The organism is Flavobacterium sp. HNIBRBA15423, from assembly GCF_052655965.1.
In genome coordinates this window covers 2,479,874-2,710,559 of record NZ_CP199751.1, presented here as the reverse complement: position 1 = coordinate 2,710,559, position 230,686 = coordinate 2,479,874, and the positions used below count along the sequence as shown (strand labels likewise).

Genomic DNA, 230,686 nt, shown 5'->3' with positions numbered 1-230,686 from the left:
GTGTTGACAGAAACTTTATTTTCAAATTCATCTCTATGATAAAAAGGTTTTACTTTTATACCTTCTAAACTTTCCCAAATTAAGGTATCGTTATAATCGGCTCCTTTAAGTTCGAATTGTATTTTTTGTTTCCATTCTTTTGATGAGATGGGAGCAAATTCTTGAAATAATTTTTGACTTTCCATTAGTTATTTTTTTAATGGTTTAAAAAGTTCCTATAGTTTGTATTAGTCCTGATGGGAGCAAACTACCTTGTAGTGCGGACAGCAGGAAAATGGTTTAAAAAAATCGAGAAAGATTGACTCTTATTACAATTAAAAATCATTTTGTTCTTCTTCTTGTTCTCCTTCAAATTCAATAATATAAATATCTTCGTTTTCACGTTTCATGTAGTATTTTTCGCGAGCATATTTTTCAATTTGATCTGGATTTTTTAATTTTTTTATGCGAATACTATCTTTTCTAATTTCGGTTTGATAGTAATCGATGTTGTCTTCTAATTCTTCAATTTGTTTATTTAAGACTCTATGTTCTATTTGTGAATTATTATCTAAAATAAGCATCCATACTATAAAAAAAGCAGATACAATAACATATCTGTTTCCTAATAATTTAAGAAATTTAAATCGGGTTAATATGGCTTTTATTTTTTTCAATTCGATTTAAATTTAATGAATTCGTTGTTTTATAACAGCTCTTACTACATCTATAGCTACAGTATTATATTTGTCATTTGGTATAATGATGTCTGCAAATGCTTTAGTAGGTTCGATGAATTGTTGGTGCATAGGTTTTAATGTGTTTTGATAGCGATTAAGCACTTCTTCCATGTCTCTACCTCTTTCTGCAATGTCACGTTTAAGTCTTCTTATTAATCGTTCATCTGAATCGGCATGTACAAAGACTTTAATATCGAACATTTCTCGAAGTTCGGGATTTGTTAGTATTAAAATGCCTTCCACAATCATTACTTTTCGAGGATGTGTAATGATTGAATCGTCTGTTCTATCGTGTGTAACAAATGAATATATAGGTTGTTCGATAGTTTTTCCTGCTTTTAAATCTTTTAAATGAGCGACTAATAAATCAAAATCGATTGCTCTAGGGTGATCAAAATTTATCTTTGTGCGTTCTTCATAACTAAGATGATGTGTTTCTTTGTAATATGAGTCTTGTGAGATAATCCCAACTTCAGTTGCAGGTAATTCATTCATGATTTGATGTACTACAGTTGTTTTTCCACTTCCTGTTCCACCTGCTATTCCTATTATTAACATTTTGGTTTATTTTATTCGGCAAATTTAAGTATTTGATTTTAATTATATGTCTATATTTTATGAACTAAAAAAAATATATTTTTTATTTGTAGGTGTCATTTTTAGTGTTATATTTGCATCCGCATTCACGGGGTGTAGCGTAGCCCGGTTATCGCGCCTGCTTTGGGAGCAGGAGGTCGCAGGTTCGAATCCTGCCACCCCGACGAAAAGCCTTTCTTTTAAAGAAAGGCTTTTTTTATTTATAACTTGTCTTGAACAGTTCTATTAAAATTTAAAGAATCAAGCTCGAAATTGTGAAAAATTAGTAAAGTGAAGACATAAAAAAAATCCCTAAACAGTTATTGTTTAGGGATTTTTATTTCGTAGCGAAGACGGGAGTTGAACCCGTGACCTCAGGGTTATGAATCCTGCGCTCTAACCAACTGAGCTACCTCGCCATTATGTTTATTGTGCATCTCTGAATGCGGGTGCAAATATATAATTATTTCTCTTTAGTGCAAATATTTTTTTGTAAAATATTTTTTAAATAAAAATCTATTTTTTTCTTTTTGGTTTTTAAGATTATTCTCTATATATTTCCAAAATAAATTTTTTAAAATGGAAGTTAAGTTAAAATACGAATTAGAATTCCCAATTCATGCCTCGCCTTCTTTATTATATCAATATATCTCAACTCCTTCTGGTTTATCTGAATGGTTTGCAGATAATGTTAATTCTAGAGGTGAACTTTTTACATTCATTTGGGATGATTCGGAAGAAAAAGCTAAATTGATTGCAAAACGTTCTGGAGAACGTGTGAAATTTCGTTGGCTAGATGAAGACGGAAATGATACGGATTATTTTTTTGAGATTAAAATTATGGAAGATGAAATCACAAAAGATGTATCTTTAGTGGTGATTGATTTTTCAGAGGAAGATGAGTTGGAAGAGTCTAAATTGCTTTGGGAAAATCAAGTTTCTGACTTAAAACATGTTTTAGGGTCTGTATAAACTAAATTATAAAGAGTATATTTGTCCCGATTTTTTAATCGGGATTTTTTTTATAGCTATGGTAAATTATAATGGGACTATTCTTGAGAATAGCAGTGTTACTATTGAAGGTAATAGAGGTTTTTTATTTGGAGATAGTGTTTTTGAAACGGTAAAAGTTTTAGACAATAAGGTTTTGTTTTTGGAAGATCATTATTTTCGTTTAATGGCTACTATGCGAATTTTTAGAATGGAAATTCCAATGAATTTTACTATGGAATTTTTTGAAGATCAAATTTTGTTATTAGTAGATTCTTTTCAATCTATTACTAATTCATGTAGAGTTCGTTTTTCTGTTTTTAGAGAAGGTACTGGTTTTTATTTGCCTAAAACTAATGATGTTAGTTATATATTAACCATACTGCCTTTAGAAAATGAGTTGTATTTTATTTCTGAAAGCCCTTATGAAGTAGAACTTTATAAAGATGCATATATTACGAAACAATTATTCTCATCTCTTAAGTCTAATAATAAGATTATCCATATTACAGGGAGTATTTTTGCCTCTGAAAATGGTTTTGATAATTGTCTTCTTTTAAATGATGATAAAAATGTAATTGAGACTTTGCAAGGTAATTTATTCATGCGAATGGGAAATACTTTGATAACTCCTCCTATTACAGATGGTTGTTTGAATGGAATTATGCGTAAGCAAATTTTAAGTTTTGCTAAAAAAATAGATGGTTATGAAGTTGTTGAAAAATCGATATCTCCCTTTGATTTACAAAAAGCAGATGAGTTATTTCTAACCAATGTTATTATTGGTATTCAGCCTATAACAAAATATAGAAAGAAAACATTTGAAGTAAGAGTGGCACAGGAACTACTTATAAAGTTAAATGCTTTTGTTCGCTTTAATTAAGAATAGGATCTGAAGGAGCATTTGAAAATAATACATATTCACCACCTAGTTCGTTTATTTTTTCTTTCCAAAAATGTTGAGAAGACTGTGATAATAATTCGCTTTTTTTGTTGTTAGCTGTAATAATCCAAGAGTTTTCTTTTAATTCATTTTCTAATTGATTGATGGCCCAACCACTATATCCTAGAAAAAAACGGATATTCTTTTTTGAAATATCACCTTTATTGATAAGTGTTTTTGTTGTCTCAAAATCACCACCCCAATAAATTCCATTAGCAATTTCTACACTTCCAGGAATAATAGTTGGAATATTGTGAATAAAGTATAAATTGTCTTGTTCAACTGGACCACCATTATAGACTTTAAAGCTAGCATCAATTTCTGGCACTAAGTCGTTAATCGTGTATCCTAATGGTTTGTTAAGAATAAATCCAACAGATCCTTCATTATTGTGCTCTGCTAATAGTATAACCGAACGATTGAATGAAAAATCTCCTAAAGTAGAAGGTTCTGCTATCAGCAAATGTCCTTTTTTGGGTAAAACTGATATCATGAGCAAATTATTTTAACCTAAAATTATCAAAAAAAGTTTACAAAATCAAATATTTCCGATATAAGTTTTAAAAAAAAATCTCGCTTTTGCGAGATTTTTAATTGTATGTAAAAAAATATTATTTGTTTACTGCTCCATCTAATTCAGCACCAGCTTTGAATTTAACTACATTTTTAGCAGCAATTTTAATAGTTTTACCAGTTTGTGGGTTTCTACCATCTCTAGCTGCTCTTTTAGATACAGACCAAGAACCAAAGCCTACTAATGAAACTCTTCCACCTTTTTTCAAAGTTCCTTCAACGTTGCTTAAAAATGATTCTAAAGCTAATTTAGCAGCTGCTTTTGTAATTCCAGCAGAAGCTGCCATTGCATCGATTAATTCTGACTTGTTCATAATAAAATTGTTTATTAATTTGATTAAACTTAAATTATTTCTACACAAATTTAGTTGTATAACTGAATTGTGCAAGTGTTTGCTAGGATTTTACCCTAAAATGTTAATAAAACATGTGTTTTGTTAATAACCTATGTCGATTTTAATCAAAAATACACTTTCATCAGTGTTTGCAAGGCTTAAAAAGCCATTGCGTTTTCTGAAAATTGTATTCCATTTAATAGTTCACTTGACTCCATTTTTCTTTTGCCAGGAAATTGTAAACTATTTATGTGAAGATATCCGTCATGTGTTGCAATTTTAATCTCTTTTTTTGTGGTTAATATTTGTCCAGGTTTATGGTGATGCGTTTCGTTTTCAAATTTAACATCATATAGCTTTACATTCCATTCGTTTTCATTGTCTTTAATGAAGGTCCAAGCTGCAGGATATGGATTTAATCCTCTAATTAAATTGTAAATTTGATTTCCGTTTTTATTCCAATCTATTTTGCAGTTTTCCTTATTTAATTTATAAGCTGTTTTAATCTCTGAAATTTCTTCTTGTAAGGTTGTTTTTACATTGCCTTCTGAAATCATTTTTAAAGTAGCTATGACAGTTTCGCCTCCAATATGCATTAATCTATCATGTAATTCTCCTACAGTTTCGGAGTTGCTTATTTCTGTTTCTCTATGGAGAATCATAGCACCAGTATCAATCTTATCATCTATGAAAAAAGTTGTTACTCCAGTTTTGGTTTCTCCATTTATAATCGCCCAATTAATTGGTGCAGCTCCTCTGTATTGAGGTAATAAAGAAGCATGTAAATTAAATGTGCCATATTTAGGCATTTTCCAAACAACTTCGGGAAGCATTCTGAAAGCTACTACAACTTGCAAGTTAGCTTTAAGGCTTTTTAATTCAGTTAAAAAATCTTCAGACTTTAAATTAGTTGGCTGTAATAATCGTAAGTTTTTTTCTAATGCAAATTGTTTAACTGCACTCCTATTTATTTTTTGTCCTCTACCAGCTGGTTTGTCTGGAGCGGTTATAACACCAACGATTTCATAGTTGTTATTGTATATTGTGTTGAGAATACCAACGGCAAAGTCTGGTGTTCCCATAAATACGATTCTTAATTTTTCCATTATAATAGATAATATTGATTGTATTGATTAATGGCTATTACATTCTTTTCAAGCAAAGTTTGAATTGCAAAGATAGTTTCTTCTGAACTTATAGCAAGTAGGGTTTCTATTTCTCTAGAATTTAATTTTTTCTGTTGAAGCAACTCTGTAATTTGATTAATTAGCTCTAGATTTGCATTGTTTTTTTGAGAAATACAATAGGAACAGATACCACAATTATTGGTTTCTTTTTCATCGAAATATTGCATTAATAGTTTACTCTTACATGTATCTTTTGAAATGTAATTGATAACACTTTTTAATTGGTTTACTTTTAATTCGTTTTGTTTTTCAAGTAGTTTTGAAATTCGATTGATTGTTAAAGCATCTTCTCTAACTTCGTTAAAAGTAATTCGACTATCATTATTTTGTATTAATAAGGTAATGCAGTTGTTTTTTTCTAATTCTAAAATTGTTTTTAATACTTTCTTTTCATTGGTGCCAACCTTTTTAGCTATTAAAGCAATATTAATTAGGGTTTCTAATTCAAAAATACCAGGATATGTTCTTAATATAGTTGTGATTATGTCTTCTGATTTTGAATTTAGGCTCATATATCGAATTACTTCTTTACTAGGAACAATAAACTGAAGACTTATTTTTTCAGAAAATTCATTTTGAAGTGTAATTATAGCTTGACGGTCTAAATATTGTAAGGCATTAAATGTTTTTAAAATAGGGTAGTTGTATTGAGCGCAAAACTGATTTAGATTAAAATTAAATTGTTCGTTAAACCCTTCTCCATAAGCAATCTGGAAGTAATTGTTTAATTTAATGTAAATTTCTTTTAAGAACACTTTGTCAGGTAATGAAGCTAGAAATTGTTTTTTAGCAATTTCAATATCACCTACGCTTACTAGTAAAACACCAAAAGCCTTTTCATCATTTCTTCCAGCTCTACCTACTTCTTGATAGTAGTTTTCTAGATTTTCTGGAAGTTGCGTGTGAATTACTGTTTTTACATCTGGTTTATCAATTCCCATTCCAAATGCATTAGTGGCAACTATGACTTGAACTTCATTTTGCATCCAAAGTGACATGTTCTTTTCTTTTTCTTTTATGGGTAAACCACCATGAAAATAAGTACTAGTTAGTCCAATTTTTTGAAGTTGATTTGCAATTTCAATACATGATTTTCTATTACGTACATAAATAATACTTGACTGAGGATTTTTTGTAAGTATTTGTTTAAGTTTATAAAATTTGTCTTCAGTTTCAATAACATGGTAAGCCAAATTGGATCGTGTAAAAGATTTTTTAAATAGAACAGGTTGCTCAAGTGCTAAATTTTCAATAATGTCTTTTTGAACCCTAATTGTTGCTGAAGCTGTTAAAGCTAAAAAGGGAACTTTTGGAAAATGAATTTTTAATTGTTTTATCTTTAGATAGGAAGGTCTAAAATCATGCCCCCATTGGCTTACACAATGTGCTTCATCTATTGCTATTAAATTTATAGGTAATTGTTTTAATCTTTCAATTATCCAATCTTGTTGCAATCTTTCAGGTGAAAGATATAAGAATTTATAATTTCCATATTCACAATTGTCTAATAATTCTATAGTATCATTTTGTGAAATGCCACCTAAAAGAGCAATGGCTTTTATGTTTTTATTTTGTAAATTTTGAACTTGATCTTTTATAAGCGCTATCAAAGGAGAAATAACGATACATAATCCTTTCTTTTGCATTCCAGGAATTTGATAACATATCGATTTTCCTCCACTAGTGGGTAATAATGCAAAAGTGTCATTGCCTTTTAAAACAGAATTAATAATTTCTTCTTGAAGGTCTCTAAAAGAGCTGTGTTTCCAATATTTTTGTAGAATTTGTAAAGATTCGGACATTCCTTAATTTAAATTGCTTTGGCTAAATTTACAAAATTATTTAGTAATCTTATCCATTAAGAAAGCAACTCTATTGTCTACAGAATCTTTTGGAACTTCGATTAATTGATAGCCATATTCATTATATGTTTTTTCTAAATGCGTATGAATTAAAACAGCTTCTTCATAAGATTCATAACGCTCTTTATCGCTTATATAAATTTCTTCCCAAGGAGGTAAAACGAAAACCCTAGAATATTTATTTTCAAGACAAGCTTTGTGAAAAGCATCTGGATAAGAATTTCCTACATAATTCATATAAGCAATAACATCTGGCAAACCTCTATCTATAAAAACTATTTCAGTAGATTCTTTTTTTGCTTGTTTATATTGATTAATTCTCCCTTCTAATAATAACTCACTAAAAAGTAAGGGTTGTTCAAGAAACAATTGTTCAATGCCATCATTTTGCGCTTTTTTTATAATTTCTCTAGAAACTTCTGGATAGCAAATATATCCTTTATTAGTAAGAGCATTTATTAAAGTTGTTTTTCCAGAACTAGGTCCACCTATCAAAACTATTATTTCTTTCTCCATTCCATTTAAAAAATAAAAGGCAAAAGTAAGTTTTTTTTAAAAATCTAATCTATAAATTAAATTTATGTTCTTCAAAATATTTATTCTTAACTTAAAAAAGTATATTTGCTACTCTAAAAAAATGAAGATGGATAAGAAAACGGAAGACTTTTACATTCGTTTGAAAGAAGAATTGGCTAATAATTCTAGTTGGCCTTCAGAATATTTATTTAAATTTATTGTTCCTTCAGATGCTACAAAAGTTGAAACAGTTGAAAATGCTTTCAATGAAATGGGAGCGGTTATAAATACAACACAGTCAAAAACAGGAAAGTACACTAGTGTATCTATTAGTGTTCAAATGGAAGATCCACAGAGTGTAATTGATAAATATCAAGAATTAGCTGTTGTGGATGGAATCATATCATTATAATTATGGAAGTAAAAACAGAAGCGGTATCGCAATTAGAGTATAATTCATTACGCGAGCAATTAATTATTCCAGAATATGGAAGACATTTGCAAAAATTAATTGATCAAGTAACAGAAATTAAAGATAGAGAAGAACGAAATAAGGCTGCTAAATATGTTATTTCGGTAATGGGTTCTTTGAATCCCCATTTAAGAGATGTTCCTGATTTTCAACATAAATTATGGGATCAATTGTTTATTATGTCAGATTTTAGATTAGACGTAGATTCTCCATATCCTATTCCTTCAAGAGAAGTCTTAAATCAGCGACCAGAAATTTTAAAATATCCACAGAATTTCCCTAAATATCGTTTTTATGGAAATAATATTACATACATGATAGATGTGGCTATGAAGTGGGAAGAAGGTGATTTGAAAAATGCTTTAATTTTGGTCATTGCTAACCACATGAAAAAATGTTATTTGAGCTGGAATAAAGAAACAGTGGAGGATGAAGTTATTTTTCAACATTTATTAGAATTATCAGACGGGAAAATTAATTTATTTCAATCTAATGAAGAACTTTCTAATTCACATAATTTAATGAAAGTGAATAAGAAGATGTCTAATAAGTCTCAGTTTAATGCTAATAGCAAAAATTCGAATCCAAAAATTCACAAGAAAAAAAATAATTTACCCCCAAAAAATCATAAAAGAAATTAAGTTTCATGGGAACATTCAAAATAGAAGGTGGAAAAGCACTTAAAGGTGAAATTACTCCTCAAGGAGCTAAGAATGAAGCATTACAGGTTTTATGTCCTGTATTATTGACTTCTGAAAAAGTTAGGGTTACAAATATTCCCGATATTATTGATGTTAATAAATTAATTACTCTTTTGGGTAATTTAGGAGTTAAAATCCAAAAGAATGGAGTTGGAGATTATACATTTCAAGCCGATGAGGTTAATGTGGATTATCTTAAAACGGAAGCTTTTAAAAAAGAAGGAGGAAGTTTAAGAGGTTCAATTATGATTGTTGGTCCTTTATTAGCTCGTTTTGGTTGTGGTTATATTCCAAAACCTGGAGGTGATAAAATAGGTCGTCGACGTTTGGATACTCACTTTGAAGGATTTATTAATCTTGGAGCAAAATTTAGATATGAAAGAGAAGACCATTTTTATGGTGTTGAAATAGATGGAAAATTGAAAGGAGCATATATGTTGCTTGATGAAGCCTCAGTTACTGGAACGGCAAATATTGTTATGGCTGCAGTTTTAGCTGAAGGTACAACTACAATTTACAATGCAGCTTGCGAACCATATTTGCAACAGTTGTGTAAAATGTTGAACTCGATGGGCGCTAAAATTAAAGGTATTGGTTCTAATTTGTTAACCATTGAAGGTGTCGAAAAATTAGGAGGTTGCGAGCATAGAATTCTTCCAGATATGATTGAAATAGGGTCTTGGATTGGTCTTGCAGCTATGACAAGAAGTGAAATTACTATCAAAAATGTAAGTTGGGACAATCTAGGTCAAATACCTAATGTATTTAGAAAACTAGGAATTACTTTAGAACGTAAAGGAGACGATATTTATATTCCAGCACATAAAGACGGATATGAAATTAAGACAGATATTGATGGTTCAATTTTAACTGTTGCTGATGCTCCATGGCCAGGATTTACTCCAGATTTGCTAAGTATTGTTTTGGTTGTAGCAACGCAAGCAAAAGGAGATGTGTTAATTCATCAAAAAATGTTTGAAAGTAGATTGTTCTTTGTAGATAAATTAATTGATATGGGTGCCAAAATTATGCTATGTGATCCACATAGAGCTGTAGTTATGGGACATAATTTTCAATCTCAATTAAAAGCAACCACTATGAGTTCTCCAGATATTCGTGCTGGGATTTCATTATTGATTGCTGCTTTAACAGCAAAAGGGTCAAGTACCATTCAAAATATTGAACAAATAGATAGAGGTTATGAAAGAATTGATGAAAGATTGAGAGCTATCGGTGCAAATATTGTAAGAGTATAGAATAAATTCTAAAATATAAAAAAAGCAAATTCCAATTAATATTAATTGGAATTTGCTTTTTTTATTTAAGCCATCCTTTTTTGATTGCATTTTTGGAGTACCAAATTAAAAATAATCCAATAATAGGAATCATAATTGTCATTACTAATTCAAAGCTATTAAATTCGGCTATTTCAAATCGCATAAAAGCATCAATGTTTTGGACGATAATACTTATAAAAGAAATTACAAAAAAGGTATAAGCTATCTTTTTACGAATTAAAAGCGCTATACAACCAATAGTAGCTGCAAAAACAGCAATTGCAAAAGCAGCAGTTGACCAAGCTGGTGTTGCGTCAAGTAAAGCAAGCCTTTCTGGTGTTAATCCACTTCTAACAGAATCTGATTTAAATGCCATAAGAAGGTACTGATTCACACCCATTAAATTCCATAAAAGTGCAATTACACTTATTATCCAAAAGGAAGTTTTTGGTTTTGTCATAGTTAAAATATTTTGGTTAGTTATAGTAAATGTATAAAAAAAATCCAAATTTTCAATTTCTTGATATTTGGATTTTATTGTTTTATTTTAAATTGTAATTAATTCATTATGATTTGTTTAGGATTAAAATGAATTCGTCTTTTTCTTTTAGACTTTAGTTTTTTATATAATTACAATAATAATACTTTATTCATCAAAAACGCAATCCAAACATAATTCCATCACCTTGGAAGCCATTTTGATAAGCTCTTACATAGTCAATTCGTAGAAATCGAAACTTACCAAAACCAATATTGTCAAAACCAACACTAAATTCTTGATAGGGTTTAGTATTAGGAACATTAATTTGGTGAAAACCACCTACTAAATTCCATTGTAATTTATTTAATAACGGAATTTTATTCATAATATAGCCTTTAAAATTGTGTTGTAAATGAGTTTCTAAATAGGCATCATTAGTAGAATTTGTATAATAAGGTAATAAATTAAAGGCATTTAAATAATTTCCTCTAAAATTTACATGAGTTTGATTGCCATTAAAATGTTTGTAATCGATGAAAGAAATATTATCTGCATTAAAGAATTTTCCACCTCTTACATTTGCTGAAAATTCTCCTTTATTACCAAAAGTTTTATCATAATCAATTCGAGCGGCAACAAAATCATAATTATAATTTGAATTTGTTCCACCAAAACCTTTTTCGTAAGCAAAACTTAAAACTGGATATTTGTCGTTTTGAATGTTGATTTTTCCATCTGGTCTTGAAATGTATTTTTGACCAAATCGTATTCTAGTTGATAAATTGGCTTTATAAATACTGTGCTTTTCAAAACCAGAAGTATAATTGTACGGTTGTAAAGGATCGTTTGAAGTGTAAATGTCATCACTTTTTATAATCGAGTGGTCTGTATTGTTAAATAAAGCATGTCTATTTTCATAAGATAATTTACCATTAATAAAAATACCATTTACAAGTTCTTGTCCGTAATTAATTTCAGCAAATTCTTTATTGTATAATTTCATGAAATTGTTCTTAAAGAAAAGAGTGCTTACAGAATTTACAAAATTAGGAATTGGTTCATTGCTATTAAATTGGCTTACAGTACTTCCACCAGTAATGGAAAAATTCGCATAATTTTTATTGTTAAATCGATGATAAAAACGACCTATAACTCTTAATCGATCTTCTGCAAAACCATAGTTAAATGTTGAGTTTATTGAAGTAAATTTGCCTGTTTCCTCATTCCATTTTCTAAAAGAAAAACCACTGTCTAAATTCCAACCTTGAACCGTGTTAAAACTTAAGGATGAAAAATTTAAAACGCCTTGATAACTTAGATTCCAATTTTTATGTGAATTTTTATAAGTATAACCACTTATAATATCAAAGAATTTAAATTTATTTGATTTAGCATCAATAGAATCTAAATAAGTTTTTGATTTTCGAATGGTTTGAATACTATCTTTTTTTGTGTAATTTTTAGATTCTTCTTCAGTAAGAGGAACAGGTCTTGTAGTTTGCCAAAATGAATCTTCTTTTTTATTCGCATTTTCTGCAAAAGTTACTATCTCTTTTCCAAAAGTTTTCTTTTCGAAATTCTTTTTGAATTTGTAATTACTAAATACATGTGTAAATTTCCCTGTAAATTTCATTCCAAAAATTCCAGCATCAAAATCTAGAGACTGAACGTTTTTAACCCATAATTTTTCTTCTGTATTGTAGCTAAAATTTTGAATTAATTTCATGGTTTCAAGAATGGGTTGTTGCATTCTATATCCTTTAATATCTAAATCAATTCCATAAATTGCCCAAGTGTCTTCTACAATATAAATATAACCTTCAAAAACAGGTTCTTTGTCTCTTTTTGGTGTTACATTAATTTTATTAATTAACTGATTTTTATCGTCATAAAAAGTACTCTCTAATTTATACTTATAATAGTTAAAAGCATTGTCTGCAATAGGAGAGACCATGTTAATGCCAAAATTGACATAGTTTTCGTAAAAATCATAATTAGTATTCAATGCAGTGTTATAACTAAAACCGTTATCGTCACCAGCTATTTTAGAAGCAATAATTTCTTCTTTTAAGTTGTTTGGTTTTTCAAATTTTATTTTAGAAACAGTTTCAGACAAATAAATAACACCACTTCTGGTAGAATCTAAGCTTCCTTCCATGTCACCTACGTCGATACCCATGATTTTTTTTGGAATATCTTTTACTCTAAAAATACCTCTCGAATAAAAATCGGCTTCAAATTTATCAGTTTTATCAGCGTTTATTTTCTTATTAGCTATAGCTTTTTTTATAATTTCATTAGCTGGATTAATACCATTTTGAACAATAACTTCGTTTAATTGAAAATCTTCTTCCTGTAAGGTAACATCAAACTCATAAGGAAATTGACTAATATTTAAAATTTGTTTTTGGGTTTTATATCCTAAATATTGAAACAATAAAGAAACGTTTTTTGAAGCGGTGTAGTTTAACTCATATTTTCCATTTTCATTAGTAGTTGTTCCTATATAAGTGTTTTCTACATAAATATTTACATAAGGTAATGGGTTTCCATTTGTATCTTTTACTGTTCCTTTTATTTGCGATAGCATAAAACTAGTGGATAAAAGGAATAATAGCGAAAATATATTCTTCATTGTTTGTTAGGTATTTATTTAATAGACGGTTTTGTAAAGTAAATAGTTGTATGATTTATAAAAAATAATGAACAGCTAATTCATAACTTTTTAATCCAAAACCAATGATTACACCTTTTGCATTTGGTGAAATATAAGATTGGTGTCTAAATTCTTCTCTGGAGAATGTATTAGAAATGTGCACTTCAATAACAGGTGTTGTAATTCCTTTTATGGCATCACCTATACCTATAGAAGTATGTGTGTATGCACCAGCGTTTACTATAATTCCATCATAAGTAAAACCTACTTCATGTATCTTATCAATTAATTCGCCTTCTATATTACTTTGATAGTAGGCAAAAGAGATTTCCGGAAATTTATTTTCTAAAGTTACTAAGTAATCTTCAAAAGTTAAGTTGCCATATATTTCTGGTTCTCGTTTTCCTAGTAGATTAAGGTTTGGTCCATTAAGTATTAATAATTTCATGTAGTATAGATTTTGAGTAAAAATAAAAAAACCATTCGTTAGTTGAATGGTTTTATAAAAAGTTTATGACTTTTTTAAAAGAGAATTCCTGCAGAAAGTTGGAAAACGCTATTCTTTGCTTCAGCATTCTTTGAAATTTCACTAAGGCCAAGTATGTACCTTGCCTGAACAAAAATACTTTCGGTTAATTTTAAACCTAATCCACCATCAACTGCAAAATCAAATGTATTATAATCGTTAAAATCAAATTCATCTTTCTTACTTAATAGAAAGGAAGCTTGCGGACCAATTTCTAAAGAGAGACTTTCGCTCAAATTCAATTTTGCAAGAAGAGGAATGGATAAATAACCTAATTCATTTTTAAACTCACTAATAGCATTTTCATAAGAGGCACCTTGTGTAGAATACAATAATTCTGGTTGCAAGGCAAATGATTTTGTAAGTTTAATTGTGGTAATAATACCTGCATGATAACTAGTTATAGCATCTGTCTTTATAGAAGTATCAGTAAAATTAGCATAATTTAAACCTCCTTTTATCCCTATCTTAAGGGTTTGACTATTACCATTTTGCAAAGCAAATAGTAAAACTATTGTTAAAAAAAGTTTATTTTTCATGTTTTTGTGTGTTTATGAATTTATTTAAAACGTTGATTTTTAGTAAATAACGTTTTTGTTGTTCAAAAAATTGTTAATAAAGACTAGTTTTTTATAAGAATCTTTAAAAAAATAATATAAATTTGTTATAATAACTAAAATTTAATAAAAATGAAAAAATTATTATTCGCTGCAGTTGCAGTATTCGCATTTGGTGCTGCAAACGCACAAGAAGGTGGATTTAAAGCTGGCATACATGCTGGATTGCCAATGGGAGATATCAAAGATGCATATTCTCTTAATTTAGGGTTAGATGTTGCTTATTTATGGAATGTTGGTGAGGGATTTGATGTAGGAGCTACAACAGGTTATTCAACTTATTTAGGTAAAACTGAAACTATAGACTATGGTTTCGGATCTTTAGAGGTTGAATACGAAAACATGAGTTTTATACCAGTAGCTGCAACTGCTCAATATTCATTATCTGAAATGTTATTTATTGGTGCTGATTTAGGCTATGCAATTGGTGTTAGTGAGGATAACGACGGAGGTTTTTTATATCAACCAAAATTTGGTTACCAAGCTGAAAAATTTGAAGCTTATTTAGGTTATAAAGGAATTTCAATGGATGGAGGAACTGCTTCTTCATTAAATGTTGGATTTGCTTACAAATTCTAAATATTTCTTAGAAAAATATTTAAAAATCCCGTAAAAGCAGGATTTTTTGTTTTTGATTATCAATGAGTTATGTTTTTTATGTTTTTTTTAATACTTTTTTTCTTGCTGGAAAATAAATATTATATAAATTCGCATTCTCAAAAATTTAAAATTAATTAAAAAATGAAAAAATTATTATTCGCTGCAGTAGCAGTATTCGCATTTAGCTTTGCTAATGCACAAGAAGAATCTACAGATGGAGGTTTTTCTCAAGGAGATGTTTTTGTTTCAGGATCTGTTGGTTTTGGTTCAGAAAAAACTGGTGATGCTAAATCTAGTGATTTTACTTTTTCTCCAGCTGTTGGTTATTTTGTAACTGAAAACATTGCTGTTGGTGTTAGATTAGATTTAACTTCTGGTAAAGAAGAATTTGGTGGAGGTGCTGAAGATAAAACTAGTTCTTTCGGAGCTGACGTTTTTGGTAGATATTATTTTACTCCTGCTTCTAAGTTTTCATTATTTGGTGAATTAGCAGTTGGTATTGGTTCTACTAAAGAAGAGCCAGCATCAGGAGGTGAATTTAAATCTAAAACTTTTGGTGTTAATGCTGGTGTAGGTGTTAACTATTTCTTATCTAGTAACTGGGCTATTGAAGCTGGTTGGGCTGGATTAGGTTATAATAGTGATGATAATGGAGGTGACGGAGCAGATAAAACTAATTCTTTTGGGTTAAATGTTGATTTATCTTCAATCAATTTTGGATTAGTTTACAAATTCTAATTTGTAATTAATTGATATTTAAAATCCCGCAAAAGCGGGATTTTTTTGTTATAAATACTTTTTTTTTAAAACATAAACTTTCTTTTTGATAAGGAATTTTTATTTAGATTTGCGCTCTAAAATTTAAAATTAATAAAATGAGAAAAGTGTTTTTTGCGATGGTGGTACTTAGTATGTTTAGTACTATTTGTATTGCTCAAGAGAGAAGTAAAGGGGATGTGGAATTAACACCAATAATTGGATATGCAAGTTCTAATTATTATGGAGAAAAGGAATTGAATAATTCTAATCTTTCAAGTGTTTCATTTGGAGTTGATGCAGATTATTTTTTTAATGATAGATGGAGTTTAAGATCAGGATTAATTTACCAAACTATGGGTTCTAAAGTCACTAGTTATTATTCAGAAAAATTAAATTATTTAACTTTACCTATAAATGCAAACTGGCATTTTGGTTCTACTAGAAAATGGAATTTAAATTTTGGTCCAAATTTAGGCTTTTTAATGTCGGCCAAAAGCGAAGATAGAAATGTAAGTAGAGATATAAAAGATGCTGCTAATGGTTTGCAACTTGGTTTGGCTTATGGAATTGGTTATAAAATTGAAGTTAATGAAAAATTCAGTATTTTAATTGACTATCAAGGAATGACAGGTCTTTCAGATGTTCCTAAGGATAGTAATTATACAATTAAAAACGCTTACAGTTCATTTAATGTGGGTGGAGTGTTTAAAATATAGTATTTTTATTAAGTAAAATACCTTTTCCCGAGTTTTAACTCGGGATTTTTTATTTAAAAAGGTTTGTTGTTTAAAAAAATACTTTTATTACTTTTTTGAGATATTTTTTATAGTTTTGCCATAACAAATTTAATAGAAACAAAATGAAAAAAGTATTACTTTCTGTAATAGTATTGTGCGGTTTTACTATTGCTAATGCTCAAGAAGAAGAAATTTTAGTTAACCCAATTCTTTCCAGTAAAGGAGAACATTATTTACCTCAAATGGATGATTGGGCAATCAGTTTTAATGCTGATGGTATTTTTGAATATGTAGGAAATGCATTTAGTGGTTCAACCAGTAGAAATAATGCACCAAAAGTGAGCTATGTTAGAACAAATACATTTGTAGGTAAAATGTTTGTATCGGATAAAAAAGCTTATAGAGTTGTTGCTAATTTAGGTTTTGGTTCGCAAAATAATACTTCTCCTTTGGTAACTGGTCCAGGTGCAGGAACAACAATAGAAACTAAAAATAATGATTTTGCTTTAGCACTAGGAGTAGGAAAAGAATGGAGAAAAGGAAATACACGCTTACAAGGTTTTTATGGAGCAGATGTTTTATTAACAACCGCTTTTAGTAATGAAGAAGCTACTACAACTGATACAGAAACAGGAGATTTTTTAAGTAGTGTTGAAGAAAAGTCTGGTTTAGATTTAGGAGCCGGAATTCAAGGTTTTATAGGAGCTGAATATTTTGTTTTTCCAAAATTTGCTATAGGTGCTCAATATACTTATAGAGTAGGTTTTACTTTGAACGGAGCTTCTGAAACAACAACTAAAACAGGAACAGATGACGCTGTAACGGTAGATGGAGATAAAGGTTTTTCTTTTGCTTTTGGAGATTTAGATGATACAACAAATGTAGGAGTAGGAATTTTTTCTTTAACTTTTACGTTACATTTTTAAAATACATATACATTATTATAAAAATCTCGTTTTTACGAGATTTTTTTTTATAATTAATTTGATACTTTTGGTTTATGGATAAGTGGAAATCATATATTAAAGAATATCAAAATTATTTGAGGTTAGAAAGAGGTTTGTCTGAAAATACAATAGAGAACTATTCTTTTGATATTGAAAAACTTGTTTCATTTCTTTCTGTTCATAAAATTATAGAAAGCCCATTAACCATTTCAGAAGAAACCATTCAGCAATTTATTTATGAGATTTCTTCTAAAGTAAATGCTAGGAGTCAATCTAGAATTATATCTGGTTTAAAAAGTTTTTTTAATTATTTGATATTTGAAGATTATAGAGTAAATACTCCTATGGAATTAATTGAAGTTCCTAAAACAGGAAGAAAACTGCCAGATACACTATCTGTTGAAGAAATAGATAGCCTAATCAATGCAATTGATTTATCTACTTCTGAAGGTGAAAGAAATAGAGCTATATTAGAAACGTTATATAGTTGCGGTTTGAGAGTTTCAGAATTAGTTACCTTAAAAATATCAGATTTGTTTTTTGAAGAAGGTTTTATAAAAATTACTGGAAAAGGGAGTAAACAGCGATTTGTTCCCATTGGTAAAATAACTGAAAAGTATATTTTAATTTATAAAAATCAAATTCGAAATCAAATAAAAGTTCAAAAAGGATTTGAAGATACATTATTTTTAAATAGAAGAGGGAAACAGCTAACTAGAGCTATGATATTTACTATTATTAAAGATTTAGCTTCAAAAATAAATTTAAACAAAGTTATAAGTCCTCACACGTTTAGGCACTCATTTGCTACTCATTTATTAGAAAATGGAGCTGATTTACGTTCTATTCAATTGATGTTAGGACACGAGTCGATAACAACTACAGAAGTCTATATGCATCTAGACCGAAAGTTTTTAGCTGAGGTGTTAAATAATTATCATCCTAGAAAATAATTTTACTAAAGCGTTTAATTTAAAGACCACATGGAATTAATTTCATGTGGTCTTTAAAAATGTATTAAAAAACAAATCCTATTCCAACTTGAAAAACGGAATTTTTAGCATTTGAATTTTTGATGACTTCATTTAAACTATAAGTATATCTTCCTGATATTAAAAAATTATCAATGTTAAATGAAACACCACCAGCAATTGCAGTATCAAAACTATTAACCTCATTGTTTATGGAAGAATTGTTTTCGGTTTTGATTTTCTCATTAATTTTAAATCCAAATTGAGGTCCACCTTCAATAGAGAATATTTTACCAATGTGTATTTTGGCTAGAATTGGTAAATTGATATAATCAATTCGATATTCTTCTTTGTAATTGTTTCCTAAAATGGTTGTGTAGTTGGTTTCAAAACCTTGTCTTGAATATAGTATCTCTGGCTGTAAAGAAAATACTTTTTTTATTAAAGGTATTTCACCAAAAAATCCAATATAATAACTTGTTCTTGGATCTGCACCTTCATTGAAATCTCCTTTAGTAATAGTAGAATAATTCAAACCTCCTTTTATTCCAAATTTTTCAGAATCTCCATTTTGAGCAAAAATACAATTTACTAATAAAAACGTAAAACTGGCTAAAAATACTTTTTTCATATGAATTTAATTTTATGTTTATATTCTAGGAAACGAAAAAATCGTGCCAAAAGTATTTGTGCAAATTGTATTTTTATAAAAAACAAGAGAGCTCTTCTAACTGAAAAGCTCTCTTGTAATTATATATAAAATCTTTTAATTATTTAGCAATGTTTACAGCTCTAGTTTCTCTAATAACTGTAATTTTAACTTGACCTGGATAAGTCATTTCTGTTTGTATTTTTTGTGATATTTCAAACGATAAATTAGAGGCAGATTCATCTGAAACCTTTTCACTTTCTACAATAACACGTAATTCTCTACCAGCTTGAATAGCATAGGCATTTTTCACACCATTGAAGCCAAAAGCAATATCTTCTAAATCTTTTAAACGTTGAATATAAGAATCTAAAACTTGTCTTCTTGCACCTGGTCTTGCACCAGAAATAGCATCACAAACTTGAATGATTGGTGAAATTAAATATTTCATTTCAATTTCATCATGGTGAGCTCCAATTGCATTACATACTTCTTCTTTTTCTCCATATTTCTCAGCCCATTGCATTCCTAAGATGGCATGAGGTAATTCGCTTTCAGTGTCTGGGACTTTTCCAATATCATGAAGTAATCCAGCACGTTTGGCTAATTTTACATTTAAACCTAATTCTGCAGCCATTATTCCACATAAATTAGCTACTTCTCTAGAGTGTTGTAATAAATTTTGTCCGTAAGAAGAACGATATTTCATTCTACCTACAATTTTTATAAGCTCAGGATGTAATCCATGAATTCCTAAATCTATTACTGTTCGTTTACCTACTTCAATAATTTCTTCTTCTATTTGTTTTTGAGTCTTAGCAACTACTTCTTCAATTCTCGCTGGGTGAATACGACCATCTGTAACTAATTTGTGTAATGCTAAGCGAGCGATTTCTCTTCTTACAGGATCAAAACAAGAAAGAATAATAGCTTCAGGAGTATCATCTACAATGATTTCAACACCAGTTGCAGATTCTAAAGCTCTAATATTTCTACCTTCACGACCAATTATTCTACCTTTGACATCATCCGATTCAATATTGAAAACTGATACACAATTTTCAACAGCTTCTTCAGTTCCTACTCGTTGAATAGTGCTAATAATAATTTTCTTAGCTTCTTGTTGGGCTGTTAATTTAGCTTCTTCTATAGTGTCTTGTATGAAAGACATCGCATTAGTTTTTGCCTCAGCTTTTAAGCTTTCTACTAATTGGTTTTTAGCTTCATCTGCGGATAGTCCAGAAATTACTTCAAGTTGTTCTACTTGACTTTTATGTAACTTGTCAATTTCTTGTTGTTTCTTTTCAAGAAATTCAATTTTTGTATCATAATCTGCAATTTTCTTTTCTATATCTTCATTTATTTTTTTAGATTTTGCCAGTTCATTAGAAATTTGAGATTCTTTATCTCTTGTTCTTTTTTCAGCTTCAGCCATTTTTTTATCTCTAGATAAAATGACTTGTTCGTGTTCAGCTTTTAATTCTAAAAATTTCTCTTTAGCTTGAAGGATTTTATCTTTTTTAAGCGATTCAGCTTCAGTTTTAGCATCTTTTAAAATGGAGCCAGCTTCTTTTTTTGCATTTTTAATAAGGTTTGAAACATTGCTTTTTTCGAGAAATTTAGCAATTCCAAATCCTAGGGCAAGACCTGCGATGATTCCAATTATTATACTTAATATGTCCATAGTTTGTTAAATAAATTATATAAAAAAAGCCTACATTAGGGGTTCGTATAAACTCGTATATGACAAGTTTTGAGCTAACTCGTATTTCATGCTTCCCACTTAAGGGCTTGCAATAGTTACGAAGATTCACTCATTTTAATTTGTTAGTGTTGAGTTTATCAAATTATACTAATGTAGGCAGTATCTTTGTTTGTATGTAAGAACGTGTTTTATTTTGTGAGTAAGTCACTCAATTTTTTATCTAAATTCTTCAAGCGATTAAATGATAAATCATAATCTTGAGAGATGTCGAGTTGTTTTTGTTCAGATTGTGATGCAAATTGTAAAGCACACATAGCTAAAACATCTTGTTTGTCTCTCACTGCATAGTTTTGTTCAAATTCTTTAATCATTGTATCGATTTTTTTTGAAGCACTTCTTAATGCTTCTTCCTGAGAATCCTCAATGGTTAGAGGGTAAACACGGTCTGCTATCGATATTTTAATTTTTAATTTTTCATTCATGCTCTCTAATCAGAAAGTTGTGCTATGCAATAATCAATTTCTCGAATTAATGAATTTATTTTGAGTTTCGTTTCTCTTTTATTTTCTTCACTGCCTAATAGTGAATTTACCATCTTCAAATCCTCTACATTATCTTTCAGTTCAGCTATTTCAGCTGTTTGTTGTTCTTGAATTTCTTCAGAAACTTTAATTTTTTCTAATAACTCCTTGTTTTTTTTCTCTAGTTGAACCAGCTTTTGGTTGAGCTTGAAAAATTTAATTTCAAGAGAATCAATTAGTTCAGATAATCCATTCATCAATGATAAAATTCATTTCTATTTCTACAAAATTAGTATTACTATTGGATAATAACAATAGTTTTTGCAAAAAATTATATTTTTATTTGTATTTTTTTTAACAATTTGATTGTTAAGTACTTATAAAATGCATGTTTTTCCTATTTTAATTTATAATATTTTTATTATTTTAGCCTAAATATACTATATGCACATGAGACTCTTTATTATCCTATTTTTTTCTGCTACAATTTTTGGTCAAACTAATTATCCAAATGATTTTATTTCACCTTTATCAATTCCTATAGATGTTTCTGGTTCTTTCGGAGAATTGCGTAGCAATCATTTTCATTCTGGGCTAGATATTAAAACAAATAAGAAAGAAGGCTTAGATGTTTTTGCTGTTGCTGATGGTTATGTTTCTAGAATAAAAATCTCTACTTATGGTTACGGTAAAGCTATTTATATAACGCATCCAAATGGTTATGTTTCAGTATATGGTCATTTAAAAAAAGCAAATGGAGTTATAGAAGAATACATAAGAAAACAACAGTATCTTCAAAAATCTTTTGAAGTTGAAATGTTTCCTAGTTCTAACGAACTACCTGTTAAACAAGGTGATATTATCGCATTTTCGGGAAATTCTGGTGGAAGTGGTGGACCGCATTTGCATTTTGAATTTAGAGATTCTAAAACTGAGAAAACTGTTAATCCATTGCATTTTGGGTTTACTAAATTTGTTTCCGATAAAAGAGAACCTTTTTTGCAAGGAATTGTGGCATATCCAATAGATAGTGTTGTTGTAAATAAATCTCAAAAACCTATAGCAATTTCGTTCAATAAACAAGCAGATGGAAGTTATTTAGCTTCAAAAGTTATTACCAATGGAAAAATAGGTTTTGGTATTAATGCCTATGATTATTGTACTAATCCATATAACAAAAATGGACTATATAAAGTGAATGCTTATTTAAATGGAGTTTTATATTACCAATATGATTTCGAAACATTTTCGTTTGATGAATCACGATATATTAATAATCTAATTGATTATGAGCGTTATAAAGAAATGAATCAAAGAGTGCAGAAATTGTTTCATAATACACCATATCCATTATCTGTTATAAAATATAGTAAAAATAATGGGATTATTAATACGCAACCCAATGCAAGTTATAATTATAAAATTGAAATTTTTGATTTTCATGATAATAAAACAACTATTATAATTCCAATTGAATTTCAAAATCAAACGGCAACAATTTTAAAAAGCGATACTAATAAACCCTATTTGTTACGTTCAAAAGTAGAAAATAATTTTACAAAACAGAATGTTTCTGTTTATATACCAGAAAATTCATTTTATGATGATTTTAAATTTGATTTTGATGTTAAAGAAGGAGTTTTAAGTTTTTCAGAGAAAGATATTCCTATTCATAAAAACATAACAATTACATTCAATAATGTTGAAGGACTTACTAATAATCAACTGGAAAAAACATTTATTGCTTCTGTAGAAGGATACAAAGTATATTACAATAAAACGTATCGAAAAGGGAATACTTTTTCTACTAGAGTGAGAGCTTTAGATAATTATAAATTAGCTCAAGATACAATATCACCTAGAATATATAATGTCAATTTTGTTGAAGGTAGAAATTTGAATAATCAAGAAACACTAAGTGTTTCAATTGCTGATAATTTGTCTGGAATTGATACTTATAATGCATATCTAAATGGGGAATGGATATTAATGGAATACGATTATAAGACTAAAAAGCTAATCCATGCGTTAAGTGATAAGAAGTATGTTCAAGGAAGAAATGATTTTAAAGTTGTTGTAACCGATAATATGCAAAATTCTGCTACCTTTGAATCTCATTTTTTTATGAATAATTAATAGTTAATATAATTGAAAAAACTTATCTTTTTGGTCGTTTTTTGCTTTTTTGAGCAATTTTTACTAGCACAAACTGCAAGAATTAAAGGTGTTATTTTAGATGAATTTAATAATCCTATTGAGAATGTAACTGTTAATGTTGGTGAAAATGGAACAGTAACTAATAAAAATGGGTTTTATTCTTTAGAAGTTCCTGCAAATAAAGAAATTACTATTGTTTTTTCACATGTTTCTTTTAAAAGTGCAACTATAGTTACTACATTAAAAAAAAATGAGGATTTTGAGTTTTATCCCGTTTTAAATGCAAGAGTGACTCAAATTGGTGCTGTAACGGTAACAGGAAATAGTAAAAAAAGAGTTGAAGGAGTTACTTCAATTGATCCAGTAGTAATTAAAAGGATACCAGGAGCTAGTGCTGGTGTTGAAAATGTTTTAAAGACTTTACCTGGAGTTTATTCAAATAATGAATTAAGTACATCTTATGCAGTAAGAGGCGGGAATTATGATGAAAATCTAGTCTATGTAAATGAAATTGAAGTGTATAGACCTTTCTTAATTCGTTCGGGTCAACAAGAAGGATTAAGTTTTACAAATACAAACATGGTAGAAAATGTTGATTTTTCTGCTGGTGGTTTTCAAGCGAAATATGGAGATAAATTATCTTCTGTTTTAGATATTACTTATCGCAATCCCAAGCAATTCGGTGCTAGTTTAGAAGCGAGTCTTATGGGTGGAAGTCTAACTTTTGATGGAGTTTCTAAAAATCAAAAATGGAGTAATATTACTGGTATTCGCTATAGAGATAATAGTTTGTTAGTAAATAGTAAGGAAACGGAAACTAATTTTAGACCGTCTTTTGCAGATATTCAAACTTTAATAAATTTTAATGCATCTACGAAATGGAATTGGAGTTTCTTAGGGAATATTTCTCAAAATAAATACAATTACCAACCATTAAGTCGTCAAACTAATTTTGGAACAATAAGTGATCCAATTGCTTTAGTTGTTTTTTATGAAGGGCAAGAAAAAGATAAATATTTGACTTTATTTGGAGCATTGAAATCGGTTTATCAATATAATGCCAATAATAAACTAAAATTTATTGCTTCAACTTACCATACTCAAGAACAAGAGTATTATGATATTTTAGCCCAATATCGTTTAGGGGAAGTAGATTCAAACATTGGTTCGGAAACTTTTGGAGATGTAGTTTTTTCTAGAGGTATTGGTTCTCAGTTAAATCATGCAAGAAATGATTTAGATGCTTTAATTTTTAATACTGAAGTGAAAGGTTTTCATGAATTAAATGAAAAAACACAAATTGAGTGGGGAATTAAATATACAAGAGAAGATATACGAGATCGAATTGTAGAATGGGAAGTCGTTGATTCGGCTGGTTTTTCTTTACCTGCTCCTATATTAGACTATCAAAACGATCAACCCTATAATCCTTATGTAGGTCCATTGGCACCTTATCAAAATGTAAGAGCTACCAATTATACTACTATTAATCGATTTTCTGGCTATGCACAATGGAATTATAAAGGAAGTTTAGGTTCTAATAAATATTGGTTAAATGTAGGTGTAAGAGGTCACCAATGGCAGGTTTCAGGAAAGAATATTGTTGGAGGAGAAAGTCAGTTTACTTTTTCGCCAAGAGTACAATTTGCAATAAAACCAGATTGGGAAAAGGATATGTTATTTCGTGTGTCTGGAGGAATGTATAACCAACCTCCGTTTTATAGAGAGTTACGGGATTATAATGGAGTTGTTCAACCTAATGTAAAAGCTCAAAAATCATTTCATTTTGTTGTGAGTAACGATTATAGTTTTAAAATGTGGACACGACCTTTTAAATTAGTTAGTGAAGCCTATTACAAGAAAATGTCAGATGTAAATACCTATACTATTGATAATGTAAGAATACGCTACAGAGCAAATAATGAGGCAGAAGCTTATGCTTATGGTTTCGATACTCGATTAAATGGAGAGTTTGTTCCAGGAACAGAATCTTGGTTTAGTTTTGGTTATTTAAAAACTGAAGAAAATCAAAATGATAGAGGTTACATATCAAGACCAACAGATCAACGTTTGAAATTTGGTTTATTGTTTCAAGATTATATGCCTAATATTCCAAATTTTAAAGTTTATCTAAATTTGGTTTATAATACAGGTTTGCCTGGTGGTTCTCCTTCTTATGCAGATCCTTATGATTTTCAATTGCGATTGAAGGATTACAGAAGAGCTGATGTTGGATTTTCTTATGTTTTTAAAGATGAATCTATTAAATCTAATAAAAAATGGTTGAATCCTTTTCAAGAATTTTCTCTAGGTTTAGAAATCTTTAATTTGTTTAATAATCAAAACGCTATTACAAATACTTGGGTAAGAGATGTGTATACTAAATCACAGTATGGAATACCTAACTTTTTAACAACGAGAGTATTTAATGTAAAATTAATGGCACGTTTGTAAATTTAAGACATTTAAAAAATTAGTATATTTGACTATAACTTTTAAAATATGAAAATCATCACATGTTATATATCTTTTTTAACAATTACTCTTTTAGTAAGTTGTAAACAAGAGAAGCAAACTCCTAAAGTAATTTATGAGGAAGCAAAGGAAATAATAGAACCAAAAAAGATTGACACAACTTCTATAAAAATTGCAGATTTGCCCATTCACATGGAAGGAACAAAGTTTCTTATTCATCCAGTTGGTGATATTCGAGTATATGATGATTATAGTAAAGTATATGGTTCCAGTAAAACCAATCAAGTAAGTTATGCCATATCTAATTATAACCGATTTGAAATAACAGGTTATTTTGAGAATTTAAAGTTTCAACATATAGATTCGACTAATGTTAAGCCTTTGACAGAAAATAAAATGCAAATTCAAACAGTTACTTTTTTAAATACAATTGCAGAAAAAAACAAAAAACAAATTTTAGTCTATATTTTAGTAGATTCTGATACTAATAAAGATAGTAAAGTAGATCAAAACGACATTAAATCTTTATATATTAGTAATATTGATGGTTCTAAGTTTACTAAATTATCAGAGCCTTTACAAGAGCTCATCGATTGGAACATTATTGAAGTTCAAAATAGATTGTATTTTAGATGCATTGAAGATATTAATAAAAATGGTGCTTTTGACAAAAATGATAAAGTACATTATTATTTTGTTAATCTTCTTTCGGAAGAATGGAAAGTAGAAGAGTATATGCCTATATAAATTGGATTCTCTATCTTGAGTTGAATATAATAATAGAATGGAAGGAGAAAACAAATAAGAGTACATGAAGAATAAATCGATAACAATTTTAACGAGTCTAGTTTTTTTTATTTTTTTCTCTTGTGGAAGCGAAGAAACCGATGAAGAATTATTAGAAAAAGATAAAGAGTATTTAGAAGAAAGCTTAAAAACAGATAAAATTGCAAAATATAAATTTTTAAAAATTGCCATCCGTTCCTCAGTTCCAATGGAAGACTATCCAAAAGAATTTTTGCCATTTAAAGAAAAACTTACAGATCTTGCTCAAACATTAAATGAAGCTGATAAAGAAGATGTTTCAATTATCGAAATGGCATCTATATATAAAGATTACCTAGATTTAAAAGAAGTAATTGATGAAACAGATGAAGATGTTTTTCCAACACTTCTTGAGGCAATTAAGAATAGTAATTCAGAAGGAAAATTAAATGTTAAAGACTTACTGAAAGGTAATGAAAAGAAAACTGCAGAAACTTATGAGCATGCTTTTTTAGTAGCTCTAGGAGTTTTAAGCAAAGACTTAGGAAAAGAAATTGTTTTTTATGAAACTTCAAAAATACAGCCTGACAGAATTGAGAATGATGAAATAAAAGCAGTTTTTCAATTTTATAGAGGTTTTGTTTTTATGGAAAAAGGGTTGTATTATCTTTCAGAACATGAAACAACTCAAAATATTAATTGGTTAAATAATCATAAGGACATAGAAATAAAATTAGTACAAGCCCTTTTTGGTTGGAAAAACTTTACTAATGAGCAGAATTACTTGGCTTTCCATTCATTAAATCATTTGCTTAGAGGTCTTGATAGACAAGCCATGGAAAGAGAGAAAGATAAAGAAAAAGCGTTAGAAGATTTTGAAGTTTTTCTAGAAGATTTTAATAAACTAGGATTAAATAATGAATTATTCTGGTGTATAGATGCTTATATAAATTGTAAGAGAGAAAATCCAGAAAAAGCTATTTTGGCTTTAACAAATTTAAAAAACAGTACTATTCTCTCAACTAGCGATAAAGAACAAATAGAGAAAACAATTAATTATCTCAAAAATAGAGAATCAGATAAATTAATGAATGGTGTTTATGACAAGGCATTCATTAGTAAAATTGTAGTTTCCTTTGTTTATGATAAGTTATCAAAAATGGATTGGGAAAAAGTTTTTAGAGAAAATAACATCGAAAATGGAAAAGAAATTCTGGTAGCTATTGAAAATTTTAAAGAACTGAATAAAAAGATTCAAGAAATTAAAGACATGAAATATCTTGAAGATAATTCAACTAAATTAAAAGAGGAAGGAAATAAAATTTGGGGTAAGGCTAAGGATTTAATAAAATAAAAGTCTTAAATTAAAATATCGCTTTCTAAATCAGATTTTTCAATTTCAATTTTGTAGCCTAATTTTTTAACCATTTCGACAACCAAGTTTTTATACCAATTTTCACTTTTAGGATGAATATATATTTTTTCAATAAGCTGATTGATGGTAACGTCTATTTTTAAGCCATCATCTATTGAAATTTTAGAATTACTTACATCAGAAATAATGCGAATTTCTCTTTCATATTGAAAACTTTTTCGTTTAAATAAAAAAGGAAAAAAAGTATCTTCAAAAGGAATATATTCCTTCTTATAATCAATATAATTAACTTCTCCTATATATTGCTTGATATGTTTTTCTACTTCTAATGCTTTCTTCAATCGACCAATTGTGGATTGAATTGCCAAACCTTCGTTGTTTTTAGTGAAAATTTGCCACATTACAAAAGATTCATATTCATTAGCATGCCAACTACTAACCATTACTTTCTCACGATGTGATTTGTAATAATCTAAAAATTTAGGATTATTAGCAGCAATTTTTTTAATTTCTTCAAAAGTAGGTTCTGAAAAAGTACCTTCATATTGATCTTCAAATTTATCAGATCTTGACATGAATAATTTTTGAGATAATAACATGTCTAAAAACTTGGATAAATCCAAATACTTCCAAACCACAAGATTATCATTATCTGTTAAATTAATGTCAGGACTATTTACATACATAATTGAAAAATCATTCACTCAAATGTAGTAAATTTTGAACTAGCATTTAGAAGTAATTAATCTGTTTTCGTCCAAATTTCGGTTCTGCCTAATAAAGAAAAACCAATGTAACCTCTTACTTTAAGTTTATTTCCTTCTTTTTTTATATTACAACTATAGGTTTTACCCGATTCTGGGTCATAAATTTTTCCGTTTTCCCAAATGCTATCTTCTGTATTGAATTCAAATCCAGAAATAATTTGCAAACCTATGATAGGGTTTTTTCTTTTACTTTTATCTGGATTGTTTACATCTAATGCTTTTCCACCATCGCGAATTGGATTTTTTAGCCAAATAATTTTTCCGTAATATTTAGAATTGGACTCATAAATCTCAACTTTTGCATTATCATCTCCAGCAGTTAACCAAGTACCAACTATGACATCAGCGGGATTTTTAAACATTCGAAAAGAAGTAATACTTAAACTTAATAGAATTATAACTATAAAATTTAAAAAACCAAGTTTCTTCATAAATACTATTTTATTCAAAAGATTGCATCATTACTAATTTGGCATACATACCATCTTTAGCTAAAAGTTCGGCATGAGTTCCTTGTTCAACGATTTCTCCTTTTTGCATTACTACAATAGTATCAGCTTTTTGAATAGTCGATAATCGATGTGCTATAACAATAGAAGTTCTATTTTGCATCATGTTCTCAAGTGCAACCTGAACTAATTTTTCGCTTTCTGTATCCAAGGCAGATGTAGCTTCATCTAAAATCATGATTGGTGGATTCTTTAACACAGCTCTTGCAATAGATAATCGTTGTTTTTGTCCACCTGATAATTTTCCACCTGCATCACCTATATTGGTTTCAATTCCATCTTCTAAATCTTTTACAAACTCATAAGCATTGGCTATTTTTAAAGCGTCAATGATTTCTTCATCTGTTGCATTTGGTTTACCAATGAGAATGTTATTCTTAATAGTGTCATTAAATAGAATTGAATCTTGCGTAACTAATCCCATTAAACCTCTTAATGAATGAATGTTCCAATCTTTGATGTCTGTTCCATCAATTTTAATGCTACCTTCATTAACATCATAAAAACGTGTCAATAAGTTAGCAATTGTACTTTTTCCTGAGCCAGATTGACCTACTAAGGCAACAGTTTTTCCTTTAGGAACTTCAATAGAGAAGTTTTTTAGGACATTTTCATTACCATATCTGAAATTAATATTTTCAATTGAAACTTTATTTTCAAAAGTATTTTTAACTAAAGCATTTTCTTTAGAATCTATAGTGTTTTCTTGTTCTAACACTTCAAACACACGATCTGCTGCTGCTAGACCATTTTTTACTGCATAAGAAGCTTTTGATATTGCTTTTGCAGGAGTTAAGATATTATAGGCTAATCCCATGAAAGCTAAAAAAACAGTTCCTTCTAGAGCTGGAGAACCATCGGCTAGTTTTTCTACAAGAACCAAACTTCCTCCATACCATAGTAATACTCCAATAGTTATAATTCCCATGACTTCACTTAATGGTCCGGCTAAATTGTTTTTCTTTCCTATTTTATTAGAAAGATGTAACAACCTATTAATCGATTCACGGAATTTATTAATAAAAGTGCCTTCTGCATTATAGCTTTTTACAACCTTTAAACCAGAAAGTGTTTCTTCTACTAATGAAATCATGTATCCACCTTCGTTTTGTGCTCTTAATGATTGTGATTTTAAACTTTTTCCTATTCGAGAAATAATTAATCCAGAAATTGGAATGAAAATGAAAACAAATAGTGTTAATTTCCAACTAAAAGTAAACATCATTATAATAGAAAAAACAATGGTAAGAGGTTCTTTTACTATAAGTTCTAATAGCATAAAAAATGAATTTTGAACTTCACCAACATCACCAAGCATACGTGCCATTACATCTCCTTTTCGTTTTTCTGAGTAAAAGGAAATAGGTAAACTTATGATTTTTTCATACATGACACTTCTTAATTTAGCCATAACACCATTTCGTAAATGCATCATGTGATAGGAAGCTAAATAGCCAGCTAAATTTTTTAATAGAAAGGTTATAATTACAATTGAAACAACTAGTAGTAGAGCTTTTTGTGGAGTTCCACTATCACTAAAACTAGTTACTTTAAAGTACATTAAGTTTTCTAAATAATCCTTTAAATGAATTAAGTCATTGTATTTAGGTTCAGTTGTAACTCTTTTAGTCTTGTCAAATAAAACATTCATCATAGGAATCAATGTTACATAGGAAATAGTACCAAAAAAGGCATACAAGACATTATAAAATATATTCCAAAAAATGTGGTTTTTAAAAGGATTTAAATAAGGCCTAAGTTTGTTAATTATTTTTTTCATTAGTTAAGCTGCATTTCAGCAATAATATTTTTAATTTTTTGATCTAAAAATTCTTCAGTAGTATTATATGCTTCTACAGATGGTAATTCTGTATTAACACTAAAATAAAATTTAATTTTTGGTTCAGTTCCACTAGGTCTTGCACAAATTTTAGTTCCATCTTCTAAATAGTAAATCAATACATTCGATTTTGGTATTTTAATATCATAAGTTTCATTACTCATTAAATCAAGTGCTTTTGAACTTTGGTAATCTTCAATACAAATTACTCTTTGATTATTAATTTCTTTTAAAGGATTTTCACGTAAATCAATCATCATTTGTTTAATCTCATTTGCTCCTTCAATTCCTTTTTTAGTAATAGAAATTAAATATTCTTTATAAAAACCATAATCTAAAGATAGGTTGATTAACTCTTTAAACAATGAACTTCCTGAGGCTTTTGCTTGAGCCGCAATTTCACATACTAATAAGATAGCAGCAACTGCATCTTTATCTCTTACTGCATCACCTACCATATAACCAAAACTTTCTTCACCACCACCTATAAATTGTTGGTTAGGAAAATCTTTTATAAACTTAGCAATCCATTTAAAACCAGTTAAACCTACTTTACATTCAACACCATAAGCAGAAGCTAATTCTAGCATCATTGGAGTTGATACAATAGTTGAGCCAATGAATTCGTTTCCTGTAATCTTGTCAGCCCTTTTCCATTGTTCTAGCAAAAAGGCTGTCATAATAACCATAGTTTGGTTACCATTCAATAGCTTCATCCTTCCATCTAAATCACGAACTGCCACACCTAAACGATCACTATCTGGGTCAGTTCCTACAACAATATCTGCATCTATCTTTTCAGCAAGGGCTAAAGCCATAGTTAAAGCTTCTGGTTCTTCAGGATTTGGCGATTTTACTGTTGGAAAATTACCATCTGGAACAGCTTGCTCAGTAACAATATTTACATCTTTATATCCTGCTTTTTCAAGTACATTTGGTATAGATTTTATTGAAGTTCCATGTAGTGAGGTATAAACAATTTTTAAATTGTCTTTTGTTGTTTGAGATGTGTTAAAGCTAGCGTTTTCAATAGTAGATTGCCAGAAAGCTTCGTCTATTTCTTTATCAATATATTCGATTAGAGATTCATTTGCTTCAAAAAGAATATCGCTATATTGAAGATTTTCAATAATTTCAATAATTTCTCCATCTTGAGGAGGAACTAATTGACCACCATCTTGCCAATATACTTTGTAACCATTATATTCAGGTGGATTATGAGAAGCAGTTAAAACAATTCCTGCATGACAATTTAAATAACGAACTGCAAAAGATAATTCTGGTGTAGGTCTTAATTCTGAAAATAAATATACTTTAATACCATTTGCCGAAAAAACATCTGCTACTATTTTTGCTAATGTATCGCTATTATGACGGCAATCATAGGCAATGGCCACTTTTAATGCTTCACCTACAAAAACTTTCTTTATGTAGTTACATAAACCTTGAGTGTTTTTACCTAAAGTATATTTATTAATTCTATTGGTTCCAATACCCATTATACCACGCATTCCGCCTGTGCCAAATTCTAAATTTTTATAAAAAGAATCTTCTAGCTCTTTGGGAGCGCTCGTCATCATTTTTTCAATTTCTTCTTTCGTTTTTGTGTCAAATGTTGGAGTTAACCATTCATTTACTTTTTCCAGAATTTGTTTGTCTATGTGCATATTGTTTATTTTTTGAAGCTTTTTCCTGTTATTTGCTATATCTTTTATTAGCAAGTCAATTTTGTTCTCAGTAATAAAAGGATGTTGCTTCTATCAGGGCTATTATTCTATTATTTTTGAAATTTTATATCGTTCTTCATTATTTTTAGTTCGTAAAATAATTTCACCTAGAAATCCAGCTAAGAATAATTGCGTTCCTATTATCATTGTAGTTAAAGCAATGTAAAACCATGGATTATTGGTTACTAGGATAGCAGGTTCATGATGGTATAGTTTCCATAATTTCATAAAACCAATACTTCCAGCTGCTAAAAGTCCTATTACAAACATTAAAACGCCTAAAGCACCAAATAAGTGCATAGGACGTTTCCCAAATTTAGATAAAAACCAAATAGTAATCAAGTCTAAAAATCCATTTATAAAGCGACTCATCCCAAACTTTGAATTGCCATATTTTCGAGCTTGATGAATAACTACTTTTTCACCTATTTTACTATAACCTGCATTCTTGGCTAAAACTGGAATATAACGATGCATTTCACCAGAAACTTCAATATTTTTGATGACTTCATTTTTGTAAGCTTTTAAACCACAATTGAAGTCATTTAATTTAACTCCAGAAGTTTTTCGAGCAGCCCAATTGAATAATTTAGAAGGAAAGTTTTTAAAAAGAACCGAATCATATCTTTTTTTCTTCCATCCTGAAATTAAATCATAGTTCTCTTTAATAATTAAATTATAAAGTTCAGGGATTTCATCTGGACTATCTTGTAAATCAGCATCCATAGTAATAATTACATCACCTTGTGCTTTAGCAAAACCAGCATGAAGTGCTTGACTTTTGCCATAATTTTTAAGAAAACGAATGCCTTTTACATTTGAATTTTGATTAGAAAGTTGTTCAATAGTTTGCCAGGAAGCATCTGTACTTCCGTCATCTATAAACAGTATTTCATAAGAAAAGTTATGACTAGTCATAACTTTTACAATCCAATTATGTAATTCTGGTAACGATTCTTGCTCGTTTAATAAGGGAATAACTATGGATAGATTCATTTATAATTGTTCTTTTGGTTTTCTTTTGAAAATGGCAGCTAAAATTAATCCAAATATAGTTGAACCAATTAAACTCCAAGCAACACCTTTTAATTGTTCGGTTATACCAAATTGATTATAATCTTCTAATTTTTCCACCGTTTCTTTTATTGAAGATGTTGGAGCTCCAAATTTTTTCATCATTGAAACAGTATTCTCAATATTTAACTCTTTTACTTGTTGAGCCACTTCTGTATCTATGTAGTTGAAGAAAATGATATTAAATATAAGTCCAATAAAAATACCGATTAATGCAGAGATAAAATAGGTTTTAAATGCATCTTTAAAAGATAGAACATCATTTAATTCTTTTCTCGTGTTAATTAATAAAACACATCCTACTATAAAATAAATTAACAAAAGAAGTAATCCATACCACCATTGTACTAGAAGACTTATGTCTATTGCATAAGGTATAATCATAGATAAAATACCTATTACACCAGAAATAATACCAAATTTAATTCCGTTTTTTTTAATAATTTCGTTCATGGTTTGTTAGTTTTAATAGTTTACAAATATAGAAATAATAAAGTTTCTGTTTATTAGTGTAAAAAAATAAAAAAAAGTTACATGAATGCTTGTGAATTAAAAATTTAGTGTAAATTTGCACTCTCAAAATAAAAGATTATAAACGAAAAGGTTATAAAGTGTTTACACCTTTTTTAATAAAATAAAAAAGCCGCGAAGCAATTTATAATCACAAATAAAAAAGATTTATCAAGATGAAAAAAGGAATTCACCCAGAGAATTACAGATTAGTAGCTTTTAAAGACATGTCTAATGAAGATGTTTTTATTACTAAATCTACAGTAGAAACAAAAGAAACAATTGAACACGAAGGTGTTGAATATCCAGTATTTAAAATGGAGATTTCTAGAACATCTCATCCTTTTTACACAGGTAAATCGAAACTTATCGATACTGCAGGACGTATTGATAAATTCAAAACTAAATATGCTAAATTCGATAAAAAATAATCGATTTTTATCTTTATATAGAAAACCTTCCAAAATGGAAGGTTTTTTTTATGAATATAACTGAAGAACTTGTAAATTTGGCTCGAGTTTTAGAAGTTCGTTTAAACTTTTAAACCTTACATTTTTAAACTTAAATAGAATGAACTATATACTTTTTGATGGAACTGTTCGCAATGCATTGCTACCGTTTACCTTTACTAGACCAGTTGCAGATATTCGCGTAGGTATTTTAACCATTAGAGAAAAATGGGAGAAATATCTAGGATATACAACTACAACTTTGACCGAAGAGTATTTAATGGAAAAGTTTCCAATGGTAGAAATGGAAGAAAATATTATGATTAATGCTTCTTTTTTTCCTAATGAAGTTTTAGTAGAAATGATTACTAACTTAGAATCTAACCAAGCGATTATTTCTGGAGAAGAAATTATTGCTTTTTATTCTCATAATACACAAGAAGAAGTAGATTTTGAAGACTATGAATTGATTGATTATGATGAAGAAGTACTTCGAATAGAGAATACTTGGGATATTTTTGCTAAAAATGATATTGCCATTCGAGAAGATTTTCAGTTACTTACAGAAGACAGACATTCACAGCCTATTCCAAAAAGTGTTAACGTAATTGCTCCTGAAAATATTTTCATTGAGGATGGAGCAAAATTAGAATTTGTAACCTTAAATGCTTCAACAGGTCCAATTTACATTGGTAAAAATGCTGAAATAATGGAAGGTTCTGTAATAAGAGGACCGTTTGCTTTATGTGAAGAAGCGCAAGTAAAGCTGGCAACCAAAATTTATGGAGCTACAACAATTGGTCCACATTGTAAAGTAGGAGGAGAGGTTAATAATTCAGTGCTGTTTGGTTATTCCAATAAAGGACATGATGGATTTTTAGGGAATTCTGTTCTAGGAGAATGGTGTAATATTGGAGCCGATTCTAATACTTCAAATCTAAAAAATAATTATGAAGAAGTACGTTTATGGAGTTATGAAACGGAAGGTTTTGCCAAAACAGGATTACAATTTTGCGGTTTAATGATGGGTGATCATAGTAAATGTGGTATAAATACAATGTTTAATACAGGAACAGTTGTAGGAGTTTCTGCTAATATTTTTGGAAGCGGTTTTCCACGTAATTTTGTTCCTAGTTTTTCTTGGGGTGGAGCAAGTGGATTTACTACTTATTTGACTAAAAAAGCTTTTGAAGTAGCAAAAGTAGTAATGAGTCGTCGTCAGGTAGCATTTACAGAGCAAGAGTCCAAAATATTAGAACATGTTTTTGAAGTAACAAAAAAATATAGAAAAGAGTAAGATATGTTAGGATTGGTTTTAATTTATTGGATAGGTAAATACTTTTATGTTTTAGCCGAAAAATACAATCAAAATAAATGGTTGTATGCCATATTAGGTGTTGTTATTTATTATCTAGGTCAAATTATTTTTGGAGTTATTTTAGCTATTTTTAATGAGTTTTTGGATTTAGGAATTGACTTTGATGATGTTGTAATTAATCTTTTAGGAATTCCAATAGGAGGATTAGCTTGTTATGGTTTTTACAAAATTTTAGAAAACAATTGGAAGAAAATACAATTGCAACCTATTGAAAATATTGATGATATAGGAAAAGATATAGACGAAATTGGGATGTGATTTACATTAGTTATAAAATCAAATTCAAATAATAAAGAGCAAAAGCCATTAGAATTAAAAAACTGATAACACTTATTGCTTCGATAAGTTTTTTCTTTTTATTTCTTTTGTCAAGTTTTGTTTTAATTTCGTGTAATAATTCTGGATTTGTTTTTATATCTTCTTCAAAAGATACTTCATTAAAACCCATAAGTTCTTTCCATTTATTACGATCTTTTTTTAGTAAATTTCTATTGTTTTTTAAAATTCCCGATGGTGAGCCATAATATCCTCCCATAATATTAAATGTTTGCTGATTGAGTTATCTTTTATAAAAACTGATTAAGAACTGCTAATACTATTAAAATAGAACCGACAATACTTACAGTCAGAATCACTTTCTTTCTTAGTATTGCTTTGTTTTCTTCTTGTAGTTTTTGTCTTATTTCAGCTAGTTGTTCTGGTGTAGCTTTGTTAGAATCGAGAAATTCATCTTGACCATTTGATGTGGTATTTACAAATTTTTCTAGCCTTGACGTTTTATTTCGTCTATTATTTTTTAAACTTGTGTTAGCACTCATCATAAAACCTTCACCAGCCATAATTAATTGTATTTTATTAATTATACGTTGTAAAATTTAAAAATGTTACAAAATAAGCTTAAGAATATTTTTTTTTTTGAAATCAGAGGAAACAAAAAAAGAATAGTACTGCTACTATTCTTTTTTATTCTTTTGAAATTTTAAAAAATTATATTTTAATTTTCCCTTCAACCCCATCACTATTGTTTGATTTACTTCTTGTTGCTATTGCGGTTAAAAAATGCAGCATGGACACAAATTTACCTGCTTTGGTATCCCAATAATATACGTCTTTTGGAGCTACTCTAATGATGCTTACGTTTGGGTCATTTTTGCCTTCAAACCATGCATTCGCAAAAACTGACCATTTGTCTTCAATCGTTGCTTTGTCGTCATAAATAAAGGCCTGACCAAATATCGATAAGTATTCGTAATCTCCATTGTTCATGAAATACAATTGTACCGTATTGTCTCGAGCAATTTCCATGTTTTTATTACTTTCTTTACTACTAATAAACCAAAGGTTCCCTTCGTCATCGCATTCTTGAAGACTCATGGGGCTGGCGTTAAAAGGGGGTTTCTTATCTAAGTTGGTAATAAACATACATGTTTTTGCTTTTTCCGATAATTCTTTCAGTTTAGCAACTGCTTCTTTGCTAAATAAATTTTCTTTTGACATTGCTTTTTTTTAATAGTTTTTTATGGTTACAAAGTTCACTATTCTAGAGTTGGTTTAGGTTACACAATTTTATCTAACCTTTATATAATTATAAAAAATAATGTAAATTTGCACACTCAATTTTTTGACAACGATTTCATCAATTGAGTTTACTTATGGAAAACAAAAAAAGAGTTGCCTTTTATACTTTAGGCTGTAAATTAAATTTCTCAGAAACCTCTACGATTGCGAGAAATTTTCAAGAGGAAGGTTTTGAACGTGTTGACTTTGAAGAAGTTGCCGATATGTATGTAATCAACACCTGTTCGGTTACAGAAAATGCAGACAAACAATTTAAGCAAATTGTAAAAAAAGCTTTGAAACTTAATGAGAATGCTTTTGTAGCTGCTGTGGGTTGCTATGCGCAATTAAAACCAGAAGAATTAGCAGCAGTTGATGGAGTAGATTTAGTTTTAGGTGCTACCGAAAAATTCAAAATTACCGATTATATCAACGATTTGTCTAAAAACGATATGGGTGAAGTGCATTCCTGCGAAATTGAAGATGCTGATTTTTATGTTGGGAGTTATTCCATAGGTGATAGAACACGAGCTTTTTTGAAAGTGCAAGACGGCTGTGATTATAAATGCACCTATTGTACAATTCCATTAGCCAGAGGAATTTCCAGAAGTGATACTATGGAAGGTGTTTTGAAAAATGCCCAAGAGATTTCAGCTAAAGGAATTAAAGAAATAGTTTTAACAGGTGTAAATATTGGTGATTATGGAAAAGGAGAATTTGGAAACAAAAAACACGAACATACTTTTTTAGATTTGGTTACCCAATTAGATAAAGTAGAAGGAATTGAACGACTACGAATTTCGTCAATTGAACCTAATTTATTAAAAAATGAAACTATCGAGTTGGTTTCAAAATCAAGAGCTTTTGTACCCCATTTTCATATTCCTTTACAATCAGGAAGTAATGCTATTTTAAAGAAAATGAAACGTCGTTATTTACGAGAACTGTATGTAGATCGCGTGAATAAAATTCGTGAAGTAATGCCTCATGCATGCATTGGTGTAGATGTAATTGTTGGTTTTCCTGGCGAAACGGACGAACATTTTTTAGAAACCTATCATTTCTTGAATGAATTGGATATTTCTTATTTGCACGTTTTTACCTATTCAGAAAGAGATAATACAGAAGCTGCTGAAATGAGTGGAGTAGTACCAAAGAATGTCAGAGCAAAAAGAAGTAAAATGCTACGAGGTTTATCGGTTAAAAAACGTAGAGCTTTTTACGAAAGTCAAATAGGAACCAGTAGAACCGTTTTGTTTGAAAGTGAAAACAAAGAAGGCTATATTCACGGTTTTACCGAAAATTACGTAAAAGTAAAAACACCTTGGAATCCAGAATTAGCAAATACTTTACATGAAATAAAATTATCACGAATTGATGATGATGGAAGTGTGAGATTAGAATTTTTGAACGTTGAAGTATAAAATAGAAAATCCTGAAAAATTAATTTTCAGGATTTTTTCTTATATCATTTTTAGATTTATTTCTTAATATCTAATTTATGTCTTACCAAAGCATTAAAATTCTCAATAGAATCTATGCGAAATTCTAGTTTTTCTAAAATAGATTCAAAAGGAATCAACTGTTTTTCTTGAATTTCTATTTTTTCTTTTAGACTTTTAATGATATCATCTTTTAGGATAATGTTTTCTTTTAAAGTAGCATAGTTTTCCGTTAATTGTAGACTAGCTTCTAGTTTATAAACTTCATTTGGTTCTTTTAAATTGTTTGGAACAGCTTCATAATTAGATAAAAGCATATTACCATTACCAGTAATTAACCAATGAATATTTATTTTAGGGAAATAATTTGCAATATCTAATAAAATTTCAACTGAAGGCTTATTCTTTTCATCTTTCAATCGATTCAATTTACTAGAACTATCATACTTTAAACCATTTAAGGCAAAATCATTTATGTTTTTAAATTCTTGAAATTCAATTACTTGTAATAATCTTTTGAAAAAAGTTTGCATTTTTATTAAAATATGATTGTAAAATAAAAACTTGTTTGTATATTAGCCACATCAAAACGAATGAATAACTACTCAAAAACGAATTGATAGATAAAGCGAATATAGTAAAAAATACTGTATTCTGTGATACTATGAGGTGTAGATAATGATTAAAACTTATAAAAATTAGTAAGTAATTGAATAAGATAAGGTTTCGTTTTAATTTTTTTTTAATAATATTAAATATTTTTTAATCCAAACGTAGCTATCAATCGTATATATTTAGAAAAACAAAATAAAAACTAATTATTAATTATTGCATATGTACACAAACCATGAGATAGGTAAAATTTTGCATAAAGCAGCTACCATAGAGGATTTTTTAAGTATTCAGATTGAAATACTAGAAAACGTAGATAGCTATTTAAAACAATTTACACCAGATTATTTTAACTTCATAGGTGTTTTTTGTACAGAAGCTATTCCAAAGTTGATAGAAAAATTAGTCTATGAGATAGATAAATTAGCCTCTTTTCATTTTCTTACCATGTTATTTTGCGATTTTGAACGATTTTATAAAAACGGAGGAGCACTTTACTTTAAAAATAGTGTTGCTTCTATCGAAGATAAGTTGAAAAATACGGTTAATACCTAGCAATTTAGTTTATTGTAAAGTCATTTTTTATAGGCACTAAGAAAAGGTAATGAAAATAGTATGATAAAACCTTTTGAGAAAGAAATAATTATAAAATACCTTGGCAAACAACCTAGTAAAAAGATCATTCCAATCTTAAATAAAAAAAAGATTTATAATAGTAGAGGAAAATCGTTTTCACCAAAATCGATACAAGATATTATAAATGGTAAAACCGAAAATAGAAGTGTTGAAACACAAATTATAAAGATTATTGAAACCGAAAAACAAATAGAAATTAAAATGGAAGGTTTTAAAAATCAGGTTTTTGGTAAGAGATAAGATATTATTTTTTAATTAAATTTTCATAAACCCAAGCTTTCATAGCTGTTAAAAGAGGAGCTAACGATTTTCCTTTTTCGGTTAAACGATATTCTACTTTTGGAGGAATTACTGGATAAGATTTTCTAACAACTACTCCTAATTGCTCCAAGTCTTTTAATTGTTGCGATAACATTTTCTGACTAATTCCTTTTATGGTTTTGTCTAATTCGTTAAAACGCATCACTTCATTACTTAATAATAACCATATAATTACAGGCTTCCATTTACCACCAATTTGCTCCATGAAAATTGTAATTGGACATTCTTCAGCAATAATATATTTTTCTTCCATTTTTTTTATCTCTATTTCCATAATAACAATTGTATTCCGAGTTAAAAGTCAGTTACTTACCATTTAGTAAGTACTTGTTTCAAAGTTAGTAATAATCTAGTTTTGTTCAAAAATAAATACAAAATGAATAAAATAATTGTTATTACAGGAGGAACAAGCGGAATAGGGTTCGCTTGTGCAAAATATCTAATTGCGAAAAATTATCAAGTAATTATTACAGGTAGAAATGAAGAAAATCTGGAAAAAGCATTAACCGAATTAGGAAAAAATGCCTTCGGATATATTTCTGACACAAGTGTGTTAAAGGACATTGATAATTTGGTAAACCAGATAAAAGAAAATCATGGAACTATTGATGGGTTATTTGTAAATGCAGGAATTTTTAAATCAATTAGTTTTGAAGACACTAATGAGGAATTGTTTGATGAAACCATGAACATTAATTTTAAAGGAGCTTTTTTTACAGTTCAGAAGTTTATTCCAATACTTAAAAACCCTTCAAGCATTGTTTTGAACACCTCTATTGCTGTTTTTAAAGCATTTCCTAATGCAAGTGTTTATTCGGCAAGTAAAGCAGCATTAGAAGCCATTGCAAAAGTACTGAATCTAGAGTTAGCTCAAAAAGGAATCAGAATTAATGTAGTTAGTCCAGGAGTTACACATACACCCATTCAGAAAAAATCAGGAATGACAGACGAAGCCATTGATGGATTATTACAATATTTCGCTGAAACTTCTCCTATTGGAAGAGTGGTTTTACCCGAAGATATAGCTCCAATAGTTGAATTTTTAGTTTCGGATAATTCTTTAGTATTGCGAAATGAGAAAATTGTGGTTGATGGTGGTTCAACGCTTTAGGTTTTTTAAGCTCTCATTTTTATATGAAATGAGAGCTTTTATTTTTTTGAGAATTTATTTTACAATACCATTAAGCAAGCACTTTCATAACCACTTTCTTTACTTTTGAAACCGAACCCGATTTCATGCAAGGTTTATGCAAATCATCTTGAAAAAAGATAGTAAACATACCAGCGCTAATGGTAATAGGAGAACTAGCACACTCATAAAAAGCATAATCATTCTCCTCGTTTTTAGTAACAGGAATTTGATTCGTCAAAGGAACCACACTAATAATTTCTTCACCCGAAACAATATATTGAATATCGATGTATTTAAAGTGACCTTCTAAGTAGCAATCAGCCTCTTCTTTAGTGTCATATTCTTGTACGATTGCAAAAATAGTTTCCTCGTCGATAGCATATTTTCCAGGTTCAATTATATTAAAATCAGTAGTGATTAAGTATTCAAAAGCTTTTGCTAATCTTTCATTTATATTCTTATAGCGACCATAATTTTCAATTTTATCGATTACCATTTTTAACTGTTTATAACGTTATCTTGATTTAGTGTACCAAATATACTTGGTTTTTTTATTAGGAGCACAAAAATAGTTTTTCAGTAGCAAAACACACCTGCTATCCACTATATCTTTTCTTTTTTTAAGAAAAAGAAAAGGATGCCGTTCCTATCAGGGCTGTAAAACATTAATCGAAATTGTAAGTGTTATAAAAAGAAAAAACGCTAAGCGAACTTAGCGTTTTTTTCGTGACCTCGACTGGATTCAAACCAGTAACCTTCTGAGCCGTAATCAGATGCGCTATTCAGTTGCGCCACGAGGCCTATTTGAGGGTGCAAATATAGGTATATTTGATTAATTTGCAAATCAAAAGTGTAAAAATTACAAAAATTAAATGGAAGCTTTTTTAGTGTACTTTAAGGTCTTAGTCTAAACTCTTGATAGTGATATAATAACGATAAGCAAGTAAGGCTTTTTGCCATTTTTTAGCTTTGGTAATATCTAATCGTTGTTTAGTAAAACTAGGTAATATTAGTTTATTTAGTTTGGCTAAAAATTTATACATGAGTTTGTTTTTTTGGCAAATATAGTTAAAAAAACATCCTGCAATTGCAGGATGTTTTTATGTTTGTGTTATTCTTTTTTTGATTGTTCTATTCTTCTTCGTTCTTCTGCTTTTTGTTTTTCTATTTCAGCTCTCATTTTTTGTTTTTGAGCTTCCATTTGACCTTTCATAGCTTCTTTTTGGGCTTCCATTTGATTTTTCATAGCCTCTTTTTGAGCTTCCATTTGGCTTTTCATGGCTTCATTTTGGGCTTTCATTGCCATTTTTTCTGCTTCAATTGCGTCTTTTCTTTTATTAATAATTACTTTTCTTTCGATAATTCGTTCCTTATTCTCTTCACGAATTTCGTTTTCTTTTGGTAGTCTTTGCATTAATTTTTCTTGATAGATTTCCATTTTTCTTTCAAATTCTTCCATTTGTTTTTCAAAAGCTTTCATGTCAGGTTCAAAACCTTCCATCTCCATTTCAAAGCCTTCCATTTCCTTTTCAAACTTCTTTATTTGTGGCTCCATTTTTTTCATTTTCATTTCGAAAACAGCCATCTTTTCTTCAAATTTTTTCATTGCTTTTTTATCGTCAAGATTGGAAGGTAAATCTGGAGCATCTGGAAAATCTGGTGGTGACGGAGCTTCTCTTAAGTTTTCATAGGGATGTGAAGGAGGTGAAGGAGGAGTTGGTGGTTCTGGTAAATCATCAAAAGAATAACTAGTTATACTAACTTCATCTTCATCAGAATCTTCTTCATGATGATAGGCATACGCTTTGTTTTTTTCTTCACTATTTGATAAGGTTTTAAATCCCATACTCTTATTGCCATTTAAATTATTAAGATAAAAAACAATAGGATCTATAGCTTCATCACTATTAATTTGAGATGAACCAGAACTGCCGTTATCATCTTTATACTCTATTTTTAATGCAATAATTTCATTTTTAGCGTTTCTTTTAATTTTTGAAACCTTAACGGAAACATCATATTTCTGCTTAATCATTTCTGTTTCTTCTTTGATGTCTTTATCACTTGTATTTTTATCAATTACAAGTTCAATTCGTTCTCTTGAAGTTTGTTTTTCTATTTTAGATTTGTTTTTTATTTGTGCAATTGTCTCAATTTGAAAAAGAAGAACAAACGCAACTAAGAATGGAACAACTAAGGAATATTTCCAAAGTTTTTTTCTACGGGAAGGATTGGTGTTTAACATAACGATTCGTTTTTTGATTAATGATTGATAAAATTGATTTGTGATTGTTAATTGATGATTGCAAACGACTGCTTTTAGTAGTGTTTTTTGATATACGTATGAATTATTAGTAAGTGTGGCTGTTTTATAATCGGCAATAAATTCTAAGTTTTCAAGCATAGCTTTTCTATAAAACCAGACTATTGGATTAATCCAAAATAATAAACAAAGAAGTTTTCCAATTAAAACATCAAAGGAATGCTTTTGTTGAATATGAACTTTTTCATGAATAAGTATCATATTCAATTCTTCAGCAGTAAAATGTGATTGATTAAAGACCAAATAATTAAAAAAGGAAAAAGGATTCTGACTTTCATTGGTTTCTACCAAAACAATATTATCTGCCTTACTCTTTTTGCCGTTTTTGATTATCTTAAAAAAAGAAATTATTTCAATAGATAGTTTTGCTAAAAAGAAAAAGGAAACGATTGTATAACAGCTAAAAAGCAATTTGTTCCAGTTGAATGGTTCTTTTGTTGGTACTACTTGAAAATTTCTTATTGGATTATAAGTAGCCGTACTTTGAATAATTGGTTCTGGTTCGATCCAAATTACATTGGTAAACGAAATAAGTGGAAAAATAAACGAACTAACAATTCCTAAAAGTAAAAACAATCGGTTACTTTGAAAAAAAGTTTCTTTTCTCAGGAATAAATAATATGCGAAATAGAATACAAGAAGTAAACCATTTACCTTTAAAAAATAGAATAAGACGTTTTCCATTTTATTATTTCTTTTCGATGATTGCTAATATTTCACGAAGCTCTTCTGCTGAAATCTTTTCTTCTTCCGCAAAAAAGGAGACCAAATTTTTATAGGAACTATTAAAATAAGTATCAATAGCCGTATTCATAAACTTTTTACGATAATTTTCTATGGTAATAATTGGGAAATATTGATGTGTTTTACCATAAGCAGTATAACCTACATATCCTTTTTCTTCTAAATTTCTTACAATAGTAGATAAGGTGTTATAATGTGGTTTGTCTTCGGTAATTTCTTCCATAATATCTTTTACGAATGCTTTTTTGAGCTTCCATAAAATTTGCATGATTTCTTCTTCCTTGTTGGTTAATTTTTGCATAATTATAAATTTGTTAGAACAAACCTATAACTATTTTTTTAGTTTTACAACTATTTTTATAGTTATTTAACTATTTATGTAGTTTTTAAAAATAAAAATGCTTTTAAGCGATTAAAAGTGTTTTCTATCAGTTAAAAATAATATATAGTTAATTAAATTGTAGATTTAGAATAAAATAATTTTAAATTCTAATTTTTATGAAAAAAAAATACCTTTTTTTAAGTTTACTAATTGTTACAATCTTTGGATATAGTCAATCAGAAGATTTTGATCCCAATGTTCTGTTAAATCAGAATACTAACCATAGTAATAATGTTAATTTCTCGACTTTAACAACAGAGTTTTTGTATGATATTGGTACCTCTATTGGAGCGCAAGGAAATGCAGGAGTAGTTTTTATTAATAATCAGTTTTGGGTATCTGCATGGGCTTCTAATAATATTCATGTTTTAAGTAATACTGGAGCCTTTATTGAAACATTTCAAGTGGCAGGTTTAACTGGAACTAGATCAATGACAACAGATGGTACAAATGTTTATTGTGGTACATCTAGTACATCTATTTATGTGGTCAATCCTGTTACAAGAACACTTACAAGTACAATTGCTATTACGACTACATCAAATGCAACTGCAAGATTTTGTGCTTATGACGCTTCATTAAATTCAGGAGCAGGTGGTTTTTGGATAGCTAATTTTAACACTGATATTGCATCTGTAAGTATGACAGGTAGTCAGTTATCGGTTATTCCTGCTGCTACACATACATTAACAGGAATGTATGGAGCTGCTGTTGATGGAAGTGGATTATTATATGTTTATCATCAGGCTGGAACTCCTAGTAATGATGTTATTTCAAGTATCAATTTAACTACAGGTTTACCCACTGGAGTTGTATATGATTTTTATACAAATGATGCTGTTCCAGCTGGATCAACAAGTTCATTGGCTGGTGGTTTATTTATTTCAACAGCTGTTGTTCCAGGAGAAACTATTCTTGTAGGAGTGTCACAAGCTACACCTAATAATCTGTTATATGGTTTAAATATAGATTTATTAAGTACACCTAGTATGTCGCTGTCACAGTATAGTTTATTTCCAAATCCTGCTAAAGAATCATTAACTATTAATTCTAAAAATGAAGAAATAAAAAGTATTACAATCTATAATTTACTGGGTCAAGAAATAATGGATAAAAATATAAATGCTTTTTCAGAAAATCTAGATATTTCTAATCTACAGAAAGGAAATTATATAGTTGCAATTAAATCTATTAATTCAATTGAAAATTTTAAGATAGTTAAGGAATAATCTCACTCAATATAGTACTAAGTTAAAGGAGAAAAAATGTATTAATTTTTTCTCCTTTTTTCTGAATTTAATAAATATAATGTAATATAACCTAAAAAAGCTCCTACTAGTCCAAGAGTTCCCATGAAGAACCAATTGAATTGATAACCATATAATTCAATATTTGTCATACCTGCTTTTGCAGAAAAAATATGTGCTAGACTATAACTCATGGTAAAAATAGCCATGTAACGCCCTTCATGTCCTTTAGGAGCACGACTCATAGCAAAGGAATTGGAAAAAGGAAAAGCAAGCATTTCTCCAAAGGTCATAAAAAACATCATAATCCATAGTACAATTTCCCATTGATTAATGAGTAATAAGTACATACATAATCCCATGATGAAAGTTCCAATACTTACAATTTTAACTTTATTGAACTTTTTTCTTTCTATAAAACTTACAATGGGCATTTCCATGAAGAAAATGAGTATTCCATTAAAAGTAAGTAACAAGCCAGTTCGTAATTCGGTTAAATCAAATTGTGCTCTATGATAGATGGGTAATGTAGTAAATAATTGAAAAAAGATAATTCCGTTAATTAAACAAGTTGTTAAAAATATCCAAAAGGGAATGTCTCTAAAAACGGAAGCGGTTAAAATTTCTCCAGGATTTTTTTTGTCTAGGTAAGAGGATTGTTGCTTTTCTTTTACTTTGTACCAGAAAATTAGAATAGCAATAACACAAGTTAGTCCGTCTACCCAAAATAATCCTTTGTAACCAATATTCATAATAATTAATCCACCAAGTGCTGGTCCAGCTGCAAATCCTAAATTAACGGCTAAGCGAACTAAAGTTAGTGCTCTGGTTCTGTTTTCAGGTTTAGCGTATGCAGCTAAGGAAACAAACATGGCAGGTCTAAACATATCAGCAATTGTCATTATTAGAAAAATCGCTACTAATAATCCTTCATAGGAAGTAATATGTTGTAAACCAAAAAACATTAGCCCGCTTGTTAAAAGACTGAAAATCATTACTTTGTAAAATCCTATTTTATCAGATAATTTCCCTCCTAACCAAGAGCCTAACATAGAACCACAACCAAAGCTAACCAAAATCCAACCTACTTGATTTAAACTAAAACCCAAATCTTCTTTTAAATATTTGGATAAAAAAGGTAAAACCATTGTTCCCGCTCTGTTAATAAAGGTAACGAACGTAAGAATCCAAATTTCTCGAGAAAACCCTCTAAAATTATTAATGTAGTTTGAAAAGACTCTTTTTAACATGATTTTGATTGATTTTCAAAGGTACAAAATAGGTTTATGAAAATTATATTACTTAAAATATATATTTTTGCAAAAAAAAGAATCATGTTTAAATATCTGTTTTTTATTTTTTGGATTGGTTTTTCTTTAGCTCAAAAAGAAGAATTACAAGCTGTCTATGATTTTCAAAAGCAAATGAATGCAGAATTTGCCGATTCATTAAAAAGTCCATTAACAGATGAAGATAGAGCACATTTTAAAGCCTTAGATTTTTATCCTATTAATGAAAAATTTATAGTAGAAGCAACTTTTGTTAAGGCTAAAAAAGAAAAACCTTTCAAAATGAAAACGTCAACTGACAGAACACCTATGTATCTAAAATATGGTGTACTTCATTTTGAAATTGAGGGAAATAAATTTGCTTTAAATGTGTACCAAAATATCGAATTATCTAGAAAACCAGGTTTTAAAGATTATCTATTTTTACCGTTTTCAGATTTAACTTGTGGAAAAGAAAGTTATATAGGAGGTCGTTATATAGATATGCGAATTCCAACATCTGATAAAGTGATTATTAATTTTAATAAAGCTTATAATCCTTATTGTGCCTATAATTATAAGTATTCTTGTCCGATAGTTCCATTGGAAAACGATTTGGCAATTGCAATTGAAGCTGGAGTTAAAAAGTTTCATGACTAATGCAATTCATCAATTTACATACACATTCTTATTCAAATAAAGCATCTGTTTTAGAGATCGTTAATCAATATCCTTGGGAATTTAATAATGAAATCTCACGCTATTCCATTGGAATTCATCCTTGGTATATTACTGAAAATCGCTTGGAGTCAGATTTGAAATGTATTGAAGAGAAATTGAAATTAGAAGAATGTTTGGCTTTAGGCGAATGTGGATTAGATAAACGAATTGAAATTCCATTAGAAACTCAAATAAAAGTTTTCAAGAAACAAATAACATTGGTACAAAAAGCAAATAAACCAGTTATTTTGCATTGTGTATCAGCTTATCAAGAAGTAATTGCGATTAAAAAAGAGATGAATATTCAAAATCCAATGGTAATTCATGGGTTTTCTAAAAACGCACAAGTAGCACAATCACTTCTGGATAATGGATTTTATTTGTCATTTGGTAAATATTTATTGCGAAATCCAGAATTAGCAGCAGTTTTTAAAAATGTTCCCAATGATAAGTTTTTCTTAGAAACAGATACAATTGAAGAAAGTATCGAAGAAGTATATGCAAAAGCATCAGCTATAAAAAATATTGAAATCAATGAAATGAAGCAAATCGTACAAATTAATTTCAATTCAATTTTTAAACAACAAATTTAAACTTTATAAAAGTAAAACTTTTAAAATACAAAAGAGAAATGGCAAAGTGGCAAGAAAGAGCAGTATTATTATTTAAAGAAGAAGGAATGAATAAGCTAACCAATGCAAATGTATTGGTCGTAGGATTAGGAGGCGTTGGTAGTTTTGCTGCCGAATTTTTAGCAAGAGCAGGAGTTGGAAACATGACGATTGTTGATGGTGATACAGTAGATATAACAAATGTAAATCGCCAATTACCAGCTTTACATTCTACTGTGGGTCAGCCCAAAGTGAAAGTAGTAGGCGATCGATTATTAGATATTAATCCAGCATTAAGATTAACACGAATTGAAGAGTTTTTATCACCCGAAAGAGCATTCGAATTAGTTACACCAGAATTTGACTATGTATTAGACTGTATTGATAGTGTTACTCCAAAATTAAATTTAATTCTTGCTGCAAAAAGAAAGAAAGTAAAAGTAATAAGTAATATGGGTGCTGGTGGAAAATATGAAGCTAGTAAAGTTACTGTCAGAGATATTAGCAAAACAGAATATTGTCCGTTAGCTAAAAATATGCGCAAGCGATTAAAAGCTGAAGGAATTAATAAAGGAGTAAAAGCAGTTTATTCCACAGAAAGGCCAGATATTACAAGTGTTAAATTAACAGATGGTAAAAATTATAAAAAATCTTTTTATGGAACTAATAGTTGGATGCCAGCCTTGTTTGGTTTACATGCAGCAGAAACAGTTGTGAAGTATTTAATAAAGAAATAAGAAAGGTTGTATGAAATAATTTAGTGGTAATTTGAACTTATTTCAGATTCTATATACAATATAATTTAGAATTTGAAATAAGTTCAAATTGATAAAAAAGTTTTTACTTAAACATGTCCATTCCTGGAATATTTGGCATGTTTTCTTTGGCAACAGCAGCTAGTTCAGTTTCATTAACATTTGTTGCTTTCTCAATTGCTTTGTTTAAAACAGTTACTAAGTAATTTTCAAGCATTTCTTTATCTTGCAATAAGTCATCGCTTATTATTATCGATTTAATTTTTCGATTAGCTGTTAAAGTAACTTCAAGTAAACCATCATTACTTTTTTCGTCAATTAAAACAGTATCTAAACGTTTTTTTGTTTCCTCTACTTTGGCTTGGGTTTCTTTAATTTTGCCCATCATTCCCATAATGTTTCCAAACATAATATTTAATTTTTTTATTAGTACAAAAATACTAAATTAGCTGTTAACTTTTAATGTATAACTTCATGAAAAAAATTTCATCTTTTGTAATGATTTCTATTATTTTTGCCACTTCATGTAAAGATAAAAAGGAAGAAATGAAAGCAGAGATTCAGCCACCTATAGCAAAGATAGTTCCAAATAGTTTAGAAAAACACGGTGATATTCGTATTGATAATTATTTTTGGTTAAACCAAAGAGAAGATAAAGAAGTTACTGATTATTTGAATAAAGAGAATGAATATTATGAGAAAATGACAGCTCATACAAAAGAACTTCAGGATGATTTATTCAAAGAAATGAAAGCGAGAATTAAAGAAGATGATACTTCTGTTCCTTATTTTTATAATGGGTATTACTATATAACTCGTTTTGAAAAAGGGAAAGATTATCCTATTTATGCTCGTAAAAAAGGAAGCTTAGATGCTAAAGAAGAAATAATGTTTGATTGTAATGAATTAGCAAAAGGACAAGCTTATTTTAACTTGAATGGTCTTAGTGTTAGTGAAGATAATAAATGGGTGACCTTTGGGGTGGATTTAGTTTCAAGAAGACAATATATTATTCAAATTAAGAATTTAGAGACTGGAGAAATTCTTCCAGAATTAATTGAAAATACCACAGGAGGAACTACTTGGGCGAGTGATAATAAAACTTTTTTTTATACAAAGAAAGATCCAAAAACCCTTCGTTCAGATATGATTTACAAACACGTTTTGAAAACAGATGTGAAACAAGATGAATTAGTATATCATGAAAAGGATGATACATTTTATTCTTTTGTTTACAAAGAAAAATCTAAAAAATATATTGTAATTGGTTCTACTAGTACATTAACTTCCGAATATCAATTTTTAGAAGCCGATAACCCGAATGGGAAGTTTAGAATATTTCAAAAAAGAACAAGAGGTTTAGAATATAGTATTTCTCATTTTGGAGACAGTTTTTATATTGTTACCAATAAGGATAACGCAACTAACTTCAAATTGATGAAAACAATTGAATCTTCAACAGCAAAGGAAAATTGGGTTGAAGTTATTCCACACAGAGAAGATGTTTTACTAGAAGGAGTTGATATTTTTAAAGATTATTTAGTAGTGGAAGAACGTTCTAATGGTTTAAATAGAATTCAAGTTAGACCTTGGAGTGGAGAAGGAGCTTATTATTTGCCTTTTGAAAGTGAAACTTACACAGCTTATACTACAACAAATCCAGATTTTGATACAAATATACTTAGATATGCATATCAATCAATGACAACACCTTCTTCAGTTATTGATTTCAATATGAAAACCAAAGAGAAAACAGTTTTAAAAGAGCAAGAAGTTTTAGGTGGAAAATTTGATAAGAATAATTACACTGAAGAAAGAATTTGGGCTACTGCTTCAGATGGAACAAAAGTACCCATTTCAATGGTATATAGAAAAGGAATGAAAAAAGATGGTTCAAATCCTTTCTTGTTATACGCTTATGGTTCTTATGGTGCTTCTATGGATCCTTATTTTTCTACAACTCGATTAAGTTTATTAGACAGAGGTTTTATTTATGCAATTGCTCATATTAGAGGAGGAGAAGATTTAGGAAGAAAATGGTATGAAGATGGAAAATTGTTGAAAAAGAAAAATACTTTTACTGATTTTATAGACTGTTCAAAATATGTAATTGCTAAAAAGTATACTTCTTCAAAACATTTATATGCTGAAGGAGGCTCTGCAGGAGGATTATTAATGGGAGCAATTGTAAACATGGCTCCAGAATTATATAATGGTGTTATTGCACAAGTTCCATTTGTTGATGTAGTAACAACTATGTTAGATGATACTATTCCTTTAACAACAGGAGAATATGACGAATGGGGAAATCCTAATGAAAAAGAATACTATGACTATATGAAATCATATTCACCTTATGATAATGTTGTAGCTCAAAATTACCCAAATATGTATGTTTCGACTGGTTTACATGATTCTCAAGTACAGTATTGGGAACCTGCAAAATGGGTTGCTAAATTAAGAGTGACAAAAACAGATAAAAATTTATTATTCTTGCATACTAATATGGATGCTGGGCACGGTGGAGCTTCAGGACGTTTTGAAGCACTTAAAGAAGTGGCTAAAGAATTTAGTTTTTTATTAGATTTAGAGAATATTAAGAAGTAGTTTAAAATTTTTTGTTAAATTTGCAGGGTTTTGGGGTTGTTAAAAAAATGATAATTTACCTCAATATAATTTAGTTTTTATGAGAGAAGAAATAAATGCCTACAACAATGTTTTAGAGTTAATTGGTAATACACCTCTAATTAAATTAAATAGAGTAACTGAAAATATAGAAGGTAATTTTTATGCTAAAGTAGAGGCTTTTAATCCAGGTCATTCCACTAAAGATAGAATTGCTTTGTATATTATTAATGAAGCAGAGCGAAGAGGTATTTTAAAACCAGGTGATACAATTATAGAAACAACTTCTGGTAACACAGGATTTAGTTTAGCTATGGTTAGTATAATTAAAGGATATGATTGTATTTTAGCGGTAAGTTCAAAATCATCTAAAGATAAAATAGACATGCTTCGTACTATGGGAGCAAAAGTTTATGTTTGTCCTGCAAATGTTTCTGCTGATGATAAAAGATCATACTATAGTGTAGCTAAACGATTACACGAAGAAACAAAAGGATCAATTTATATCAATCAATATTTTAATGATTTAAATATTGATGCACATTACAAAACTACTGGTCCTGAAATTTGGGAACAAACAAAAGGACAAATTACACATTTAGTGGCTTGTAGTGGAACTGGAGGTACTATTTCGGGAACAGCTCGTTTCCTTAAAGAAATGAATCCTAATATTAGAGTTCTAGGTGTTGATGCTTATGGTTCTGTATTGAAAAAATATCATGAAACAAAAGAATTTGATGGTGAAGAAATCTATCCTTACAGAATTGAAGGTTTAGGAAAAAATTTAATTCCTACAGCAACTGATTTTGATATGATTGATAAATTTATCAAAGTGACGGATGAAGAAAGTGCTCACACAGCAAGAGAAATCTCAAGAAAAGAAGGTTTGTTTGTAGGTTATACTTCGGGAGCAGCTATGCAAGCAATTAAGCAGTTTGCAGAAGAAGGTGAGTTTACTAAAGATAGTAAAGTAGTAGTAATTTTTCCTGATCACGGTTCAAGATACATGAGTAAAGTATATAGTGATGAATGGATGAGAGAGCAAGGATTTTTTGATAGTGTTAATATTGAAGAAGCTCAAAAAATTGAAATTATAAAATAATTAGATTCTAGAAAATCTATAGCTACAAAAAACTCCAAGATTTTCTTTCTTGGAGTTTTTTTATATTATAAATTCTGTTTATATATTCTGCTAAGACTTTATAATTCCTTCTTTCTTCATTATTTCTAGTGCTTTTTCAGTTTCACTTTGTCCATCATTTAATGAATCTGGAAGTATAATTAATCTCTTTTTTTACTTTTCGTTAGTATCTTCCAATAAAATTTCAAATCTTGAGCGAGTTAAACCTGATTTAGAACTATATTGTCTTTTTCCACATAGTTAAAAACCAGTTTCGGTTTTTAAATGTTTTAGTACTATCCATTTTTTGATAGTAGTGTGTAAAAAAGAGCTAGTTTTTTTTACTATGATGTTTATTATATTTTATTAATGCTAGAATGCCTATTGCAACTATACCAACGAATATATATAAATAATAAACAACATTTTGTTTTTCACCAGAAGCATAAGAATGTAGGCCACTCAAATGAAAATTAACACCAACATAAGTCATTACAATAGAAGCAAAGGCTAAAACACTACTAAAATTATAAAACCATTTTCCTCTTAAACCAGGAACTAGTCTTGAATGAATAACAAATGCATATACAAAAATACTAATTAATGCCCATGTCTCTTTTGGATCCCAACCCCAATATCTTCCCCAACTTTCATTGGCCCATTGACCTCCTAAAAAGTTTCCTATAGTTAACATAACAAGTCCAACAGTAATAGACATTTCATTGATGTAGCTTAATTCTTCAATAGCTAATTTCATTTTTTTAACATTTCTGCTATTCGTGAAAATCATTAAAAACAATGAAATTAAACCAAGAATCATACCTAGAGTAAATGGACCATAACTAGCAACAATTACAGCGACATGTATCATCAACCAATAGGAATTCAGAACGGGTTGCAAATTTCCTATTTCAGGATCCATCCAGCTCCAATGTGCAACCATTAAAAGCATAGAAGCAACAAATGCACCCGCAGCTATTGTAATTGCAGATTTTTTTAATCTTCTATTAGTAAATAATAAGTGCCAAATAGGGTATGGGAAACCTAAAAGTAATGTAAATAGCATTGTAGCCCAAGCTACATAAATCATACTTTCATAAGCATTACTCCAAGGTGCATGACCTGATACATACCAACGAGCAATTAATCCTAATGTATGAAGTATGAAAAAGAAAACTATTAGTACATGAAAGAAATTAACAGTATATCTTACCCATTTAGCCTTAGAAAATAGTTGATAAATAGCGAAACCTAACATAAATACTCCTGCTAACATGTATAAATAAAACAAACGCTTAAAAATATCATATTTGTTATACATGATTTCTGTATTAATCTTTTTATCAGATATCATTACAGATTTACCATATTTTTTTTGGTATTCTTTTAATCCAATTAATAGGGAATTTGCTAATTTATAGTCATTATTTTGACTAGCTTTTGAAACAGCATCTAAATAAAAAGGAATAATATTTTTTACTGTGTCCAATACAGTTTTGGTAGAATCACTAATTTCTAAATAGGATAGCCATTTGTTTCCTTTGTCATTTGGAATGGGGTAAACACGTAAAATTTTACCGCTTAATGCATCATATAGTAAGTTTACTTTCTTATCAACATCAATAAAATCTTTTTGAAAATTATTAGGAACAGCTTCTCTGTAAGCTTCATCTAAAAATGGAGCTAGTTTGTAATTCCCTTTAGTGTCAAAAAAGTCAACTAAGGAAGCGTATTTAGCATCGGATTTTATTCCAGCAATTTTTCTAATACTATCATTACCTCTTTTTAAGTAAATGATAGGAACGGTGTACCAATATTGAGGAAATTGAGTCATAGAAATAAAAGCCTGATCAGCATTCATTCCATTATAAGTTTCACTTTTAGATACTTTTCTTAACAATTCTGAAGAAAAAGTATTAATAGGTTTTGTTCTTCCACCTTGATCCTGGATAACCATTTTCCCAAATTCAGAGGAGTGTTCTTCAGATACTTTATATTTGGAAATAAATTCTATTGCTTTATCTGAATCTACTATCTGATTGTTATGATTATGTTCTTGAGAAAACCCTATGAAAGTGAAAAATAATAAAAATAATGAAAGAAGTGTATTCTTTTTCTCGTTGATTTTATTAATCTTCCTTTTCAAATCACCAAATCTAGTATTTTTGTCAAAAAGGATGGCCATTAATGCAAAATATAATAAGAAATAACCAATATAAGTTATCCATGTTCCCCATTGATCATGATTTACAGACAAATGCGTTCCTTTTTCATCTGGGTCAAATCCAGCTTGAAAAAAACGAAACCCTCTATAGTCTAAAATATTATTCATGTAAATGCTATCTTTAAAAGAATTGTTTTTTTCTGTATCTATTATTTCAATTTTACTTTTAAAAGCAGAATAACTTTTTTCTGTTCCAGGATATTTGTCTGCTATAAAATCATCTAATTTTACGTTAAAAGGTGTTTCATATACTTTACTACCAAAAAATAATGTAAAATCTAAATCACCAATTTTTATCATTTGTGGTGCACCTTGCATTCCTTTTGAGCCTACAAGTGTTACTTTTTCTTTTTTACCTTGACTTTCAATAGAGACAACTATGGCATCAGGAGTTTGTTTGTCTTGATAATCATTATTAGATTTATAAATCATTTTCCCTTTTATAGGCATTTCTGGAAAAACAAATTGATTGCCAGCTATATTATACAAAGAACGAAGTTGTAATGGTTGAACACTATCTTTAGTAACTTTGCCTTGCATTTGGTCAGCCATTCTCATGAAATTGCCTTCAAAAGGAGTCTGAATAGTCATTTTTCCTTCTAAATTAGAGATGTTTATTGCTCCTTTAGTAGGATTATTAAAGGAATATAATACATTATGAATGTTTTGTAAATCTCCTTCTTTTAAAAAATGTTCATGTCTAGAACCATCGCTAGACTCTACCATTTTTAAATATTGAATTCCGTTTTTGTCTGCTTCTATAGTTTCACTAGCATTCATGATGAAACTATCATATTCTATTTTATAAGGAATAGAGTTAAATTCACCTCTTATTGTAAAATCATTAGAAAAGAAAGGTTTTAAAAACCAAGCTATTTTTTCTGGTGCAAAATACCTGCTTTCTTCAAAAGAACGTCTTTTTATTTCTCCTTCATGTTTTCCATCCACAAAGCCATAAACGTATGTTTTGTCAGAAAAAATCTTGTTTTCAGTTTGTCCTTCTTGTATTAACATCATACCTTCATAGCTAATGTATCTAGTAATAAATGCACCAACTATTATAAAAATAAAGGATAAGTGAATCAAAAGAGTTGCCCATTTTTCTCTTTTATATAATTGATAACGTTTTATGTTTCCTATGAAGTTGATAACAAAAAACACCATTATTACTTCAAACCACCAAGCATTATAAACAATGATACGTGCAGTTTCTGTATTATAAGCGTCCTCTATAAAAGTTCCTACCGCCATTGAAGCTGCAAACAAAATGAATAAAACAGCCATTAAACGTGTAGAGAATAAAAAAGAAAATATTTTTTTGTCCATTTTTATTATAGTAATTTTAAACGTTTGCAAAAGTACTTAAAAACACAAACTTTATTGCTATGTTTAACAAGTCTTTGTCAAGTTTTAAGAAATGTTATTAATAAAGCATTTTAATTTCTTTTATATCGTATTCTTTAATAGTGTCATCTTCAAGTTGTAATTGCAATTTACCTGTAGTTGAAACACCTTGAATGATAGCCATAAATCTAGATTTGTCCTTATTTTCAAAAACAGTTGGAATGCCTTTTTTAAATAATAAGGAATGGTATTCTTTCCAAAGAAAATCGTTGCGATCTTTTTTTTTATAGTTTGATTCTAAGGCATTGATAATTGATTTTAATAGAGTTTCTTTATCAAATATTCTGTTTTTTAATTGTGCTAATGAGGAAGCTTTCGGTAGATTTTTAAATGTTTTTTGATTTACATTTAGTCCAATTCCTATAATAGATTGAATTTTCCCATCTGATTTAATGACGTTTTCAACTAATATTCCGCAAATTTTTTTATTTTCTGACAAAATGTCGTTTGGCCATTTAATGTATAAATCAGTTAAATCATAACTTTTAAGTACCTCAATTATGGTAATTGAAACAAGTATATTTATTGCATATAAGCAGTGAGCTGTTTTTTTTGAATGATTTATAAATACACTGAACGTTAGGTTTTTACCATTTTCTGAAGTCCATGTGGCTCCTCTTTGGCCTTTTCCTTTTAATTGATTTTCTGTTACAACAGTAGTAAAATTATCTAGGGTTTGAGTGGCTGACAATTTTTTTAAAAAATTGTTTGTTGAGTCTATGGCATTGAGTTTGATAATATTCATTATACAAAAAATGTAAAGTTTTAATTTTAATCTTATGTTAAGGTTCAAAAATAAAGACAAAAAATGGTAACTTTGCATAAACTTATAAAATTTAAATGGCAAAAAATAATAGTAACGACGATTTAGTAGTAAATATCATTAAAGGAATTGAAGATGTTAAAGGAGCAGATATAGATATCCTAGATCTTAGAGAAATTGATAACACAGTATGCGATTATTTCATTGTTTGTAATGGTAACTCTAATACCCAAGTAGTTGCAATCGCAAATTCCATTCAAAAAGTAGTGTCTAAAGAACTTAAAGAAAAACCTTGGCATATTGAAGGTTTAGAAAATGGTGAATGGGTATTAATGGATTTTGTAAATGTAGTTGTACATGTATTTCAAACACACATTCGCGAGTATTACAATATAGAGAGCCTTTGGGGTGATGCTAAAATAACTTCTATAGAAAGTAAATATTAAAAAAAATTATGTCTGAAAATAAAAATCCAAAATTTAAAGTCAGTCCATGGTTAATTTATGGACTTATTCTTGGAATATTCTTATTGATAAATGTATTTGGTAATGGATTTGATTTTAATAATCCTAAACCAACTACATTGTCTAAATTCTATGAATTTCTAGAATCTAATCAGGTTGATAAAGTTGTTTTTAGCAATACAAAAGCTCAAGTATTTTTGAAAAAAGATGCTTTAGGAAACAAAGAGCATAAAGATGCTAAAAACAACATGTTAGGTAAACTAAATGAAAAAGGACCTCATTATTATTTTGAAATTGGTAACACAGAATTATTTCAAAAAGAATTAATAGAAGCAAAGAAAAAAGGACTTATTAATGATTATGCCAAAGAACCAGAAGGAATTTGGGGTGATATATTGTCATTATTATTACCATTTCTTTTATTAGGTGGTCTATGGATTTTTATGATGCGTAGAATGTCTGGTGGTTCAAGTGGTGGTGGAGGTCAAATTTTTAGTATTGGTAAATCTAAGGCTAAATTATTTGATGAAAAAAATGATGTTAAAGTGACTTTTGAAAATGTTGCTGGATTAGAAGGAGCTAAAGAAGAGATTCAAGAGATTGTAGAATTTTTGAAAACTCCAGAAAAATACACTTCTATTGGAGGTAAAATACCTAAAGGGGCTTTATTAGTAGGTCCTCCAGGAACTGGTAAAACGTTATTAGCAAAAGCTGTTGCTGGTGAAGCAAAAGTTCCTTTCTTCTCATTATCAGGTTCTGATTTTGTTGAAATGTTTGTTGGAGTAGGAGCATCAAGAGTAAGAGATTTATTTAAACAAGCAAAAGAAAAAGCACCAGCAATTATTTTTATTGATGAAATTGATGCAGTAGGAAGAGCTCGTGGAAAAAATAATATGTCTGGTTCAAATGATGAAAGAGAAAACACTTTAAATCAGTTACTGACTGAAATGGACGGTTTTGGTACAAATACCAATGTAATTGTACTTGCTGCAACTAATAGAGCAGACGTATTAGATAAAGCCTTAATGAGAGCTGGACGTTTTGATAGACAAATTTATGTTGATCTTCCAGATATTAGAGAACGTAAAGAAATTTTTGAAGTTCATTTAAAACCAATAAAAAAATCAGAAGAATTAGATACTGAGTTTTTAGCAAAACAAACTCCTGGTTTTTCAGGTGCAGATATTGCTAATGTTTGTAATGAAGCGGCTTTAATTGCAGCTCGAAAAGACAAAAAAGCAGTTGATAAACAAGATTTCTTAGATGCAGTTGATAGAATTGTAGGTGGTTTAGAAAAGAAAAATAAAATTGTTACTCCAGAAGAAAAAAGAGCAATTGCTATTCACGAAGCTGGTCATGCAACAGTAAGTTGGATGCTTGAACATGCTGCTCCTTTAGTTAAAGTAACTATTGTGCCTAGAGGACAAAGTTTAGGTGCTGCTTGGTATCTACCAGAAGAAAGATTGATTGTTCGTCCAGAACAAATGCTAGATGAAATGTGCGCTACCATGGGAGGAAGAGCGGCTGAGAAAGTAATTTTTAATAAGATTTCAACAGGAGCATTAAGCGATTTGGAAAAAGTAACTAAACAAGCACGTGCAATGGTTACTATTTATGGACTAAATGAAAAATTAGGAAATATAACTTATTATGATTCTTCAGGGCAAAATGAATATAACTTCTCAAAACCTTATTCAGAAGAAACAGCTAAAGTTATAGATACTGAAATATCTCTATTAATAGAAGATCAATATAAGAGAGCGATACAATTGTTAGAAGATAATAAAGATAAATTAATTCAGCTTGCTGATATTTTAATTGAAAAAGAAGTTATTTTCAAAGACGATTTAGAGGCTATTTTTGGAAATAGGCCTCATGAAAAAACCATTGAAATTCCTACAGAATAGTTTATTATAAATTACATTTGTACCAATTTTAAAAAAACTTAGTTCTTAAACCTTATAGAACTAAGTTTTTTTTTATCTTTGGTTCGCACAAGTATAAATTACCTACTAAAAATACATGAGTCTTTTTAGAAAAATTTTTGGAAACTCTGGTAACACATCAAAAGGCAATAGAGATGATGAAAAAAGCCCTTATGCACCAGAAGTTAAACTGCCCATTGATGAAATGTTTACTCACCACTTTAAAAAGAACGGTGGGAAGTTTATATATTGTGAAAATTTAAATGAAGTTTCAGAAAATTTCATTAATATTTTGGAAGAAAATGATTGGTTCGAAAGTGAAGTAAATTGTTATGAGTCACAATTATTTCATTTTTTAGATGAAAATAAGTTAGAATATAAGAATAATTCAAAGGAAGCTCAGTTTTATTTTTCCACTTGCGAGAATTTAATTGCAGATGAAGGTTCTATTCTTTTTTCTTCTAATCAATTAAAACACTATAGACCTGGAGATTTACCTACTAATATGATCGTTTTAGCAACAACAAGTCAGATGGTTGCTAATAAAAGTGAAGGTCTACGTCATATAAAAAATAAATATGATAAAGAATACCCAACAAATATTACTACAATAAAATACTTCGAAAAAGTAAAAGAAGAAGATTTTTTACACTACGGTAGTAGTCACAAAAATTTATATTTACTTTTATTAGAAGATCTTTAATATGAATGAAACATTAAAGAGAGCTATTTCAGGTGCTGTTTATATTATTTTATTATTAAGCTGCATATTATATTCTAAAGAGAGTTTGGCTATTCTTTTTGGAGTTTTTTTGGTTATTGCTGTTTTTGAGTTTTGTAAATTAGCCTCACTAAATTATTATGTTACAATTCCAATAGCTATAATTTTATATTATTATTTGTGGGATAAAAATACGGTGAGTGTCAATCTTTGGACAGGAATTTCAGTTTTTTCAACTTTAATAGGTGTAAAACTATTGCTGTATCTTTACAATGTCAGAAAAACCAAATTTAAATTAGCAACTCGTTATATTCTTTTAATTGGATATATTATTTTCCCTTTTATTTTAACAAATTATATTTGCATTGGAAAAGGAAATAGATATAATGAAAAAATATTAATCACTATCTTTATTTCAATATGGACTAATGATACTTTTGCCTATTTGGTAGGTAAAAATTTTGGTAAAAGGAAATTATTTCCAAGTGTTTCTCCGAAAAAGACTATAGAAGGCTTTATCGGAGGTGTATTTTTTACAATTATTTGTAGTATACTTTTGTCCAAGTATTACATTGAAACAAAAAATATATACATTTGGATTATAATTGCTATAATAGTTAGTATTTTTAGTACTCTTGGAGATTTAATAGAATCTAAATTGAAAAGAGTTGCAGAAATAAAAGATTCAGGAAATATTATGCCAGGTCATGGAGGTATTTTAGATCGATTAGATAGTATTATATTTGTAGTACCGTTCATAAATTTGTTTTATTTAATTTTATATTATGTTTCATAAAGAAGGAGCCAAAATTATTTTAATAACACTTGCTATTGTTGTAGCTGTTATTTTCGCATCTGATTTCATATCAATTCAATGGATTAGAATTGGTTTAATTATTTTAGCATTAGTATTTTTAGTACTAATCCTTCAATTTTTCAGAAATCCTAAGAGAGAAGTTGATAATAGTGATAATCATATTTTAGCACCAGTAGATGGTAAAGTAGTTGTTATTGAAGAAGTTTACGAACCAGAATATTTTAATGATAAAAGGCTAATGGTTTCTATTTTTATGTCACCTATAAATGTTCATGTTACTCGTTATCCATTAAACGGAGTTGTAAAATACAGTAAATATCACCCTGGAAAATACTTAGTTGCTTGGCATCCAAAAGCAAGTGAAGAGAATGAACGCACAACAGTTGTGATTAATAATCGTATTTATGGAGAAGTAATGTACAGACAAATTGCTGGAGCTTTAGCTAGAAGAATTATTAATTATGCTAAAGAAGGTATGCGTGCTGTACAAGGTAAAGATGCTGGTTTTATTAAATTTGGTTCTAGAGTAGATATTTATTTACCTCTAGGTACAGAAGTGAATGTAAAATTGGGAGAAAAAGCAATAGGAGCAAAAACAGTTATTTGTAAAAAATAAATGAAGAGTAAAGATTTAGATACTTTATTTGAAGAAGCATTTGATAATGCACAATTGATTCCTCAAGAATCAGTGCCGCAAGATGTCCAATTAGTTTTGTATGGTCTATATAAACAAGCAACTAGTGGGAAAACAAATATTCATGTTCAAAATCCACAAGATTTAATTAATGCCTTTAAATTAAACGCTTGGATTCAAGTAAAGCATCTTAGTATTGATGAAGCTAAACAAAATTACATCACTATTATTAATGAATTGCTGCGAGAACGAAATCTATGAAAAAACTTTACCTTTTTATTTTATTTGTTTTGTTTACTTCTTGTAAGGATGAAAGTAATTTAGTAGAAGTTCAACTTCCTGAACCAGAAGAACCAGTTTCTGTTCTTTATGGTAATCCTAAAGATGTAAAAGTTAACGAAGGTCCTTTTCAATTGATAGTGTTAAACTATCCTTATGATGCTTTAAATCCTGTTGTAGATGGGAAAACAATGGAGCTTCACTACTCTAAACATTATTTAGGCTATACAAATAAATTAAACAAAGAAATTCTAGCAAAAAAAGAATGGCAAGGGAAATCAATTGACGCTATATTGTCAAAAGTTACTGATAGTGAATTGGATTTAAAAAATAATGCAGGAGGTTATTATAACCATTCCCTTTTTTTTGAAATACTTACCCCAAAAGGAGCTAAAAAACCAACAGAAAATTTGTCTAATGCCATAAACACTAATTTTATCTCTTTTTCTATTTTTAAAAATAAATTTATAGCTGAAGCTAATAATCATTTTGGTTCTGGATGGGTTTGGTTACTAGTAACTAAAACAGGAGAATTAAAAGTAGTTACCACAGATAATCAAGATAATCCATTGATGATAAACACTAAAGTTAAAGGAACTCCGATATTAGGAATCGATTTATGGGAACACGCTTATTATTTAGCTTATCAAAATAATAGAAAAGAATATATAGAAAATACTTTTGAAAATATAAATTGGACTATAGTTTCTAAAAAATATGATGATTTATTGCTTTCAAATCCACAATAGTGGATTTTTTTTTAAATGGAAAAATTATTAGATGAAATAATAAAATGTACTCATTGTACTAATTTTTTACCATTAGGACCAAATCCAGTAGTAAGAGCAAGTAAAACAGCTAAAATTCTAATTGTAGGACAAGCACCAGGAACTAAAGTTCATCAAACAGGAATACCTTGGAACGATCCTAGCGGAAATCAACTTAGAAGATGGCTTAATATTTCTAATGAGGTATTCTACGACACTTCAAAAATAGCTATTGTTCCTATGGGATTTTGTTATCCAGGAAAAGGAAAAACGGGAGATTTACCTCCTAGACAGGAATGTGCTCCTCTTTGGCATAAAAAACTATTAGATCAAATGCCAAATATAGAATTGATATTGCTTATAGGTCAATATGCTCAAAAATATTATTTAAAAGAGAAAAATAAAAAAGCATTAACTGAAACTGTTAGCTGCTTTGATGAATATTTACCAAAATATTTTCCATTGCCACATCCTTCACCAAGAAATCGATTTTGGCTTCAAAAAAATAAATGGTTTGAAGAAAGTGTAATTCCTGTTCTTCAAGAAAAAGTTGTCAAAATTCTTTCAAAATAAAAAGCCCAATCTAATGATTGGACTTTTATGTATAAATTGAAAATTATTTTTACTTTTCAAAATCTTTTAGTGTATTGATAATGATTCCTACACAATCTAATAATTGATATTCAGTTATTACTAATGGTGGAGCAAAACGAATAATATTACCATGTGTTGGCTTAGCTAATAAACCATTTTCTGCAAGTTTAATACAAATATTCCAAGCAGTTTCGCTTTCCTCATGGTCATTAATTACAATGGCATTCAATAACCCTTTTCCTCTTACTAAACTTACTATCGAACTAGTGGCAATGTATTTGTCTAATTCAGAACGAAACAATTGTCCTAGAGCTGATGCATTTTCGTCTAACTTCTCATTTTTAACAACTTCCAAAGCTGCAATTGCAACAGCTGCAGCAAGAGGATTTCCTCCAAAAGTAGAACCATGCTGACCAGGCTTAATGACATTCATAACGGCATCCATAGCTAAAACAGCAGAAACTGGATAAACACCACCAGATAATGCTTTTCCTAAAATTAAAATATCAGGTTGCACATTTTCATGATGAACTGCTAACATTTTTCCTGTTCTAGCAACACCAGTTTGGACTTCGTCAGCAATAAATAAAACATTATTTGCTTCACACAATGCTTTTGCTTTTGCTAAGTACCCTTCACTTGGAACAAAAACTCCAGCTTCACCTTGAATTGGTTCCACCAAGAAACCAGCTATGTTTTTTGAAGAGGTAATCGCTTTTTCAAGAGCTTCAATATCATCATAAGGAATTTTTATAAAACCAGCTGTGTAAGGGCCAAAATTTTTACGAGCATTTTCATCATTTGAAAAAGAAATGATAGTAGTAGTTCTTCCATGAAAATTATTTTCACAAACAATTATTTGTGCTTCATTTTCAGGAATTCCTTTTTTCTCATAAGCCCATTTTCTACAAATTTTTAAAGCTGTTTCAACGGCTTCTGCACCTGTATTCATAGGTAAAACTTTATCAAACCCAAAAAAATCGGTTACATATTTTTCATAAACACCTAGTTTGTTATTATAAAAAGCTCTAGATGTCAATGTTAAAGTTTGCGCTTGTTCTATTAGAGCATCAATAATTTTTGGGTGACAATGACCTTGATTTACTGCTGAATATGCAGACAGGAAATCATAATATTTCTTGCCTTCAGCATCCCAAACAAATACTCCTTTTCCTTTACTTAAAACCACAGGTAGTGGATGATAATTGTGTGCACCGAACTTATCTTCTAATGCAATAGCTTCAGCCGAGCTCATTTTTTCTAAAACTGACATGATAAATTTATTAGATTATTAATCTTCAATTCCTACTTTAAAAGGAGAGAAATCATCCATCTTTACAAATGTAGAAATTTTACTTCATTTTAGCTCTATTTATAATACTTTCTCAAAAATATCATGAAAAAAACTCTAAATTATTAAAAAATGGTTGTAAAATAATATTCCTTTTTTTGATTTTAAACTAAAGTAGCTATTGAAGTAATTTTGGTGTTGTACAATTTAGAAATAGGACAATTTTCTTCAGCCTTAGTAACTAGTTTTTGAAAATTTTCATTTGAAATTCCATCAATTTTTGCTTCAACAATTAAATGTGAACCAATGATTGTTCCTTCCACTAAATTAATTTCGCATTTAGTTTGAATTTGTTCGATTGTGTGACCTTCTTCACCTATAAAAGCAGATAACTGCATTGTAAAACAGCCTGCATGAGCAGCAGCAACTAATTCTTCTGGATTGGTACCCACACCGTCTTCAAAACGGGTTTTAAATGAATATTGAGCATTATCTAATGTTTTACTTTGTGTAGAGATTTTTCCGTTTCCAGTTTTAACGTCACCGTTCCAAACTGCTGTTGCATTTCTTTTCATGTTATTTGTTTTTAAATTAATTAGCTTAAAGTTAGCCATACTAAAACAAAAAAAGAAGTAGATTAGATTGTTTTAACTAATTTTTAAATAAATAGTAATTATTATTTAATCTTAGGAACTAGATTCATTATATATTTCTAATAGTTTTGTTACAGTATTCCAATTACGGATTGTTGCAGTTACGTTTAATTTCTTTTCAATATATTTTTGATCAAATTTTGTTTTTCCCGCACCTATGTCATACTTAATAAAAATACGATTAGCATCTATTTGACACTCATCTGGTTTTACCTGACTCATTTTTAAATCATTCATCGCCCCAGAATCTAATGTTTTAGAAATGAAAGCCACGTATAACTTTTTAGTATCACATTCTTTTTCTTTCAAAAATAAACTATTACTAAAACAAGCTTCTAAGTCCTGTTTGCCAATCACAATCACAGGAACTTCATGACCAAAAACTTTAAAAATTTCTTGTTTAATTTGAAACCCTACAGAGGTTCCGTTTTCTTCTTCTGTATTCACAAAAACATTACCAGATTGGATATATGTTTTTACATTTTGAAAGCCAAAATTTTCCAATGCCTTTTTTAAAGCATCCATTTTTATCATATTATGTCCAGAAACGTTAATTCCGCGAAGTAAAGCTAAGTGTGTTTTCATAAGTCATTTGTCATATCTGCATTTATCATTATAAAACCCTAGTAATTCTTCTTCTTATATAAAAATTTTACCCTGTAGGATTTTATATTGAAAGAAAACGATAATTGTTATTAATAAATCCACATAGGGAATATATTTTGGATACAGCTATTATATTAATTCTTTAAAGATATAATTTTCATTATAATCAATCTCAAAAGCTTTCAAAAATTTCAAATATTCTTCTCTAAAAGTTTCTTTTTTATGATGCTCTTCTATATTTCACAGTAAAAACAAACTGTAAGTGAATTTGCGTATAAGTGTTTGCCATTTTTATACCTGACAGGTTTCAAAAACCTGTCAGGTATAAAAACTCACTGCAACAAGTATTTTTGTTACTGCAATTAGAAAAAGAGACTACCTAAAAAAAAGAAACTAAAGAGATTTGCATAATTTATGTAAACTCAAAAAAAAACTTTATAAAAAAGATATTTTTTTCTTAAACTATATCCATAAATCTAATCAATACTTTATTTTTGCGGTATGGGAAGAAAGAGAACAGAACGAATCGTATTCGAAAACGTAAAAATCCTTGATGCAGGTGCAAAAGGTGTGTCGGTAGCAAAAGCTGCAGATGGTAAGGTAATTTTCATACCTAATGTAGTTCCAGGTGATGTGGTAGATATACAAACTACTAAAAAGAAAAAAGCATACTACGAAGGCAAAGCTACAGTAATTCATCAATTTTCTGAAGATAGAGTAGAAGTGGTTTGTGAACATTTCGGTGCTTGTGGTGGTTGCAAATGGCAAAACATGAGCTATGACAAACAATTGTTTTATAAAAATCAGGAAGTTTATAATAATTTAAAAAGAATTGGTAAAATAGAACTGCCCGATTTCGAACCTATTTTAGGTTCCGAAAAACAGTTTTTCTACCGTAATAAAATGGAATTTGGCTTTTCCAATGCACGTTGGATGACAGATGAAGAAGTAAGAAGTGGAAAAGAATTTGAACATAAAAACGCATTAGGGTTTCACATTCCTAGAATGTGGGATAAAATTTTAGATATTGAAAAATGTCACTTACAACAAGATCCTTCCAACGCAATTCGCAACGAAATAAAAGAATTTGCTGTAGCCAATGGTTTAGAATTCTTTAATCCAAGAGCACAAGAAGGATTGTTACGTACCTTAATGATTAGAACTGCTTCAACAGGAGAAATCATGGTGTTGATTCAGTTTTTCAAAGAAGACAAAGCACAAAGAGAACTACTCATGAATTTTTTGGCAGAACGTTTTCCAGAAATCACATCTTTATTATATGTAATCAACGGTAAACCAAATGATACTATTTATGATCAAGATGTGAAGTTGTATAAAGGAAGAGAGTACATCTTAGAAGAAATGGAAGGATTGCATTTTAGCATTAATGCAAAATCATTTTACCAAACTAATTCAGAACAAGCTTATGAATTATATAAAATCACACGTGAATTTGCTGGTTTAACAGGTGAAGAACTAGTGTATGACTTATATACAGGAACAGGGACTATTGCCCAATTTGTTTCTAAAAAAGCAAAAAAAGTAATAGGAGTAGAAGCTGTTCCAGAAGCAATTGCAGATGCTAAAGAGAATGCCAAACGAAATAATATAACTAATTGTGAGTTCTTCGTTGGTGACATGAAAAATGTGTTCAATGACGATTTTATAAGAACACACGGTCATCCAGATGTAATTATTACAGACCCTCCAAGAGATGGAATGCACAAAGATGTGGTGGCTCAAATTTTGAAAATTGCTCCTAATAGAGTAGTTTATGTAAGCTGTAATTCAGCTACACAAGCTCGTGATTTAGCTTTACTAGATGAGATGTACAAAGTAGTGCGTGTAAGACCAGTAGATATGTTTCCGCAAACGCATCATGTAGAAAATGTTGTACTTTTGGAAAAGAAGTAATAAAATTGTTATTCTAAGTATCAAAACAAATGAAAAAATATAGTTTAATAGCTTTAATGGTACTTTTTTCTGTTTCTTTTTGGAACTGTGAAAAAGATGATTTATGTGCAGAAGCAACTCCCACAACACCTAGAGTAGTTATAGAGTTTTATGATACTGCCAACCCTACAACATTGAAGAATGTGACTAATTTAGGGATTATAGCACCAGGTTTTACAGAAGGATTATCTTTTAATGGTGTTAGTGAAATTGTTGCACCATTAAAAACATCTGATGATGTTACAATATTAAATTTTATCCAAAATGGTTCAGATGAAGATGATATGAATGATAATTCTGATCAAATCATATTTAATTATACAAGAAAAGATATTTATATATCTAGAGCTTGTGGTTATAAAACTATTTTTACCTTTAATGATGTAAATGGAGTTGAATTGCAAACAGATACAGATAATTGGATACAAAGTATAACAGTAGAAAATACATCAATTGATAACGAAAATGAAACTCATGTTAAAATATATTTTTAGTCTTACAATTGTTTTCTTTTCGCTACAAGCAAAAGCACAAGATACTATCAAAAAATATCCAGAGCGATATGGACTACGAGTAGGTGTCGATTTACATCGGTTGACAAAATCATTTTACGACGATAACTATAAAGGACTTGAAATTGAAGCAGCCTATCGTTTGACCAAAAAGTTTTATATCGCAGGAGAAATAGGGAATGAAGATAAAACGGTTGATGATGATCGATTTAATTTTACAACTAAAGGAACATATTTTAAGGCAGGTTTCGATTTTAATTCTTACGAAAACTGGCTAGATATGGAAAATATGATTCATATAGGACTTCGATATGGAGTAAGCTCATTTAGTCAGCAATTAAATTCCTATAAAATTTATGATCCTTTAAATTTCTATGGTGAAAATGTAATTTACCCAAATGAGAAATTTAGCGGATTAAACGCTAGTTGGATTGAAGTAGTAGGAGGAGTTAAAGCAAAGTTGTTTCATAATTTTTATTTAGGCTTTTCACTTCGTTTGAATTATTTGGTTTCTGATAAGAAGCCTGATAATTTTGATAACTTATATATACCAGGTTTTAACCGAACGTATGATGGGAAATTTGGAGCTGGATTTAATTATACACTAAGTTATTTTCTGCCTATTTATAAGAAAGATAAAAATAAGATAAAAACAGAAAAGGCAACAAATAACGATTAGATTATTGTTGCCTTTGAAAGCCTTATAGGTTTGGTTTTATAAGCTAAAATGACATTTTACATCAACTGTTTTAGCCACTTTTTTGCTAACTACACTCGGTATTTTTATATCAAAATCTTCAGGTTGAACCGAAAAATTAGTATCAATTTCTATTTTACTTGCAGATTTTTTAATTAATGCAACCGAAGTAATATTTTTAGTTTTTCCATGAATTTCTAAAGTTCCATTTATAGTAAACTTTTGTGGTGCATCTGTTAATTTAGAAGCATCAAAATTTTCTATTTTGCCTTTAAAAATAGCTTTTGGATATTTTCCACTTTCAATATAATTCTCGTTAAAATGCTCTTCCATTAAGGCTACTTTAAAACGAAATCCTTTTACAAGTGCCAAAGCTGCAATTTCTCCAGTTTGTGTGTTTAAAATACATGAAACACCTTTATTGGTAGCTTTAACTTCTTCAAATGAAGGCACAGATGCTTCAAATGTAATTTCTCCAGTTTTTGTAGATTTTTTATCTTGAGAAAATCCTAAAAAGCAGAAAATCAATGTAAGTAATGTGATTGTTTTTTTCATATGTTTTTTTTATTGTTATTCTAATAACCCATCAGTTTGCCATTTAATAATTGCATCTATTGTGGTTTGTGGTAGTCTTGTACCTCCATTTGGCATCATTCCTTGTGCTCCTTGCTCTCTGGAAATACGGCTTAATAATCCTCTGTTTAATACAGCATCTTTTACAAAAGCATAAGTTGTTAAAGACATTGGAGCTCCATTTGAAGGAGTTGTCCCATGACAAACGATGCAATTTGTATCAATTACATTTTTTACATAGTTTGTATATGTAATAGTTTCTTCGTTTGTTACTTCTATTAAATCCGATTCAGAGTCATTGGTACAACTAGTTAAAAGTAGACTTCCTAAAAGGATAGCTATAATTTTTCTTTTCATAGATTTTAATTACTTTAATAATAGTAAAAATAGTTCTTTTATTACAAAAATAGTTTTTTTATTATACAGATAAAAATTTTATTCTATTTTTGTTGGTAACAAAGGATGAATGAAAAAAATAAAGTATGAAAAAAAAGAAATGGATTTTAGTTGTTGTAATTTTAATTGGAATTGCAATTTTTGGATATAATTATTTATATAAAAGTCATAGAGATATTAGTTCAGAAGAAGCTAGTTTTTCTATTACTGTTGCCGTTTTATCTTCTGATTTTAAACAAGATGAGAATGCAGCTAATGCTAAATATTTAGATAAAACAATAAGTGTTTCTGGTGTAGTTACCGAAATTGATTCAATAGCTAATGCGATTATTATTGATGAAGTATTGTCGGCTAGTTTTGAAGTGAAGCCTAATGTTGTTGTTCAAAAAAACGAAAAGATTACAATAAAAGGAAGATTCATTGGTTATGATGAACTTCTAGAAGAACTAAAAATGGACCAAGTAACAATAATTAAATAATTTGCTAAAAAATACCTATGAGAAAAATTATATTCGCTTTTTTGCTGCCTTTATGTATGTATTCCCAAGAGGATGATTTATTTTCTGAAATTGATACCGATTCTACACAAACTGAGGTGACTTCTGCATTTAAATCTTTAAAAATAGTTAACTTAGAATCCACTAAATTAGCTGCAAAAGGAGATTTTTATTTTATTGTAGCACATCGTTTTGGTTCTATAAAAAATGGAATAGATACTTTCTTCGGATTAGATGATGCTAATACTCAAATAAAATTTTTATACGGAGTGAATGAGTGGTTAACTGTTCATGTTTCTAGAAGTGGTTTTCAAAAGTCTTATGAAGGTGCTGTTAAATATAGATTAATGCCACAACAAGACAACGGTTTTCCTGTAACTATTGTTGGGTTCAATAGTATAGTTGTTAACACTGAATTAGATAAAGTTTTGTTGCCAAAATTAAAGTTCAATAATCGATTAAATTACACGACTCAATTATTAATTTCTAGAAAGTTTTCTGATAAATTGTCATTAGAATTAGCTCCAACATATTTTCATGAAAATTATGTGGTAAATGATAATCAAGACAATAGCCAGTTTGCTATAGGAGCAGGTGGAAGATATAAAATTTCTAAAAGAGTTGCTTTAACAATGGATTATGCTGCTCATTTAAATAGAGCTTCAAATGCTTTGGCAAGAAATCCTTTATCTCTAGGGGTTGATATTGAAACTGGAGGACATGTATTTCAATTACATTTTACTAATGCGCAAGCGATGAATGAAACGGGTTATTTAGGAAATGCTTTTGGAGATTGGAGTGATGGTAATATTTATTTTGGATTCAATCTAGTAAGAGTATTCTAATAATAAAATATAGATTGTTATATATCTAAAAGTCCAACTGAAGAAGTTGGACTTTTTTTATTGATTTAAGTAGTCTATTAAAACTGCATCTGCATTTTTGAAGGTAGGTGGTTGTTCAATAATACTAGCTATTTTTTTCTTATTAATTTTCATAGTAACATCTGCTTCAGTTGTAAATAGTAGAACAGAGAAAAAAGGATTTGTAAAGTAGGGTATTAACTCAGATTCTAAATTTTCGATTTCATGAATAGAGACTATTTCATGTTTTTCACCATCATATATTTTTTTAGTGAATGTACATTTTAGTGCATTATCCTCTACAATTAGTTTTACATAAATATTTTGTAGTTCTGGTTTTCCAATTGTTTTTGCTAAAGTTAATTTTGCAAATGTACCGTTTGAAATACTTTCCTGAACTGTTTTGAAAAAAGTAGAATATATTATTTCGTTTGCCATTTTATAAACCTAATTCTGTTTTTACATTTTCATCAAAAATCATATTAAATAGTTGATTTTCTTTGTCTTTATTTAAAAATTTCCATTTGTTTTCAGTTGTCTTATCTGAAACACCTATAAGAGTTGAGCGAAGTTCAATTTTAAACTCATTATTTTCTTTATTGAAAGTTACTTTTTCTGCATCCATAGATTTTTTGAAAATTTCTGTCATAGCTTCAGCATCTTCCATTGGCGTTTTAAACTTCATTAGCATAACATTATCATGATCAATTAAGCAAAAAGTTTGATCGTCAATTTTTTTAATTTCACCAAAAGTAAAATTTGGCTCAACTTCTACTAATTGAATTGAAAACTGTTCGTTATTCATCATTTGTTTGAACATTTCTTTCATCGATTCTTTTGGAATAATGTCAAAAACTTTTGGGTAAGTGGTTGCAAAAATGGCATCATAATCCATTGAAGTACTTGCTTTGTATGATTTTAAGGCTTCTGTTTTTAAACTTTCAATATCTTGTGCAATGCTTGAAAGGGTACAAATGAAGAATAAACTTAAGAATATTACTTTTGATTTCATGTTTTAGATTTTAACAAAGATAAAAAAATCCCCAACTCTTATTAGAATTGAGGATGTAATTTAACTTACTTTTAAAGAATTACTGTGCTAAAATCCATTCACCAGAAGCAATTAAACTTTCTGCTTTTTTAAATTTCATCGTTTCTGTTTTTCCACTCATTACATGTTTAATAGTAACAGAGTCATTACGATTTATTTTTGGAGTTTCTCTCACAATTGTTTCAGTAACTTGAGGACGGTTTTGTGTTTGTTGACCAGCTTCTCTATTTCTTGCAGCTAACTCATCACTATTTAAAACATCTTCTTTACTTTCTGTATAATTTTCTTTTCTTCTTACTTCTTTAGCTTCGCTAATTGTATTAGCATTCTGAGATGGTAAATCGGCTTTGAATAAGAATGAAATTACTTCTTTATTTACTTCATCCATCATTCTTTTGAATAAATTGAACGCTTCAAATTTATAGATAAGCAAAGGATCTTTTTGTTCGTGAACAGCTAATTGAACTGATTGTTTTAATTCATCCATTTTACGTAAATGTTTTTTCCAAGCTTCATCAATGATAGCAAGGGAAACATTTTTTTCAAAATCGGTCAATAAAGATTTTGCTTCTGTCGCATAGGCTTTTTCTAAATTTGTAACAATATTTAGAGATTTTATTCCATCTGTAAAAGGAACTACAATTCTTTCATATTGACCATTATTGTTTTCATAGACATTTTTAATAACTGGAAAAGCTTCTTTTGTATTTCTAGTTGTTTTTTCTGTATAATGCTCTAAAACGGCTTTGTATGTTTGTCCTACAATATCGCGTTCAGGTAATTTAGAAAAATCTGTTGCTGATATAGGAGAACTGATTGAGAAATAACGAATTAATTCAAATTCATAGTTTTTAAAATTTCCAGCTGCCTTATTGTGCTGAACGATAACTTCACAAGTATCGTACATCATGTTTGCAATATCTACTTTTAAACGTTCACCTTCTAAAGCGTGACGACGACGTTTGTAAACTACTTCACGTTGTGCATTCATAACGTCATCATATTCTAATAAACGTTTACGAACACCAAAGTTGTTTTCTTCTACTTTTTTCTGGGCTCTTTCGATAGATTTTGTCATCATAGAATGTTGAATTACTTCACCTTCTTTTAAACCCATTCTATCCATTACCTTAGCAACTCTTTCAGAACCAAATAAACGCATTAAGTTGTCTTCTAGAGAAACATAGAATTGAGAACTACCTACATCTCCTTGACGACCAGCACGACCTCTTAACTGACGGTCAACACGACGAGAATCGTGACGTTCTGTACCTACAATAGCTAAACCACCAGCTTTTTTAACTTCTTCAGATAATTTAATATCGGTTCCACGACCAGCCATATTTGTTGCAATTGTAACTACTCCTGGTTTACCAGCTTCAGCGACAATTTCTGCCTCGCTTTTATGCATTTTGGCATTCAAGACATTATGTGGAATGTTTCTTATTTTTAACATTCGACTTAACAATTCAGAAATTTCTACAGAAGTTGTTCCAATTAATACTGGACGACCAGCTTGTGATAATCCTACAACATCTTCAATTACAGCATTGAATTTTTCACGAACTGTTCTATAAATTAAATCTTCTTTATCTTTTCTTGCAATAGGTCGGTTTGTTGGAATTTCTACAACGTCTAATTTGTAAATTTCCCAAAATTCACCAGCTTCAGTAACAGCAGTTCCTGTCATACCAGCAAGTTTGCTGTACATACGGAAATAATTTTGTAGAGTAACTGTTGCAAAAGTTTGTGTTGCAGCTTCAATTTTTACATTTTCTTTTGCTTCGATTGCTTGGTGAAGACCATCAGAATAACGACGACCATCCATAATACGACCAGTTTGCTCGTCTACAATCATTACTTTATTGTCCATGATTACATATTCTGTATCTTTTTCAAATAAAGTATATGCTTTAAGTAATTGTGTTAATGTGTGAATACGTTCTGATTTAATAGAAAAATCTTTGTACAATTCTTCTCTTTTCTCTGCTTCGTCTTCTTTATCTAAATTTAATTTTTCAATTTTTGCAATTTCAGTACCAATATCTGGTAATACGAAGAAACTTTCGTCTGTATCTTGAGAAAGGAATTTAATTCCATTATCGGTTAACTCAACTTGATTGTTTTTTTCTTCAATAACAAAATATAATGCTTCATCAACTTTAGGCATTTCACGATTGTTATCTGCCATGTATTGATTTTCTGTTTTTTGAAGTAGTTGTTTGATTCCTTCTTCTGATAAAAATTTAATTAAAGCTTTGTTTTTAGGAATAGCTCTGTATGAACGTAGTAATTGAAAACCACCATCTTTTGTATTTCCTTCTTTAATTAATTTTTTAGCTTCTGTAAGGCATTCTGTGGCTAGTTTGCGTTGTAATGAAACTAAATTATCTACTTTAGGCTTTAATTCGTTAAATTCATGACGATCTCCTTGAGGAACTGGTCCAGAAATAATTAAAGGAGTACGAGCATCGTCAATTAAAACTGAATCGACCTCATCTACAATAGCAAAATTGTGTTTTCTTTGTACTAAATCTTCTGGTGAGTGAGCCATATTATCTCTCAAATAATCAAAACCAAATTCGTTATTTGTTCCATAAGTAATATCGGCATTATAAGCTTTTCTTCTAGCTGCTGTGTTAGGTTGGTGATTGTCAATACAATCTACAGTTAAACCGTGAAACTCAAATAAAGGAGCTTTCCAAGTGCTATCTCGTCTAGCTAAATAGTCATTTACAGTTACTAAGTGAACTCCGTTTCCTGTTAAGGCATTTAAATATAAAGGTAAGGTTGCTACTAATGTTTTACCTTCACCTGTTTGCATCTCAGCAATTTTACCTTGATGCAAAACAACTCCACCAATTAGCTGAACATCGTAATGAATCATATCCCAAGTGATGGCCTTTCCGGCAGCATCCCATGAATTTGCCCAATTTGCTGTTTCACCTTCAATAGTTATGTAAGGTTTTGTAGCTGATAATTCTCTATCTTTAGCTGTAGCTGATACAGAAATGGTTGTATTGTCTTTAAAACGTTTTGCAGTTTCTTTTAAAACAGCAAAAGCTTCTGGCAATAATTCGTTTAATATGTTTTCTGAAATGTCATATGCTTCTTTTTCAAGTGCATCAATTTCTAAATAAATATCTTCTCTAGCGTCTATATCTACAGTGTTTTCAGCTTCTAGTTTTAAAGCTTCAATTTTACTGTCTTTTTCAGCACGAGCTGTTTTTATCTTTTCTTTGAATTCGGCTGTTTTAGCTCTCAATTCATCATGAGATAAAGAAGCTAATGCAGATTCAAAAGTTTTTACTTTGTTTACAAGTGGTTGAATGGCTTTTACGTCTTTTTGAGATTTATCTCCCACAAAAGCTTTCAATATAGAATTAATTAAACTCATAATAATTTTTATTCAAAAATTAGGTGTGTAAATTTACAAAAAAAAGCCTCATTTTGAGACTTTTTAGGTGTTGTTATTTTATCTTTTAATACTCATCCTCGTTCCAAAGATAATCCTCGTCAGTTGGATAATCAGGCCAAATTTCTTCCATAGATTCATAGATTTCTCCTTCATCTTCAATAGATTGAAGGTTTTCTACTACTTCTAAAGGAGCACCAGTTCTGATTGCGTAGTCGATAAGTTCGTCTTTAGTAGCAGGCCAAGGCGCATCACTTAAATAAGATGCTAGTTCTAATGTCCAATACATTTTTCTATCGATTTAAATTTATGCAAAAATAATTTTTTAACTTAAAAAATCAAGTTTTTTTTGATTTATTTTTTATTATTTATAAGAACGTGTTATTTTTAGTGCTCAGTGTTCAGTTTTTAGTATTCAGTAACAAGGATTAAATGATGTACTTAATTACGTTAAGTAACTACTGTTTACTGATGACTGAATACTGCAAACTACTTTCTAGGTATCCATTTTACTTCGTCAACCTTTAAATCGTAAGACAACTTTCGTGCCAGTACAAAAAGATAGTCAGAAAGTCGGTTTAGGTACTTAATTACAAATTCATCTATAGGTTCTATGTCATTTAAATGTGTAGCCAAACGCTCAGCTCTACGACAAACGCATCGTGCAATATGACAATATGACACTGTTGTGTGACCACCAGGTAAAACGAAATGTGTCATTTGCGGCAATATTTCTTCCATAGTATCAATTTCTTTTTCAAGATATTCGATATCACTTTCTTCTATTCCTAGTTGTTGTAATCTAGGTTGTCCGTTTTTTAAGGTTTCTTTTTCGGGTGGTGTTGCTAAAATTGCACCTACTGTAAATAAACGATCTTGGATTTCAATTAAAACTGCTTTGTAGTCTTGATGGATATTTTGATCACGAACTAAACCAATATGTGAGTTTAATTCATCTATTGTTCCGTAGCTTTCTATTCTTATGTGGTGTTTGGGTACGCGAGTTCCTCCGAAAAGTGCTGTTGTTCCTTTATCTCCTGTTTTTGTATAAACTTTCATGTAAATTTAGAATTTAGAATTTAGAATTTTGAAAATTCTAATCTTCTGGGTTCTTTTTTTTATTTTTTTGACTGCTAATTTGAAATGGTTTTCTATGGTTTAAATTTTTAGAATTCTTTTTTTGGACTAATCTAAGTGCTATGTATAAAACGACTAAAAGGCCAACTAAGAAAAACATAGATTTTATTTTATAAAGTTCAAATTTACTTAATTAATTCTAATATTGAAGCTACAAATTTTTCAAGAGATTCTGGAGCTAAAGCAAAGTACAAATCAGGTTCAATACATTCTACTTCCATAAGGTGAATTTCATTGTCAATTATAATTCCGTCAACTCGTGCGTAAAGTAAGTTGTCTGGAAAGTGATTTATGATTGCTTGTGCTTGGTTAATTATTTCTTTTGATGGTTGTACTAAAGTGTATTTACCACCAAATTGTACTTGAATTCTAAAATCGTTTTCGGCAGGTTTTTTGTTGACAGAATGAGAGAATTGTTTATTGAAAAAAATAAAGGAAGTTTCTCCTAACGAAGTGATTTCAGGTTTAAATTCTTGAATTAGTAATTCTTTTTCAAGGGCTATTGCACTGTATTTTGAGTGTATGTTTTCTATTTCGGAAGAAGTAAAAACTTGTGTTAAATAGGAGCTAGCAGAAAAAGCAGGTTTAATGACTATTTTTTTCCAATGTTTTGGAATACAGTTTTTTAAATTTAATGCGTTGGTTTTTTCTTGAAAATAGGTTGGAATAATTTTCACTCCTTTTTCTTGTAGCAACTTTAAATAAAATTTGTGTTTATTTTGCTGAATTATCTCTAATGAATTAAGTGTTTTTATGCCTAATTTTTCAATTTGGTCTAACCAAAGATTAAACTTTTCTTCTTTTTTATAATAATCCCAAGTGTTTCTAAATATGAGATAATCATAATTTGTCCAATTGACAGAAGTATCATTCCAAATTTCAGCTTTGGCTTCGATATCATATTTGGCTAATGCGGGAATTAGTAATTGGTCTGATGGTGTTAAATTTGGAAATTTTTCACAAGTCAGTAAAGCAATTTTTGTCATTGATTTTATTTTGTTAACCAAAGATATTGACTTAGTAGCAAAAGAAAAAATGGATTCTTAAATTAGCCCTGATGGGAATGGCATCTTTTCTAAACCGATAGGTTTAGAAAAATAGAATGTACAGCAGGAATAAGGTTTGCTAATAAAGCGCAAGCCATTTGCTCCTTGAGAAATTAAGAAGTAAAGTTTAGAAATTCTTTATTCAAGTTGTCACTTTCAATAATTCCATCTCTAAGACGAATAATTCTATGTGCATAAGCAGCAATGTCTTCTTCGTGAGTAACTAAAATAACGGTATTTCCATTTGCATGAATTTCATTGAAAAGCCCCATGATTTCTAAGGAAGTTTTACTGTCTAAGTTTCCTGTAGGTTCATCGGCAAGGATAATGGCAGGTTTATTTACTAAAGCACGACCTACAGCAACACGTTGACGTTGTCCTCCAGAAAGTTGGTTTGGTTTGTGATCCATTCTGTCGGCAAGACCTACTTGAGTTAATACTTCTGTAGCTCTTTCATTTCTTTCTGATTTTGAGAATCCTGCATAGACCATTGGCAAAGCAACATTGTCTAAAGCTGTAGTTCTTGGCATTAAATTGAACGTTTGGAAAACGAAACCAATTTCTTTGTTACGAATTTCGGCTAGCTCATCATCGTGCATTTGGCTTACTAATTTTCCATTTAAAACATACGTTCCTGAAGTTGGAGTATCCAAACAACCCAAAAGATTCATAAGGGTTGATTTTCCTGATCCTGATGGTCCCATTAAGGCTACATATTCTCCTTTGTTGATAGTTAAATCAATTCCTTTTAGAACATGAATAATTTCATCTCCTAATGGAAAATCTCTTGTAATGCCTTTTATTTGAATGATAGGTTGTGCCATTTCAATTTAGAATTTAGAATTTAGAATTCTGAAAATGTGAATTCTTAACTAACCATAAGTAGAAAAAGAAGGGATTTTGTTACAATTATATTTTAATTTTTTCAAAAAGAAAGGAACTTAGGGTTTTATTTGGGTTTATTATAAAATGTTCTTTCTCTTGTTCTTGTCTAAAAAACACTATTCCCCATTGAAAAGTATCGATGGTGACTTTTACTTTGGGGTGTTTTTTAATGATTTCCCAAGCTTCTTCCATTTCTTTTGACCAATGAATGTCATCAAATAACCAAAGAGTTTCGTTTGTGATGGTTGGTAAAAGGGATTCGAAATATTCTAAAGTCGCTTTTTTTGAATGATTGCCGTCGAAGTAGATGAAGTTGTAAGTTGTAGGTTGTGTGTTGTAGGTTGAAAGGTATTCTGTGAATTCGGCATTTATGAAATTTATGTTGTCTATGTTTATTTTTGAAAGTTCTAACTGATTTTTTGCAATTGCAATTGTATTTGGACAACCTTCTAACGATGTTATTTTTGCTTTTTGATTTCCTAATGATAGTGCAGAAGTGGCTAAACCTAAAGAAGTGCCTATTTCCAAAATGTTTTCAGGCTGAAAATAATTTGTAATTCTAAAAAGTAATTTGGCATTTTTTGGAGAAATTCCTGCTGTTTTAGCTATTTTATTGATTTTCCTTGTATTGGACTTGAAAATTCTTGAACCAGCTCCAAAATCGGTTACTTGGATGGTGTTTTTATTTTCTAAAAGTAATTTTCTGTATTTTTTTAGAATAATATATTCAGGATATTTTGTTTTATTGTAAAAACATTTGGTTACCAAATCATAAATGAATGGAGAATGAATTCCATGTTCATTTTTGGAATGGAAAAGGAATTTTAGGTATGATAATAGAATAGTCACAGTTTTTAGTCGCAGTTTACAGTTTATTGATTGCAGCCAAATTTAGTAGGATTGTTAATCATGTAATTAATTAATCTTCCTATTTCAGTTGATTTATTAATTAAATTGACATAATCTTCTTTTGAAATATAGTTACATTCAACCGCAAAATCCAGCCAAACACTAGTTTCTGAATTTTCAGCATCACTATCAGTTAATTTGCTAATAAAATGATTTACATACCTACGTTTTCTGTATGACTCAGCTATGTTTGCACAAACACTTCTAGATGAACGTCTAATTTGATCAGTTAATGAATATTTTTCTTCATTTGGGAATGATTTTGATAGTTCAAAAACTTCCATAGCTAATTGGAATCCTTTTTGGTAAGCTAATAATTCTTTGTAATCCATAATTACTACTTTACAAACTGTTTACTGAGACTTAAAACTGGGACTTAAAATTACTCCACTTTTGCACTCAATTCAAACCAACGTTCTTCTTTTTGTTCCAATGTTTGAATGATTTTCTGAAGTTCGTTTGCTTTAGCTTCAATTTTATCATCAGCTACTTTTCCATCAGCGAATTCTTTCTCAATTTTAGCTTTTTCAAATTCGAGATCCTTTATTTCACGTTCAATTTTATTGAATTCTTTTTGTTCGTTAAAAGATAAACCAGTTGAGGGTGCGTTTTTTGCTTTCCAATTTACTTTTTCCGTACTCACGCTATTTAATTCTTTTGGCTCTGCCGAATCTTCATAACTTCTAAAATCGGAATAATTTCCTGGAAAATCCTCTACTTTTCCTTCTCCTCTAAAAACAAATAAATGATCTACAATTTTATCCATGAAATATCTATCGTGGCTAACCACTAATAAACAACCTGGAAAATCTAATAGAAAACTTTCTAAGACGTTTAATGTTACAATGTCTAAATCGTTTGTAGGCTCATCAAGAATTAAGAAATTTGGATTTTGGATTAAAACCGTACATAAATACAAACGTTTTAATTCACCACCACTTAATTTTTCTACAAAGTCATATTGTTTTTTAGCATCAAATAAGAATCGTTCTAGTAATTGTGAAGCAGAGATAATTCTTCCTTTGGTTAAAGGAATGTATTCTCCATATTCTTTAATAATATCTATTACCTTTTGATCTGGTTTTGGGTTAATTCCACTTTGTGTGTAATACCCTATTTTTATAGTATCTCCTATGATTACTTTCCCAGAATCTGGAGGCATAGTTTGTGTTAGAATATTTAAAAATGTTGACTTTCCTGTTCCATTTTTACCTATAATTCCTATACGTTCTCCACGTTGAAAAGAATATGAAAACTCATCTAGAATTGTTTTTTCTGGGAATTTCTTAGTAACCTTAACCATTTCTATGATTTTGCTACCCATTCTTTCCATATTAATCTCTAATTCAACTACATTTTCTTTTCTACGACTTTCTGCTTTTTCTTTGATTTTGTAAAAATCATCCTGACGAGATTTTGACTTTGTAGTTCTTGCTTTTGGTTGGCGACGCATCCAAGCCAATTCTTTTACAAATAAGTTTTGAGCTTTGTCAACACTAGCATTTTCAGAGGCTATTCGTTCTTCTTTTTTCTCTAAATAATAGGAATAATTACCTTTATATTGGTATACTTTATTATTGTCTAGTTCTATGATTTCATTACAAACACGTTCTAAGAAAAAACGGTCGTGTGTTACCATGAACAAAGTAATGTTTTCTTTTGCAAAATAATCTTCTAACCATTCAATCATTTCTAAATCTAAGTGATTCGTTGGCTCATCTAAAATCAATAAATCAGGTCGGTTAATTAAGATAATAGCTAATGACAGACGTTTTTTTTGTCCACCAGAAAGATTTTTTACTTTTAGTTTTAAATCTTCTAGTTTTAATTTTGACAAGATTTGTTTGTATTGAGTTTCAAAATCCCAAGCATTATGACGATCCATGTCATCAAAAGCTCTTTGATAAAGTTCTTCGTCTTCTGGATTTTCTAATGCTTTCTCATAGGCTTCAATAACTTTCAACGTATCATTGTCAGAAGCAAAAATACTTTCTTCAATGGTTAATTCGTCTTGTAAATTATTGCTTTGCGATAAAAAAGCCATATTGATTCCTTTTCGAAGTACAATTTGACCAGTGTCTGGTTCATCTGAACCAGTAATCATATTCATGATGGTCGTTTTTCCTGAACCATTTTTAGCAATGAAAGCTATTTTTTGATCTTTATTGATTCCAAAAGAAACGTTGTCAAATAAAACGCGTTCTCCGTAAGCCTTAGATATATTTTCTACTGAAAGGTAATTCATAAAAGTAATGTGTCAATTATTCAATGGGACAATTTGCCAATTGTTTGAAAATGCAAAAGTAGTTTATTATTTTGAGGTAAAAGAATTGGATTTTGGAATTTTCTAGAAGCTTTAGAATTGAGGTTTATTTTTTGTATATTAAATTTCTTGATGATGAGTAAAAATGATGATGAAAGCAAACTTCCCCTATATTATAGTTTTAATAATCTAACGAAAACTATTGAACGACATATTTTTCGGAACAATTAAAAGTATCCTGAAGAATTAACTAAATTGCTTTAATTCTAACTCATAAAAAAAGCTGTCTATTTTTAGACAGCTTTCTCGTTTAATTTTTATTTTAGAACATCAACTTCAATATGGCTTTCGTTAAATATTTTGATAAAAGCTTTAGTGTAGTCTTCTTTTTCTGCTAAATAAGGGTTTTCTATAAATTTCTGAGGATTGACCATCATTAGAGGATACCAAGTACTTTGAATTTGAATTTGGATTTTGTGTCCTTTTTTAAAAGTATGTAAAACGTCTTGTAATCTAAAATTTACTTCGGTAGTTGTATTTGGAGTTAATGCTTCAGGTTTTTCAAAACTATTTCTAAAGCGTACTGGCATAATTTCACTACGAACCATTTGATGATAGTTAGCATAAATTACATCTGGTTTGTCTTTGTTTTCTGGTTCATCTAAAGGATAAATATCAATTAATTTAACAATAAAATCTGCATCTGTTGAAGAAGAAGCAATTTTTAATTTTGCCATAATTTCTCCTGCAAGAGTAATATCTTCAGTTAAATAATCTGTTGTAAAAGTTACTACATCTGGACGACTTAATGCAAAACGTTGATCTTCGCTCATATAATTTCTTGGTGTAAAACCATTAAAATCGGCATAATTTATACTACTTGGAACTGGATTGTTTGGATCACTATAATATTCGCTATAAGCTGTTTTATTTGATTTTTTAGTTTCTAATTTTCCATTCGAACTCAAATAAAAATTAAGTTTGGTTGCTTTTTTTGGAGGCCAATTAGCAAATTCATTCCATTCTTTTTTACCAGTGTCAAACATATAAGCTTCTGGTAAAGCAACTGCGGTTTTTGAATCTCCTTTTAGATAATGATTGAAAAATTTATATTCTATGTTTTTTTGATAAAAAGTAGCAATACTATCTCCAAAATAAATATCATTATGGTAATGTTTTCCAGTTTCTCTTCCCCAAGCACCATGAGAAAAAGGTCCCATTACAATTGTGTTTTTTGCTTTTGGACTTGTCTTTTCAATGGTTTTATAAATGTTTAATGGTCCAGCTAAATCTTCCGCATCAAACCAACCACCAACAGTCATTACAGCATGATTAATTCCTTTTAAATGAGGTAATAAATTTCTTTTTTGCCAAAAATCATCATAATTAGGATGCGAAATAACTTCCTGCATAAAGAAGTTGTCTTTGTAATATTTTTCAGTTGCTTCTTTTACTGTGCCTAATTCATTATAGAAAACCAAACCATCTTTTGAGGTAGGTCGGATATATTGATCCATGTACCAAGCTTTTTCTTCAGCTTTTGTTTTTTGAATCCCAAATACTGGAAATGTTTTAAAATAACTCATTAGAAAAGCTCCGTTATGATGAAAATCATCAAAAAAGAAATCAGAGATAGGAGCTTGTGGTGAAGAAGCGACCAAGGCTGGGTGATTTGCTAATGTTCCAACCGCAGTGTAAAACCCAGGATAAGAAGTTCCGTATTGACCTACTTTACCATTGTTATTCTTAATGTTTTTTATTAACCAATCAATAGTGTCATAAGTGTCAGTACTTTCATCAACTTTGGTTTTATTAAAATGTTCCACTTGAGGAGTCATGTTAGTAAAAACACCTTCGCTCATATATCTTCCTCTAACATCTTGGTAAACGAAAATATATTTATCATTTAATAAAAAAGAATTTGGTCCAAGTGATTTTCTAAAATTATCTTCTCCATAAGGAGCAATACTATAACAAGTACGTTGCATTAAAAAAGGATATTTATTGTCTTTTGAAATGTCTTTTGGGGTATAAATCGCGGTAAATAATTTTACTCCATCTCGCATAGTAATGTATACTTCTTTTTTATCATAATTTTCCTTTATGTTCTCTTGAGAAAATACAGAAAAGGTTAAAAATAAAAGTAGAATTTTTAATATAGTCTTCATTTTTTATAGATTTTTATTTTCACTTCGAAGATATTGAGATTTTTTTAATTATGCTTAAAAGTAAGAAAGAATAGTTTTTTTAAAGTTTGTAAGAATAGTTATATTCGCAGCATGCAATTATCGGTAATTATACTTAATTATAATGTACGCTATTTTTTAGAGCAATGTGTTCTTAGTGTTCAAAAAGCATTAGAAAATATTGATGGTGAGATTATTGTAATTGATAATAATTCATCTGATGCGAGTTGTGAAATGATGAAAACTCGGTTTCCAAATATAAAATTGATTGAAAATACTCAAAATTTGGGTTTCCCCAAAGGAAATAACATAGGTGTTGCCGAAGCAAAAGGAGAATATGTTTGTATTCTCAACCCAGATACAGTAGTGGCAGAAGATACTTTTACTAAAATACTCAACACAGAACATTGGCAACCAAACACTGGAATTATTGGTTGTAAATTAATTGATGGAACTGGAAATTTTCTACCTGAAAGTAAAAGAGGAGTACCAACACCTTGGGTTGCTTTTACAAAGATTTTTGGATTGTATAAGGTTTTTTCTAAAGTAAGTTGGTTTAACCAATATTACGCCCAACATATAACTGAAAATGAATCGGGAAAAGTAGATATTTTGGTTGGTGCTTTTATGATGATGAGAAAAAGTCTTTATTTAGAGGTAGGAGGATTTGATGAAAATTGTTTTATGTATTCTGATGACATTGATTTGAGTTATGAAATACTTCAAAAAGGATTTGATAATTATTATTTTCATGAGACTACAGTAATTCATTATAAAGGAGAAAGTACAGTAAGAGATGGAACTTATATGAAGCGTTTTAGAGAAGCAATGCAATTTTTTTATGAAAAGCATTTTAAAAAATCGTTCTTTTTCGATGTAATGATGAAATTTGGAAGTTTGGTTTTTGCGCTTTTAAAAAAGAATCAACAAAAAGAGATTTTAAGAAAAGTTGATATTTATATAGTGTTTACCAAAAAAAAATTAGAATTGCAATTAGGTAAACCAATAAGCTATATGGCTTCATTAGAGTTGTTTAAACAAATAGATAATAAGAATGTTGAAATTATATTTGACACAGATGATTTCAGTTACCAAGAAATTATTAATTTTATGCAATCAAATAAGAGTCAAAATATTACCTATAAGAATTTTTTTCCTTCTTCAAATTTTATAATTGGAAGTAATAGTTCAAACGATAGAGGAGAAGTTAAATTACTTTAAAATAATACTAAATTCTTGATAAACACATCTTATTTTTATTATTTTTGCAAAACAAATACAGAAAAACAACTTTAGTTTAGAAATATGGCAAAGTTTGAATTGAAATTACCTAAAATGGGAGAAAGTGTTGCTGAAGCAACAGTAACCAACTGGTTGAAGAAAGTTGGAGATAAAATTGAAATGGATGAGGCAGTTCTTGAAATAGCGACAGATAAAGTCGATAGTGAGGTGCCATCTGAAGTTGCAGGAACACTTGTTGAAATATTGTTTAATGTAGATGATGTGGTGCAAGTGGGGCAAACAATTGCCATTATCGAAACTGAAAATGAAGGAGAAGTGAGTTCTCAAGAACAAAATGTATCTGAAACTGTAGCGGCAGTAGAAGAAACGGTTCAAATTGCAAAAGAAACAGTGTCTGCTCCTCAAACTATTGTTGCCGATTATTCGACATCAGAAAAGTTTTTCTCTCCTTTAGTTAAGAATATAGCAGCCGCAGAAGGAATTTCTTTACAAGAATTAGAATCAATAGAGGGTTCAGGTGCAGCAGGTCGAGTTAATAAGGAAGATATATTAAATTATATTAAAAATAGAGGAAATAAACAAGTAATTTCAAGTCAGGTTGCTACTACTCCTAAAGAGGTTGAAAAAACTCCTGTTGCTCAGTCTTCAGTTTCTACTACAGTAGCTCCAGTTTCTGTGAATGGTGGAGATGAAATTGTTGAAATGGATAGAATGCGTAAGTTGATTTCAAAATATATGGTTGAGTCTGTGCAAACTTCTGCTCACGTACAATCATTTATTGAGGTTGATGTTACCAATATTGTAAAATGGAGAGATAAAGTAAAAAATTCTTTTGAAAAAAGAGAAGGTGAAAAATTAACTTTTACCCCAATTTTCATGGAAGTTGTAGCAAAAGCATTAAAAGATTTTCCAGGAATGAATATTTCTGTAGATGGAGATTATATCATAAAAAAGAAAAATATCAATTTAGGTATGGCTGCAGCTTTACCAAATGGAAATTTAATTGTTCCTGTTATTAAAAATGCAGACCAACTGAATTTAGTAGGAATGGCAAAAACGGTTAATGATTTAGCAAATAGAGCAAGAACAGGAAAATTAAAGCCAGATGATACACAAGGAGGAACTTATACAGTTACGAATGTAGGAACTTTTGGTTCAGTTTTTGGTACACCAATTATAAATCAACCACAGGTAGGTATTTTAGCACTTGGAGCAATTAGAAAGGTACCTGCTGTTATTGAAACTCCAGAAGGAGATTTTATAGGAATTCGTCAAAAAATGTTCTTATCACATTCCTATGATCATAGAGTAGTGGATGGAGCTCTTGGAGGTAGCTTTGTAAAAAGAGTAGCCGAATATTTAGAATCTTGGGATATTAATAGAGATATTTAAAAAAAATATTTTATTTACCCGACTAGTTTGAAAAAGCTAGTCGGTTTTTTTATATTTAAATTTTATCTTTGCAAATAAACAAAACAAACAATGGAATTAAAACTTAACAGACCTATCTGTTTTTTTGATCTTGAAACTACAGGGATTGATGTTGCAAGAGATAGAATAGTAGAAATATCAGTATTTAAAGTCTATCCAAATGGAAATAAAGAAAGCAAAACTTGGCTTGTGAATCCTACTATTCCAATTCCTGCTCAAACTACTGCTGTTCACGGCATAACTGATGAGAAAGTTGCAAATGAACCTACTTTTAGCGAATTGGCACCACATGTTTACAATATGATTAAAGATTCAGATTTAGCAGGTTTTAATTCTGACCGATTTGATATTCCTTTGTTAGCAGAAGAAATGTTACGAGCTGGAGTGGATTTTGATATGAAAAATAGAGTTTCTGTAGATATTCAAACGATTTTTCATAAAAAAGAAGAACGTACATTAAGTGCAGCTTACAAGTTTTACTGCAATGAAAGTTTAGAAAATGCCCATAGTGCAGAAGCTGATACCATGGCTACTTATGAAATCTTAAAGGCACAATTAGATAGATATGATGATTTAGAAAATGATATAAAATTATTATCTGAATTTACTACTCGTAAAAAAACGGTTGATTTTGCTGGTTTCATTATTTTAAATAAAGAAGATAAAGAAGTTTTTTCTTTTGGAAAACATAAAGGAGTTTTAGTAGAAGAAGTTTTAGATAAAGAACCAGGTTATTTTAGTTGGCTCCAAAATGCTGATTTTCCTTTGTATACCAAAAAAGTATTAACGGGAATTAAACTAAGAAAATTAAATACGAAATAATAAGGGACTAGTAAATAGTAATCAATTTTTTGCGAATTGCTATTCACTAAAAACTAATAACTAATCAAATGAAAATAATTTGTATAGGTCGTAATTATGCGGACCATATTTCTGAATTAAATAATGATAGACCAACCGAGCCTGTTATTTTTTTAAAACCTGAAACTGCTGTTTTACCCAAAAAAACTCCTTTTTATATTCCAGATTTCAGTAAAGATGTGCATCATGAAGTAGAAATTTTGGTAAAAATATGTAAAGTAGGAAGGTATATTAGTCCGAAATTTGCCTCTAATTATTATGAAGAAATTGGACTAGGAATTGATTTCACAGCAAGAGATTTGCAAAATGAGTTAAAAAATAAAGGGCTACCTTGGGAAAAAGCAAAGGCATTTGACCATTCAGCGATTATTGGTAGCTTTTTACCGAAAAAATCGTTATCATCACTAGAAAATATTAACTTTGAGTTAAGAAGTAATGGAGTTGTTGTTCAAACTGGAAACACTTCATTAATGCTCTGGAAAATTGACGAAATAATTGCTTATGTTTCTCAATTTTTCACTCTAAAAAAAGGTGATATTATTTTTACCGGAACACCTAAAGGTGTCGCTTCTGTAAAAGCAGGAGATGTTTTAGAAGGGTTTATAGAAAATAATCAAGCTTTCAAGATTCAAGTTAAATAAAATAATATGGCATTACAGTACAATTTATCTAAAGTGTATGAGATTTCTGAGAACGATGTAGAGTTTGCACTTCAAATTGTGAATCTTTTTTTGCAGGAAGTACCCGATGAGATAAAATCAATTAAAGTAGGTATTGAAGAAAAAGATTATTCTAGAACTTATGCTGCTGCACATAAGATAAAACCATCACTAGACTTATTAGGAATGGATTTGGCTTATGATGAGAATATTCAGGTTATGACATGGGCAAAATCTGAAGGTAAAAAGAAAGATGTTAAGGAGGTTTATAAATCACTTAAAGATAGAGTGGATTTAGCTATAAAAGAATTGAAAAAAGATTTCAAAATTTAATCCAAATATTTTATGAAAGCTGCAATTGTTACCATTGGTGATGAGATTCTTATTGGCCAAATTGTTGACACAAATTCATCATATATTGCAAAAGTATTAGATAAAATTGGAATTGCTACGTATGAAATGTTCTCTATTTCTGATGATAAACAACATATTCTAAATACACTTTTTCATCTTCAAAATAAAGTTGATGTAGTAATAGTTACTGGTGGTTTAGGACCAACAAAAGATGATATTACGAAAAAAACATTTTGTGATTATTTTGATGATGTGTTGATTGAAGATAATGTGGTTTTAGAGCATGTAAGAGAATTAATTGAGGGTTTTTATAAGAGACCTATCTCGCAAATTAACAAAGAACAAGCCTTGGTTCCTTCAAAAGCAGAAATTCTTTTTAATAAAATGGGAACTGCACCAGGAATGTGGATGAGAAAAGAAAATACAGTTTTTGTTTCTTTGCCAGGTGTTCCTTATGAAATGAAATATCTTATTGAGAATGAAGTAATACCTCGTTTAATTAAGCAATTTAAAAGACCTTATATTGTTCATAAAACTATTATGACTTATGGAAGAGGTGAAAGTTTAATAGCAGAGCAAATAGAAGATTGGGAAGATAATTTACCAAAAAACATAAGATTAGCTTATTTACCTTCTCCTGGAAAAGTTAGGTTAAGACTAACAGCGAGAGGAGAAAGTGAGGATAGTTTATTGGAAGCCCTTGAGGTTCAAATTAAACAACTGTATGAGCTGATTGGTGAAATAATCGTGAGTATAGATGAGGATGAGTCCATTGAAATTGTAGTGGGAAAACTTTTAAAAGAAAAAGGAGTAACATTGTCATTAGCAGAAAGCTGCACAGGAGGCAAGATAGCTGAAACAATAACAACTACTTCGGGTGCTTCATTTTATTTCAAAGGAAGTGTTGTAAGTTATGCTACGGAAGCTAAAATAAATATTTTAGGTATAGACGAGAAATTGATTAATGATTTTTCTGTTGTAAGTGAAGAAGTTGCTCGAAGTATGGCTTTGCAATCTCAGAAAATATTTAAGTCAGATTATGCGATTGCTACAACAGGTAATGCTGGTCCTAGTAAAGGAGATTCTGATGCTGAAATTGGAACAGTTTTTATTGCATTAGCAACTCCTAAAGAGGTTTATTGTGAGCAATTTAATTTTGGACAACCTCGAGAAAAGGTGATTGGGAGAGCGGTAAATAAAGCGTTCGAATTACTTTATAAAGAAATTTTAAAAAATTAATAAAAGATTGTTGTGTAATTGGATTCAATTTTGTTTCTTTGCACCCTGATTTTGAATAACGAAATAAAGAGTATAAATAATGTCAAGAGTTTGTGAACTTACAGGTAAAAGAGCAATGGTAGGGAACAATGTTTCTCACGCTATGAATAAAACTAAGAGAAAATTCTCTGTTAATTTATTTAAAAAGCGTTTCTATATTGCTGAAGAAGATAGATGGGTAACTTTAAAGGTTTCTACATCTGCATTAAAGACAATTAATAAAAATGGTATTGCTGCTGTTCTTAAAAAAGCAAAAGCAGACGGAATGATTAAATAATTCCTAGAATCCTTAATAATATATCAAGATGGCAAAGAAAGGCAATAGAATTCAAGTTATTTTAGAGTGTACAGAGCATAAAGCTTCTGGTGTAGCTGGAACTTCTCGTTACATTACTACTAAAAACAAAAAAAATACTCCAGATAGATTAGAGATTAAAAAATTTAATCCAATCTTGAAAAAAGTAACAGTTCATAAAGAAATTAAATAATATAAGTCATGGCAAAGAAAACCGTAGCAACTTTACAAACTTCTTCAAAGAGATTAACCAAAGCTATTAAAATGGTTAAATCTCCTAAAACAGGTGCTTACACATTCGTAGAAGCAGTTATGGCTCCTGAACTAGTTGATGAATTCTTAAAAAAGAAATAATTCTTTTTTTTCAATTATATAGAAAAGCTACTTTCATTTGAAAGTAGCTTTTTTATTTTTACATTTGCCAATAAATAGTAACTAAAATAATATGAGTTTTTTTAAAAGAATTTTTTCTTCAGAAAAAAAGGAAACTTTAGATAAAGGTTTAGAAAAGACAAAAACAACTTTCTTTTCAAAATTAACTAAAGCCGTTGCAGGAAAATCCAATGTTGATGATGAGGTGTTGGACAATCTTGAAGAAATTTTAGTTTCATCCGATGTTGGTGTAGATACAACTTTAAAAATTATTAAAAGAATTGAAGATAGAGTAGCGGTTGATAAATATCTTGGAACGGATGAATTAAATAAAATTTTAAGAGAAGAAATTGCTGGATTATTAGCGGAGAATAACACAGGAAATGAAACTGAATTTACAATTCCTGAAGGTAAGATGCCTTATGTAATTATGGTTGTTGGTGTTAATGGTGTTGGTAAAACTACTACAATCGGAAAATTAGCAAACCAATTTAAAAAATCGGGATATAGTGTTGTTTTAGGTGCTGCAGATACTTTTAGAGCCGCAGCTATTGATCAATTGCAAATTTGGGCTGACCGTGTTAATGTTCCAATCGTTCGTCAACAAATGGGAAGTGACCCTGCTTCCGTTGCTTTTGATACATTGCAATCAGCTGTAGCTCAAAATGCAGATGTAGTGATAATTGATACAGCAGGTCGTTTACATAATAAAGTAAATTTAATGAATGAGTTGACTAAAGTGAAACGCGTTATGCAAAAAGTGGTTGAAGATGCTCCTCATGATGTTATGTTGGTTTTAGACGGTTCCACAGGTCAAAATGCATTTGAACAAGCTAAACAATTTACAGCAGCTACTGAGGTAACTAGTTTAGCAGTAACTAAATTAGACGGAACTGCAAAAGGCGGTGTAGTTATTGGAATATCAGATCAATTTAAAATTCCAGTAAAGTATATTGGAGTAGGTGAAGGAATTGATGATTTACAAGTCTTTAATAAGTTCGAATTTGTTGATTCTTTTTTTAAGTAATATATGCTAATTCGCATTTTTAAGTTTTTAATAAATGTATCATATATTTGGTATTTTATTATTTCAGTTATTTTAGCTATTGTAGTACATCCTTTTGAAGAATCACATAATAAAATCTTTGTTATTACAAGGCTAATTAGTTTTATTGTTTTTTATTTTTCAATTATCTTATTTAGTTTAAAAATTAGAAGATAGAAAAAAATATTTTTGAGTAAATAAAAATCACAATAAAAAAGGATGGATTTTAAATTTAAGTTCCATCCTTTTTTTATAATTTATATTTTTTAATTAATTACAGCACTAATTTTTTCCCAAAGGACATTATCAAAATCGGATAAGGCAAAATTAGAACCATCAGCCGAATCTCCCATTCTTATGATAACTAGTTTTTTGCTTGGACTAACGTATATTTTTTGGTCATTTTTCCCTAAAGCCATATACATGTCATCAGGACCATTAGGGATTAATTCTCCAGAAAATTGTAATTGAGTTTGTGGTAAATGGTAACTGGATTTCCCATTTAACCACCATAAATAGCCATATGCTAGATTTATTGTTTGTGAAGTAGTTGTTGCGTCATCAAAGAAATTTGTGTTTAAGATTTGTGTTCCATTCCAGTTTCCTTTATTTAAAGCTAATAAACCAAAACGAGCCATACTTCTAGTGGTGCTCCAATAAACGCTTAAATCACCATTTGGAATCCAAGTTCCTGTCATGCCTATAGGTGTTTTTAATTTTGTATTAAAATAAGTATCCCAAGTTTGCCCTGATGCAGCTGCAACCACATCTTGTAATTTTACATAAACATTATGATAAGCCCATCTTGTTCCAGCATCTGCAACATATTGAAGATTAGCTGGTGAAACATCATCTCCTAAACTATCATCTAATCCTGAACTCATGGACAATAAATTTTCACAAGTGATTAAATTTTCTTTTGTTAAAGAAGCACTTGTCCAGCCTGTTCCTAAATAATCTGAAACTTTATCGGTTCTACTTAATAATCCTTCTTGTTCGGCAATTCCTGTTAAGGTTGTTGTTAATGTTTTTCCAGCACTTGCCCAATACCAAGGGCTAGTACTTGTATGACCATTGAAATAATATTCCATGACAATTTTTCCATTTTGAAGTATAATAAAACCTTTAGAGTTTTTTGTCTCTAAATAATTTAATAAGTCTTGGACATTGTTTTGATTCCAACCTAAACTAGCAATAGTTTTTGTCTCCCAAGTAGTTGCATCATTAGGTGGAAAGTACATATTTTCATCAGTGGTAAAGCTTAATTCATTGCCATATGCTGTTCCAATATTATTAGTACTATAAGCACGAATGTAATAAGTAGTGTTTTCAGCTAATCCTGTTAAGTTGGTAGTAAATACTCCTATACCATTTCCATCACTTGTTTTAAAATTTGAGATGGTAGGATTTGAACTGGTATTCCAACAAAAACCCCTGCTAGTAATGGTTGAGCCTCCATTTTGTGCTACATTTCCTTTAATAGTTGCAGTTGTAAATGAGATATTTGTAATTTCGTCAGTAGTAACAATTGGTAGTTCTGTATTAACAATTTCTTCAGAATTACTACAACTATGAACTAACAAGCACAAGGTGAAAAGGAAAATTATTCGTTTCATAAAAAAGCATTTACTTGATTAGACAATAAAAATAGAAAATAGTTTAATTAATCTGTTTGAAATATGTAATTTTATTTCAAATTTTAAGAGATGAAAAAAGTACTATCCTGTTTTATTCTTTTTGTTTTATTTTCTTGTTCTGAAACTATTCAAGAATCAGATTTACAGAATCTTAATGGCATTTGGGAAATTGAGAAAGTAAAATTATCAGATGAAACTGAAAAAGAGTATAAGGTAAATGAAGCAGTTGAGCAGATTCAGTTTGAAAATAAAAAAGGGATTCGTCGAAAAGTGAGATTAGTATATAACGGAAATTTTTTACTCAATAATGTAATTCAGAAATTTACAATAGAAGAAAAGGATAATTCCTTTTATATTTTAAATCACACTGAATTTTCCGATTGGAAAGAAGAGATTAAATTGTTAACCAATGAAAGTTTGATGTTGGAAAACGAACAAGGAATGAAATATTATTACAAAAAAAGAACAGATATAAAAATAGGTAAAGATGGCAAAGAGATTTAATGAAGAAGCTTCAATAAAAGATGTTCTTAAAAACTTTGTTTCTCAAAATAAATTAGAATCAGGAATTGATAAGGTTGAGATAAAAGAAGCATGGACTAGTTTAATGGGAAACGGAGTGGCTAATTACACAGATGCAATTGAATTAAAAAATAAAACTCTTTATGTAAGACTAACTTCTTCTGTTTTAAGAGAAGAACTGTCTTATGGGAAAGAGAAAATTATTAAAATGATTAATGAAGAAATGGGTAAAGAGGTTATAAATAAGTTAATGTTGCTGTAGATTTAAAAAACTTAATACATAAAAAAGAGGAGCTGTTTAATCATTAAACAGCTCCCTTTGCATTTGAATTTAATTAACTACTAATAATAAGTATATCGTCTTACTTTAGAAATGTATTTAGCTAATCTAATAACTTGGTGGCTATAACCATATTCGTTATCGTACCAAACATACATTACTATGTTTTTGCCATCTTCAGATACAATTGTAGCGTTGCTGTCATAAATTGACGGAGCAGAAGTACCAACAATATCAGATGAAACTAATTCGTTGTTTAATGAATATTTTATTTGCTCAACAAGTTTTCCTTCTAAAGCATATTTTTTCATGATATTGTTTAAATCTTCAACAGTAGTTTCTTTGTTAACTTCTAAGTTTAAAACTACTAGAGAACCATTTGGAACTGGAACACGTATAGCATTTGAAGTTAATTTCCCAGTCAAACTAGGTAAAGCTTTTGCAACAGCACTTCCAGCTCCAGTTTCAGTAATTACCATATTTAAAGCTGCAGAACGACCTCTTCTGTATTTTTTATGCATATTATCAACCAAATTTTGGTCATTTGTATAAGCATGAATTGTCTCAATGTGACCTTTAACAACTCCTAAAGTGTCTTCGATTACTTTTAAAATTGGAGTAATTGCATTTGTAGTACAAGAAGCAGCAGAATAAATAGTAACTTCATCTGGGTTAAATTCTTCATGGTTTACACCATAAACAATATTTGGAATACCTTTTCCAGGAGCAGTTAATAAAACTTTATCAACTCCTTTAGAATTTAAATGTCTTTTTAAAGCTTCTTCAGTTGTAAATGCACCAGTATTGTCAATTACTAAAGCATCTTCAATTCCATAAGCTGTATAATCAATTTCTTCGGGAGAATTAGCCGTTATGATATGAACAGTAGTTCCATTTATAAGAAGTGCATTATTTTCAGAATCAGCTTGTACAGAACCTTCAAAGTCACCATGTACAGAGTCATAACGTAATAAAGAAGCTCTTTTTTCAAGCAAAACAGCATCAGTTTTATCTCTAGTAACAATAGCTCTCAGACGTAATTGTTGTCCTTTTCCTATTTTACTCATCATTTCACGAGCTAGTAAACGACCTATTCTACCAAAACCATATAATACAACATCTTTTGGTTTGATTTCTTGGTAATTTTTAGCATTTTTTAATTTGTCTATAACAAATGCTTTAGAATCATTGTACTTATCATCTTCTAAATGATATTCGTAAGTAAGTTTACCAATGTCTATTCTTGAAGGAGGTAAATCTAAACTTTGAATAGCACTCGCAATTTCTACAGAATCAAAAATATTGATTGGTTTTCCTACAAATTGACCAGCATATTCATGAAGATTGATAATGTCGCTAACATTTCTATCAATCAATTGATTTCTAAAAAGGATTAATTCAATTGATTTGTCATACCATAAATCGCTAATGATTTTAATAAATTCGACACAAGCTTTTCGTCTATCGGCTTGGAAAGCAAGCTCTTTTTCGTATAATGTGTTGTTATTCATGAAGTAAAAAATATGAGGGTGTTGTTTAATTTTTTTTGCAAAAGTACTGATTTCAATCGTTTTCGTAAAACATTTTTTAAATAAAAAAGCAGTGTAAAAAAAACATTTTGTTCCTATTTAATTTAAAGTATTTTTGATGCAATTTAATTTACCCCAAAAATGAAACTTAAATTTTCTGCTATTTTCTTTTTATTATGTTTTTTTACTGTTTCTTCTCAAGAAAATCAATCTTCTAAAAAATGGTTACGAATTGGTTTAATTTATGGCTATTCTTCTCAAAATAAAATTATACAACAAGATAGTGATTATAGTTATGAAAGTAATATTTTGAAGATATCTAATCATTTTAATTTAGCTAAAAAAGGAAATCATGTTTGGGAATTATTAGTAGAGCCAAGTTATTATAGATCTAAACATGAAGCCTTAAATTATTGGCATGAATATTTTACTGGAAATGAAAATGGTAATGAACTTCGTACTCAGTTTATGCGTTTAAAATCTATTAATGAATATGTGCTGAATTTAGGAGTTACTTATAGATATTATGTAAATCCTAAACTATCTATATATGCACTTGGAAATGTTGGACCTATGTATATTGATACTGAAACGGAACGTTTAAAAAAAGGATTTGCTTTTAGTGATATATTTGCATTAGGAAGCAATTATAAAATTAATAAAATATCTTTTGATTTAAAATGTATGATTAGACATGTTTCTAATGCTAATTTGCAAATGCCAAATTTTGGTTTTAATGCAGTTGGTTTTGAATTTGGAACCTATTATGAGTTTAATTAAAATAAAAAAGCATCAAATTTTTTTTGATGCTTTTTTTTTAGATTGTTTATATAATTTTAGAAAATCGCTTGTAACAACTGACCATTTTTGGTAATAATTCTATATTGCGATTTAGGATTCTTTTTGCTTTTTAAATATCGAGTAATTTTCTCAGTATCATCCATTTTTATTCCATCCACACTTAAAATAATGCTTCCTTCAAGAGTTTCTGCATATTCAATTATTTCTGGATTTTTTACCGATTTTATTTTTACACCATAATCAATATTATATTGTTTTTTCTCACTTTCGGTAATGTCTTCATATTCAACTCCTTTAAATTCATAAATTAACAATTCTCTTTTGGTTAATTTTACTGGGACAATTTTTTCATCACCATCTCTCAAAACAGTAACATTTACAGTTTCTTCTGGTCTTTTTGTATTAATATAAGAGGCTAAATCAGAAAAACGATTTATTTTCTTAGTATCTAATTTTATAATAATATCACCTGCTTTAATACCTGCTTTTTCTGCTCCGGATTTTTTAGTAACACTGTTTACATAGAAACCTTGTGTTTCATTTAGATTATGCTTTTCGGCAACTACACTATTCAGTTCTGATCCTTCAATACCTAGAACGCCTCTTTGTACATTACCAAATTGCATCAAATCTTCAATAATTTTTCTAGTAATATTTGATGGAACTGCAAAGGAATAACCTGCATAACTTCCAGTAGGTGAGGAAATCATAGTGTTAATTCCAATTAGCTCTCCACGTGTATTTACTAATGCACCACCACTATTTCCAGGATTAACGGCTGCATCTGTTTGTATAAAAGATTGTAATCCTTCATTACTTAAATCTCTTGCTTTTGCCGAAATAATTCCAGCAGTTACAGTAGAAGTTAAATTGTATGGATTACCAACAGCTAAAACCCACTCACCAACTTTTGTGTTTTCAGAATCTCCAAAAACGATGTAAGGTAATTTTTCATCTGTGTCAATTTTTATTAAGGCAATATCCATACTAGAATCTGTACCAATTAATTTTGCCTTATAACTTCTATTGTTGTTTAAAGTAACTTCTAGTTCGCTTGCATTGTCAATTACGTGATTATTTGTTACAATATAACCATCTTCAGAAATGATAACTCCTGATCCAGTTCCTACTTGCATTTGCTGTTGAGAACCACCTCTTCCATTTCCAAACATAAATTCTAATGGATTGCTATAAACACGATGCATAGCCATATTTTTTACGTGAACAACACTGTGTATAGCAGTTTCTGCGGCTGCTGTAAAATCTATATTTTCAGAACCTAAGGATACATTTCTTGTGTAGTTTGGAGCTACAGAAATTGAAGATGCATTTTTAGGCTCCATGAATAATTTGTAGGCACCTAACGTAATTGCACCACTAATTAATGATACTAAAAAAATACTTCCTAATCTTTTCATAATAATTTAATAATTTATTTTCTATGTAAAATTAAACACAAAATTTTAACAAAACATCAGTTTAACGCTCACTTAACAATGTTTAACATCTTTTTAATAATTAAGAAATTGTAAGAATCAATGGAGATAAAAACTTTATTTGTAAACTAATAATATTTTTTAATCGTTATATCTTTATTCTATCTTTGTTGTATCATACAGAAAAACATGAATCTTACATTTTATAAATATCAAGGAACGGGAAATGATTTTGTCATGATAGATAATCGTACTAATAGTTTCCCCAAAAATAATACCAAACTAGTTGCTTTTTTATGTGACAGAAAATTTGGCATAGGTGCTGACGGATTAATTTTACTAGAAAATCATGAAAAATATGATTTCAAAATGAAGTATTATAATTCTGATGGAAATGAAAGTAGTATGTGTGGAAATGGTGGCAGATGTTTGGTAGCATTTGCAAAACAACTTCAGATTATTCAAAATAAAGCAGAATTTGAAGCAATTGATGGTTATCATTTTGCTACTGTTGATGAAAATGAAATTGTTTCCTTACAAATGAAAGATGTGTCAGATGTTAAAGTGTTTGAAAATCATACTTTTTTAAATACTGGTTCACCACATCATGTAGAGTTAGTGTCAGAATTATCAAGTTTTGATGTAAAAAATAGAGGTAGCCAAATTCGATACTCAAATTTATATGGTAAAGAAGGTAGTAACATTAATTTTGTAAAACAAATTGAAAGTGACAAATTTGCAGTTCGCACTTATGAACGTGGAGTTGAAGACGAAACTTTATCTTGTGGAACAGGTGTGACTGCTGTAGCTATTGCGATGTATAATAGTAAGTTAACAGAAGCAAATAAAGTAAAATTAAATGTTGAAGGAGGAAGTTTAGAGGTTAGTTTCAATGAGAAAAACGGAAAATTTACTGATGTGTTTTTAATAGGACCAGCAAAATTTGTATTTAAAGGCGAAATAGAAATTTAATTATGATACTTTTTAGTTTATTAATAATAGTAATAGTTTTATTAGTTGTTTGTATAATTTTAGTAAGTAATAAAAATAATAAATAGTGATTACACTAAAAGGACAATATATATATTTAAGAGCTTTAGAACCTGAAGATTTAGAGTTTGTTTATTCCATTGAAAATAATGAAGAAATTTGGGAAATTAGCAATACACAAACACCTTATAGTAAATTTCTAATTCGTCAGTATTTAGAAAATGCACAACAAGATATTTATGAAGCGAAACAACTTAGATTAGCTATTTGTTTAAACCAATCATCAGAAGCCGTTGGGTTAATCGATTTATTTGATTTTGATCCAAAAAATAATAGAGCAGGAATAGGTATTTTAATTCAGAAAAAAAGAGATAGAGAAAAAGGTGTGGGAACAGAAGCCTTAGGTTTGTTGATTCAATATGCATTCCAGCAATTGCAATTACATCAATTATATGCAAATATTGGACTAGAAAATAAGCATAGTTTGCAACTTTTTTCTAAATTTGGCTTTCAAGAAATAGGAATCAAAAAAGATTGGAATAAAGTAAACGGAATCTACAAAGATGAATATTTGGTCCAATTAATTAACCGTAAAAAATAAAAACTTGAACTTAAAGAAAATAATAGCTTTTATTGCTGTAGCAGGAATTATAGTAGCAGGAATTGTTGCTTATGTCGTTTATAACAAGGCGTTTGTGCCAAATACAAAGTTTACTGAAAAAGAAGTTTATGTTTATATTCCTACCAATTCTTCTTACGAAGAAGTCAAAGAAATATTAAATCCATATCTTAAGAATTTAGATAAATTTGATTTCATGGCTACCAACAGAAAATACAATCAAAACATTATAGCAGGTCGTTTTCTATTAAAAAAAGGAATGACCAATTTTGATATTGTTCGTGCTTTACGTCTTAATTCACCAGTACGAGTAGCTTTTAATAATCAAGAAAGCATAGGTAATTTAGCTGGTCGATTAGCATCACAAACAGAACCAGATAGCTTGGATTTTGTACAAGCATTTACAAATCCAGATTTTTTAAAAGAAAATGAATTTACTGAAGAAACTGTTTTAGCAATGTTCATTCCAGATACTTATGAATTTTATTGGAATACTTCAGCTAGTAAAATAGCCGAAAAAATGGCTAAATCTTATAGAAGATTTTGGAACAATGAAAGAACAATGAAAGCTTCGGATAAGAGTTTAACTCCTTTGCAAGTTTCAACTTTAGCTTCAATCGTTCATAAAGAAACAGTAAAAGCAGATGAAAGAGCAAGAGTTGCAGGAGTTTATTTAAATAGGCTAGCAACAGGAATGCCATTACAAGCAGATCCAACTATAATTTATGCTATAAAAAAACGCTCAGGAGATTTTAATCAAGTTATAAAAAGGGTTTTGTATGACGATCTAAAAATCGATTCTCCTTATAATACTTATGTTAATGCAGGGTTGCCACCAGCACCTATAACTATGCCAGATATTTCGGCTATTGATGCAGTATTAAATGCAGAAAAACACGATTATTATTATTTTTGTGCGAGTCCTTCAAAGCCTGGTTATCACGCTTTTGCTTCAAATTATGCACAACATCAGATTAATGCAAAAGAATACAGTCAGTGGGTAAATAAATTAGGGATTAATAGATAGTTTTTGGAGCAAATCTACAGTAAATATTTGTTATCCATTTACCTGCTTTCCGTTGCAATCTTTTCTTATTTCTTTAAAAATAAGAAAAGGATTTCCACTGCAATCAGGGCTAGTTGGGTTTTTATGTTCTTTTTTGTAACATCTGTTTGTTTTTCCCAATCCAAGTTCAATCAATTTCTCAAGCCTTCCGATACTTTAAACACTTCCCGAAAAACTAAAATTTATATAGCAGAATCTATTGCCTTAGGAGGAACACTTATTGGTTTAAATCAACTTTGGTATAAAGAATATCCAAAAACCAGTTTTCATTTTATAAATGACAATCAAGAATGGTTGCAAATGGATAAAGTAGGTCACATGTATTCTTCGTATCATTTAGGAAGAGTTGGGGCAGAAATGCTTGCTTGGAGTGGAGCAACACAAAAAGAACAGTTACTTTATGGTGCTACATTAGGATTAGGTTTTCTCACAGTTGTAGAAGTTTTTGATGGATTTTCGGAAGAATGGGGAGCATCATCTGGAGATATGATTGCTAATGTATCTGGAACAGCTTTGTATGTTTCCCAAGAACTACTCTGGAAAGAACAACGTATAATTCCTAAATATTCTTTTCATCAAACCCATTATGCTTCATTACGACCAGAAACTTTAGGAAATGGATTTCAAGAAGAATTTTTAAAAGATTATAACGGACAAACATATTGGTTATCTTTTAATATAAGCTCATTTGTTAAAAATAAATCCATTCCAAAATGGCTAAATCTTGCTGTAGGATATGGTGTGGAAGGAATGTTATATGGTACAAATAATGAAGCATTCAAAAACAATTATATTCAACAGCCTTCTCGTCAATTTTATTTAAGTCTTGATGTGAATTTGACGGAAATTAAAACAAACTCCCATTTTTTAAAGACAATTTTTACTGTTTTTAATACCATAAAAATTCCTGCTCCAACACTCCAAATGGCTGATTTTGACGGATTTAAAGGGCGTTTGGTCTATTTTTAGAAAACTTTAACAGCCTCATAATCAATATTATAAAAAATGTCGTATCTTTGCCCTCGGAAATTTCAGTGTGGTGACAGGGCCTGAGAAATTTAAATTTATGGTAAAAAAAGGTTCGTATTTTTTTGGATTGACCATCCTAGTAGTATTAGTTTCATCGGGATTTAATTCTTTTGAAATTGAAAAAGTAGAAGGGTTTCATTTAGGAGAAAATGAGAAAATTTCTTATAATGTTCCTAGTGAAGATGAAGATGAAATCGAAGTTAAGAGCAGTATTGTAGCTGTTCCTTATGTTGGGAAAACTTTTGCTGGTTTTAAACAAGCATTAGCTTTCAAAGAATCAAGAGGTATTTTAAGCATGGTTAACTCTTATGGTTACATGGGTAAATACCAATTTGGTAAAAGTACATTACGTTCTGTAGGTATTTACGACTATCAAGAATTCTTAAGAAATCCAGAATGGCAAGACAAAGCTTTTAAAGCACTTATTGCAAAAAACAAATGGGAATTAAGAAAAGAAATTGAAAAATATAACGGAAGAGTTATAAATGGAGTAAAGATTACAGAATCAGGTTTAATTGCTGCTGCACATCTTGGAGGAGCAGGTTCAGTAAGAAAATACCTAAGAAGTAATGGTAGAAGTGGTTTTAAAGATGGCTTTGGTACTTCGTTAAGAAGTTATATTAAAAAATTTGGAGGATACGATATTTCTAATATTGCTCCAAACAAAAATGCCAAAGTAAAAATTAGTTAATTACATTTTATGTATAATGAAAATGCAAGGTCGCTTATGTAAGTCGACCTTGTTTTTTTTCCAGTCAGCTATAGTTTTTGTTTTTATAAATTCTGTAGGTAAAGTAATATCACAAGCAATACATAAATGAGTGGTTGGTTGTAATATTTGTATCAAATCTTCTAGTAATTTATTGTTTCTGTAAGGAGTTTCAATAAATAATTGAGACTGATTTTTCTCATGCGATAAACGTTCAAAGTGCTTCAGTTCGTTTTTTTTCTCGTTGGAGTCTATTGGTAAATACCCATTAAAAGCAAAACTTTGTCCATTCATGCCACTAGCCATAAGTGCTAAAAGAATAGAACTCGGACCAACAAGTGGCACAACTTGAATTCCTTTTTCATGAGCCAGTTTCACTATAACAGCACCAGGATCGGCAATGCCAGGGCAACCTGATTCACTTAATAATCCCATGTTTTTTCCTTCAAGTAAAGGTTTTATCATAGTATAGTGCTCAGCTATTTCAGTATGCTTGTTTAATAAAGCTAGTTTTAGTTCAGATTGTTTTTTTTCTGGATGAATACTTTTAATAAAACGACGAGCTGTTTTTTCATTTTCTACAATATAATCCTCAATAAAATCAATACTTCTTTTAATAGTTTGTGGTAAAACATCTTCTGGAACAACAGTAGTTTCTCCAGGATTAGATAAGGTACAAGGAATTAAATAGAGTTTTCCAAAAGAGGTATTCATCGATTTCTAATTTTAGTTTCGCAAAAGTACAAAAAAAGTCCCACCGAAGCAGGACTAAAGATTTTCATCTACTCCGCCTAGGCGGATTATTGTGATAAGATTAAAGTTTGGAAATTTTAATCTAAAACAAATATAAGAAAAACTTTTTTTAGTTGGTTTATGGTTTTCCGTAATGATGTTAATTTTCTTTTCTTTATTTTTAAGAATTGTTAAAAGTGTAGAATTATGGCAAAGATTTTAGGATTGGATTTAGGGACAAATAGTATTGGTTGGGCGATTAGAGATACAGATTTATTAGGTAATCAAATTATTGATACTAATGTAATTGTTTTTCCACAAGGTGTAGGAGAAGAAAAAGGTGTGGAATTTTCTTTGGCATCTGAAAGAACAAAACACAGAGCCTCAAGAAAACTTTATAAAAGAAGAAAAAAAAGAAAAACGGATTTATTAAAACTTTTAATAGAAAACGGCTTTTGTCCTTTAACTAATGATGAGTTATTGCTTTGGTCAGTTTATAAAAAAGAACGAGAAATGAAATATCCAACTGAGAATTATGAATTTTCAGAATGGTTAAAAATTAATCCTTATGAAGTAAGAGCAAAAGCAGTAAATGGTTTAGTTTCTAAGTTTGAACTTGGAAGAGCGTTATACCACATGTGTCAACGTAGAGGTTTTAAAAGTGGCAGAAAAGATGCTGATGTAGGAAAAGATTTAGAACAATTTATAAAAGAAAAAGAGAATTTAGATAAAAATGGTTTTAAAACTTTAGGAGAATATTATTTTGATTTGCTTAAAAATGGTGAAAAAGTAAGAAAAACTAAATTTAGTGCAGACGATCAAGAAGTAAATTCATCAAGAATAAGTTATGTAGAGGAGTTTAATTTTTTAGTAAAAACCCAAAACATAAGTAAAGATTTAGCAGATCAATTTTTTGATGCTATTTTTTTTCAAAGACCTTTAAAATCTCAAAAAGGAGCTATTGGAAAATGTACTTTAGAGAAAACAAAATCTAGATGTGCTATAAGTCATCCTTTGTTTGAAGAATTCAGAATGTTTCAATATTTAAATTCTATAAAAGTCAAAGAAAGAAATAATGATAAATTTGTTTTTCTTTCTGAATATCCAGAATATTATGAAATAGCTCAAGATAAATTTTACAGAGTAAGTGCCAAAAATTTCAAATTTGTTGATATTTCAAAAAGTATTATTAATCAAGCGAAGAAAAATAATTTGTTTTTTGAGTTTAATTATAATGATAAATACCCAGTTGTAGGAAGTCCAACAATAAGTAAATTGATTGAAGTTTTTGATGGGAAAAGTTGGAAAGATTGTAAAAAAATAATTCAATCAAAGTACAAAAAAGAAGATAATAAAACCATTGATGAATTAGTTGATGAACTTTGGCATACTTTGTTTTTTGCTGGAGATTTTGTCAATGATGTTACTTCAGATAAAGTAAAAAGTTTTATAAGAGATAGATACTCAATTTCAGAAGAGAAAGTCAATTATTATGAGCGTATTAGTTTAAAACAAGGATATTCTTCATTAAGTAAAAAAGCAATTGGAAAAATATTACCTTTTTTAGAAGAAAAAATAATTTATCCGTATGCTGTTTTCTTTGCAAATATTGATGTTATAATTGGTAAAGAAAAGTGGATTAAAAACAAGCAATTTATTCAAGATAAGATTATTGATATCATTTCTAAATATAAAGACGAAATACTAAAAATCGATATTGTTAATGGTCTAGTTGGTGATTTTATTAGAGAATATGACAACTCTAATTATGATTATATTCTTGATGAAACGGATAGAAAAAGTGTTTTAGAGAAAATCAAAGTTTTCTACGGAAAATATCTTTGGGATAAAATGGCTGACTCTGAAAAAGATGCCCTTCAAAATGAAATTGAAATCACTTTTCAAAAACAATTACAAAAAAGAAGAACAGGAGGTTATTTTTTATCAAAACCTAGAATAGATGAAATAATAAAAGAATTTTTAATAAAAGAATATAAAGTTTCAAAAGAACAGGCTGATAAATTGTATCATCCTTCGGCAATGGATGCTTATCCACAAAGTCAAGATGGCTTTTTAGGATTACCGTTTACAAATTCTATTAAAAATCCTATGGCAATGAGAACTTTATTTTATTTACGAAAATTGGTTAATACATTGCTGAAAGAAAAGAAAATTGCTCCAGATACCGAAATTATTATTGAGTTAGCAAGAGAGTTAAATGATAAAAATAAAAGATTAGCGATTGAAAAATGGCAACGAGAAAGAGAAAATGAAAATAAAAATTATAGAGCGCTATTAGAAGAACTAGCAGAAGACACTAATTCTATTGTTACAGAAACTGATATTGTAAAATATAGATTATGGATTGAACAAAATAAAAAATGTTTATATACTGATTTAGCTATAAATATTGAAGAACTTTTAGGTTCAAATCCTAAATTTGATATAGAGCATACTTTTCCTAGAAGTAAATCTTTTGACAATTCTCTTGCAAATAAAACTTTAGCTGAAAAATCTTTTAACCAAATAAAAGGAAATAGAATTCCACAAGAATTAGAAGATAAATATAAACTCAATTTTATAAATAATACGAAAGATTGGAAAGTAAAAATTGAAGAATTAGAAGAAAAAATTGAACAACAAAAATATTTTTCAAAAGTTGCTAGTACAGTTGAGCAAAAAAGCAGAGCTATTCAACAACGTCATTATTTAAAGTTAGAATTAGATTATTGGAAACAGAAGCTATATCGATTTACAGCAACCGAAATAAAACCAAATTTTAAAAACAGCCAATTGGTTGACACAGGAATTATTACTAAATATTCAGAACTTTTTTTGAAGTCATTATTTCAAAGAGTTTTTCCAGCAAAAGGGACTATGGTTGCAGATGTTAGAAAATCTTTTGGTTTAGATGTTAAAGATAGAAATTATCATTATCATCACGCTATTGATGCTGTTGTGTTAACATGTATGGATAAAAGTATTCGAGATAGTTTGGCCAAAGCATTTAATGAATCTGAAGAATTAGGAAAGATAGAAAAATTTAAACTGCAAAAACCTTGGAGAACTTTTACTGAGGATGTCAACGAATTAAAGAATACTATTATTGTAGTTCATAAGCATAAAGATAAAATTGAAAAACAGACAGTTAAGAAACTTCGCAAGCGTAATAAAATTCAATACAATAAATCTGGAAATGTAATTTACGAAAAAGGGCAGGGAATAAGAGCTTCATTACATAAAGATACTTTTTATGGTGCAATAGAACGTGAAAATGGAAAGAATGAAAAAGAGATTTGGTTTGTTTTGCGTAAACCAGTTAATGCTGCTTTTAAAGATGCTGATGTAGATAAAATAGTTGACGAAGGAATAAAAACTAGAATTCTTAAACACGGATTAAAAAACATAAGAACAGATCAAGGATTTATTAAACTTCCAAGTGAAAAGGACGAGAAAGGTAAGGAGTTAAAAGAAATGCTAATCAAACGAATCAGAGTTAAAACGGTAAATAAGAATTTACCTAAAATAAAAACACAAAGTCATGTTTCTCAAGGTAAACGAAAAGAATACAAAGAACATTACTATGCAACTTTAGAAAATATTTTCGCAATGGCAATTTATGAATCCGTTGAAGGAAAAGGAAAACCACCATATAAAACAATTTCAGCTTTTGAATTGGCTAAATTTAATCAAGGCAAGAGTAAATTAGAAATGCCTATTGAAGAAAATGTTGAAATTATTTATAAGAAAACAAAAATGATAATGCCTTTATCTAAAATTTTAAAGGTAAATCAAATGGCAATTTTTTATGAAAATAATCCAGAAGAACTAAAAACAATTTCTAAGCAAGAATTAAATAAAAGACTTTTTAAAATTACAGAATTTGAAGGTGATGGTAGAATAAATTTCCGTCATCATGCACAAGGTGGAGCTGATAAAGATTTGAAAGAAGAGTCATCTTTAAATTTTGAAAAACCTGCTCAAAAATTAAGAATAAGTTTGAGTAATGTAAAAGCCATTTTTGAAGGGAAAGATTTTATTATTTATCCATCAGGTAAAATTGATTTATATTTTGATTAAAGTTTGGGAAACACGATATTCTAACCAAGATAATGATGTACTTCATAATGGTTGTGGTTTGATTAAAGTTTGGGAAACACGATATTAGGTTTAGACATGTATTTTAACACATACGGGTTGTGGTTTGATTAAAGTTTGGAAAACACGATATTATCTTTGTCAATATGTCAGTATCTTTTGTCGTTGTGGTTTGATTAAAGTTTGGAAAACACGATATTAATTAGCAGTAAAAGATAAGGAATCTCTTAGTTGTGGTTTGATTAAAGTTTGGAAAACACGATATTATAAATGACTACCCCCCATATAACTATAGGTTGTGGTTTGATTAAAGTTTGGAAAACACGATATTGGTATATTTACCCTGTCGGGTGTCTCTGATGTTGTGGTTTGATTAAAGTTTGGAAAACACGATATTTCGCCTAACACGTCTACGTACACGTCGTGTGTTGTGGTTTGATTAAAGTTTGGAAAACACGATATTCTAATAGATCTGGCGAATAATCTATCCCACGTTGTGGTTTGATTAAAGTTTGGAAAACACGATATTGTTAGAACAACTGCTGTAGCAGCTACAGCAGTTGTGGTTTGATTAAAGTTTGGAAAACACGATATTTAGATTTCTTAAATCAATCGCTTCTTTGGAGTTGTGGTTTGATTAAAGTTTGGAAAACACGATATTAACGAAAACGCAACTTATTTTGATTTTTAGTTGTGGTTTGATTAAAGTTTGGAAAACACGATATTATGGTAAATTGTTTTTTGTTATTTACCAAAGTTGTGGTTTGATTAAAGTTTGGAAAACACGATATTCCGTTTTTATTAAAAAATATAAACATCTTAGTTGTGGTTTGATTAAAGTTTGGAAAACACGATATTGTTTTATTATCCTTATTCTTAAAATAATAGTTGTGGTTTGATTAAAGTTTGGAAAACACGATATTATGCTGTACAGTTGTAGCAAGGCAAGATAAGTTGTGGTTTGATTAAAGTTTGGAAAACACGATATTACAGTAGGATAACGAAGTTATCCATTAACCGTTGTGGTTTGATTAAAGTTTGGAAAACACGATATTATGGAAAATATAAAGGTTAAGATAGGAACAGTTGTGGTTTGATTAAAGTTTGGAAAACACGATATTCCGATTAGGGCCATAACTTTACCAACTGGTTGTGGTTTGATTAAAGTTTGGAAAACACGATATTAACCTTTTGTATAAACTATACCTTTTTGCCGTTGTGGTTTGATTAAAGTTTGGAAAACACGATATTATGTTAGTAGATGGTAAGTTAGATTTGTCGTTGTGGTTTGATTAAAGTTTGGAAAACACGATATTACTGCCGATAAAACTTTAAGCAAGGCTGAAGTTGTGGTTTGATTAAAGTTTGGAAAACACGATATTCCCAAAACAATAAGATATGAAAATTTACAAGTTGTGGTTTGATTAAAGTTTGGAAAACACGATATTACGACCGAAGTAAAAAGAAATTACTTGAGTGTTGTGGTTTGATTAAAGTTTGGAAAACACGATATTTTTGAATTGTTATTAATTAATAATTGATAAGTTGTGGTTTGATTAAAGTTTGGAAAACACGATATTTAAAGTAATAAAAGTAAAGCTAACCAACCGTTGTGGTTTGATTAAAGTTTGGAAAACACGATATTCTCCTGATATTAAGGCGCCCGTAATTATTGTTGTGGTTTGATTAAAGTTTGGAAAACACGATATTCGTACACGCGGACACGCGCGTTACTCGCGCGTTGTGGTTTGATTAAAGTTTGGAAAACACGATATTTAAATAAATAAAAAAAATGTCAAAGTATTTGTTGTGGTTTGATTAAAGTTTGGAAAACACGATATTCCTCCTGATATTAAGGCGCCCGTAATTATTGTTGTGGTTTGATTAAAGTTTGGAAAACACGATATTCGTACACGCGGACACGCGCGTTACTCGCGCGTTGTGGTTTGATTAAAGTTTGGAAAACACGATATTAAAGCTGTATCTGCTCGAATAGCATCATTTGTTGTGGTTTGATTAAAGTTTGGAAAACACGATATTCTCCTGATATTAAGGCGCCCGTAATTATTGTTGTGGTTTGATTAAAGTTTGGAAAACACGATATTTTATTTCCAAACATTCCACCTAAGAGGTTGTTGTGGTTTGATTAAAGTTTGGAAAACACGATATTCCTCCTGATATTAAGGCGCCCGTAATTATTGTTGTGGTTTGATTAAAGTTTGGAAAACACGATATTTGGAAGTCAGGTAATACAAGGAACTTTTCCGTTGTGGTTTGATTAAAGTTTGGAAAACACGATATTTTTATTGTTTGACTATTTCTATATATTTCTGTTGTGGTTTGATTAAAGTTTGGAAAACACGATATTAACACCTTGTTTGTATTGACGTTGATTGATGTTGTGGTTTGATTAAAGTTTGGAAAACACGATATTCTACACTACATCAATCTTAGGAGATTTACAAGTTGTGGTTTGATTAAAGTTTGGAAAACACGATATTATTGACAAAGATACTGATACTGACATATTGGTTGTGGTTTGATTAAAGTTTGGAAAACACGATATTTCTTATTAAAGAACTTCAAGTAGACCATGAGTTGTGGTTTGATTAAAGTTTGGAAAACACGATATTTTGAGTAAATTGTTCATTTGGAACACCAATGTTGTGGTTTGATTAAAGTTTGGAAAACACGATATTTATAATTCCTATTATATTGGAAGGTTTTCCGTTGTGGTTTGATTAAAGTTTGGAAAACACGATATTTATAAGTCGTTGATTCCGTTCTATACCATAGTTGTGGTTTGATTAAAGTTTGGAAAACACGATATTCAATAAGGATTACTTCCACTTAGTGTATTAGTTGTGGTTTGATTAAAGTTTGGAAAACACGATATTCTGAAGCATTAAAAGTAACTACTGCAGCAGTTGTGGTTTGATTAAAGTTTGGAAAACACGATATTAAAAGAGAATTACTTTCAGTATTTGTTATGTTGTGGTTTGATTAAAGTTTGGAAAACACGATATTAGCAGATTTTTATAATCACACTTTCAAATAGTTGTGGTTTGATTAAAGTTTGGAAAACACGATATTAGTATCTTTTGTCAATATGTCAGTATCTTTGTTGTGGTTTGATTAAAGTTTGGAAAACACGATATTAGTTGGCTCGTTACCTTCTAATTATCAAATAATTAAACAAGAATATCGTATTAAAAAATGCTTCTTTTTTACAGTGATAAGGTAAGATTGAAGCATTTTTTTGTTTCTAAAATTAAAATAATTCTAATTGTGTAGGTTGTGGTTCTTTAGGAACTTCTGCTTTACCCCAAAAATTTAAAATATTACCAAATTGTTTATCGGTTATTCGTAAAACACTCACTTTTCCTAATGGAGGTAATAAACTATGAATTCGTTTTTCATGTACATCTGCACTTTCACTACTAGCACAATGTCTCATATAAACGGAATATTGCATCATGGAAAAACCATCTTTTAAAAGATTATTTCTAAACCCAGAAGCGTTTTTTCTGTCTTTCTTAGTTTCGGTTGGTAAATCAAAAAATACAAATAACCACATAATTCGATATCCATTTAGCTCCATAATTTTGGATATTTTATTTTCTTCCTTTCACCTGTATAACAATGTTGTAAAGAGCTGGCTGTCTTTTGTAAGGCAACCATTAATGGACTTTTTTCTTCTTTAAAATAAACAGTTCGCGTTAAAATTTGTAAAAATTCTGTTTTAATTTGTGTGTTAAGCTCTTGTTCTTTGTAATTGTGTATAATTTCGAATACTTTTTCATCAACTATAGGACGAAAAGGTTCCATTATATCATCTGCTAGTGCAAAAGCATTATATTTGCTTTTATGATGAATTCCTAAAGTATTTAACAAACCACTACCAGACAGTGCTCTTGCTGTTGCGGCTCTCAAAATTGCATAGCCATAATTCAAAAAATTATTAGGATAATTACCAAATCGCTCTCTTTTGAAATCTATTTTTTCAATCTGTTCTTTATTACTAAAATCAAAAAATGATTTCCAATAGAAATTGGCTGCTACTCCTTCCATATTTGAAGTGTCACCACTTAATACTTTAGACGCTAAGAATTCAAAATTATTTTTCTTAGAAGTAATTTTATGCAGAAGAATTCCCTGATTTGTTATTTTTTCAATAATAGTTTGTTGCCACAATTGTTTTTTTAATGGAATGCTTGCATTAATTTGATTTTTAAAAATTTCTTGTTGTATATGATGACTATTTAAATTTAAAAGCATCCCATTTGGAAGATGATTAAGTGTATTACAAAAAATAACTGCTGTATTATTGTCTACAAGTAAATTTATTGCTGGTATACTTATGAATATTTCAGCATGATCGACAACTAGATAACCTATGTCTTCAATAGGAATAGTACTTTCTCTAGTTTCAGATTTTATTACTAACTGTAAATTTTTTGTGGTAATGGAGGATTTATTTTCTAAAAGAATTGATTTTTTTAGCATTTTTTATTGCTAATCTACTTATAATCAATGTTTTTTAATTACGGAAAACCGTAAATATGAAAATTTTTGGGATGGAATTGAACTTATGTTAATTTTTTTGCAATAACTTCACAAACTTCATCTAGCATTTGAAAAACATTTTCAAAGCCATCTTCACCACCATAATAAGGATCTGGAACATCAACATTTTCACCAGGAAATAGCTCGTTTAGAATGAGTTTTACTTTAGATTTCGCTTTCTCATTTGGAGCTAAATTTAAAACATTTTTATAATTTGACATATCCATAGTGTATATGTGGTCAAAATTTTCAAAATGTATGACTTTAAAATGCTGAGCTACTTGATTGGTAATGTCTATACCGTATTTTTTTGCAATAGCAATAGAGCGTTTATCAGGTAATTGACCCACGTGCCAATCACCAGTTCCAGCAGAATCAACTATAAATTTATCTTTTGGTAACTTGCTTTGTAAAATGCCTTCAGCTAATGGTGAACGGCAAATATTACCCAAACAGACCATTAATATTTTTACAGCCATTTTTCTTATAAAGAAAGTTTTTTATTAATGTCGTCTACAAACTTTCTAAATTGTTTGTCTGTAGTTACTAGATTATCAACTGTTTTACAAGCATGTAGTACAGTAGCATGATCTCTATCTCCAATTTGATTTCCAATATTTGCTAATGAAGATTTTGTAAATTTCTTTGCAAAAAACATAGCTAATTGTCTAGCTTGAACAACATGTCTTTTTCTAGTTTTTGATTGAAGTGTTTCAATGTCTAACTGGAAATAATCGGAAACAATTTTTTGGATATAATCGATAGATATTTCTCTTTTTACATTTTTTACAAACTTTTCAACAACATGTTTGGCTAGTTCAAGATTTACTTCACGTTTGTTAAATGAAGATTGTGCAATTAAAGAAATAATAGCTCCTTCAAGTTCTCTAACGTTACTTTTGATGTTTTTGGCTACATATTCTATAATCTCTTCAGGAATTTCAACACCATCTCTAAATAAAATATTTTTTAATATAGAAATACGAGTTTCATAATCTGGCTGGTGTAATTCAGCAGATAATCCCCATTTGAAACGTGATAATAAGCGTTGTTCAATATCTTGCATGTCAACAGGAGCTTTATCAGAAGTTAAGATAACTTGCTTTCCGTTTTGATGTAAATGATTAAAGATATGAAAGAAAACATCTTGAGTTCCAGATTTTCCCGATAAAAATTGTACATCGTCTATAATTAGTACATCAATTAATTGGTAAAAATGAATAAAGTCATTTCTTGTATTTTTCTTAACAGAGTCTATATATTGCTGTGTAAAAATTTCAGCAGAAATATATAAAACTGTTTTTTCAGGGAATTTGTCTTTAATTTCCACACCTATAGCATGAGCTAAATGTGTTTTTCCTAATCCTACACCTCCAAAAATTAATAAAGGATTGAAAGAAGTTCCTCCTGGTTTGTTTGCAACTGCCATACCAGCACTTCTAGCTAATCTATTAGAATCTCCTTCTAAGAAATTATCAAAGCTATAATTTGAGTTTAACTGGGAATCAATGTTAATATTTCTAATTCCTGGAATTATAAAAGGATTTTTTAGTTCAGGATTTTTTTGTACAATTGGAACATCTACTTCTTGTGTTTTAACAGCTTGTCTGTTATTACTTGGAATTTGTTCTGTAAATGGAAGCTTATTACCATAAGTATTTTCCATTTTAATTTTATACAATAATTTTGCACTTTGCCCCAATTCTTTTGTAAGAGCTACTTTTAAAAGTTTTACATAATGCTCTTCTAACCACTCATAAAAAAACTTACTTGGAACTTGAATAGAAAGTGCGTTATCATTTAGGTCAACTGCCTGTATAGGTTCAAACCAAGTTTTGTAGGCTTGTTCCTGAATGTTATCTTTTATAAACAACAGACAATTTTTCCATACTGATTGCGCAGTTTTATCCATATATTTGCTTTTTTTTATAATTATTTATAGTTTTTATAGTAGTTGCCTTACAAAGTTGAATGAGTTAATAGCTTTGTAAACGGGAGAACAAATATGTGAACAATTTTTGGTAAAAAAAAACAAAAAGGCTATTGATTTTTTAAAAAAAATATTGTAAGCCTATTAATGATTTGTTGATGTTAATTTAAGAAGTGTTTAATATGAGAGAATATGAATTTGATGTAAGAGTTCGATATGCTGAAACTGACCAAATGGGAGTGGTATATCACGGGAATTATGCCCAGTATTTTGAGATGGGAAGAGTAGAATGGTTGAGAAACCTGGGAATTTCTTACAAATGGATGGAAGAAAATGGAATTATGTTACCTGTGGTCGCTTTAAATATGAATTATAAAAAGCCAGCTCGTTATGATGATTTATTAAAAGTAAAAACTATCTTTAAAAGTCAGTCTTCTGTTAAGATAGAATTTGACTATGAAATTTATAATGAAAAGGTTGAGTTGTTAACAACTGGTTATTCTATGTTGGTATTTGTTAATATGAAAACAGGTCGTCCAACTTTGCCTCCAGATTATGTTATGGAACGATTGAAAAAACTTTAAAACGAAATTTGTTGAAAAACTATTCAGCAAGTTTTTTTATTTCAATCTCAAATAAGGCGTCAAAAATTTCTTTTACTTTTTCTTCGTTTTGTTTTCGGGTTGTAATTTCAATTTGACAATTCATTTCCATCTTTTGTGAAATAATAGTAAGTTGCTGTTCTTTTATTACTCGCATTACTTTGTTCATGTTTTTATAGTCAAATGTAAGTAGGTAATGTATGTCAATTGTTTTGTTAATTATTACTGAATTGGCAAGAGCCATTTGTGCAGCTGTTTTATAAGCTGAAATTAAACCACCTACACCTAGTTTAACTCCACCAAAGTATCGAACTACCACTATTAGCACATTGGTAACGTCAAAGGACTGTATTTGACCATAAATGGGCGCTCCTGCGCTATTATTTGGTTCTCCATCATCATTAGCTCTATAATAGATGTTTTCTGTTCCAATTTGAAAGGCATAACACCAATGTCTTGCTGTGTGATGTTGTTTTTTTAATTGACTAATAAACTCTTTAACTTGTTCTTCATTGGTTACTGGAAATGCATATCCAAAGAATTTACTGTTTTTTTCTTTAAATAGAATTTCTTCTGAAGGCTTTTCAATTGTTTTGTAAGTGTCTGTAAAAAAATCGCTCATTTTAAAAGGATACTAATAATAATGCAATAATGGCTAATGCAATACCTATATAATTATGTCTTTTAAGTTTTTCTTTAAATAAAAGAATGCCAAAAATAGTAGTGAGCAAAATTACACCAATATTTATTAATGTGAATAATGTAGCACTCTGAATTTTTTCATTTTGAAGTGCTCGAATTAAAAAATACATAGAAAAATAATTTGGAATGCCTAATAGAATGCCACCAAGTAAGTTTTTAAAATGAAAAGTAAATTGCTTTTTAATAATTTGATAAATTAAAACTATAATTCCTATAATAAAGGCACTTAGAAATGTTAAAGAGGAAAACAAAGCAGTTTCCTCATCCTGTAAACATTTTTTTTGAATGTAATTCAAACTAGTATCAATAACACCTGAACCAATAAATAATAAAAGAGGGTATATAAAATTGGAAGGTTCAATAGTAGCATCATTTTTTTTAGTAGTGAAATAAACAGCTATTAAAGCTATAAAAATCCCAATGGTTTTTAATAAACTTATTTCTTCTTTAAAAAAATAAATTCCAAATAGTACAGGAATAATTAATGACATTTTACTGGCTACAGATGCTACAGAAACACCATTCTTTTGAGCTGTTTTTCCCATGAAAAGAAAAATAGTAATAAAAAGAATACCTAGATAAATACAATATAAAAGCCATGGTTTGTATAAAGTTTCTGAAACAGAAAAGTTAGTTTTATTAACTATTATACCAACTGTAAAAGCTACGATGTAATTAAATATAATAGCTTGTAGTGTGTTAATATTGAATTTTGAAAATGATTTGAATACAAAAAAAAGAATTGACGAAAATAAAATAGCTAATAATAAATGACCCATTAAATTGTTTTTATTATTTCAAGCAATGAAGTAACATCTTCATTTTTAGGATTTAAATGCCAAGTCTGTAAACCTACATTTTTAGCTCCTTCAATATTTTCTAGTTTATCATCTACAAATAGCGTTTTTTTAGGAATTAAATTATGATTGCTAATGATGTACTTATAAGTATTTTTATCTGGTTTTCTTTTACCAATTTCAAATGAAAAATAGACTTTTTCAAAACAACTATAAAAATCTCTTGCAAAAGATTGACCTACTTTGTGTTCAAATTTATCTATATGAGTGGAATCGGTATTGCTTAGAAGGAATAAACGATATTTTGATGAAATCATTTGAAGGAATTCGAGACGATATAATGGAAAATCAAGTAATAAAGCATTCCAAGCTTCTCGAATTGCTATTAATTCTGCATTATTAGTGTGTTTTTGAATTCCTTGAATAAATTCTAATTCATCTATTTTACCCACTTCATAGCTCTTGTTTAGAGCGTCTAATTCAGAATTCCATTCTTTGATACCAAGTTCTTGTAATGCTTTTTGAGTGGCATTAAAATCTAAATTAATAAATATATTTCCAAAATCAAATATAATTGTGTCAATCATAATTTCTGAATAGTTTAAGTGTATCGTCCATTATGCTAATTGTTTTTTTAGGAATTGAACTAAGAATTGGGGCTTTTATTCCTGAATTCAATTGGGTATTGCCTATAAAAACACGAGCCTCGTCCCATAAATTTAAATCTATAAAAGACTGAAGTGTTTTTGAACCGCCTTCAATTAATATAGATTGTATTTCATATTTGTGCAAACGATTTGTTAAATTTAATAAAAAATCGGTATCAAAAACAATATTTACGTAAATAATATTTTCTTTTTTTGTTAAAATGGTATTTTGTGTAAAGAAAAAGGTAGATGCTTTACCGTCTTTAACAGAAAATGTTTCAGAAATTTTATTTGATTTATCAATAATGATTCTAATGGGATTATTTCCTTTAAAATCCCTAGCGTTAAGTTTTGGATTATCGTCTAAAATGGTTTTTGTTCCTACAAGAATAGACTGTTCTTCAGTTCTCCATTTGTGAACAATTTGTCTAGAATAGGAATTAGTTATCCAAACAGGGCTTAATTTTTCTTGCTGAGTTTCTCTTAGTGTTTTATCTGGAGCAATGAAACCATCTAAGCTTTCTGCCCATTTTAATATAATATAAGGTCTTTTTTCTTTATGAAAAGTAAAAAAGCGTTTGTTTAATTCATCACATTCTTTTTCTAAAACACCCACAATAACATTACAATTGTTTTCAATTAATCTTTTTATTCCATTACCTGCAACTTTAGCAAATGGATCAATGGTTCCAATTACGATATTAGGGATTTTGTGTGCAATTATTAAATCACAACATGGAGGTGTTTTTCCAAAATGACTACAAGGTTCTAAACTAACATATATAGTAGCTTTTGAAAGTAAAGATTTGTCTTTTACAGATTGAATAGCATTAACTTCAGCATGTGCTTCACCTGATTTTCTATGCCAACCTTCTCCTATAATTTTATTATCATAAACAATTACACTACCTACTAACGGATTAGGATATGTAGTTCCTAATCCATTTTTTGCTAGTTCAATACAGCGGTTCATGTAAAATTCATGTGTATTCATAATACAAATGTAGTATTTTTAATATAGAAATTAGATAACGTTATTATCTATTTACGTACTTTTACAGTACAAATTTGTAACTATGATAATTAGAGAAATTGAGCAAAAAGATAATCAACAAATAGCAAAAGTTATTAGAGATGTTTTTGAAGAATTAGATGCTCCAAAAGTAGGAACTGCTTATGCTGATCCCATTTTAGATACATTATACGAGGTTTATAAAGTAGATAGAGCTATTTATTTAGTAGTTGAAAATGAAGGTAAAGTACTTGGTGGCTGTGGAATAGCTCCTTTAGAAAATGGAGAATCACATATCTGTGAATTGCAAAAGATGTATTTTGCTCCTGAGATAAGAGGAACAGGTTTAGCAAAACAGATTATTGAAGCCTGTTTACAATTTGCTATGGAAAAAGACTTTACAATATGTTATTTAGAAACACTTTCTTTTATGAAAGCTGCTCAAAAATTATATGCAAATTTAGGATTTGAATCTATTTCTGCTCCATTAGGATGTACAGGACATAGCAGTTGTGAAGTTTGGATGACTAAAAAATTAAAATAACAAGATGCTTTTAAGAGAATATAAAACCTATTTTACTACTCAATTACAACCTCTTTTTGATGTTATGGAAATAGAGAGTTTTTTCTTTATTGCATTAGAGTATTTACATCAATTGAAAAGGGTGGATTTAGCTTTGCAACCCAATTTTTCAATCAATGAAACACAACTAGAAAAATGGAATGTAATTCTTCAAGATCTTAAAAAAGAAAAACCTATTCAATATATTATTGGTGAAACTGAATTTTATGGATTACGTTTTTTTGTTGATGAGAATACGTTAATTCCCCGTCCTGAAACAGAAGAATTGGTAGATTGGATTATAAAGAGTCAAGAGAAAGTTAGAAATGAGAAAGTAGAGCTTAGTATTTTAGATATTGGTACTGGTACAGGTTGTATTCCTATTTCTCTTAAAAAAAATATTTCCTATGCTACTGTTTTTGCAATTGATGTTTCTGAAGAAGCTTTGGCTATAGCCAAAAAAAATGCAATTGAAAATAAAGTTGAGGTCAATTTTATAAAAACGGATATCTTAAAAATTTCAGATTTACAAAATTTTCCAACTTCCAATTTCCAATTTCCAACTCAACTTGATATTATAGTTTCAAATCCTCCTTATGTGAGAAATTTAGAAAAACAGGAAATAAAGAAAAATGTTTTAGAATATGAGCCACACTTAGCATTGTTTGTAGAAGATGATGATGCATTACTTTTTTATAGAAAAATTGCTGAATTAGCCCAGAAAAGTCTTTCAATTAATGGAAAATTATTTTTTGAAATCAATCAATACTTAGGGAACGAAACTGTTCGTCTTTTGAAAGATTTAGGTTTCCAGAATATTCAACTTAAAAAAGATTTTTATGGGAATGATAGAATGATCTGCTGTAATTTATGAAATACTTTATGGTTATGTGGTAAAAATAACCTCGTTTATTTATTATTAATATAAAAAAATATCTATTTAAATATCAAATTGACAAAAACTGCTTCAATTGTTATAAAATGTGATTGTTTTATTATAGTTTTTTAGTGGTGGTTAAAATACTTTTACAAAACAGTTGCTATATCGATGTAGTAAACTGGTAAAAAATATTTAACTATTAAAAACTATTAAAAGATGAAAAATTATCTATTAATTGCTTGTTTAGCAATGTTGTTAAGTTCGTGTTCAACTGAAGAAGATTTCAATCAAGACAACCAAGATCTTGTTACAGAAACAAAAGATGATGCTACTATTGCTTCTAGATCAGGAACAGTTACAGGTCAATATGGTATTTATCATGATCCTGATTATAAGTGGGCATTTGTACAGAATAATATTTGGTCGTTAGATGATGGCGATTATGGTGCTGATCCTCAACAGTATGTTTGGTATAATGATATTAATAATTGGGGTGTAAAAGCATATACAACTACTGGGAAATATTCTTACAGTGGTGTAAAATCTTATCCAGGTTTAGTGTATGGAAGACATTATAATAATGTTTCTAATAACAATAATGGCTTTCCAAAACAAATTAAAAACATCACCAGTAATTTAACAGCAGAATGGAGTATGTATGTTTTAAATGATGGAGGTAGTGGCTCAAAATACAATTCTAGTTTTGATATTTGGTTTGATCCCAATCAAAATCAACAAAGTACAAACAAATATGAAATCATGATTTGGACCAAAAGAAAAGGACAGTGGCCGATAAATGAAAACAACGACATAAACATACCTTGGAAGTCAAATGTTTGGGTATGGAATGCATATTATAACGTATATAAAGGTTCGATTGGACAACAACAAGTATTAACTTTCGTTCAACTTACAGGAAATAATGGTAGTAACAACGGAACAGGATATTTTAATGCACCTTTAAAAAAATTTATTGATAATGCCGTTGGTTGGGGTTGGATGAGTGATACTAATTACCTGACAAGTATTCAAGCTGGTTTTGAAATTTGTACAGCAGGAACTGGCCCAGCGGATAATCAAAAAGCGAACTTTGTAACCAATAAGTTTAGTTTGAAAATATAAAAGTTAATTGTCTAAAAAAAACACCCTTTTCATATTTATGAAAAGGGTGTTTTTTATGAAGTAAACGTTATTCATATCGTAAGGCTTCCACAGGATCTAATTTAGAAGCTTTTATAGCTGGATATAAACCAGAAATAATGGTTACAATTAGTGTAGTAATAAAGGCTGCAAACATTGCTAACCAAGGAATTACAAACGAAAACCCAGCAACTAATGAAATTGCAGTTCCTAATATTATTCCAAAAATGATGCCTAGAAAACCTCCAATTTGGCTAATGATAAAAGTCTCTGTAAAAAATTGCCAAGCTATAGTACTTCTTTTTGCTCCAAGTGATTTTCGAATACCAATTTCTCGTGTTCGCTCACTAACAGAAACTAGCATAATATTCATAAGAGCAATTGTAGAACCAAAAACGGTTATGGCTCCAATAATTACAGCCACTAAGTTAATTACAGCTAAGTTAGAGCCTAAAGTTTGAATTAAATCATCACTACGCTCAATACCAAAGTTATTTTTTTGTATAGGGTTTAATTTGCGTATTAATCGCATGGTTAAAGTAGCATCATCAACAGCTTCATTTAAAAGAGCTTCATTGTGAACTTTAACATCCAAATCATAATTTATATTTGGTGCTGAAAAAATAGAACGTGCAATTTGATTGGGAATTAAAACTCTTAAATCTTGACTGTTTCCAAAAGTAGAACCTTTTTCTTTCAAAACTCCTATTACTTTAAACTTGGCACCACGAATGGAAATGGTTTTCTCTAAAGGATTTTTATCTTTAAATAATCCTTTTTCAAAATCAGAACCTAAAATGCAAACGTAATTGTTGTTGGAAACATCAAAAGAATTAAAATTTCTACCCTTAACTACTTCCAAACCTTTGTTTGGACAAAAATTTTCATCTATTCCTATTATGTTAATTTCTGGATCGGTTTTATCGCCTCGATATTTTACTTCAATTCCAGAAGCAGCAGTGAAGGAAAGAGAAGTGGTAGTAAAAGGGAAATTAAATTTATCTTTAAATGCTTTTGCCTGTGGATAGCTGATTATAGGATTTACTTTTTGCTCTACATCATTCTGATTAATTTCTGCAGAAAAATCATAACGACTTATCGAAAAAGTATTGGCTCCCATAGAAGCAAAATTTCCAAATAAATTATTTTCTAAAGCTTTAGTTAATGTAAGAATTCCTACTAAAAAGGTAATTCCTATCATGATAATTAAAACCGTTAATGCAGTACGCAACACCTGACCCTTTATAGAATCTAGTGCAATTCTTGTATTTTCTTTAAATAATCCTACCATAACGACTATTAGACTTTAAAAGAGAGGTTTTGTTACACAATAAATTTAGAAATTAGAAATTAGAATTTTGAAAGGTCAAAAAAAAGAATTGATTTAGTTAGAAATAGTATTTTTAAAACTTCAAATAAAATAAATATGAGTGATAAAGATTTGAAATCTAGAACAAAAAAATTCACATTAAATATTCTAGATATTGTTGACGAAATTCCTTATAACGCATCTTCCAAAGTTATTATTTATCAAATCTCAAAATCAGGGACTTCTGTTGGAGCCAATTATAGAGCCTCTTGTAGAGCTAGAAGTGATAATGAATTTTTATCTAAAATGAATATTGTTTTAGAGGAAGCTGATGAAACTTTATTTTGGTTAGAAATTATCCAAGAAAGAAATTTATTAAAAAATGATAAAATCAAAAGTGCAATACTTGAAGCCAACGAATTAGTTTCTATATTTGTAACCATTATTAAAAACACTAGAAAAAGGATAGAAAATGAGAAGCTTAAATAAGTCATTTAATCACTTTATTTTTGGTATTTCAATTTTCTAAATTCTAAATTCTAAATTCTAAATTCAAAAATGGCTCAAAAACCAAGCATACCAAAAGGAACTCGTGATTTTTCACCGGTTGAAGTAGCAAAACGCAATTATATTTTTAGTACTATAAAAACCAATTTCGAAAAATTTGGTTTCCAACCTATAGAAACTCCATCTTTTGAAAACTCGGAAACCTTAATGGGAAAATATGGAGAAGAAGGTGATCGACTGATTTTTAAGATTTTGAATTCTGGGGATTATTTCGATAATAATGATTCATATAGAACAATCGTTAAAATAATTTCTATTCAAAAATTTATCCAGAAAATGAAAGATTATTTTGAGACAAATAACCCTTCTTTTTTGGAATTTGAAGCAATGTTTAATTCTTATGAAAGTGAAATTATTGAAATTAAAGATATTATAAATTTAACATCTAAATATTTATTTGAAAAGTTAGAAAATAATTTATATTCAACAAAAGAGTTTGTTTCAAAATATCTAAATAATGTTTCAAGACAATTAACTAAACATATCTCAGAAAAAGCACTTCGCTACGATTTAACCGTTCCTTTTGCAAGATATGTGGTTCAGCACCAAAATGAAATTGAGTTTCCTTTTAAAAGATACCAAATTCAACCCGTTTGGAGAGCTGACCGACCTCAAAAAGGACGTTTTAGAGAGTTTTACCAATGTGATGCTGACGTAGTAGGTTCAAATTCGCTTTGGCAAGAAGTAGAATTGGTACAATTATATGATTCCGTTTTTAGCCAATTAGGTTTAAATGGAGTTACCATTAAAATTAATAATCGTAAAATATTATCAGGAATTGCTGAGGTTATTGGTGCTTCTGATAAATTAATCGATTTTACCGTTGCTTTAGATAAATTAGATAAAATAGGAGAAGAAGGTGTAAAAAAAGAGATGCTTGAAAAAGGAATTTCTGAAAGTGCTATCGAAAAAGTGCAACCTTTATTTAGTTTCACAGGAACAATTTCTGAAAAAATTGCAAAATTAGGTAATTTATTAACTTCGTCTGAAGAAGGAATGAAAGGAGTAGCTGAATTATTATTTATTTGTGATAATGTAAGTGAAATTGGTTTACAAACTGCAACTTTAGATTTAGATGTTACTTTAGCGCGTGGTTTAAATTACTATACAGGAGCTATTTTTGAAGTTTCGGCACCAAAAGGTGTTGCGATGGGTTCTATTGGTGGTGGTGGTCGTTATGATGATCTTACAGGAATTTTTGGATTAAAAAACATGAGTGGTGTGGGTATTTCTTTTGGTCTAGACCGAATTGCTTTGGTAATCGAAGAATTAGACTTATTTCCAGAAACAGTTACAGCAACCTCAAAAGCAATATTCTTAAATTTTGGACTAGAAGAAGCTAAATATGCTATGAAAGCTATTGCAAAACTGAGACAAGCAGGAATAAAAGTAGAAATGTATCCAGATAATGTTAAAATTGGTAAACAATTTCAACATGCAGACAAGAGAGGAATTCCATTTGCAGTTTTAGTAGGAGAAGAAGAAATAAAAAACAATCAATTTGGGATTAAAAATTTGGTGACAGGCGAACAAGAAAAAGTAAGTTTTGAGGTATTATTGAACAAATTATCAGATAATAAATAAACCTTATTACGAAATAGTTATTTTGTAATCTATATTACTTTTCATTTGCCTCAAAATTCTTACTTTTGAACCGTTATAAATAAAAATAAATCATGTCAGATACAATAGAAAAAGTAAAATGTTTAATAATAGGTTCTGGTCCAGCAGGTTATACTGCAGCGATTTATGCAGCTAGAGCTAATATGTTTCCGGTTTTATATCAAGGGCAACAGCCAGGAGGTCAATTAACTACGACTAACGAAGTAGAAAATTTTCCAGGTTATCCTGATGGAGTTACAGGACCAGAAATGATGGTACAATTACAAGAACAAGCAAAACGTTTTGGCTCAGATATACGCGATGGTTGGGCAACAAAAGTAGATTTTTCAGGGGAAATTCATAAAGTATGGATTAATGATACTATTGAAATTCATGCTGAAACTGTAATTATTTCTACAGGAGCAACAGCTAAATATTTAGGATTACCTTCAGAACAAAAATATCTTAAATTAGGTGGTGGAGTTTCGGCTTGTGCGGTTTGTGATGGCTTCTTTTATAGAAATCAGGAAGTGGTAATCGTTGGAGCAGGAGATAGTGCTTGTGAAGAAGCTCACTATCTTTCTAACATTTGTAAAAAAGTAACTATGCTTGTTAGAAGTGATAAATTTAGAGCATCTAAAATCATGGAAGAGCGTGTGAGAAATACACCAAATATTGAAATTTTATTGCATACAGAAACTGAAGAGGTTGTAGGAGACGGTCAAGTGGTTACTGCTGTAAAAGCAAAGAATAGAACTACTGGAGAAATAACTGAAATTCCAGCAACAGGATTTTTCGTTGCTATTGGACATAAACCAAACACAGATATTTTTGCAGATTATTTAGATTTAGATGAAACAGGATATATTAAAAATATTCCTGGAACTGCAAAAACAAATGTACCTGGAGTTTTTGTTGGTGGTGACGCTGCTGATCATGTGTACAGACAAGCAATTACAGCAGCAGGAACAGGTTGCATGGCTGCTTTAGATGCGGAACGTTATTTAGCCGCCAAGCACTAAAAGAAAACAAAATAATTTATATAAAAAATGTCATTCTATAAAATACAGAATGACATTTTTATTTGAATAAAAAACAATAAAAAATTATTTTTCTTTCTTGTATAAAGTAGTTGAATTGGTGAATTTTCTCATTTCAATTTTTGGTTCACCAAATAGTTCAATTTGGGTTTTCCCAGAAGCAGAAATTGCAATATCATTAACTGCATTTACTTCGCATTTAGCATAATTTTCGACCGTTAAATCTATAGATGCTACACTAAATTTATTAGCGGTTAAAATGGCATTGTTGTCTAATCTTATTTTTGCATTTGTTGCATCACCTTCAATTTTTGCTTCGGCTTTTTCGTAAAGATCAATTTTTACTTCTGGTGAAGCAATTAAAGCTTTTAGTTCTGCATTTTTGCTTAATTCTAGGGTTGTGTTTTGTGATTTTACATTAATTTCTGCTTCCGATTTATCATTTAAAATTAAAGTAAAAGAATTAGAATTTACATTTAAATAAGAAGCAGAATTATCAAAGTTCTTAATAGTTATACTGTCTAGTTGTAAAGCATTTAAAGCATGTAATTTAGCCTCGTTTTTAACAGTAATTAATTTTAAAGTAGTGGCATAATTAATGCGTAAATCAAATTTTTTAGCACTACTAACCGTTTTTAGAGTTGTAATGCGAAGTGTATTTCCTGTTACAGAAAAATTAACAACATCATGTAAATTATCATCTGCTTCAATTTCTATAGAAGGAGTGTCTGCTTTTACTAGATAAATTTCTACGTTATCTTCAATTTCAATATTTTCAAAACTTTCGACTTCCTTTATCGTATGTGTAATAATTTTGGAACCTTTAATCTTGTCTTTTTTTTGGGCTAAACTAATGGTAGATGCGAATAACACTAAAAGTAAAAATGCGATTTGTTTCATTTTAATAAATTATAATTTGATGAATTATACTATTCAATAATCATTCCAAAAGGATATTTTTAATTGAATGTTTAACTTGAGACAAATATAAAAAAAAACATCAGCTGTTGACTGATGTTTTGTAAAAGATATTATCTTGAATGAACGCTTCCGCCTGAGCTTTCTTCCATTATTAAAGAATTTGGTTTTGAAATATAGTTAATACTACTTCCGCTTGAAGCATCTGCTTTTAATTCATTGGTAACATTTACTCTTGTTGTGCTTCCACTAGAAGCATTTGATTGTCCGTTTTCAGCAATTAATTTTTCTAAATTTATAGAACTTCCACTTGATGATTTGGTATTTAATGATTTCGTTTTTCCTTTAGCAATTAGAGTACTTCCGCTACTGCTTTCGCAGGACAAAGTATTAGCAATAACATCAATATTAATAGAACTTCCACTGCTAGATTTTACTTCTAGGTTTTCAAAATTTAATTCTTTTTCACTTGTAACACTTGCGCCACTAGATGATGACAATTTATTTAAATTTGATGTAGAAACATATATTTTTTTAGCTTGAGAATCTAAAATATTAACATCTGAGTAAATTACAAGTGTTCCTTCTTTTACTTCAGTAAAAATATGATCTTGAAGATTTTCATCTGCTTCGACTATAATTTTATTAGTATTATCTTGATTGATGATTACTTCAAGTCCGTTTTTAGCCGAAATAGCATTAAAGTCTTCGGTTACCGTTCTGTTAACTTCTACTATTTTTCCGTTTCCAGAAATAGTTTCGTTATTCCAATTTGAATTTACGCATGATTGTAATAACAATACCGAGATGATTGTTACAATCACTTTTGTTATTTGAATAATTAATTTAGTCATGACAAGTTGTTTATTAGTTGTTATTTTTAGATTTATTCAGCTTCAATACTAACTTTATCTTCAGTTACATTGATTTTTAATTCTTTATTGTTTAAACGAATAGACATATTTTCACTTCTTTCAGATTCATCGTCATCATCGTTTTCTTCTTTAGGGCAATTGGTACAAATTGCTTTATTTTCTTCAATTTTATACACATAATTATCTGAACTATAATGTAGGTCAAAAAAATCATTATCAGACCAGTCAAAGTCTTGCACACTTTCATCTGGTTGTACATAAGTACCTTTTGGTAAATAGATATAAACATTAACTTCTTGGTCTCTAAATTTATTTCCAAAAGCAGTTATGAAATAATTGTCTAAATTAACTCTATTGCCTTGAATTTCAAAATTATATCTTATTTTTTCTGAACGACTAGTTGCTTCTTTATGAGATTTTCCTGTCGCAGAGCGTTCTACTTGTATAAAAGGTTGGCTTTCTTCAGTTTTAAGAAAATGCACTCTTACTTTTGTAGAATAGATAATTTCTTTGTTGTTTTCATCATGTGTATATTTATTATTAGCTCTTTCATGAATGCTTTTTGCATAATAATTATTGTACTGCATTCTTACATGTAAAGTATCTGTAGGTTGAATAAATAATTGTTCCTTTTTTACTGTTTTACCTTCAAAACCTATTGCTGTTGCTTGTTGTACACCTAAATAAGTAATTCCTATAATTGATACAATCCAAATAGCTAATAAAGTATATTTAAAATAATTACCAATTGATTTCATATTAGTTACTAATAATTTTAAACCTAGTATTAATAAGAAAAACAATGGTATTCCAACACTGAACAGAAATAATAATCCTTGAATCCACATAGGAACATCAAAGTCAAGTGGTGTATGAATATTATTGAAAATATACGAATTAGGTAATGATGATGAAAAAATCATAAATAAAGAACATACAATAACACTTAATAATGCTAAAGCCGAAAAGAAAATGATAAATACACCAATTATTTTTGCGATTATTTTAAAAAAGCTAATGAATAAATCACTTATAGTAGAACCTATTTGATTTGCTCCAGATCTAGCTGTATTTGCAATTTTTTGATGGTCTAAATTATTTATTTTGTCAGTAATTTCATTTATTCCTTCCTTTACTTTTTTTTCGATATTTGATATATTGATAGGTTCTCCTCTCATTTCTAGTTTTTGAGAGGTTGTTAAAGCTTCAGGAACAATAATCCATAAAAGTAAATAGATTAATATTGGACTACCTACACCAGCAATAACGATTAATACCATACCTAATCGAATCCAAAGAGGGTCAATGTTAAAATAGTGTCCAAAACCTGCTGAAACACCACCTAAAATTGCATTGTCTTTATCTCTATATAATTTTTTCGATTTACTAGTTCTTGTAGTGTTAGTATAAGAAGAATCACTAGAATAAGATGTTTCTTCATCTATTTTGTAATCTTCTGGTTGTCCCATAATAGCAATGACGTCATCAATTTCTGTTAAACTAATAACCTGTTTTTCACTTTTAATTCTTTCTTGAAAAAGTTCTGCTATTCTGCTTTCTATATCTTTTATAATTTCATCTCTTCCTTCTGGAGAAAGTGATCGTTTCACTGCATCAAAATAACGTGTTAATTTTTGATACGCATCTTCATCTATATGAAAAAAGAAACCTCCTAAATTTATACTTATTGTTTTGTTCATGACTATTATTTTTGGCTAGTTTGTGTTATTATATTCACTGCATCAGATAATTCTGTCCAAGTGCTGTTTAATTCATTTAAAAATTCTTGACCTAATTCGGTTAAACCATAATATTTCCTTGGTGGTCCAGAAGTAGATTCTTCCCATCGATAGTTTAATAAACCATCATTTTTTAATCTAGTTAATAAAGGATAAACTGTTCCTTCAACTACTAGTAACTTTGCATTTTTTAGAGTCTCTAGAATTTCAGAAGTATATGCATCATTTTCTTTTATTACAGAAAGGATACAGAATTCTAAAACACCTTTTCTCATTTGAGCTTTTGTGTTTTCAATGTTCATAATTCATTTTTTTTAATTAAACTGTTCATTTTTTGATTTTTTTTCTGTTCCAAATTTTTAATAGGGTTCAGATGATTTGATTGATTGATTTGATGATTGAAACTATTTTATAAAATTAATTGTCAATGGATAGTTATAATGTTCTCCATTCGCACTTTTAAAGGAAGCATAAATAATTAGAAAAAACTCACTTAGTTTTAAAAAGAGAACAAGAATTATTGTTACTAAACCAAGGATAACCATTCCTGTAATGTTTTGCGTGGTAATAATTTCTCTTATTGTAACATGATTCTCACTAATTTCTAATTTTTCTATAATACTTATAAACCAATAAAGGCAAGTTGGTATTGCAATTACTAAAGCAATTAAAGAATAAAGTAAAATACTTAATTGAAAATTTAAAGCTTGCTTTCCATTATAATCTATAAAAGTGGATTTGTCTTTTTTAGAAGACCATAATAGTAATGGAAATAAATAATTACCAAAAGGAATTAAGTATTGACTTAATGTACTTAAATGAATTAATGCTCCTATGCTTTTTTCGTTTGATGTTTCCATGATATACTTGTTTAGTTTTTTGATTATTTTTAAAGAACTATCTTATAGCTATTAATTTCTTATACAAAGATAAGTCTAAAAAAAGGTATTATGTAACACATAGTACCTATTTTTAACATAAAATTAACAATTAATAAAAATAGTATGATTGCATAGTATTTTTTGTATTTTTACAAAAAAATAGTATAAATATGCAGTTCACACCTTCAAAACTTAATACTTTCATGTTCTTTAAATTACCATCTGCTTTCTGGAGTGGAGTTAGAGTAAAAAGCATAACAAAAGAAGAATGTGTTGTAACGGTTAAACACAGATGGTTTAATCAAAATCCTTTTAAATCAATGTATTTTGCTGTACAAGCTATGGCAGCAGAATTTACAACAGGAGCTTTGGTTATGTATCAGATAAAAGAAAGTGGTGCTAATATTTCTATGTTAGTGGCTAATAATAAGGGTGCATTTACCAAAAAAGCAACTGGTAGAATTGCATTTACTTGCAGACAAGGAAATGATATTAAAGAAACCATTCAAACAGCTATAGAAACAAAAGAAGGTCAAACTATTTGGGTAACCTCTATAGGAGTAAATGAAAAGGGAGAACAAGTTTCTGAAATGTTGTTTGAATGGACTATAAAGGTAAGAGGCTAAATTTTCAACACATGTTAACGTTAGTTAATTAAATTGATGTTAGGTTTAATACTTCGTATTTTTGTATAAAACGCAATTAGTATGAAAGTTTTAATAACAGGAGCTACTGGTTTAGTTGGTAATGAGTTGTCAGACTTATTGCTTCAAAATGGTATATCTGTACATTATTTATCCAAATCAAAATCTAAATTAGTTTCTGAATCTAATTATAAAGGGTTTTACTGGAACCCAAATGCAGGTGAAATAGATAAGAACGCATTTGATGAAGTAGATGCTATTATACACCTTGCAGGTGCTTCTGTTTCCGAAAGATGGACGACTTCATATAAAGAAGAGATAATAAATAGTAGAGTTTTGTCTACACGATTATTGTTTCAAACATTGTCAAAAAACCAAAATCAGGTTAAACACATAATTTCTGCTTCTGCTATTGGAATATATCCCAGTAGTTATGAGGCTGTTTATAAGGAGGACGAAAAAAAAGTGGATAATTCTTTTTTAGGAGAAACAGTTTTAAAATGGGAAGAAGAAATAGATCAATTTAAAAGAATTTCCATTATGGTTTCTAAAGTTAGAACAGGAATTGTTTTAGCCAAAGAAGGTGGAGCACTTCAGAAAATGGTAACTCCTATTAAGTTTGGTATTGGTGCAGCTTTTGGAACAGGAAAACAACATCAGTCATGGATACACAATCATGATTTGGCATCTCTATATTACTATATACTTCTAAATAAGCTTGAAGGTGTTTATAATGCCGTTTCTCCTTATACTGTAACCAATGAAGGATTGACCAAAGCAATAGCAAAAACAATTAACGCTCCTTATTTTATGCCAAATATTCCTAAGGTTTTCTTGAAGTTAGTTCTAGGAGAGATGCATCAAATTTTATTTACAAGTCAAAATGTAAGCTCAAGAAAAATATTAGATAAAGGATTTCAGTTTAAGTATGCTTCATTAGATAAAGCTTTACAAGATTTATTAAAATAAAAAAGAGTGCTGAAAATCAAACTGTCTTTCTAAAAATCAATATAAAATTCTTTCCGATTGTTATTTGAATATTTAGCATTTTAATATAAAAAAGGCCATCCGATAATTTTCTGGATAGCCTTTTGGTATATAATGTAGGAAATAAAAATTATTTAGTAGCTTTAACTTTTATTGTTAATTCAATTTCATCATTAACAAATTTATCTTTTAAATCATCAAAAATAGATTTAGAAGCATAATTAACACCCCATAAAGTTCTATCAATTTTAAAAGAATCAGAAATTAATGAAACCTCATTTTCATTAATAGAAACTTTAGCAGGAAAACTAATTTCTTTAGATATGTCTTTCATTGTTAATGTTCCATTTATAGTAAATTTTCCATCAGTTTCACTAACAGAATTTATTTTAAAAGTGCTGGTAGGAAATTTTGCTGTGTTAAAAAAATGATCTTCAGATTCTTTGTCACCTATTCCTTTTAAATGCGTTTCTAAATCAGTTTTTCCTTTATCTTCTGTTAAATCGGTAACAGTTATAGAAGTCATATCAATTACAAAATTACCATTAGTAATTTTACCATTAGTAATTTCAAAATCACCTTCTTTTATAGCAATTGTTCCTGTATGTGTTCCAGCTGGTTTTGAACCTACCCAATCAATTATTGAAAAAGTTGTATCTACACTGTACTTTCCAGAAATAGCTGTTTCTGTTGTAGTGGTTTCTGTTGAGTTTTCAGTATCATTAGTAGAAGCTTCTTTTTTGCAACTACTTAAAGATAAGATTGTAATTAAAGCCAAACTTAGAATGTTTTTTTTCATGATAGTTTTTTTAAATATTTATTTTAATTTGAATAGGTCCAAATATATATATAAAAATGCAAATTTAAAAGTAGTGAAATATCTATTCTAAATTATGTAGATAATTATGACAATTTGACATTTTTTAGTTTTTGGCAATAGATTTGCTAGTTATAGAAAATAAAATTTATCTAAATAAAAATAAATATGAGTCAAGATAATACTGAAAACATTGAAAGAGAAAACATTGAAAATGACAATATTCAAGAAGGAGATGTTTCAGAAAATCAAACCGTTGAGTTAACAGTTGAAGAACAACTTCAGGAAGATTTAGCCAAGGAAAAAGATAAATTTTTGCGTTTATTTGCTGAATTTGAAAATTACAAAAAAAGAACAACAAAAGAGCGAATTGATTTATTTAGAACAGCTAATCAGGAAGTGTTACAGTCTATGTTACCTGTATTGGATGATTTTGATAGGGCTTGGGAACAAGTTTCTAAATCGGAAGATGAAGCACTTGTGAAAGGAATAGAATTAATTCATGAAAAACTAAAATCAACTCTAGTTTCTAAAGGCTTAGAAGTTGTAGAAATTAAATCTGGAGATGTTTTTAATGCTGATTTTGCAGAAGCAATTACTCAAATTCCTGCTCCATCTGAAGATTTAAAAGGAAAAATCGTGGATGTCATTGAAAAAGGATATAAGCTTGGAGATAAGATAATTCGTTTCCCTAAAGTTGTAATTGGTAATTAAGAATACAAATTGTCAGTTCGAATATTCTAAATTTGTTTAGGATGTGTCGATAACAAGTTGAAAACGGTATATATGAAAAAAGATTTTTACGAAATATTAGGCATTAGCAAAGGAGCTTCTGCAGAAGAGATAAAGAAAGCTTACAGAAAGAAAGCAATTCAATATCATCCTGACAAAAATCCAGGAGATAAAGAAGCAGAAGAAAACTTTAAATTAGCAGCTGAAGCCTATGAAGTTTTAAGTGATGCTGACAAAAAAGCACGTTATGATCAATATGGTCATGCCGCATTTGATGGTGCAGGTGGTTTTGGAGGAGGTCACATGAATATGGATGATATTTTCAGCCAGTTTGGAGATATTTTTGGAAGTGCTTTTGGAGGTGGATTCGGTGGAGGCTTTGGTGGAGGAGGCCAACGAAGAGTAAAAGGAAGTAATCTAAGAATCAAAGTGAAACTTTCTTTAGAGGATATTGTGAACGGAGTTGAAAAGAAAGTTAAAGTAAAGCGTAAAGTTCAAGCTAAAGGAGTTACTTATAGAACTTGTTCTACTTGTAATGGAAGTGGTCAAATCATGAGAGTAGCAAATACTATTCTTGGAAGAATGCAAACAGCTTCTACTTGTAATACATGTGGTGGTTCAGGTCAAATATTAGATGCTAAACCTTCTGGAGCCGATGCTCAAGGGATGATAATGGAAGATGATACAGTATCAATTAAAATTCCAGCAGGTGTTGTAGATGGCATGCAATTAAAGGTTTCTAATAAAGGAAACGAAGCTCCTGGTAGTAATAGTGTACCTGGTGATTTAATTGTAGCTATTGAGGAACTTGAACACGACTTCTTAAAACGTGAAGGTGAAAACCTTCATTATGATTTATATATTAGTTTTCCAGAAGCTGCTTTAGGTGTTTCTAAAGAAATTGAAGCAGTAGGTGGAAAAGTGAGAATAAAATTAGAAGAAGGAATACAATCGGGTAAAATATTACGATTAAAAGGGAAAGGTATTCCTAGTTTAAATGGGTATGGAAACGGAGATTTATTAGTACATGTAAATGTTTGGACTCCTAAGACCTTAAATAAAGAACAAAAAGTCTTTTTTGAAAATATATTAAGTGATGATAATTTCAGACCATCTCCTGAAAAATCAGATAAATCTTTTTTTGAAAAAGTAAAGGATATGTTTTCATAATTGGAGAAAAATATATACATTTGAAATTCACTTCCTTATGGAAAGTGAATTTTTCTTTTTCATAGCAATTTTTCCCATCCTTCGTAAAAAAGGGATGGGTTTTTTGTAACAATTCTTGTTTTCTTATACTAACTACAAGAGTTAATCATTAAAAATGGAATATTTAGTTAGAGCAGAGAGTTTTAAAAAATACAATCTTATAGTTAATAATTCTATTTCAGGAGAAATGACTTATATGGGTTGGTTCAATTCGCATAATCCTAGCTTTAAAATAAAAAATATAAATACTTATAGAATTGAAAAACCAAGTATTTGGAAGACTAATTTTAAAGTTATCAGTTTAAATCAAGTTGTTTTAGAATGTAATTTCAAATGGAATGGTCATGTAATAATACAATTGTATGAAAATGATGAGGTTAAAACAATGACCTTAAAACTACAAAGCATTTGGAAATCAAATTATATATTATTCAACGAATTAGGAAATGAAATCTTAAAAGTTGAATGTAATTATAGTTGGAAGAATTGGAAAACAAATTATAATATTCACGAACATATTAATTTTGCAACTAGTAATAAAGAAATACTTTATTTATCCTTAATACATTGTATCATCGTTTTAAAAAATATGGCAGCCGCAGCAGGTGCTTAATAAAAAGTAATTATGAGTAATATTCTTGAAGTTAATAATGTAGTTAAACAATATGGTGATTATACAGCCTTAAATAACGTTTCTCTTGCTGTACCATCTGGAAGTATATATGGTCTTTTAGGTCCTAATGGTGCTGGAAAAACCACACTAATTAGAATTATTAATCAAATTACTATGCCAGATTCTGGTAAAGTATTACTAGATGGTGAAGTTTTAAATCCTAATCATATTCAATATATAGGTTATTTACCTGAAGAGCGTGGTTTGTATAAAACCATGAAAGTTGGTGAACAATGTTTGTATTTGGCACAATTAAAAGGATTATCACATCAAGAAGCTAAAAAACAACTGAAATTTTGGTTTGAAAAATTTGGTATAGAAGATTGGTGGAATAAAAAAATCCAAGAGTTGTCAAAAGGAATGGCTCAAAAAATTCAGTTTGTTGTAACAGTACTTCATAAACCGAAATTATTAATTTTAGACGAACCTTTTTCTGGTTTCGATCCTGTAAATGCAAATTTAATAAAGGATGAAATTATAGAATTAAATAAGCAAGGAACATCAATTATTTTTTCAACACATCGAATGGAAAGTGTTGAGGAAATGTGTAATCATATAGCATTAATTCATAAGTCAAATAAACTTATAGAAGGAAAATTAAATGATGTAAAACAGCAATATAGAAGTAATACTTTTCAAATAGGTATTTTAACTAATAATATTGAGGGTTTAATGTATCAATTAACGCAGAAATTTTCAGTAGAGCAAACTACCTTTAAATCTCTTAATGATGATATAAAATTAGAAGTAAAAATTGGAGATCATTCTTCAAATGAATTGTTGTCTATATTAACAAGTTTTGGCCAAGTAACCCATTTTGTAGAAAAAATACCTAGTGTGAATGATATTTTTATTCAGGCTGTTACAAAATAATATTTTACTAAGTAAGTGCTAAACTAATAATCAAAAAAATGAACAAATTATTCTTAATTATAAAAAGAGAATTCATTGCAAAAGTTAGAAACAAATCTTTTATTGTAATGACCTTTTTAAGCCCAATGTTATTTGTAGGAATAGCAGCCTTAGTTGGTTTTTTATCAACAATGAATAAAGATAAGGCTACAGAAATTGCTATTCATGATGAAGGAGGTTATATAAAATCTAATTTCAAAAACAATAAAGATTTTCATTATTCAGATATTTCAGCAATGCCTTTTGAGATTGCAAAAGATTCAGCTGCTAAGAATTATGAAGGTTTATTGTACATACCAAAAGTTGATTCCTTACAGTTCATAAAAGATAAAGTAGAATATATTTCCGAGAATAGCGCAAGCATTAATTTCATTGGTAATGTTGAAAGGGTAGTAGATTCTATCTTAACTTCTAATCAATTAAAAGTTTTAGGATTAGATGAGCAAAAAATAGAGGATGCAAAAGTAAATTCAACACTTAAATTGTCTAAATTTTCAGGTGAAGAAAGTTTAAAAGGATTAAATGAAATAAAAATTGCGATTGGAGGTTTAATGGGATATTTAATAATGATGTTCATTGTTATCTACGGAAACTTCGTGATGCGTAGTGTCATAGAAGAAAAAACCAGTCGCATCATCGAAATTATTATTTCTTCAGTAAAACCATTTCAATTAATGATGGGTAAAATTATTGGAAATTCTTTAGCAGGAATTCTTCAATTTTTAATTTGGATTATAGTAGGTTTACTGTTAGCATTTGTTGCACAAACGTTTTTTGGATTACAATTAAGTTCAAGTGCGTCTTTATCTCCAGAAATGATAGAAGCTGCAGGTCAATCTGAAGGGATGCTAAAATTTCAATCTTATTTGACCGAACTTTTGAATTTGCCGCTAACATTAATGCTAGTAAGTTTTGTGTTATATTTTATTGGAGGTTACTTTTTATATAGCTCATTATATGCAGCCATTGGAGCAGCAGTAGATTCAGAAACTGATTCGCAACAATTTTTATTACCTATTATTATGCCTTTAATTTTAGGGGTTTATATAGGTTTCTTTACAGTTATAAATGACCCACATGGAACAGTAGCAACCGTTTTTTCAATTATACCATTCACATCACCTATTGTTATGTTAATGCGTATTCCTTTTGGAGTGCCATGGTGGCAATTGGTGTTATCACTTGTTATTTTATTTGGTACATTTACCTTTGTAGTATGGTTTGCTGCAAAAATATATCGAGTTGGTATACTAATGTATGGTAAAAAGCCAACTTGGAAAGAATTATTTAAATGGCTTAAATATTAAAAATGTTAGAGAAAATAAAAGAAATAATCAATTTTAAACTTCTTGATACAGATTCTATAGATATTACTCTAGGAACAGTTGTTTTATTATTAATTGTTTTGGTATTTACAAGTGTAATCTTAAAAGTAATTAGGGTTGTAGCCACAAGAAAATTACCTGTAGAGGACAAAAATAAGTTTATTAGTTTCTTTCAATTTATCCGATACATAGTTTTCATCTTTGCTGTAATTTTTGCATTAGATGTTTCAGGAGTCAACATGAGTGTACTTTTGACAGCTTCTGCAGCATTATTAGTAGGTCTAGGTTTCGCCTTACAACAATTATTTCAAGATATTATTTCAGGAGTGTTAATCATTTTAGATCAATCTTTACATGTAGGTGATATAGTAGAAGTAGATGATAAAGTAGGTAAAGTTTTAGAAATAAAACTACGAACAACTAGAGTGGTTACTAGAAATGATAGAGTAATGGTTATTCCTAATCATAAATTTATGATGGATACACTGTTTAATTGGACACAAAATAATTTTACAAATAGAGAACAAGTAAATGTAGGAGTAGCCTATGGTAGTAATGTTGAATTAGTTCGAGACTTATTATTAGAATGCGCAAAAAACGTTGAAGATGTTTTAGATAACCCAGAACCATCCGTTTTATTTGAAGATTTTGCAGATTCTTCTTTAAATTTTTCATTATACTTTTATGTTTCAGATGGCATGAAAAGCCCAAAAATAAAAAGTGATTTAAGGTTTAAAATAGATGCAATATTCAGACAAAACAAAATTGCCATTCCATTTCCACAACGAGATATTCATATTATCAATCAATAGAAACGAAAGGTTTGGGATTATTTGCTTACGCAATTCCTGCTGTTCATTACAATCTGTTATTGCGATTAAAAAAGTGTTTTTATAGCTAAAATAGTATTCGCAATAACAGGATTTTCATTACCATCAGGGTTAGAAAGGAAATGTATTGATTTTTCACTAACTTTGAGCCAAATATAAGAATACAAAATTCTCAATTTATAACAAAAATATGCCAAAAATATTAGTTATTGAAGATGAAGCTGCTATTAGAAGAGTTTTAGTAAAAATTCTTTCAGAAGAAAATGACAGCTATCAAGTTGATGAAGCAGAAGATGGACTTCAAGGTACCGAAAAAATAAAGAATGACGATTACGATTTAGTATTGTGCGATATTAAAATGCCAAAAATGGATGGTGTTGAGGTATTAGAAGCTGTAAAGAAAATAAAACCCGAAATTCCAATGGTCATGATTTCTGGTCATGGAGATTTAGAAACAGCAGTAAATACAATGCGATTAGGAGCATTCGACTACATATCAAAACCACCAGATTTAAATAGATTATTAAATACAGTTCGTAATGCTTTAGATAAAAAGAAATTAGTTGTAGAAAACAAGATTCTTAAGAAAAAAGTAAGTAAGAATTATGAAATGATTGGTAAAAGCGATGCTATTAATCATATTCGTACAATGATCGATAAAGTTGCTCCTACAGATGCTCGTGTATTAATTACTGGCTCAAATGGAACTGGAAAAGAATTGGTTGCGCATCAATTGCATGAAAAAAGCGATCGTTCAAATCAACCTATTATTGAGGTTAACTGTGCAGCTATTCCTTCAGAGTTAATAGAAAGCGAATTATTTGGACATGTAAAAGGAGCTTTTACTTCGGCAGTTAAAGATAGAGCAGGAAAATTTGAAGCAGCAAATGGAGGAACAATTTTTCTAGATGAAATAGGAGATATGAGTTTATCAGCTCAAGCAAAAGTATTAAGAGCTTTACAGGAAAATTTAATACAAAGAGTAGGTGCTGATAAAGATATTAAAGTGGATGTACGTGTAATTGCAGCAACAAACAAAGATTTGAAAAAGGAAATAGAAGAAGGACGTTTTAGAGAAGATTTATACCATAGATTAGCTGTTATACTTATAAAAGTTCCAGCTTTAAATGATAGACGTGATGATATTCCAGCTTTATTAGACTATTTTGCTAATAAAATTGCTGAGGAACATGGAAATACGGTAAAAAACTTTTCAAAAAATGCCATCAAGTTATTACAAGAATATGATTGGACAGGAAACATTCGCGAATTAAGAAATGTAGTGGAGCGTTTAATTATTCTTGGTGGAACCGAAATTTCTGAACAAGATGTAAAATTGTTTGCGAGCAAGTAAATATCTAGTGACTGGTGAATAGTAATTAGGGAATAGTTTTTTATTGCTAATTACTAGTAACTAATTACTAATCACTTAACAAAATATGAAATTAAAAAAAATAAACGAAGGATTACAACAACGATTAATTGCTATTGGTTTAACTGAAGCAAATGACTTACAAGAAGGCACATTTTCAACTATAAAGAGTGGAGTAGATACTATTATTCAATCTAAAAAAGGTTCTGGAAAAACAACAACTATTGTTATTAATGTTATTCAAAGATTAATTCAACCTATTGAAGAATCACCTAGAGCATTAATTATGGTACAAGATAAACCACAGGTATTAGAAATGGTTGATTTGTTTAACCAATTAGGAAAAAATAATAATTTACGTGTTTATGGAGTACATGATAAAACCGATTTAGACGAGGATAAAAACCAAATTTCACTTGGAATTGATATTCTTGTTGGAACTCCAAATAAATTGAATATTATGTTTTCTGGTGCTGGTTATAATGTAAATAAATTAGTAATGCTAATAGTAGATGATGCGGATATTTTATTGAGAAGTAGGTTAGATCCTATAATTAAGCGTATATCTGATAGCATTAATAAAACCCAACGTATATTCTTTTGCAATGAAATTACTGAAAAAATTGAATTTCTTGCTGAAAAAATTATGATTGATCCAGTTTATTTAGAATCAGAAGATTAATTCCTACATAGAAATAATTAAAAATAAATACATATAATATAATGGCATTAAAAAAGATTTTTTCTGGTAGCGAAATTTTAGCTGCAGGGTTGCAAAAAAAATTAGAAGCAATAAATGTTTTTCCAGTAGTAAGGAATAATCTTCAAGTAGCAAGAGTAGCAGGATTTGGGAATACAGGTCTAGCAGTAGAGTTATTTATTGAAGAACGTGAATTGCTCAAAGTAGAAGAGATCATTGAAGATTTTAAAATGAATTTATAAAAAATGCCTTGAAATTTTTCAAGGCATTTTTGTTATATATTATGTATTAGCTATTATTCGAATAAAACAGAACCATTAATAGCTACATCATTCCATGTTTTACTTACACCATCAGCTCCTTTGTGTAATTCAAAGCATGTTGTATTAATTGCTTTTATAGCTTCTTGTCCTCCAAAATCATCTAGATTAATAGTCGAATTCAAAGCAAATTTCTTGTTCTCATAAGTATACGGAACTTCTATTTGCTTAGTAACATCATTTAGAGTTAAAGTTAAAAAACATTTTCCATCTCTAAAGTTAAATGCACCACCTATCATTTCAGTGTTTTTTAAGGCAGCAAAGAAGATCGTTTTTAGTTTGTTATCTCTATCCTCATTGTTTGTAAATAAACTGCTCACAGGAATTGAAAAAGAAGCACCTTCTAAAACAGTTTCTGGAGTTTCACCAGTTTGTGTATTTTTTAGTTCTATTTCCTTAAAACTTCCACTTACAGCTACTTTTTCCGTTGTCTTGTATGCTGTCCAGCCTACTTTCGTAGAATCTGATATTATTTTTAAACCACTTACTTCTTCAGTTTTTACTTCCTCAACAGGAGTTTCAGTTTTTTCTTCTTTTTTACAACTTGTAGCTAAAAGAGCTATAGTAAACGCAAATACTGCTATTTTTTTCATTTAGTTTATATTTAATTCATACCAAAGATAGTTAGAAATTAATCTTTTTACAAAAGACAAATGTTAAAGATAAAAAATATTATGATGCTTTAAACCCAGCAAATAATGGTAATTATCAAAAGCTTATATTGTTAATGTGTCAGGCAGTAGAAAGAACTTTAAATATCTATTTAAATGCTTTACCAGATAATACAGAAGAGTATGATACAATTTCAAATATAGTCAATGTACCAAATTCTCCTTATGGTCAAGAATATATTAGTTTATTAGCAAGACAAGGAAAAATAGATGTTTACAAAGAAGGTAGAAACTGGCTTACTACAAAAAGAGCGATAAGCGATAGAAGATTATATGAACAATAGAAAAGATAATGATGTTAATATGTAATCGCTATCCTATTTAAAAAGTTTTTTTCTATAAGTTACTATAGATATAAATATTCCTAAAACTCCTATTGTTGCAAAAGAGTATCTCAGATTAGTAACTTCTGCAATGTAGCCAATTATAGGTGGTCCAATTAAAAAGCCTAAAAAACTAATACTTGAAATAAGGGTTAAAGCCGTTTCTGTAGCCACAGTTTTAATTTTACCAGCTTCGTTAAAAACAATTGGAACAACATTGGAAACACCAAAACCAACCAGCATAAATGCTACAGTACATGTTATAAGATAAGGTAGAATTACTGCTGTATATAAGCCTAGTGTTATAACGATACCGCTTAGAATCATTATTTTTTTCGAACCATATTTTTGAACCAAAAAGTCACTCAAAAACCGCCCAGTTGCCATTGTAATCATAAAAGAGGTGTAACCTAAAGTTACTAAAGTAGCAGGTGCCTGAACAATCTCTTTAAAATAAACACCACTCCAGTCAAACATTATACCTTCACTTGCCATACAACAAAAACTAATTAGTCCAAACCAGATTAAAACTTTATCAGGAAATTGAAAGATTGATTTTCTTTCTTTTGCTTTAATCTTAATAATTTTTGTTTTTACCAAATACTTAGAATTAAATGCTATTAAGAGGATTACAAAAATAAAAGCTATGATAAAATGAATAAACGGTGAAAAACCTAAATAAATCATTAATAATGAAACTAATGCGCCAAAAAAACCAGCCAAACTCCATGAACCATGAAAGAATCCCATTATTGGTCTTTCATATAATTGTTGAGTAACAACTCCTTGTGTATTACTAGCTATATTACAAACATTTCCAGAAACTCCAAAGAAAAATAATGCTAGTGCTAATTGCCAACTAGTAGTTGCTAATCCTAAAAATATTAAAAAGAAGGAATAAAATAATGTACCATAGATAGTTGTTTTTTGACTTCCAAATCGGGAAACAATTTTACCAGAAAAAGGCATAGCAATTAATTGACCAATTGGTAGGAAAAATAAGATTGACCCCAAATCGGCTTCACTTAAATGTAAAGAAAGTTTTAAATCAGGAATTCTACTTGCCCAAGTAGCGAAACAAAACCCTTTTCCAAAGAAAAATAGAGCCATTGCAATTCGAATCCGAAATAAATAATCGCTTTTTAATTTTCTAAACGATTTTTTGATTTTAGCTTTTGGTAAAATTTTTGAAAGGAAACTATAATCAATTAAAGGCATAAATTAGGGTTTGTCCTAACAAAATTAAGCCATTTTGTTGTTTCAAAATTGGTTTCGGACTAATTTCTATTAAGAATTATTCTTTTCTTAATAAATTAAGAATCAAATTGTAAAGCTCTTTTTTTTATACCATTATTTTTTGTTTTTTAAAATTGCCAAATTCTACATTTACTCTATATTTGCACCTTCAAAATTTAAGGAACAATTTTAAACTTTTAAACCTTAAACTTTTAAACTCAAGAAGATGATTACAGTAAACGACGTAGCAGTAGAATTTGGTGGAACAACTCTTTTTAGTGATGTAACTTTTGCCATTAATGAGACCGATAAAATTGCCCTTATGGGTAAGAATGGAGCAGGAAAATCTACTTTGTTAAAAATTGTTGCAGGTGAAAACAAACCTACTCGTGGCACAATTTCAGCTCCAAAAGAAGCAGTTATTGCTTATTTGCCTCAACATTTATTAGCTAATGATGATTGCACGGTTATGGAAGAAACATCAAAAGCGTTTGCTGAAGTTTTTAAAATGAAAGCTGAAATTGATGAAATCAACGAACAATTAACGATTCGTACTGATTACGAAAGTGATGCTTACATGAAACTGATTGAAAGAGTTTCTGAACTTTCTGAGAAATTCTATGCTATTGAAGAAGTAAATTATGAAGCTGAAGTTGAAAAAGTATTAAAAGGATTAGGTTTTGAAAGAGAAGATTTCAATAGACCAACCAAAGAATTTTCAGGTGGTTGGAGAATGCGAATTGAATTGGCTAAAATTTTATTAAAAAAACCTGATTTAATTTTGTTAGATGAGCCAACAAATCATTTGGATATGGATAGTATTCAATGGCTGGAAGATTTTTTAATTAATCAAGCAAAAGCGGTTATGGTAATTTCTCATGATAGAGCGTTTGTAGATAATATTACAAATCGTACCATTGAAGTAACAATGGGAAGGATTTATGATTATAAAGCAAAATATTCCCACTATTTAGAATTAAGAAAAGATAGAAGAGTTCACCAACAAAAAGCCTACGATGAGCAACAAAAGTTCATCGCAGATAATCAGGCATTTATTGATAGATTTAGAGGAACATTTTCTAAAACTGATGCCGTTCAATCTCGTGTTAGAATGCTAGAAAAGATTGTTCCCATTGAAATTGATGAAGTAGATACTTCAGCATTAAAGTTAAAATTTCCTCCTTCGGTTCGTTCTGGTCAATATCCTGTGGTGGTGAAAGATTTACATAAAAGTTATGGAGATCATGTAATTTTCAAAGATGCAAATATTGTTATTGAAAGAGGTCAAAAAGTAGCTTTTGTAGGAAAAAATGGAGAAGGAAAATCGACCATGATAAAAGCTATTATGAAGGAGATTGAAATCAATTCAGGAAGTGTTGAAATTGGTCACAATGCACAAATTGGTTATTTTGCTCAAAACCAAGCTTCATTATTAGATGGTGATGCTACTATTTTTGAAACTATTGATAGAATTGCTGTTGGAGACATTCGTACCCAAATTAAAAATATTTTAGGAGCATTTATGTTCCAAGGTGATGATATTCAAAAGAAAGTAAAAGTACTTTCGGGAGGAGAAAAAACACGTTTGGCAATGATAAAACTCTTATTAGAACCAGTCAATTTATTAATTTTAGATGAGCCTTCGAATCACCTAGATATGAAAACAAAAGACATTATCAAAGATGCTTTACGTGATTTTGATGGAACTTTAATTTTAGTATCACACGATAGAGATTTCTTAGATGGCTTAGCTACTAAAGTATTCGAATTTGGAAATAAAAGAGTAAAAGAACACTTTGAAGATTTAAAAGGTTTCTTAGAAATTAAAAAAATGGATTCTTTGAAGGAAATTGAGAGGTAGTATCTTTTTAGTCGTTAGTAAATAGTGATTAGTAAGTAGACTCAAAGTTGTTGTATGTCTTGATATAAAGTGACTTTTATGGTAAACATTTACTAGGGTACATACACGTTGTGTTTCACGGTTTTGTTTTTTGCAGGCTTGTATTATTTTTTCATCCATTACAATTAGTTACTTTGCTATATAGAGTACAAAAGTGGGTAAAAGGTTGGGAAAGCTTTAAAATATTTTTAAAAATAAAAAAAGGCATACGTTTTTTACTACATATACCTTTATATTTTTGTTTGTCTTTGAAATTATTCTTTAAAAACCATATCAATACACATTACAGCAGATAGAATTAAAGGTCTTAATTTATCATCACTAGGAATACTTTCGTTTATATTTAAAACATAATTATCTGCACTAGTAAAAAGTTCTTTTCCTATACCAGACCATTTTTTGGAAACAGTAGCAATTTCTTTTCCATGTTGGATAAATTTAAAATCCCAACCTGTCCATTTTCCTTGTAGAGTACATAAATGTTTGTCTTGGTTGTCATGCATCTCAAATTTTCCTCCAAAAGAGAAGAATTTTTGTTTAAAAACACCAATTAATCGATCTCCTTCATCAAAAACTTCTACATCAGATTTGAAAAAAGTAACACCTCTTTTTATACTAAGGATTTTTTTTCCTTGATTGTCACTAATAACAATGTGAAAAGGAGTCATTCTTTTATAATCTGTAAAACGAAATATTTTAGTAAAAAAACCTAAATTAGGTTCTCTACACGTCATCATCACACTTCCTGATTCTGGATTAAAAATGTCAAAATTGTTAGATGCTTTAAACATACCAACATGTTCTTTTACAAGAAATGTATTCTTGGATAAAATTGGATTCATTACTTATTTATTGTTAGTTTATAAATTTTTGATTCTAATAATTCAGTATCGTTGTCTTCGCAAAGCAGAAATTCTAATTGAGTTGTTGTTTCATTGTATAAAGTAATACCTTCAAACTTGTTGGTTTCTGAGATTAAGATAGTATTCTCTAGAGTTAGACCTTCAAGGTTTATCTTTCCTAAAAAAGTGCCTAATATTTCTCCATCTTCATAAGTCGAAATTGTATTTTCCACAGCAGCTAAAAAAAATATGGTTTCATTTACTAAAATAGCATCTGTAAAAGAAGCTTCTATATTATTTATTTTTGGTAGTGGTATTTTATGAAATTCTGGAGCTTTTTTTCCGAAATTATGAAATTTAAAAATTCCGTTTTGATTGTTTAAACCATTTCCTCTTTGAAATAGATATACAAAATCATTATAATTAAAAACACCTTCAATATTAAGTTGATTAGGTTTTAAATTAAATGTTTTCTCTAAATCGCTAAAATTTTTACTTTGATTGTAATTTGTTGAATTTTTATTTTCAAGGGAATATGAAATTACATTATTTCTATTTTCTGTTGAACCAGAACCAAAGATATACAAATCATTTTTATGTAAATATAGAGATTCAAAATCAGGTTTATCTTTTTTAGGAATATTTTCAGCAGGATTCTCTGTTAAAGCAATTTTAGTTAATTCATTCGATTCTATTTTATATTCATACAAATAAGTACTATTGTCAGAAATTAAATAAAGTAAATCATTGTGGTATAAAAGTCCAGAAGCTGAACCAATACCCATAATTTGAAAAAATAATTGTAACTGAAATTTTTCCATTTTAGAATGATAATTTTTTAAGGTTTCAAAAATACATTTATCTTTATAAATAAAACTGAATAAAATGAAGAATATTGATTGTGCTAAGTTAAAAGTTACAAACCCAATAGAATTGAAAAAAATACCCACTTTTATTGATGTAGCTACTTCAGAAAAAAAGAAAGAAAAAGAACTTCAAAAAAATAGAGAAAAACTAAGCAAACTTCAAGATAAAATGTATGCACATAACAAATATGGTGTATTAATTTGTCTACAAGGAATGGATACAGCAGGAAAAGACAGTCTCATTCGTGAAGTTTTTAAAGAATTTAATGCACGTGGAGTAGTAGTACATAGTTTTAAAACTCCTAATTCAACGGAACTAGAACACGATTATTTATGGAGACATTATTTAGCTTTGCCAGAAAAAGGGAAGTTTTCTGTGTTTAATAGAACACATTATGAAAATGTATTGGTTACAAGAGTGCATCCTAATTATATTTTGAATGAGAACATTCCAGGAATTAATTCGGTTGAAGATATTACTGAAGCATTTTGGGAAAATCGATTTAAAAGTATTAATGCTTTTGAAGAGCATATTGCTGCTAATGGTGTAATCATTTTAAAGTTCTATTTACATTTAAGTAAAGAAGAACAAAGACAACGTTTATTGAGAAGATTAGAAACGGAAAAACACAATTGGAAATTTTCTCCAGGTGATTTAAAAGAGCGCGAACTTTGGGATGCTTATCAAAAATGTTATGAAGAAGCAATTAATAAAACCTCAAAAGAACATGCTCCTTGGTATGTTGTGCCTGCTGATAATAAAGAAACTTGTCGTTATCTGGTTGCTAAAACCATTTTAGAAACACTTGAAAAATATACAGATATAAAAGAACCAGAATTAGAAAATGAGGTAAAAGAAAATATTAAAATGTATCACGATAAGTTAGCTTCTGAGAAATAGTTTTTTGGAGCGAATGACTTGGTTCTTTTTTGTTATCAGTTTTCCTGCTGTACACTATATCTTTTACAAGCTGAAAGCTTGTAAAAGGATGTCGTTCCCATCAGGGCTATTATGTTATGGTATTGTATTTTAGTAAAATTAAATTAGTTTAACGGCTTCCATCTGATATCTAATATCATTATCTTATCTTTGCAGACAAATTTGCAAAAAATGACACTGTCTACTTACACGAAGGAGTTTTCTTATAACTTAAAATTAGCTTATCCTATTATTTTAGGAATGTTAGGCCATACAGTTGTAGGTATTGTTGATAATATTATGGTAGGGAAATTAGGAGCAACTGAATTAGCTGCTGTTTCACTTGGAAATAGTTTTATTTTTATTGCCATGTCATTAGGAATAGGTTTTTCCACAGCAATAACGCCATTAGTTGCAGAAGCAGATGGAAAAGGAAATGTAGAAAAAGGTAGAAGTGCTTTTCATCATGGTTTGTATTTGTGTACCATTTTAGGAATTATCTTATTTGGAATTATTTATTTTTCAAAACCGCTAATTACTTTTATGGGACAACCATCCAACGTGGTGGAATTAGCAAAACCTTATCTAGATATTGTTGCTTTTTCATTGATTCCATTAATCATGTTTCAGGCTTATAAGCAATTTGCAGATGGCATGAGTGAAACGAAATATTCCATGTGGGCAACTATTTTGGGTAACATTACAAATGTAGTTTTAAATTATTTATTAATTTATGGAGTTTGGATTTTTCCAGAATTAGGAATTGTTGGTGCAGCCATTGGAACTATTGCTTCACGTTTTGTAATGTTAGGTTATATGCATTACATGATGAATTTAAAAAAGAAATTTCATCCTTATTTTAAGGGTTTTTCATTAAAAGAAATTAAGCGAGAAGTCAATTTAAAAATCATCAAGCTAGGAACACCTTCAGCTATGCAAATGTTTTTTGAAGTGGCATTGTTTACAGGAGCAATATGGCTTTCTGGAAGTTTAGGAACTACAAGTCAAGCGGCTAATCAGGTAGCATTAAGTTTAGCTTCTTTTACCTTTATGTTTGCAATGGGATTGAGTGTGGCAGCAATGATTCGTGTGGGTAATCAAAAAGGATTAGAAGACTATACAAAGTTAAGATTAGTAGCTTTTTCAATTTTTTTATTAACTATAATTTTGGAAATTATTTTTGCTTTAATTTTTGTAATTTTTCACGATTATTTTCCATTATTATTTTTAAAGCAAAATGATATTTTAGGTAATCCAATTTTTGAAAATATTGAAGCAGCAGCAATAGCTTCTCAATTATTATTAGTAGCTGCTATTTTTCAAATTTCAGATGGAATACAAGTAGTTGTATTAGGAGCCTTGAGAGGTTTACAGGATGTAAAAATTCCTATGTATGTTACGTTTTTTGCTTATTGGATTGTAGGTTTTCCTATTTCTATTTATTTAGGTTTATATACAGATTTAAAAGCTGCAGGAATTTGGATAGGTTTGTTAGCAGGTTTAACAGCAGCAGCAGTTTTATTATTTATTCGTTTTAATATTGAAACTAAAAAGTTAATTAATAACAATTTCAAAAATCAATCTTAAAAATTTTAATTTTACCATTCATAATCAAATACAATAAAATGAATTTACCAAAATTTGTCATTGCAGACAATTCCGATTTCCCAGATGATATTTTCATCATCCATTTAGAATTTCCTCAGTTTATAATCAATTTAAAAGATGATGAAGTGGAGTTTTTAGAAGATATTGAAGATGAAGATGAGAAAGAATTAGAATCAGAGATGGAGCATTTAATTACGCTTGCAGGAGAATTTTATGATAGAGAAATGGAACGATATGAAGAGTAATTTTACTCTTCGTATCCATTTTTTATAGCATAAACGGCAAGACCTACTCTTGTTTTTAATTCTAATTTTTCAAATAGACTATCTCTATAATTTTCAACAGTTCTAGGACTACAGAACATTTTTTCCGCTATTTCTTTATAGGTCATTTCGGTAACGGTATATTTTAGAAATTCTTTTTCTCTATCAGATATTTTTATTTCATTTGAATGGCTATTGTTGTTATGTAAAGTTGAAAGAACTTTACTAGTAGCCCATTCTTGAAAATATTGTCCGTTTTTTAGAATTTTATGTAAAGCTTCTTCAAGTTCTTTTGGATGCGCATTTTTTAACATATATCCTTTGGCTCCATTTTTTATCATTTTAATTAAACTTTGTTCGTCATCTTGCATACTCAAAGCCATAATTAAAGTATTTGGGTAATCTTTTTTTAGCCAATTGGCAGTTTCAAATCCATCCATTATTGGCATACTAATATCAAGAAGAACTATATCAGGAATTGGATTTTGAGTTATTTTATCTTTAAATTCTAACCCATTTTCGCAAACATAAAGAACCTCAAATTCTTCAAAATTAGAGATGATGCTACTTAAAGCGTTTGCTATTAAAATGTGATCATCAACCACAACTATCGATTTTTTCATTTTGAAAGGGTATTTTTATAGTTAGTTTTGTGCCAGTATTTAAATGACTTTCTAAAGAATAAGTTCCTCCAATCATTGTTGCTCTTTTCTTCATATTAAGTAAACCTATTCCATTAGATTGATTTTGTGTAAAATCAAAACCTTCACCATCATCTTCTAATATCAATTCAATTGAATTATTGGCTTTTTTAAATGAAACAGTAATGTTCTTGCATTTTGAATGTTTAATACTATTCTGTAAAAACTCTTGTGTAATTCTTAATAAGATACTTTTAGTTTGGTAAACTGGAATATCAATTTTTGGAGTATATAAAAAATGAACAGTACATTTTTTTAATTCATTAATTTTTTTGCATTCGTCTTCAAGTAATTCATCAATGGGATTTTGTTCAATGCTATCATCAGTTAATGATTTAGATAATTGTCTTAATTCACTAAGAGATTCATTAATTATAGTGCTTATATTTTCAATATTTTCATTAATATGAGGTGCTTTGTTTTCATAAGCTAATTGCTGTGTATATAAACTAGCTAAAGTTAATTTCTGGCCAATATTATCATGAATTTCTCTTCCTATATATTGCATAGTTTGTGTTTGAATTTCTAACTGAGTAGTTAACAATTCTTGTTGGTGTTCTCTTTGTTGGTTTTGTAACTTATCATCATGTTCTTTCTTTTTTAATTTATATTGTTTGATGAAAACGATTATCCCAATAATAAACAAAATAAAAAAGAAATTAAAAATGATAATAGTTACTATGATTTCTGTTTTCCCCATATAAACGAAGCTGTAAATAATAAATACATAATACAATTAGAAATTAAAAAATAAAGATAATAGATATTCCAAATTTCAGGCTCTTTCAATAATAGATGATACAAGCTAAAAAAAGGTAATGTTCCAACATAAAATAGCATAATTCCAATGTTAATATAAAACATTTTATTTTCTTGGAATGTTAGTATATCATCATTTTGTATTTGCTTTTTAAATTCTAAAAAAACAAGTATCATTAGTAAAAACGAACCAATAGTATAATTGAATGAATAAACAATTTTTATTTTTTCAAAAAATGATTCAACTGGAATGAAAGATAAAAAGTATATAAATGAAAAACTATAAAATATTTTTTTGTTTTTTAATGATTGCATTGCATACAACCAATAAAAGAAAATGAATTCTATAGGAATTCCAATAAAAGCAAAATAATTTTCTTTTTTTAAATGGATAAATCGAAATAATATATCACCAAATTTTTCTATTAAAAACACATAGATAAGATAGATGATAAACCACTTCCAATAAGATTCTTTTACTTTTTTATAATATGCAATTGCTATTATAGCTGTCAAAAATTGAATCCATAATAGCAATGTACTTATTTCAGGTTGATATTGATACATATATTAAAAGCCTTCTACACCATTTGAAGTTGCTGGAGGAATTAAACTTCCGTGATTTTGTGCTCCAGTACTTAAATTCGAATTAGTATTAGAACGTTCTACTATACCAGATAAAGCAGATGTTTTGGTGTTAGTATTAGTATTAAAAGTGTAACCTGGACGATCAAATAAGCCACCTGAATAGGTAATTGGATCTAAGGGATTAAAATCATACATTTCACCTGAGCCATTTATATCTAATGTAGGTATCATAACCACTGTATGTAAATTTCCATATTGTTCTTTTTCATCATCACCTATGAATACATCTAAATCGGTATGCTTTTTCCAATTTTCACGATCAGGATAAGCTGCATAGTAAATGCGAATACCTAATTTTTCTTTAGTTATATTCATACTTTTTAACTCTTTTACTGTTGTTGCTTTATTAAGAGTAGTTTTTTCAATATGATAAATGAATTTTTTTAAGGTTTCTAATTCAAACCAGATTGAATGAGCGTCTTCCTTAGGTAAAAAGCGAGAACAAGTATTAATGTAATCTAATTGATTGCTTTGATATCCCTTTACCATTGTATGAATTAAATCTACAGATAATTCGTTCATGTTTTCTCCACTATAATCCATGCAAATTTTATTAGAGTTTGGTGAGGTTAGTGTTTTTTTAGGAGGAAACTTATAAATATAAGCTCCAAAGACAATTACTAATGCAATTAAAAGTCCAGTTGTCATAATGTTTGTTTTTAAGTTTATGAAATTACTTTTTTATTCATTACAAAGAAACAACTCTTAAAAATTTTTATTAAAAGTTGATAAACGCTTTTTATTAGGGTTAAATAACCTTTTTTTTAAGCTTTTGTGGATTATGTATGTTTAAAATGACTAGGTGAAAAAAAATAAAAAGAAAATTGGGTAATGATTTTGGAAATCCTACACTTAATTAATAGGAGAGATGTTATAAATAATTTAATGGATCAAATAAGGTAACATTTAACTTGTCTTATTGATATAATAATAGAACGAATTATAAAAATACATGTACGTGCACATACATGTTTGGGAGTAAACCCTATAATCCGATTAGTTCACGTAACGAAATAAACAATATTAATTTTAAAAATTTTAATCATGAAAAAACTTAAATTCTCAGGAAAATTAAACCTGAACAAAGAAACAGTGGCTAAATTAAGTCAGGATCAAATGAAAGAAGTTAATGGAGGAGCATTACCATCAAATTATGAAAATGGAGGAGGTTCTATGGCATGGGCTGTTGGGACTCATAATACCTGTCATTGTGAAGGCTTTAGTTGTGTTGAAGGTATACCTTCGAGATTAAACTATGGTAAATAAATTATTTGATTTTTATTAGAAAGTCAGATAATGGGAGGCTGATATTTGTATTAGCCTCTTTTACTCTTAATTAAGAATTATGTTACAGAAAGTCAAAGATTCGGTTTTTTTACTTCAAACGAAATTACAATTGCTGAAAGAATCAGAATATAATTTGTATTATACTCATGGAGGATTTTTGTTGTTTCATTATTTGTATGTTAAATTAGAATTAACAGAAATGAATCAGAGTATTTTTGAAAATAAACTAATTGACTTTTTAGAACATTTTCAAGAATCTAAAAAAGTTACTTTTAGTGAAGGAATTCCAGGAAATATTTGGTTGTTAAATTATTTAATTGAAATGAATTTAATTGAAAATTTATTACCAACTATTAAAGAAGAAGTTAAAGATTTATTGTTTTTAAATAGCAAGAATTTTAACCAAATTACTAATTATGATTTTCTGCATGGCTCATTAGGGCTTTTATTTGTAGCAAATAGTTGTGAAAAATTATTAGGCAAAAAATTTGTTGCAAACTTAACAACAGATTTTTTGAAAGGATTGAAATCTAATAATAAAGGAAATTATTATGATAATTGGATGAGTCTTTTTGAAGTTAACAAAGTTATTGCTGATAATACTGATATTAATTTAAGTTTATCTCATGGTTTGCCATCAGTAGTAATTATTTTATCTAAAATTAATATTCCAGAAAGTAAAGAAATCGTTGGAAATATTTTAAAATTAATCAAATCCTATAAATCCACAACAGCTACACTTTCTCTATATCCTAGTGTTGTAAAAGTGGGTTATGAAATTGAATATAGATCAAGATTAGCTTGGTGTTATGGGGATATTGGTGTGGCATTTGCTTTTTGGCAAGCTGGAAAGATATTTAATAATGAAGAATGGAAAGAAGAAGCTATTCAAATAATGTTGCATACTTCAAAGAGAAGAAATTTAAAAGAAAACTTAGTTGTTGATGCAGCTTTATGTCATGGCACATCTGGATTAGCTCATATCTTTAATAGATTTTATAAAGAAACTGGAATTCAAGAATTTGATAAAACACGTTGGTATTGGTTAGAACAAACATTTATAAAATTGGAAGGAGAAAATAATCTAGAAAATTTCAAATCATTTCATGGAATAAAAGGATGGTGTCTAGATGTTAGTTTATTAGATGGAACAACAGGAATAGGATTAGCAATGTTAGGGTTCTTAACAGAGGATATAGAAGATTTGAATTGGGACAAATGTTTATTATTAAGTTAGAAAATTATGAAATTTTTACCACAATTTATATTTAGAACACCATTAATTCCAGTTAATAAAAAAACGGATGATTCAGTGTTTTCCGAAGCATTATATATATCAACACCTGTTTTACATGATGAATATAAAAAGCATTGCGTTAAGCCAATTGAAACGGAAAAAGAATTAAAAAAATTAGAAGTATCTTTATATAAATATCAGTCTAGAGCTAGTCAACGTTGTACACCTTTTGGGTTATTTGCTGGATTAGGCATAGGAGAATGGCAAAATGAAAGTAGAATTTTGTTAAACTCAAATTTGGAAGAAACATTAATTCGTAGTACACGATTAGATATGAACGTACTGAATTTATTAGTACAAGAATTAACCAAATTAGAAAATATAAAAAAGCATTTAAAGTTTTCTCCAAACACAAGTATTTACCAAGTAGGAGAAAATTACAGATATATTGAATATTATTACATAAATACCAAACGATTTCATAAAATTTGTAAAGTAGATTATTCAGAGTATTTAGAATATATTTTAAAACAATCAAGTAAAGGATTAACTGTTGAAGCGTTAATTAATTTACTTATTAATGACGAAATAACTCAAGATGAAGCCTTAAGTTTTGTACAAGAGTTAATAGAATCTCAAATTTTGGTTAGTGAACTAGAACCAACTATAACTGGAATAAACCATTTCGATTCTGTCTTTAATAAATTAAAAGAAATATATACTAAAAATGGAGATTCTAATTTATTACAGATAATAAACATTTTGACTACTGTGGATTATTCCATCAAAAAAATAGATAAAAATATTCTAAATGAAGTTGAATCATATAAAAAAATCCATGAACAACTAAAGGTAGTGTTGCCCAATTTAAGTGAAACCAACCTATTTCAAACTGATTTATACAAACAAACAATACAATCACAGATAGACATAAAAATCCAAGAGCAATTAAAAGACACTTTACAATTTTTAAATAAAATTACTCCAGTAATAGTTAATGAAAAATTAGAAAGTTTCAAAAAACGTTTTCATGACCGTTTTGAAGATGATGCTATACCTTTATTAGTAGCGCTTGATGTAGAAACAGGAATAGGATATCTAGAAACAACATATGATGGAATTAATGATTTAATTGAAGATATTCCATATCAAGTTAGAAACCAAGAAAGCCAACTAAAATGGAATTTATTGCAATCTTGTTTACTTCAACTATTAACAAAAAGTAGAGAAGAAAAGAAAAAATGTATCCAAATTTCGGAAGAAGATTTCCCTACTATAGATTTTTCAAATGATAATTTGCCTTCTTCATTTTCAGCAATGTTTAAACTATTAGATGCCAATGCAAATAGAATATATATAAATGGAGCAGGAGGAAGTAGTGCTATTAATCTATTGGGAAGATTTGCTGAAGGAAATGAAATGTTAAATGAAATAGTAAATTCAATCTCAAAATTTGAACAAGAACAGTTTCCAAATAAAATTCTTGCTGAAATAGTGCATTTGCCAGAAAGTAGAACAGGTAATATTTTAGCTAGACCAGCTTTTAGAAAATACGAAATACCCTATTTAGCAAAAAGTGCTGTTGCTCATGATTTTCAGATAAAAATGGAAGATCTTTATATAAAAATAAGAAACAATAAGGTCATATTATTTGATAAAAGGTTGCAAAAAGAAATCATTCCTCGTCTAGGAAACGCTCATAATTTTGGATTTAATAGTTTGCCAGCTTATCATTTTCTATGTGATTTGCAAACGCAATATTTCTCAAAATCTTACATAGGATTTCACTGGGGTATACTCTCTAATCAATTTGATTTTTTACCAAGAGTGGAATACAAAAACACAATTTTAAGTGCTGCTAAATGGCAACTTAAAGAAAAAGAGTTAGAACCATTTAAAGATAAAAAAAGAACAACTGCTGAAAAACATAAATACTTTTTTAAACTCAAAGAAAGAATAGAACTTCCAGATGTTTTCTTAATAGTTCAAAGTGATAATGAATTATTAATAGATACAAAAAATCCAATTGCGATAGATACTTTTATTGATATCATTAAAAAGAATAAAGAATTAATAGTAGAAGAATATTTATTTACTAGCGAAAATGCATTAGTAAAAGATACCAATAATGAAATGTATACAAATGAATGTATTGCAATCATTTTAAATGAACAAAAAGAAAATCATCCCATTGAAAATGATTTCCAGTTGAAGTTTAATACAAAACAGCAATTTTCAATTGGAAGTGAATGGCTTTATTATAAAATATACTGCGGAGCAAAAACAGCCGATTATATATTAACAGAAAAAATAAAAAAAATTACCGAAAAACTGTTAGAAGAGAAAATAATTGATCAATGGTTTTTTATACGATATTCAGACCCAGAAACTCATTTAAGGTTTAGATTGCATATTACAGATTTAAATAAATATGGTCACATTTTGCAATATATTAATGCAGAATTGGAACCACTTGTCAATCAAAAGAGTATTTCAAAAATTCAAAACGACACTTATAAACGTGAGTTAGATAGATATGGAGATACTACTATGGAACTTGCTGAAAAGTTTTTTTATGCTGATAGTAAATTTGTTGTAGGAATGTTAGACTTACTTGATACAGAAAGCGGTGGAGCTATTCGATGGCAAATGGCAATTCGGTCGGTAGATGCTTTTTTAGACGATTTTGGGTTTAATTTAAATCAAAAGTATGAGCTTATTGATACATTTAGTACTTCATTTTTTAAAGAACATGGAGGACATCAAACCTTAAAAGTAGCATTAAATATCAAGTATAGGAATCTTAGAAATCAGATGGATAAAATTTTAGAGGAAGTAAATGAAGAAGAAGATTTTTATCCAATTATTGAACTGATAGAAACAAGGAGCTTATTAAACATGAAATTAATCAAGCAATTAAGACAATTTGAAAAAGAAAATCAATTACAAGTAAGTATAACTAATTTAGTAGCTAGTTTATTACACATGAATTTAGATAGATTATTTATGGGAAGAAACAGAACCAATGAATTTGTTGTTTACGAATTGTTATCAAGACATTACAAAGGACAATTAGCAAGAAAAAAATATGCAGTTAAAAAACAATTAGCATAATTATTTATAATAGTGTTCTAATAAAATTTTAGCAGCTGCAAAAGGTGAAATTTCATTGTTTTGTACTGCTTTTTTATTTAATTCTAATAATTTTATAATTTCAGGATGATTATAAAAATTAGATTTCAATTGTTCATTAATTGTTTCCATCATCCAAAACTGATTTTGTTCTTGTCTTTTTGTCTGGAAAAAATCATTCATTTTTACCATTTCAAAATAATCCGAAATAATTTGCCAAACGCTAGCAATACCTTCTTTTGTAATAGCACTACAAGTAGTTACTTTTGGAATCCAACCACTTTTTTTGGCAGGAAATAAATGTAAAGCTCTATTAAATTCGGTTTTGGCTAGCTTCGCTTTAGCAACATTATCGCCATCTGCTTTGTTAATAACAATGGTATCAGCCATTTCCATAATACCTCTTTTAATACCTTGCAGTTCATCACCAGCTCCTGCAATTTTAAGTAATAAAAAGAAATCAACCATGCTGTGAACTGCGGTTTCACTTTGACCAACACCAACAGTCTCTATAATAATAGTATCAAAACCACAAGCTTCACATAAAATAATAGCTTCACGTGTTTTTCTTGCAACACCACCTAAACTATCACCAGAAGCACTTGGTCGAATAAAAGCATTTTCATCTTTAACCAATTCTTCCATTCTAGTTTTATCCCCTAAAATACTTCCGTGGCTAATAGAAGAACTTGGGTCAACTGCTAAAACAGCGACTTTTTTTCCTAAAGAAGTTAGATATTTACCAAAAGCTTCTATAAAAGTACTTTTCCCAACACCTGGAACACCTGTTATTCCTATTCGGACAGATTGATTAGCGTAAGGCAAGCAACCTTGAATAACTTCATTTGCTTTAGCCAAATGCTCCGTATTTGTACTCTCAATTAATGTAATAGCTCTACTCAAAGCAATTTTGTCTCCAGATTTAATAGCAGTTATTAATTCAGTAGCAGAAGGTTGTTTTTTTCTAAACTGCTGAATGTTTTTAGCTACCGAACTACTCACCGAATCTGGTGGGTTAACACCATTAATTTCTGATAAAGCCGATTTGTTTTTTGAAGTTGCCAATAGGAATAAGTCTTTGTGTAAAAGTACAATTTTTTTGAAAAAAAACGAGTTTCAAGTTAATAATCAAATAATGCTTTTACCTTTGTGTTTTTTAGTGAAAAGTATGGACAATATTGTTTTATTATTTATTTGTATGTTTATAGGAGTAGCTTTTCAGTTTGTAAAAGCCTTTCCCAAAAATATGCACATTTCTCTAAATCAATTTGTTATTTATGTGTCTTTGCCAGCTTTAGGTTTATATTATATCCCAAAAATTGAAATTTCAACTGCTTTACTGTATCCTTTAGGAATTGCTTGGTTAGGTTTTGGTTTGTCATTTTTATTCTTTTATTCATTAGGAAAATATTATGGTTGGTCTAAAAAATTAACGGGTTGTTTAATCATAACCGCTGGTTTAGGAAATACTTCATTTGTAGGATTTCCAGTAATTGAAGCTTTGTATGGGAGCAATGGATTAGAAACTGCAATTATAGTAGATCAACCAGGTTCATTTGTTGTAATGGCAACTTTAGGAATTATTGTAGCTACTTTATTTTCAAGAGAAACGTTAAGTGCTAAAGCAATGGTATTAAAGATAGCATTTTTTCCTCCCTTTATTGCTTTTTCAATTGCTTTAGTAATGAATTTTATTACTCTAGATTTTCCTGTTTTACTTCAAAATGTGTTCCAAAGAATTGGAGATACTGTTACACCAATAGCTTTAGTAGCTGTTGGGTTACAATTAAAAATCGAAAGAAGAAGTAAACATTGGAAATTCCTAGGTTTAGGATTATTTTTTAAGTTACTAATTACACCATTGTTTTTTTATATTTTATATCTAAAAATTTTTAAAGCTTCAGGAGTAATGATAGATGTCTCTATAATGGAAGCGGCTATGGCACCTATGATTACAGGAGTGATTTTAGCTTCTAGTTATGGTTTAAAACCAAAATTAGGCAGCATGATGATAGGAATAGGAATTCCGTTGTCGTTTTTAACTTTGGCTTTTTGGTATTTGATTCTCAACACAGTTTAATATATAAATTATTTTTTATGTCTTTAAGTGCAAAAATAGTTACACTACTTTCAAATATATCTGGTTCCTCATTTGTCTTTACAGATGAAGAAACGAGAAAAAATTATGGTCATGATGAAACCGAAGATTATAATTTCCCTCCAAATGTAGTAGTAAAACCAGCAACAGTCGAAGAAGTTTCGGCTATAATGAAATTGGCAAACGAACATAAAATTCCAGTTACTCCAATTGGTGCTCGAACGGGTTTAAGTGGTGGAGCCTTGAGTATTTATGGAGGAATAGGACTTTCTATGGAACGATTTAATACAATTATAAACATAGATGAGCAAAATCTTCAAGTAATAGTTGAACCAGGAGTAATAACACAGGTTTTAAAAGATGCCGTAGCTGAAAAAGGGTTGTTTTATCCTGTCGATCCAAGTAGTATGGGAAGCTGTTGGATAGGAGGAAATATTGCAGAAAATTCGGGTGGAGCTAGAGCTGTAAAATATGGGGTAACTAAAGATTATGTATTAAATTTAGAAGTAGTTTTACCCACAGGCGAAATTATTTGGACAGGAGCAAATACCTTAAAAAATTCAACTGGTTATAATTTGACCCAACTAATGGTTGGAAGCGAAGGAACACTTGGAATTATTACTAAAATAGTATTAAAATTAATTCCTAAAGTGAATTATAATGTACTAATGTTAGTTCCGTTTTATAAATCGGAACAAGCTTGTGAAGCAGTTTCTGCTATTTTTAGAGCAGGAATTGTACCAAGTGCTTTGGAATTTATGGAAAGGGATGCGATAGATTGGACAATGAAATATGTTGATGGCGTGAGTGTGGTTATTAAAGACGAAATTCAAGCTCATTTATTAATAGAAGTAGATGGTAATTATACGGAGGTTTTGTTTCAAGAAGCAGAAAAAATTACAGAAGTATTAGAACAATTTGAAATTGATGAGGTGTTATTTGCCGATTCTGAAGACCAAAAAAATGCATTATGGAAATTACGTAGGGCAGTTGGTGAAGCTGTAAAATCAAATTCTGTTTATAAAGAAGAGGATACAGTTGTACCAAGGTATGAATTACCAACTTTATTAAAAGGTGTTAAAGATGCAGGAGACAAATATGGATTTAAAACAATCTGTTATGGTCATGCTGGTGATGGAAATTTACATATTAATATTGTAAAAGGTAATATGATAGATGAAAATTGGATAACTGAGGTACCAAAAGGAATTATTGAAATATTTGAATTAACAGTAAGATTAAAAGGAACACTTTCAGGCGAACACGGAATTGGTTATGTTCAGAAAGATTTTATGCCACTTGCTTTTAGTAAAATGGAATTAGAATTAATGAAAGGTATTAAACGATTATTTGACCCCAATAATATTATGAATCCTGGAAAAATACTTCCAAATAGTTAACACAATAAAAAATACCGTTTTTAAATTTAAAAACGGTATTTTTTTATTTATAAACAATCAGCATAATTACTAATTGCAACTGAACACTAATAGTATTAAAAATTAAAACTGCTCTCTTCCAGCAAAATGGAAAGCACCTTCAATAGCAGCATTTTCATCAGAATCTGAACCATGAACTGCATTTTCTCCAATAGATTTTGCATATTTCTTACGAATAGTTCCTTCAGCAGCATCAGCAGGATTAGTAGCACCAATTAATGTTCTAAAATCTTCAACTGCATTCTCTTTTTCTAAGATAGCAGCAACAATAGGTCCTCTTGACATAAATTCTACTAATTCACCATAGAAAGGTCTTTCACTGTGTACTGCATAAAATTTCTGAGCATCTGCAACAGTTAATTGTGTTAATTTTAAAGAAATAATTTTAAAACCACCTTCAGTAATCATGTTTAAAATACCACCAATATGTCCGTTTTCAACAGCATCTGGTTTAATCATTGTAAAAGTTCTATTCGTTGCCATAACGTTTATCTATTTTTTTAAATTTGGTGCAAAAGTAGTCTTTTTGTTATTAGTTTAAAAGGATTTATAAAAACTATTTGTTTTTTTATCTTCTATCAATTTTAAAAAGATTAAAGTTTTCTCATTAAAAAGCAATATTCAAAATTGTGAATATCTATTTGCGAAATAGTAACGTTTATTTTTGTTTAAAAATTATCTTTGGCATCCTTAAAAAAATAGAATTATGAGTGCAATTTGGTATGAATGTAAAGTAAAATATAGAAAAATTGATGAGAATGGAGTTCAAAAAGTTACAACAGAACCGTACTTAGTAGATGCAATTTCTTATACAGAAGCTGAAAGAAGAATTAATGAAGAAATGGCAGCTTATGTAAGTGAAGAATTTAAGATTACCAATATAAAATTTGCAAATTATGCAGAAATTCATCCTTTTGAAAATGCAGATCGTTGGTTCAAATCCAAAGTTTCGTTGGTAGCTTATGATGAAGAAAGTGGAAAAGAAAGAAAAACGAGTATTTATTTATTGGTACAAGCCAATGATGTAAAAGAGGCCTATGACAATACCATTCATGCCATGAAAAACACTATGGGTGATTACACTATTCCTGCTATTTCAGAATCACCAATAATGGATGTTTTTCCATATTTTAGTGGAGAAGAAGGAGCTATGGAACAATTAGAAAAATTCAATGCTATTAAAGCATCTAAGTTGGAAGTGAATGAAATGGAAGATCCATTAGATATTGAAGAAGTTGATACCGAAGTTATTATGGAAGAAGATATGGAGATGTAAAATAAGTTTTTAAAACACAACCTCATTTAAAAGAAATAAATGAGGTTGTGTTTATAATAATTTTGTAAAGAATAATAATACGTGTTTTTATTTTTCTTTTCTTTTAAAGTTATAAATAGTTTCACTTACCGTAAACCAGCAGAAGTAGAAAATACCCACAGAGAAAATAATATCACCAATCATACGTAACCATTTTAAGGTTTGCACTGTTGGTGAATATAACAAATCTGAATCTCTTGCAAAAGAATATCCTTTTGTTATCGACGCATAAGCTTGAATAATACCAATTGGAAGCAAACTGAAAATCACCATTGCAACAAGTCCGATGTTTAAACACCAAAAAGCTCTTTTTAGCTTTGTACTTTCCCAAGCACGGTCTGAATAGAAGCGTAAGCAGATAAGGATAAATCCCATTCCTAACATTCCATAAACTCCAAATAAAGCAGTGTGGGCATGAACCGCTGTTGTGTTTAATCCTTGAATATAATACAATGCAATAGGCGGATTAATTAAGAAACCAAAAACTCCAGCACCTACAAAATTCCAAAACGCAACTGCTATAAAGAAAAAGATAGGCCATTTGTATTTTTGCATCCATGCTTTACTTTTTAAGAGATTCCAGTTTTCTCTAATTTCAAAACCCATTAAAGTAAGCGGAACTACTTCCAAAGCACTAAATGTGGCACCTAAAGCAATGGCTTGTATCGGTGTTCCAGAAAAATATAAATGATGTAATGTTCCAATAATTCCACCCGCTAAAAAAATTGTTGCAGAAGCAATAGAAACTCTTCCAGCAGTTTTTGTTGAAATAATTTTCATTCGAGAGAAAATGAAAGCAATAACTACAGTAGCAAATACTTCAAAGAAACCTTCTACCCATAAATGTACCAACCACCATCTCCAGTAATTGATTACTGGTAAACTACTGTTTTCTCCATACATTAGTCCAGAAAAGAAGAACATACCAATTGCCATTACAGATACTAATAAGATAATCAATAAGTCTTTTGATTCGTCATTTTTGCGAATACCATAAAGAATATGACGACTTACCATAATTACCCAAAGCACTAATCCAACCGCAAGGAATAATTGCCAAAAACGACCTAAATCCATATATTCATACCCTTGGTGACCAAAGAAGAAATTGGTAGTTAAATCTAAAAATTGATGTACACCAAGCCATTCTCCTAACATAGAACCTAAAACAATAATTAATAAGGCTACAAAAAGGAAGTTAATTCCAAAAACTTGGTATTTCATTTCTTTACCTGAAATCATTGGAGCTAAAAATAAACCTGTCGCTAACCAAGTCGCTGCAATCCAAAATACTGCTAATTGTGTGTGCCAAGTTCGAGAAATAGAATAGGGAAGATAATTTGCCAAGTCAAAGCCAAAGAACGCTTGACCTTCCACAGTGTAATGTACTGTGATTATTCCTAAGATAACTTGTAAGCCAATTAATAATGAAATCACAATAAAGTACTTCAAAATTGCTTTTTGTGAAGGAAATAATTTCAAATTTGTTAACGGATCACTTTCAGGTTTATCGATTAAATCTCCTTTTTCATGATTTAATAAATAATAATAAGTAAGTATTCCAATGAAGAGCAATAACAAAACGATTGATAATCCTGACCAAATTATCGAATCATCAGTAATATTGTTATCAATTAATGGTTCGTGTGGCCAATTGGAAGTATAGGTATAGTCGTGATTAGGTCGATTAGTACTTGCTGCCCAAGACGTCCAGAAAAGAAAAGCATTCAATTGTGCTAACTTTTCTTTGTCAACTAATGCTCCTTTTGGAATAGCATATTCGGTTTTTCCTTCAGAGAATATTTTTGTATAATGTTTTATATTACTTTGAATGGCTTCATAACGTTCTTGTGATATGGTAATAGTATTCGTGGAAGCATCAAAAGTATTCGTTTTAATATGTTGAATTAACCTTGCTTTTAAAGCAGCTTTTTTTTCAGTATCTAGTTGGTCATACGGCATGTTAAAATTATTTTTAGCCCAAGCATCTAGCATAAAAACTGCTTCTTTATGAATCCAATCTGCTGTCCAATCTGGAGCCACATAACTGCCATGTCCCCATATTGAACCCACTTCCATACCACCAATAGATTCCCAAACGTTTTGACCTATCTGTATATCTTCTTTGGTGTAAACCACTTCCTTAGAGTTTTTTATTACTACTATTTCAGGAATAGGAGGTTGGGTTTGATAGATTTCTGTTCCCACCCAAATTAGTGCAATGAAGGATAGTACAACAACACTAATAAATGCAAGCCATATTTTTTTCATTTTCTTCTTTTTAAGTTTTTAAAGTACTTTGTTAACACGTTCAATTGTGTCTTTTTTGTGTAATGTTAATCGAATGATTGAATCTTCAATACCTGTTAAATCATGAACTACATTGGCTTCAAGAGAAATGATGTCTCCCTTTTTTAATTGATGTTTTGTAGTGTCTATACCAAATTGAATTGCTCCTTCAAACAGTTCTATCACAATTGGAAAAGGAGCTTTATGTGCTTTCATTATTTGATCTTTTTGAAGTAAAATTCTAATTTCTTTTGAAGTCTCTGTTTCTAAAAGTACTGATATTACAGGTTTTAATTCATTATAGACACAGTTTTCTATAAGCGACGTTTTTTTCATTATTATAATTGTTTAAATTGATTTCTACCAAATAAAAAGAGACATACCACTTTTATGATTTCTAGTGCTACAAAAACAAAGTGAAATTGACTTTTTGGTACTGTAATTTCTTGTATAATTTTGGTAGCTCTTTCATTTAATTCGGGTAATATCCAAAAGGTTTGTAATAAGAGAATTACTAAAGCGATAACAAAATATAGATTGAGTATTTTACTATTTTTTAAACGGAATGCAGATAAGATTATAATACTACTACTCAAGAATAATTCAACCTTGTTGAGTGCACCAAATACAAGTTGTCCAATTCCTAAACCAAGAGCAGTTGTAATATTTGGTGCTCTAAATTTTAACCAAGCTTCCATAAAGCTAATCGCACAAACAAAACCTATCCAAATGAAGATGATAGCAATTGTTATTTTTAGTTTAGTTTTCATATTAAAGTAGTAAAAGACCTTTTTATCTTTTATTTGGGTTTTAAAAAAGTTATCGTTTTAAATAGAAATTTTGAGCATTCATATCTTTAACCAGCATTTCTAAAGAAGTACTTTCTAGCATTTCTCTTAGTTGCTCTCTAATAGCTATAAATTTAAAATGGAGAGGACAAGGAGAGTTTGCATTGCATTGTGTCAAACCTAGACCACAACCTGTATAAATAGAATCACCATCTATTATCTTAACAATTTCACCAAGCTTAACGGTTTTCATTTTCTTTTTTTCTATAATAAAACCACCATAAGGACCTTTTATAGATGTAACTACATTATTTTTTGTAAGTTGTTGTAAAATTTTAGCTGTAAATGCTTGTGGAGAATCAATAGCTTCAGATATAGTAGTTAAACTTACTTTATTGTTCTGCTCGGTTTGTTGGGCAATATAAATTATTGCCCTCAATCCGTATTCACATGATTTAGAAAACATAGCTTATTGATTTAATACTGCAAAGATATAATTTTTTTATAAAGGATAAAAATATCCGGTATGTTTTTTAAAAAGTAAATATTCTATAAATTGGCAATTGAATACAATATTTAATAGCTATTAATCTTTAAACCATAGTATTTTTGTTTGACTTTTTGGATTCAATTATTCTATAAATTCCACTTCACCTGTACTCATATTATAAACTGCACCAATAATTTTTAAACTATCAGGGTTTTCTTCCATTTTTTTCAAAATAGGACTATTGTTTCTAATGTAGTTGATAGTGTTCTTAATATTACTTACGCATACTTCGTGTACAAAATCTTGATTTGTAGCAACTCTCTCTCCTTCAAAATCAGTAACTAAATCAATTGCAGGTCTTATATTTGCAAGCATACTAGTGATATTTCCTAATTCAGTATTCATAATGGCATGTCTTATAGCACCACAATGTTCATGACCCAAAACTAAGATTACTTTTGATCCAGACGCACTGCAAGCAAATTCCATACTGCCTAAAATATCTGTATTGGCAAAATTACCAGCAATTCTAGCAACAAATATATCTCCAATTCCTTGATCGAATACATCCTCAACAGGTACACGACTATCTAAACATGATAGAATCACAGCTTTTGGAAATTGACTATTAATACTATTTCTTATTTGAGCAGAATGATTTCGTAAAGTCCTATCATTAGAAACAAAACGTAAGTTCCCGTCTTTTAAACGTTGGATTACTTCGTCAGGATTTAATGCTTTTTGTTGTTCAGCTGTTAAAACAGTCTCTACAGGTTGAACGACTTCTGAAGTTGAAGTTTCTTTATTTTCTTCTTTCTCTTCTTTCTCTTCTTTTGAATTACCACAGCTCATAATTAAAAAGCTTAGTACTAAAAATGTTGTTTTTTTAATCATTCCATTCATGATGTTTATTTTTAAATGTTTGTTTATGAAAATTACTCCATTCAAAATTAACTCATAAATGAATAAAAAATACAGGTAGAATTACCTGTTTTGTATTGAAAATGAAATGTTTATTTGTATTTGAACGCTATTGTTAATTATTTCAAGCATATTAGATTATTCTACAAAGTTGAAAAGAATCTTATTCCTCAGTTACAATTTTCTTATTATTTCTTGACCATTCACTCCACGAACCTACATATAACTTTGGAATTTCTAAACTAGCAATCTTAATCACTAAAATAAGATAACAAAATCAGTATTGCTAATTTGTAGTTTAATTTTTTAAAGCACTGATTTGAATTGTTTTGAATCAGGTTTTTTACCACTGTTTGTTTTGAATTCTAGTTTTCTTCAATGATAATAAATCATTTAGATATAGTTTTTGGCTTTGTACCAAAATTATTTGATTAGTAAAGTATTTAGGAAATCCAGTTATATCTATGTCTTTAATTAGAATTTCAATTTCATTATAATTTGGATTATCAATCATTATAGTTTCTTCTCGGCCTAAATAATAATAAGTTATTGTTTTTAATTTTTTTACCTCAAGTTCTACATCACCTTCTATATTAGTTGCTTTCCCATTTAGTTGATCATTTACCACAATAAATGCAGAAGCGATTGGTAAAGCTGAATCAATTAGTTTGATTTTAATAGAATTATTTCTACTAGGATTTATCGAGCCCTTGATGGTTGTTTGTGGTGTTTTTGGTTGATTAAATGTATTTAGCTTAATACTATCTTTTGCAATTTGTATCCAATTCCCCTTAATAATATTTTTTCCACCAACATCCATAAAAACAAAATATTCAAAAGTGTTATCAGATTTGAGCAATATTTGATTACAAGCATAATACCCTTTGCCGCATTTGCCATATAAGCCAGTAACAGTTTTTTTGGATGTACATGAAGTAAATATCAAAAGGAATAGAAGAAGCGTTTTTAAATGTTTCATGAATTTATATTTTTCTTACTCCTCAGTCACAACTTCCTTCCTATTTCTTGACCATTCACTCCACGAACCTACATATAACTTTGGAATATCTAAACCAGCACTTGCAATAGCTAAAAGGGTATGACAAGCCGTAACACCAGAACCACAATGCACAATCCGATTTTCTACAGGAATATCATGAAAGACAGTTTCGTATTTTTCTTTCAATGTTGAAGGAGACAAAAACAAACCATTTTCATCCAAATTAGTAGAAAAGGGAACATTAACAGCATTTGGAATATGACCAGCAATTAAATCTAATGGTTCAATGTGACCTTTGTAACGTGGTGTTTCTCTTACGTCGATAATAATATGGTTTTTACTTTGTGAAGCTTTTTCAACTTCATCCATCGTAACTTGAGGTAATTGCCAACCCTTAATAGGATAAAGCCCAACTTTTTCAACCGTTTCAATTCCTTTGGCTAAAGGAAAACTAACAGCTTCAGCTACAATTTTTCCACCATTTAAAACCTGTACTTTTTCATGACCAATCGCTTTCAACATCCACCAAAAACGAGCCGCTGCATTCGCTCCATTTTTATCATCATAAATTACAACATGACTTTCAGGAGTAATGCCTAAATCAGAAAGTATTTTTGAAAATTGTTCAACAGTTGGCAAAGGATGACGACCACCCATGGAAACGTCTTCTTTTATGTCTGCCAATTGCGTATTCAAATCGACAAATAAAGTTCCTTGTAAATGACTATCTAAATAGTTATCATACGCATTTTTACCATTACTAGCATCTATTAGTACGATAGATGAGGTTTGGTGTAATGTTAGGAGTTCTGTTGCGGATATTAGAGGAGGAAGTTGTTGTTTCATATTGTGTAGTGATTATATAAATTAAGTATTTAAAAGCATTTTTTGAATTTAATATTTTAATTTGAAAAAAAACTTTTGGAGTTAGTTTTGTTATTCTAAAAACTCCAATTCTAAACCACATTTTTTAAAATCTAAATATCTCAGTTCAACATGTGTTTTATGATGAGGTAATTTTCTAAAAATAAATTGGTTGTCTTTAAAAAGAATATTTTTAATGCCGTTATTATCTTCGAAATTCAGTTTTAATGTGTCTGAATTTGTTTGCCAATTAAAAACATCTTTTTCTATTATTTTTTGGTATTCGACACAACCTCTTCCATTTTCATAAAAAGTAAAGGAAAAACCTTCAGGAACTTCTTCTCTTTCAGAGCAAAACATACCTGAAACTCTCCATTTTCCAAATAAAATAGTATTATTTTCATGTTTATAGTTTTCTGTAAACGAAAAAAATAAATAAGTTGAAATAAACATTGTTAGAAATTTAAATTGGTTTTTTGTTTTCATATCTCAGTTGGGTTTATTTCCTTTTATATACGAGCATAATTTATTGAAATAGCATCACAAAACCACCACATTAAACTCCTGTTCCAAAGGTTTCAACGCTTCCAAAAGTTTTTCAATTAAAGTTGGTCCAAATTCAGCATAGAATTCAGAGAAATTAATTTTTCGTTCTTGAAGTGTTTGGTTTGGGAACAACTCATTTTGCAAAGCAGTCATTCGTTCTAGTTTTTCAGCTAAAACTCTTTTTTCTGCTTTTAGTAAGCGTTTTTCTAAGTTCTCTAAACCTTTTAATTGTTTTTTTTCTTGCGCTTCAACAGCTCCTGTAAACGATTTGTCAGTTTGCTTTGCCATTTCTCTTAAACCAACAAATTGTTGTTGCAAAAAAGTTTTTTGTTCCGAAAAATCAATAGTAAATTGAGATAATTCTTTAGTTTTGTTCGTCAATAAATCATTTTGAGTACTAAATAAATCAGCCCAATTTAAGGCTAATTTATCTGCTTTTTGCACTTGTTTTTCAGTAGCCAATAGAACCGAATTACGCAATAAAAGCATTGGAAAAGTAATCTTATTTGCTTCAAAATTAGATTTTAATTCCAACCAATAAGCCAATTCTCCACCACCACCTATATAACATAAATTGGGTAAAATAACTTCTTGATACAAAGGTCTCAAAATCACATTCGGACTAAACTTTTCAGGATGATTTTCTAATTCGGCAAGAATTTCTGTTTCTGAAAAAGTCATTTTGGTATTCAAAACACTGTATTGATTGTTTTCAAAGACGATTCTTTCTCTCAAATCATCTTCAATATAAAACAAGTTAATTTCTCTTGGATTAACTTGAATTTTATAATCGGCTAAATGCTCATTTGTTTTTAAAACTTCCTCACTCGACGTTTGATGTAATAATTCTTCTTTTACAAAAGGAATAAAAAGTGGTTTCAAGTTTTTATCATCACCATCAATAATCACTAAACCTTCCTTTTTAAATAATTCGTTTGCCAAAAAACGAGTTGCATCGGCTAAATTAGTATGTTCTAAATAGGCTTTTTGAAACAAATCTTTTAAATAGTTGGCATGTTCACTAATACCAATTGCTTTCGAAAATTCTTCAAAAACAACTTCCAAACCTTCAGTAGACAATCGTCCAACAGGTCCAAAACTGTCTTTTTTCCATTGGATTTTTTTTCCATTCAGGTTGAAATAATTAATTTCTTCAAAATCATGATCTTCAGTTGCCATCCAATAAATAGGAACAAAATTATTTTTCGGATAATTATTTTTTAATTCTTTACACAAATTAATGGTAGAAATAATCTTATATAAAAAGTACAAAGGACCAGTAAATAAATTCAATTGATGACCAGTTGTAATGGTAAAAGTGTTGGAATCGTTTAAAAGTTTGATGTGGTTTAATGTAGTTTCAGAAATGACAAAATTTTCATATTGTTTTTCTAATGCAGAAACTAAAATTTTTCTATTTTCAAAAGGGAAATTAGCTTGTTTTTCAGTAAGTTGCGCTTTAAAGTTTTCCAACTTTGGAAAGTGATTGTATAGCTGCCTCAGTTCTTTTTTTTCATTTAGATAATCGATCATTAAGTTAGAAAAATATCCTGAATTTTGATAGCTGATACAGTCGGTTGGCATAGGTTAAAATTTTTGTAAAAATAGAGAAATTTGAATAACATTCTTAAGGCTTTAACATTCACTTAATATAGTTTTTATACTACTAAAATATTTTTTTTGAAAATAAATTTGGAATTGTAAAAAATAATTACAAAAATTTGTGCTCAGAAAAAATAACAATTTTAAAAACGAAGAAAAATGACATTATACAATTCATACTTCCAAAGCAACACGTCAGTAGATACTGGTTATGCTTTTCTTCGTGGCTTATTTCATTCATAGAAAATTCAAGTAAGAATATATGAAAAAGCCCGAAGCTAATTAGATTCGGGCTTTTTTAATTCTAGACCCTTCAGAAATTCCCGATACACGAACTTTTACATCGTCTTTTTTAAGAGGATGCTGATTTTACCTAATTCAATGTGTTTTATTCACTTTGGAAAAGGAACAGTTATACAATAATTAAAAATTTCATGGGAAATAAATTATCTGGGAAAGACCTAATTAAATTGGGTTTCCCAAAGAACAATTCAATAAATATTGCTCTAGGGCAAATTAATAGATACAGAAAAAGAGAAAAAAAGGAAAGCATTTTAAACGAAGCCAAAGAAGTTTTGTTGCATCCAGAAAATTTCAAAATGCACGGTACTTGGGGAAAAGTAGCAGAAGGATTAGTCAATCCAGTGCAAGTGAAATTCAATCAATTACGAAGCACAAGAGCACCATTTTCCATATTTGGAGAAAACGAAATCGACGAACAAGCCAAGTTTCAATTGTATGATTCCTTAAAATTACCAGTCGCAGTCAAAGGAGCTTTAATGCCAGATGCACATTCAGGTTACGGATTGCCAATAGGAGGCGTTTTAGCCACTGAAAACGCAGTGATTCCTTACGGAGTAGGAGTAGATATAGGTTGTAGAATGAGCTTATCCATTTTCGATTTGCCAGCCTCTTTTTTGAAAGGAAAAGACCATCAATTGCAAGCAATTTTAAAAGACAATACCAAATTTGGTATGACTGAAACGCACAAAATAAAAGCAGATCATGATGTCTTTTATCGTAACGAATTTGATGACATTCCTTTGTTAAAAAGACTAAAAGACAAAGCCTATAAACAATTAGGTTCGTCAGGAGGAGGCAATCACTTTGTAGAATTTGGAATTGTAAAATTAGACAACCCTTTACCAGAATGGAAGCTAGAACCAAAAGAATATTTAGCGGTATTATCGCACAGTGGTTCAAGAGGTTTGGGAGCAAATATTGCAAAACATTACACCTATTTGGCAACAAAGCAATGTCCATTGCCTAAGAATGTCCAACATCTAGCATGGCTCGATTTGAACACACACGACGGACAAGAATACTGGCTAGCCATGAATTTGGCAGGAGATTACGCAAAGGCTTGTCACGATGATATTCACCGAAGAATAGCCAAAGCTTTAGGCAAAAGAGTAGTGGTTACTATCGAGAATCACCATAATTTTGCTTGGAAAGAAATCGTCGATGGCAAAGAATGTATTGTGCATAGAAAAGGAGCAACACCAGCGCAAAAAGGCGTTTTGGGAATCATTCCAGGTTCGATGACTGCACCAGGGTTTATTGTAATAGGAAAAGGAAACGAAGAAAGTCTCAATTCAGCTTCTCATGGAGCAGGACGTTTGTTCTCGAGAGCCAAGTGTAAGACGAGTTTTACACAAAGCCAAATTAAAAAAGTCTTGACAGACAACGAAGTAACGTTGATAGGAGGAGGCATCGATGAAGCACCTATGGCTTACAAAGACATCAACAAAGTAATGGCTTTGCAAACCGAATTGGTAGATGTTCTAGGTACGTTTACTCCTAAAATAGTACGAATGGATAGATAATAAAAAAAGAAAATTGTTTTCTGGGAGCGAATGGCTTGGGCATTTTCAGCCAACCATTTTCCCGCTTTACGAAGTAGTCCCGATTTTCATCGGGAGCTACTTTCTACAATCGGGGCTAGATAGGAAACAATTGGAATTTTTGTTATCAAATTAAAAAAACAGATTAAGTCAAAACAAGCTCCAGAGGAGCGACATGTTTATAATAATAAAAAGGGATATGGGAGCACCACATAATAAAAACAGATACGGAGAACTATGGAATCAAAATAGAATAGAGGAAGGATTAAAAATTCTTGGACTATTAAAAGATTTCATAGTTATTTCAGGTGGTTGGGCTTGGCACTTCATGAGTGTACCCAATCATAAAGAATATAAACACGCTCACGATCATAAAGATATCGACATTTTTGTGCATCCAAATAACGTTTCAAAAGTGATGGAAATTTTGTTAGAAAATCATTTTGAAAAAGTATGGACAAGATACGATTATTTGTATAGCGAAGAAAACTTTAGAAGATATGAAAAAACAGTGGAACGAAATGGAGAAAAACCGTTTAGAGTAACCATAGATTTTTTTGAAAAGACCGATTTAAAAACAGAAAATTGTAACGGATTTACTGTAGTTGCACCAGCAATGCTTTTAAGTTTTTATTCCAATATACATTCAAGTGATAAATGTTGGGCAGTAAAAAAAGCAAAAGAGTTTTTAGAGAAAGGAATCAATCCAATAGGAAGAAAAGAACTCTCAGAAATTCCAAAATAGAAAAAATTATGGACAATAATTATATTAAGTCTCATTCTCCCTCTTCTTTAGAGAGGGTTGGGGTGAGGCTCATACAAATAACCTCAGGAAGAGGACCAGCAGAATGCACTTGGGTCGTGGCTCAAGTTTTGAAGAAAGTGCTGGAAGAAGCAAACGAGTTGCAATTGAAAGCAATAGTTTTACAACGAGAAGCAGGTAGCGAAAACGGAACAGTAGAAACAGCACTTGTTCAAATAGAAGGCAAGAAAGCAAACGAGTTTGTAACGTCTTGGTTAGGAACCATTCAATGGATTGGAAAAAGTACGTTTCGAAAGTTTCACCAACGGAAGAATTGGTTTGTAGGGATTTTTGAAGTAACACAATCGAGTGAAACAAAGTTTCATGAAAAAGATGTGCAGTATCAAGCCATGCGAAGTTCAGGAGCAGGTGGTCAACACGTGAATAAAGTCAGTTCAGCAATTAGAGCGACACATATTCCAACTGGCATTGCAGTCGTTTCAATGGATTCACGCTCACAACACCAAAACAAGAAATTAGCAACCGAGCGTTTAAAACAAAAAATTGAAGAAAACAATTTGAATCAGTTTAAAAACCAAGAACAAAACACTTGGACAAACCAAATGCAAATTGAAAGAGGCAATCCTGTTCGCGTGTTTCAAGGGTCAGATTTTAAAAAGCAAAAAGTAGATAAAAGCTACAAAAAAGAACGTTTAAAATATAAAAATGAATTAAGGAATAGCGACTAATTACTATTCACTAATCACTAATTACTAGACAAATGAAGTCAATAGATAAATACTTATTTCAGGCTATGGATAATTATCCGTATTGTTTGGAAGAAACCATAGAATCCTTAGATTATGCTTTGTCGTATGATGATAAGAACACTACAGCTTTGTGTTTGTATGCAAGAATACAAGCAGAACAATTATTGAATTATGAAGAAGCTAAAAATTATTTCCAACAAGCGTTAGGAATCAACATCAATGCTATTGAAGTGTATCCTTATTATATTCAAACTTTGTTATCCAATGAAGATTTTGAAGAAGCAGAAAAGTTAATTCATTTTGCTTTGACTATAAAAGGAATAAACAAAGTAGAAATTTTGATGAAGAAAATTCAACTTCATGAAACTAAAAGAGAATTCAAGGAAGCAAAACAATTTTTAAAAGAAGTGAAGTTAACCGTTATAAATAATGAGTATAATTATTATTTGGATGAAACAAAAGCAAGAATTAAAGGGAAATTGGAACTTTTAAAACCAAAAAAGGAAAAAGAAAAGAAAGCTAAGAAAAATAAGAAAAAGAAAGGGTGCTAAAAAGCATCCTTTTTTTGTAGAAAAATAAAATTCATTTACATTTGATAGCAATGACACACTTTTAATATGGATTCACATTTAATTGAAAATTTTTGGAACAGAATAAGAAATAGTAGTACAACTATGGAAACCACTTGGGACCAAGAAACAGCACATTTGTATCAATTGGGAATAAGTATGGAAGAAACCTTGCGATATCTTCATGAAGAAAAACCAAATTGGGTTGATTTTAAGAATTGGATTCAAGAAAAAGAAAAAAAAATCGACACAAAAACAGATTCAATAGCGGATGTTTTAACAGAAGAAGATTTGATTTTTTGGGAAACCAATGGTTACGTGATATTGAAAAATGCAATTTCTGAAGAAGATTGTATGGCTACACAAAAAGCAATTTGGCAATTTTTAGAAAAAGATCCAGATGATAGTACCACTTGGTATAAGACCCATACAGAGCAAAAGGGATTGATGGTTAACTTTTTTAATCATCCTACGTTAGAAAAAAACCGTGCTTCCTTAAAAATCCAAAAAGCATACGAACAGTTATATGGAACTGATAGAATTTATAAAACGATAGACAAAGTGAGTTTCAATCCTCCAATTACAACAAATTATAGCTTTCTAGGAAGTAATTTGCATTGGGATGTGAGTTTAAAACAACCTATTCCTTATCGTTTACAAGGACTGTTATATCTTTCAGATTGTAGTGAGAAAGAAGGTGCCTTTCATTGCGTTCCAGGTTTTCATCATCACATTGCAGATTGGATGCAATCACTTGCTACAACTGATAATCCAAGAGAAGTAGCTTTAAAAGAATTAGTTCCAAAACCAGTAACTGGTAAAACAGGAGATTTTGTTATTTGGCATCAAGCTTTACCTCATTGTGCTACTCCTAATTATGGTAAAAAACCAAGATTAGTCCAATACTTGACTTATTTTCCAGAAGAGTATGTAGAAGCTTCTGAATGGATTTGATGTATTCTTACTAATTTCAATTAGAGTTTTTTGTTATAAATGCAAAACAACTGCATTGGTTTGTTGTTTATTAAAGAAAAGTTAAACTTATTAACAATTTTTCTTAATAAAAAATAAATTGCAGGTAAGTTCCGTTAGTATAAAAACATACTTTTGCATGCTAAAATAAAAAAACTATAAAAAAGATTATGAGAAAAATTAAATTAAGTCTTATTATGGCTATGGCTGTGTCTTCTTATATGATGGCTCAGCAGTCTGTTTCTATTGATGATAAGAAGTTTGAAATGAATCCAATTACTTCAGACAAAATTCAGGCTTCTATTGTAGATTCAGACAAAGAAGGTAAAAACTCTTCAGAAAACGTTACAATTGTTGGAGAGATTAAGATGTATCCAAATCCTGCAAAAGATTTAGTAATACTTCAAGGAGTAAAAGTAGATGACCACATTATTATTGCAGATAATAAAGGAAAGAATAGAATTCAAATAAAAGCAAAAGCTGAAGTTGAAATTATTCCCATTGAATTTTTAGAATCTGGAATCTATGTGGTTTTTATTAATGGTGAAAAAAGAAGGTTAATAGTAGAGTAAAAAATAAGTTTTTATTAGGTTAAAAGTCTTATGATTTTTTCATAAGGCTTTTTTTATTGTATTGCCTACCTTTGCAAAAATAATTTCAATTGAAAGACCTTTTATTAATCACTCCTCCTTTTACCCAACTGAATACTCCGTATCCAGCAACGGCTTATTTAAAAGGCTTTTTGAATACCAAAATTATTTCTTCTTTTCAAATAGATTTAGGTATTGAAGTAATTTTAGAATTATTTTCAAAAGAAGGATTAGTTAATTTGTTTCAAGCTTCAAATTGTAAGCTACATGAGATTTCTGAAAATTCTGAGCGAATTTTTATACTTAAAAATGAATACATAAAAACAATTGATTCGGTAATTGCCTTTCTACAAGGTAAAAATTCCTCTTTAGCTCGTCAAATATGTAGCGGTAATTTTCTTCCAGAAGCTTCTCGTTTTGAATTATTTAATAATGATCCAGATGCTTTAGGATATGCTTTTGGTTCAATGGGAATGCAAGATAAAGCAAAACACTTAGCTACTTTATACCTTGAAGATATTTCCGATTTTATTGTAGAATGTGTTGATGAAAATTTTGGCTTTAGTCGTTATGCAGAACGTTTAGGTAGAAGTGCTAATTCGTTTGACGAGTTATATATTGCTTTGCATAATAAACCCACATATATAGATAAAATCACACTTAAAATTTTAAAAAATAGAGTAGAACAAGTTACTCCAAAATTAATTTTACTATCTGTTCCTTTTCCAGGTAATTTATATAGTGCTTTTCGTTGTGCTCAATTTATTAAGAAAAATTATCCAGAAGCTAAAATAGCAATGGGTGGTGGTTTTCCAAATACAGAATTAAGAGATTTAAAAGATAAAAGAGTTTTTGAATTCTTTGATTTTATTACTTTAGATGATGGTGAACTACCAGTTGAATTGTTACATCAATTTACTTGTCATTCAGAACTTGTTTCAGAACCTCAATTCAAACGTACTTTTCGCTTAGAAAGCAACCAAGTAGTTTACAGAAATAACGCTCTAAGAAAAGACTACAAACAAAGTGAAGTTGGCACACCAGATTATTCAGATTTATTATTGGATAAATACATTTCAGTTATAGAAATTGCTAACCCAATGCACAGTTTATGGAGTGATGGAAGATGGAATAAATTAACAATGGCTCATGGTTGTTATTGGGGAAAGTGTACTTTTTGTGATATTTCATTAGATTATATAAAACTATACGAACCAGTTGCAGCTAAATTGTTAGTCGATAGAATGGAAGAATTGATGGCTCAAACTGGTGAAAATGGCTTTCATTTTGTAGATGAGGCAGCTCCACCAGCTTTGATGCGAGAAGTAGCGCTTGAAATTTTAAGGAGAGATTTAGTAGTAACTTGGTGGACCAATATTCGTTTTGAAAAGAGTTTTACGGCTGATTTATGTATTTTGCTAAAAGCTTCAGGTTGTATAGCGGTTTCTGGAGGACTCGAAGTTGCTTCTGACCGACTTTTAGAATTAATTAAAAAAGGAGTAACAGTTGAACAAGTGGCACAAGTAACTCGTAATTTTACAGAATCTGGAATTATGGTGCATGCTTATTTAATGTATGGTTATCCTACTCAAACTGTTCAAGAAACAATCGATAGTCTTGAAATGGTGCGTCAATTGTTTGAAATGGGAATATTACAGTCTGGTTTTTGGCATCAATTTGCTATGACAGCACATAGTCCCGTTGGGCTTGACCCAGATGCTTTTGGAGTAATTCCTCAACAAAATGAAATCACTTTTGCTAATAATGATATTGTATTCAAAGATAGAATAGGAATTAATCATGATAAATTTAGTTTTGGATTAAAAAAATCATTATTCAATTACATGCATGGAGTTTGCTTTGATTATGACTTGCAAGATTGGTTTGATTTTAAAATTCCAAAAACAAAAATCGCACCTAATTATATATCAAATTGTATAGAAAAAGAACAGAATTTCTCATTAAAACCGAATTCAAAAATAATTTGGTTAGGAACTAATCCTATAATTGAAAATTTTACAAAAACAAAAAAAGGCAATTCTTGGGAAATGATGCAATTCATTTTTCATGATAAAATTAATTCATTTGAAATAGCTCTTGAAAAAGAAAAAGGAGAATGGTTTTATGCAGTTTTGGATAAAATTGCTATTAAAAATATAACTATCCAAACGCTTGGTCAAATTAAAAATGACTTTGAAGAAAATTTTGAGGACTTCGAATTGTTTTGGCATTCAAAACCAATACAAATTATTAGAAATAATGGATTAATTACACTTTGATAAAGTTTGCCTAATAATTAATTTGTTCATTTATGTAATATATTACAAGAATCAATAAATAAAAATCTAAAAAAGCTTCCTCTTTCTAAATTGATTTCTAAATTTGTAATTATAGAATTAAAATAGTTGAAATTGCACTTCAACTATTGATTGAATGTAGCAATAGTAATTATAAATATCTTTAAATGAAATATAAAAGATGTGGAAAAAGTGGTTTATTATTACCTCAAATTTCTCTAGGATTATGGCATAACTTTGGTTCTGTAGATAGTTTTGAAAATGCTCAAGATATTGCTTTAGCTGCTTTTGATAAAGGAATAACCCATTTTGATTTAGCAAATAATTACGGGCCAGTTCCAGGTTCAGCAGAAGAGAATTTTGGTAAAATAATTCAAAATAATTTTAAAGGTTTTTTAAGAGATGAACTTGTAATTACCACAAAAGCTGGATTTAAAATGTGGGAAGGACCTTATGGAGAATGGGGTTCTAGAAAGTATCTAATTTCAAGTCTTAATCAAAGCTTGCAAAGAATGCGATTGGATTATGTAGATATATTTTATTCACATCGACCAGACCCAAACACACCTATAGAAGAAACCATGTCAGCGCTTGATTACGCAGTGCGTTCAGGTAAAGCTATTTATGCAGGAATCAGTAATTATAGTGCAACTGAAACAGAAGAAGCTGTCGCGGTTTTAAAGCAATTGGGAACACCATGTATTGTACACCAAGCTAAATATTCCATGTTTGAGCGTTGGGTTGAAAATGATTTATTAGATGTTCTGAATGTTAAAGGAATGGGTTGTGTTGCTTTTTCTCCTTTGGCACAGGGTTTGTTAACTACTAAATATTTAAAAGGCATTCCTGAAAATTCTAGAGCAGCAAATCCAAACGGTTATTTACAAACATCTGAAATTACAGATGAGAAAATTCAAAAAATAAAAGCCTTAAACCAATTAGCAATAGAAAGAAATCAAACTTTAGCACAAATGGCTATTGCTTGGTTATTAAAAAGCGACACAATTACATCGGTTTTAGTTGGAGCCAGTTCAGTCAATCAATTAAATGATAGTTTAGGAAGTTTAGAAAAATTAGACTTTACTTCCCAAGAATTAAATTATATTGAAAATATATTAAAATAAAAATTGTTTATCTTCGTTTCTAACTTTTAGAGTCGAGTTCAAGCCTATAAAATGTGTGAAATAAATAAAATGAAGTTAATAACCTTTCTGTTCGTACTAATAAATGCTTTTGCTTTTGGACAAAATAGTGCAGAACACAAAGTAATAGCAGGTGAAACAATTTATGCTATTGCTAGAAAACACAATACTTCAGTTGAAACAATTTACAAGTTAAATCCAAAATTAAAAGGGAAAACTTTACAGGTTAGTACGGTTTTACAACTTCCTAAACTCCAAGAAAATAAAACCATAACTACAACTGAAAACCCACAATTTCATAAAACTAGAAAAGGAGAATCTTTTTATAGTATCTCAAAAAAATATGGTTTAAGTATAGCAGATTTGGAATTATTAAATCCAACTATTAAACCAAATAAATTAAAAGCTGGTGTTGTTTTAAATATTCAAAAACCCCATGCAATTGAAGCAATTAAGACTGAAGTTGTAGAAGTTGTAGTCGAAAATAAAGATAATACAGATCAAGAAAGTGAAATAAATAATGAAATAATAAATAAGGATTCCATTTTTACAATTCTTCATATAATTAAACCAAAAGAAACTAAATATGGTATTGCTAAACAATATGGAATAAATATTCATGAATTAGAAATTTTAAATCCAAATCTCCCTTCAGATTTTCCAGTTGGTTACCAATTAATTATCAAAAAAGACAAACAAGTAATAGTTGCTGATAATTCAACTTCACAGAACACTACAAGTCTTTCCTATGATGAGGAAGAAATGGTAGAAAAAATGTCTCATGAATTTAATTCAAAAGCTGACTTATTAGTTGAAAAAGCTTCACAATACATTGGTATAAAATACAAGTATGGAGGAACAACTCCAAAAGGGTTTGACTGTTCAGGTTTAATGTGTACTACTTTTAAAGAAATCGATTTAAGTTTACCAAGAACTTCTTCAGCACAAGCTGGCTATGGAGAAAAAATTAAAATGAATGAATCTCAAAAAGGAGATTTAATTTTCTTTGCAACAGGTAGAAAAAATCGTATCTCACATGTAGGTATGATTACTGAAGTAAATGAAGATGAAATTAAATTTATTCATGCTTCAACTTCTTCAGGAGTAATGATTTCTTCAAGCAAAGAACCTTATTTTGCTTCTAGGATTATTCAAGTTAATAGAGTTTTGAATGAATAGTTTTATTGATGTTTAACTTTTGAAAAACAAGGGTGAATATTAAAATTCAGATAGATTTTTATAAAAAAAGACTATCAAATTCAGATAGTCCTTTTAAGAAAATAGGTTAATATAGAGTAATCATTTGCTATGGTTTATTCTTTACTAATTTTAATTCCTTTTGTGTTAGATTCTTCTTTTATATGTAATACATAAAATCCTTTAGATAAGTTTGATAAATCAATAGTATTATGGTTTGGATTTATTATTTCACTTAAGATGCTTTTACCCATTATATCATAAACTTCAATAGTAGTATTAGTTGTTATTCCATTAATAGTAATCCTATCTTTTACAGGATTAGGATAAAGACTTAATTCATTTAAATTAGCAAATGAATTAATAGAAAGAACACTAGATAAATTTGAAAGTACTGGTTCAATTTCATTCCAAGGTTTATCCGTCCACGACCAAACTAGAGAGCCATCCCAACCTCTTTGAAATAGAGTAGCTCCTAAATTAGCAGCAGTAACTCCAAAAGTATCAATAGGATAATATTCGGCAATAATTGTTGGTTTATCTAAATTCATAGCACTATAATCATTATGAAAAGGAGAACCATTGGTGCCAGCCCAGTTATAATAATGTAAATTATAATAATCTAAAGTTCCATTCGCTTCTCCACCAGCATCAATTAGTTTTTGATCTGTATATTCGTTAACATAGCCATATTGGGTGTTGTCTAAGGAGGTTACAAAACCAAGAGCTCCATTTGTTACTTTTACTGTAGGTTGAGCTGTTTTTATTGCAGCAGTAGTTTTATTTATCATCCATTGAATATTAGTCATAGTAACTCTATCAGTAAAATCAGGCCAACCAGAAGCATATTGGAGTGTCATGCCTTCAGGTTCATTAAAAATCTCCCAAGCATAAAGTCCAGCATGATTTCCTACAGTATTTACTAATGGAAGTAAAGCATTGTTTAAATATGCTTGTAAATAAGCTTCTTGCGTAATTATTTTTTTATTTCTAGAAGAGTTAACATTCCACTGACTACCTTTAAGCATATCAAATGACCACAAACAAATTTGGATTTTTAAACCTTTTGAAGCCGCCAAATCTAAAATAGCAATCAAATCGGTAGCAAAAAAAGTAGGATTTGGAGCTACAAAATCATCATTACTATCAAAAACAGGATTTGTAGAACCATTAGTATGATACCACCATCTAATAACATCACCTCCAGCATTACTTACTTGATCCATGATATTAGAAAAAGTAGTTAAATCAGGGTGATATTCTGTACCATTACCTTCTTTACCAATATCTCTTCCAAAATTAACCCAAGCAATATTAATTCCATTAATGAATTGGAAATTAGGAGATCTTAATTCATGAGAAGAACTCTTATTTTCTAATTGTTTTAGAAAGGTATTATTTTCATAAGAAACCTCTAAGTTTTCTTTAATGGTTTTAATAATTTCTTCTTTATAATTCTCATGATTATGCCATGATTCTTGAACCTGTCCTAATGAGATTTGTGATAGAAGTGCAAAAAATAGCAGTAATTTTATATTTGTTTTCATGATTTTATAAATTTTGTGTTAGTTTTTGAAGTTGTAAAATTAAAGGGAGCTTTATTCTAAATTCAATACTATTTCATCAAAAATGAATACTTTTATAAGTTAATAAACCTTAAAAAAATAGAAAAAAGGAAGAAATGAATTATTTTTATTATTATTTGATGCAATTGTATTACTCTTTTCTTATAAATTAAAATAAGTTTGTTTTACTAATTTGAAATATTAAAACCTAAATGAAATTATCCTCGTTTTTATATTCTTTTTTAATAGGTATAACTTTATGTTCTTTTCAAAAAGACCAAACAAACACTAACCCAAAAGAGAAACAATTTATTTATAGTGGTAGAATAGAAACGTTGCCAAATGGAACTACAAAACTCATTTCATCAGCTTCTTCTGTCTCATTTAATTTTACTGGAGATGATTGTGCTTTATATTTAAAAAGTGAGGATACTTACGAGCATCATAACTATGTTTCTTTAGAATTAGACGGAAAATATATAGGAAGATTAAAAGTTGAAAAAGGAGAATCTAAAGCCTATCCAATAAAAATATTTGAAAAGAAAAAGAAGCATCACCTCACCGTTTATAAAGCCACTGAAGCGGCAAATGGGAGCGTGTTATTTTCTGGGACAACTGCTAAAGTTGTAAAATCTAAAAATGAAAAACGCACAAAGAAAAGAATTGAATTTATAGGGAATTCTATTACTTGTGGTATGGGAAATGATACCAAAGAAATCCCTTGTGGAACAGGTGAATGGTATGATCAACATAATGCTTACTGGGCTTATGGACCTATTCTTTCAAGAAGTTTAGAAGTAGATTTTCTACTCAGTTCTGTATCAGGAATAGGAATGTATAGAAATTGGAATGATGAACACATAGAAGAAGCTATAATGCCTGATGTATATGAAAATTTATACTTAAATAAGGATAATTCTAAACCTTATGATTTCAATTTTCATCCTGATATTGTAAGTATATGCTTAGGAACAAACGATCTTTCGGAAGGAGATGGTAGTAAACCAAGATTACCTTTCAATGAAGAAAAATATGTTAGTAATTATATTAATTTTATAAAAATGATTTACAAACATAACCCAAAAGTTCAAGTTGCCCTGTTAACTAGTCCTATGGTGTCTGGAGAAAGAAACGAAGTCTTAGTAAATTGTTTGATGAAAGTAATGGCTCACTTTAAAAAGGACAAAGAGCATAAAAAAATAGCTTTGTTCGAATACAACTCTATGGAACCCAAAGGATGTGGCTATCATCCAGATATTGAAGATCATAAAATAATGGCAGCACAATTAGAACCTTTTTTTAAAAAATTACTCCATGAAGAATAAATCTATTATATATGTATTGCTGTTTTTTTCTAATTTAATGATGGCTACTGTTTCATTACCCAATTTCTTCTCAAATGGAATGGTTTTACAAAGAAATAGTGAAGTTAAGATTTGGGGTTGGGCAAATCCAAAAGAAGAATTAATAATTAAAACTAGTTGGGACAACAAAGAATATAAAACAACTGGAACTAATCAAGCCCACTGGGAAATAAGTATTCCAACACCAAAAGAAGGCGGACCTTATACAATTACAATTAAAGGGTATAATGAAGTGGTATTTTCTGATATTTTGATTGGAGAAGTTTGGCTTTGTTCTGGACAATCTAATATGGAGATGTCAGCTAATTGGGGAATTGAAAATGGAGAAGAAGAAATAAAGAATGCAAATTATCCACTCATCCGATTTTTTGCTGTAGAAAAAGCAGCTTCTTCTTCTTTACAAAATAACCTAATAGGAAGTTGGCAAACTTGTACTCCTGAAACCATGAAACATAATAGTGCAGTAGCTTATTTTTTCGGTAAACGATTACAAGAAGATTTAAAAAACGTACCAATTGGATTAGTTGTTTCTGCATGGGGAGGAACACCTGCTGAGGTTTGGATTCCAAGAATAGTGTTGGAAGCCGATAAAGAACTATTTGAAGAAGCTAATAAAAGACCTTCCTCAGAATATGGTCCAGTAAAACCAGGGAACACTTTCAATACTATGATTAATCCTTTAGTAGGCTATAAAATTGCGGGTGTAATTTGGTATCAAGGAGAAAGTAATGTTGGGTCAAATCGATATGATTCTATTTTTTCAACTTTAATTCAATCTTGGAGAACACTATGGGGATATGATTTTCCTTTTTATTACGTCCAAATTGCTCCTTATTTTATGGGAGAAGAACACTTTTCGGGTGCTATATTAAGAAATGCACAGCGTAAAACTTTAAAAGTAAAGGGAACAGCTATGGTTGTATCAAGTGATATTGCTACAATCGATGACATTCATCCAAAGAATAAAAAATCGGTTGGTATGCGTTTGGCTAATTTAGCTTTGGTAAACCTTTATAAAACTAATCAAGATTTAGTAAACAGTCCTCTTTTTAATAAAATTGAAATTAAGAAAGACAAAGTATATGTCTATTTTGATTATGCGGAAGGATTGCATTTTAAAGATAAAAAAGAAGTATCATTTGAAATTGCTGGTGCTGATAATAAGTATCATCCTGCCAAAGCAACTATTAAAAATGATATTGTAATTGTACAATCAAATAAAGTTAAAGAACCAGTAAAAGTTCGTTTTGCTTGGTCTAATACTTCTCAAACCACTTTAGTAAATAAATCAAATTTACCAGCTTCATTATTTGAAAGCGAATAAATACTATATATGAAAACTTTAAAATCCGTAAAATACATTTTTTTACTAGCAGTTATTACAACTATGAATGCACAAAAAAAAGCTTATTTAGACACAACTAAACCAATAGAAGAAAGAATATCATTATTAATGAAAGAGATGACTTTAGAAGAAAAAGTCGGACAAATGAATCAGTATAATGGTTTTTGGGAAGTAACAGGTCCTGCTCCAAAAGGGGGTGATGCTGAAAAAAAATACGAACATCTTCGTAAAGGTTGGGTAGGCTCTATGCTAACAGTTCGAGGTGTTAAAAATGTAAAAGCAGTACAAAAAATAGTGGTGGAAGAAACTCGTTTGGGAATTCCACTTATTATAGGGTTTGATGTAATTCATGGCTATAAAACCTTGAGTCCAATTCCTCTAGCTGAAGCAGCTAGTTGGGATTTAGAAGCAATAAAAAAATCAGCACAAGTGGCAGCAGAGGAAGCATCAGCCTCAGGAATTAACTGGACATTTGGACCTAATGTCGATATTACTCGCGATGCCAGATGGGGAAGAGTCATGGAAGGAGCAGGTGAAGATCCTTATTTGGGAAGTAAAATTGCAATAGCAAGAGTGAAAGGATTTCAAGGAGAAACAAAAAAAGATTTGTCAAAAGTAAATACCATTGCTGCTTGTGCTAAACATTTTGCAGCCTATGGTTTTGTAGAAGCAGGAAAAGAATACAATATTGTAGATATGAGTATTTCTAATTTACATAATTTGGTATTACCACCTTTTAAAGCGGCTAAGGATGCTGGTGTAAGAACTTTTATGAATTCTTTTAATACATTAAATGGCGTACCAGCAACTGGAAGTACTTATTTACAAAGAGACATCTTAAAAGGACATTGGGATTTTGATGGTTTTGTAATTTCAGATTGGGCTTCTGTTAGAGAAATGGTTAATCATGGTTTTGCAAAAGATGCAGCAGAAGCTACTACAAAAGCGGTTATTGCGGGTTCCGATATGGATATGGAATCGCATTTTTATGTAACTGAATTAGCCAATTTGGTAAAATTAGGAAAAATAAAAGAGAGTTTGGTAGATGATGCAGTTAGAAGAATATTACGAGTGAAATTTGAGTTAGGGCTATTTGAAAATCCATACAAATACTGTGATGAAGAACGAGAGAAAAGAGTAATTGGTAGCAAAGAAAACAACGAAGCTGTTTTAGATATGGCTAAAAAATCGATTGTCCTATTAAAGAATGAAAAACAACTACTTCCTTTAAAGAAATCAGGTCAGAAAATTGCTTTAATTGGTGCTTTAGCTAATGATAAAAACAGTCCATTAGGTAGTTGGAGAATTGCATCTGATGATAATACAGCTGTGTCTGTTTTTGAAGGAATGCAAAAATATAAGGATAACCAATTAGCCTATGAAAAAGGAACTGATGTAACAGTAGGTAAAACCACTTTTACTGATGAATTAACCTTTAATACAACGGACACCTCAGGATTTGAAGCGGCAATTACTTTAGCTAAAAAATCGGATGTGGTAGTACTTGTTTTAGGAGAGCATGGCTTTCAAACAGGTGAAGGAAGAAGTAGAACCGACTTAAATTTACCAGGAAACCAACAAGAATTAATGGAAGCCGTTTTTAAAGTCAATCCTAATATTGTTTTAGTATTAAATAACGGAAGACCTTTGGCTTTGCCTTGGGCTTATGAACATATTCCAGCCATTGTTGAAGCATGGCAATTAGGAACACAAACAGGAAATGCTGTGGCTGAGGTTTTATATGGAGATTATAATCCTAGTGGAAAATTACCAATTTCTATTCCTAGAAATGTAGGACAATGTCCTATATATTACAACAGTTATAATACTGGAAGACCAGTAAATTCTGATAACAATGTGTTTTGGTCACATTATATAGATGTAGAAAAAACACCTCAATATGCTTTTGGACATGGATTAAGTTACACGACTTTCGAATATAAAAATCTAAAAATAGACAAAGTAGCATTTGCCATAAATGAACCAGTAAAAATTTCTGTTGAAGTAACCAATACAGGAAATTATGAAGGTAAAGAAGTCGTACAATTATACTTACACGATATTACGGCTAGTTTAGCACGACCAATAAAAGAATTAAAAGGTTTCGAATTAGTTACTCTTAAAAAAGGAGAAACAAAAACCATTACTTTTACTTTAACTCAAGCCGAATTAGGTTTTTATGATAATCAAGGAAATTATTTAGTAGAACCAGGGACTTTTTTAGTTATGGTAGGTGGCAATTCACAAGAGGGTTTAAAAAACAGTTTTGAATTAAAATGATGAAAATTTTATCTAAAAAAAATAGTACGTCTTTTATCACATTTTTATGTGTAGTTTGTTCTTGGAGTCAAAACAACATTTCGTTTTTAAATGAAAAAGAGGATAATGTTACAATTAGTAAACATATTTATGGTCATTTTGCAGAACATTTGGGAAGATGTATTTATGATGGATTATATGTTGGAGAAGATAATACCACAATTCCCACCACAAATGGTGTTAGAAATGATATAATCAATGCTTTAAAAGAATTACAAATTCCAAACTTAAGATGGCCTGGAGGTTGTTTCGCGGATACTTACCATTGGAAAGATGGAATTGGAACTAAAGAAACTAGACCTACTATTGTGAATACTTGGTGGGGTGGAACAACAGAAAATAACAGTTTTGGGACACATGATTTTTTAAATTTATGCGAATTACTTCAGACAGAACCCTATTTAGCTGCAAATGTAGGTAGTGGAGAAGTGCAAGAATTAGCAGATTGGGTACAATATGTAAATTTTTCTGGAACAAGTCCAATGTCAGATTGGAGAAAAAAAAATGGAAAAGAAAAGCCATGGCAAGTGAAATTTTGGGGAGTAGGCAATGAAGCTTGGGGTTGTGGAGGAAATATGACGGCCGATTATTATGCAGATATTTATAAGAAATATGCTACTTTCATGTCGGACTATACAAATGGAGGATTATTTAGAATAGCTTCTGGTGCTAATAGTGATAACTATGAATGGACCGAAACACTCATGAAAAAAATCCCAAAAACTTTAGTTAAAGGACTTGCATTGCATTATTATACTGTGATAGATTGGGAGAAGAAAGGTTCAGCAGTACATTTTACAGATGAGGAATACTTTAAAACCATGAAAGCGGCTTGGTATATGGAAGAGTTAGTGACTAAGCATAGTGCTATCATGGATAAATATGACCCTCAAAAAGAAATTGCTTTAGTTGTAGATGAATGGGGAGCATGGTATGACGCAGAACCTAATCAAAGGCAAAGTGTTCTTTATCAACAAAATACCATGCGAGATGCATTAATTGCTGGATTAAATTTAAATATATTCAATAACCATGCTGCTCGTGTAAAGATGGCAAATTTGGCACAAACAGTAAATGTATTGCAAGCCATCATTCTCACAAAAGGGGATAAAATGATATTGACACCTACTTATCATGTAATGAACCTATATAAAGTGCATCAAGAAGCTACTTTACTTCCTTTAAAAATAAATTCCAATGATTTTGTTTTCAATAATGAAAAATTGCCAGCCATTTCTGCATCAGCTTCTATAGACAAAAACAACAAAACACACTTATCATTAGTAAATATTGATCCTAATAAAAGTCAAGAGATAAAAATTACCATATCGGACAAAAAATATAAGATGATAAATGGAACAATACTAACATCAAAGCAATTAAGAGATTATAATTCATTTACAAATCCTTCAGTAGTTCAACCTAAGCCATTTTCTGATTTTAAAAAAACAAATAAGGAAATAATTATTAACCTTCCTCCTTTTTCTGTTGTGGTTATGCAATTAGAATAATGATTTGAAATTTAAATAAATACACACTAAAGTATTTATAAACTTAGCGTCTTGAAGTAATCGTGTAATACTAATGAACGTTTTGAATTTCCTTCTTTTTAACTGTTCTGGGTTGAGTGATTATAAATCTCATCCTACTTAACTTAAAAATCTCGTTTGGAAAATCATTTAGAAAGTGAACAAAGAAGTAACACAATGTATTGTCTTTAAAGAGTCTTTTTAGGGATGAAAGAATTCCCATCGTAACTTCATTTTTACATAATCAATTAAAAAAACTTCACTCCATACATATTTTCACAAGAATAAATGCTTTAAACAAATGTTAAACTTTTTTTCTATCTTTGGAATACAGTGTTTAACTGAAGTTATAAATCATTTAGCTTCCAATCTTTCAAAGACTAGGAATTTAGAGTTTTAAAAAAAATAAAAACTATTTTAGAAGACAAGTAATAATGGAAAAAATAAAAATTGAAATTAAATGGGCAATCCTTTTCTCTGTAATGGGATTGCTTTGGATGGTATTAGAAAAACTTTGTGGACTACATGGAAAATATATCGACTATCATTTATATTTGACAAACTTGTTTATCATTCCTGCCATTTGGGTTATGGTTTTAGCTCTTAAAGACAAAAAGAAAAATTTTTATAAAGGACAAATGACCTATAAGCAAGGTTTGATTTCGGGTATTATCTTGTCCTTTTTCATTGCTTTAATTAGTCCGTTGACACAATGGATTACTACCTATGTTATCACACCCGAATATTTTCCAAACGTAATTAAACGATCTGTAGAAATAGGATATTTTAAAACAGTGACAGAAGCAGAAGCAAATTTTAATTATCCTAATTATGCTAAACAAGGAGCAATGGGAGCTTTAATTATGGGAATTATTACAACTGCAATCGCAATGATTTTTATTAGAACAAAGAATAGCAATCTAAACTAAAAAATATTTAAGAATATGGCAACAGTAAACATTTATTTGACTTTTAATGGCAATTGTGAAGAAGCTTTTCGCTTTTATCAATCCATTTTTGGTGGTGAATTTTCATATTTTGGTCGTTTTAAAGAGATGCCAAAAGAGGAAGAAAATTGCCAACCAATGGATGAGGCAGACGGTGACAAAATTATGCACGTTACACTTCCTATTAGCAAAGAAACTTGTTTGATGGGAAGCGATACTGGAGGAGAATGGGCTTCACACTTTAAACAAGGGAATAACTTTTCAGTTTCTATAAACACAGAAAGCAAAAAGGAAGCGGATAAGTTATTTAACGCACTTTCAAGTGATGGACAAGTAATAATGCCAATGAATCAAACATTTTGGGGTGCTTATTTTGGAATGTTTACCGACAAATTTGGAATAAACTGGATGGTAAACTTTGATGAACCAAAATAAGAAAAACAACAGAATTAGTATTTAATAGAGATAACTATATACTAATTCCTAAAAAAGCAATGTAGCTTATTAGATAAAAAGAATTAAAATTAACAGCGTCAAAAAAACACTTTTTGATGCTGTTTTTAGTTTTATAAATTCTCATTTTAATTTATAATTATGTATTTGTACACATTATCTTAAATTGATATATTTGAACAAACTGTTTTCCAAACTTAGAAAAGCAGGCTTAATGTTAAACACGTTTTGAACCAAAAAAACAAATATGAAAAAACATCTGAGAGTATTGATTTCTATTTTGTTAATGCTGTTAACAACTACTGCAACTACTGCACAAGACGTTTCAAAAACGCATAAAGATTCCTTAGACTGTATAGTTACTAAATATTACGATTTAAACCTTAAAATATTTCAAAAAAATTCAACCATCGAGGATATTGATAAAGCTTTTGAACTTTTCACAGATGACTTTACCTATATTCATCCAAAATATGGAGGTACATACACCCGAAAGGATTTGTATAATGGATATGCACGAAATCAAAAAAATGGAGGATATGATGGAAAAGTAACTAACATAAAGATAGAAAGTAAAATCATAGGATTAAACGCAGTAGTTGTAGAAAGAAGATTTATAGAAAAAAGAGAAGTTGGAATTAAAGAAGGAAAACCACAAATGACTCTTTTTGAATTCAAAGAAGGAAAAATCTCTCGTATATTTGAATATTGGTAATAAAAAAGATAGTGTCTAGTATCAGTTTGGCAATGTGGTAGTTGAAGTGCTTTTATGAAATATTTAGGCAAGTTTCAAAATTAGAAGTTGTATTAAATATTTTGTGCTAAAATCTCTACAGACTAGGCCAAAAAACGTTAGCAACCATTATGAAATGACCATATTGACAAAAAAATAGCACTAACAAAATAATGAAAATGAAAGAAAAAAAACTATCAGAATTAACAGATCAGGAATTGTTACAAGAAGCAAAAAAAATGAAATCAACTTCCATAACAAATGCGATATTAATTGGATTTTTTATAGGAATTGTATTTTACAGCATTCTGAAAAATAGTTTGGGATTTTTAACATTAATCCCTTTGTTTTTTGCCTATAAATTGATTAATAATTCAAAATATGACAATAAAGAATTGGAAAATCTTTTAAAAGAGAAAAATTTAAAATAGTCAATCGTTCATAGTTGGTTGCCAACACAAGTTTTACACATTACGAGTTTTAGATTTAATTTAAAGTTTGTTTTGTATATTTGGTAGTGCTTAACCAAAAGTTTCGGCTTCTTTAATCTAGAACAGTTAAAGTAAAGAATGGGAACATTAGGTAAGTAATTATATTATGACATCGACATTTGGAATAAGAGACAAAAAACAACATAAAGAAATATCAATATGAAAAAAGCAATTTTTACAATTATAATTTTAACCACAATCATCTCTTGTAAAAATCAAAATAATGCTAAAAATATAGAAACTACACAGCAAGAAAAAACTCCGGATTTAGAAATTGATTCTTTATCTGGAAAAACGCTTGAATACAATTATGGTGATAATATGTATGTGGTGAATTTTAAATCGGAAAAAGAGCTACATTGGAAATGTATAAAGGGAGATGAAAAAGGAAAAGAAGCAATTGAAACTTATTTAACTTTACGACTAGATAATCATACCTTGTTCATTTCATGGGTTGAAAATGATGGATTGGGTGTTAGTCAAGTTATTAACTTAAAGAATAATACAGTAAAAACTTTTTTAAAAATAGACAGAGAAATAATACCTCTAACAGCGACAATCCGTGAATTATAAAATTGACAAAATTAAAGCCAACTGATAAGATCAAATTCAGTTTTTCAATGGAACTTTAATATTACATTAGAAATGACCACTATTGACACTTGTTTTTCTAGAATAAATTTTGATATTGTTTATAACTATATAGAGGAACAAATTAAAACGAATAACACCAAATATTACATTTACGACAATAGTAAAAAGTATAAGTCTGCTTATTATGAGCTTTATTTAAAAGACACAACAACTATTTACATAAAAAACAATGAATCTAGACCTTTAGCAGTGATAAGTAAAGAAAAAGGGATTCATTCGTTGGTAATTTGGGGCAATAAAAGAATGGTAAATAAAAGTCATCAAATGTTTTGTGATGTTCTTTCTGAGGCAATTAAAAACAAGAAACAAAGCCCTTAGAAACTGCTTTAAATATGTCAAAACACATCAAAATCGGTCAAAAATCAGTCATGATGCTTTTTTTGGCAGTTTGGCAAGGGTGTTGGATAGTGCTAATTAATCCTATTAAATTTGCAAAGTTTAAGTAGGAATAATAACTCATTCTCTTTTAAATAAAAAATCAATTCCATTTAAACTAGCAAGTTTTGGGTTTTAATCCAATTAACTTCTTTCGATATTTGTAAGTCTAAAAGGAAGCACAATGACGGAACAACAAAACATTAACTATAACCGAATTGCAGAAGCGATAGCGTATATTAAAAATAATTTTCAAAAGCAACCTAATCTAGATGAAGTGGCTCAAAAAATTAATTTAAGTCCATTTCATTTTCAACGTCTTTTTAGCGAATGGGCAGGAACAAGTCCAAAGAAATTTTTACAATATACTACTATCGAATATGCCAAAATTCTTTTAAAAGAAAATCAAGCAACTCTTTTTGAGACCGCACATGAAACTGGACTATCAGGAACAGGAAGACTGCACGACTTATTTGTAAATATAGAAGGAATGACTCCAGCAGAATACAAAAATGGAGGTAAAGATTTAATCATCAATTATAGTTTTTCGGAAAGTCCTTTTGGAAGTATTATTGTTGCTTCTACTGAAAAGGGAATTTGTTATATGGCATTTGTTGAAGAAAAATCTAATGCTTTTGCAATACTGCAAAGTCATTTTCCAAAAGCTCATTTCAAACTAAATTTTGATGCAATTCAGCAAAATGCACTTTACATTTTTACACACGATTGGTCAAAACTCAGCCAAATAAAACTTCACTTAAAAGGAACCGATTTTCAATTAAAAGTTTGGCAAACGCTTTTAAAAATCCCATTGGGTCAATTAACAACTTATGGAACAATTGCTACTAAGATAGAAAATCCGAATGCCTCAAGAGCAGTTGGAACAGCTATTGGAAGTAATCCTGTTGCATTTCTTATTCCTTGTCATCGTGTTATTCAATCAACAGGAATATTTGGAGGTTATATGTGGGGAAATGTTAGAAAAACAGCCATCATAGGTTGGGAAGGTACAAAGGCACAAGCCAATTTCTAAGACAGCAAGTTTCGGGTTTTATTAATAATGGACTATATGAATCTTTGTTCTGTAATTTAAATAACATACAAATGAAAACATTTATTTTAATTCATGGTTCATGGCATAACGCTTGGAATTGGCACAAAGTAATTCCTATTCTAGAAAGACAAGGACATAAAGTTTTAGCAATAGATTTACCAGGAATGGGAAGAGATAAAACTCCAATTAAGGAAGTTAAATTTCACACAACTGTACAAAAAGTTTGTGAATTAATTGATGCTATAGAAGGAAAAGTAATCCTAGTAGGACATAGTAAAAATGGAATTATAATTTCACAAGTGGCAGAATACCGTTCAGAGAAAATCGAAAAATTAATTTATCTCGCAGCTTATTTAGTTCCAAATGGGAAAACCCAATTTGAATATTCTTCTCAAGACACTACTAGTGTTTTAAAGCCTTATGTTACTAGATATCCAGAATTGAATGCTCATACTTTACAACCAGAAATTTATAAAGAAGGACTTTATGAAGATTGTGAAAACGACATAGTAGAAATGGCAAAATTATTATTAAGTCATGAACCTATAGAATCTGGAATAACTCCTTTAGTATTAACAGACGAAAATTATGGAAGTATTAGGAGGTTTTATATCGAATGTACAAATGATAAGGCAGTAACTCCTTTTATTCAGAGAAAAATGTACTCAGAAACTAAATGCGAAAAAGTGTATAGCATGCAAGTGAGTCACTCACCATTTTTTAGTAAACCACTTGAACTTTGTGAGCTGTTTTTAGAAATAGCATTAAGTTAGAACTAAGAAAAGACTGAAAATAATTACATTTGGAATATAATAATAACTAAAAGCAAAAGAAATGATTCAGTTAGGAGTGATAGGAGTTTGGCAAATGATTTTAATATTTATATTTCTTTTTATAGGAGTTCTACCAACGATTTTAGCTCTTGTAGATGTTTTAAAAAGCGAGTTTAAAGGAAACAATAAACTAGTTTGGGTAATAGTAGTCTTATTTGGTAACTTTTTAGGAGCTGTTTTGTATTTTTTAATAGGAAGAAGTCAAAAAAGTAAGTATTAATAAAAATAAAAGGTTATCCAAGAAGAAAATAGTTTGTCAATCTGTTTAATACTTCAAGTTTTTTTCTAGATTTTGAAGCAAATGCAGAATGACACGTTTTCAGGCTTTTTGGATAACCTCTTTTTATTAATTAATCTTTTTATTAAATGCTTTTATCATTCGTAATGTAGATACATCAGTAGAAAAAACAGAATACAAGCCTTGTGGTTCCTGTGGTGGATCGGTATTAAAATCGTCTCCTTTTCTCCATTTGCCATCGCTTGGAGTATTTTTTCCTATACCAGAATATCCCCAAAAATTCAAAGCAACAAAAGGCTCATTGTTGGCAATAGCTTGTTTTAATCGTTTAAAAACAGCTTTGTAGTATTTGTTTCTATAAGTAATAGGATCATTTCGATCAAAACTGACTTGATTTCTAGGGAAACCAAATTCTTCTAATATAATTATCTTATTCAGATTTTTAGCAACTTGAATATGTTCGTCTATATAAGCAAGGGTTTTTTCAATAGATGTTTTGGTAGTTTCTTTTTCTTTTTCAACATTGTACCAACCCCAATTTTTAGGCCAAATATGCATAGTTAAATAATCAATATTAGGATTTTTATGCGTTCTTTCGAAAGTAGTAATATCATCATTAGAACCTGCTTTTCCTTCAGAACCAGTAGTAATAAGATGGTTTGAATCTAATCGGTTTATGTCATTCACTACTTCATTAATCCATTTGGTAAATGCTTCCTCATTATCATTGGTAAAAACTCTAGGTTCATTGGCTACTTCCCATGACATAATGGTTGGATCTTCGGTATATTTTAAATTGGTATAAGGATTTGTTCTTCCTAAAATAAACTGAATGTGTTTTTCAAAATCTTCCTGACAAGGTTTGCAAGAATGAAATTGCTTGGTAAAATTCATGAATTGTGGCCAAGTATTGGGTTCTATATTTGGATTAGGAACAACTCCATAACCGTTCCATTCTAAATATTTAGCCATACCACCAGACCATTCCCAATTGTTATTTAAAAATAAAATAGCCGTTAAATCTCTTTTTTTCATTTCTGCTAAAAGAAAATCCAGCCCGTCAAGTAAAACGTCATTATACTTTCCTTTTTCAGGTTGTAGGGCAGGTGTTACCGTAAAATCTTGATCACCACCTTCAGCACCTACTAGTACTCTTAAATTAGTAATTCCGTTAGCTTTTAATTCGTCAAGTTCTTTTAGTAGACGTTCTCTATCTCCATTTTTAGCACCTATCATAGCTCCATACCAATAATTTGTACCAATAAAGCGATATGGTTTACCGTCTTTTATGAAATTACTGTCTTTTATGTAGATAAAGTCAGGTTTGTTTTGAGAGAATAATGTAGAAATGAAAAGAAGTAGAATATATTTTTTCATAGATGTAAAATTTAATTTGTTAGTTGTCGCCTTTTATTAACAACAAATTTGTTGTTAATGCAATTTTATATGTAAATAGTAGCGTTTTGCTAGTTATCTTTTTTAAATAATTTAAATCTTTACAACAATAATAATTTTATTTACTTAAATGTTACAGAGATTTCATCTGCATAAAGCGTTCCTGTAGCAAAACCTAAAGCAATCATAATTCTATACTTTTGGGTGTTTTTTGGTAAAGTAAAAGTTTTAGAATAAAAAGTCCAATCTGTTGTATTTGTTATAAAGGTTATGTTTTGATCGTCTCCAGTTTTAGTACTACTACCATCGGTAAATTCGATATTCAACAAACCGTTATTCCATGTATCTTTTCCTTGTTTAATATCATCTGACTTTAACCAACCTGATACCGTTACAGAAGTAGCGTTTTTAGGAACATCAGCAATTTGGTCAATTCCTGTCCAGTTGAAAGAGTTTGAAGTCAATTGAAGAGCTGCTTTTCCTTCTTTGAAAACAGATGTCGATACACTAGCATTTCCTCTCCATGAAGAAGTTTGGTTTTCAAAATTGCCATTAATAAGTTCCAAGTATTTTATTTCTAAATCAGATTGTTTTTTTTCTTCAATAATTGCAACTTCAGTATTTTCTGATTTTTCAATAGCTTCGAATTCTTCTTTCGTTAGCGCAACAGCTTTTAAATCATCAAATAATAATGTGCCATTTGTTTCTCCTAAAGCTAACATGATTTTAAATTTAGTCGCAGATTCGGGAACCTGAATTATTTTTTTATAAAATGTCCAATTGGATGACCCTAAAAAACTAGCAATGGTTTCATTTTTAATACTTTTTGATTCATATTTTAAGAATTCAATATCAAATTTTCCAGTATTCCAATCGTTTTTTCCTTTCTCAATGGCATCAGTTTTTATCCATCCGCTAAATTCTATTGCAACTGTTTTTTTGGGTATGCTAATTACTTGATTAATTGATTTCCATTGTGCCCCAACAAATTGTGAGATAATACAACTGGCTTTTCCTGACTTTTTTTCATAAATTGAAATTTTTGCTATTTCACTTCCATTCCAATAATTTAAATCAGATTCAAATCCTCCATTTAAAACGAGATTTTTTTGAGCTGTAACATTTAAACATAAAATTAGAACGAACCAAATAGTTAATTTTTTCATATTTATTTTATTTATAAACGTTTTATTAATTCAATACAAGCTCTTCCGTTATGATACGGACATTTCCAAAAGCCTGCTTTGTCTTTTTCTATTTTAGAATAATCAGAAGTTACACCCCAAAACCATTCTCCATTCTCTTTATCAATAATATGATTTTGAACAAAGGCAAAATTTTCTTCTGCAATAGTTAGATAAGATTCGTCTTGGGTAAGTTGCCATGCATTAACCATTCCTATCCAAAGTTCGGCTTGTGGCCACCAGTGTTTTTCTGCAATTAAGGTGTCTTCTTTTGGGTCATATTCATACCATAAACCTCCATCATCATCTAAACCAGCTTTAGTTGCATTTGCTATTGCTATAGCATAATCTTTATATTTTTCTATTAAACTCTTATCTTTAGTTACTGTCGCACACCAATGTAATAACCATGCTGCTTCAATATCATGTCCGTATGAAATAACATCAGGTTTTTCAATCCAATTTTCATCGAAAAAGAGTTTCAAATGAAAAGTTTGGGAGTTAATAAAATAGATATCAATAACAATTAATAGATTAATTATTCTAATTTTTAATGTTTTATCTGGCCAAACTTCATATAAATTAGCATACGCTTCTACAATGTGTAAATGCGTATTCATGGTTTTCTTTTCATTGGCATCTTTTTCGCTCAAGCGAAGATCTTCAATAGGTTGCCAATCTCTTGTGAAAGCTTCAAAATAGCCATTGTTTTTCTTATCATAACTATGCTTTTCTATGTTATGATAGAGATTGATAGCTAATTGTAAAACTTCTTCTTTTTTAGAAATTTTATAATATTCGGTTAAACCGTAAATGGTAAAAGCCAAGGCATAAATTTGATTTTTAGTGTCTTTTGGTGTTCCGTCTGGATTGATACTCCAAAAAATACCACCATATTCTGTATCATAAAAATAAGTGTCAATATAACGAAAAGCCCTTTCGGCAAGCACTAAATGATTTGGATTATTCGTAAACGGGTAAGCAGCAGAAAATGTCCATAAAATTCTAGCATTTAAAACGGCTCCTTTTTCTGAATCATATTTTTTGATTTCATTATAGTCAATTTGACCGATGAAACCTCCATTTTTATCATCTATACTATGGTTTTCCCAATAATGCAAAAGGGAGTCTAACTCTTCTTGAACGGCAGATTTTAAGGATTGAATTGTTGGGAGCACTTTAATCTATTTTTGTATTATTTTCTATTTGTTTAATGATAGTTTGTACTGAAGATGATGATGTAAACTTATCTTCAGGGCTATGCATTATATAATCGACTAATTTATCAATGGTTGAAACAGCGACATGCATACGAGTATCTGATGATGCATAGTAGATATAAACCGTTCCATCAGTATCAGCAATCCATCCATTGGAAAATAAGACATTAGATACATCACCTACACGTTCTTCGTTTTCAGGAGCCATAAAATGTCCAGCAGGAACATGAATTACTTTAGAAATATCATGTAAATCGGTCATAAAGAGATATAAAGTATAACGAAGACCAGCAGCAGTATTTCTTACACCATGAGCCAAGTGTAGCCAACCTTTGTTGGTTTTAATAGGAGCTGGTCCTAAGCCATTTTTTAATTCATAAATAGTGTGATATACTTTTCCAAAGATTATTTTTTCATTGGTTACCACTGGGTTTTCCATAGCATTAATATAACCTAAACCAATTCCACCACCATTACCTACATCGATGAAACCATCTTGCGGACGAGTATAAACTGCATATTTTCCGTTTACAAATTCTGGATGAAGAACCACATTGCGTTGTTGACCTGAATTTGAAACTAAATCAGGTAGTCTTTCCCAATGAATTAAATCTTTTGTTCGCACAATTCCAGCATTGGCTATGGCCGAACTCGTGTCTCCTTTTGGAGCATTTGGGTCTTTTCGTTCCGTACAAAAAATACCATAAACCCAACCGTCTTCATGATTTACTAAACGCATATCATAAACATTAGTATCTGGATTTCCTTCAATTTGAGGAATTACACACGGTTTGTCCCAAAATTGAAAGTGATCAATTCCGTTAGGACTTTCTGCTATAGCAAAGAATGATTTTCTGTCATTGCCTTCAACCCGAACACAAAGCACATACTTATCGTTCCATTTCATTGCACCCGCATTGAAAGTAGCATTAAAGCCAATTCTTTCTAAACCATGTGGATTGGTTTCAAGATTAAAATCGAAACGCCATTCCAAAGGAATGTGAGCAGGTGTTATTATTGGATAAGTGTATCTTTGAAAAATACCATTAGTATTTTTTGTGGGAATATTTTTTTGGTTAATTAAGTTTTGAAAAGCAGTAATTTGTTGCTCTATATTTATTTTTTTATCTAACTGATTTGTTTTCATTTTATAATGCTTAATATTATTATTCTTCTAATTTGTTCCACCAATATTTTTTTAATAATAAAACACAAACTATTAAAACTACTAGGGTAATGTATACGGGTGTGCTTTGACGAAATATGAGATACATAGGTAAAATAACTAAAGTGGTTTGTGCAATTATTCCAATGAAAACATTGAACATGTCTAAACCAAATGTTTCATTTTTCTCAAAATTGGGGTTTTCAATAAGAATCTTATCATGTATAGGTTTCCAAAAACCCCAAGGTTTTACGTTTTTATAAAATTCAATTAAAATTTTATCTTCTGTAGGAGGAGCTGAGAAAGTTCCCAAAATGCTTCCTATTAATGAAATCACTAATAATAATGGGAATAAATACAATACATTTACGTTTGGAAATAATATAGGAGCAAAGTATGCTGCAACTAAACCTGCAACCATTCCCCAAAAGAACCCTTCTCCATTAAATCGCCACCAATGCCATTTTAAAATATTAGCGCCTACATAACTTCCATAAAGTACAGATACAATTATATTTAAAACCGAATTAACATCTTCTGCAAAAAAACCTAAAATAATACTGATTATAACTACAACAATTCCCGTAACATAATTCATGTTTTTTATTTGGTTTGAACTAGCTTCAGGATTTTTATACTTCAAATAGATGTCATTTACTAAATAAGCCTGAGCAGCATTTAATGTTCCTGCAAATGTGGACATAAATGCAGCAATTAAACCAGCTAAAAGCAATCCTAGTAAACCAACAGGTACAAATTGATTAATAGCTGTAGGTAATAGTAACTCAAAATCGATATCACCAGCAGCATTTAATAAATCTAATTTTTCATAGTATATCAATGCTAAAGCAGCAAAACCAGCAATCATTAAATATCGAATAGGCATTAATATAACAGAAACAAATCCACTCATTTTTGATGCTTCTGAAGGTGATTTTGTTGATAAAATCTTTTGCATATCATATGTTGGAGCAGGTCCAGCCACACTTACCAACACTCCTTTGAATAGCATCATAAATAGGAAGATGGAGAAAATACCAAAACCATCACTTTTAATTTTTTCATTTACTTGAGGAATAATCTTAGACCAATCCATACTTAGTTCACCCATAAAAGGATTCATCCAGCCTTCAGGAACGGCTAAAGTTCCAGTTCCAACGGCTTGCCAGCCTAAATAGCCTATTACAAGAGCAGCAACGGTCATAATAGCAAATTGGACAACATCTGCCCATACAATACCAGACATGCCACCTAAAAGTGAATAAAAAACCGCAAAAAGAGTAAAAATGGTGCCATAAAAATGAGGAACATATTCTGATGAAACTGTAAAAGGAATATAGTTACTTACCATTTCCCATGGTACAAATACTTCAACAAATTTTCCTAAACCAATGAATCCATAAGCTAAGTAGCCTAAACAAACTACTAGAGCAAATACAACTACAATAATATGTGATAATTTTGCTCCTTTTCCAAAACCAAATCGAGTTCCTATCCATTCCGCTCCTGTTGTAGCATTTGAACGTCTCAACCATTTGGATAAATATACCATCAAAAATATTTGATTAAAAACGGGCCACAACCATGGAATCCAAGCGCTTTTAATACCGTAAACAAACATTAGGGTTACTAACCAAATTGTTCCAGAAATATCAAACATTCCAGAAGCGTTAGACAATCCTAACATATACCATGGAATAGATTTTCCTCCTAATAAGTAATCATCTTTACTTTTTTGGGCTCTTTTTCTAAGGACTAACCCGATAATTATAATGGTGATTAGATAAAGTGAAACAATTAGAATGTCTATTGAGTGTAATTCCATATTTTTCTTTTAGTGAATGATTATTTTTTATATAGGTTTATTTTTGAAACCTCTTTTTGAAATAGTGTTTTGTCTAAATTATAAAATTTGATAAAATCTTTTTCAGAAGCTTGTCCTTTGTAAGGAGCATAATAGTGCATTTTGTTTTCTTTTTCTTGCCAACCGTGATTCCTCCAAACTAGTACATAAGATATTTTATAATTACCTATGGCATTTAATAATGTTTCGGTCCAAAAATTTTCATATGGAATTCCTTCATAACCAGTTTCTGCAAAAGCTGGAATTTTATGGTTTTCTTTTGCTATTTCGTTCATAATTTGAAGTTGTCTTTGGCAATTTTTTACATAAGTAGAATCTTCTGTAGGATTTTTATAAATGTAGTTATCAAAACTAAGCATGTCCACTAAATCATTACCAGGATAATATTCCATAAAATCTTCTTTAGTCATAAAATCTGCAGTATTGTAAACAATGATTAGATTATGTACTTTTTTAGTATTACGCCAATAATCAATGGTAAATTTCCATAATTCTTTAAACTCTTTTGGACTACCATTATTTTTGCACCACCAAAACCAATTACCAGTTAATTCGTGGAAGGGACGATATAGAATAGGAATTTTTTTACCTCCTTTACCTTTTAAAGAATTAAAAAAATCAGCTGCTTTATCTAACCAAGTTATATATAGTTGATGTTTTTCTCCATTTGGCAAAATTGAAGCAAGAGAATTTGGAGTAGTGTCCCATGAGTTTTTCCCTGTATAAGGGTTGTCCATATGCCAACTTATGGTATTTACACCACCACGATTATAAATCTCAGTTATCCAATTTTTCATTTTATCAAAAGGAACACCATCTATATTATTGGGTGAATCTTTTTCTAGGCCACCTATGTCCCAACCATAAACTGCTGGATAATCACCAGTAACATCTTTTATATCACTTCTGTCTTTTTCATATTTCCATTCAACACCATAAGCTAAATCATCTTGATGACCAAACATTATTCCTTTGTCTAACAACTTAAATAAGTTGTCGTATAGAATCCTTGTTTTTCTTGTTGCTTTTTTATCAGCGATATGAGAATTGTTATTTTTTAAAATAGAGCAAGAGATAATTAAAGGAATAAAAAGTAAGAAATAATATATTTTAAATTTCGTCATTATTTTTTTAAGCTTATTTTGTTGATATATAGTTGCTTTTTAGTGTATAATATTTAAGAATAATTTAAAATAAACACCTTAATTTTTCTAAATAAACAAAAAAAGTTTTGATTTATTTATCATTATTCAAAGATAATTTTGTAAAATTGTTCTTAATGATATTATTTTATCATTTTTATATCAAATAAATTCAATTTAATAGTAAATTAATGAAAAATAAAAATTATTTTTATAGAGAGATAACACCATTATCAAAAAATGATAGCTTTATAATATTTGATAGAGTTAAAGATACGTTCGATTATCCTATACATCATCACCCAGAATTTGAGATTAATTTTATCGAAAACGGTAAAGGCTTGAGAAGAGTGGTTGGTGATCATATTGAAGAAATTGATGATATTGAATTGGTTTTAATTGGTCCTAATTTATACCATGGATGGGAACAACATAGTTGTAAGAGTGCCAAAATTCATGAAATAACCATTCAATTTCACAATGATTTGTTTGATGATTCTTTACTTGATAGAAGGATAATGACAGATATAAAAGAAATGTTTAATAGATCTATTCATGGAATTTTATTTTCAAAAAAAACTGTTTTAGATTTAAAAGAACAATTAGTACAATTGCCTAGATTAGAAGGTATGGATTATTTTTTGCAAATAATTTCTATACTTCAAGATATGGCTAACTCTCGAAATCAGAGATTATTATCTTCTTATACTATTGACTTTGATAAATTTGAAGAAGATGATAAAATGAAGGTTATTTATGATTATATTCAAAAGAACTTTGCAGAAAAAATTACTTTAAATGAAGTTGCCGATGTTGTTTCAATGGGAGTAGTTTCATTTAATAGATTCATCAAGAAAAGAACAAATAAAACTTTTGTTAATTATTTAAATGATATTAGAGTGGGTTATGCAGCAAGATGGTTGATTGAAAAAGATCTTAGTATTTCTGAAATTGCTTTTAAAGCGGGGTTTAATAATATAGCCAATTTTAATAGAATATTTAAAAATAAGAAAAACACAACTCCTAGTCAATATAGAGATGAGTTTAATGGTATGAAGCGCTTTTTGTAAGAAATGAATTAGTTATATATATTAATTTGTCATTTCATTTTAAAAAATGGATACTTATTAATGAGAAAATAATAGTATGAAATGATAAAATAATATTAAGGTTTTGTTAACAAGTAGTCTAAATTTGTTTATTGATAATAAATATAGATTAAAATTATATATAGTTTAAAATTTATCATCATTTATTTCGATTTTACTAATTTAACTAACTAACAAAATTATGACGGATTCACTTTACTATTTAAAGCAATTTTGGGGTAAGAAAAAGTATTTCTTTTACTTCTTTTTCTTTGCTTCTTTTAGCGTCTTAAATGCACAAGTATCAAAAGTCTCAGGGATTGTAACGGATACAAATGGATTTACACTTCCAGGCGTTAATGTGATTTTAAAAGATTCAAAAATTGGTGCAGTTACCGATTTTGAAGGGAACTATAAAATTGATAATCTTCCATCGGATGGAGTTTTAGTTTTTACTTATATAGGTTTTCAAACTCAGGAAGTTTCAATTAATGGGAAAAGTAAAATAGATGTAATACTATTGGAAAATGTAAGTGGTTTAGATGAAGTAGTAGTTATTGGATATGGAACACAAAAGAAAGATGATGTTAATGGAGCGGTTTCTTCTATAAAGGCTTCAGATATTGAAAATCTAAATCAAGTTAATGTGGATCAAATGTTGCAAGGTAAACTATCAGGAGTTACAGTAACAAATGGTTCTGGTCAACCAGGTTCAGCGGTTTCTATTCGTATTAGAGGAACTACTTCAATTAGTGGTACAAATGAACCTTTATATGTAATTGATGGTGTTCAAATTTCTGGTGATGCTACAGGTAGATCAACTAGTGGTAGGCCAATTGCTGGAAATGATTTTTCAACAAGCGGAGGAAGTGGTAATAATGCAGTAAGCCCACTTTCAATGTTAAATCCAAATGATATTGAGTCTGTGGATATTTTAAAAGATGCATCAGCTACAGCTATTTATGGCTCAAGAGGAGCAAATGGGGTAATTATTATTACAACTAAATCGGGAAAGAAAAATGGAAACGGAAAGATTGCTTATAATGGTTCAACATCTATATCTCATATCTATAAGAAATTAGATGTGATGAATCTTAGACAATATGCACAACACCAAAATGAATTAGCAGTTATTTTTGGTTCTACACCAAGAGTTGAGTTTTCTCATCCAGAATTATTAGGGGATGGAACAAATTGGCAAGATGAAATTTATCAAACTGCTATTTCTCATAATCATCAACTTTCTTTTTCAGGAGCAAAAGAAGGTACTAATTATTATATATCGGGAAGTTTTTTAAATCAAGAGGCAAATATCATTAACTCGGGCTTAAAAAGATATACAATACGTTTGAATTTAGATTCAAAAGTTAAAGATTGGTTGAAAGTAGGAACTAATGTTACGGCTGGAATAACTAATGAAAAATTAACAATTAATCAGAGTTTTACAGGTTTAATAGCTAATGCTTTATTGCAAGCACCAGATACACCTGTTACTAATCCTGACGGAACTTATGGATCTCCGCCATCAGGTCAAAATGTAGCTTATTTTAATCCAGTTGCTGAAGCCTTAACTAAGGACAATAATTTAGTTCGTAAAAATTTTCTTGGTAATTTGTATGCAGAAGCGTCTATTTTGAAAGGGTTAAAATACAGAATTGAATTATCTGCAAATACAGAATTTTCAGAACACACCTTGTTTGAACCTTCATATGATAGAGGTAGCCAATCTAATTTAACAGCTGACTTGTATGAAAGAAGACAAAATTGGTATTCTACCATTTTAAAGAATTTAATTACGTATGATTTTAGTGTTAATAAACATAAATTTACTTTATTAGCTGGTCAAGAAGCTTTAGATAGTCATTGGGAAGGTGTTATAGCAGATGCGCATGATTTTAAAACTAATGATATTTATGGGTTGGGTTTATCAGATCCTGATCAAAGAAATGTGAATAGTTATAAAGGGAGTAGTTCTTTATGGTCTCTTTTTGGTCGTTTATTATATGATTTTGATGATCGATACAGTTTGTCAGCTTCTATTCGTCAAGACACTTCTTCAAAATTTGATCCATCTGTTGGCAATAATCAAACTGGTTATTTCCCAGCTGTAGCTGTAGGTTGGAAATTGTCTAGCGAATCTTTTATGGAAGGTACAAAAAAATATATTGATAATATTAAATTTAAAGTTGGTTATGGAGAGACAGGTAACCAACAAATACCAAACAATAGATATTCGGCTATTTTAGGAGCTCAGGGAAACAGTTTTTTACCTGCTAATTTTCCTAATCCAGATTTGAAATGGGAATCTATGCAACAAACTAATTTTGGTTTAGATTTTACTTTATTTGAAACAAGATTGTCTGCAAGCTTAGATTTTTATAACAAAACTTCTAAAGATTTTCTATTCCAAATTCCTTGGCCTGCATATTTAACAGGGGGAGAATCTTTTTATGGAGGTATAGATGCACCTTATTCAAATATTGGTGAAATGGAAAATAAAGGATATGATATTACTTTAAATTATAAGACAATAAATAGTGATAATTTTTCTTGGAACTCAACATTAGTATTTTCACATTATAAAAATAATTTACTTAGTATTCAAGATGGTCTTTCTTTAACACAAGATGTAAATTTAAATGGATATCAACAAACAACTGTTACTAATACATTAGTAGGTCAACCAATAGGATTATTTTATGGATATCTAACAGATGGTTTATTTACTGATATGGATGCTTTAAATAGTGCTCCTTTACAATTTGGTCAAACTGTAGGTACAGCTCCTGGACAAACTTATTTAGGAGATGTAAAATATGTAGATGTTAATGGAGATGGTGTTATAGATACAAAAGATAGAACTATTATGGGCAATCCACATCCAGATTTTACTTTTGGATTTACTAATAATTTTAGATACAAGAATTTTGATTTATCTATTTTCTTTCAAGGCTCTTATGGAAACGACATTTTGAACTTAACAAGAAGAGCAGGTATTTCAAATGACGGATTGTATAAAAATCAATTAGTTGAAGCCTTAAATTATTGGACACCAACTAATACTGATACTGATATACCTAGACCAATTGGTAGCGATGCCAATCAAAATACAGTAATGTCTGATCGCTATGTAGAAGATGGTTCTTATGTAAGACTTCAGAATGTTACTTTAGGATATAATCTTCCTTCTAATTTTTTAAGTAAATACAAAATTTCAAGGATAAGATTGTATGCTACTGCTCAAAACTTAGCTACGTTTACTAAATATACGGGTTATGATCCAGAGGTTGGTTCTTTTAATCAAAATGTTTTATTATCAGGAATTGATAACGGAAGATTTCCTTCACCAAGATCTTATTCTTTTGGACTTAATCTAGAATTCTAAAAAAAAATAGCAAAATGAAAACAAAAAATATTTTTAAAAAGGTAAATCTGTTCTTAATAGCGTTTATACTTATTGTACCAAGTTCATGTACAAAAGAGTATACGGATAGACCTTCAGAAGATCAAGTCAGTTTAGATGCTTATTATAGTTCAAATAATCAAGTGGCTACAGCGACTAATGCAATGTATAATAGAACTTGGTTTAATTTTAATAACAAATTCTTTTATGCCATTGCGGAAGTAGGTTCTGGGAATATGTACACAAATTCTAGCGATGTTAATGCTATGAGAAATTTCTCCATTTTAGGAAGTGATCCAGAACTTTTTAATGGTTGGAAATCCTTATGGGCAAATATTGCTCAAGCCAATGCCATTATCAATTTTTTACCAGAGAGAGTAGGGCCAGCTGTAAGTAGTGATGTGCTTAATAATACAGTTGGTGAAGCTTATTTTATACGTGCGACTGCTTATTTTTATTTAGTACGATTATGGGGAGCAGTTCCTATTATTGAAAATAATCTTGATTTTGCAGATAATCCATTAATTGCTAAAAATAGAGTTCAAGATGTTTATGAATTAATAAAAAGAGATTATACACAGGCTTCAGAATTATTGTATGAAAAGAATAGAGGTTCAAATTATAATGACAATGCACATGTTTCTAAGGGTTCTGCTAAAGCAATGTTAGCAAAAGTGTATTTATATTTAAAAGACTATTCTAATGCTAAATTATTAGCAGAAGAAGTTATTAATTCAGGTGAATTTAAATTATTAGGAGGAACTTCTTTACCAAGTAATTCTTTTGCAGATTTATTTAAATATGAATACAACAATAATCAAGAATCAATTTTCGCTTTACAATGGAAAACGGATGGAGTTTATGGTTCTGGAAATAACTGTAATACACAATTTGGAATAAGTACTTCGAATGTTTCAACTTCAAATGCAACTTACGGTGGTGTTTTTGCTCCTTCTCAAGATATTTTAAATTTATATGAAACTAATGATTTGAGAAGAAAAGAAACTATAATGTTACCTGGAGATGTATATCCTGAAGTTTTAGCAAAATTAGGGTCAAATTTTGGGCAATTAGTAGTTCCACCTGCTAATGAAATTGGAGGTCAAGGTGCTGGTGCCGCTATAAAAAAATATTGTATAGGGATTGTTAATGGAAATGCAACTGGACCAGCTGATGGTTGGGCAATGATGAATAATAGTACTTATATAATGCGTTATGCGGAATTACTATTAATACATGCTGAAGCTACTTTAGCTGGTGGAGCAAGTACTTCAGATGCAAATGCACTTAGCTCATTCAACGCTGTTAGAGAAAGAGCAGGTTTAACTCCTTTAACTTCAATAACTTTTGATGATATTTTCACAGAAAGAAGAAAAGAACTTGCTTTTGAGGGAGATTATTGGTTTGATTTAGGAAGAATTCCTAGAGCAGATGCTATCGCAATTATGTCAGCTCAAAATAGAGGAAATATGGATTTTGCAAATTATTTTACTCCTACAACTGGTAATAGTCCTGATAATAATGGAAATGATTTTTTGTTACCTTATCCTGATAATGATGTTTCAAAAAATCCAAAATTAAACGAGGAACCTGTTCCTTATGTGTTTAACTAAAAAATATATGAAATATGAAAAACTTTAAATTTAAGTTATTAATATTGGTTTTTTCTTTAGCGATTATAACATCTTGTTCTAATGATGATACCAATAATGGAAAAAATCCACCAATAATAAATAGCGTTAGTCCAGCTGATGACCCAGATTTACAGCCTGTTACACAAGGTTATGCAAACAATATGTATGTTATTCAAGGGTCTGGATTTAGTTCTGCTCAAAAGATTTATTTTAATGATGTAGATACTTATTTTAACCCAACGTTAGTGACAGATAATTCGATTTTTGTAACAATCGATGTGGATACTCCTTATGAAGGAGGTTCAAATAAATTAATTGTTGTAACTAAAAATGGAAGAGCAGAATATGATTTTATAGTTGCTCCTCCAGCACCTGTTGTACAGGGTTTTCAACCTGTTAATGCTTTAGAAGGTGAAGAAGTTACCATTTATGGTAATTATTTCCTTGATCCAGTAATAACTTTTGATGGAATTCCTGCAACAATTATTTCTAGTTCTTTGACAGAACTTGTAGTTGTAATGCCTGCAAATGCACAGCATAAATATGTTGAAGTAGAAACTATTTCTGGTAGTACATCATGGGGAACTGCTGTAGGAACGGCAATCTATGATGATAACTTTTATGCACCTTGGACTATTGAATCATGGAATAATCATGAATACATTACAGATTTATCTGCAGCTTTTCAAGGAACTACTTTTATTAAAAAAGAGATTGCAGGTTGGGATAATATTCAAGGAAATTGGGATTATGATGATCAAATATCAGAATACACAGGAATTAAATTTGCTGTTCGCTCAGATACACCAGGTAAATTAGTTCTTATTTTTAATGGAAGTAATTGGGGAAATAATGACTTCGCTGTTAACACAACAACTGAATGGACCGAATTTAAATTTACATGGGATCAGTTGAATAATCCTGCTGCAGTACAGAATATTTCTTTTCAGGAGTTTACAGGTGAGACACGTAATTACTATTTTGATAATATTACATATACAATAGATTAAATTTGATTAACTGAGTTAGTTTTTAAAAGCATCTTGTTTTTTTAAGATGCTTTTTTTTTACAAATAATATGAAAATACAAATAAATATATTTTTTTGCTTGCTGTTCCTTAATTCTTTTTCACAAAAATATAGGGATTTAGCGATTACTCCTCCTATGGGTTGGAATACATGGAATACTTTTGAAACAAGTATTGACGAAAAATTAATCAAAGAAACTGCTGATATAATGGTATCTTCAGGAATGAAAGATGCAGGTTATACATATATTGTTTTAGATGATGGTTGGATGACAATGGAGAGAGATAAAAATGGAGATTTAGTACCAGATCCTAAAAAGTTTCCAAGTGGAATGAAAGCATTAATAGATTATGTACATTCCAAAGGATTAAAATTTGGATTATATAATTGTGCAGGAATTAAAACTTGTGCAGGTTATCCTGGAACTAGAGGATATGAATATCAAGATGCCCGTTTTTATGCAGGCTTAGAAATCGATTTTTTAAAATATGATTGGTGTAATACAGAGGGAATTACAGCAAAAGAGGCTTATACTACAATGAGTGATGCACTTAAAAAAGCAGGAAGACCTATCGTATTTAGTTTATGTGAATGGGGTGATAACCAACCTTGGAATTGGGCAGAACCTGTAGGTAATTTATGGAGAATTTCTGGAGATATTTATCCTTGTTATGATTGCGAATTTAAACATGATACTTGGTCATCTTGGGGTTTTTTCAAAATAGCAGAAATGCATAAAAATATCCGACAATTTTCTGGACCAGATCATTGGAACGATTTTGATATGATGGAAGTTGGTAATGGAATGACTTTTGAAGAAGATAAATCTCATTTTGCATTGTGGTGCATGCTGGCTTCTCCTTTGATTGCTGGAAATGACTTTAGAAATATGTCTAAAGAGACCTTATCAATTTTGACAAATAAAGAATTATTAAGTATTAATCAAGATACGTTAGGTATTCAAGGGTTTAAATATAGAGAAGAAGAGGAACTTTCAATTTGGTTTAAACCACTTCAAAACGGAAATTGGGCAGTATCTTTTTTTAATAAAAGCAATAAAGAAATTAAAATAGATTTTGATTGGAAAAAGCACCATGTGATAGATGATATAAACAATTTAGAAACTTCTTTTAATACCATTAAGTATGATATTAGAGATGTTTGGCAACATAAAGATTTAAAATCTACAAAAGAATCTTTTAAAGCTGTTTTAGCCTCGCATGATGTTATAACCTTAATTTTAAAAAGAAAATAAATGAAAAGAATAGTCTTATTTTTATTATTAATTAGTTGTACCCTGCAAGCTCAATTTGTAAAAGAGAATGGTCAATTAAGAGTTGAAGGAACACAATTAGTAAATGAGAAAGGGAACCCAATTGTCTTGAGAGGGGTTAGTTTTGGTTGGCACAGTTTATGGCCACGATTTTATAATAAAAAAGCAGTAAAATGGCTTAAAAAAGATTGGAATTGTAATGTAGTAAGAGCTGCAATGGGTATCGAACATGGTGATAATAATTATCTTGAAAATCCTTCTTTTTCCAAAGAAAAAATAAAAGCAATTATTGACGGAGCTATAAAGGAAGATATTTATGTTATTATAGATTGGCATAGTCATAATGTAAATTTAGAAGAAGCTAAGGCTTTTTTTAATGAAATTTCAAAAGAGTATGGGAAATATCCCAATATAATATATGAGATTTTTAATGAGCCAGATCATGAAACTTGGGAGGAAGTGAAAGCTTATTCAGAAGAAGTAATTCGTATTATTCGTTCAAATGATTCTGATAATATTATTTTAGTTGGATCTCCAAAATGGGATCAAGATGTACACTTACCAGCTGCTGATCCTATTGTAGGATATGATAATTTAATGTACACTATGCATTTTTATGCGGCTACTCATGAAAAATGGTTACGAGATAGAGTAGATGAAGCAATGGAAAAGGGTTTACCTATTTTTATTTCCGAAAGTGCTGGTGTTGAAGCAACAGGTGATGGACCACTTAATGAAGTCGCTTGGCAAGAATATATCAATTGGATGGAATCCAAAAAATTGAGCTGGATTACTTGGTCAATTTCAGATAAAGAAGAAACTTGTTCTATGTTATTAAAATCAGCGGCTTCAACTGGTAATTGGAAACCTTCAGATTTACGAGAATCGGGAAGTAAAACGAGAGCTTATTTGAGAACCCTGAATAAATGATAAGTTAGAGGGTTTATTCCAAAAAAAAATAATATCCTTAAAAAGGTATGTAAAATTAAGCTTTGTAATTTTACATACCTTTTTAAGGATATTTTCTAAAAAAACCTTAGTTCTGATTCAAATAATTGTAAATTTCATCTTTTTTATGAACACGTTCCATTCTTAGATTATTTAAGACATCATCTGAAGTAGGTTCAATTTCTGTTTCTATTTTATATATTTGATGATCTATTGCATCATATTCTTCAAACAATTTTTTAAAATAGGTATCTTCTAACTTCAATTCATGTATTTTAGTTTCAAATTCTGGAAAATCTTTTATTAATTGATGTTTTGTTATCATATTATTTCTCTTTTTATATCTATTCAAATATAGCATCAAATAAACGAATAGAATATGATATTTATCATTAGAAATGGATGAGGTCCAGTAATTCCGAAAGTTTAAAAAAATATTAATTTCCTTTTAAACGAATAAACAATTCGTTTAGTAGCTCACTATAATTGTCAGGTTGTTTCTGAACTAATTCATAAGTGCCATCTTGATTAAAAACAAGTGGGAAAAAGAATTCAGCTTTACCATTTTTAATGTTTATTGGGCCAAATTTTGTTCCGTAAATCATCATTTTGCCATTTTCTTTTCGAGCTAAAGCATAACCTTCTGTAAAATTAAAAAAGGGCTCAAGTGCTTTGATTTTTCGCTTACTTTCAAGAAAGGTAACATCATTTTTTTCGTAGTGAAAAGATATCGTTTTTTTACTATCCAATAAACTATAATCGGAATAAAAAAGACCCTCTTTTGTTTTTACAATACCTTGCCAAAGAATGGTATTAAAAGGTGTAGGTACAATTTTTAGTTTTTCGTAGGTAATATTTTGTCTTTTTAATTCGGAAGCAAAATGATTTCTAACATATAAATTGGTAAACAATCCAAAAATTAAATATGCAGTTGAAAGTACTAGCGACCATTTAATAATTTTTTGTCTATTAGGATTGTTATTCTTCATAAAAAGCAAAACAATACAAGCTATTAAAAGCCAAATAGTATATAAAGGGTCAATTACAAAAACATTATCTAAGCTATAAAAAGATTTACTTAACGGATATAAAATTCGAGTACCATAAGTTGTACAAATATCTAGTAAAGGATGTGTAAATAAGGCTATAAAACTAGCCAAAAACCAAGATTTATAGGAAGTTTTGTATTTATGAGAAAACCATTTAGCAAATAATAAACTGAGCAATAAAGAGAAAAAGATAGAGTGTGAAAAACCTCTATGAATCGATAATTGTTCAATGGGGTTAAAAAATGGGTTTAAAATCATGTCCAAATCTGGAATTGTCCCTAAAATAGCACCATAAAGCAATGCTTTTTTACCAATTTCTTTATCTTTTATGATTGCAAAAGTTACTGCACCAAGAACAATCTGCGAAAGTGAATCCATTTTAGATAGTTAAAGAATGTATAATTTTCTTAATGCCAAAAGTAATTGAAAAGGATAAGGAAAACCAGTATATAACTGAGAAATTTAAGTTAAAATATTAAAATCTAAATTATGTATTGGATACTAAATCATCAATAGCTTTTGCTAATTGTCTATCTTTTTCTGTGATAGTGTTGTCTGCATCATGTGTAGTTAAAGTAATCTCAACTTTGTTGTATACATTTTTCCATTCAGGGTGATGATTCATTTTTTCAGCTATCATGGCTACTTTAGTCATGAAAGCAAAAGCTTCAATGAAATTTTTAAATTCAAAAACCCTGTTTAAACTGCTATTTATTTCTTTCCACATTTTATTATTATTTTCTCAAAGATAGGCAAAATCATTTTCTCTAGGGTTTTTCTAAGCTAAAGAATAGTATTAGAATAATAGTGAAATGGGTAATATAATGAATTAAATATTTTTTGTAACCTTTTAATTAGTCGAGTTGTCCTATGATTGTGAATTCACTAAAACACATTAAATAAATTTAAATTAAAACGAAATGAACTTTTTAAAAAATATAATAATGAGAACAATATTGATTATTCTTGTAATGATTACTACCAATTCATTTGCTCAGCATATAAAAACAATCGATGGTAAAACTTTGTCAAGTAAAGAAATAGATGAAATTATTGTAAATGCAATGGCATCTAATAATTTGCCAGGTGTTTCTATTGCAATTATTAATAAAAACGAAATTATCTATCATAAAGTTTTTGGAGTTGGTAATTCAAAAACCAAAGAATTAGTAACTACTCAAGATTTTTTTGAAGGAGCTTCTCTTTCTAAGCCTATTTTTGCATACTTCGTTATGAGAATGGTTGAAAAGGGTAAAATAGATTTAGATAAACCTCTTTATCAATATTTGCCTCATCCTGGTATTGCTCCAGAATCACAAGAAGATTATAAATTAATTACTGCTCGAATGGTTTTAGCACATCAAACAGGATTTCCTAATCATGCTAATAATCAATTGATTAAATTGGCTTTTAAACCAGGTACAGATTTTTCATATTCTGGAGAAGCATATCAGTATTTAGCTGCTATTATTGGAATGCAGAATGGTATTGGATTTAAAGAAGACTTGAATAAATTATTTCAAAAAGAAGTTACACAACCTTTACAAATGAAACATACCACTTTTGTTTGGAACGATTATTTAGACAATCATAAAGTTTTTGGCCATGACGAAGAAGGTAATCCTACTCAAAATAAACCAGTTGCAGGTCGATGGAATGGAAAAACATTTAATGCTTTTTCAAGTGTACATAGTGAAGCTTTCGAATATGCTAAGTTTATAATTGCAATGCTAAAAAGAGAAGGTTTGAAAGAAAGTTTATTTGAAGAAATGCTTAAGGAGCAAACACATTTTAAAGATAATAATCCAATTAAATTAGAAACAAATCAAACTGGTTGGGGACTTGGTTTTGCACAGAAACAAACAAAAAATGGACTAATGCATCTCCACACAGGTAATAATCATGATTTTCAAGCCTACACAATGTTTGTTCCAGAACAAGAGTATGGAATTGTAATATTTACTAATTGTGGTAACATGCTTCCATTTTTAAAAACTATTTCAATTACATTGGGAAATCAATTTTAAGGGTTTATTTTTGAAAGTAAAAGAGATAAAAAAGTTATAAAAATATAATAAAATGAATATGGAGAATTTTGAAGAAGCTTTAGGAGCGTTATTTTTAATGACTGGTATAGTTGTTATAGTGTATATAGTAGCAAGGTATTCTTACCTTATAAAAAAAGCAATGATTGAAAAGGGATTGATAATTCCAGAAAATTCCAAAAAAATGCTATATCAAGATATTGGTTGTATTGTTTTATCTTTAGGTATTGGACTTATTGTTTCAACATTTTTTACCACAATGGATTTATCAGAAGATACAACAGATTTACTTGTTTGGGGAACTATTTTAATATTTGGTTCCATAGGTTTACTAGTTGCTCATTGGTTGAGAATCCGAATGAAATGAATTGTAATAAAACACGAGATATAGAATTAATAAATAGGAGCAAAGAGGGTGACACATTAGCATTTAGAGATTTGATAAATTTTTATAAAAATGTGTCACTTACCTTAGCTTGTTCAGTGGTAAAAAATGAATTACTTGCTGAAGATGTAGTTCAGACTGCTTTTATAAAAGTTTATCAAAAATTACACACATTTAAACAAGATTCTAAATTTTCAACTTGGTTATATCGTATTGTAATTAATACAGCTTATAATACACTTAAACAACAAAAAAGACATTTAGAAATCGATAAGATTCCTAATTGTTCAATTGCCACGGATGAAAAAACTGGAATAGTAAGTTTAAAAGAAGAAGATCAAAAAAAGTATATTCAAATAGCATTAAATGCAATGAAATCAGATGAAGCTTTGGTATTACGTTTGTTTTATTTGTATGAACACTCTATTTTTGAAATACAAGAGATAACTGGTTTTAGTAAATCTAAAATAAAAGTTGATTTACATAGAGGTCGAATGAACATGGAATTTCAACTACAAAAATTATTAGGTAATGAAATAAAGTATTTATTATGAAAGAAGAGCAAATAAAGTCTATTTTAAAGAAGAGTGAAATATCAGTTTCTGATGATTTTACCGATAAAATAATAATGCAGATTGAAGCAAAAAAGAATCAAAATATAAATATTTCTTTTTTATCATTTCGTTTTATTATAGGAATAAGCATAATACTGTTTTTTATTATAGGAATGATTTTATATTATTTAAATTTCTCAGTCTTTTTTAAAAATGCCATAATAACTAAATCTTTTAAAACAATTATTTTTGTTTTTATTACATTCTTCTTGTTAATTGGATTAAACCATTTAATTAAACTCAAAAACTCAATTGCTAATTTGTCTTAGAGTTTATAAGGTTAAAAAATAGTTATATTTTAAGTAGATTAAAAAAATAGACATAAATTAGATTTTAATCGTAAAGACTTTAGCACCTTATAAATTAAAAACTACACAAAATTTAATGAGAAATTTATTTTTAGTAATTGTAATACTTTTTTATGCAACTATATTTTATGGGCAAGAAATTATAATAAACGGTACTGTTTATAGTGAATCTAATAAAGAGGTTTTACCTTATGGAACTATTTCTGTTATAAATAATAATATAGGAACACTAACTAATAGTAAAGGAGAGTTTAAAATAATTATTCCAAAAATCATGAAAAACGATAGCTTATCAATTTCGTATATTGGATATAAAACAAAGAGAATTCCCATTTCAGAAATAAAGAATCAGCTTGTTGTTTATTTGGAAGAAGAAGAAACCTCATTAAATGAAGTCGTAGTGACTACTTATACAGCTAATTCAATTGTGAGAAAGGCTATACAAAATATTCCAAACAATTATGATTTAGAACCATATAAAATTAAAGGTTTTTATAGAGTATCTTCACAAAAAGACAAGAGTTATATTCATTTATCAGAAGCAGTATTTGATATTTATCAATCTAAAGAAAATAAGCCTTATCAGCAATTTAAACTAGAAAAGATGCGTGCGATTAAAGATGAAAAAGCTTCAAGAGGTATTGATTTAGGATTAAAACCAAATGGAATTTATGAATTTGATATTGTGAATAATATTGACGCAATTGATTTATTTAATGACAAGGGATTGAAGTTACATAATTTTAAAATAGCAGGTACAGAATTGGTAAACGGAAAAGCATCTTATAAAATTAGTTTTGATCAAAAGGAAGTTAAAAAAGCTGGATATAAAGGTTATGTGCTTATAGATAAAGAAACGTTTGCTTTTGTTTATTTTAATTTTGGATTAAGTCCAAAAGGAATGGCTTATCATAAATATGGTAATGGAGCAGAAAGAGCTTTGATGAAAGTATTAGGCATTAATATTACCATGCAAAAAAATGATTTCCAAATTTATTACAGCAAAAGAGGAAACTATTTTTACTTAAATAATGTGGGTAATGATGCAACACTTACATTTAAAAGTGATAGACAACATTACAACTTTAAAACAGATACAAGAGTAGATTATTTGGTGACAAAAATTGAAACAGATGATGTTCAGCCATTTGCAGAGAACGAAACTCTAGGGGATAAAAAATTAGTTGAAGAACAAAACTCTATCTATGATGCAGATTTTTGGAAAGAGTACACAATTATTTTACCCATAACCAATTTTAATACAATTGCAGAACAACTTGAGGCAAATAATAAAGCGAATAGTTACAAAATTGAAATTGAAAATAAATTGAATAAAATAGCTAAGGATAAAGTAACAAGGATTGATTCAATATTAACTTTCTACAATAGGAAAAAAATATTTAATGGTAATGCTTTAATAGCTTATAAAGGACAAATTATTTTAGAAAAAAGTTACAATAATGATATTACCAAAAATAATAAAGATTCTCAATTTAGAATAGGTTCTACAGCTAAAACTTTTACTGCAATGCTTATTTTGCAATTAGTAAATGAAAATAAATTAAAATTTACTGATTCTATAGGTAAGTTTCTTCCCAATTACCCTCATAAAAATATAACTATAGATCAATTATTAAGTCATAAAACGGGTATTCCAAATTTTTTTAATAATAAAATATATACAACGAAAATTTTGTCCAATGAGTATTCCATTGAAGAAGTTGTAAATCTATTTTGTAGTGATGATTTAAATTTTGAGTCTGGTAGTAAATTTGAATATTCAAATTCAAATTTCACAATTTTAAGCCTAATTATTGAAAAAATAACCAACACAAATTTTGGAGATGTTTTAAACCAAAGGATTTTTGCACCTTTAGACATGAAAGATACTTATTTTGGAACAAAGCAACCTTCTAATTTAGTTTCTGGATATTTATATGATGAAGTTGAACCTAAATATAATTTCAAAAATGTTGGAGGTTCTGGAGGAATTGTTTCAACAGCACAAGATTTGTTTAAATGGAGTAAAGCATTACAAACTGAGCAATTAATATCTCAAGAATTGTTATCTGTTTTATTCTTACCTAGAGCTGAATATATAGATTGGGATGCAAATTATGGATATGGATGGATGATAGATAAATATATGTTTTCAAAATCAAAGAAACATAAAATTATATACCATCCAGGAACAGATTTAGGATTTTATACAATGTTTTTGAAACAACCTGACGAAGGAATAACAATAATATTGTTAAACAACACTGGAGAATTCCCAAAGTTTGAAATTACAGAGCTAATTTTAAATGAAATTCAATAACTTAAAAAGCTAGTTCTAAATAATTTACATTAATTATTTAGAACTGACTAGCCAAATTTAATTTTAAACTGGTTCTGCATACAAATCAAATTCCGTAGCATCAGTAACTTTTAGCATTACAAAGTCACCTGTTTTTAAATAATGCTTTGATGCTTCTACAAGAACTTCATTATCTACATCTGGGCTATCAAATTCAGTTCTTCCTATAAAATATTCTCCTTCTTTTCTGTCAATTACACATTTAAACACTTTACCAATTTTTTCTTGATTCAAGTCCCATGAAATTTGTGCTTGAATATCCATAATCTCCATTGCACGTTGTTGTTTTATTTCATCTGGAACGTCATCAACAAGACTATAAGCATGTGTATTTTCTTCATGAGAATAAGCAAAACAACCTAAACGTTCAAAACGCATTTCTTCAACCCAATTTTTCAAAATTTGAAAATCTTCTTCAGTTTCTCCTGGATAACCTACAATTAAAGTAGTACGAATTGCCATTTCTGGAACTGCTTTTCTAAAATCTTTTAAAAGAGTGGTTGTTTTTTCATAGGTAGTTCCTCTTCGCATCGATTTCAAAACACTGTCCGAAATATGTTGCAACGGAATATCAATATAATTGCAAATTTTTGGTTCTTTTTTCATTAAGTCCAATACTTCCATTGGAAAACCAGTTGGGAATGCATAATGCAAACGAATCCATTCTATACCTTCAACTTTTACTAAATTTTCTAATAATTCAGCTAAGTTCCTTTTTTTATAAATATCTAAACCATAATACGTTAAATCTTGAGCAATTAAGATTAATTCTTTAACTCCGTTTTTGGCTAATTTTTCAGCTTCAATAACTAATTTTTCAATTGGAGTAGAGACATGTTTTCCTCTCATTAAAGGAATTGCACAAAAACTGCAAGGTCTATCACAACCTTCCGAAATTTTTAAATAGGCATAGTTTTTTGGAGTAGTTGTTAAACGTTCTCCTATTAATTCATGTTTATAGTCTGCACCAAGAGCCTTTAATAACAAAGGTAATTCTGTTGTGCCAAAAAATTGATCTACATTAGGAATTTCCTTTTCTAAATCAGGTCTATAGCGTTCTGATAAACATCCGGTAACGAATACTTTGTCAACCAAACCTTGCTCTTTTTTATCAGCATATTCTAAAATAGTATTCACCGATTCTTCCTTTGCATTGTCAATAAAACCACAGGTGTTAATTACAATGATATTTCCTTCATCTTCTGTAGCTTCATGAGTCACTTCTTTACCATTAGCTTTTAGTTGACCCATTAAAACTTCACTATCATAGACATTTTTAGAACATCCTAGTGTAATTACATTGATTTTATTTTTCTTTAACGATTTGGTTCTCATATACTTAAAATTGAGGTGCAAAATTACATAAAATTATCCATTAGAAGCACTAGCGCTTAAGAGTTTTTTAAAAGTTTCTACCATCTGGACTATGGGGTTAACTTTAAACATAAAAAAATCCTTCAATTAAGAAGGATTTGAATAAATACTTACTTTATTACATTTTAAAAATTAATAGAGTAGGTAAGTGTTACATTATTTTGTATAGTTCTAATTCTAGAAGTATCATTCATTCCTGAAGAAACAAAACTTTGATTATAGTTTCTATGACTATTTGAATAGGCTAAATCTAGTTTGCTTTCTCCAAAATTAAAACCAATTCCACCAGAATAACCTGTTAAGTCTCCCATAGCATAATCTACTTTAAATGGACTTTCTTCAAATCGATAACCTGCTCTTAAGCTAAATTGTTTAATTCTATATTCACCGCCTATTCTTAATTCTAATGCATTTTTAAGATTGCTATTCATGTCAGAATTAATATCAACATAAGCTGGGTCGTTGCTTGGAGAAAATTTTGTACTCGTATAATCTTTCATAGATGCATCTATACTAATTAATCCTTTTTTGTCAAATACATAAGATGCACTTCCGGTAACTTTTTGAGCAGTTTGTAATCTATATGTTGGATATACATTAATTACATTTGGATTAAAATTATCAGTAAATGTGTCTGGACCATCTGTAGAAACAGCCAATAATCTTTGAGATAACTCATCATTTAATCGATACCAAGTAGGAGATTCGTATGAAATACCAACTCTTAAATCTTTTGTTGCTTGATAAATTGCTCCTAGATTAAAGGAAAAACCAGCTCCATAAGTGTATAGTTCATTATCAAATTGAATTTCTTGTACGCCTAAGTTTGGATTGTTATTGTTTCTTTCATAAACTGTTGATCGTCTTACATAGTCTGTGAAATGTGCATTTAAATTTAAACCTAAGTAAAGTTTATTTTTGTAAGAAGTGGCAAAATTTCCAGTTAATTTACCATTATAACCAGTACTTACTATGTAATTCTCTTGATAAAAACTACCAGGAGGAATATTACTAGTGTAAGTGTTTGGTGAATCTGGATCAAATAAATAAGTATTGTATCCTAAATAAGCTTGTTGCTCAGGAAAATTTAGTTCAGAATATGAAAAGTTATCAAGAACATTAACAGGTATTCCTTGTGCAAAATTTAAGAAATAATTACCAATAGTATTATTGTTTGTATTCGTTCCAGCTGAAAATAATCGATCATCAAAATTATTAGTGTTTTCATAATTAATAGCAATTGAAAATTTACTCCAATCATTACTATCATTATTAGTATCAATAAAAACAAATACAGCACCTAATTGATTTAAATCAAGAATGTTGTAATTTTCAGAAGTATTTCTTCCAAAATAAGTAGAGTTGTTTTTTGTGTTAAAACTACTTGCTGTTATACTTGCCATATTGTGATTAAAAAGGGCTGAACCAGCAGGATTAACATTAATTGCTGATAAATCACCACCTAATGATCCAAAGGCACCACTCATGGCTCTAAATCGAGCTGTTCCTGTAAGATTTTCAGTTGCGTATCGTAACGCGTCTTGAGTTGTCGTTTCTTGACTTATCCCATTAAAAAAGGATAAAAACAAGGCTAGTATATAAAATTTTCTCATAGCAATTCTATTCTAATATCTAGATTTTATTTTTTAAACTTTAGTTGATTTATTTTATCCTCTTCCGCCTCTTCCACCACCTGAGCGTCCTCCTCCTCCAGATGATCTTCCTCCTCCAGATGAAGAACCTGAGCTTCTTGATGGAGTATAGCTTCCACCTGAACTTCTAGTTGAAGAACTTCTAGGTGTTGAGTATGTATTTGTTCTAGTAGAGTTATTCCTTGGTGTTGAATAAGTGTTTCTAGTACCAGAAGAGTTTCTTGTATTAGAATATGTATTTCTAGTACCTGAGTTTCTAGTATTATAGTTATTTCTTGTTGAAGTATTACTTCTTCTTGCGTTGTTGTAGTTGCTGTATCTATTTCCGTTAGAAGAGTAATAACTTGAGCCACCTCTTCTACCAGAGTTATATACTACATTTCTGCCATAATAGCCTGAATAGTAGGGATTGTAATATCCACCCCAACCTGAACCATACCATGAATTCCAACCCCATCCCCAGCTTGGTCCATACCAATTGTTCCATCCCATTCCCCAATTAGGTCCATACCAGTTATTCCAACCCATTCCCCAATAAGAGCCGTACCAATTATTCCAACCTATTCCCCAATATGGTGAATACCAATTGTTCCAACCCCAATTGTCGTAATAATTAACAGTTACATTGCTCGCATTATTTCCCCAGCCAGCATATTGTGAGTTGTTGTCATAATTTCGATATACAGTTACTACAGTGTCATTTGATTCGGAAGAATAATCTTCAACATCAGTAAAATAAGTATAATCATCTTGCATGTTTCTAAATTGTTCTGAATATTTGTTGGATTGCTCCATGTTTTGTTCAGAATATTTATTTTCAACATTGTTTTCATTTCTTTGGGTTGAGCCATAAACACCATCATTATCGTAATATGATGAGTTTTGGTATGAACCACAAGAAATGACCAATGTACTTAGAATTCCGATTAAGGAAAACAAGTGAATTTTTCTTAAAAATGGTAGATTAGCTTTCATAACGTTTTTTTTTATTGTTGGACATCACAAAAATAGTTAGTTTTGTGGAACTATTTAGTTAAAATAAATATAAACAAATTTTATGCCAAAACCTAGATAATGAGCAAAAACTTAACAACAAGAGCAGAAGATTATTCGAAATGGTATAACGAATTAGTTGTAAAAGCTGATTTGGCCGAAAATTCAGGAGTGAGAGGATGTATGGTAATCAAGCCATATGGTTATGCAATTTGGGAAAAAATGCAAGCTGAACTTGATAAAAAATTTAAAGAAACAGGACATAGTAATGCCTATTTTCCTCTTTTTGTTCCAAAAAGTATGTTTGAAGCAGAGGAAAAAAATGCAGAAGGTTTTGCTAAAGAATGTGCTATTGTTACGCATTATAGACTAACAAATGACCCTGACAATAAAGGAAAACTTATTGTAGATCCTAAAGCAAAATTAGAAGAGGAACTTATTGTTAGACCTACTAGTGAAGCAATTATTTGGAGCACATATAAAGGTTGGGTACAGTCTTATAGAGATTTACCTTTATTAATAAATCAATGGGCAAATGTGGTGCGCTGGGAAATGAGAACACGTTTGTTTTTAAGAACTGCGGAGTTTTTATGGCAAGAAGGGCATACTGCGCACGCAACTAAAGTAGAAGCTATTGAAGAATCTGAGAGAATGATGAATGTGTATGCTGATTTTGCTCAAAATTTCATGGCTATTCCAGTTGTAAAAGGATTAAAAACTGAGTCGGAACGCTTTGCTGGAGCTGAAGAAACCTATTGTATTGAAGCTTTAATGCAAGATGGTAAAGCACTTCAAGCTGGGACATCTCACTTTTTAGGACAAAATTTTGCTAAAGCCTTTGATGTGAAATTTGCAAACAAAGAAGGGAAACAAGAATATGTTTGGGGTACTTCTTGGGGTGTTTCAACTCGTTTAATGGGAGCTTTGGTAATGACTCATTCAGATGATAATGGTTTGGTTTTACCTCCTAATTTAGCTCCTATTCAAGTTGTAATTGTTCCAATTTATAAAACGGACGAGCAACTGAAAGCTATTTCAGAACAAGTAAATGAGTTAGTAGAGAAATTAAGGAAACTAAATATATCAGTTAAATTCGATGACAGAGATACTCACAAACCAGGATTCAAATTTGCTGAATGGGAATTGAAAGGTGTTCCTGTTCGCTTAGCTATAGGTCCTAAAGATTTAGAAAATGGAACTTATGAAGTTGCAAGGAGAGATACTTTAACGAAAGAAGTTGTAGCGAAAGATGGAATAGCTATTTATCTTCAAAATTTATTAGAAAGAATACAAAGAGATTTATTCAATCGTGCAGTTGACTATCGAACAGAACATACTACTGAAGTTAATTCTTTTGAAGAGTTTAAAGACATTTTAGAAAACAAGGGAGGTTTTATTTCTGCACATTGGGATGGATCGTCTGAAACAGAAGAAATGATTAAAGATTTAACAAAAGCAACAATAAGATGTATTCCTTTAGATCGAGTTGAGGAAGCTGGAAAATGTGTGTTTTCTGGAGCTCCTTCAGTAGGGAGAGTCTTATTTGCTAAGGCTTATTAAAAAAAAATAAAAATTTTTCGAAAGATGCTTGTGAGAATAAAAAAAAATTGTAGTTTTGCATCCGCATTCGAGAAATAATGGTCCGTTCGTCTAGGGGTTAGGACGCCAGGTTTTCATCCTGGTAACACGGGTTCGATTCCCGTACGGACTACAAAAATATCTCAAGGCCCGTTCGTCTATCGGTTAGGACGCCAGGTTTTCATCCTGGTAAGAGGGGTTCGATTCCCCTACGGGCTACTAGATTAGTTGTGAAATAGTTTTGTAAAATAAAATTTTAGTGTCTCAAGATTTTGTTTTATTAGTTAAAACCAAAGTGATTATTTAGTAATTGTGGGAGGTTTTTCTTTTTTAACTAGTAGTTTATAACATTATTACAATTAAAAAAAGAACAAAATGGCAAATCATAAATCTGCTTTAAAAAGAATTAGAAGTAACGAGAAGAAAAGAGTGTTAAATAGATACCAACACAAAACAACTCGTAATGCTATCAAAGCTATTCGTTTAGCTACAGACAAAACAGAAGCTTCTGAAAAGTTATCTACTGTAATTTCTATGATTGATAAATTAGCTAAGAAAAATATTATTCATAATAATAAAGCTTCTAATTTAAAATCTAAATTAACAAAACACGTTGCATCATTATAATTATTTAATTATAATTCTAAAAATCTATATAAAGCTCTCTTTCGGGAGCTTTTTTGTATATTATATTTATGTTATTTATAATTTACTTAATTCATATATAGTGTTTTATCCAAAAAAAAACTTTACTTTTGCACCTTCAAAAAAATAGTTAAATGACATCTATTAGAAACATCGCAATTATTGCACACGTTGACCACGGTAAAACTACATTGGTTGACAAAATCATGTATCACTGCCAATTATTTCGTGAAAACGAAAACACAGGTGATTTAATACTTGATAACAACGATCTAGAACGTGAAAGAGGAATTACTATTACTTCTAAAAATGTATCTGTAATCTATAAAGGAACTAAGATTAATATTATAGACACTCCAGGTCACGCGGATTTTGGAGGAGAAGTTGAACGTGTATTAAATATGGCAGATGGTGTTTGTCTATTAGTTGATGCATTTGAAGGACCAATGCCTCAAACTCGTTTTGTTTTACAAAAAGCAATAGATTTAGGGTTAAAACCTTGTGTTGTTATTAATAAAGTAGACAAGGAAAATTGTACACCAGAGGAAGTTCATGAAAAGGTTTTTGATTTAATGTTTGAACTTGGTGCTACTGAGGAACAATTAGATTTTCCAACTGTTTATGGTTCTGCAAAGAATAACTGGATGTCTGATGATTGGAAAGATCAAACTTCAAATATAGAACCATTATTAGATATGGTTTTAGCGAATGTACCTGCTCCAAAAGTTTCTGAAGGAACACCTCAAATGTTAATTACTTCTTTGGATTTTTCTAGTTTTACTGGGCGTATCGCTATTGGTCGTTTAGAGAGAGGAATTTTAAGAGAAGGAATGCCAATTTCTTTAGTAAAGAGAGATGGTAAAATAATAAAATCTAGAATTAAGGAACTACATACTTTTGAAGGTTTAGGAAGAAGAAAAGTAGAAGAAGTTATAGCTGGAGATATTTGTGCTATTGTTGGTGTTGAAGGATTTGAAATAGGTGATACTATTGCTGATTTTGAAAACCCAGAAGCTTTGCAAACTATTGCAATTGATGAGCCAACTATGAGTATGTTATTCACAATTAACGATTCTCCTTTCTTTGGTAAAGAAGGTAAATTTGTTACATCTAGACACATTAGAGATAGACTAACTAAAGAGCTTGAGAAAAACCTTGCAATGAAAGTTGGAGAAACTGATTCTGCTGATAAGTTTATGGTTTTTGGTCGTGGAGTACTTCACTTGTCGGTTTTAATTGAAACAATGAGAAGAGAAGGATATGAATTACAAATTGGTCAACCACAAGTTATTATCAAAGAGATTGATGGAGTAAAATGTGAACCAATAGAAGAGTTAACTATTGATTTACCTGAACATCTTTCAGGAAGAGCTGTTGAATTTGTTTCTGTTAGAAAAGGAGAAATGTTGAGTATGGAAGGTAAAGGTGATAGAATGATAGTAAAATTTAACATTCCTTCTCGTGGTATTATAGGTTTACGTAATCAGTTACTTACAGCTACAGCAGGTGAAGCAATTATGGCTCACCGTTTTATTGGATATCAACCGTTTAAAGGAGATATACCAGGAAGAAATAGTGGTTCATTAATTTCTATGGAGAATGGAAAAGCAATTCCTTATTCTATTGATAAATTACAAGATAGAGGTAAATTTTTCGTTGATCCTAACGAAGACATTTATGAAGGTCAAGTTATTGGAGAGAATACACGTAGTGATGATATGGTTGTTAATGTTACTAAAACCAAAAAATTATCAAATGTTCGTTCTTCTGGTGCTGATGATAAAGCAAGAATTATTCCTGCAATTAAGTTCTCTTTAGAGGAAGCTTTAGAATATATTCAAAAAGATGAATATGTAGAAGTTACTCCTAAATCATTACGTTTACGTAAAATTTATTTAAATGAGAATGATAGAAAACGTTTTAAAATATAATTAAAATTATAAACTGCCTTGAAAAAGGCAGTTTTTTTATACCTAAAAGTTATGAAAGTAAAATTAAAATATGGGATTGGTCAATTACTTTTTGGAATGAAACAAAAAGATGTAGAAGCTATTTATGGAAAACCTAATAAGCAATATAATGATGATGAAGATAATATTGTATATGTTTATAATGACCATAAAATGAGATTGACATTTTATGATGAAGAAGAGTTAAGATTGGGTTATATCACTTCTACAAACAATGAATTGGAATTATTTGATTCAAAAATAATTGGTAAACCTTGGAGTGAAATACAAAATTTATTAAACCAAAATAAATTATCTGATTTTGAAACAGAGGTTGTTGATGGAACTGAAAATTATTTTTTTGAAGACAATTGGTTATTTGTAAACGTGGATTATGATTTAGTTTTTAAAATTGAACTTGGAGCTGTTTTTAATAATCAGGATGAATTTGATTGGAAATTTTAATTCTATTGCAAATAAAAAAATAGAAAAAAGCTATATTTTAATTAATATGGCTTTTTTTTGGCTATAATAAGTTTTATTAATTTTGATTTGTAAATGCGATTTAAAAGTTTTGGAAAAAATAAATTTAGAATTTAAAAATGAATAAAAAAATTATTCTATTACCATTTCTTTTAATTGACTTCTGTATCTTTCAAGAATCATAGTTTTATGGATGAATCCAAAGAACAAACCATTTTTAAATACAGGTAATATTGAGGTGTCTGTTTTTTCAAATTTATCTAAAATATTTTCGATACTATCATTGTGTAAAATAATTTCTTTTGGAGCCTGCATGATTTCATGTGTTGAAGTATATTTGACTTTAAAAGCTGAAAATATTATTGATCTAATTTTATTGTCATCTAAATATATTAATCCTAAAAACTCTTGTTTTTCATTAAGTACAGGAAAAACAACATCATCTGAATATTTAATAATTTCTACAAAATTTTCTAATGAATTTGATTCTTGAACAACTTTATAATTGGTTAGTATAAAATTTGAAATGTGTAATGATGTTAATATGTTTTTATCTTTATCATTGGTAAAAACCTCACCTTTATCTGCGAGATGTTTTATATCAAAAGAATGAGGTTCAAATCTTTTAGAAATAGCAAAACTAACAGACGATACTATCATCAACGGTACCATTAGATCATAACCACTTGTTATTTCTGCAATTAAGAAAATTGCAGTTAAGGGTGCATGAAATAAACCGCTTAAAACACCAGCCATTCCAACTAAAGTAAAATTACTTACCGATAGATGCTTTGTTACTCCTAGCAGATTAGAAAGTTGAGCAATGAAAAAACCTAAATAAGAACCTACAAATAAAGAGGGTGCAAAATTACCTCCATTTCCTCCAGAACCTAATGTTAAACCAGTAGCATATACTTTTATCATCATAGTTATTCCAACAAAAAATAGAAGTATCCAACTGTTAGATTTATAATCACTTAATAAGGTGTTTTCTAAAATCTTTTCAGGGTTAGCATTAGCTAAAGTTTTAATGCTTTCATATCCTTCACCGAATAATGATGGAAATAAAAAAATTAAGATTGCCAATAAAGAGGCTCCATACAAAGCTCTTCTGTAATTACCCATTTTTAGATTAGCAAAATGATGTTCAACTTTTCTAAAAATTCTGGCATAATAAATAGACATAAAACCAGATAGAAGTCCAAGGATGATGTATTGAGGTATGTTATGATAATCAAAAGCTTCTCCTTGTTTAAAAACCAATAAAATAGACTCGTTTAAAATTATTGTTGATACTAATGCACCTGTTGCAGCACTAATCATAATAGGAATAAAGGCAGTTATACTTATCTCTGCCAAAACCACTTCGATCGCAAAAAGGACTCCAGCTATAGGAGCGTTAAATGCAGCAGCAATTCCCGATGCTACACCACAAGCTAAAAGTAAAGATCTATCTTTATAAGTTAGTCTGTAATTTTGGGCATAATTACTTCCGAATGCGGCACCAGTTATTGTAATGGGAGATTCTAATCCAGCACTTCCGCCTAAACCAACAGTAAATGAGCTAGTTAGTATTTGAGAATACATTTGCTTGACAGGCATTATTCCTCCTTTTTTAGCAACTGCATACATGATATGAGAGGTTCCTTTTTGTATGGAGCCATCTAATAGTTTTTTTACAATAATTACTGTTACAAGAATACCAATTATTGGTAATATACTATTACTATAAGGTAAATGAAGTGAATTATTAAGATTTTGAGCAAAGTTATAAACGAAGTGTGCAAATGCTTTTAATAAAATAACCGCTAAAGCTGAGGATGTACTAACGAGAACACAAGAAAAATAAATAAATTGCCTAGGTGTAAGTAAAGATTTTAGAATAAAAACTAATCGTTCTAATCGTTTAAATCCTTTGCTTACTAATTGAATAATTGATTTCTTCTTCTTGGTAGACATTAGAAAATTTAAAATTTCTGCGAAGTTAGGGTTTAATTAAAATATACACTAGTCATTCATTATTTTTTCTGATGCCATTTTTTGAATATCTTCAAAGAATATAGTGAATTCTTGTTCAAAATCGTCATAAAATAATTGTAATTCTTCAACTGCATATTGCATCTTTGACTGAAATTGAGTACGATAATCCATTTGGTATAAAATTGTACCTATTCCATCAATACTAGCATAACTTAATAACCAATTTTGTTTTACCATATTAGGGTACATTTTTTGAATTTTTAAAGTTAATTTGTCAAAATTTGTATCTAACAAATGGTAGAATTTGGAAACATAGGTATCTAATGGAATAGAGGAATAATTATTCCAGTTTTTTGCTAAAAAATGATCATAAAAAATATCCATTATTACACCAGAATAATGACCATATTTTTCATGAAGACGATGCTTACTTTTTCTAAATATAGGATGTGTGTCTGTAAATGAATCAATTGCTCGATGAAGTAGAATACCTTTTTTTATATCTTTTGGAAAGTCATTATAATTATCACCTTTAATGCCATCGGCCATAAAATTTCCTATTTTTATTAAATCATTGTCACCAGAAAGATAAATATGAGCTAGGAAATTCATTCTTTATATTTTTTTAATTACGTTTTCGAATATCATATTTATTAATAATCGTAAATATAGTGAAATTTACCAAATTTTTTTTTCACCTTCAACTTCCTATCTTTGTTTCTTAAAATAATAAAAATATGACCTTAATAAAATCAATATCTGGAATACGTGGAACTATAGGGGGAAAAGTAGGTGATAACCTCACACCAGTGGATGCTGTTAAATTTGCTTCTGCTTATGGAACTTTTTTAAAAAAGGGAAGAAATTCTAATGATAATTCTAGATTAAAAGTAGTAATAGGTAGAGATGCCCGAATTTCTGGACCAATGATTCATAATTTGGTACAAAATACTTTAGTAGGATTAGGAATTGATGTTATAGATTTAGGATTGTCAACAACACCTACAGTTGAAATTGCTGTACCTTTAGAAAAAGCAGATGGAGGAATTATATTAACGGCTTCTCACAATCCAAAACAATGGAATGCCTTAAAATTATTAAATAATAAAGGTGAATTTTTGAATGGAAATGATGGTGCAAAAATTTTAGAAATTGCTGAGGCTGAAGCCTTTGATTTTTCAGATGTAGATAGTCTAGGCGTGGTAATTGAAAATTCTTCATATATGGATATTCATATAGATGAAGTTTTGGAGATGGCATTAGTAGATGTTGAAACTGTAAAAGCAAAGAAATTTAAAGTTGTTGTGGATGGTGTAAATTCATCTGGAGGAATCATTATTCCTAATTTGTTAGAACAAATGGGAGTAGAAGTAGTAAAATTGTATTGTGAACCTAATGGTCATTTTCCACATAATCCAGAACCTTTGAAGGAGCATTTAGGAGATATATGTAAATTAGTTATTGAAGAGAAAGCCGATTTTGGTATTGTAGTTGATCCTGATGTAGATAGATTGGCTTT

At 29.5% G+C, this 230,686-nt stretch carries 229 protein-coding genes, 5 tRNA genes, 2 pseudogenes and 1 CRISPR repeat array (2 of these 237 cut by a window edge); of the genes and pseudogenes, 129 read left to right on the top strand and 107 right to left on the bottom strand.

Annotated features, from left to right (window positions below):
- From ACULEV_RS12295 to udk, 3 genes are all read right to left on the bottom strand, one after another.
- On the bottom strand, window positions 1-185 hold the start of the coding sequence (locus ACULEV_RS12295) for a methylmalonyl-CoA mutase subunit beta (protein WP_445455349.1). 1,177 nt of this gene lie to the left of the window's left edge; 185 of the gene's 1,362 nt are visible here — the first part of the coding sequence; the start codon lies at window positions 183-185; its stop codon lies beyond the left edge, outside the window.
- Between the two features lie 129 nt (window positions 186-314).
- The gene (locus ACULEV_RS12290) at window positions 315-656 is read right to left on the bottom strand and encodes an FtsB family cell division protein (RefSeq protein WP_445455348.1); all 342 of its coding nucleotides are present in this window, start codon (window positions 654-656) and stop codon (window positions 315-317) included.
- A 12-nt stretch (window positions 657-668) separates the two neighbouring features.
- A complete protein-coding gene (udk, locus tag ACULEV_RS12285) occupies window positions 669-1,277 on the bottom strand; it encodes a uridine kinase (protein WP_445455347.1) in 609 nt (202 codons plus the stop codon).
- Window positions 1,278-1,405: 128 nt separating this feature from the next.
- Between udk and ACULEV_RS12280 the strand changes: the two genes are divergently transcribed.
- Window positions 1,406-1,480: transfer RNA gene (locus ACULEV_RS12280), tRNA-Pro, on the top strand.
- A gap of 160 nt (window positions 1,481-1,640) precedes the next feature.
- Here the strand turns inward: ACULEV_RS12280 and ACULEV_RS12275 are convergent.
- A tRNA-Met gene (locus tag ACULEV_RS12275) sits at window positions 1,641-1,714 on the bottom strand.
- A 160-nt stretch (window positions 1,715-1,874) separates the two neighbouring features.
- On the opposite strand from ACULEV_RS12275, the gene ACULEV_RS12270 reads away from it, so the two are divergent.
- The gene (locus ACULEV_RS12270) at window positions 1,875-2,267 is read left to right on the top strand and encodes an START-like domain-containing protein (RefSeq protein WP_445455346.1); all 393 of its coding nucleotides are present in this window, start codon (window positions 1,875-1,877) and stop codon (window positions 2,265-2,267) included.
- A gap of 58 nt (window positions 2,268-2,325) precedes the next feature.
- On the top strand, window positions 2,326-3,168 hold the full coding sequence (locus ACULEV_RS12265) for an aminotransferase class IV (protein ID WP_445455345.1): 843 nt from the start codon (window positions 2,326-2,328) through the stop codon (window positions 3,166-3,168).
- On the opposite strand, the gene ACULEV_RS12260 is transcribed toward ACULEV_RS12265, so the two are convergent.
- From ACULEV_RS12260 to ACULEV_RS12240, 5 genes are all read right to left on the bottom strand, one after another.
- Entirely contained in the window at window positions 3,161-3,721 is a 561-nt protein-coding gene (locus tag ACULEV_RS12260; protein ID WP_445455344.1) for a YqgE/AlgH family protein, read from the bottom strand. The genes ACULEV_RS12265 and ACULEV_RS12260 overlap by 8 nt on opposite strands.
- 118 nt (window positions 3,722-3,839) lie before the next feature.
- Complete coding sequence (locus tag ACULEV_RS12255) at window positions 3,840-4,130, bottom strand: HU family DNA-binding protein (protein WP_445458544.1); 291 nt, start codon at window positions 4,128-4,130, stop codon at window positions 3,840-3,842.
- A gap of 164 nt (window positions 4,131-4,294) precedes the next feature.
- Entirely contained in the window at window positions 4,295-5,242 is a 948-nt protein-coding gene (gene fmt / locus ACULEV_RS12250) for a methionyl-tRNA formyltransferase (RefSeq protein WP_445455343.1), read from the bottom strand.
- Window positions 5,242-7,125 carry a RecQ family ATP-dependent DNA helicase gene (locus ACULEV_RS12245; RefSeq protein ID WP_445455342.1) on the bottom strand — a complete coding sequence of 628 codons (1,884 nt, stop codon included), beginning with the start codon at window positions 7,123-7,125 and terminating at the stop codon, window positions 5,242-5,244. Before ACULEV_RS12245 ends, fmt begins: the two co-directional genes overlap by 1 nt.
- A 36-nt stretch (window positions 7,126-7,161) precedes the next feature.
- The gene (locus ACULEV_RS12240) at window positions 7,162-7,701 is read right to left on the bottom strand and encodes an AAA family ATPase (protein ID WP_445455341.1); all 540 of its coding nucleotides are present in this window, start codon (window positions 7,699-7,701) and stop codon (window positions 7,162-7,164) included.
- Between the two features lie 127 nt (window positions 7,702-7,828).
- Here ACULEV_RS12240 and ACULEV_RS12235 point away from each other — a divergent pair, with 127 nt between their 5' ends.
- Genes ACULEV_RS12235 through murA form a run of 3 tightly spaced genes read left to right on the top strand, consistent with a single transcriptional unit; the run spans window position 7,829 to window position 10,130 of the window.
- Window positions 7,829-8,113, top strand: a complete 285-nt coding sequence (locus ACULEV_RS12235) for a DUF493 family protein (RefSeq protein ID WP_445455340.1) — start codon at window positions 7,829-7,831, stop codon at window positions 8,111-8,113.
- Window positions 8,114-8,115: 2 nt separating this feature from the next.
- Window positions 8,116-8,814 carry a DUF4290 domain-containing protein gene (locus tag ACULEV_RS12230; RefSeq protein ID WP_445455339.1) on the top strand — a complete coding sequence of 233 codons (699 nt, stop codon included), beginning with the start codon at window positions 8,116-8,118 and terminating at the stop codon, window positions 8,812-8,814.
- Between the two features lie 5 nt (window positions 8,815-8,819).
- Window positions 8,820-10,130: a UDP-N-acetylglucosamine 1-carboxyvinyltransferase gene (gene murA, locus ACULEV_RS12225; RefSeq protein WP_445455338.1), complete on the top strand. Its 1,311-nt coding sequence runs from the start codon at window positions 8,820-8,822 to the stop codon at window positions 10,128-10,130.
- A 61-nt stretch (window positions 10,131-10,191) separates the two neighbouring features.
- Here murA and ACULEV_RS12220 read toward each other — a convergent pair whose 3' ends face one another.
- The 4 genes from ACULEV_RS12220 to ACULEV_RS12205 all read right to left on the bottom strand — a co-directional run bounded on the left by ACULEV_RS12220 (window position 10,192) and on the right by ACULEV_RS12205 (window position 14,353).
- Window positions 10,192-10,611, bottom strand: coding sequence for a hypothetical protein (locus ACULEV_RS12220; RefSeq protein WP_445455337.1), 420 nt, complete (start codon window positions 10,609-10,611; stop codon window positions 10,192-10,194).
- A gap of 193 nt (window positions 10,612-10,804) precedes the next feature.
- A complete protein-coding gene (locus ACULEV_RS12215) occupies window positions 10,805-13,267 on the bottom strand; it encodes a DUF5686 and carboxypeptidase regulatory-like domain-containing protein (RefSeq protein WP_445455336.1) in 2,463 nt (820 codons plus the stop codon).
- A 55-nt stretch (window positions 13,268-13,322) separates the two neighbouring features.
- Window positions 13,323-13,736, bottom strand: a complete 414-nt coding sequence (gene aroQ, locus ACULEV_RS12210) for a type II 3-dehydroquinate dehydratase (RefSeq protein ID WP_445455335.1) — start codon at window positions 13,734-13,736, stop codon at window positions 13,323-13,325.
- Between the two features lie 74 nt (window positions 13,737-13,810).
- The gene (locus tag ACULEV_RS12205; RefSeq protein WP_445455334.1) at window positions 13,811-14,353 is read right to left on the bottom strand and encodes a porin family protein; all 543 of its coding nucleotides are present in this window, start codon (window positions 14,351-14,353) and stop codon (window positions 13,811-13,813) included.
- 150 nt (window positions 14,354-14,503) lie between these two features.
- Between ACULEV_RS12205 and ACULEV_RS12200 the strand changes: the two genes are divergently transcribed.
- From ACULEV_RS12200 to xerD, 5 genes are all read left to right on the top strand, one after another.
- Entirely contained in the window at window positions 14,504-15,010 is a 507-nt protein-coding gene (locus ACULEV_RS12200; RefSeq protein ID WP_445455333.1) for a hypothetical protein, read from the top strand.
- 162 nt (window positions 15,011-15,172) lie between these two features.
- On the top strand, window positions 15,173-15,769 hold the full coding sequence (locus ACULEV_RS12195) for an outer membrane beta-barrel protein (RefSeq protein ID WP_445455332.1): 597 nt from the start codon (window positions 15,173-15,175) through the stop codon (window positions 15,767-15,769).
- Window positions 15,770-15,906: 137 nt separating this feature from the next.
- A complete protein-coding gene (locus ACULEV_RS12190; protein ID WP_445455331.1) occupies window positions 15,907-16,506 on the top strand; it encodes a porin family protein in 600 nt (199 codons plus the stop codon).
- A gap of 143 nt (window positions 16,507-16,649) precedes the next feature.
- Window positions 16,650-17,453, top strand: a complete 804-nt coding sequence (locus tag ACULEV_RS12185) for a hypothetical protein (RefSeq protein ID WP_445455330.1) — start codon at window positions 16,650-16,652, stop codon at window positions 17,451-17,453.
- A gap of 74 nt (window positions 17,454-17,527) precedes the next feature.
- Entirely contained in the window at window positions 17,528-18,427 is a 900-nt protein-coding gene (gene xerD / locus ACULEV_RS12180) for a site-specific tyrosine recombinase XerD (RefSeq protein ID WP_445455329.1), read from the top strand.
- Window positions 18,428-18,491: 64 nt separating this feature from the next.
- Here the strand turns inward: xerD and ACULEV_RS12175 are convergent, their stop codons facing one another.
- From ACULEV_RS12175 to ACULEV_RS12160, 4 genes are all read right to left on the bottom strand, one after another.
- Window positions 18,492-19,076 (bottom strand): porin family protein, encoded by a 585-nt coding sequence (locus tag ACULEV_RS12175; RefSeq protein ID WP_445455328.1) that lies wholly within the window; start codon window positions 19,074-19,076, stop codon window positions 18,492-18,494.
- A gap of 139 nt (window positions 19,077-19,215) precedes the next feature.
- Complete coding sequence (rny, locus tag ACULEV_RS12170; protein ID WP_445455327.1) at window positions 19,216-20,778, bottom strand: ribonuclease Y; 1,563 nt, start codon at window positions 20,776-20,778, stop codon at window positions 19,216-19,218.
- Between the two features lie 209 nt (window positions 20,779-20,987).
- Complete coding sequence (locus ACULEV_RS12165; protein ID WP_445455326.1) at window positions 20,988-21,281, bottom strand: cell division protein ZapA; 294 nt, start codon at window positions 21,279-21,281, stop codon at window positions 20,988-20,990.
- 5 nt (window positions 21,282-21,286) lie between these two features.
- On the bottom strand, window positions 21,287-21,577 hold the full coding sequence (locus tag ACULEV_RS12160) for a hypothetical protein (protein WP_445455325.1): 291 nt from the start codon (window positions 21,575-21,577) through the stop codon (window positions 21,287-21,289).
- 193 nt (window positions 21,578-21,770) lie between these two features.
- Between ACULEV_RS12160 and ACULEV_RS12155 the strand changes: the two genes are divergently transcribed.
- The 4 genes from ACULEV_RS12155 (at window position 21,771) to ACULEV_RS12140 (ending at window position 28,071) form a co-directional block, all read left to right on the top strand.
- On the top strand, window positions 21,771-23,456 hold the full coding sequence (locus ACULEV_RS12155) for a M23 family metallopeptidase (protein WP_445455324.1): 1,686 nt from the start codon (window positions 21,771-21,773) through the stop codon (window positions 23,454-23,456).
- 12 nt (window positions 23,457-23,468) lie between these two features.
- A complete protein-coding gene (locus ACULEV_RS12150) occupies window positions 23,469-25,931 on the top strand; it encodes a carboxypeptidase-like regulatory domain-containing protein (protein ID WP_445455323.1) in 2,463 nt (820 codons plus the stop codon).
- Window positions 25,932-25,979: 48 nt separating this feature from the next.
- On the top strand, window positions 25,980-26,699 hold the full coding sequence (locus tag ACULEV_RS12145; RefSeq protein WP_445455322.1) for a hypothetical protein: 720 nt from the start codon (window positions 25,980-25,982) through the stop codon (window positions 26,697-26,699).
- 64 nt (window positions 26,700-26,763) lie between these two features.
- Entirely contained in the window at window positions 26,764-28,071 is a 1,308-nt protein-coding gene (locus ACULEV_RS12140; protein ID WP_445455321.1) for a short-chain dehydrogenase, read from the top strand.
- 5 nt (window positions 28,072-28,076) lie between these two features.
- Here ACULEV_RS12140 and ACULEV_RS12135 read toward each other — a convergent pair whose 3' ends face one another.
- The 6 genes from ACULEV_RS12135 to ACULEV_RS12110 form a co-directional block, all read right to left on the bottom strand.
- Window positions 28,077-28,778 carry a hypothetical protein gene (locus ACULEV_RS12135; RefSeq protein ID WP_445458543.1) on the bottom strand — a complete coding sequence of 234 codons (702 nt, stop codon included), beginning with the start codon at window positions 28,776-28,778 and terminating at the stop codon, window positions 28,077-28,079.
- 56 nt (window positions 28,779-28,834) lie between these two features.
- On the bottom strand, window positions 28,835-29,290 hold the full coding sequence (locus ACULEV_RS12130) for a DUF2147 domain-containing protein (protein WP_445455320.1): 456 nt from the start codon (window positions 29,288-29,290) through the stop codon (window positions 28,835-28,837).
- A gap of 10 nt (window positions 29,291-29,300) precedes the next feature.
- The gene (locus tag ACULEV_RS12125; protein WP_445455319.1) at window positions 29,301-31,148 is read right to left on the bottom strand and encodes an ABC transporter ATP-binding protein; all 1,848 of its coding nucleotides are present in this window, start codon (window positions 31,146-31,148) and stop codon (window positions 29,301-29,303) included.
- Entirely contained in the window at window positions 31,148-32,875 is a 1,728-nt protein-coding gene (locus tag ACULEV_RS12120) for a phospho-sugar mutase (protein WP_445455318.1), read from the bottom strand. Before ACULEV_RS12120 ends, ACULEV_RS12125 begins: the two co-directional genes overlap by 1 nt.
- A 102-nt stretch (window positions 32,876-32,977) precedes the next feature.
- A complete protein-coding gene (locus ACULEV_RS12115) occupies window positions 32,978-33,931 on the bottom strand; it encodes a glycosyltransferase family 2 protein (protein ID WP_445455317.1) in 954 nt (317 codons plus the stop codon).
- A complete protein-coding gene (locus ACULEV_RS12110; protein WP_445455316.1) occupies window positions 33,932-34,462 on the bottom strand; it encodes a DUF4199 domain-containing protein in 531 nt (176 codons plus the stop codon).
- Window positions 34,463-34,695: 233 nt separating this feature from the next.
- On the opposite strand from ACULEV_RS12110, the gene ACULEV_RS12105 reads away from it, so the two are divergent.
- From ACULEV_RS12105 to ACULEV_RS12095, 3 genes are all read left to right on the top strand, one after another.
- Entirely contained in the window at window positions 34,696-34,950 is a 255-nt protein-coding gene (locus ACULEV_RS12105; protein WP_445455315.1) for a type B 50S ribosomal protein L31, read from the top strand.
- 139 nt (window positions 34,951-35,089) lie between these two features.
- Entirely contained in the window at window positions 35,090-36,265 is a 1,176-nt protein-coding gene (locus ACULEV_RS12100; RefSeq protein ID WP_445455314.1) for a GlmU family protein, read from the top strand.
- A gap of 3 nt (window positions 36,266-36,268) precedes the next feature.
- Complete coding sequence (locus tag ACULEV_RS12095; protein WP_445455313.1) at window positions 36,269-36,604, top strand: hypothetical protein; 336 nt, start codon at window positions 36,269-36,271, stop codon at window positions 36,602-36,604.
- Window positions 36,605-36,614: 10 nt separating this feature from the next.
- Here ACULEV_RS12095 and ACULEV_RS12090 read toward each other — a convergent pair whose 3' ends face one another.
- The 3 genes from ACULEV_RS12090 to ACULEV_RS12080 all read right to left on the bottom strand — a co-directional run bounded on the left by ACULEV_RS12090 (window position 36,615) and on the right by ACULEV_RS12080 (window position 37,843).
- On the bottom strand, window positions 36,615-36,881 hold the full coding sequence (locus ACULEV_RS12090) for a hypothetical protein (RefSeq protein ID WP_445455312.1): 267 nt from the start codon (window positions 36,879-36,881) through the stop codon (window positions 36,615-36,617).
- Between the two features lie 31 nt (window positions 36,882-36,912).
- Complete coding sequence (locus tag ACULEV_RS12085) at window positions 36,913-37,185, bottom strand: hypothetical protein (protein ID WP_445455311.1); 273 nt, start codon at window positions 37,183-37,185, stop codon at window positions 36,913-36,915.
- 148 nt (window positions 37,186-37,333) lie between these two features.
- Window positions 37,334-37,843 carry a pyridoxamine 5'-phosphate oxidase family protein gene (locus ACULEV_RS12080; RefSeq protein ID WP_445455310.1) on the bottom strand — a complete coding sequence of 170 codons (510 nt, stop codon included), beginning with the start codon at window positions 37,841-37,843 and terminating at the stop codon, window positions 37,334-37,336.
- Between the two features lie 155 nt (window positions 37,844-37,998).
- Here ACULEV_RS12080 and mtaB point away from each other — a divergent pair, with 155 nt between their 5' ends.
- Window positions 37,999-39,327: a tRNA (N(6)-L-threonylcarbamoyladenosine(37)-C(2))-methylthiotransferase MtaB gene (mtaB, locus tag ACULEV_RS12075; RefSeq protein ID WP_445455309.1), complete on the top strand. Its 1,329-nt coding sequence runs from the start codon at window positions 37,999-38,001 to the stop codon at window positions 39,325-39,327.
- A 56-nt stretch (window positions 39,328-39,383) separates the two neighbouring features.
- On the opposite strand, the gene ACULEV_RS12070 is transcribed toward mtaB, so the two are convergent.
- Window positions 39,384-39,878, bottom strand: a complete 495-nt coding sequence (locus tag ACULEV_RS12070; protein ID WP_445455308.1) for a hypothetical protein — start codon at window positions 39,876-39,878, stop codon at window positions 39,384-39,386.
- 301 nt (window positions 39,879-40,179) lie between these two features.
- On the opposite strand from ACULEV_RS12070, the gene ACULEV_RS12065 reads away from it, so the two are divergent.
- Window positions 40,180-40,512: a hypothetical protein gene (locus ACULEV_RS12065; protein WP_445455307.1), complete on the top strand. Its 333-nt coding sequence runs from the start codon at window positions 40,180-40,182 to the stop codon at window positions 40,510-40,512.
- Between the two features lie 60 nt (window positions 40,513-40,572).
- On the top strand, window positions 40,573-40,833 hold the full coding sequence (locus ACULEV_RS12060; protein ID WP_445455306.1) for a hypothetical protein: 261 nt from the start codon (window positions 40,573-40,575) through the stop codon (window positions 40,831-40,833).
- 4 nt (window positions 40,834-40,837) lie between these two features.
- Here ACULEV_RS12060 and ACULEV_RS12055 read toward each other — a convergent pair whose 3' ends face one another.
- Entirely contained in the window at window positions 40,838-41,188 is a 351-nt protein-coding gene (locus ACULEV_RS12055) for a winged helix-turn-helix transcriptional regulator (RefSeq protein WP_445455305.1), read from the bottom strand.
- Window positions 41,189-41,290: 102 nt separating this feature from the next.
- Here ACULEV_RS12055 and ACULEV_RS12050 point away from each other — a divergent pair, with 102 nt between their 5' ends.
- Window positions 41,291-42,025, top strand: coding sequence for an SDR family oxidoreductase (locus ACULEV_RS12050; RefSeq protein WP_445455304.1), 735 nt, complete (start codon window positions 41,291-41,293; stop codon window positions 42,023-42,025).
- Between the two features lie 70 nt (window positions 42,026-42,095).
- On the opposite strand, the gene ACULEV_RS12045 is transcribed toward ACULEV_RS12050, so the two are convergent.
- The 5 genes from ACULEV_RS12045 to ACULEV_RS12025 all read right to left on the bottom strand — a co-directional run bounded on the left by ACULEV_RS12045 (window position 42,096) and on the right by ACULEV_RS12025 (window position 45,414).
- Window positions 42,096-42,542: a YhcH/YjgK/YiaL family protein gene (locus ACULEV_RS12045; protein ID WP_445455303.1), complete on the bottom strand. Its 447-nt coding sequence runs from the start codon at window positions 42,540-42,542 to the stop codon at window positions 42,096-42,098.
- A gap of 231 nt (window positions 42,543-42,773) precedes the next feature.
- A tRNA-Arg gene (locus ACULEV_RS12040) sits at window positions 42,774-42,847 on the bottom strand.
- A 101-nt stretch (window positions 42,848-42,948) separates the two neighbouring features.
- Window positions 42,949-43,089, bottom strand: a complete 141-nt coding sequence (locus ACULEV_RS12035; RefSeq protein WP_445455302.1) for an SsrA-binding protein — start codon at window positions 43,087-43,089, stop codon at window positions 42,949-42,951.
- Between the two features lie 68 nt (window positions 43,090-43,157).
- The gene (locus ACULEV_RS12030; protein WP_445455301.1) at window positions 43,158-45,053 is read right to left on the bottom strand and encodes a M56 family metallopeptidase; all 1,896 of its coding nucleotides are present in this window, start codon (window positions 45,051-45,053) and stop codon (window positions 43,158-43,160) included.
- Between the two features lie 4 nt (window positions 45,054-45,057).
- Window positions 45,058-45,414 carry a BlaI/MecI/CopY family transcriptional regulator gene (locus ACULEV_RS12025; RefSeq protein ID WP_445455300.1) on the bottom strand — a complete coding sequence of 119 codons (357 nt, stop codon included), beginning with the start codon at window positions 45,412-45,414 and terminating at the stop codon, window positions 45,058-45,060.
- A gap of 197 nt (window positions 45,415-45,611) precedes the next feature.
- On the opposite strand from ACULEV_RS12025, the gene ACULEV_RS12020 reads away from it, so the two are divergent.
- Window positions 45,612-46,724 carry a T9SS type A sorting domain-containing protein gene (locus ACULEV_RS12020; protein ID WP_445455299.1) on the top strand — a complete coding sequence of 371 codons (1,113 nt, stop codon included), beginning with the start codon at window positions 45,612-45,614 and terminating at the stop codon, window positions 46,722-46,724.
- A 41-nt stretch (window positions 46,725-46,765) separates the two neighbouring features.
- Here the strand turns inward: ACULEV_RS12020 and ACULEV_RS12015 are convergent, their stop codons facing one another.
- On the bottom strand, window positions 46,766-47,992 hold the full coding sequence (locus ACULEV_RS12015) for an MFS transporter (RefSeq protein WP_445455298.1): 1,227 nt from the start codon (window positions 47,990-47,992) through the stop codon (window positions 46,766-46,768).
- A gap of 36 nt (window positions 47,993-48,028) precedes the next feature.
- On the opposite strand from ACULEV_RS12015, the gene ACULEV_RS12010 reads away from it, so the two are divergent.
- From ACULEV_RS12010 to ACULEV_RS12000, 3 genes are read left to right on the top strand one after another with little or no spacing between them, the layout of a single operon-like run.
- A complete protein-coding gene (locus ACULEV_RS12010; protein ID WP_445455297.1) occupies window positions 48,029-48,670 on the top strand; it encodes a DUF1684 domain-containing protein in 642 nt (213 codons plus the stop codon).
- Complete coding sequence (locus tag ACULEV_RS12005) at window positions 48,670-49,323, top strand: TatD family hydrolase (protein WP_445455296.1); 654 nt, start codon at window positions 48,670-48,672, stop codon at window positions 49,321-49,323. Before ACULEV_RS12010 ends, ACULEV_RS12005 begins: the two co-directional genes overlap by 1 nt.
- Window positions 49,324-49,361: 38 nt before the next feature.
- Window positions 49,362-50,078 (top strand): tRNA threonylcarbamoyladenosine dehydratase, encoded by a 717-nt coding sequence (locus tag ACULEV_RS12000; RefSeq protein WP_445455295.1) that lies wholly within the window; start codon window positions 49,362-49,364, stop codon window positions 50,076-50,078.
- Window positions 50,079-50,181: 103 nt separating this feature from the next.
- Here ACULEV_RS12000 and ACULEV_RS11995 read toward each other — a convergent pair whose 3' ends face one another.
- Entirely contained in the window at window positions 50,182-50,505 is a 324-nt protein-coding gene (locus tag ACULEV_RS11995) for a YbaB/EbfC family nucleoid-associated protein (protein WP_445455294.1), read from the bottom strand.
- Window positions 50,506-50,570: 65 nt separating this feature from the next.
- Between ACULEV_RS11995 and ACULEV_RS11990 the strand changes: the two genes are divergently transcribed.
- A complete protein-coding gene (locus ACULEV_RS11990; protein WP_445455293.1) occupies window positions 50,571-52,703 on the top strand; it encodes a S9 family peptidase in 2,133 nt (710 codons plus the stop codon).
- A 79-nt stretch (window positions 52,704-52,782) separates the two neighbouring features.
- A complete protein-coding gene (locus ACULEV_RS11985; protein ID WP_445455292.1) occupies window positions 52,783-53,823 on the top strand; it encodes a PLP-dependent cysteine synthase family protein in 1,041 nt (346 codons plus the stop codon).
- A 349-nt stretch (window positions 53,824-54,172) separates the two neighbouring features.
- Here the strand turns inward: ACULEV_RS11985 and ccsA are convergent, their stop codons facing one another.
- Window positions 54,173-57,391, bottom strand: coding sequence for a cytochrome c biogenesis protein CcsA (gene ccsA, locus ACULEV_RS11980; RefSeq protein ID WP_445455291.1), 3,219 nt, complete (start codon window positions 57,389-57,391; stop codon window positions 54,173-54,175).
- Window positions 57,392-57,488: 97 nt separating this feature from the next.
- The gene (locus tag ACULEV_RS11975; RefSeq protein ID WP_445455290.1) at window positions 57,489-58,214 is read right to left on the bottom strand and encodes a biotin--[acetyl-CoA-carboxylase] ligase; all 726 of its coding nucleotides are present in this window, start codon (window positions 58,212-58,214) and stop codon (window positions 57,489-57,491) included.
- 95 nt (window positions 58,215-58,309) lie between these two features.
- Here ACULEV_RS11975 and rsfS point away from each other — a divergent pair, with 95 nt between their 5' ends.
- From rsfS to ACULEV_RS11935, 8 genes are all read left to right on the top strand, one after another.
- The gene (gene rsfS / locus ACULEV_RS11970) at window positions 58,310-58,678 is read left to right on the top strand and encodes a ribosome silencing factor (protein WP_140961044.1); all 369 of its coding nucleotides are present in this window, start codon (window positions 58,310-58,312) and stop codon (window positions 58,676-58,678) included.
- 8 nt (window positions 58,679-58,686) lie between these two features.
- The gene (gene ftsH / locus ACULEV_RS11965; RefSeq protein WP_445455289.1) at window positions 58,687-60,603 is read left to right on the top strand and encodes an ATP-dependent zinc metalloprotease FtsH; all 1,917 of its coding nucleotides are present in this window, start codon (window positions 58,687-58,689) and stop codon (window positions 60,601-60,603) included.
- Window positions 60,604-60,718: 115 nt separating this feature from the next.
- Window positions 60,719-61,324, top strand: coding sequence for an LUD domain-containing protein (locus ACULEV_RS11960; RefSeq protein ID WP_445455288.1), 606 nt, complete (start codon window positions 60,719-60,721; stop codon window positions 61,322-61,324).
- 1 nt (window position 61,325) lies between these two features.
- Window positions 61,326-62,138 carry a phosphatidate cytidylyltransferase gene (locus ACULEV_RS11955; protein ID WP_445455287.1) on the top strand — a complete coding sequence of 271 codons (813 nt, stop codon included), beginning with the start codon at window positions 61,326-61,328 and terminating at the stop codon, window positions 62,136-62,138.
- A complete protein-coding gene (locus tag ACULEV_RS11950; protein WP_445455286.1) occupies window positions 62,128-62,775 on the top strand; it encodes a phosphatidylserine decarboxylase family protein in 648 nt (215 codons plus the stop codon). The genes ACULEV_RS11955 and ACULEV_RS11950 overlap by 11 nt, the downstream gene beginning before the upstream one ends.
- The gene (locus tag ACULEV_RS11945) at window positions 62,776-63,054 is read left to right on the top strand and encodes an acyl-CoA-binding protein (protein ID WP_445455285.1); all 279 of its coding nucleotides are present in this window, start codon (window positions 62,776-62,778) and stop codon (window positions 63,052-63,054) included. It abuts the gene before it with no gap.
- Window positions 63,051-63,821, top strand: a complete 771-nt coding sequence (locus ACULEV_RS11940) for a superoxide dismutase (protein WP_445455284.1) — start codon at window positions 63,051-63,053, stop codon at window positions 63,819-63,821. Before ACULEV_RS11945 ends, ACULEV_RS11940 begins: the two co-directional genes overlap by 4 nt.
- A gap of 15 nt (window positions 63,822-63,836) precedes the next feature.
- Complete coding sequence (locus tag ACULEV_RS11935) at window positions 63,837-64,412, top strand: uracil-DNA glycosylase family protein (RefSeq protein WP_445455283.1); 576 nt, start codon at window positions 63,837-63,839, stop codon at window positions 64,410-64,412.
- A gap of 49 nt (window positions 64,413-64,461) precedes the next feature.
- Here ACULEV_RS11935 and rocD read toward each other — a convergent pair whose 3' ends face one another.
- The 4 genes and pseudogenes from rocD to ACULEV_RS11915 form a co-directional block, all read right to left on the bottom strand.
- Window positions 64,462-65,706, bottom strand: coding sequence for an ornithine--oxo-acid transaminase (rocD, locus tag ACULEV_RS11930; RefSeq protein ID WP_445455282.1), 1,245 nt, complete (start codon window positions 65,704-65,706; stop codon window positions 64,462-64,464).
- Between the two features lie 182 nt (window positions 65,707-65,888).
- Window positions 65,889-66,299: an OsmC family protein gene (locus ACULEV_RS11925; RefSeq protein WP_445455281.1), complete on the bottom strand. Its 411-nt coding sequence runs from the start codon at window positions 66,297-66,299 to the stop codon at window positions 65,889-65,891.
- 111 nt (window positions 66,300-66,410) lie between these two features.
- Complete coding sequence (locus ACULEV_RS11920) at window positions 66,411-66,962, bottom strand: DUF1697 domain-containing protein (RefSeq protein WP_445455280.1); 552 nt, start codon at window positions 66,960-66,962, stop codon at window positions 66,411-66,413.
- A 150-nt stretch (window positions 66,963-67,112) separates the two neighbouring features.
- Window positions 67,113-67,223 (bottom strand): annotated as a pseudogene (locus ACULEV_RS11915) (IS200/IS605 family transposase); the annotation flags it as partial.
- Between the two features lie 261 nt (window positions 67,224-67,484).
- On the opposite strand from ACULEV_RS11915, the gene rlmD reads away from it, so the two are divergent.
- Genes rlmD through ACULEV_RS11900 form a run of 3 tightly spaced genes read left to right on the top strand, consistent with a single transcriptional unit; the run spans window position 67,485 to window position 70,127 of the window.
- Window positions 67,485-68,897, top strand: coding sequence for a 23S rRNA (uracil(1939)-C(5))-methyltransferase RlmD (gene rlmD, locus ACULEV_RS11910; protein ID WP_445455279.1), 1,413 nt, complete (start codon window positions 67,485-67,487; stop codon window positions 68,895-68,897).
- Between the two features lie 29 nt (window positions 68,898-68,926).
- Entirely contained in the window at window positions 68,927-69,430 is a 504-nt protein-coding gene (locus ACULEV_RS11905) for a DUF6452 family protein (RefSeq protein WP_445455278.1), read from the top strand.
- The gene (locus tag ACULEV_RS11900) at window positions 69,411-70,127 is read left to right on the top strand and encodes a DUF6048 family protein (protein ID WP_445455277.1); all 717 of its coding nucleotides are present in this window, start codon (window positions 69,411-69,413) and stop codon (window positions 70,125-70,127) included. Before ACULEV_RS11905 ends, ACULEV_RS11900 begins: the two co-directional genes overlap by 20 nt.
- Before the next feature lie 36 nt (window positions 70,128-70,163).
- Here the strand turns inward: ACULEV_RS11900 and ACULEV_RS11895 are convergent, their stop codons facing one another.
- Together ACULEV_RS11895 and ACULEV_RS11890 are read right to left on the bottom strand one after the other, a co-directional pair.
- Complete coding sequence (locus ACULEV_RS11895; RefSeq protein ID WP_445455276.1) at window positions 70,164-70,700, bottom strand: YceI family protein; 537 nt, start codon at window positions 70,698-70,700, stop codon at window positions 70,164-70,166.
- A 15-nt stretch (window positions 70,701-70,715) separates the two neighbouring features.
- A complete protein-coding gene (locus ACULEV_RS11890) occupies window positions 70,716-71,075 on the bottom strand; it encodes a hypothetical protein (protein ID WP_445455275.1) in 360 nt (119 codons plus the stop codon).
- Between the two features lie 125 nt (window positions 71,076-71,200).
- On the opposite strand from ACULEV_RS11890, the gene ACULEV_RS11885 reads away from it, so the two are divergent.
- Window positions 71,201-71,593, top strand: a complete 393-nt coding sequence (locus ACULEV_RS11885; RefSeq protein WP_445455274.1) for an OB-fold protein — start codon at window positions 71,201-71,203, stop codon at window positions 71,591-71,593.
- A gap of 17 nt (window positions 71,594-71,610) precedes the next feature.
- Window positions 71,611-72,456, top strand: a complete 846-nt coding sequence (locus ACULEV_RS11880; RefSeq protein WP_445455273.1) for a DUF5777 family beta-barrel protein — start codon at window positions 71,611-71,613, stop codon at window positions 72,454-72,456.
- A 57-nt stretch (window positions 72,457-72,513) separates the two neighbouring features.
- Here ACULEV_RS11880 and ACULEV_RS11875 read toward each other — a convergent pair whose 3' ends face one another.
- The 11 genes from ACULEV_RS11875 to ACULEV_RS11825 all read right to left on the bottom strand — a co-directional run bounded on the left by ACULEV_RS11875 (window position 72,514) and on the right by ACULEV_RS11825 (window position 85,348).
- Complete coding sequence (locus ACULEV_RS11875) at window positions 72,514-72,912, bottom strand: hypothetical protein (protein ID WP_445455272.1); 399 nt, start codon at window positions 72,910-72,912, stop codon at window positions 72,514-72,516.
- Window position 72,913: 1 nt separating this feature from the next.
- Window positions 72,914-73,486 (bottom strand): hypothetical protein, encoded by a 573-nt coding sequence (locus ACULEV_RS11870; protein ID WP_445455271.1) that lies wholly within the window; start codon window positions 73,484-73,486, stop codon window positions 72,914-72,916.
- 79 nt (window positions 73,487-73,565) lie between these two features.
- On the bottom strand, window positions 73,566-76,922 hold the full coding sequence (gene secA / locus ACULEV_RS11865) for a preprotein translocase subunit SecA (RefSeq protein ID WP_445455270.1): 3,357 nt from the start codon (window positions 76,920-76,922) through the stop codon (window positions 73,566-73,568).
- Between the two features lie 85 nt (window positions 76,923-77,007).
- Entirely contained in the window at window positions 77,008-77,229 is a 222-nt protein-coding gene (locus ACULEV_RS11860; RefSeq protein WP_002986941.1) for a DUF2795 domain-containing protein, read from the bottom strand.
- Window positions 77,230-77,429: 200 nt separating this feature from the next.
- On the bottom strand, window positions 77,430-77,999 hold the full coding sequence (locus ACULEV_RS11855; protein WP_445455269.1) for a cob(I)yrinic acid a,c-diamide adenosyltransferase: 570 nt from the start codon (window positions 77,997-77,999) through the stop codon (window positions 77,430-77,432).
- A gap of 203 nt (window positions 78,000-78,202) precedes the next feature.
- Window positions 78,203-79,063: an ATP-grasp domain-containing protein gene (locus ACULEV_RS11850; RefSeq protein ID WP_445455268.1), complete on the bottom strand. Its 861-nt coding sequence runs from the start codon at window positions 79,061-79,063 to the stop codon at window positions 78,203-78,205.
- Between the two features lie 173 nt (window positions 79,064-79,236).
- A complete protein-coding gene (locus tag ACULEV_RS11845; protein WP_445455267.1) occupies window positions 79,237-79,947 on the bottom strand; it encodes an ABC transporter ATP-binding protein in 711 nt (236 codons plus the stop codon).
- An 85-nt stretch (window positions 79,948-80,032) separates the two neighbouring features.
- On the bottom strand, window positions 80,033-80,857 hold the full coding sequence (locus ACULEV_RS11840) for an O-methyltransferase (protein WP_445455266.1): 825 nt from the start codon (window positions 80,855-80,857) through the stop codon (window positions 80,033-80,035).
- A gap of 23 nt (window positions 80,858-80,880) precedes the next feature.
- Window positions 80,881-81,249 (bottom strand): four helix bundle protein, encoded by a 369-nt coding sequence (locus ACULEV_RS11835; protein ID WP_445455265.1) that lies wholly within the window; start codon window positions 81,247-81,249, stop codon window positions 80,881-80,883.
- 50 nt (window positions 81,250-81,299) lie between these two features.
- On the bottom strand, window positions 81,300-83,162 hold the full coding sequence (locus tag ACULEV_RS11830) for an ABC-F family ATP-binding cassette domain-containing protein (protein WP_445455264.1): 1,863 nt from the start codon (window positions 83,160-83,162) through the stop codon (window positions 81,300-81,302).
- Window positions 83,163-83,497: 335 nt separating this feature from the next.
- Window positions 83,498-85,348 (bottom strand): CocE/NonD family hydrolase, encoded by a 1,851-nt coding sequence (locus tag ACULEV_RS11825; protein ID WP_445455263.1) that lies wholly within the window; start codon window positions 85,346-85,348, stop codon window positions 83,498-83,500.
- Window positions 85,349-85,459: 111 nt separating this feature from the next.
- Here ACULEV_RS11825 and ACULEV_RS11820 point away from each other — a divergent pair, with 111 nt between their 5' ends.
- The 10 genes from ACULEV_RS11820 to ftsY all read left to right on the top strand — a co-directional run bounded on the left by ACULEV_RS11820 (window position 85,460) and on the right by ftsY (window position 92,885).
- The gene (locus tag ACULEV_RS11820) at window positions 85,460-86,587 is read left to right on the top strand and encodes a glycosyltransferase family 2 protein (RefSeq protein WP_445455262.1); all 1,128 of its coding nucleotides are present in this window, start codon (window positions 85,460-85,462) and stop codon (window positions 86,585-86,587) included.
- 84 nt (window positions 86,588-86,671) lie between these two features.
- Window positions 86,672-88,000, top strand: a complete 1,329-nt coding sequence (locus tag ACULEV_RS11815; RefSeq protein ID WP_445455261.1) for a dihydrolipoamide acetyltransferase family protein — start codon at window positions 86,672-86,674, stop codon at window positions 87,998-88,000.
- Window positions 88,001-88,090: 90 nt separating this feature from the next.
- A complete protein-coding gene (locus tag ACULEV_RS11810) occupies window positions 88,091-88,861 on the top strand; it encodes an exonuclease domain-containing protein (protein WP_445455260.1) in 771 nt (256 codons plus the stop codon).
- Between the two features lie 68 nt (window positions 88,862-88,929).
- Window positions 88,930-89,541 carry a fumarylacetoacetate hydrolase family protein gene (locus tag ACULEV_RS11805; RefSeq protein WP_445455259.1) on the top strand — a complete coding sequence of 204 codons (612 nt, stop codon included), beginning with the start codon at window positions 88,930-88,932 and terminating at the stop codon, window positions 89,539-89,541.
- Window positions 89,542-89,547: 6 nt separating this feature from the next.
- The gene (locus ACULEV_RS11800; RefSeq protein ID WP_445455258.1) at window positions 89,548-89,892 is read left to right on the top strand and encodes an Hpt domain-containing protein; all 345 of its coding nucleotides are present in this window, start codon (window positions 89,548-89,550) and stop codon (window positions 89,890-89,892) included.
- A gap of 12 nt (window positions 89,893-89,904) precedes the next feature.
- Entirely contained in the window at window positions 89,905-91,152 is a 1,248-nt protein-coding gene (locus ACULEV_RS11795; RefSeq protein ID WP_445455257.1) for a CinA family nicotinamide mononucleotide deamidase-related protein, read from the top strand.
- Window positions 91,153-91,231: 79 nt separating this feature from the next.
- On the top strand, window positions 91,232-91,468 hold the full coding sequence (gene rpmB / locus ACULEV_RS11790) for a 50S ribosomal protein L28 (protein WP_140960944.1): 237 nt from the start codon (window positions 91,232-91,234) through the stop codon (window positions 91,466-91,468).
- A gap of 28 nt (window positions 91,469-91,496) precedes the next feature.
- Complete coding sequence (rpmG, locus tag ACULEV_RS11785; protein WP_026714106.1) at window positions 91,497-91,679, top strand: 50S ribosomal protein L33; 183 nt, start codon at window positions 91,497-91,499, stop codon at window positions 91,677-91,679.
- Window positions 91,680-91,687: 8 nt separating this feature from the next.
- Window positions 91,688-91,840 carry a DUF4295 domain-containing protein gene (locus ACULEV_RS11780; protein WP_140999350.1) on the top strand — a complete coding sequence of 51 codons (153 nt, stop codon included), beginning with the start codon at window positions 91,688-91,690 and terminating at the stop codon, window positions 91,838-91,840.
- A 91-nt stretch (window positions 91,841-91,931) separates the two neighbouring features.
- Window positions 91,932-92,885 (top strand): signal recognition particle-docking protein FtsY, encoded by a 954-nt coding sequence (gene ftsY / locus ACULEV_RS11775; protein WP_445455256.1) that lies wholly within the window; start codon window positions 91,932-91,934, stop codon window positions 92,883-92,885.
- A gap of 284 nt (window positions 92,886-93,169) precedes the next feature.
- Here ftsY and ACULEV_RS11770 read toward each other — a convergent pair whose 3' ends face one another.
- Entirely contained in the window at window positions 93,170-94,519 is a 1,350-nt protein-coding gene (locus ACULEV_RS11770) for a serine hydrolase domain-containing protein (RefSeq protein ID WP_445455255.1), read from the bottom strand.
- Window positions 94,520-94,609: 90 nt separating this feature from the next.
- Between ACULEV_RS11770 and ACULEV_RS11765 the strand changes: the two genes are divergently transcribed.
- The gene (locus ACULEV_RS11765) at window positions 94,610-95,044 is read left to right on the top strand and encodes a hypothetical protein (RefSeq protein WP_445455254.1); all 435 of its coding nucleotides are present in this window, start codon (window positions 94,610-94,612) and stop codon (window positions 95,042-95,044) included.
- Entirely contained in the window at window positions 95,028-95,324 is a 297-nt protein-coding gene (locus ACULEV_RS11760) for a DUF721 domain-containing protein (RefSeq protein ID WP_445455253.1), read from the top strand. The genes ACULEV_RS11765 and ACULEV_RS11760 overlap by 17 nt, the downstream gene beginning before the upstream one ends.
- Window positions 95,325-95,404: 80 nt before the next feature.
- On the opposite strand, the gene ACULEV_RS11755 is transcribed toward ACULEV_RS11760, so the two are convergent.
- A complete protein-coding gene (locus ACULEV_RS11755) occupies window positions 95,405-96,853 on the bottom strand; it encodes a glyceraldehyde-3-phosphate dehydrogenase (protein WP_445455252.1) in 1,449 nt (482 codons plus the stop codon).
- Window positions 96,854-97,012: 159 nt separating this feature from the next.
- On the opposite strand from ACULEV_RS11755, the gene ACULEV_RS11750 reads away from it, so the two are divergent.
- The gene (locus ACULEV_RS11750; protein WP_445455251.1) at window positions 97,013-97,651 is read left to right on the top strand and encodes an acyloxyacyl hydrolase; all 639 of its coding nucleotides are present in this window, start codon (window positions 97,013-97,015) and stop codon (window positions 97,649-97,651) included.
- 56 nt (window positions 97,652-97,707) lie between these two features.
- On the opposite strand, the gene ACULEV_RS11745 is transcribed toward ACULEV_RS11750, so the two are convergent.
- Window positions 97,708-99,090 carry a Do family serine endopeptidase gene (locus ACULEV_RS11745; protein WP_445455250.1) on the bottom strand — a complete coding sequence of 461 codons (1,383 nt, stop codon included), beginning with the start codon at window positions 99,088-99,090 and terminating at the stop codon, window positions 97,708-97,710.
- 207 nt (window positions 99,091-99,297) lie between these two features.
- Here ACULEV_RS11745 and dapF point away from each other — a divergent pair, with 207 nt between their 5' ends.
- The 5 genes from dapF (at window position 99,298) to ACULEV_RS11720 (ending at window position 103,503) form a co-directional block, all read left to right on the top strand.
- Window positions 99,298-100,080, top strand: a complete 783-nt coding sequence (gene dapF / locus ACULEV_RS11740; RefSeq protein WP_445455249.1) for a diaminopimelate epimerase — start codon at window positions 99,298-99,300, stop codon at window positions 100,078-100,080.
- 85 nt (window positions 100,081-100,165) lie between these two features.
- The gene (locus tag ACULEV_RS11735; RefSeq protein ID WP_445455248.1) at window positions 100,166-100,699 is read left to right on the top strand and encodes a GNAT family N-acetyltransferase; all 534 of its coding nucleotides are present in this window, start codon (window positions 100,166-100,168) and stop codon (window positions 100,697-100,699) included.
- A gap of 4 nt (window positions 100,700-100,703) precedes the next feature.
- Window positions 100,704-101,744, top strand: coding sequence for an endolytic transglycosylase MltG (gene mltG, locus ACULEV_RS11730; RefSeq protein ID WP_445455247.1), 1,041 nt, complete (start codon window positions 100,704-100,706; stop codon window positions 101,742-101,744).
- A 123-nt stretch (window positions 101,745-101,867) separates the two neighbouring features.
- On the top strand, window positions 101,868-102,752 hold the full coding sequence (locus ACULEV_RS11725) for a DUF2279 domain-containing protein (RefSeq protein WP_445455246.1): 885 nt from the start codon (window positions 101,868-101,870) through the stop codon (window positions 102,750-102,752).
- Between the two features lie 97 nt (window positions 102,753-102,849).
- Window positions 102,850-103,503: a peptidoglycan-binding protein LysM gene (locus ACULEV_RS11720; protein ID WP_445455245.1), complete on the top strand. Its 654-nt coding sequence runs from the start codon at window positions 102,850-102,852 to the stop codon at window positions 103,501-103,503.
- Here ACULEV_RS11720 and ACULEV_RS11715 read toward each other — a convergent pair whose 3' ends face one another.
- On the bottom strand, window positions 103,504-104,235 hold the full coding sequence (locus tag ACULEV_RS11715; RefSeq protein WP_445455244.1) for an SAM-dependent methyltransferase: 732 nt from the start codon (window positions 104,233-104,235) through the stop codon (window positions 103,504-103,506). It abuts the gene before it with no gap.
- Window positions 104,236-104,460: 225 nt separating this feature from the next.
- On the opposite strand from ACULEV_RS11715, the pseudogene cas9 reads away from it, so the two are divergent.
- Window positions 104,461-108,153, top strand: a pseudogene (gene cas9 / locus ACULEV_RS11710) (type II CRISPR RNA-guided endonuclease Cas9); the annotation flags it as partial.
- A gap of 164 nt (window positions 108,154-108,317) precedes the next feature.
- Window positions 108,318-111,510: direct repeats of the CRISPR family, unit length 36 nt; unit sequence GTTGTGGTTTGATTAAAGTTTGGAAAACACGATATT.
- A 112-nt stretch (window positions 111,511-111,622) separates the two neighbouring features.
- Here the strand turns inward: cas9 and cas2 are convergent.
- The 4 genes from cas2 to dnaA form a co-directional block, all read right to left on the bottom strand.
- Window positions 111,623-111,952 carry a CRISPR-associated endonuclease Cas2 gene (gene cas2, locus ACULEV_RS11705; protein WP_445455243.1) on the bottom strand — a complete coding sequence of 110 codons (330 nt, stop codon included), beginning with the start codon at window positions 111,950-111,952 and terminating at the stop codon, window positions 111,623-111,625.
- Window positions 111,943-112,857, bottom strand: coding sequence for a type II CRISPR-associated endonuclease Cas1 (gene cas1, locus ACULEV_RS11700; RefSeq protein ID WP_445455242.1), 915 nt, complete (start codon window positions 112,855-112,857; stop codon window positions 111,943-111,945). Before cas1 ends, cas2 begins: the two co-directional genes overlap by 10 nt.
- A gap of 83 nt (window positions 112,858-112,940) precedes the next feature.
- A complete protein-coding gene (locus ACULEV_RS11695) occupies window positions 112,941-113,396 on the bottom strand; it encodes a low molecular weight protein-tyrosine-phosphatase (protein WP_445455241.1) in 456 nt (151 codons plus the stop codon).
- Between the two features lie 5 nt (window positions 113,397-113,401).
- Complete coding sequence (gene dnaA / locus ACULEV_RS11690) at window positions 113,402-114,829, bottom strand: chromosomal replication initiator protein DnaA (RefSeq protein ID WP_445455240.1); 1,428 nt, start codon at window positions 114,827-114,829, stop codon at window positions 113,402-113,404.
- A gap of 200 nt (window positions 114,830-115,029) precedes the next feature.
- Here dnaA and ACULEV_RS11685 point away from each other — a divergent pair, with 200 nt between their 5' ends.
- A complete protein-coding gene (locus ACULEV_RS11685; protein ID WP_445455239.1) occupies window positions 115,030-115,431 on the top strand; it encodes an acyl-CoA thioesterase in 402 nt (133 codons plus the stop codon).
- 19 nt (window positions 115,432-115,450) lie between these two features.
- Here the strand turns inward: ACULEV_RS11685 and ACULEV_RS11680 are convergent, their stop codons facing one another.
- Genes ACULEV_RS11680 through ribD form a run of 4 tightly spaced genes read right to left on the bottom strand, consistent with a single transcriptional unit; the run spans window position 115,451 to window position 118,589 of the window.
- On the bottom strand, window positions 115,451-116,071 hold the full coding sequence (locus ACULEV_RS11680; RefSeq protein WP_445455238.1) for an IMPACT family protein: 621 nt from the start codon (window positions 116,069-116,071) through the stop codon (window positions 115,451-115,453).
- 1 nt (window position 116,072) lies between these two features.
- Entirely contained in the window at window positions 116,073-116,930 is an 858-nt protein-coding gene (locus ACULEV_RS11675; RefSeq protein WP_445455237.1) for an EamA family transporter, read from the bottom strand.
- On the bottom strand, window positions 116,930-117,535 hold the full coding sequence (locus ACULEV_RS11670; RefSeq protein WP_445455236.1) for an HAD family hydrolase: 606 nt from the start codon (window positions 117,533-117,535) through the stop codon (window positions 116,930-116,932). Before ACULEV_RS11670 ends, ACULEV_RS11675 begins: the two co-directional genes overlap by 1 nt.
- Window positions 117,528-118,589 carry a bifunctional diaminohydroxyphosphoribosylaminopyrimidine deaminase/5-amino-6-(5-phosphoribosylamino)uracil reductase RibD gene (gene ribD / locus ACULEV_RS11665; protein WP_445455235.1) on the bottom strand — a complete coding sequence of 354 codons (1,062 nt, stop codon included), beginning with the start codon at window positions 118,587-118,589 and terminating at the stop codon, window positions 117,528-117,530. Before ribD ends, ACULEV_RS11670 begins: the two co-directional genes overlap by 8 nt.
- Window positions 118,590-118,671: 82 nt before the next feature.
- Here ribD and ACULEV_RS11660 point away from each other — a divergent pair, with 82 nt between their 5' ends.
- From ACULEV_RS11660 to ACULEV_RS11650, 3 genes are all read left to right on the top strand, one after another.
- Window positions 118,672-119,151: a GNAT family N-acetyltransferase gene (locus ACULEV_RS11660; RefSeq protein ID WP_445455234.1), complete on the top strand. Its 480-nt coding sequence runs from the start codon at window positions 118,672-118,674 to the stop codon at window positions 119,149-119,151.
- A gap of 4 nt (window positions 119,152-119,155) precedes the next feature.
- Window positions 119,156-120,043, top strand: a complete 888-nt coding sequence (gene prmC, locus ACULEV_RS11655; protein WP_445455233.1) for a peptide chain release factor N(5)-glutamine methyltransferase — start codon at window positions 119,156-119,158, stop codon at window positions 120,041-120,043.
- A gap of 222 nt (window positions 120,044-120,265) precedes the next feature.
- Window positions 120,266-121,171, top strand: a complete 906-nt coding sequence (locus tag ACULEV_RS11650) for a hypothetical protein (protein ID WP_445455232.1) — start codon at window positions 120,266-120,268, stop codon at window positions 121,169-121,171.
- Between the two features lie 67 nt (window positions 121,172-121,238).
- Here ACULEV_RS11650 and ACULEV_RS11645 read toward each other — a convergent pair whose 3' ends face one another.
- Entirely contained in the window at window positions 121,239-122,480 is a 1,242-nt protein-coding gene (locus tag ACULEV_RS11645) for an ABC transporter permease (RefSeq protein WP_445455231.1), read from the bottom strand.
- Window positions 122,481-122,615: 135 nt separating this feature from the next.
- Here ACULEV_RS11645 and ACULEV_RS11640 point away from each other — a divergent pair, with 135 nt between their 5' ends.
- From ACULEV_RS11640 to trxB, 3 genes are all read left to right on the top strand, one after another.
- Window positions 122,616-122,987, top strand: a complete 372-nt coding sequence (locus tag ACULEV_RS11640) for a four helix bundle protein (protein ID WP_445455230.1) — start codon at window positions 122,616-122,618, stop codon at window positions 122,985-122,987.
- A 69-nt stretch (window positions 122,988-123,056) separates the two neighbouring features.
- Window positions 123,057-124,649, top strand: a complete 1,593-nt coding sequence (hisS, locus tag ACULEV_RS11635) for a histidine--tRNA ligase (protein WP_445455229.1) — start codon at window positions 123,057-123,059, stop codon at window positions 124,647-124,649.
- 92 nt (window positions 124,650-124,741) lie between these two features.
- Window positions 124,742-125,689 (top strand): thioredoxin-disulfide reductase, encoded by a 948-nt coding sequence (gene trxB, locus ACULEV_RS11630; RefSeq protein ID WP_445455228.1) that lies wholly within the window; start codon window positions 124,742-124,744, stop codon window positions 125,687-125,689.
- A gap of 84 nt (window positions 125,690-125,773) precedes the next feature.
- Here the strand turns inward: trxB and ACULEV_RS11625 are convergent, their stop codons facing one another.
- The 5 genes from ACULEV_RS11625 to ACULEV_RS11605 all read right to left on the bottom strand — a co-directional run bounded on the left by ACULEV_RS11625 (window position 125,774) and on the right by ACULEV_RS11605 (window position 130,099).
- On the bottom strand, window positions 125,774-126,607 hold the full coding sequence (locus tag ACULEV_RS11625; protein ID WP_445455227.1) for a GIN domain-containing protein: 834 nt from the start codon (window positions 126,605-126,607) through the stop codon (window positions 125,774-125,776).
- A gap of 131 nt (window positions 126,608-126,738) precedes the next feature.
- Complete coding sequence (locus ACULEV_RS11620) at window positions 126,739-127,479, bottom strand: head GIN domain-containing protein (RefSeq protein ID WP_445455226.1); 741 nt, start codon at window positions 127,477-127,479, stop codon at window positions 126,739-126,741.
- A 32-nt stretch (window positions 127,480-127,511) separates the two neighbouring features.
- A complete protein-coding gene (locus tag ACULEV_RS11615) occupies window positions 127,512-129,200 on the bottom strand; it encodes a PspC domain-containing protein (protein WP_445455225.1) in 1,689 nt (562 codons plus the stop codon).
- Between the two features lie 5 nt (window positions 129,201-129,205).
- Complete coding sequence (locus ACULEV_RS11610) at window positions 129,206-129,541, bottom strand: PadR family transcriptional regulator (protein WP_445455224.1); 336 nt, start codon at window positions 129,539-129,541, stop codon at window positions 129,206-129,208.
- A gap of 102 nt (window positions 129,542-129,643) precedes the next feature.
- A complete protein-coding gene (locus ACULEV_RS11605) occupies window positions 129,644-130,099 on the bottom strand; it encodes a DUF4870 domain-containing protein (RefSeq protein ID WP_445455223.1) in 456 nt (151 codons plus the stop codon).
- Window positions 130,100-130,290: 191 nt separating this feature from the next.
- On the opposite strand from ACULEV_RS11605, the gene ACULEV_RS11600 reads away from it, so the two are divergent.
- On the top strand, window positions 130,291-130,746 hold the full coding sequence (locus tag ACULEV_RS11600) for a DUF4442 domain-containing protein (RefSeq protein WP_445455222.1): 456 nt from the start codon (window positions 130,291-130,293) through the stop codon (window positions 130,744-130,746).
- A gap of 81 nt (window positions 130,747-130,827) precedes the next feature.
- On the top strand, window positions 130,828-131,733 hold the full coding sequence (locus tag ACULEV_RS11595) for a TIGR01777 family oxidoreductase (protein WP_445455221.1): 906 nt from the start codon (window positions 130,828-130,830) through the stop codon (window positions 131,731-131,733).
- A 148-nt stretch (window positions 131,734-131,881) separates the two neighbouring features.
- On the opposite strand, the gene ACULEV_RS11590 is transcribed toward ACULEV_RS11595, so the two are convergent.
- On the bottom strand, window positions 131,882-132,550 hold the full coding sequence (locus tag ACULEV_RS11590; protein WP_445455220.1) for a YceI family protein: 669 nt from the start codon (window positions 132,548-132,550) through the stop codon (window positions 131,882-131,884).
- A gap of 186 nt (window positions 132,551-132,736) precedes the next feature.
- On the opposite strand from ACULEV_RS11590, the gene ACULEV_RS11585 reads away from it, so the two are divergent.
- From ACULEV_RS11585 to ACULEV_RS11545, 9 genes are all read left to right on the top strand, one after another.
- Window positions 132,737-133,282, top strand: coding sequence for a nucleotide exchange factor GrpE (locus ACULEV_RS11585; RefSeq protein WP_445455219.1), 546 nt, complete (start codon window positions 132,737-132,739; stop codon window positions 133,280-133,282).
- 72 nt (window positions 133,283-133,354) lie between these two features.
- Entirely contained in the window at window positions 133,355-134,470 is a 1,116-nt protein-coding gene (gene dnaJ, locus ACULEV_RS11580; RefSeq protein ID WP_445455218.1) for a molecular chaperone DnaJ, read from the top strand.
- Between the two features lie 154 nt (window positions 134,471-134,624).
- Window positions 134,625-135,122, top strand: coding sequence for a hypothetical protein (locus tag ACULEV_RS11575; RefSeq protein WP_445455217.1), 498 nt, complete (start codon window positions 134,625-134,627; stop codon window positions 135,120-135,122).
- A gap of 12 nt (window positions 135,123-135,134) precedes the next feature.
- Window positions 135,135-136,055, top strand: coding sequence for an ABC transporter ATP-binding protein (locus tag ACULEV_RS11570; protein ID WP_445455216.1), 921 nt, complete (start codon window positions 135,135-135,137; stop codon window positions 136,053-136,055).
- Between the two features lie 38 nt (window positions 136,056-136,093).
- Window positions 136,094-137,401, top strand: coding sequence for an ABC transporter permease (locus tag ACULEV_RS11565; protein WP_445455215.1), 1,308 nt, complete (start codon window positions 136,094-136,096; stop codon window positions 137,399-137,401).
- Window positions 137,402-137,403: 2 nt separating this feature from the next.
- Entirely contained in the window at window positions 137,404-138,231 is an 828-nt protein-coding gene (locus ACULEV_RS11560) for a mechanosensitive ion channel family protein (RefSeq protein WP_445455214.1), read from the top strand.
- A 208-nt stretch (window positions 138,232-138,439) separates the two neighbouring features.
- The gene (locus tag ACULEV_RS11555) at window positions 138,440-139,603 is read left to right on the top strand and encodes a sigma-54-dependent transcriptional regulator (RefSeq protein WP_445455213.1); all 1,164 of its coding nucleotides are present in this window, start codon (window positions 138,440-138,442) and stop codon (window positions 139,601-139,603) included.
- 85 nt (window positions 139,604-139,688) lie between these two features.
- A complete protein-coding gene (locus ACULEV_RS11550; RefSeq protein ID WP_445455212.1) occupies window positions 139,689-140,303 on the top strand; it encodes a DEAD/DEAH box helicase in 615 nt (204 codons plus the stop codon).
- Between the two features lie 41 nt (window positions 140,304-140,344).
- Complete coding sequence (locus ACULEV_RS11545) at window positions 140,345-140,563, top strand: DUF2007 domain-containing protein (protein ID WP_445455211.1); 219 nt, start codon at window positions 140,345-140,347, stop codon at window positions 140,561-140,563.
- A gap of 53 nt (window positions 140,564-140,616) precedes the next feature.
- On the opposite strand, the gene ACULEV_RS11540 is transcribed toward ACULEV_RS11545, so the two are convergent.
- On the bottom strand, window positions 140,617-141,234 hold the full coding sequence (locus ACULEV_RS11540) for a YceI family protein (RefSeq protein ID WP_445455210.1): 618 nt from the start codon (window positions 141,232-141,234) through the stop codon (window positions 140,617-140,619).
- A gap of 134 nt (window positions 141,235-141,368) precedes the next feature.
- On the opposite strand from ACULEV_RS11540, the gene ACULEV_RS11535 reads away from it, so the two are divergent.
- Complete coding sequence (locus ACULEV_RS11535; protein ID WP_445455209.1) at window positions 141,369-141,596, top strand: hypothetical protein; 228 nt, start codon at window positions 141,369-141,371, stop codon at window positions 141,594-141,596.
- A 33-nt stretch (window positions 141,597-141,629) separates the two neighbouring features.
- Here ACULEV_RS11535 and ACULEV_RS11530 read toward each other — a convergent pair whose 3' ends face one another.
- Window positions 141,630-142,853 carry an MFS transporter gene (locus tag ACULEV_RS11530; RefSeq protein ID WP_445455208.1) on the bottom strand — a complete coding sequence of 408 codons (1,224 nt, stop codon included), beginning with the start codon at window positions 142,851-142,853 and terminating at the stop codon, window positions 141,630-141,632.
- 244 nt (window positions 142,854-143,097) lie between these two features.
- On the opposite strand from ACULEV_RS11530, the gene ACULEV_RS11525 reads away from it, so the two are divergent.
- Entirely contained in the window at window positions 143,098-144,732 is a 1,635-nt protein-coding gene (locus ACULEV_RS11525; protein WP_445455207.1) for an ABC-F family ATP-binding cassette domain-containing protein, read from the top strand.
- Between the two features lie 293 nt (window positions 144,733-145,025).
- Here ACULEV_RS11525 and ACULEV_RS11520 read toward each other — a convergent pair whose 3' ends face one another.
- Entirely contained in the window at window positions 145,026-145,613 is a 588-nt protein-coding gene (locus tag ACULEV_RS11520) for an LURP-one-related family protein (RefSeq protein ID WP_445455206.1), read from the bottom strand.
- Window positions 145,613-146,434: a DUF6929 family protein gene (locus ACULEV_RS11515; RefSeq protein ID WP_445455205.1), complete on the bottom strand. Its 822-nt coding sequence runs from the start codon at window positions 146,432-146,434 to the stop codon at window positions 145,613-145,615. The genes ACULEV_RS11520 and ACULEV_RS11515 overlap by 1 nt, the downstream gene beginning before the upstream one ends.
- A 64-nt stretch (window positions 146,435-146,498) precedes the next feature.
- On the opposite strand from ACULEV_RS11515, the gene ACULEV_RS11510 reads away from it, so the two are divergent.
- From ACULEV_RS11510 to ACULEV_RS11500, 3 genes are all read left to right on the top strand, one after another.
- The gene (locus tag ACULEV_RS11510; RefSeq protein ID WP_445455204.1) at window positions 146,499-147,380 is read left to right on the top strand and encodes a PPK2 family polyphosphate kinase; all 882 of its coding nucleotides are present in this window, start codon (window positions 146,499-146,501) and stop codon (window positions 147,378-147,380) included.
- A gap of 210 nt (window positions 147,381-147,590) precedes the next feature.
- Window positions 147,591-148,985: an MATE family efflux transporter gene (locus ACULEV_RS11505; RefSeq protein WP_445455203.1), complete on the top strand. Its 1,395-nt coding sequence runs from the start codon at window positions 147,591-147,593 to the stop codon at window positions 148,983-148,985.
- A gap of 38 nt (window positions 148,986-149,023) precedes the next feature.
- Window positions 149,024-149,251: a hypothetical protein gene (locus ACULEV_RS11500; RefSeq protein ID WP_445455202.1), complete on the top strand. Its 228-nt coding sequence runs from the start codon at window positions 149,024-149,026 to the stop codon at window positions 149,249-149,251.
- A 2-nt stretch (window positions 149,252-149,253) separates the two neighbouring features.
- Here the strand turns inward: ACULEV_RS11500 and ACULEV_RS11495 are convergent, their stop codons facing one another.
- From ACULEV_RS11495 to ACULEV_RS11480, 4 genes are read right to left on the bottom strand one after another with little or no spacing between them, the layout of a single operon-like run.
- Window positions 149,254-149,892 (bottom strand): response regulator, encoded by a 639-nt coding sequence (locus ACULEV_RS11495; protein ID WP_445455201.1) that lies wholly within the window; start codon window positions 149,890-149,892, stop codon window positions 149,254-149,256.
- On the bottom strand, window positions 149,867-150,670 hold the full coding sequence (locus ACULEV_RS11490; protein ID WP_445455200.1) for a sensor histidine kinase: 804 nt from the start codon (window positions 150,668-150,670) through the stop codon (window positions 149,867-149,869). Before ACULEV_RS11490 ends, ACULEV_RS11495 begins: the two co-directional genes overlap by 26 nt.
- Window positions 150,649-151,296 carry a hypothetical protein gene (locus ACULEV_RS11485; protein WP_445455199.1) on the bottom strand — a complete coding sequence of 216 codons (648 nt, stop codon included), beginning with the start codon at window positions 151,294-151,296 and terminating at the stop codon, window positions 150,649-150,651. Before ACULEV_RS11485 ends, ACULEV_RS11490 begins: the two co-directional genes overlap by 22 nt.
- 3 nt (window positions 151,297-151,299) lie before the next feature.
- Entirely contained in the window at window positions 151,300-152,025 is a 726-nt protein-coding gene (locus tag ACULEV_RS11480; protein ID WP_445455198.1) for a hypothetical protein, read from the bottom strand.
- A 396-nt stretch (window positions 152,026-152,421) separates the two neighbouring features.
- On the opposite strand from ACULEV_RS11480, the gene ACULEV_RS11475 reads away from it, so the two are divergent.
- From ACULEV_RS11475 to ACULEV_RS11465, 3 genes are all read left to right on the top strand, one after another.
- Window positions 152,422-152,643 carry a class I lanthipeptide gene (locus tag ACULEV_RS11475; protein WP_445455197.1) on the top strand — a complete coding sequence of 74 codons (222 nt, stop codon included), beginning with the start codon at window positions 152,422-152,424 and terminating at the stop codon, window positions 152,641-152,643.
- Window positions 152,644-152,722: 79 nt separating this feature from the next.
- Window positions 152,723-153,901 carry a lanthionine synthetase C family protein gene (locus ACULEV_RS11470; RefSeq protein ID WP_445455196.1) on the top strand — a complete coding sequence of 393 codons (1,179 nt, stop codon included), beginning with the start codon at window positions 152,723-152,725 and terminating at the stop codon, window positions 153,899-153,901.
- A 6-nt stretch (window positions 153,902-153,907) separates the two neighbouring features.
- Window positions 153,908-157,015: a lantibiotic dehydratase gene (locus ACULEV_RS11465; RefSeq protein ID WP_445455195.1), complete on the top strand. Its 3,108-nt coding sequence runs from the start codon at window positions 153,908-153,910 to the stop codon at window positions 157,013-157,015.
- On the opposite strand, the gene meaB is transcribed toward ACULEV_RS11465, so the two are convergent.
- Window positions 157,016-158,098, bottom strand: coding sequence for a methylmalonyl Co-A mutase-associated GTPase MeaB (gene meaB / locus ACULEV_RS11460; RefSeq protein WP_445455194.1), 1,083 nt, complete (start codon window positions 158,096-158,098; stop codon window positions 157,016-157,018).
- Between the two features lie 103 nt (window positions 158,099-158,201).
- Here meaB and ACULEV_RS11455 point away from each other — a divergent pair, with 103 nt between their 5' ends.
- Both ACULEV_RS11455 and ACULEV_RS11450 read left to right on the top strand, forming a co-directional pair.
- Window positions 158,202-159,113, top strand: coding sequence for an AEC family transporter (locus ACULEV_RS11455; RefSeq protein WP_445455193.1), 912 nt, complete (start codon window positions 158,202-158,204; stop codon window positions 159,111-159,113).
- A gap of 17 nt (window positions 159,114-159,130) precedes the next feature.
- Window positions 159,131-160,531: an FAD-binding oxidoreductase gene (locus ACULEV_RS11450; protein WP_445455192.1), complete on the top strand. Its 1,401-nt coding sequence runs from the start codon at window positions 159,131-159,133 to the stop codon at window positions 160,529-160,531.
- 102 nt (window positions 160,532-160,633) lie between these two features.
- On the opposite strand, the gene ACULEV_RS11445 is transcribed toward ACULEV_RS11450, so the two are convergent.
- The gene (locus ACULEV_RS11445) at window positions 160,634-161,053 is read right to left on the bottom strand and encodes a nucleoside-diphosphate kinase (protein ID WP_445455191.1); all 420 of its coding nucleotides are present in this window, start codon (window positions 161,051-161,053) and stop codon (window positions 160,634-160,636) included.
- Window positions 161,054-161,276: 223 nt separating this feature from the next.
- Between ACULEV_RS11445 and ACULEV_RS11440 the strand changes: the two genes are divergently transcribed.
- Window positions 161,277-161,846, top strand: coding sequence for a DUF4494 domain-containing protein (locus ACULEV_RS11440; protein WP_445455190.1), 570 nt, complete (start codon window positions 161,277-161,279; stop codon window positions 161,844-161,846).
- Between the two features lie 87 nt (window positions 161,847-161,933).
- On the opposite strand, the gene ACULEV_RS11435 is transcribed toward ACULEV_RS11440, so the two are convergent.
- From ACULEV_RS11435 to bshC, 9 genes are all read right to left on the bottom strand, one after another.
- Window positions 161,934-164,156: a nitric-oxide reductase large subunit gene (locus ACULEV_RS11435; RefSeq protein WP_445455189.1), complete on the bottom strand. Its 2,223-nt coding sequence runs from the start codon at window positions 164,154-164,156 to the stop codon at window positions 161,934-161,936.
- Between the two features lie 18 nt (window positions 164,157-164,174).
- Window positions 164,175-164,510 carry a cupin gene (locus tag ACULEV_RS11430; RefSeq protein WP_445455188.1) on the bottom strand — a complete coding sequence of 112 codons (336 nt, stop codon included), beginning with the start codon at window positions 164,508-164,510 and terminating at the stop codon, window positions 164,175-164,177.
- 2 nt (window positions 164,511-164,512) lie between these two features.
- Window positions 164,513-164,944, bottom strand: coding sequence for a hypothetical protein (locus tag ACULEV_RS11425; protein WP_445455187.1), 432 nt, complete (start codon window positions 164,942-164,944; stop codon window positions 164,513-164,515).
- A gap of 49 nt (window positions 164,945-164,993) precedes the next feature.
- Entirely contained in the window at window positions 164,994-165,428 is a 435-nt protein-coding gene (locus ACULEV_RS11420; protein ID WP_445455186.1) for an RrF2 family transcriptional regulator, read from the bottom strand.
- 165 nt (window positions 165,429-165,593) lie between these two features.
- Window positions 165,594-166,355, bottom strand: coding sequence for a carbonic anhydrase family protein (locus tag ACULEV_RS11415; RefSeq protein WP_445455185.1), 762 nt, complete (start codon window positions 166,353-166,355; stop codon window positions 165,594-165,596).
- A 361-nt stretch (window positions 166,356-166,716) separates the two neighbouring features.
- The gene (locus ACULEV_RS11410) at window positions 166,717-167,352 is read right to left on the bottom strand and encodes a hypothetical protein (protein WP_445455184.1); all 636 of its coding nucleotides are present in this window, start codon (window positions 167,350-167,352) and stop codon (window positions 166,717-166,719) included.
- A gap of 15 nt (window positions 167,353-167,367) precedes the next feature.
- On the bottom strand, window positions 167,368-168,219 hold the full coding sequence (locus ACULEV_RS11405; protein WP_445455183.1) for a sulfurtransferase: 852 nt from the start codon (window positions 168,217-168,219) through the stop codon (window positions 167,368-167,370).
- A 90-nt stretch (window positions 168,220-168,309) separates the two neighbouring features.
- Window positions 168,310-168,723, bottom strand: coding sequence for a hypothetical protein (locus ACULEV_RS11400; RefSeq protein ID WP_445455182.1), 414 nt, complete (start codon window positions 168,721-168,723; stop codon window positions 168,310-168,312).
- A 54-nt stretch (window positions 168,724-168,777) separates the two neighbouring features.
- Window positions 168,778-170,367 (bottom strand): bacillithiol biosynthesis cysteine-adding enzyme BshC, encoded by a 1,590-nt coding sequence (bshC, locus tag ACULEV_RS11395; protein WP_445455181.1) that lies wholly within the window; start codon window positions 170,365-170,367, stop codon window positions 168,778-168,780.
- A gap of 452 nt (window positions 170,368-170,819) precedes the next feature.
- Here bshC and ACULEV_RS11390 point away from each other — a divergent pair, with 452 nt between their 5' ends.
- From ACULEV_RS11390 to ACULEV_RS11350, 9 genes are all read left to right on the top strand, one after another.
- A complete protein-coding gene (locus ACULEV_RS11390) occupies window positions 170,820-172,211 on the top strand; it encodes an RtcB family protein (RefSeq protein WP_445455180.1) in 1,392 nt (463 codons plus the stop codon).
- A gap of 217 nt (window positions 172,212-172,428) precedes the next feature.
- On the top strand, window positions 172,429-172,974 hold the full coding sequence (locus ACULEV_RS11385; RefSeq protein ID WP_445455179.1) for a hypothetical protein: 546 nt from the start codon (window positions 172,429-172,431) through the stop codon (window positions 172,972-172,974).
- Between the two features lie 8 nt (window positions 172,975-172,982).
- A complete protein-coding gene (gene prfH, locus ACULEV_RS11380) occupies window positions 172,983-173,720 on the top strand; it encodes a peptide chain release factor H (RefSeq protein WP_445455178.1) in 738 nt (245 codons plus the stop codon).
- Between the two features lie 32 nt (window positions 173,721-173,752).
- Entirely contained in the window at window positions 173,753-174,292 is a 540-nt protein-coding gene (locus ACULEV_RS11375) for a tetratricopeptide repeat protein (protein WP_445455177.1), read from the top strand.
- A 66-nt stretch (window positions 174,293-174,358) separates the two neighbouring features.
- Window positions 174,359-175,264 (top strand): phytanoyl-CoA dioxygenase family protein, encoded by a 906-nt coding sequence (locus tag ACULEV_RS11370; protein WP_445455176.1) that lies wholly within the window; start codon window positions 174,359-174,361, stop codon window positions 175,262-175,264.
- Between the two features lie 188 nt (window positions 175,265-175,452).
- Entirely contained in the window at window positions 175,453-175,854 is a 402-nt protein-coding gene (locus ACULEV_RS11365) for a T9SS type A sorting domain-containing protein (protein ID WP_445455175.1), read from the top strand.
- A gap of 89 nt (window positions 175,855-175,943) precedes the next feature.
- Window positions 175,944-178,151, top strand: coding sequence for a B12-binding domain-containing radical SAM protein (locus ACULEV_RS11360; RefSeq protein WP_445455174.1), 2,208 nt, complete (start codon window positions 175,944-175,946; stop codon window positions 178,149-178,151).
- Window positions 178,152-178,336: 185 nt separating this feature from the next.
- Window positions 178,337-179,293, top strand: a complete 957-nt coding sequence (locus ACULEV_RS11355; protein ID WP_445455173.1) for an aldo/keto reductase — start codon at window positions 178,337-178,339, stop codon at window positions 179,291-179,293.
- A 69-nt stretch (window positions 179,294-179,362) separates the two neighbouring features.
- Window positions 179,363-180,490, top strand: a complete 1,128-nt coding sequence (locus tag ACULEV_RS11350) for an NlpC/P60 family protein (protein ID WP_445455172.1) — start codon at window positions 179,363-179,365, stop codon at window positions 180,488-180,490.
- Between the two features lie 134 nt (window positions 180,491-180,624).
- Here the strand turns inward: ACULEV_RS11350 and ACULEV_RS11345 are convergent, their stop codons facing one another.
- A complete protein-coding gene (locus tag ACULEV_RS11345) occupies window positions 180,625-182,055 on the bottom strand; it encodes a T9SS type A sorting domain-containing protein (protein WP_445455171.1) in 1,431 nt (476 codons plus the stop codon).
- A 230-nt stretch (window positions 182,056-182,285) separates the two neighbouring features.
- On the opposite strand from ACULEV_RS11345, the gene ACULEV_RS11340 reads away from it, so the two are divergent.
- The 13 genes from ACULEV_RS11340 (at window position 182,286) to ACULEV_RS11280 (ending at window position 194,390) form a co-directional block, all read left to right on the top strand.
- A complete protein-coding gene (locus ACULEV_RS11340; RefSeq protein ID WP_445455170.1) occupies window positions 182,286-183,398 on the top strand; it encodes a GDSL-type esterase/lipase family protein in 1,113 nt (370 codons plus the stop codon).
- Window positions 183,388-184,761 (top strand): sialate O-acetylesterase, encoded by a 1,374-nt coding sequence (locus ACULEV_RS11335; RefSeq protein ID WP_445455169.1) that lies wholly within the window; start codon window positions 183,388-183,390, stop codon window positions 184,759-184,761. Before ACULEV_RS11340 ends, ACULEV_RS11335 begins: the two co-directional genes overlap by 11 nt.
- A 9-nt stretch (window positions 184,762-184,770) precedes the next feature.
- The gene (gene bglX / locus ACULEV_RS11330; protein ID WP_445455168.1) at window positions 184,771-187,062 is read left to right on the top strand and encodes a beta-glucosidase BglX; all 2,292 of its coding nucleotides are present in this window, start codon (window positions 184,771-184,773) and stop codon (window positions 187,060-187,062) included.
- Window positions 187,059-188,612, top strand: coding sequence for an alpha-N-arabinofuranosidase (locus ACULEV_RS11325; RefSeq protein WP_445455167.1), 1,554 nt, complete (start codon window positions 187,059-187,061; stop codon window positions 188,610-188,612). The genes bglX and ACULEV_RS11325 overlap by 4 nt, the downstream gene beginning before the upstream one ends.
- 452 nt (window positions 188,613-189,064) lie before the next feature.
- A complete protein-coding gene (locus ACULEV_RS11320; RefSeq protein ID WP_445455166.1) occupies window positions 189,065-189,559 on the top strand; it encodes a DUF4199 domain-containing protein in 495 nt (164 codons plus the stop codon).
- A 15-nt stretch (window positions 189,560-189,574) separates the two neighbouring features.
- Window positions 189,575-190,012, top strand: a complete 438-nt coding sequence (locus tag ACULEV_RS11315; protein WP_445455165.1) for a VOC family protein — start codon at window positions 189,575-189,577, stop codon at window positions 190,010-190,012.
- Between the two features lie 265 nt (window positions 190,013-190,277).
- The gene (locus ACULEV_RS11310) at window positions 190,278-190,745 is read left to right on the top strand and encodes a nuclear transport factor 2 family protein (RefSeq protein ID WP_445455164.1); all 468 of its coding nucleotides are present in this window, start codon (window positions 190,278-190,280) and stop codon (window positions 190,743-190,745) included.
- A gap of 197 nt (window positions 190,746-190,942) precedes the next feature.
- Complete coding sequence (locus ACULEV_RS11305; protein ID WP_445455163.1) at window positions 190,943-191,194, top strand: FUSC family protein; 252 nt, start codon at window positions 190,943-190,945, stop codon at window positions 191,192-191,194.
- A gap of 219 nt (window positions 191,195-191,413) precedes the next feature.
- Window positions 191,414-191,827 (top strand): MoaF-related domain-containing protein, encoded by a 414-nt coding sequence (locus tag ACULEV_RS11300; protein ID WP_445455162.1) that lies wholly within the window; start codon window positions 191,414-191,416, stop codon window positions 191,825-191,827.
- 72 nt (window positions 191,828-191,899) lie between these two features.
- Complete coding sequence (locus ACULEV_RS11295) at window positions 191,900-192,226, top strand: hypothetical protein (RefSeq protein WP_445455161.1); 327 nt, start codon at window positions 191,900-191,902, stop codon at window positions 192,224-192,226.
- 241 nt (window positions 192,227-192,467) lie between these two features.
- The gene (locus tag ACULEV_RS11290; RefSeq protein WP_445455160.1) at window positions 192,468-193,316 is read left to right on the top strand and encodes a bifunctional helix-turn-helix domain-containing protein/methylated-DNA--[protein]-cysteine S-methyltransferase; all 849 of its coding nucleotides are present in this window, start codon (window positions 192,468-192,470) and stop codon (window positions 193,314-193,316) included.
- A 71-nt stretch (window positions 193,317-193,387) separates the two neighbouring features.
- Window positions 193,388-194,110: an alpha/beta fold hydrolase gene (locus tag ACULEV_RS11285; RefSeq protein ID WP_445455159.1), complete on the top strand. Its 723-nt coding sequence runs from the start codon at window positions 193,388-193,390 to the stop codon at window positions 194,108-194,110.
- A 61-nt stretch (window positions 194,111-194,171) separates the two neighbouring features.
- Window positions 194,172-194,390, top strand: a complete 219-nt coding sequence (locus ACULEV_RS11280) for a PLD nuclease N-terminal domain-containing protein (protein ID WP_445455158.1) — start codon at window positions 194,172-194,174, stop codon at window positions 194,388-194,390.
- A gap of 126 nt (window positions 194,391-194,516) precedes the next feature.
- On the opposite strand, the gene ACULEV_RS11275 is transcribed toward ACULEV_RS11280, so the two are convergent.
- From ACULEV_RS11275 to ACULEV_RS11250, 6 genes are all read right to left on the bottom strand, one after another.
- Window positions 194,517-195,785 carry a glycoside hydrolase 5 family protein gene (locus tag ACULEV_RS11275; RefSeq protein ID WP_445455157.1) on the bottom strand — a complete coding sequence of 423 codons (1,269 nt, stop codon included), beginning with the start codon at window positions 195,783-195,785 and terminating at the stop codon, window positions 194,517-194,519.
- A 140-nt stretch (window positions 195,786-195,925) separates the two neighbouring features.
- Complete coding sequence (locus ACULEV_RS11270) at window positions 195,926-196,969, bottom strand: carbohydrate binding domain-containing protein (RefSeq protein WP_445455156.1); 1,044 nt, start codon at window positions 196,967-196,969, stop codon at window positions 195,926-195,928.
- An 11-nt stretch (window positions 196,970-196,980) separates the two neighbouring features.
- The gene (locus ACULEV_RS11265) at window positions 196,981-198,165 is read right to left on the bottom strand and encodes an AGE family epimerase/isomerase (protein WP_445455155.1); all 1,185 of its coding nucleotides are present in this window, start codon (window positions 198,163-198,165) and stop codon (window positions 196,981-196,983) included.
- Window position 198,166: 1 nt separating this feature from the next.
- Entirely contained in the window at window positions 198,167-199,354 is a 1,188-nt protein-coding gene (locus ACULEV_RS11260; protein ID WP_445455154.1) for a glycoside hydrolase family 130 protein, read from the bottom strand.
- A gap of 19 nt (window positions 199,355-199,373) precedes the next feature.
- Window positions 199,374-201,197: a sodium:solute symporter family protein gene (locus ACULEV_RS11255; RefSeq protein WP_445455153.1), complete on the bottom strand. Its 1,824-nt coding sequence runs from the start codon at window positions 201,195-201,197 to the stop codon at window positions 199,374-199,376.
- A 20-nt stretch (window positions 201,198-201,217) separates the two neighbouring features.
- On the bottom strand, window positions 201,218-202,360 hold the full coding sequence (locus tag ACULEV_RS11250; protein WP_445455152.1) for a glycoside hydrolase family 26 protein: 1,143 nt from the start codon (window positions 202,358-202,360) through the stop codon (window positions 201,218-201,220).
- A gap of 209 nt (window positions 202,361-202,569) precedes the next feature.
- Between ACULEV_RS11250 and ACULEV_RS11245 the strand changes: the two genes are divergently transcribed.
- The 6 genes from ACULEV_RS11245 (at window position 202,570) to ACULEV_RS11220 (ending at window position 211,735) form a co-directional block, all read left to right on the top strand.
- Window positions 202,570-203,448 (top strand): helix-turn-helix domain-containing protein, encoded by an 879-nt coding sequence (locus ACULEV_RS11245; protein ID WP_445455151.1) that lies wholly within the window; start codon window positions 202,570-202,572, stop codon window positions 203,446-203,448.
- A 220-nt stretch (window positions 203,449-203,668) separates the two neighbouring features.
- Window positions 203,669-206,851, top strand: a complete 3,183-nt coding sequence (locus tag ACULEV_RS11240) for a SusC/RagA family TonB-linked outer membrane protein (RefSeq protein ID WP_445455150.1) — start codon at window positions 203,669-203,671, stop codon at window positions 206,849-206,851.
- A 14-nt stretch (window positions 206,852-206,865) separates the two neighbouring features.
- On the top strand, window positions 206,866-208,482 hold the full coding sequence (locus ACULEV_RS11235; RefSeq protein WP_445455149.1) for a RagB/SusD family nutrient uptake outer membrane protein: 1,617 nt from the start codon (window positions 206,866-206,868) through the stop codon (window positions 208,480-208,482).
- Window positions 208,483-208,496: 14 nt separating this feature from the next.
- Entirely contained in the window at window positions 208,497-209,513 is a 1,017-nt protein-coding gene (locus tag ACULEV_RS11230) for an IPT/TIG domain-containing protein (RefSeq protein WP_445455148.1), read from the top strand.
- A gap of 68 nt (window positions 209,514-209,581) precedes the next feature.
- Window positions 209,582-210,787, top strand: coding sequence for a glycoside hydrolase family 27 protein (locus ACULEV_RS11225; RefSeq protein ID WP_445455147.1), 1,206 nt, complete (start codon window positions 209,582-209,584; stop codon window positions 210,785-210,787).
- Window positions 210,788-211,735 (top strand): glycoside hydrolase family 5 protein, encoded by a 948-nt coding sequence (locus ACULEV_RS11220; RefSeq protein WP_445455146.1) that lies wholly within the window; start codon window positions 210,788-210,790, stop codon window positions 211,733-211,735.
- Window positions 211,736-211,841: 106 nt separating this feature from the next.
- Here ACULEV_RS11220 and ACULEV_RS11215 read toward each other — a convergent pair whose 3' ends face one another.
- From ACULEV_RS11215 to ACULEV_RS11205, 3 genes are all read right to left on the bottom strand, one after another.
- Window positions 211,842-212,078: a YdcH family protein gene (locus ACULEV_RS11215; RefSeq protein WP_445455145.1), complete on the bottom strand. Its 237-nt coding sequence runs from the start codon at window positions 212,076-212,078 to the stop codon at window positions 211,842-211,844.
- Window positions 212,079-212,190: 112 nt separating this feature from the next.
- Window positions 212,191-213,180 (bottom strand): metal-dependent hydrolase, encoded by a 990-nt coding sequence (locus ACULEV_RS11210; RefSeq protein ID WP_445455144.1) that lies wholly within the window; start codon window positions 213,178-213,180, stop codon window positions 212,191-212,193.
- Between the two features lie 109 nt (window positions 213,181-213,289).
- Window positions 213,290-213,529: a 4a-hydroxytetrahydrobiopterin dehydratase gene (locus ACULEV_RS11205; RefSeq protein WP_445455143.1), complete on the bottom strand. Its 240-nt coding sequence runs from the start codon at window positions 213,527-213,529 to the stop codon at window positions 213,290-213,292.
- A 217-nt stretch (window positions 213,530-213,746) separates the two neighbouring features.
- Between ACULEV_RS11205 and ACULEV_RS11200 the strand changes: the two genes are divergently transcribed.
- From ACULEV_RS11200 to ACULEV_RS11180, 5 genes are all read left to right on the top strand, one after another.
- A complete protein-coding gene (locus ACULEV_RS11200; RefSeq protein ID WP_445455142.1) occupies window positions 213,747-214,829 on the top strand; it encodes a serine hydrolase domain-containing protein in 1,083 nt (360 codons plus the stop codon).
- Between the two features lie 52 nt (window positions 214,830-214,881).
- Complete coding sequence (locus ACULEV_RS11195) at window positions 214,882-215,214, top strand: hypothetical protein (RefSeq protein ID WP_445455141.1); 333 nt, start codon at window positions 214,882-214,884, stop codon at window positions 215,212-215,214.
- On the top strand, window positions 215,211-215,786 hold the full coding sequence (locus ACULEV_RS11190) for an RNA polymerase sigma factor (protein WP_445455140.1): 576 nt from the start codon (window positions 215,211-215,213) through the stop codon (window positions 215,784-215,786). The genes ACULEV_RS11195 and ACULEV_RS11190 overlap by 4 nt, the downstream gene beginning before the upstream one ends.
- Window positions 215,783-216,115: a hypothetical protein gene (locus ACULEV_RS11185; RefSeq protein WP_445455139.1), complete on the top strand. Its 333-nt coding sequence runs from the start codon at window positions 215,783-215,785 to the stop codon at window positions 216,113-216,115. Before ACULEV_RS11190 ends, ACULEV_RS11185 begins: the two co-directional genes overlap by 4 nt.
- A 115-nt stretch (window positions 216,116-216,230) precedes the next feature.
- Complete coding sequence (locus ACULEV_RS11180) at window positions 216,231-218,474, top strand: serine hydrolase (protein ID WP_445455138.1); 2,244 nt, start codon at window positions 216,231-216,233, stop codon at window positions 218,472-218,474.
- A 63-nt stretch (window positions 218,475-218,537) separates the two neighbouring features.
- Here ACULEV_RS11180 and rimO read toward each other — a convergent pair whose 3' ends face one another.
- The 3 genes from rimO to ACULEV_RS11165 all read right to left on the bottom strand — a co-directional run bounded on the left by rimO (window position 218,538) and on the right by ACULEV_RS11165 (window position 222,514).
- A complete protein-coding gene (gene rimO, locus ACULEV_RS11175) occupies window positions 218,538-219,848 on the bottom strand; it encodes a 30S ribosomal protein S12 methylthiotransferase RimO (RefSeq protein ID WP_445455137.1) in 1,311 nt (436 codons plus the stop codon).
- A 164-nt stretch (window positions 219,849-220,012) separates the two neighbouring features.
- Window positions 220,013-221,500, bottom strand: coding sequence for an OmpP1/FadL family transporter (locus ACULEV_RS11170; protein ID WP_445455136.1), 1,488 nt, complete (start codon window positions 221,498-221,500; stop codon window positions 220,013-220,015).
- Window positions 221,501-221,554: 54 nt separating this feature from the next.
- Entirely contained in the window at window positions 221,555-222,514 is a 960-nt protein-coding gene (locus ACULEV_RS11165) for a hypothetical protein (RefSeq protein ID WP_445455135.1), read from the bottom strand.
- A gap of 99 nt (window positions 222,515-222,613) precedes the next feature.
- Here ACULEV_RS11165 and proS point away from each other — a divergent pair, with 99 nt between their 5' ends.
- The 6 genes from proS (at window position 222,614) to ACULEV_RS11135 (ending at window position 227,169) form a co-directional block, all read left to right on the top strand.
- Window positions 222,614-224,092, top strand: a complete 1,479-nt coding sequence (gene proS / locus ACULEV_RS11160; protein ID WP_445455134.1) for a proline--tRNA ligase — start codon at window positions 222,614-222,616, stop codon at window positions 224,090-224,092.
- A gap of 79 nt (window positions 224,093-224,171) precedes the next feature.
- Window positions 224,172-224,243, top strand: a tRNA-Glu gene (locus tag ACULEV_RS11155).
- 14 nt (window positions 224,244-224,257) lie between these two features.
- Window positions 224,258-224,329: transfer RNA gene (locus ACULEV_RS11150), tRNA-Glu, on the top strand.
- 156 nt (window positions 224,330-224,485) lie between these two features.
- Window positions 224,486-224,737, top strand: coding sequence for a 30S ribosomal protein S20 (rpsT, locus tag ACULEV_RS11145; protein WP_445455133.1), 252 nt, complete (start codon window positions 224,486-224,488; stop codon window positions 224,735-224,737).
- Window positions 224,738-224,889: 152 nt separating this feature from the next.
- The gene (gene typA, locus ACULEV_RS11140) at window positions 224,890-226,686 is read left to right on the top strand and encodes a translational GTPase TypA (RefSeq protein WP_445455132.1); all 1,797 of its coding nucleotides are present in this window, start codon (window positions 224,890-224,892) and stop codon (window positions 226,684-226,686) included.
- Window positions 226,687-226,737: 51 nt separating this feature from the next.
- Window positions 226,738-227,169, top strand: a complete 432-nt coding sequence (locus ACULEV_RS11135; protein ID WP_445455131.1) for a hypothetical protein — start codon at window positions 226,738-226,740, stop codon at window positions 227,167-227,169.
- A gap of 150 nt (window positions 227,170-227,319) precedes the next feature.
- Here ACULEV_RS11135 and ACULEV_RS11130 read toward each other — a convergent pair whose 3' ends face one another.
- Together ACULEV_RS11130 and ACULEV_RS11125 are read right to left on the bottom strand one after the other, a co-directional pair.
- Window positions 227,320-229,146, bottom strand: coding sequence for a chloride channel protein (locus tag ACULEV_RS11130; RefSeq protein WP_445455130.1), 1,827 nt, complete (start codon window positions 229,144-229,146; stop codon window positions 227,320-227,322).
- A gap of 48 nt (window positions 229,147-229,194) precedes the next feature.
- Window positions 229,195-229,779, bottom strand: a complete 585-nt coding sequence (locus ACULEV_RS11125; RefSeq protein ID WP_445455129.1) for an acyl carrier protein phosphodiesterase — start codon at window positions 229,777-229,779, stop codon at window positions 229,195-229,197.
- Window positions 229,780-229,904: 125 nt separating this feature from the next.
- On the opposite strand from ACULEV_RS11125, the gene glmM reads away from it, so the two are divergent.
- Window positions 229,905-230,686: the 5' portion of a phosphoglucosamine mutase gene (glmM, locus tag ACULEV_RS11120; RefSeq protein ID WP_445455128.1), read on the top strand. The gene runs 616 nt beyond the window's last position; the window shows 782 of its 1,398 coding nt (coding positions 1-782); it begins with the start codon at window positions 229,905-229,907; the stop codon falls past the right edge of the window.

Coding starts and splice junctions, on each gene's coding strand:
- ACULEV_RS11535 (WP_445455209.1), top strand. CDS start 141,369: ATGTGTCAGGCAGTAGAAAGAACTTTAAATATCTATTTAAATGCTTTA.
- ACULEV_RS11280 (WP_445455158.1), top strand. CDS start 194,172: ATGATTCAGTTAGGAGTGATAGGAGTTTGGCAAATGATTTTAATATTT.
- ACULEV_RS11270 (WP_445455156.1), bottom strand. CDS start 196,969: ATGAAAAAATTAACTATTTGGTTCGTTCTAATTTTATGTTTAAATGTT.
- ACULEV_RS11495 (WP_445455201.1), bottom strand. CDS start 149,892: ATGAAAAAATCGATAGTTGTGGTTGATGATCACATTTTAATAGCAAAC.
- ACULEV_RS11810 (WP_445455260.1), top strand. CDS start 88,091: ATGGAATTAAAACTTAACAGACCTATCTGTTTTTTTGATCTTGAAACT.
- ACULEV_RS12195 (WP_445455332.1), top strand. CDS start 15,173: ATGAAAAAATTATTATTCGCTGCAGTAGCAGTATTCGCATTTAGCTTT.
- ACULEV_RS11570 (WP_445455216.1), top strand. CDS start 135,135: ATGAGTAATATTCTTGAAGTTAATAATGTAGTTAAACAATATGGTGAT.
- ACULEV_RS11855 (WP_445455269.1), bottom strand. CDS start 77,999: ATGAAAGTTTATACAAAAACAGGAGATAAAGGAACAACAGCACTTTTC.
- ACULEV_RS11505 (WP_445455203.1), top strand. CDS start 147,591: ATGACACTGTCTACTTACACGAAGGAGTTTTCTTATAACTTAAAATTA.
- ACULEV_RS12115 (WP_445455317.1), bottom strand. CDS start 33,931: ATGAATCTATCCATAGTTATTCCCTTATTAAACGAGCAAGAATCGTTA.
- ACULEV_RS11375 (WP_445455177.1), top strand. CDS start 173,753: ATGAAGTCAATAGATAAATACTTATTTCAGGCTATGGATAATTATCCG.
- ACULEV_RS11475 (WP_445455197.1), top strand. CDS start 152,422: ATGAAAAAACTTAAATTCTCAGGAAAATTAAACCTGAACAAAGAAACA.
- ACULEV_RS12055 (WP_445455305.1), bottom strand. CDS start 41,188: ATGGAAATAGAGATAAAAAAAATGGAAGAAAAATATATTATTGCTGAA.
- ACULEV_RS12185 (WP_445455330.1), top strand. CDS start 16,650: ATGAAAAAAGTATTACTTTCTGTAATAGTATTGTGCGGTTTTACTATT.
- ACULEV_RS12265 (WP_445455345.1), top strand. CDS start 2,326: ATGGTAAATTATAATGGGACTATTCTTGAGAATAGCAGTGTTACTATT.
- ACULEV_RS11290 (WP_445455160.1), top strand. CDS start 192,468: ATGACGGAACAACAAAACATTAACTATAACCGAATTGCAGAAGCGATA.
- ACULEV_RS12010 (WP_445455297.1), top strand. CDS start 48,029: ATGAAAATTATATTACTTAAAATATATATTTTTGCAAAAAAAAGAATC.
- ACULEV_RS11675 (WP_445455237.1), bottom strand. CDS start 116,930: ATGGGTCATTTATTATTAGCTATTTTATTTTCGTCAATTCTTTTTTTT.
- rimO (WP_445455137.1), bottom strand. CDS start 219,848: ATGAGAACCAAATCGTTAAAGAAAAATAAAATCAATGTAATTACACTA.
- ACULEV_RS12100 (WP_445455314.1), top strand. CDS start 35,090: ATGAACTATATACTTTTTGATGGAACTGTTCGCAATGCATTGCTACCG.
- ACULEV_RS12080 (WP_445455310.1), bottom strand. CDS start 37,843: ATGTCAAAAGAAAATTTATTTAGCAAAGAAGCAGTTGCTAAACTGAAA.
- ACULEV_RS11560 (WP_445455214.1), top strand. CDS start 137,404: ATGTTAGAGAAAATAAAAGAAATAATCAATTTTAAACTTCTTGATACA.
- ACULEV_RS11875 (WP_445455272.1), bottom strand. CDS start 72,912: ATGGCAAACGAAATAATATATTCTACTTTTTTCAAAACAGTTCAGGAA.
- ACULEV_RS11260 (WP_445455154.1), bottom strand. CDS start 199,354: ATGAAAACAAATCAGTTAGATAAAAAAATAAATATAGAGCAACAAATT.
- rpsT (WP_445455133.1), top strand. CDS start 224,486: ATGGCAAATCATAAATCTGCTTTAAAAAGAATTAGAAGTAACGAGAAG.
- ACULEV_RS11180 (WP_445455138.1), top strand. CDS start 216,231: ATGAGAAATTTATTTTTAGTAATTGTAATACTTTTTTATGCAACTATA.
- ACULEV_RS11335 (WP_445455169.1), top strand. CDS start 183,388: ATGAAGAATAAATCTATTATATATGTATTGCTGTTTTTTTCTAATTTA.
- ACULEV_RS12050 (WP_445455304.1), top strand. CDS start 41,291: ATGAATAAAATAATTGTTATTACAGGAGGAACAAGCGGAATAGGGTTC.
- ACULEV_RS12060 (WP_445455306.1), top strand. CDS start 40,573: ATGATAAAACCTTTTGAGAAAGAAATAATTATAAAATACCTTGGCAAA.
- ACULEV_RS11285 (WP_445455159.1), top strand. CDS start 193,388: ATGAAAACATTTATTTTAATTCATGGTTCATGGCATAACGCTTGGAAT.
- ACULEV_RS11350 (WP_445455172.1), top strand. CDS start 179,363: ATGAAGTTAATAACCTTTCTGTTCGTACTAATAAATGCTTTTGCTTTT.
- ACULEV_RS11425 (WP_445455187.1), bottom strand. CDS start 164,944: ATGAAAACTAAACTAAAAATAACAATTGCTATCATCTTCATTTGGATA.
- ACULEV_RS12095 (WP_445455313.1), top strand. CDS start 36,269: ATGTTAGGATTGGTTTTAATTTATTGGATAGGTAAATACTTTTATGTT.
- ACULEV_RS11795 (WP_445455257.1), top strand. CDS start 89,905: ATGAAAGCTGCAATTGTTACCATTGGTGATGAGATTCTTATTGGCCAA.
- ACULEV_RS11715 (WP_445455244.1), bottom strand. CDS start 104,235: ATGAATACCTCTTTTGGAAAACTCTATTTAATTCCTTGTACCTTATCT.
- ACULEV_RS11220 (WP_445455146.1), top strand. CDS start 210,788: ATGAAAAGAATAGTCTTATTTTTATTATTAATTAGTTGTACCCTGCAA.
- ACULEV_RS11820 (WP_445455262.1), top strand. CDS start 85,460: ATGCAATTATCGGTAATTATACTTAATTATAATGTACGCTATTTTTTA.
- prmC (WP_445455233.1), top strand. CDS start 119,156: ATGCTTTTAAGAGAATATAAAACCTATTTTACTACTCAATTACAACCT.
- ACULEV_RS12190 (WP_445455331.1), top strand. CDS start 15,907: ATGAGAAAAGTGTTTTTTGCGATGGTGGTACTTAGTATGTTTAGTACT.
- ACULEV_RS11565 (WP_445455215.1), top strand. CDS start 136,094: ATGAACAAATTATTCTTAATTATAAAAAGAGAATTCATTGCAAAAGTT.
- ACULEV_RS11760 (WP_445455253.1), top strand. CDS start 95,028: ATGGCAAAGAGATTTAATGAAGAAGCTTCAATAAAAGATGTTCTTAAA.
- ACULEV_RS11125 (WP_445455129.1), bottom strand. CDS start 229,779: ATGAATTTCCTAGCTCATATTTATCTTTCTGGTGACAATGATTTAATA.
- ACULEV_RS12230 (WP_445455339.1), top strand. CDS start 8,116: ATGGAAGTAAAAACAGAAGCGGTATCGCAATTAGAGTATAATTCATTA.
- ACULEV_RS11650 (WP_445455232.1), top strand. CDS start 120,266: ATGAAAAATTATCTATTAATTGCTTGTTTAGCAATGTTGTTAAGTTCG.
- ACULEV_RS11340 (WP_445455170.1), top strand. CDS start 182,286: ATGAAATTATCCTCGTTTTTATATTCTTTTTTAATAGGTATAACTTTA.
- murA (WP_445455338.1), top strand. CDS start 8,820: ATGGGAACATTCAAAATAGAAGGTGGAAAAGCACTTAAAGGTGAAATT.
- ACULEV_RS12070 (WP_445455308.1), bottom strand. CDS start 39,878: ATGCAAACTTTTTTCAAAAGATTATTACAAGTAATTGAATTTCAAGAA.
- ftsY (WP_445455256.1), top strand. CDS start 91,932: ATGAGTTTTTTTAAAAGAATTTTTTCTTCAGAAAAAAAGGAAACTTTA.
- ACULEV_RS11365 (WP_445455175.1), top strand. CDS start 175,453: ATGAGAAAAATTAAATTAAGTCTTATTATGGCTATGGCTGTGTCTTCT.
- ACULEV_RS11550 (WP_445455212.1), top strand. CDS start 139,689: ATGAAATTAAAAAAAATAAACGAAGGATTACAACAACGATTAATTGCT.
- ACULEV_RS11990 (WP_445455293.1), top strand. CDS start 50,571: ATGAAAAAAATTTCATCTTTTGTAATGATTTCTATTATTTTTGCCACT.
- ACULEV_RS11385 (WP_445455179.1), top strand. CDS start 172,429: ATGGGAGCACCACATAATAAAAACAGATACGGAGAACTATGGAATCAA.
- ACULEV_RS11250 (WP_445455152.1), bottom strand. CDS start 202,360: ATGACGAAATTTAAAATATATTATTTCTTACTTTTTATTCCTTTAATT.
- ACULEV_RS11685 (WP_445455239.1), top strand. CDS start 115,030: ATGAGAGAATATGAATTTGATGTAAGAGTTCGATATGCTGAAACTGAC.
- ACULEV_RS11320 (WP_445455166.1), top strand. CDS start 189,065: ATGGAAAAAATAAAAATTGAAATTAAATGGGCAATCCTTTTCTCTGTA.
- udk (WP_445455347.1), bottom strand. CDS start 1,277: ATGTTAATAATAGGAATAGCAGGTGGAACAGGAAGTGGAAAAACAACT.
- ACULEV_RS11800 (WP_445455258.1), top strand. CDS start 89,548: ATGGCATTACAGTACAATTTATCTAAAGTGTATGAGATTTCTGAGAAC.
- ACULEV_RS12025 (WP_445455300.1), bottom strand. CDS start 45,414: ATGCAAAAATTAACCAACAAGGAAGAAGAAATCATGCAAATTTTATGG.
- ACULEV_RS11210 (WP_445455144.1), bottom strand. CDS start 213,180: ATGGATTCACTTTCGCAGATTGTTCTTGGTGCAGTAACTTTTGCAATC.
- ACULEV_RS12110 (WP_445455316.1), bottom strand. CDS start 34,462: ATGAACGAAATTATTAAAAAAAACGGAATTAAATTTGGTATTATTTCT.
- ACULEV_RS11435 (WP_445455189.1), bottom strand. CDS start 164,156: ATGAAAAAAATATGGCTTGCATTTATTAGTGTTGTTGTACTATCCTTC.
- ACULEV_RS11510 (WP_445455204.1), top strand. CDS start 146,499: ATGAAGAATATTGATTGTGCTAAGTTAAAAGTTACAAACCCAATAGAA.
- ACULEV_RS12235 (WP_445455340.1), top strand. CDS start 7,829: ATGGATAAGAAAACGGAAGACTTTTACATTCGTTTGAAAGAAGAATTG.
- ACULEV_RS12220 (WP_445455337.1), bottom strand. CDS start 10,611: ATGACAAAACCAAAAACTTCCTTTTGGATAATAAGTGTAATTGCACTT.
- ACULEV_RS11615 (WP_445455225.1), bottom strand. CDS start 129,200: ATGAACAAAACAATAAGTATAAATTTAGGAGGTTTCTTTTTTCATATA.
- ACULEV_RS11695 (WP_445455241.1), bottom strand. CDS start 113,396: ATGGCTGTAAAAATATTAATGGTCTGTTTGGGTAATATTTGCCGTTCA.
- ACULEV_RS12090 (WP_445455312.1), bottom strand. CDS start 36,881: ATGGGAGGATATTATGGCTCACCATCGGGAATTTTAAAAAACAATAGA.
- ACULEV_RS11525 (WP_445455207.1), top strand. CDS start 143,098: ATGATTACAGTAAACGACGTAGCAGTAGAATTTGGTGGAACAACTCTT.
- ACULEV_RS11680 (WP_445455238.1), bottom strand. CDS start 116,071: ATGAGCGATTTTTTTACAGACACTTACAAAACAATTGAAAAGCCTTCA.
- ACULEV_RS11230 (WP_445455148.1), top strand. CDS start 208,497: ATGAAAAACTTTAAATTTAAGTTATTAATATTGGTTTTTTCTTTAGCG.
- ACULEV_RS12135 (WP_445458543.1), bottom strand. CDS start 28,778: ATGTATGTAAATAGTCCTGACATTAATTTAACAGATAATGATAATCTT.
- bshC (WP_445455181.1), bottom strand. CDS start 170,367: ATGCCAACCGACTGTATCAGCTATCAAAATTCAGGATATTTTTCTAAC.
- ACULEV_RS11720 (WP_445455245.1), top strand. CDS start 102,850: ATGGTAAAAAAAGGTTCGTATTTTTTTGGATTGACCATCCTAGTAGTA.
- ACULEV_RS11455 (WP_445455193.1), top strand. CDS start 158,202: ATGGACAATATTGTTTTATTATTTATTTGTATGTTTATAGGAGTAGCT.
- fmt (WP_445455343.1), bottom strand. CDS start 5,242: ATGGAAAAATTAAGAATCGTATTTATGGGAACACCAGACTTTGCCGTT.
- rny (WP_445455327.1), bottom strand. CDS start 20,778: ATGGACATATTAAGTATAATAATTGGAATCATCGCAGGTCTTGCCCTA.
- ftsH (WP_445455289.1), top strand. CDS start 58,687: ATGTCTGAAAATAAAAATCCAAAATTTAAAGTCAGTCCATGGTTAATT.
- ACULEV_RS11950 (WP_445455286.1), top strand. CDS start 62,128: ATGTTTCATAAAGAAGGAGCCAAAATTATTTTAATAACACTTGCTATT.
- ACULEV_RS11190 (WP_445455140.1), top strand. CDS start 215,211: ATGAATTGTAATAAAACACGAGATATAGAATTAATAAATAGGAGCAAA.
- ACULEV_RS11520 (WP_445455206.1), bottom strand. CDS start 145,613: ATGAATCCAATTTTATCCAAGAATACATTTCTTGTAAAAGAACATGTT.
- ACULEV_RS11940 (WP_445455284.1), top strand. CDS start 63,051: ATGAAAAAACTTTACCTTTTTATTTTATTTGTTTTGTTTACTTCTTGT.
- ACULEV_RS12245 (WP_445455342.1), bottom strand. CDS start 7,125: ATGTCCGAATCTTTACAAATTCTACAAAAATATTGGAAACACAGCTCT.
- ACULEV_RS11500 (WP_445455202.1), top strand. CDS start 149,024: ATGAATTTACCAAAATTTGTCATTGCAGACAATTCCGATTTCCCAGAT.
- ribD (WP_445455235.1), bottom strand. CDS start 118,589: ATGAATACACATGAATTTTACATGAACCGCTGTATTGAACTAGCAAAA.
- ACULEV_RS11725 (WP_445455246.1), top strand. CDS start 101,868: ATGTTCTTTTTTGTAACATCTGTTTGTTTTTCCCAATCCAAGTTCAAT.
- rpmB (WP_140960944.1), top strand. CDS start 91,232: ATGTCAAGAGTTTGTGAACTTACAGGTAAAAGAGCAATGGTAGGGAAC.
- ACULEV_RS11595 (WP_445455221.1), top strand. CDS start 130,828: ATGAAAGTTTTAATAACAGGAGCTACTGGTTTAGTTGGTAATGAGTTG.
- ACULEV_RS11245 (WP_445455151.1), top strand. CDS start 202,570: ATGAAAAATAAAAATTATTTTTATAGAGAGATAACACCATTATCAAAA.
- ACULEV_RS12155 (WP_445455324.1), top strand. CDS start 21,771: ATGAGACTCTTTATTATCCTATTTTTTTCTGCTACAATTTTTGGTCAA.
- ACULEV_RS11325 (WP_445455167.1), top strand. CDS start 187,059: ATGATGAAAATTTTATCTAAAAAAAATAGTACGTCTTTTATCACATTT.
- ACULEV_RS11480 (WP_445455198.1), bottom strand. CDS start 152,025: ATGACAACTGGACTTTTAATTGCATTAGTAATTGTCTTTGGAGCTTAT.
- ACULEV_RS11485 (WP_445455199.1), bottom strand. CDS start 151,296: ATGTATCAATATCAACCTGAAATAAGTACATTGCTATTATGGATTCAA.
- ACULEV_RS12120 (WP_445455318.1), bottom strand. CDS start 32,875: ATGCACATAGACAAACAAATTCTGGAAAAAGTAAATGAATGGTTAACT.
- ACULEV_RS12200 (WP_445455333.1), top strand. CDS start 14,504: ATGAAAAAATTATTATTCGCTGCAGTTGCAGTATTCGCATTTGGTGCT.
- ACULEV_RS11305 (WP_445455163.1), top strand. CDS start 190,943: ATGAAAGAAAAAAAACTATCAGAATTAACAGATCAGGAATTGTTACAA.
- hisS (WP_445455229.1), top strand. CDS start 123,057: ATGGCTCAAAAACCAAGCATACCAAAAGGAACTCGTGATTTTTCACCG.
- ACULEV_RS11920 (WP_445455280.1), bottom strand. CDS start 66,962: ATGAAAACACACTTAGCTTTACTTCGCGGAATTAACGTTTCTGGACAT.
- ACULEV_RS11955 (WP_445455287.1), top strand. CDS start 61,326: ATGAATGAAACATTAAAGAGAGCTATTTCAGGTGCTGTTTATATTATT.
- ACULEV_RS11895 (WP_445455276.1), bottom strand. CDS start 70,700: ATGAAAAAAACAATCACATTACTTACATTGATTTTCTGCTTTTTAGGA.
- ACULEV_RS11440 (WP_445455190.1), top strand. CDS start 161,277: ATGAGTGCAATTTGGTATGAATGTAAAGTAAAATATAGAAAAATTGAT.
- ACULEV_RS11515 (WP_445455205.1), bottom strand. CDS start 146,434: ATGGAAAAATTTCAGTTACAATTATTTTTTCAAATTATGGGTATTGGT.
- ACULEV_RS11465 (WP_445455195.1), top strand. CDS start 153,908: ATGAAATTTTTACCACAATTTATATTTAGAACACCATTAATTCCAGTT.
- ACULEV_RS11540 (WP_445455210.1), bottom strand. CDS start 141,234: ATGAAAAAAATAGCAGTATTTGCGTTTACTATAGCTCTTTTAGCTACA.
- ACULEV_RS12130 (WP_445455320.1), bottom strand. CDS start 29,290: ATGAAGAAACTTGGTTTTTTAAATTTTATAGTTATAATTCTATTAAGT.
- ACULEV_RS11860 (WP_002986941.1), bottom strand. CDS start 77,229: ATGTATTGGACATTAGAACTAGCATCTTATTTAAGTGATGCGCCTTGG.
- ccsA (WP_445455291.1), bottom strand. CDS start 57,391: ATGGACAAAAAAATATTTTCTTTTTTATTCTCTACACGTTTAATGGCT.
- ACULEV_RS11780 (WP_140999350.1), top strand. CDS start 91,688: ATGGCAAAGAAAACCGTAGCAACTTTACAAACTTCTTCAAAGAGATTA.
- ACULEV_RS11430 (WP_445455188.1), bottom strand. CDS start 164,510: ATGAAAAAAACGTCGCTTATAGAAAACTGTGTCTATAATGAATTAAAA.
- ACULEV_RS11310 (WP_445455164.1), top strand. CDS start 190,278: ATGAAAAAACATCTGAGAGTATTGATTTCTATTTTGTTAATGCTGTTA.
- ACULEV_RS11130 (WP_445455130.1), bottom strand. CDS start 229,146: ATGTCTACCAAGAAGAAGAAATCAATTATTCAATTAGTAAGCAAAGGA.
- ACULEV_RS11415 (WP_445455185.1), bottom strand. CDS start 166,355: ATGAATGGAATGATTAAAAAAACAACATTTTTAGTACTAAGCTTTTTA.
- rlmD (WP_445455279.1), top strand. CDS start 67,485: ATGGGAAGAAAGAGAACAGAACGAATCGTATTCGAAAACGTAAAAATC.
- ACULEV_RS12205 (WP_445455334.1), bottom strand. CDS start 14,353: ATGAAAAATAAACTTTTTTTAACAATAGTTTTACTATTTGCTTTGCAA.
- ACULEV_RS11165 (WP_445455135.1), bottom strand. CDS start 222,514: ATGAAAGCTAATCTACCATTTTTAAGAAAAATTCACTTGTTTTCCTTA.
- ACULEV_RS11135 (WP_445455131.1), top strand. CDS start 226,738: ATGAAAGTAAAATTAAAATATGGGATTGGTCAATTACTTTTTGGAATG.
- ACULEV_RS11945 (WP_445455285.1), top strand. CDS start 62,776: ATGAAGAGTAAAGATTTAGATACTTTATTTGAAGAAGCATTTGATAAT.
- rpmG (WP_026714106.1), top strand. CDS start 91,497: ATGGCAAAGAAAGGCAATAGAATTCAAGTTATTTTAGAGTGTACAGAG.
- ACULEV_RS11985 (WP_445455292.1), top strand. CDS start 52,783: ATGAGAGAAGAAATAAATGCCTACAACAATGTTTTAGAGTTAATTGGT.
- ACULEV_RS12145 (WP_445455322.1), top strand. CDS start 25,980: ATGAAAATCATCACATGTTATATATCTTTTTTAACAATTACTCTTTTA.
- aroQ (WP_445455335.1), bottom strand. CDS start 13,736: ATGAAATTATTAATACTTAATGGACCAAACCTTAATCTACTAGGAAAA.
- ACULEV_RS11490 (WP_445455200.1), bottom strand. CDS start 150,670: ATGGGGAAAACAGAAATCATAGTAACTATTATCATTTTTAATTTCTTT.
- ACULEV_RS11235 (WP_445455149.1), top strand. CDS start 206,866: ATGAAAACAAAAAATATTTTTAAAAAGGTAAATCTGTTCTTAATAGCG.
- ACULEV_RS11815 (WP_445455261.1), top strand. CDS start 86,672: ATGGCAAAGTTTGAATTGAAATTACCTAAAATGGGAGAAAGTGTTGCT.
- ACULEV_RS11205 (WP_445455143.1), bottom strand. CDS start 213,529: ATGTGGAAAGAAATAAATAGCAGTTTAAACAGGGTTTTTGAATTTAAA.
- ACULEV_RS11555 (WP_445455213.1), top strand. CDS start 138,440: ATGCCAAAAATATTAGTTATTGAAGATGAAGCTGCTATTAGAAGAGTT.
- ACULEV_RS11845 (WP_445455267.1), bottom strand. CDS start 79,947: ATGGCACAACCTATCATTCAAATAAAAGGCATTACAAGAGATTTTCCA.
- ACULEV_RS11975 (WP_445455290.1), bottom strand. CDS start 58,214: ATGAATATTATCAAACTCAATGCCATAGACTCAACAAACAATTTTTTA.
- ACULEV_RS11470 (WP_445455196.1), top strand. CDS start 152,723: ATGTTACAGAAAGTCAAAGATTCGGTTTTTTTACTTCAAACGAAATTA.
- prfH (WP_445455178.1), top strand. CDS start 172,983: ATGGACAATAATTATATTAAGTCTCATTCTCCCTCTTCTTTAGAGAGG.
- ACULEV_RS11530 (WP_445455208.1), bottom strand. CDS start 142,853: ATGCCTTTAATTGATTATAGTTTCCTTTCAAAAATTTTACCAAAAGCT.
- ACULEV_RS11450 (WP_445455192.1), top strand. CDS start 159,131: ATGTCTTTAAGTGCAAAAATAGTTACACTACTTTCAAATATATCTGGT.
- ACULEV_RS11195 (WP_445455141.1), top strand. CDS start 214,882: ATGAATATGGAGAATTTTGAAGAAGCTTTAGGAGCGTTATTTTTAATG.
- ACULEV_RS11605 (WP_445455223.1), bottom strand. CDS start 130,099: ATGGAAACATCAAACGAAAAAAGCATAGGAGCATTAATTCATTTAAGT.
- typA (WP_445455132.1), top strand. CDS start 224,890: ATGACATCTATTAGAAACATCGCAATTATTGCACACGTTGACCACGGT.
- ACULEV_RS11750 (WP_445455251.1), top strand. CDS start 97,013: ATGAAACTTAAATTTTCTGCTATTTTCTTTTTATTATGTTTTTTTACT.
- ACULEV_RS11405 (WP_445455183.1), bottom strand. CDS start 168,219: ATGAAACAACAACTTCCTCCTCTAATATCCGCAACAGAACTCCTAACA.
- cas1 (WP_445455242.1), bottom strand. CDS start 112,857: ATGCTAAAAAAATCAATTCTTTTAGAAAATAAATCCTCCATTACCACA.
- ACULEV_RS11935 (WP_445455283.1), top strand. CDS start 63,837: ATGGAAAAATTATTAGATGAAATAATAAAATGTACTCATTGTACTAAT.
- ACULEV_RS11585 (WP_445455219.1), top strand. CDS start 132,737: ATGAGTCAAGATAATACTGAAAACATTGAAAGAGAAAACATTGAAAAT.
- ACULEV_RS11355 (WP_445455173.1), top strand. CDS start 178,337: ATGAAATATAAAAGATGTGGAAAAAGTGGTTTATTATTACCTCAAATT.
- ACULEV_RS11645 (WP_445455231.1), bottom strand. CDS start 122,480: ATGGTAGGATTATTTAAAGAAAATACAAGAATTGCACTAGATTCTATA.
- ACULEV_RS11185 (WP_445455139.1), top strand. CDS start 215,783: ATGAAAGAAGAGCAAATAAAGTCTATTTTAAAGAAGAGTGAAATATCA.
- ACULEV_RS12240 (WP_445455341.1), bottom strand. CDS start 7,701: ATGGAGAAAGAAATAATAGTTTTGATAGGTGGACCTAGTTCTGGAAAA.
- ACULEV_RS11240 (WP_445455150.1), top strand. CDS start 203,669: ATGACGGATTCACTTTACTATTTAAAGCAATTTTGGGGTAAGAAAAAG.
- ACULEV_RS11345 (WP_445455171.1), bottom strand. CDS start 182,055: ATGAAAACAAATATAAAATTACTGCTATTTTTTGCACTTCTATCACAA.
- ACULEV_RS12175 (WP_445455328.1), bottom strand. CDS start 19,076: ATGAAAAAAGTATTTTTAGCCAGTTTTACGTTTTTATTAGTAAATTGT.
- ACULEV_RS11995 (WP_445455294.1), bottom strand. CDS start 50,505: ATGTTTGGAAACATTATGGGAATGATGGGCAAAATTAAAGAAACCCAA.
- dnaA (WP_445455240.1), bottom strand. CDS start 114,829: ATGGATAAAACTGCGCAATCAGTATGGAAAAATTGTCTGTTGTTTATA.
- ACULEV_RS11600 (WP_445455222.1), top strand. CDS start 130,291: ATGCAGTTCACACCTTCAAAACTTAATACTTTCATGTTCTTTAAATTA.
- ACULEV_RS11215 (WP_445455145.1), bottom strand. CDS start 212,078: ATGATAACAAAACATCAATTAATAAAAGATTTTCCAGAATTTGAAACT.
- ACULEV_RS11575 (WP_445455217.1), top strand. CDS start 134,625: ATGGAATATTTAGTTAGAGCAGAGAGTTTTAAAAAATACAATCTTATA.
- mtaB (WP_445455309.1), top strand. CDS start 37,999: ATGGAAAACAAAAAAAGAGTTGCCTTTTATACTTTAGGCTGTAAATTA.
- ACULEV_RS11295 (WP_445455161.1), top strand. CDS start 191,900: ATGACCACTATTGACACTTGTTTTTCTAGAATAAATTTTGATATTGTT.
- bglX (WP_445455168.1), top strand. CDS start 184,771: ATGAAAACTTTAAAATCCGTAAAATACATTTTTTTACTAGCAGTTATT.
- ACULEV_RS11420 (WP_445455186.1), bottom strand. CDS start 165,428: ATGTTTTCTAAATCATGTGAATACGGATTGAGGGCAATAATTTATATT.
- ACULEV_RS11660 (WP_445455234.1), top strand. CDS start 118,672: ATGATAATTAGAGAAATTGAGCAAAAAGATAATCAACAAATAGCAAAA.
- ACULEV_RS12270 (WP_445455346.1), top strand. CDS start 1,875: ATGGAAGTTAAGTTAAAATACGAATTAGAATTCCCAATTCATGCCTCG.
- ACULEV_RS11885 (WP_445455274.1), top strand. CDS start 71,201: ATGAAAAAAAAGAAATGGATTTTAGTTGTTGTAATTTTAATTGGAATT.
- ACULEV_RS11830 (WP_445455264.1), bottom strand. CDS start 83,162: ATGAATTACCTTTCAGTAGAAAATATATCTAAGGCTTACGGAGAACGC.
- ACULEV_RS11880 (WP_445455273.1), top strand. CDS start 71,611: ATGAGAAAAATTATATTCGCTTTTTTGCTGCCTTTATGTATGTATTCC.
- ACULEV_RS12005 (WP_445455296.1), top strand. CDS start 48,670: ATGCAATTCATCAATTTACATACACATTCTTATTCAAATAAAGCATCT.
- ACULEV_RS11805 (WP_445455259.1), top strand. CDS start 88,930: ATGAAAATAATTTGTATAGGTCGTAATTATGCGGACCATATTTCTGAA.
- ACULEV_RS12125 (WP_445455319.1), bottom strand. CDS start 31,148: ATGAAAAAAATAATTAACAAACTTAGGCCTTATTTAAATCCTTTTAAA.
- ACULEV_RS11925 (WP_445455281.1), bottom strand. CDS start 66,299: ATGAAAAGAAATGCAACAGCAGTTTGGAACGGTGACGTTAAAACTGGA.
- ACULEV_RS12065 (WP_445455307.1), top strand. CDS start 40,180: ATGTACACAAACCATGAGATAGGTAAAATTTTGCATAAAGCAGCTACC.
- rocD (WP_445455282.1), bottom strand. CDS start 65,706: ATGTCAGTTTTAGAAAAAATGAGCTCGGCTGAAGCTATTGCATTAGAA.
- ACULEV_RS11225 (WP_445455147.1), top strand. CDS start 209,582: ATGAAAATACAAATAAATATATTTTTTTGCTTGCTGTTCCTTAATTCT.
- rsfS (WP_140961044.1), top strand. CDS start 58,310: ATGGCAAAAAATAATAGTAACGACGATTTAGTAGTAAATATCATTAAA.
- ACULEV_RS12105 (WP_445455315.1), top strand. CDS start 34,696: ATGAAAAAAGGAATTCACCCAGAGAATTACAGATTAGTAGCTTTTAAA.
- ACULEV_RS11400 (WP_445455182.1), bottom strand. CDS start 168,723: ATGAAAACAAAAAACCAATTTAAATTTCTAACAATGTTTATTTCAACT.
- xerD (WP_445455329.1), top strand. CDS start 17,528: ATGGATAAGTGGAAATCATATATTAAAGAATATCAAAATTATTTGAGG.
- ACULEV_RS11835 (WP_445455265.1), bottom strand. CDS start 81,249: ATGGATTACAAAGAATTATTAGCTTACCAAAAAGGATTCCAATTAGCT.
- ACULEV_RS11745 (WP_445455250.1), bottom strand. CDS start 99,090: ATGAAAAGATTAGGAAGTATTTTTTTAGTATCATTAATTAGTGGTGCA.
- ACULEV_RS11300 (WP_445455162.1), top strand. CDS start 191,414: ATGAAAAAAGCAATTTTTACAATTATAATTTTAACCACAATCATCTCT.
- ACULEV_RS11620 (WP_445455226.1), bottom strand. CDS start 127,479: ATGACTAAATTAATTATTCAAATAACAAAAGTGATTGTAACAATCATC.
- ACULEV_RS11870 (WP_445455271.1), bottom strand. CDS start 73,486: ATGAAATCAAAAGTAATATTCTTAAGTTTATTCTTCATTTGTACCCTT.
- ACULEV_RS11770 (WP_445455255.1), bottom strand. CDS start 94,519: ATGAAACGAATAATTTTCCTTTTCACCTTGTGCTTGTTAGTTCATAGT.
- ACULEV_RS11900 (WP_445455277.1), top strand. CDS start 69,411: ATGTTAAAATATATTTTTAGTCTTACAATTGTTTTCTTTTCGCTACAA.
- ACULEV_RS12165 (WP_445455326.1), bottom strand. CDS start 21,281: ATGAATGAAAAATTAAAAATTAAAATATCGATAGCAGACCGTGTTTAC.
- trxB (WP_445455228.1), top strand. CDS start 124,742: ATGTCAGATACAATAGAAAAAGTAAAATGTTTAATAATAGGTTCTGGT.
- dnaJ (WP_445455218.1), top strand. CDS start 133,355: ATGAAAAAAGATTTTTACGAAATATTAGGCATTAGCAAAGGAGCTTCT.
- ACULEV_RS11390 (WP_445455180.1), top strand. CDS start 170,820: ATGGGAAATAAATTATCTGGGAAAGACCTAATTAAATTGGGTTTCCCA.
- ACULEV_RS12215 (WP_445455336.1), bottom strand. CDS start 13,267: ATGAAGAATATATTTTCGCTATTATTCCTTTTATCCACTAGTTTTATG.
- ACULEV_RS11370 (WP_445455176.1), top strand. CDS start 174,359: ATGGATTCACATTTAATTGAAAATTTTTGGAACAGAATAAGAAATAGT.
- dapF (WP_445455249.1), top strand. CDS start 99,298: ATGAATCTTACATTTTATAAATATCAAGGAACGGGAAATGATTTTGTC.
- ACULEV_RS11755 (WP_445455252.1), bottom strand. CDS start 96,853: ATGAATAACAACACATTATACGAAAAAGAGCTTGCTTTCCAAGCCGAT.
- ACULEV_RS12000 (WP_445455295.1), top strand. CDS start 49,362: ATGGCAAAGTGGCAAGAAAGAGCAGTATTATTATTTAAAGAAGAAGGA.
- ACULEV_RS11765 (WP_445455254.1), top strand. CDS start 94,610: ATGAAAAAAGTACTATCCTGTTTTATTCTTTTTGTTTTATTTTCTTGT.
- ACULEV_RS12030 (WP_445455301.1), bottom strand. CDS start 45,053: ATGGAAAACGTCTTATTCTATTTTTTAAAGGTAAATGGTTTACTTCTT.
- ACULEV_RS11960 (WP_445455288.1), top strand. CDS start 60,719: ATGAGTCTTTTTAGAAAAATTTTTGGAAACTCTGGTAACACATCAAAA.
- ACULEV_RS11610 (WP_445455224.1), bottom strand. CDS start 129,541: ATGAACATTGAAAACACAAAAGCTCAAATGAGAAAAGGTGTTTTAGAA.
- ACULEV_RS11890 (WP_445455275.1), bottom strand. CDS start 71,075: ATGAAAAGAAAAATTATAGCTATCCTTTTAGGAAGTCTACTTTTAACT.
- ACULEV_RS12020 (WP_445455299.1), top strand. CDS start 45,612: ATGAAAAAAAAATACCTTTTTTTAAGTTTACTAATTGTTACAATCTTT.
- ACULEV_RS12085 (WP_445455311.1), bottom strand. CDS start 37,185: ATGGCTGGTGAAGGTTTTATGATGAGTGCTAACACAAGTTTAAAAAAT.
- ACULEV_RS12035 (WP_445455302.1), bottom strand. CDS start 43,089: ATGTATAAATTTTTAGCCAAACTAAATAAACTAATATTACCTAGTTTT.
- ACULEV_RS11410 (WP_445455184.1), bottom strand. CDS start 167,352: ATGAAACATTTAAAAACGCTTCTTCTATTCCTTTTGATATTTACTTCA.
- ACULEV_RS12015 (WP_445455298.1), bottom strand. CDS start 47,992: ATGTTAAAAAGAGTCTTTTCAAACTACATTAATAATTTTAGAGGGTTT.
- ACULEV_RS11170 (WP_445455136.1), bottom strand. CDS start 221,500: ATGAGAAAATTTTATATACTAGCCTTGTTTTTATCCTTTTTTAATGGG.
- ACULEV_RS11200 (WP_445455142.1), top strand. CDS start 213,747: ATGAGAACAATATTGATTATTCTTGTAATGATTACTACCAATTCATTT.
- ACULEV_RS12160 (WP_445455325.1), bottom strand. CDS start 21,577: ATGAATGGATTATCTGAACTAATTGATTCTCTTGAAATTAAATTTTTC.
- ACULEV_RS11825 (WP_445455263.1), bottom strand. CDS start 85,348: ATGAAGACTATATTAAAAATTCTACTTTTATTTTTAACCTTTTCTGTA.
- ACULEV_RS11545 (WP_445455211.1), top strand. CDS start 140,345: ATGGCATTAAAAAAGATTTTTTCTGGTAGCGAAATTTTAGCTGCAGGG.
- ACULEV_RS12045 (WP_445455303.1), bottom strand. CDS start 42,542: ATGGTAATCGATAAAATTGAAAATTATGGTCGCTATAAGAATATAAAT.
- ACULEV_RS11590 (WP_445455220.1), bottom strand. CDS start 132,550: ATGAAAAAAAACATTCTAAGTTTGGCTTTAATTACAATCTTATCTTTA.
- ACULEV_RS12260 (WP_445455344.1), bottom strand. CDS start 3,721: ATGATATCAGTTTTACCCAAAAAAGGACATTTGCTGATAGCAGAACCT.
- ACULEV_RS11625 (WP_445455227.1), bottom strand. CDS start 126,607: ATGAAACAAATCGCATTTTTACTTTTAGTGTTATTCGCATCTACCATT.
- ACULEV_RS11640 (WP_445455230.1), top strand. CDS start 122,616: ATGAGTGATAAAGATTTGAAATCTAGAACAAAAAAATTCACATTAAAT.
- ACULEV_RS11275 (WP_445455157.1), bottom strand. CDS start 195,785: ATGAAAAAATATATTCTACTTCTTTTCATTTCTACATTATTCTCTCAA.
- secA (WP_445455270.1), bottom strand. CDS start 76,922: ATGAGTTTAATTAATTCTATATTGAAAGCTTTTGTGGGAGATAAATCT.
- ACULEV_RS11905 (WP_445455278.1), top strand. CDS start 68,927: ATGAAAAAATATAGTTTAATAGCTTTAATGGTACTTTTTTCTGTTTCT.
- cas2 (WP_445455243.1), bottom strand. CDS start 111,952: ATGGAGCTAAATGGATATCGAATTATGTGGTTATTTGTATTTTTTGAT.
- proS (WP_445455134.1), top strand. CDS start 222,614: ATGAGCAAAAACTTAACAACAAGAGCAGAAGATTATTCGAAATGGTAT.
- ACULEV_RS11445 (WP_445455191.1), bottom strand. CDS start 161,053: ATGGCAACGAATAGAACTTTTACAATGATTAAACCAGATGCTGTTGAA.
- ACULEV_RS11255 (WP_445455153.1), bottom strand. CDS start 201,197: ATGGAATTACACTCAATAGACATTCTAATTGTTTCACTTTATCTAATC.
- ACULEV_RS11850 (WP_445455268.1), bottom strand. CDS start 79,063: ATGACAAAAATTGCTTTACTGACTTGTGAAAAATTTCCAAATTTAACA.
- ACULEV_RS11315 (WP_445455165.1), top strand. CDS start 189,575: ATGGCAACAGTAAACATTTATTTGACTTTTAATGGCAATTGTGAAGAA.
- ACULEV_RS12140 (WP_445455321.1), top strand. CDS start 26,764: ATGAAGAATAAATCGATAACAATTTTAACGAGTCTAGTTTTTTTTATT.
- ACULEV_RS11670 (WP_445455236.1), bottom strand. CDS start 117,535: ATGATTGACACAATTATATTTGATTTTGGAAATATATTTATTAATTTA.